213 protein-coding genes, 3 tRNA genes and 1 riboswitch (2 of these 217 only partly in view) are annotated in these 228,165 nt (G+C 59.1%); of the genes, 84 read left to right on the plus strand and 132 right to left on the minus strand.

Going from position 1 to position 228,165, the window contains the following annotated elements; genetic code table 11:
- The 4 genes from CFter6_RS23490 to CFter6_RS23505 all read right to left on the minus strand — a co-directional run.
- Positions 1-360, minus strand: the 5' portion of a protein-coding gene (locus CFter6_RS23490; RefSeq protein WP_061541949.1) for a CcdC protein domain-containing protein. Its footprint begins 189 nt before the window's first position; the window shows 360 of its 549 coding nt (coding positions 1-360); the start codon lies at positions 358-360; its stop codon lies off the left edge, out of view.
- Positions 361-428: 68 nt separating this feature from the next.
- Positions 429-4,049, minus strand: a complete 3,621-nt coding sequence (locus CFter6_RS23495; RefSeq protein ID WP_061541950.1) for an ATP-binding protein — start codon at positions 4,047-4,049, stop codon at positions 429-431.
- On the minus strand, positions 4,046-4,759 hold the full coding sequence (locus tag CFter6_RS23500; RefSeq protein WP_082814955.1) for a DUF4194 domain-containing protein: 714 nt from the start codon (positions 4,757-4,759) through the stop codon (positions 4,046-4,048). Before CFter6_RS23500 ends, CFter6_RS23495 begins: the two co-directional genes overlap by 4 nt.
- A complete protein-coding gene (locus tag CFter6_RS23505; RefSeq protein WP_061541951.1) occupies positions 4,746-6,191 on the minus strand; it encodes a Wadjet anti-phage system protein JetA family protein in 1,446 nt (481 codons plus the stop codon). The genes CFter6_RS23500 and CFter6_RS23505 overlap by 14 nt, the downstream gene beginning before the upstream one ends.
- Before the next feature lie 350 nt (positions 6,192-6,541).
- Between CFter6_RS23505 and CFter6_RS23510 the strand changes: the two genes are divergently transcribed.
- Complete coding sequence (locus tag CFter6_RS23510; protein ID WP_236904462.1) at positions 6,542-7,558, plus strand: DUF2804 domain-containing protein; 1,017 nt, start codon at positions 6,542-6,544, stop codon at positions 7,556-7,558.
- Positions 7,559-7,677: 119 nt separating this feature from the next.
- On the plus strand, positions 7,678-8,928 hold the full coding sequence (locus CFter6_RS23515) for an Hsp70 family protein (RefSeq protein ID WP_061541952.1): 1,251 nt from the start codon (positions 7,678-7,680) through the stop codon (positions 8,926-8,928).
- 13 nt (positions 8,929-8,941) lie between these two features.
- Here the strand turns inward: CFter6_RS23515 and CFter6_RS23520 are convergent, their stop codons facing one another.
- Positions 8,942-10,201: a voltage-gated chloride channel family protein gene (locus CFter6_RS23520; protein ID WP_061541953.1), complete on the minus strand. Its 1,260-nt coding sequence runs from the start codon at positions 10,199-10,201 to the stop codon at positions 8,942-8,944.
- Between the two features lie 75 nt (positions 10,202-10,276).
- Positions 10,277-10,375: riboswitch (Fluoride riboswitch) on the minus strand.
- A 35-nt stretch (positions 10,376-10,410) separates the two neighbouring features.
- The gene (locus CFter6_RS23525) at positions 10,411-11,322 is read right to left on the minus strand and encodes a LysR family transcriptional regulator (protein ID WP_061541954.1); all 912 of its coding nucleotides are present in this window, start codon (positions 11,320-11,322) and stop codon (positions 10,411-10,413) included.
- Between the two features lie 182 nt (positions 11,323-11,504).
- On the opposite strand from CFter6_RS23525, the gene CFter6_RS23530 reads away from it, so the two are divergent.
- The 3 genes from CFter6_RS23530 (at position 11,505) to CFter6_RS23540 (ending at position 13,512) form a co-directional block, all read left to right on the plus strand.
- On the plus strand, positions 11,505-11,888 hold the full coding sequence (locus tag CFter6_RS23530; protein ID WP_061541955.1) for a DoxX family protein: 384 nt from the start codon (positions 11,505-11,507) through the stop codon (positions 11,886-11,888).
- Positions 11,889-11,911: 23 nt separating this feature from the next.
- A complete protein-coding gene (locus tag CFter6_RS23535) occupies positions 11,912-12,766 on the plus strand; it encodes a pirin family protein (RefSeq protein WP_061541956.1) in 855 nt (284 codons plus the stop codon).
- Between the two features lie 86 nt (positions 12,767-12,852).
- A complete protein-coding gene (locus CFter6_RS23540; protein WP_061541957.1) occupies positions 12,853-13,512 on the plus strand; it encodes an alanyl-tRNA editing protein in 660 nt (219 codons plus the stop codon).
- Here CFter6_RS23540 and CFter6_RS23545 read toward each other — a convergent pair.
- Entirely contained in the window at positions 13,505-13,996 is a 492-nt protein-coding gene (locus tag CFter6_RS23545) for an Lrp/AsnC ligand binding domain-containing protein (RefSeq protein WP_014008198.1), read from the minus strand. The genes CFter6_RS23540 and CFter6_RS23545 overlap by 8 nt on opposite strands.
- 149 nt (positions 13,997-14,145) lie before the next feature.
- Here CFter6_RS23545 and CFter6_RS23550 point away from each other — a divergent pair, with 149 nt between their 5' ends.
- From CFter6_RS23550 to ettA, 7 genes are all read left to right on the plus strand, one after another.
- Positions 14,146-15,432 carry a D-amino acid dehydrogenase gene (locus CFter6_RS23550; protein WP_061541958.1) on the plus strand — a complete coding sequence of 429 codons (1,287 nt, stop codon included), beginning with the start codon at positions 14,146-14,148 and terminating at the stop codon, positions 15,430-15,432.
- A gap of 41 nt (positions 15,433-15,473) precedes the next feature.
- Entirely contained in the window at positions 15,474-16,583 is a 1,110-nt protein-coding gene (gene alr / locus CFter6_RS23555; RefSeq protein WP_061541959.1) for an alanine racemase, read from the plus strand.
- A gap of 146 nt (positions 16,584-16,729) precedes the next feature.
- Positions 16,730-17,968, plus strand: coding sequence for an ArgE/DapE family deacylase (locus tag CFter6_RS23560; protein ID WP_061541960.1), 1,239 nt, complete (start codon positions 16,730-16,732; stop codon positions 17,966-17,968).
- Positions 17,969-18,153: 185 nt separating this feature from the next.
- Positions 18,154-19,392 (plus strand): Bcr/CflA family multidrug efflux MFS transporter, encoded by a 1,239-nt coding sequence (locus tag CFter6_RS23565; RefSeq protein WP_061541961.1) that lies wholly within the window; start codon positions 18,154-18,156, stop codon positions 19,390-19,392.
- Complete coding sequence (locus CFter6_RS23570; RefSeq protein WP_061541962.1) at positions 19,389-20,072, plus strand: Dph6-related ATP pyrophosphatase; 684 nt, start codon at positions 19,389-19,391, stop codon at positions 20,070-20,072. Before CFter6_RS23565 ends, CFter6_RS23570 begins: the two co-directional genes overlap by 4 nt.
- Positions 20,073-20,227: 155 nt before the next feature.
- Entirely contained in the window at positions 20,228-21,118 is an 891-nt protein-coding gene (rarD, locus tag CFter6_RS23575; protein WP_061541963.1) for an EamA family transporter RarD, read from the plus strand.
- A gap of 90 nt (positions 21,119-21,208) precedes the next feature.
- The gene (gene ettA / locus CFter6_RS23580; RefSeq protein ID WP_061541964.1) at positions 21,209-22,876 is read left to right on the plus strand and encodes an energy-dependent translational throttle protein EttA; all 1,668 of its coding nucleotides are present in this window, start codon (positions 21,209-21,211) and stop codon (positions 22,874-22,876) included.
- Between the two features lie 62 nt (positions 22,877-22,938).
- On the opposite strand, the gene CFter6_RS23585 is transcribed toward ettA, so the two are convergent.
- The 3 genes from CFter6_RS23585 to CFter6_RS23595 all read right to left on the minus strand — a co-directional run bounded on the left by CFter6_RS23585 (position 22,939) and on the right by CFter6_RS23595 (position 25,884).
- Positions 22,939-23,517 (minus strand): DUF4337 domain-containing protein, encoded by a 579-nt coding sequence (locus CFter6_RS23585; protein ID WP_061541965.1) that lies wholly within the window; start codon positions 23,515-23,517, stop codon positions 22,939-22,941.
- 165 nt (positions 23,518-23,682) lie between these two features.
- Entirely contained in the window at positions 23,683-24,735 is a 1,053-nt protein-coding gene (locus tag CFter6_RS23590; protein ID WP_150118927.1) for a type II asparaginase, read from the minus strand.
- A gap of 297 nt (positions 24,736-25,032) precedes the next feature.
- Positions 25,033-25,884 carry a mechanosensitive ion channel family protein gene (locus CFter6_RS23595; protein WP_061541967.1) on the minus strand — a complete coding sequence of 284 codons (852 nt, stop codon included), beginning with the start codon at positions 25,882-25,884 and terminating at the stop codon, positions 25,033-25,035.
- Between the two features lie 200 nt (positions 25,885-26,084).
- Between CFter6_RS23595 and hisC the strand changes: the two genes are divergently transcribed.
- The 4 genes from hisC (at position 26,085) to CFter6_RS23615 (ending at position 29,948) form a co-directional block, all read left to right on the plus strand.
- Complete coding sequence (gene hisC, locus CFter6_RS23600; protein WP_061541968.1) at positions 26,085-27,173, plus strand: histidinol-phosphate transaminase; 1,089 nt, start codon at positions 26,085-26,087, stop codon at positions 27,171-27,173.
- Between the two features lie 72 nt (positions 27,174-27,245).
- A complete protein-coding gene (locus CFter6_RS23605; RefSeq protein WP_061541969.1) occupies positions 27,246-28,394 on the plus strand; it encodes an MFS transporter in 1,149 nt (382 codons plus the stop codon).
- Between the two features lie 70 nt (positions 28,395-28,464).
- Positions 28,465-29,205: an META and DUF4377 domain-containing protein gene (locus CFter6_RS23610; RefSeq protein WP_061541970.1), complete on the plus strand. Its 741-nt coding sequence runs from the start codon at positions 28,465-28,467 to the stop codon at positions 29,203-29,205.
- Positions 29,205-29,948, plus strand: a complete 744-nt coding sequence (locus tag CFter6_RS23615) for an alpha/beta fold hydrolase (RefSeq protein WP_061541971.1) — start codon at positions 29,205-29,207, stop codon at positions 29,946-29,948. The genes CFter6_RS23610 and CFter6_RS23615 overlap by 1 nt, the downstream gene beginning before the upstream one ends.
- A 5-nt stretch (positions 29,949-29,953) precedes the next feature.
- Here the strand turns inward: CFter6_RS23615 and CFter6_RS23620 are convergent, their stop codons facing one another.
- The 3 genes from CFter6_RS23620 to CFter6_RS23630 form a co-directional block, all read right to left on the minus strand.
- On the minus strand, positions 29,954-30,913 hold the full coding sequence (locus tag CFter6_RS23620; protein WP_061541972.1) for an NAD(P)H-dependent flavin oxidoreductase: 960 nt from the start codon (positions 30,911-30,913) through the stop codon (positions 29,954-29,956).
- Between the two features lie 132 nt (positions 30,914-31,045).
- Complete coding sequence (locus tag CFter6_RS23625; protein ID WP_061541973.1) at positions 31,046-31,963, minus strand: MBL fold metallo-hydrolase; 918 nt, start codon at positions 31,961-31,963, stop codon at positions 31,046-31,048.
- Positions 31,960-32,181, minus strand: a complete 222-nt coding sequence (locus CFter6_RS23630) for a DUF1289 domain-containing protein (RefSeq protein ID WP_417924783.1) — start codon at positions 32,179-32,181, stop codon at positions 31,960-31,962. Before CFter6_RS23630 ends, CFter6_RS23625 begins: the two co-directional genes overlap by 4 nt.
- A 79-nt stretch (positions 32,182-32,260) precedes the next feature.
- Between CFter6_RS23630 and creB the strand changes: the two genes are divergently transcribed.
- The 4 genes from creB (at position 32,261) to CFter6_RS25820 (ending at position 36,240) form a co-directional block, all read left to right on the plus strand.
- Positions 32,261-32,977 carry a two-component system response regulator CreB gene (gene creB / locus CFter6_RS23635; RefSeq protein ID WP_061541974.1) on the plus strand — a complete coding sequence of 239 codons (717 nt, stop codon included), beginning with the start codon at positions 32,261-32,263 and terminating at the stop codon, positions 32,975-32,977.
- Positions 32,974-34,413: a two-component system sensor histidine kinase CreC gene (gene creC / locus CFter6_RS23640; RefSeq protein ID WP_061541975.1), complete on the plus strand. Its 1,440-nt coding sequence runs from the start codon at positions 32,974-32,976 to the stop codon at positions 34,411-34,413. The genes creB and creC overlap by 4 nt, the downstream gene beginning before the upstream one ends.
- 129 nt (positions 34,414-34,542) lie before the next feature.
- Positions 34,543-35,865 carry a cell envelope integrity protein CreD gene (gene creD / locus CFter6_RS23645; protein ID WP_061541976.1) on the plus strand — a complete coding sequence of 441 codons (1,323 nt, stop codon included), beginning with the start codon at positions 34,543-34,545 and terminating at the stop codon, positions 35,863-35,865.
- Positions 35,866-35,910: 45 nt separating this feature from the next.
- Positions 35,911-36,240 (plus strand): hypothetical protein, encoded by a 330-nt coding sequence (locus CFter6_RS25820; RefSeq protein WP_150118847.1) that lies wholly within the window; start codon positions 35,911-35,913, stop codon positions 36,238-36,240.
- Here the strand turns inward: CFter6_RS25820 and CFter6_RS23650 are convergent.
- From CFter6_RS23650 to CFter6_RS23760, 23 genes are all read right to left on the minus strand, one after another.
- A complete protein-coding gene (locus CFter6_RS23650) occupies positions 36,237-36,719 on the minus strand; it encodes a YbaK/EbsC family protein (protein WP_061541977.1) in 483 nt (160 codons plus the stop codon). The genes CFter6_RS25820 and CFter6_RS23650 overlap by 4 nt on opposite strands.
- A 55-nt stretch (positions 36,720-36,774) precedes the next feature.
- Positions 36,775-37,566, minus strand: coding sequence for a basic amino acid ABC transporter substrate-binding protein (locus CFter6_RS23655; RefSeq protein WP_061541978.1), 792 nt, complete (start codon positions 37,564-37,566; stop codon positions 36,775-36,777).
- 38 nt (positions 37,567-37,604) lie between these two features.
- Positions 37,605-38,513: a hydroxymethylglutaryl-CoA lyase gene (locus tag CFter6_RS23660; RefSeq protein WP_061542550.1), complete on the minus strand. Its 909-nt coding sequence runs from the start codon at positions 38,511-38,513 to the stop codon at positions 37,605-37,607.
- An 11-nt stretch (positions 38,514-38,524) separates the two neighbouring features.
- Positions 38,525-39,466 carry a 2-hydroxyacid dehydrogenase gene (locus CFter6_RS23665; protein WP_061541979.1) on the minus strand — a complete coding sequence of 314 codons (942 nt, stop codon included), beginning with the start codon at positions 39,464-39,466 and terminating at the stop codon, positions 38,525-38,527.
- 135 nt (positions 39,467-39,601) lie between these two features.
- Positions 39,602-41,620, minus strand: a complete 2,019-nt coding sequence (locus tag CFter6_RS27010) for an acetyl/propionyl/methylcrotonyl-CoA carboxylase subunit alpha (RefSeq protein ID WP_061541980.1) — start codon at positions 41,618-41,620, stop codon at positions 39,602-39,604.
- A gap of 22 nt (positions 41,621-41,642) precedes the next feature.
- Complete coding sequence (gene bioB, locus CFter6_RS23675; protein ID WP_061541981.1) at positions 41,643-42,689, minus strand: biotin synthase BioB; 1,047 nt, start codon at positions 42,687-42,689, stop codon at positions 41,643-41,645.
- Positions 42,690-42,721: 32 nt separating this feature from the next.
- Complete coding sequence (gene bioD, locus CFter6_RS23680; protein WP_061541982.1) at positions 42,722-43,468, minus strand: dethiobiotin synthase; 747 nt, start codon at positions 43,466-43,468, stop codon at positions 42,722-42,724.
- Positions 43,461-44,846, minus strand: coding sequence for an adenosylmethionine--8-amino-7-oxononanoate transaminase (gene bioA, locus CFter6_RS23685; protein WP_061541983.1), 1,386 nt, complete (start codon positions 44,844-44,846; stop codon positions 43,461-43,463). Before bioA ends, bioD begins: the two co-directional genes overlap by 8 nt.
- Complete coding sequence (gene bioF / locus CFter6_RS23690) at positions 44,839-46,047, minus strand: 8-amino-7-oxononanoate synthase (RefSeq protein WP_061541984.1); 1,209 nt, start codon at positions 46,045-46,047, stop codon at positions 44,839-44,841. Before bioF ends, bioA begins: the two co-directional genes overlap by 8 nt.
- On the minus strand, positions 46,040-47,311 hold the full coding sequence (locus tag CFter6_RS23695) for a cytochrome P450 (protein WP_061541985.1): 1,272 nt from the start codon (positions 47,309-47,311) through the stop codon (positions 46,040-46,042). The genes bioF and CFter6_RS23695 overlap by 8 nt, the downstream gene beginning before the upstream one ends.
- 74 nt (positions 47,312-47,385) lie before the next feature.
- The gene (locus CFter6_RS23700) at positions 47,386-48,171 is read right to left on the minus strand and encodes an enoyl-CoA hydratase/isomerase family protein (protein ID WP_061541986.1); all 786 of its coding nucleotides are present in this window, start codon (positions 48,169-48,171) and stop codon (positions 47,386-47,388) included.
- A complete protein-coding gene (locus tag CFter6_RS23705; RefSeq protein ID WP_150118848.1) occupies positions 48,168-48,683 on the minus strand; it encodes a DinB family protein in 516 nt (171 codons plus the stop codon). Before CFter6_RS23705 ends, CFter6_RS23700 begins: the two co-directional genes overlap by 4 nt.
- Positions 48,680-49,579: an alpha/beta hydrolase family protein gene (locus CFter6_RS23710; protein ID WP_236904463.1), complete on the minus strand. Its 900-nt coding sequence runs from the start codon at positions 49,577-49,579 to the stop codon at positions 48,680-48,682. Before CFter6_RS23710 ends, CFter6_RS23705 begins: the two co-directional genes overlap by 4 nt.
- A gap of 66 nt (positions 49,580-49,645) precedes the next feature.
- Positions 49,646-50,176, minus strand: coding sequence for a hypothetical protein (locus CFter6_RS23715; protein ID WP_061541987.1), 531 nt, complete (start codon positions 50,174-50,176; stop codon positions 49,646-49,648).
- Between the two features lie 31 nt (positions 50,177-50,207).
- Complete coding sequence (locus tag CFter6_RS23720; protein ID WP_061541988.1) at positions 50,208-51,830, minus strand: carboxyl transferase domain-containing protein; 1,623 nt, start codon at positions 51,828-51,830, stop codon at positions 50,208-50,210.
- Positions 51,831-51,880: 50 nt separating this feature from the next.
- A complete protein-coding gene (locus tag CFter6_RS23725) occupies positions 51,881-53,575 on the minus strand; it encodes an AMP-binding protein (protein WP_061541989.1) in 1,695 nt (564 codons plus the stop codon).
- 45 nt (positions 53,576-53,620) lie between these two features.
- Positions 53,621-54,028: a YchJ family protein gene (locus CFter6_RS23730; RefSeq protein ID WP_061541990.1), complete on the minus strand. Its 408-nt coding sequence runs from the start codon at positions 54,026-54,028 to the stop codon at positions 53,621-53,623.
- Positions 54,025-54,630 (minus strand): 2-hydroxychromene-2-carboxylate isomerase, encoded by a 606-nt coding sequence (locus CFter6_RS23735; protein ID WP_061541991.1) that lies wholly within the window; start codon positions 54,628-54,630, stop codon positions 54,025-54,027. The genes CFter6_RS23730 and CFter6_RS23735 overlap by 4 nt, the downstream gene beginning before the upstream one ends.
- Positions 54,631-54,770: 140 nt before the next feature.
- On the minus strand, positions 54,771-55,967 hold the full coding sequence (locus CFter6_RS23740; protein WP_061541992.1) for an acetyl-CoA C-acetyltransferase: 1,197 nt from the start codon (positions 55,965-55,967) through the stop codon (positions 54,771-54,773).
- Positions 55,968-56,115: 148 nt separating this feature from the next.
- The gene (gene aceK, locus CFter6_RS23745; RefSeq protein WP_082815061.1) at positions 56,116-57,894 is read right to left on the minus strand and encodes a bifunctional isocitrate dehydrogenase kinase/phosphatase; all 1,779 of its coding nucleotides are present in this window, start codon (positions 57,892-57,894) and stop codon (positions 56,116-56,118) included.
- Entirely contained in the window at positions 57,894-58,835 is a 942-nt protein-coding gene (locus CFter6_RS23750; RefSeq protein WP_061541993.1) for a pyridoxal-phosphate dependent enzyme, read from the minus strand. The genes aceK and CFter6_RS23750 overlap by 1 nt, the downstream gene beginning before the upstream one ends.
- Positions 58,836-58,925: 90 nt before the next feature.
- Positions 58,926-60,110, minus strand: a complete 1,185-nt coding sequence (locus CFter6_RS23755; protein WP_014008242.1) for an isovaleryl-CoA dehydrogenase — start codon at positions 60,108-60,110, stop codon at positions 58,926-58,928.
- 51 nt (positions 60,111-60,161) lie between these two features.
- Positions 60,162-60,566: a MerR family transcriptional regulator gene (locus tag CFter6_RS23760; protein ID WP_014008243.1), complete on the minus strand. Its 405-nt coding sequence runs from the start codon at positions 60,564-60,566 to the stop codon at positions 60,162-60,164.
- Between the two features lie 245 nt (positions 60,567-60,811).
- Here CFter6_RS23760 and CFter6_RS23765 point away from each other — a divergent pair, with 245 nt between their 5' ends.
- Entirely contained in the window at positions 60,812-61,879 is a 1,068-nt protein-coding gene (locus CFter6_RS23765; protein WP_061541994.1) for an MBL fold metallo-hydrolase, read from the plus strand.
- A 23-nt stretch (positions 61,880-61,902) separates the two neighbouring features.
- Here CFter6_RS23765 and CFter6_RS23770 read toward each other — a convergent pair whose 3' ends face one another.
- The 5 genes from CFter6_RS23770 to argS form a co-directional block, all read right to left on the minus strand.
- Positions 61,903-62,526, minus strand: a complete 624-nt coding sequence (locus tag CFter6_RS23770) for a LysE family translocator (protein ID WP_061541995.1) — start codon at positions 62,524-62,526, stop codon at positions 61,903-61,905.
- 9 nt (positions 62,527-62,535) lie between these two features.
- A complete protein-coding gene (locus tag CFter6_RS23775) occupies positions 62,536-63,321 on the minus strand; it encodes an SDR family oxidoreductase (protein WP_061541996.1) in 786 nt (261 codons plus the stop codon).
- A gap of 103 nt (positions 63,322-63,424) precedes the next feature.
- Positions 63,425-64,138: a thiol:disulfide interchange protein DsbA/DsbL gene (locus CFter6_RS23780; RefSeq protein ID WP_061541997.1), complete on the minus strand. Its 714-nt coding sequence runs from the start codon at positions 64,136-64,138 to the stop codon at positions 63,425-63,427.
- Between the two features lie 95 nt (positions 64,139-64,233).
- Complete coding sequence (locus CFter6_RS23785) at positions 64,234-64,935, minus strand: SPOR domain-containing protein (protein ID WP_061541998.1); 702 nt, start codon at positions 64,933-64,935, stop codon at positions 64,234-64,236.
- 69 nt (positions 64,936-65,004) lie between these two features.
- Positions 65,005-66,762, minus strand: a complete 1,758-nt coding sequence (gene argS / locus CFter6_RS23790) for an arginine--tRNA ligase (protein ID WP_061541999.1) — start codon at positions 66,760-66,762, stop codon at positions 65,005-65,007.
- 267 nt (positions 66,763-67,029) lie between these two features.
- Here argS and CFter6_RS23795 point away from each other — a divergent pair, with 267 nt between their 5' ends.
- Positions 67,030-67,626 carry a nitroreductase family protein gene (locus tag CFter6_RS23795; RefSeq protein ID WP_061542000.1) on the plus strand — a complete coding sequence of 199 codons (597 nt, stop codon included), beginning with the start codon at positions 67,030-67,032 and terminating at the stop codon, positions 67,624-67,626.
- 142 nt (positions 67,627-67,768) lie between these two features.
- Here the strand turns inward: CFter6_RS23795 and CFter6_RS23800 are convergent, their stop codons facing one another.
- The 8 genes from CFter6_RS23800 to CFter6_RS23825 all read right to left on the minus strand — a co-directional run bounded on the left by CFter6_RS23800 (position 67,769) and on the right by CFter6_RS23825 (position 76,468).
- The gene (locus tag CFter6_RS23800) at positions 67,769-68,317 is read right to left on the minus strand and encodes a hypothetical protein (protein WP_061542001.1); all 549 of its coding nucleotides are present in this window, start codon (positions 68,315-68,317) and stop codon (positions 67,769-67,771) included.
- A 79-nt stretch (positions 68,318-68,396) separates the two neighbouring features.
- Entirely contained in the window at positions 68,397-68,963 is a 567-nt protein-coding gene (locus tag CFter6_RS23805; protein WP_150118849.1) for a hypothetical protein, read from the minus strand.
- 92 nt (positions 68,964-69,055) lie between these two features.
- A complete protein-coding gene (locus CFter6_RS23810) occupies positions 69,056-69,694 on the minus strand; it encodes a hypothetical protein (protein WP_061542003.1) in 639 nt (212 codons plus the stop codon).
- Between the two features lie 24 nt (positions 69,695-69,718).
- Positions 69,719-70,174, minus strand: a complete 456-nt coding sequence (locus CFter6_RS25825; RefSeq protein WP_150118850.1) for a hypothetical protein — start codon at positions 70,172-70,174, stop codon at positions 69,719-69,721.
- 352 nt (positions 70,175-70,526) lie between these two features.
- Positions 70,527-71,069: a hypothetical protein gene (locus CFter6_RS25830; protein ID WP_150118851.1), complete on the minus strand. Its 543-nt coding sequence runs from the start codon at positions 71,067-71,069 to the stop codon at positions 70,527-70,529.
- Positions 71,066-72,712 carry a LysM peptidoglycan-binding domain-containing protein gene (locus tag CFter6_RS23815; protein ID WP_061542004.1) on the minus strand — a complete coding sequence of 549 codons (1,647 nt, stop codon included), beginning with the start codon at positions 72,710-72,712 and terminating at the stop codon, positions 71,066-71,068. The genes CFter6_RS25830 and CFter6_RS23815 overlap by 4 nt, the downstream gene beginning before the upstream one ends.
- Entirely contained in the window at positions 72,712-75,423 is a 2,712-nt protein-coding gene (locus CFter6_RS23820) for a type VI secretion system Vgr family protein (protein ID WP_236904464.1), read from the minus strand. Before CFter6_RS23820 ends, CFter6_RS23815 begins: the two co-directional genes overlap by 1 nt.
- A 142-nt stretch (positions 75,424-75,565) precedes the next feature.
- Positions 75,566-76,468, minus strand: a complete 903-nt coding sequence (locus tag CFter6_RS23825; RefSeq protein WP_061542005.1) for a DMT family transporter — start codon at positions 76,466-76,468, stop codon at positions 75,566-75,568.
- Between the two features lie 268 nt (positions 76,469-76,736).
- Between CFter6_RS23825 and CFter6_RS23830 the strand changes: the two genes are divergently transcribed.
- From CFter6_RS23830 to CFter6_RS23845, 4 genes are all read left to right on the plus strand, one after another.
- Positions 76,737-77,852, plus strand: a complete 1,116-nt coding sequence (locus tag CFter6_RS23830; protein ID WP_061542554.1) for an MGDG synthase family glycosyltransferase — start codon at positions 76,737-76,739, stop codon at positions 77,850-77,852.
- Positions 77,849-78,367: a hypothetical protein gene (locus CFter6_RS23835; RefSeq protein ID WP_061542006.1), complete on the plus strand. Its 519-nt coding sequence runs from the start codon at positions 77,849-77,851 to the stop codon at positions 78,365-78,367. The genes CFter6_RS23830 and CFter6_RS23835 overlap by 4 nt, the downstream gene beginning before the upstream one ends.
- A 258-nt stretch (positions 78,368-78,625) precedes the next feature.
- On the plus strand, positions 78,626-79,327 hold the full coding sequence (locus CFter6_RS23840; RefSeq protein WP_236904465.1) for a GntR family transcriptional regulator: 702 nt from the start codon (positions 78,626-78,628) through the stop codon (positions 79,325-79,327).
- Between the two features lie 112 nt (positions 79,328-79,439).
- Entirely contained in the window at positions 79,440-79,970 is a 531-nt protein-coding gene (locus CFter6_RS23845; protein WP_061542008.1) for a DUF6622 family protein, read from the plus strand.
- A 74-nt stretch (positions 79,971-80,044) separates the two neighbouring features.
- On the opposite strand, the gene CFter6_RS23850 is transcribed toward CFter6_RS23845, so the two are convergent.
- Positions 80,045-80,245: a YbdD/YjiX family protein gene (locus CFter6_RS23850; protein ID WP_041742732.1), complete on the minus strand. Its 201-nt coding sequence runs from the start codon at positions 80,243-80,245 to the stop codon at positions 80,045-80,047.
- 10 nt (positions 80,246-80,255) lie between these two features.
- Entirely contained in the window at positions 80,256-82,328 is a 2,073-nt protein-coding gene (locus tag CFter6_RS23855; RefSeq protein ID WP_061542009.1) for a carbon starvation CstA family protein, read from the minus strand.
- A gap of 232 nt (positions 82,329-82,560) precedes the next feature.
- Here CFter6_RS23855 and CFter6_RS23860 point away from each other — a divergent pair, with 232 nt between their 5' ends.
- Positions 82,561-83,931: a cache domain-containing protein gene (locus CFter6_RS23860; RefSeq protein ID WP_061542010.1), complete on the plus strand. Its 1,371-nt coding sequence runs from the start codon at positions 82,561-82,563 to the stop codon at positions 83,929-83,931.
- A complete protein-coding gene (locus tag CFter6_RS23865; RefSeq protein ID WP_061542011.1) occupies positions 83,924-84,562 on the plus strand; it encodes a response regulator in 639 nt (212 codons plus the stop codon). Before CFter6_RS23860 ends, CFter6_RS23865 begins: the two co-directional genes overlap by 8 nt.
- 25 nt (positions 84,563-84,587) lie before the next feature.
- Here the strand turns inward: CFter6_RS23865 and CFter6_RS23870 are convergent, their stop codons facing one another.
- The gene (locus CFter6_RS23870; protein ID WP_061542012.1) at positions 84,588-85,067 is read right to left on the minus strand and encodes an SRPBCC family protein; all 480 of its coding nucleotides are present in this window, start codon (positions 85,065-85,067) and stop codon (positions 84,588-84,590) included.
- Positions 85,068-85,185: 118 nt separating this feature from the next.
- Between CFter6_RS23870 and CFter6_RS23875 the strand changes: the two genes are divergently transcribed.
- The 3 genes from CFter6_RS23875 to CFter6_RS23885 all read left to right on the plus strand — a co-directional run bounded on the left by CFter6_RS23875 (position 85,186) and on the right by CFter6_RS23885 (position 88,668).
- Positions 85,186-87,249, plus strand: a complete 2,064-nt coding sequence (locus tag CFter6_RS23875; RefSeq protein ID WP_061542013.1) for a UvrD-helicase domain-containing protein — start codon at positions 85,186-85,188, stop codon at positions 87,247-87,249.
- Between the two features lie 42 nt (positions 87,250-87,291).
- Positions 87,292-87,579 carry a DUF4404 family protein gene (locus tag CFter6_RS23880; RefSeq protein WP_061542014.1) on the plus strand — a complete coding sequence of 96 codons (288 nt, stop codon included), beginning with the start codon at positions 87,292-87,294 and terminating at the stop codon, positions 87,577-87,579.
- Positions 87,580-87,768: 189 nt separating this feature from the next.
- A complete protein-coding gene (locus tag CFter6_RS23885; RefSeq protein WP_061542015.1) occupies positions 87,769-88,668 on the plus strand; it encodes a recombination-associated protein RdgC in 900 nt (299 codons plus the stop codon).
- Between the two features lie 16 nt (positions 88,669-88,684).
- On the opposite strand, the gene CFter6_RS23890 is transcribed toward CFter6_RS23885, so the two are convergent.
- Positions 88,685-89,791, minus strand: coding sequence for a GGDEF domain-containing protein (locus tag CFter6_RS23890; RefSeq protein ID WP_061542016.1), 1,107 nt, complete (start codon positions 89,789-89,791; stop codon positions 88,685-88,687).
- A gap of 425 nt (positions 89,792-90,216) precedes the next feature.
- Between CFter6_RS23890 and CFter6_RS23895 the strand changes: the two genes are divergently transcribed.
- The gene (locus CFter6_RS23895) at positions 90,217-90,651 is read left to right on the plus strand and encodes a hypothetical protein (protein ID WP_061542017.1); all 435 of its coding nucleotides are present in this window, start codon (positions 90,217-90,219) and stop codon (positions 90,649-90,651) included.
- Positions 90,652-90,945: 294 nt separating this feature from the next.
- Here the strand turns inward: CFter6_RS23895 and CFter6_RS23900 are convergent.
- A tRNA-Asp gene (locus CFter6_RS23900) sits at positions 90,946-91,022 on the minus strand.
- A 34-nt stretch (positions 91,023-91,056) separates the two neighbouring features.
- Positions 91,057-91,132: transfer RNA gene (locus CFter6_RS23905), tRNA-Val, on the minus strand.
- A gap of 364 nt (positions 91,133-91,496) precedes the next feature.
- Between CFter6_RS23905 and CFter6_RS23910 the strand changes: the two genes are divergently transcribed.
- From CFter6_RS23910 to CFter6_RS23940, 7 genes are all read left to right on the plus strand, one after another.
- Positions 91,497-91,967 carry a hypothetical protein gene (locus CFter6_RS23910; protein WP_061542018.1) on the plus strand — a complete coding sequence of 157 codons (471 nt, stop codon included), beginning with the start codon at positions 91,497-91,499 and terminating at the stop codon, positions 91,965-91,967.
- A gap of 132 nt (positions 91,968-92,099) precedes the next feature.
- On the plus strand, positions 92,100-92,510 hold the full coding sequence (gene rnk, locus CFter6_RS23915) for a nucleoside diphosphate kinase regulator (RefSeq protein WP_205631420.1): 411 nt from the start codon (positions 92,100-92,102) through the stop codon (positions 92,508-92,510).
- A gap of 77 nt (positions 92,511-92,587) precedes the next feature.
- On the plus strand, positions 92,588-93,097 hold the full coding sequence (locus CFter6_RS23920; protein ID WP_061542019.1) for a hypothetical protein: 510 nt from the start codon (positions 92,588-92,590) through the stop codon (positions 93,095-93,097).
- A 173-nt stretch (positions 93,098-93,270) separates the two neighbouring features.
- Positions 93,271-93,570, plus strand: a complete 300-nt coding sequence (locus tag CFter6_RS23925; protein WP_014008271.1) for an ElaB/YgaM/YqjD family protein — start codon at positions 93,271-93,273, stop codon at positions 93,568-93,570.
- Between the two features lie 24 nt (positions 93,571-93,594).
- Positions 93,595-93,981: a phage holin family protein gene (locus CFter6_RS23930; protein ID WP_061542020.1), complete on the plus strand. Its 387-nt coding sequence runs from the start codon at positions 93,595-93,597 to the stop codon at positions 93,979-93,981.
- Between the two features lie 14 nt (positions 93,982-93,995).
- Positions 93,996-94,373, plus strand: coding sequence for a hypothetical protein (locus tag CFter6_RS23935; protein WP_061542021.1), 378 nt, complete (start codon positions 93,996-93,998; stop codon positions 94,371-94,373).
- A 66-nt stretch (positions 94,374-94,439) separates the two neighbouring features.
- Positions 94,440-95,132 (plus strand): YiaD family glycine zipper/OmpA-like lipoprotein, encoded by a 693-nt coding sequence (locus CFter6_RS23940; RefSeq protein ID WP_061542022.1) that lies wholly within the window; start codon positions 94,440-94,442, stop codon positions 95,130-95,132.
- A 78-nt stretch (positions 95,133-95,210) separates the two neighbouring features.
- Here CFter6_RS23940 and CFter6_RS23945 read toward each other — a convergent pair whose 3' ends face one another.
- Complete coding sequence (locus CFter6_RS23945; RefSeq protein ID WP_061542023.1) at positions 95,211-95,822, minus strand: c-type cytochrome; 612 nt, start codon at positions 95,820-95,822, stop codon at positions 95,211-95,213.
- A gap of 201 nt (positions 95,823-96,023) precedes the next feature.
- Between CFter6_RS23945 and CFter6_RS23950 the strand changes: the two genes are divergently transcribed.
- Positions 96,024-96,099, plus strand: a tRNA-Arg gene (locus CFter6_RS23950).
- Positions 96,100-96,352: 253 nt separating this feature from the next.
- Here CFter6_RS23950 and CFter6_RS23955 read toward each other — a convergent pair.
- Complete coding sequence (locus tag CFter6_RS23955; protein ID WP_061542024.1) at positions 96,353-97,234, minus strand: AraC family transcriptional regulator; 882 nt, start codon at positions 97,232-97,234, stop codon at positions 96,353-96,355.
- A gap of 636 nt (positions 97,235-97,870) precedes the next feature.
- Here CFter6_RS23955 and CFter6_RS23960 point away from each other — a divergent pair.
- From CFter6_RS23960 to CFter6_RS23970, 3 genes are all read left to right on the plus strand, one after another.
- Positions 97,871-98,341, plus strand: a complete 471-nt coding sequence (locus CFter6_RS23960) for a hypothetical protein (RefSeq protein ID WP_150118852.1) — start codon at positions 97,871-97,873, stop codon at positions 98,339-98,341.
- Positions 98,338-98,796 carry a hypothetical protein gene (locus tag CFter6_RS23965; protein ID WP_061542026.1) on the plus strand — a complete coding sequence of 153 codons (459 nt, stop codon included), beginning with the start codon at positions 98,338-98,340 and terminating at the stop codon, positions 98,794-98,796. The genes CFter6_RS23960 and CFter6_RS23965 overlap by 4 nt, the downstream gene beginning before the upstream one ends.
- A 311-nt stretch (positions 98,797-99,107) precedes the next feature.
- Positions 99,108-100,649 (plus strand): hypothetical protein, encoded by a 1,542-nt coding sequence (locus CFter6_RS23970; RefSeq protein ID WP_205631421.1) that lies wholly within the window; start codon positions 99,108-99,110, stop codon positions 100,647-100,649.
- A gap of 199 nt (positions 100,650-100,848) precedes the next feature.
- Here the strand turns inward: CFter6_RS23970 and CFter6_RS23975 are convergent, their stop codons facing one another.
- The 3 genes from CFter6_RS23975 to CFter6_RS23990 all read right to left on the minus strand — a co-directional run bounded on the left by CFter6_RS23975 (position 100,849) and on the right by CFter6_RS23990 (position 107,826).
- Entirely contained in the window at positions 100,849-104,331 is a 3,483-nt protein-coding gene (locus tag CFter6_RS23975; protein ID WP_236904466.1) for an autotransporter family protein, read from the minus strand.
- Between the two features lie 403 nt (positions 104,332-104,734).
- On the minus strand, positions 104,735-105,349 hold the full coding sequence (locus tag CFter6_RS25835; protein ID WP_150118853.1) for a DUF4388 domain-containing protein: 615 nt from the start codon (positions 105,347-105,349) through the stop codon (positions 104,735-104,737).
- 575 nt (positions 105,350-105,924) lie between these two features.
- Positions 105,925-107,826 (minus strand): hypothetical protein, encoded by a 1,902-nt coding sequence (locus CFter6_RS23990; protein WP_150118854.1) that lies wholly within the window; start codon positions 107,824-107,826, stop codon positions 105,925-105,927.
- 441 nt (positions 107,827-108,267) lie between these two features.
- Between CFter6_RS23990 and CFter6_RS26105 the strand changes: the two genes are divergently transcribed.
- Positions 108,268-108,408, plus strand: coding sequence for a hypothetical protein (locus CFter6_RS26105; protein ID WP_167351434.1), 141 nt, complete (start codon positions 108,268-108,270; stop codon positions 108,406-108,408).
- A 49-nt stretch (positions 108,409-108,457) separates the two neighbouring features.
- On the opposite strand, the gene CFter6_RS23995 is transcribed toward CFter6_RS26105, so the two are convergent.
- The 3 genes from CFter6_RS23995 to CFter6_RS24005 all read right to left on the minus strand — a co-directional run bounded on the left by CFter6_RS23995 (position 108,458) and on the right by CFter6_RS24005 (position 115,328).
- Complete coding sequence (locus tag CFter6_RS23995; RefSeq protein ID WP_236904467.1) at positions 108,458-111,466, minus strand: sensor histidine kinase; 3,009 nt, start codon at positions 111,464-111,466, stop codon at positions 108,458-108,460.
- A 781-nt stretch (positions 111,467-112,247) separates the two neighbouring features.
- Positions 112,248-112,658 (minus strand): CesT family type III secretion system chaperone, encoded by a 411-nt coding sequence (locus CFter6_RS24000; protein ID WP_061542032.1) that lies wholly within the window; start codon positions 112,656-112,658, stop codon positions 112,248-112,250.
- A 114-nt stretch (positions 112,659-112,772) separates the two neighbouring features.
- Positions 112,773-115,328: a hypothetical protein gene (locus tag CFter6_RS24005; protein ID WP_061542033.1), complete on the minus strand. Its 2,556-nt coding sequence runs from the start codon at positions 115,326-115,328 to the stop codon at positions 112,773-112,775.
- Between CFter6_RS24005 and CFter6_RS25840 the strand changes: the two genes are divergently transcribed.
- The 3 genes from CFter6_RS25840 (at position 115,327) to CFter6_RS26865 (ending at position 117,078) form a co-directional block, all read left to right on the plus strand.
- Entirely contained in the window at positions 115,327-115,665 is a 339-nt protein-coding gene (locus CFter6_RS25840) for a hypothetical protein (RefSeq protein WP_150118855.1), read from the plus strand. The two genes, CFter6_RS24005 and CFter6_RS25840, sit on opposite strands and share 2 nt — an antisense overlap.
- Positions 115,666-116,085: 420 nt before the next feature.
- A complete protein-coding gene (locus CFter6_RS24010) occupies positions 116,086-116,859 on the plus strand; it encodes a response regulator transcription factor (protein WP_061542034.1) in 774 nt (257 codons plus the stop codon).
- Positions 116,860-116,931: 72 nt separating this feature from the next.
- Positions 116,932-117,078: a hypothetical protein gene (locus CFter6_RS26865; RefSeq protein ID WP_167351435.1), complete on the plus strand. Its 147-nt coding sequence runs from the start codon at positions 116,932-116,934 to the stop codon at positions 117,076-117,078.
- A gap of 110 nt (positions 117,079-117,188) precedes the next feature.
- Here the strand turns inward: CFter6_RS26865 and CFter6_RS24015 are convergent, their stop codons facing one another.
- The 5 genes from CFter6_RS24015 to CFter6_RS24040 form a co-directional block, all read right to left on the minus strand.
- On the minus strand, positions 117,189-118,268 hold the full coding sequence (locus tag CFter6_RS24015; RefSeq protein ID WP_150118856.1) for an SET domain-containing protein: 1,080 nt from the start codon (positions 118,266-118,268) through the stop codon (positions 117,189-117,191).
- A 42-nt stretch (positions 118,269-118,310) separates the two neighbouring features.
- Complete coding sequence (locus tag CFter6_RS24020; RefSeq protein WP_061542557.1) at positions 118,311-118,748, minus strand: lytic transglycosylase domain-containing protein; 438 nt, start codon at positions 118,746-118,748, stop codon at positions 118,311-118,313.
- A 159-nt stretch (positions 118,749-118,907) separates the two neighbouring features.
- The gene (locus CFter6_RS24025; protein ID WP_061542036.1) at positions 118,908-119,102 is read right to left on the minus strand and encodes a hypothetical protein; all 195 of its coding nucleotides are present in this window, start codon (positions 119,100-119,102) and stop codon (positions 118,908-118,910) included.
- A 414-nt stretch (positions 119,103-119,516) separates the two neighbouring features.
- Positions 119,517-120,164, minus strand: coding sequence for a hypothetical protein (locus CFter6_RS24035; protein ID WP_061542038.1), 648 nt, complete (start codon positions 120,162-120,164; stop codon positions 119,517-119,519).
- 454 nt (positions 120,165-120,618) lie between these two features.
- Entirely contained in the window at positions 120,619-122,451 is a 1,833-nt protein-coding gene (locus tag CFter6_RS24040) for a hypothetical protein (RefSeq protein WP_150118857.1), read from the minus strand.
- 431 nt (positions 122,452-122,882) lie between these two features.
- On the opposite strand from CFter6_RS24040, the gene CFter6_RS24045 reads away from it, so the two are divergent.
- Complete coding sequence (locus tag CFter6_RS24045; protein ID WP_061542040.1) at positions 122,883-123,134, plus strand: hypothetical protein; 252 nt, start codon at positions 122,883-122,885, stop codon at positions 123,132-123,134.
- 54 nt (positions 123,135-123,188) lie between these two features.
- On the opposite strand, the gene CFter6_RS27015 is transcribed toward CFter6_RS24045, so the two are convergent.
- Positions 123,189-123,305 carry a sigma factor-like helix-turn-helix DNA-binding protein gene (locus tag CFter6_RS27015; protein ID WP_150118858.1) on the minus strand — a complete coding sequence of 39 codons (117 nt, stop codon included), beginning with the start codon at positions 123,303-123,305 and terminating at the stop codon, positions 123,189-123,191.
- 398 nt (positions 123,306-123,703) lie between these two features.
- Entirely contained in the window at positions 123,704-124,540 is an 837-nt protein-coding gene (locus CFter6_RS24050; protein ID WP_061542041.1) for a hypothetical protein, read from the minus strand.
- Positions 124,541-125,106: 566 nt separating this feature from the next.
- Here CFter6_RS24050 and CFter6_RS24055 point away from each other — a divergent pair.
- Positions 125,107-125,949, plus strand: coding sequence for a hypothetical protein (locus CFter6_RS24055; RefSeq protein WP_014008303.1), 843 nt, complete (start codon positions 125,107-125,109; stop codon positions 125,947-125,949).
- 176 nt (positions 125,950-126,125) lie between these two features.
- Here the strand turns inward: CFter6_RS24055 and sctC are convergent, their stop codons facing one another.
- The 10 genes from sctC to CFter6_RS24105 form a co-directional block, all read right to left on the minus strand.
- Entirely contained in the window at positions 126,126-128,012 is a 1,887-nt protein-coding gene (gene sctC / locus CFter6_RS24060; RefSeq protein WP_236904468.1) for a type III secretion system outer membrane ring subunit SctC, read from the minus strand.
- Positions 128,013-128,058: 46 nt separating this feature from the next.
- Entirely contained in the window at positions 128,059-129,519 is a 1,461-nt protein-coding gene (locus tag CFter6_RS26600; protein ID WP_061542042.1) for a helix-turn-helix transcriptional regulator, read from the minus strand.
- Positions 129,520-129,662: 143 nt separating this feature from the next.
- Positions 129,663-130,532, minus strand: a complete 870-nt coding sequence (gene sctT / locus CFter6_RS24070) for a type III secretion system export apparatus subunit SctT (protein ID WP_061542043.1) — start codon at positions 130,530-130,532, stop codon at positions 129,663-129,665.
- Between the two features lie 63 nt (positions 130,533-130,595).
- The gene (locus tag CFter6_RS24075; RefSeq protein WP_061542044.1) at positions 130,596-131,081 is read right to left on the minus strand and encodes a hypothetical protein; all 486 of its coding nucleotides are present in this window, start codon (positions 131,079-131,081) and stop codon (positions 130,596-130,598) included.
- Between the two features lie 9 nt (positions 131,082-131,090).
- Positions 131,091-132,413, minus strand: a complete 1,323-nt coding sequence (gene sctN, locus CFter6_RS24080) for a type III secretion system ATPase SctN (RefSeq protein ID WP_150118859.1) — start codon at positions 132,411-132,413, stop codon at positions 131,091-131,093.
- Positions 132,410-133,168: a type III secretion system stator protein SctL gene (gene sctL, locus CFter6_RS24085; protein WP_082814966.1), complete on the minus strand. Its 759-nt coding sequence runs from the start codon at positions 133,166-133,168 to the stop codon at positions 132,410-132,412. Before sctL ends, sctN begins: the two co-directional genes overlap by 4 nt.
- Positions 133,153-133,860 carry a type III secretion protein HrpB4 gene (locus tag CFter6_RS24090; protein ID WP_061542046.1) on the minus strand — a complete coding sequence of 236 codons (708 nt, stop codon included), beginning with the start codon at positions 133,858-133,860 and terminating at the stop codon, positions 133,153-133,155. Before CFter6_RS24090 ends, sctL begins: the two co-directional genes overlap by 16 nt.
- The gene (gene sctJ / locus CFter6_RS24095) at positions 133,857-134,627 is read right to left on the minus strand and encodes a type III secretion system inner membrane ring lipoprotein SctJ (protein ID WP_014008312.1); all 771 of its coding nucleotides are present in this window, start codon (positions 134,625-134,627) and stop codon (positions 133,857-133,859) included. The genes CFter6_RS24090 and sctJ overlap by 4 nt, the downstream gene beginning before the upstream one ends.
- A 9-nt stretch (positions 134,628-134,636) precedes the next feature.
- Positions 134,637-135,062, minus strand: coding sequence for a hypothetical protein (locus tag CFter6_RS24100; RefSeq protein WP_082814967.1), 426 nt, complete (start codon positions 135,060-135,062; stop codon positions 134,637-134,639).
- A gap of 10 nt (positions 135,063-135,072) precedes the next feature.
- On the minus strand, positions 135,073-135,537 hold the full coding sequence (locus CFter6_RS24105) for an HrpB1 family type III secretion system apparatus protein (RefSeq protein ID WP_167351436.1): 465 nt from the start codon (positions 135,535-135,537) through the stop codon (positions 135,073-135,075).
- Positions 135,538-135,816: 279 nt separating this feature from the next.
- On the opposite strand from CFter6_RS24105, the gene sctU reads away from it, so the two are divergent.
- From sctU to CFter6_RS24180, 22 genes are all read left to right on the plus strand, one after another.
- A complete protein-coding gene (gene sctU / locus CFter6_RS24110; protein ID WP_061542049.1) occupies positions 135,817-136,884 on the plus strand; it encodes a type III secretion system export apparatus subunit SctU in 1,068 nt (355 codons plus the stop codon).
- 11 nt (positions 136,885-136,895) lie between these two features.
- On the plus strand, positions 136,896-138,818 hold the full coding sequence (locus CFter6_RS24115) for an FHIPEP family type III secretion protein (protein WP_061542050.1): 1,923 nt from the start codon (positions 136,896-136,898) through the stop codon (positions 138,816-138,818).
- Between the two features lie 2 nt (positions 138,819-138,820).
- Complete coding sequence (sctP, locus tag CFter6_RS24120; protein ID WP_061542051.1) at positions 138,821-139,444, plus strand: type III secretion system protein SctP; 624 nt, start codon at positions 138,821-138,823, stop codon at positions 139,442-139,444.
- Between the two features lie 25 nt (positions 139,445-139,469).
- Complete coding sequence (gene sctQ / locus CFter6_RS24125; protein ID WP_061542052.1) at positions 139,470-140,567, plus strand: type III secretion system cytoplasmic ring protein SctQ; 1,098 nt, start codon at positions 139,470-139,472, stop codon at positions 140,565-140,567.
- Entirely contained in the window at positions 140,551-141,198 is a 648-nt protein-coding gene (gene sctR, locus CFter6_RS24130; RefSeq protein WP_014008319.1) for a type III secretion system export apparatus subunit SctR, read from the plus strand. The genes sctQ and sctR overlap by 17 nt, the downstream gene beginning before the upstream one ends.
- A gap of 4 nt (positions 141,199-141,202) precedes the next feature.
- Positions 141,203-141,463 (plus strand): type III secretion system export apparatus subunit SctS, encoded by a 261-nt coding sequence (gene sctS, locus CFter6_RS24135; RefSeq protein WP_014008320.1) that lies wholly within the window; start codon positions 141,203-141,205, stop codon positions 141,461-141,463.
- Entirely contained in the window at positions 141,460-142,338 is an 879-nt protein-coding gene (locus CFter6_RS24140; protein ID WP_061542053.1) for a hypothetical protein, read from the plus strand. The genes sctS and CFter6_RS24140 overlap by 4 nt, the downstream gene beginning before the upstream one ends.
- Positions 142,339-142,482: 144 nt before the next feature.
- Positions 142,483-143,496, plus strand: coding sequence for an HrpD5 family protein (gene hrpD5 / locus CFter6_RS24145; protein ID WP_150118860.1), 1,014 nt, complete (start codon positions 142,483-142,485; stop codon positions 143,494-143,496).
- 10 nt (positions 143,497-143,506) lie between these two features.
- Positions 143,507-143,752: a hypothetical protein gene (locus CFter6_RS24150; RefSeq protein WP_041742774.1), complete on the plus strand. Its 246-nt coding sequence runs from the start codon at positions 143,507-143,509 to the stop codon at positions 143,750-143,752.
- 158 nt (positions 143,753-143,910) lie between these two features.
- A complete protein-coding gene (locus CFter6_RS26115) occupies positions 143,911-144,060 on the plus strand; it encodes a hypothetical protein (RefSeq protein WP_014008324.1) in 150 nt (49 codons plus the stop codon).
- 82 nt (positions 144,061-144,142) lie between these two features.
- Positions 144,143-144,292 (plus strand): hypothetical protein, encoded by a 150-nt coding sequence (locus CFter6_RS26120; protein ID WP_167351437.1) that lies wholly within the window; start codon positions 144,143-144,145, stop codon positions 144,290-144,292.
- A gap of 84 nt (positions 144,293-144,376) precedes the next feature.
- Positions 144,377-144,526 (plus strand): hypothetical protein, encoded by a 150-nt coding sequence (locus tag CFter6_RS26125; RefSeq protein WP_167351437.1) that lies wholly within the window; start codon positions 144,377-144,379, stop codon positions 144,524-144,526.
- An 82-nt stretch (positions 144,527-144,608) separates the two neighbouring features.
- Entirely contained in the window at positions 144,609-144,758 is a 150-nt protein-coding gene (locus tag CFter6_RS26130; RefSeq protein WP_167351437.1) for a hypothetical protein, read from the plus strand.
- Between the two features lie 88 nt (positions 144,759-144,846).
- Positions 144,847-144,999 carry a hypothetical protein gene (locus tag CFter6_RS26135; protein WP_167351438.1) on the plus strand — a complete coding sequence of 51 codons (153 nt, stop codon included), beginning with the start codon at positions 144,847-144,849 and terminating at the stop codon, positions 144,997-144,999.
- Positions 145,000-145,075: 76 nt separating this feature from the next.
- The gene (locus CFter6_RS26140) at positions 145,076-145,222 is read left to right on the plus strand and encodes a hypothetical protein (protein WP_167351439.1); all 147 of its coding nucleotides are present in this window, start codon (positions 145,076-145,078) and stop codon (positions 145,220-145,222) included.
- A gap of 111 nt (positions 145,223-145,333) precedes the next feature.
- Entirely contained in the window at positions 145,334-145,789 is a 456-nt protein-coding gene (locus CFter6_RS24155; protein ID WP_061542055.1) for a CesT family type III secretion system chaperone, read from the plus strand.
- A 165-nt stretch (positions 145,790-145,954) separates the two neighbouring features.
- The gene (locus CFter6_RS24160) at positions 145,955-147,346 is read left to right on the plus strand and encodes a hypothetical protein (RefSeq protein ID WP_061542056.1); all 1,392 of its coding nucleotides are present in this window, start codon (positions 145,955-145,957) and stop codon (positions 147,344-147,346) included.
- A 254-nt stretch (positions 147,347-147,600) separates the two neighbouring features.
- Positions 147,601-148,515 (plus strand): LysR family transcriptional regulator, encoded by a 915-nt coding sequence (locus tag CFter6_RS24165; RefSeq protein ID WP_061542057.1) that lies wholly within the window; start codon positions 147,601-147,603, stop codon positions 148,513-148,515.
- A 231-nt stretch (positions 148,516-148,746) separates the two neighbouring features.
- Positions 148,747-150,060 carry an MFS transporter gene (locus CFter6_RS24170; RefSeq protein ID WP_061542058.1) on the plus strand — a complete coding sequence of 438 codons (1,314 nt, stop codon included), beginning with the start codon at positions 148,747-148,749 and terminating at the stop codon, positions 150,058-150,060.
- Between the two features lie 100 nt (positions 150,061-150,160).
- Positions 150,161-151,147, plus strand: coding sequence for a M14 family metallopeptidase (locus tag CFter6_RS24175; RefSeq protein WP_061542059.1), 987 nt, complete (start codon positions 150,161-150,163; stop codon positions 151,145-151,147).
- Between the two features lie 16 nt (positions 151,148-151,163).
- On the plus strand, positions 151,164-151,631 hold the full coding sequence (locus CFter6_RS26645) for an ABC transporter substrate-binding protein (RefSeq protein WP_082814969.1): 468 nt from the start codon (positions 151,164-151,166) through the stop codon (positions 151,629-151,631).
- Positions 151,549-152,388 (plus strand): ABC transporter substrate-binding protein, encoded by an 840-nt coding sequence (locus CFter6_RS24180; protein ID WP_061542060.1) that lies wholly within the window; start codon positions 151,549-151,551, stop codon positions 152,386-152,388. The genes CFter6_RS26645 and CFter6_RS24180 overlap by 83 nt, the downstream gene beginning before the upstream one ends.
- A gap of 104 nt (positions 152,389-152,492) precedes the next feature.
- On the opposite strand, the gene CFter6_RS27020 is transcribed toward CFter6_RS24180, so the two are convergent.
- From CFter6_RS27020 to CFter6_RS24195, 4 genes are all read right to left on the minus strand, one after another.
- Positions 152,493-152,939 carry a VirK family protein gene (locus tag CFter6_RS27020; RefSeq protein ID WP_082814970.1) on the minus strand — a complete coding sequence of 149 codons (447 nt, stop codon included), beginning with the start codon at positions 152,937-152,939 and terminating at the stop codon, positions 152,493-152,495.
- Positions 152,936-153,838, minus strand: coding sequence for a substrate-binding domain-containing protein (locus CFter6_RS24185; RefSeq protein ID WP_167351440.1), 903 nt, complete (start codon positions 153,836-153,838; stop codon positions 152,936-152,938). Before CFter6_RS24185 ends, CFter6_RS27020 begins: the two co-directional genes overlap by 4 nt.
- Before the next feature lie 355 nt (positions 153,839-154,193).
- The gene (locus CFter6_RS24190; protein ID WP_061542062.1) at positions 154,194-155,600 is read right to left on the minus strand and encodes a hypothetical protein; all 1,407 of its coding nucleotides are present in this window, start codon (positions 155,598-155,600) and stop codon (positions 154,194-154,196) included.
- 974 nt (positions 155,601-156,574) lie between these two features.
- Positions 156,575-157,048, minus strand: coding sequence for a hypothetical protein (locus tag CFter6_RS24195; protein ID WP_061542063.1), 474 nt, complete (start codon positions 157,046-157,048; stop codon positions 156,575-156,577).
- Positions 157,049-157,330: 282 nt separating this feature from the next.
- Here CFter6_RS24195 and CFter6_RS25850 point away from each other — a divergent pair, with 282 nt between their 5' ends.
- Positions 157,331-157,528 (plus strand): hypothetical protein, encoded by a 198-nt coding sequence (locus CFter6_RS25850; protein ID WP_150118861.1) that lies wholly within the window; start codon positions 157,331-157,333, stop codon positions 157,526-157,528.
- Positions 157,529-157,578: 50 nt separating this feature from the next.
- Here CFter6_RS25850 and CFter6_RS24200 read toward each other — a convergent pair whose 3' ends face one another.
- The 4 genes from CFter6_RS24200 to CFter6_RS24215 all read right to left on the minus strand — a co-directional run bounded on the left by CFter6_RS24200 (position 157,579) and on the right by CFter6_RS24215 (position 161,234).
- Entirely contained in the window at positions 157,579-159,048 is a 1,470-nt protein-coding gene (locus CFter6_RS24200) for a DNA-3-methyladenine glycosylase 2 family protein (RefSeq protein ID WP_061542064.1), read from the minus strand.
- 130 nt (positions 159,049-159,178) lie between these two features.
- A complete protein-coding gene (locus tag CFter6_RS24205; RefSeq protein ID WP_014008336.1) occupies positions 159,179-159,538 on the minus strand; it encodes a hypothetical protein in 360 nt (119 codons plus the stop codon).
- An 84-nt stretch (positions 159,539-159,622) separates the two neighbouring features.
- On the minus strand, positions 159,623-160,492 hold the full coding sequence (locus CFter6_RS24210; RefSeq protein WP_061542065.1) for a class I SAM-dependent methyltransferase: 870 nt from the start codon (positions 160,490-160,492) through the stop codon (positions 159,623-159,625).
- A 112-nt stretch (positions 160,493-160,604) separates the two neighbouring features.
- On the minus strand, positions 160,605-161,234 hold the full coding sequence (locus CFter6_RS24215; protein ID WP_061542066.1) for a response regulator: 630 nt from the start codon (positions 161,232-161,234) through the stop codon (positions 160,605-160,607).
- A 248-nt stretch (positions 161,235-161,482) separates the two neighbouring features.
- On the opposite strand from CFter6_RS24215, the gene CFter6_RS24220 reads away from it, so the two are divergent.
- Positions 161,483-162,181 carry a response regulator gene (locus tag CFter6_RS24220; RefSeq protein WP_061542067.1) on the plus strand — a complete coding sequence of 233 codons (699 nt, stop codon included), beginning with the start codon at positions 161,483-161,485 and terminating at the stop codon, positions 162,179-162,181.
- Positions 162,182-162,187: 6 nt separating this feature from the next.
- On the opposite strand, the gene CFter6_RS24225 is transcribed toward CFter6_RS24220, so the two are convergent.
- On the minus strand, positions 162,188-162,529 hold the full coding sequence (locus tag CFter6_RS24225; RefSeq protein WP_061542068.1) for an L-rhamnose mutarotase: 342 nt from the start codon (positions 162,527-162,529) through the stop codon (positions 162,188-162,190).
- A gap of 14 nt (positions 162,530-162,543) precedes the next feature.
- Positions 162,544-163,308, minus strand: coding sequence for an SDR family oxidoreductase (locus CFter6_RS24230; RefSeq protein WP_061542069.1), 765 nt, complete (start codon positions 163,306-163,308; stop codon positions 162,544-162,546).
- A 227-nt stretch (positions 163,309-163,535) separates the two neighbouring features.
- Here CFter6_RS24230 and CFter6_RS24235 point away from each other — a divergent pair, with 227 nt between their 5' ends.
- Positions 163,536-164,330, plus strand: a complete 795-nt coding sequence (locus CFter6_RS24235; RefSeq protein WP_061542070.1) for a FadR/GntR family transcriptional regulator — start codon at positions 163,536-163,538, stop codon at positions 164,328-164,330.
- A 3-nt stretch (positions 164,331-164,333) separates the two neighbouring features.
- On the opposite strand, the gene CFter6_RS24240 is transcribed toward CFter6_RS24235, so the two are convergent.
- The 3 genes from CFter6_RS24240 to CFter6_RS24255 form a co-directional block, all read right to left on the minus strand.
- Positions 164,334-166,376 (minus strand): primosomal protein N', encoded by a 2,043-nt coding sequence (locus CFter6_RS24240; RefSeq protein WP_061542071.1) that lies wholly within the window; start codon positions 166,374-166,376, stop codon positions 164,334-164,336.
- 839 nt (positions 166,377-167,215) lie between these two features.
- A complete protein-coding gene (gene hemE / locus CFter6_RS24250) occupies positions 167,216-168,295 on the minus strand; it encodes a uroporphyrinogen decarboxylase (protein ID WP_061542073.1) in 1,080 nt (359 codons plus the stop codon).
- Positions 168,296-168,391: 96 nt separating this feature from the next.
- A complete protein-coding gene (locus tag CFter6_RS24255) occupies positions 168,392-169,306 on the minus strand; it encodes a LysR family transcriptional regulator (RefSeq protein ID WP_061542074.1) in 915 nt (304 codons plus the stop codon).
- Between the two features lie 154 nt (positions 169,307-169,460).
- Between CFter6_RS24255 and speB the strand changes: the two genes are divergently transcribed.
- Positions 169,461-170,414, plus strand: a complete 954-nt coding sequence (gene speB, locus CFter6_RS24260) for an agmatinase (protein WP_061542075.1) — start codon at positions 169,461-169,463, stop codon at positions 170,412-170,414.
- A 2-nt stretch (positions 170,415-170,416) separates the two neighbouring features.
- Here speB and CFter6_RS24265 read toward each other — a convergent pair whose 3' ends face one another.
- Positions 170,417-172,003, minus strand: coding sequence for a zinc-binding metallopeptidase family protein (locus CFter6_RS24265; RefSeq protein ID WP_061542076.1), 1,587 nt, complete (start codon positions 172,001-172,003; stop codon positions 170,417-170,419).
- Positions 172,004-172,120: 117 nt separating this feature from the next.
- On the opposite strand from CFter6_RS24265, the gene CFter6_RS24270 reads away from it, so the two are divergent.
- Positions 172,121-173,008 (plus strand): LysR family transcriptional regulator, encoded by an 888-nt coding sequence (locus CFter6_RS24270; protein WP_061542077.1) that lies wholly within the window; start codon positions 172,121-172,123, stop codon positions 173,006-173,008.
- Between the two features lie 49 nt (positions 173,009-173,057).
- Here the strand turns inward: CFter6_RS24270 and CFter6_RS24275 are convergent, their stop codons facing one another.
- The gene (locus CFter6_RS24275) at positions 173,058-173,912 is read right to left on the minus strand and encodes a helix-turn-helix domain-containing protein (protein WP_061542078.1); all 855 of its coding nucleotides are present in this window, start codon (positions 173,910-173,912) and stop codon (positions 173,058-173,060) included.
- 149 nt (positions 173,913-174,061) lie between these two features.
- Here CFter6_RS24275 and CFter6_RS24280 point away from each other — a divergent pair, with 149 nt between their 5' ends.
- Positions 174,062-175,018, plus strand: coding sequence for a phytanoyl-CoA dioxygenase family protein (locus CFter6_RS24280; protein ID WP_061542079.1), 957 nt, complete (start codon positions 174,062-174,064; stop codon positions 175,016-175,018).
- 9 nt (positions 175,019-175,027) lie between these two features.
- Here CFter6_RS24280 and CFter6_RS24285 read toward each other — a convergent pair whose 3' ends face one another.
- From CFter6_RS24285 to gabT, 9 genes are all read right to left on the minus strand, one after another.
- Positions 175,028-176,197 carry an MFS transporter gene (locus CFter6_RS24285; RefSeq protein WP_061542560.1) on the minus strand — a complete coding sequence of 390 codons (1,170 nt, stop codon included), beginning with the start codon at positions 176,195-176,197 and terminating at the stop codon, positions 175,028-175,030.
- 222 nt (positions 176,198-176,419) lie between these two features.
- Positions 176,420-177,184, minus strand: coding sequence for an OmpA family protein (locus CFter6_RS24290; protein WP_061542080.1), 765 nt, complete (start codon positions 177,182-177,184; stop codon positions 176,420-176,422).
- Positions 177,185-177,425: 241 nt separating this feature from the next.
- Entirely contained in the window at positions 177,426-179,312 is a 1,887-nt protein-coding gene (locus CFter6_RS24295) for a S53 family peptidase (protein WP_082814972.1), read from the minus strand.
- Positions 179,313-180,244: 932 nt separating this feature from the next.
- On the minus strand, positions 180,245-181,699 hold the full coding sequence (gabD, locus tag CFter6_RS24300) for an NADP-dependent succinate-semialdehyde dehydrogenase (protein ID WP_061542081.1): 1,455 nt from the start codon (positions 181,697-181,699) through the stop codon (positions 180,245-180,247).
- A 78-nt stretch (positions 181,700-181,777) separates the two neighbouring features.
- Positions 181,778-182,611 (minus strand): ABC transporter permease, encoded by an 834-nt coding sequence (locus CFter6_RS24305; RefSeq protein WP_061542082.1) that lies wholly within the window; start codon positions 182,609-182,611, stop codon positions 181,778-181,780.
- Positions 182,612-182,615: 4 nt separating this feature from the next.
- Positions 182,616-183,905: an ABC transporter permease gene (locus CFter6_RS24310; RefSeq protein ID WP_061542083.1), complete on the minus strand. Its 1,290-nt coding sequence runs from the start codon at positions 183,903-183,905 to the stop codon at positions 182,616-182,618.
- A gap of 83 nt (positions 183,906-183,988) precedes the next feature.
- Positions 183,989-185,029 (minus strand): ABC transporter substrate-binding protein, encoded by a 1,041-nt coding sequence (locus CFter6_RS24315; protein WP_061542084.1) that lies wholly within the window; start codon positions 185,027-185,029, stop codon positions 183,989-183,991.
- Between the two features lie 49 nt (positions 185,030-185,078).
- Positions 185,079-186,200 carry an ABC transporter ATP-binding protein gene (locus tag CFter6_RS24320; protein WP_061542562.1) on the minus strand — a complete coding sequence of 374 codons (1,122 nt, stop codon included), beginning with the start codon at positions 186,198-186,200 and terminating at the stop codon, positions 185,079-185,081.
- Between the two features lie 46 nt (positions 186,201-186,246).
- Entirely contained in the window at positions 186,247-187,569 is a 1,323-nt protein-coding gene (gene gabT / locus CFter6_RS24325; RefSeq protein WP_061542085.1) for a 4-aminobutyrate--2-oxoglutarate transaminase, read from the minus strand.
- Positions 187,570-187,687: 118 nt separating this feature from the next.
- On the opposite strand from gabT, the gene pdxR reads away from it, so the two are divergent.
- Positions 187,688-189,178 carry a MocR-like pyridoxine biosynthesis transcription factor PdxR gene (pdxR, locus tag CFter6_RS24330; RefSeq protein ID WP_082814973.1) on the plus strand — a complete coding sequence of 497 codons (1,491 nt, stop codon included), beginning with the start codon at positions 187,688-187,690 and terminating at the stop codon, positions 189,176-189,178.
- 20 nt (positions 189,179-189,198) lie between these two features.
- A complete protein-coding gene (locus CFter6_RS24335) occupies positions 189,199-189,966 on the plus strand; it encodes a transporter substrate-binding domain-containing protein (protein ID WP_061542086.1) in 768 nt (255 codons plus the stop codon).
- A gap of 21 nt (positions 189,967-189,987) precedes the next feature.
- On the opposite strand, the gene CFter6_RS24340 is transcribed toward CFter6_RS24335, so the two are convergent.
- From CFter6_RS24340 to CFter6_RS24460, 26 genes are all read right to left on the minus strand, one after another.
- Positions 189,988-190,803 carry an SGNH/GDSL hydrolase family protein gene (locus tag CFter6_RS24340; protein ID WP_061542087.1) on the minus strand — a complete coding sequence of 272 codons (816 nt, stop codon included), beginning with the start codon at positions 190,801-190,803 and terminating at the stop codon, positions 189,988-189,990.
- Positions 190,804-190,909: 106 nt separating this feature from the next.
- On the minus strand, positions 190,910-191,719 hold the full coding sequence (locus CFter6_RS24345) for a polyphosphate kinase 2 family protein (RefSeq protein WP_061542088.1): 810 nt from the start codon (positions 191,717-191,719) through the stop codon (positions 190,910-190,912).
- A 45-nt stretch (positions 191,720-191,764) separates the two neighbouring features.
- On the minus strand, positions 191,765-192,205 hold the full coding sequence (locus CFter6_RS24350) for a CoA-binding protein (RefSeq protein WP_061542089.1): 441 nt from the start codon (positions 192,203-192,205) through the stop codon (positions 191,765-191,767).
- Between the two features lie 150 nt (positions 192,206-192,355).
- Positions 192,356-193,126, minus strand: a complete 771-nt coding sequence (locus CFter6_RS24355) for a basic amino acid ABC transporter substrate-binding protein (RefSeq protein WP_061542564.1) — start codon at positions 193,124-193,126, stop codon at positions 192,356-192,358.
- Between the two features lie 190 nt (positions 193,127-193,316).
- Positions 193,317-193,742: a F0F1 ATP synthase subunit epsilon gene (locus CFter6_RS24360; protein WP_041743818.1), complete on the minus strand. Its 426-nt coding sequence runs from the start codon at positions 193,740-193,742 to the stop codon at positions 193,317-193,319.
- Positions 193,743-193,822: 80 nt separating this feature from the next.
- Positions 193,823-195,223: a F0F1 ATP synthase subunit beta gene (gene atpD, locus CFter6_RS24365; protein WP_014008363.1), complete on the minus strand. Its 1,401-nt coding sequence runs from the start codon at positions 195,221-195,223 to the stop codon at positions 193,823-193,825.
- Between the two features lie 50 nt (positions 195,224-195,273).
- Positions 195,274-196,146, minus strand: a complete 873-nt coding sequence (atpG, locus tag CFter6_RS24370) for a F0F1 ATP synthase subunit gamma (RefSeq protein ID WP_014008364.1) — start codon at positions 196,144-196,146, stop codon at positions 195,274-195,276.
- A gap of 17 nt (positions 196,147-196,163) precedes the next feature.
- Complete coding sequence (gene atpA / locus CFter6_RS24375; RefSeq protein ID WP_061542090.1) at positions 196,164-197,705, minus strand: F0F1 ATP synthase subunit alpha; 1,542 nt, start codon at positions 197,703-197,705, stop codon at positions 196,164-196,166.
- A 63-nt stretch (positions 197,706-197,768) separates the two neighbouring features.
- Complete coding sequence (locus CFter6_RS24380) at positions 197,769-198,308, minus strand: F0F1 ATP synthase subunit delta (RefSeq protein WP_061542091.1); 540 nt, start codon at positions 198,306-198,308, stop codon at positions 197,769-197,771.
- A gap of 2 nt (positions 198,309-198,310) precedes the next feature.
- On the minus strand, positions 198,311-198,781 hold the full coding sequence (locus tag CFter6_RS24385) for a F0F1 ATP synthase subunit B (protein WP_014008367.1): 471 nt from the start codon (positions 198,779-198,781) through the stop codon (positions 198,311-198,313).
- A gap of 66 nt (positions 198,782-198,847) precedes the next feature.
- A complete protein-coding gene (atpE, locus tag CFter6_RS24390; RefSeq protein WP_011872763.1) occupies positions 198,848-199,093 on the minus strand; it encodes a F0F1 ATP synthase subunit C in 246 nt (81 codons plus the stop codon).
- Between the two features lie 103 nt (positions 199,094-199,196).
- On the minus strand, positions 199,197-200,021 hold the full coding sequence (gene atpB, locus CFter6_RS24395; protein ID WP_061542092.1) for a F0F1 ATP synthase subunit A: 825 nt from the start codon (positions 200,019-200,021) through the stop codon (positions 199,197-199,199).
- Complete coding sequence (locus CFter6_RS25315; protein WP_014008369.1) at positions 200,018-200,362, minus strand: ATP synthase subunit I; 345 nt, start codon at positions 200,360-200,362, stop codon at positions 200,018-200,020. Before CFter6_RS25315 ends, atpB begins: the two co-directional genes overlap by 4 nt.
- A gap of 307 nt (positions 200,363-200,669) precedes the next feature.
- The gene (locus CFter6_RS24400; RefSeq protein WP_061542093.1) at positions 200,670-201,566 is read right to left on the minus strand and encodes a ParB/RepB/Spo0J family partition protein; all 897 of its coding nucleotides are present in this window, start codon (positions 201,564-201,566) and stop codon (positions 200,670-200,672) included.
- 115 nt (positions 201,567-201,681) lie between these two features.
- Positions 201,682-202,452 (minus strand): ParA family protein, encoded by a 771-nt coding sequence (locus CFter6_RS24405; RefSeq protein ID WP_014008372.1) that lies wholly within the window; start codon positions 202,450-202,452, stop codon positions 201,682-201,684.
- Positions 202,453-202,473: 21 nt separating this feature from the next.
- Positions 202,474-203,109 carry a leucine efflux protein LeuE gene (gene leuE, locus CFter6_RS24410; protein WP_061542094.1) on the minus strand — a complete coding sequence of 212 codons (636 nt, stop codon included), beginning with the start codon at positions 203,107-203,109 and terminating at the stop codon, positions 202,474-202,476.
- Between the two features lie 149 nt (positions 203,110-203,258).
- Positions 203,259-203,933: a 16S rRNA (guanine(527)-N(7))-methyltransferase RsmG gene (rsmG, locus tag CFter6_RS24415; RefSeq protein WP_061542095.1), complete on the minus strand. Its 675-nt coding sequence runs from the start codon at positions 203,931-203,933 to the stop codon at positions 203,259-203,261.
- Positions 203,934-204,002: 69 nt separating this feature from the next.
- On the minus strand, positions 204,003-205,928 hold the full coding sequence (gene mnmG / locus CFter6_RS24420) for a tRNA uridine-5-carboxymethylaminomethyl(34) synthesis enzyme MnmG (protein ID WP_061542096.1): 1,926 nt from the start codon (positions 205,926-205,928) through the stop codon (positions 204,003-204,005).
- 204 nt (positions 205,929-206,132) lie between these two features.
- Positions 206,133-206,906: a sulfite exporter TauE/SafE family protein gene (locus tag CFter6_RS24425; RefSeq protein ID WP_061542565.1), complete on the minus strand. Its 774-nt coding sequence runs from the start codon at positions 206,904-206,906 to the stop codon at positions 206,133-206,135.
- A gap of 223 nt (positions 206,907-207,129) precedes the next feature.
- Entirely contained in the window at positions 207,130-208,104 is a 975-nt protein-coding gene (locus tag CFter6_RS24430; protein ID WP_061542566.1) for a branched-chain amino acid ABC transporter permease, read from the minus strand.
- Between the two features lie 17 nt (positions 208,105-208,121).
- Complete coding sequence (locus CFter6_RS24435) at positions 208,122-209,006, minus strand: branched-chain amino acid ABC transporter permease (protein ID WP_061542097.1); 885 nt, start codon at positions 209,004-209,006, stop codon at positions 208,122-208,124.
- A gap of 156 nt (positions 209,007-209,162) precedes the next feature.
- The gene (locus tag CFter6_RS24440; RefSeq protein ID WP_061542567.1) at positions 209,163-210,371 is read right to left on the minus strand and encodes an ABC transporter substrate-binding protein; all 1,209 of its coding nucleotides are present in this window, start codon (positions 210,369-210,371) and stop codon (positions 209,163-209,165) included.
- 89 nt (positions 210,372-210,460) lie between these two features.
- Positions 210,461-211,159, minus strand: coding sequence for an ABC transporter ATP-binding protein (locus tag CFter6_RS24445; protein ID WP_061542568.1), 699 nt, complete (start codon positions 211,157-211,159; stop codon positions 210,461-210,463).
- Positions 211,160-211,218: 59 nt separating this feature from the next.
- The gene (locus tag CFter6_RS24450) at positions 211,219-211,989 is read right to left on the minus strand and encodes an ABC transporter ATP-binding protein (protein ID WP_061542098.1); all 771 of its coding nucleotides are present in this window, start codon (positions 211,987-211,989) and stop codon (positions 211,219-211,221) included.
- 164 nt (positions 211,990-212,153) lie between these two features.
- A complete protein-coding gene (locus CFter6_RS24455; RefSeq protein WP_061542099.1) occupies positions 212,154-213,803 on the minus strand; it encodes a GMC family oxidoreductase in 1,650 nt (549 codons plus the stop codon).
- Between the two features lie 165 nt (positions 213,804-213,968).
- Positions 213,969-215,489 (minus strand): CoA-acylating methylmalonate-semialdehyde dehydrogenase, encoded by a 1,521-nt coding sequence (locus CFter6_RS24460; protein ID WP_061542100.1) that lies wholly within the window; start codon positions 215,487-215,489, stop codon positions 213,969-213,971.
- 153 nt (positions 215,490-215,642) lie between these two features.
- Here CFter6_RS24460 and CFter6_RS24465 point away from each other — a divergent pair, with 153 nt between their 5' ends.
- A complete protein-coding gene (locus CFter6_RS24465) occupies positions 215,643-216,530 on the plus strand; it encodes a LysR family transcriptional regulator (protein ID WP_061542101.1) in 888 nt (295 codons plus the stop codon).
- An 843-nt stretch (positions 216,531-217,373) separates the two neighbouring features.
- Positions 217,374-218,675, plus strand: a complete 1,302-nt coding sequence (locus CFter6_RS24470) for an aspartate carbamoyltransferase (RefSeq protein ID WP_061542102.1) — start codon at positions 217,374-217,376, stop codon at positions 218,673-218,675.
- Positions 218,676-218,817: 142 nt separating this feature from the next.
- Here the strand turns inward: CFter6_RS24470 and CFter6_RS24475 are convergent, their stop codons facing one another.
- Positions 218,818-220,857, minus strand: coding sequence for an AsmA family protein (locus tag CFter6_RS24475; RefSeq protein WP_061542103.1), 2,040 nt, complete (start codon positions 220,855-220,857; stop codon positions 218,818-218,820).
- 249 nt (positions 220,858-221,106) lie between these two features.
- On the opposite strand from CFter6_RS24475, the gene CFter6_RS26195 reads away from it, so the two are divergent.
- A complete protein-coding gene (locus CFter6_RS26195; protein ID WP_061542104.1) occupies positions 221,107-223,071 on the plus strand; it encodes a DUF3300 domain-containing protein in 1,965 nt (654 codons plus the stop codon).
- Positions 223,072-223,295: 224 nt separating this feature from the next.
- Here the strand turns inward: CFter6_RS26195 and putA are convergent, their stop codons facing one another.
- Positions 223,296-227,090 (minus strand): trifunctional transcriptional regulator/proline dehydrogenase/L-glutamate gamma-semialdehyde dehydrogenase, encoded by a 3,795-nt coding sequence (gene putA / locus CFter6_RS24485; protein WP_082815064.1) that lies wholly within the window; start codon positions 227,088-227,090, stop codon positions 223,296-223,298.
- A 149-nt stretch (positions 227,091-227,239) separates the two neighbouring features.
- Here putA and CFter6_RS24490 point away from each other — a divergent pair, with 149 nt between their 5' ends.
- The gene (locus tag CFter6_RS24490) at positions 227,240-227,698 is read left to right on the plus strand and encodes an Lrp/AsnC ligand binding domain-containing protein (RefSeq protein ID WP_014008389.1); all 459 of its coding nucleotides are present in this window, start codon (positions 227,240-227,242) and stop codon (positions 227,696-227,698) included.
- Positions 227,699-227,784: 86 nt separating this feature from the next.
- On the plus strand, positions 227,785-228,165 hold the 5' end (the start) of the coding sequence (locus CFter6_RS24495; RefSeq protein WP_061542106.1) for an amidohydrolase. 999 nt of this gene lie beyond the right edge of the window; 381 of the gene's 1,380 nt are visible here — the first part of the coding sequence; the start codon lies at positions 227,785-227,787; the stop codon falls past the right edge of the window.

A 228,165-nucleotide genomic window follows, 5' to 3' on the forward strand; every position in this document is an offset into this window, starting at 1 on the left:
CAGGCGATAGACGATGCGGCCGACGAACAGCAACGACAGCGCGATGCCCAGGTGGGCGCTGGGCGTGTAGAACAGGCCCTCAGGCGTTTGTTCGAATCTGGTGAGGCGATGGCCGTAAATACCCAGCCCGATACCCAAGGCGATGCCGCCGGCGATCGCCGCCAGATGATCCGCATGCGCCAGGGAAGCAAAGGACAGCATGCCCATCAGCCAGGTAAACAGGCAGATGGTGATCCACGGCCTCACATTCGACAGCTTCTGCCGGCCGACCATGCGCCGGATCCGGGAATACAGGCGCCAGACTACCAGCGCGGCGATGCCGAGCGACACAAACAGGGAGGGATGAGCGGGAATTGCCATGAGCTTTTCTCCAAGGTAGCCGATCGCGCCAGTCTAACCCAGTTTAATGTCAGGGTAATTACCCTCGTTCAGGCAGCCTGCTCGGCCGCCTCGAAATTGATCTGCGCCTGCTCGCGCACCTGGGCTCGCCGCAATTCCCACAGTTCGCGCAGCTTGTCCGAGCGCAGTTCGCGTTCGTCCGATTCCGAAACAAACCCGACTTCACCGTTGCCATCCGCCACCGTCCGGCTGAAGCTCCATTCGCGCGAAAATTCCGGCTTGATGGCGCCGGCATGTTTGGTCGGCATGGCGCAGATCAGTTGCATGCCGAGATTGTCACGCAGGAATTTCAAGACATCGCGAGCGCGCCCTTCATCCATCTTGGCAAATGATTCGTCGTTGACCAGCAGGTGCAGGCTGTTGCCCTTCTCGAAGCGTTTGAGGCGGTTGGTGACAACCGCGGCGTGAATGATGTAAGCCGGCGTCTCCAGCTGGCCGCCGGAACCGGTGCCCCATTCAGACAAGCGGACATGAGACCCGGTATCCGACTCCTTGTAGATTTCGTAGCGACGGTAGTTGCGGTAGTCGGCAACCCGCTGCAATTCCTTGACCGCCTTGTCTTCGTCGTCGGACAGCAGCAATTGCACCAGCCGGTCACGCACCTGGCAGTTGTCCACGCTCAAGACCGGATCGGCAAACAGATTGCCGGCTTCCTGCGTATCCGCCATCTCGGAAGTGGCGCAGAAGAAATCGTAATAAGCCTTGAATTCCGGCACCCATTCCGACCAGTCGATGCGGAATTTGTCGGTGCCGAACTTGAGTTTGTCGAGTTCGGTATTAAGCGTCTTCAAGGTACGCACGCCGGTATCGACGGCGTTGCGGATTTCGTAGCAGAACTGCTTGGTGAATACATCGTTGAACGAAGCTTCGGCGGTGCGCAGCTGCTCCAGGTTCTTGATCAGGCCGATATCTTTCTGCCGCGTCAGCTGGGCGCGGGTACGTTCCTGCAAAGTCACCATCAGCGCATACAAAGGCGTGAAATCGCCGTCGCGCAGATCGTCGCCCTGGGTCACTTCAAAGCGTTCGTCGATACGCGCATGGGCGTGATATTCGCCCAGGGCGTTGCGCGCATCGCCGTATAGCTGCCAGCTCAACGCCGTCTGTTTGGCGACATTATTCGATGCCTGCGACTGCGAATAAGTGCCCTCATCGACCCAGGCCGCGACTGCGTCCGTCAGCGCGGTGAAAGACAGGCTGCCGTTGACAATGCACAGGTCGCGCAGTTTTTCGGTATCGCTGTCGACCCGCGCCTGTTTGGCTCCCATGCCGAAATGCAGGCGCGTCAGCGCAGCCTGATGGCCTTGTATGGCTTTTTCATGGCCGCCGATATTCTTGCTGCAAGCCGTCTTGCGCGCTTCCAGGGCGGCGATTTCGATGCCCAAGGCTTCGGCTTCATCTTCCAGTTTGCTGACCTGGGTCAGGTCGAGCCGGCTCAGGTCCTGGCGGGCAGCGTCGAGCTCGCGCACCAGGTTCTCCAGTTCGTCGATTGCGGCAAACGACGGGCATTGCAATTGCCCCATCAAGGCCAGCGCGCCCTGCAGCTCGCGCAACTGGGTGCGCACCTGGGTCAGTTCGCGTTCGGCCTGTGCATGCTCCTGTTCGGCGCGCTGCTTGGCGAGACGCTTGGCTTCCTGGCCGAACACCAGCAGGTCGGTGTCGGCGGTGAACATGGTGCGCGAGCCGCTGCCCTTGCCATCCCTGGTCAGACCGCGCGAGGCATGGCGCAGGGCCTCGGTATCGGCGACCTTGACCACCTGGCCGAACTGGTCGTGCAGGTAGGCATGGGCAATCGGGTGCTCGGTGCTGAGTTCGTGCACGATCGAGTCGCTGGGGGTTCTTTCCACTTTCAGGTTTTTCAGGCAAAAACTGCCCTGGATCACATTGGCGCGCAGTTTTTTCTGCCGCACGAAATCGATGGCCTTGCCTTCCCATGCCTGGTCGACCACCAGGTTGAAACGGGCGCCGCCCAGGTAACCTTCGATTGCCGGCTGCCATTCCGCCGAGACGGGTTCTACCAGGTCGCACAGCACCTGGGCGCGCGCGGCTGCCAGCTCGGCACGGAATTCTTTCAGGGCATGGCGGATATGCTGCGGATAATCGGCGCCGCCTTCGGCCAGGTTGGCTTTGCGCGAAGCGGCGTCTTTTTCGTGGCGCAAGGCGTCATGCTCGGCGGCGCGCAGCTGCGCAATCTGCGTATGCAAGGCCGAGACGAAACTATGCTCGGTGCCGGCCAGCGCGCCATGCAGTTTGCCGAGGGCGGCATCAACACCTTCAAAGTCGTTGACCAGCATCAGCGATTTCAGCACGTCCACTTCTTCGGACCTGGCCAGTTCGCCTATGCTGCGCAAATGGCTAGCAAGGTCCAGCGTGCCGGCCGCCGACAGCGCCAACACTACCTGGCGGGCGGCGTCGGCAATTTCCTTCTGCTCCGGCGGAATCTGCATGCCGGCCACATTGCGCGCCGCGCTTTCCAGCTGCTGGGCGGCCAGCGCATTGTGCTGCAGCGAACCGAACACCGTCTTGATCTTGCCGTCGTTCTGTTCGATCTGGTTCTGGATCCTCGATTTTTGTTCAGCAGCCGGGATGCCCATCATCTGCGCGTGGATCTGCGTCAGGCTGCGGTTCTTGGCGCCGCGGTCCTGCTCCAGCTTATCGGCGCTTTCGGTTTCATCGCTGATCAGCGCCTGCAATCCCTCGATGGCCGAGGTTGCGGCTTCCAGCTGGCGCTGGTCTTCGCGCAAGGCCAGCGACGACACCAGCAGTTGCGACTGGCTGGCGGACTGGTGTGCGCGCGCGGTATCGCCGACGGCTGTGCCGAGCAGCTCCAGGCGCTTGACGTTGTCGCTCAGGCGCTCGCCTTCTTTGCGCAATTCGTTGACCTGGCGCATCAGCTTGCTGATCTGGCCGATACGCTGCGACAGCTGGCTGGTGTCGAGTTCCAGGATCTGGTGCTTGACCAGGTCGTCGACGCTGCCGATAGGTTTGTGGGCGATCGACTGGCTCCAGGCCCGGGCGGCGCTCTCGGCTTCGGCGAAGGAGACGGTTTTCTGGCCGCGGAAACGGCCGTACAACTGGCACAGGTATTCGCGCTTGCTATCGCGGAAATTGGTGATGCCGCGGTATTTCCCGGCCAGGTGGTGCTCGATCTTTTCCACCGCCACCACCGCCATGGCGCCGTCGATCTCGGTCGACGTCAGGTCGCCCAGCTGTAATGCGGCGCCATCGATGATCAGCAAGGCCAGCCGCTCCGACACCGCCTGGCGCCGTTCGCCGGCGCCGTCGACGCGGGCCGAAGCCGCCACCAGCGCGGTGAATTCGCGCCCCTCTTCGCCCTCGCTCGGCTTGAATACCGCGGCGATATAGCCGTGCGCGCCATTGGGACGGGCGAACAGGTTATCCTCGGCGCCGACGATGTAAGACCACAAAGTGCGCTTGGTCTTGCCGTTGCGCGCGCCCTGGGTGGTCTCATCCTGGCCCGGGTTGTAGCTGAAAATATTCTGGTACACCGCCGTCATGACGGTTTGCAAGGCGTCCAGCATGGTCGATTTGCCGGAACCGGTGGGGCCGGTCAGCAAAGTCATGTTGCCCATCGGGTATTCCTGCGAGCGCAAGGCGCCCCAGTTCACCAGGATCAGTTTGTCCAGCTTCATTCGATATTTCCTTCAATGCTTTCTTCTGCCACGGCTTGCAGGTCGGCCGCCTCTGTCTCGGCGCCGGCCGGCAGCGGCTCCGACTCCAATGCGGCTTCCAGCATGTCGTCGCTGATGATGCCCAGGATGGTCGGCCGGATCGCCAACAGGGCGTCTTCATCGTCCATGGAAAAATTCGCCGCCAGCCGGATCAGGCGATGGCGCTTGAGATCGTTGAGCAAGCGTTGCCGTTCGATATTGGTTGGCGGCAGCGCGCGCTTCAGCTGCGTCTGCAGCGTGGCCGACAATTCCTCGAAGCGCGTCAGCACCTCGCCGGCATCGGTCAGGCGGCTACCGCCTTCGGACAAACCTTGCTGGTACTGGAAACGCAGCGCCAGCGCCGCCGCGACAAAATCCGGCGACAGCCGGGCGCGCAAACCCGGCACCGGTTCCAGCCCGTCTTCCGGCAAACCCGGCACTTCGGCGCCAGGTGCATACAGACGGAAGAATTCACCCTTGAGGTTGTGCTCAAGGCGGAAGCCGCCGAGCTGGAAATAATCGCCCAGGCAGGTTTCGATGCGGCGCGCATCGTCGTACAGGCGCTGCTCGACGCCGTCTTCTTCGCGCAGCACGATGCCGGCCGCGAACAGGCGTCCGACGATTTCGCGGAAACGTTCCAGCGACAAGCTCTGCAGCGCCAGCTGCTGGTTCAGTGTTTCATTCAGGGTCATGTTTCATCTCGATCTGGTAATCGTCGCCGGCATAAAACTCGTTCCAGAGCTTGCTCGGCAGTTTCTGCACGGTGAGCCGGTCGTCGCGCGCGCCGCGCACGGCTTCCACCACTTGCATGTTGTTGAGGACGTCGGTGGTGGTCGCCGCCGGCAGGGTCGACAGCCGGATCGGCCGGTCGCGCAGACGCAGTTCGGCGCGGATACGGTGCACGATGTCGTCGTTGGACAAGGCGAAGGCATCGGCTTCGGCGCGGTACATGGCCGCCGCCAGCCGGGCGTCGCGCGTCACTTTCGGCTGCGCTGTCACCGTCAGGGCCTTGCGCCGTTGCGAGGCGCTGCGCAGCTTGAAGCCGGCCGGATCGAGCAGGCGGATTTCCGCCGGCGCGATGGCGGCGCCGATGCGCTCCAGCAAGGCGTCCTGGGCCGCGCCGCCGAGCCTGGCGGTCTGGCTGATGGCCAGGCTGTAGGCTTGCCGGGTCTGGCCGCCGCGCAGCATCAGCGCCTGCTGCACGATGCTGGCGGCGCGCTGCATGTAGACGCTCATGGCCTTGATCAGCTCCGGATGTTTGGTGGTGCAAGCCGCTTCCACCATTTCTTCGATGCGGTCCAGCATCCATTCCAGCGTCGACGCTCCTTGCCGTTCCTGGCTGGCCCAGCGCGCGATGTCGTTGAGCTGGTCTTCCAGCGCCTGCGACTTGTCATGCTCCAGGCTGTGCAAGCGAGCGATCACGTCGCGGATCGCCTGCCGGTGCCGTTCGATGCTGTCGGCGGTGAGCTGTTTCTTGAATTCTTTCTCGAAACGGTCGAGGAATTCCATGAAACCGTCCCACGGCGTTTGCGAGGCTTCCAGCATCAGGCGCCGCACCAGTTCCTGGAAATAATCGACGCCTTCCGACAAATCGCTGATGACTTTTTCGGCATAGTCGTAGGCATCGATCAGATCATAGGCGTCGACATTGCGCAGCGCGGCGTTGAGTGCATTGCGGCAGCTGCGCACGTTGCGCTGGCGGGTGCGGGCGCTGCGCCGGTCTATGGCCCAGAACGCCTCGGCAAACAGCTTGCCGGCGCGCGTGAAACGATAGGCGGTGACCAGGCCGGCGCGGTCGCCGAAGGTTTCCAGCCAACCGTCCCTGAGCAAGGTGCGCAGCAGCGCGCTGCTGCTTTGCTGGTCGTCGGCGCCGGCGGGAATCAAATCGTCCTCGGCCAGCTCCATGTTCGCTGCCGCCTCTTCCTGCGCCAGCAAAACCTGGCGCGATTCCTGCACCACCGGCAGCAGCAGGTCGCGCAAGCCGTCGCGCGTCAGGTTCTGACCGTAGTCGGCGCTGGGACCATGCAGCCGCTCATACAGCGCGCGCACGCAAGCCACCACCACGCCGCGGTGCTTGCCGGCCAGCGGCCGGAAAAAATTAAGTCGGTCTGGTTCAAAAAACAATCGGGTTGCCTGCCTTGGTTACCAAAGTGCGTTACGTAAATGCGTTGTAAAAATGAAAATATATCGTGTATTGGCGCCTGGCGATATTGCCGGCGGCGTAATTGTATAAATTAAAGCCTAACCCGCCATTGTAATGGGTCACGCGAGCTATAACGAGCCGGTATCTTATACAGTGGACAGAAAGCCGGGCCGTCCGTAACATGCATTGCTAGAATGCAGCAGACATTCCCCGCCTATCCGCCAGGAGACACCGTGCCATCGAGCCGCCCCACCAGCCATCCCAGCATGACGATCCAGCGCAAACCAGGCGCCGGCGGCCCGGCAGCCTTGGCGATGCGGTGCCGCTTTCCATGATCCCCGTGTCCCTGCCCGCGGCTCCGGCCAATGTCATCGCTGCCGACGGCCAGCCTTGCATGGGACGTTATGCCGGCCAGACCGGGACCATCGACTGGTCGACCTTGGCCCCGCCCTATGCGCGTGGCAAGCTGTGGCGGCGCTTCCATCACAAACGCTGGCAGTACGTGGCGCTGTCGACGCCGCAGCTGCTGTGCGGCATCGCGATTGTCGACGTCGGCTGGACCAATACCGCTTTCGCCTATGTCTTCGACCGCCAGCAAGGCAAGCAGATCGCCGGTTTTTCGCAAGACGGCATACCGGGCCTGAGCGCCAGGGTCAGTGACCGGCCGGACGGCGCCAGCCGCTTCCATTGTTTCGGCAACCGCATCGACTACCAGCCGCCAGCCGCGGGCGATCAAAGCGGCGGCATGTACCAGCTCAGCGTGCAGTGCGAACAGTTCGAACTTGAGGCCGAATTCGACGCCGGCCAGGCTGCTCCTTTGTTCCTGGCCGTCGGGCCGATTGTGCACGGCTCGGTGCACGCTACCCAGAAATCGCCCGGCATGCCGCTCACCGGCGAAGTACGCGTGGGTGACGAACGCTTTGCGCTGGATGGCGGCGTCGCCAGCTTCGACTATTCCAACGGCCTGCTGGCGCGCAATACCGAATGGCGCTGGGCTTCGGCCCACGGCCTGGATATCGGCTTCAACCTGCAAGCCGGTTATTTCGGCAAGCAGGAAAACGTGCTGTGGCTGGACGGCCAGCTGCATGCTCTCGGCCACGTGCGCTTCGAGTACGACCTGGCGGCGCCACTGGCGCCCTGGCACATCTACACCGACGACGGCCTGCTCGACCTGCAATTCATGCCGGAAGGGGCGCGCCGCGAAAACAAGAACCTGCTGGTCGCCGCCACCCGCTATATCCAGCCGATAGGCAGTTTCAGCGGCTGGGTCAAACCGGAGCCCGGCGCCGCGCCGCGCCCGGTGGAACACCTGGTGGGCGTAACCGAGGAACATTTCTCGCGCTGGTGACATTGCCGCACACCAACACATCGATTCGCAATTTTCCAACACCCTGTCGTATTTCCCCTGCATCGCCAATATGTTTGGTATACCATTGCCGACCAATTTTTCATTTGTGAGGCATGGCAATGTCAAATGCTTGCGGCGTGGATTTCGGCACGTCTAATTCCACAGTTGGCTGGAGCAGGCCCGGACAAAACGCCTTGCTGCCGCTGGAAGACGGCAAAGTCACTTTGCCGTCGGTGGTGTTCTTCAACGCGGAAGACGACGCCTTCAGTTTCGGCCGCGCCGCCCTGAGCGCTTACCTGGCCGGTTACGAGGGACGCCTGATGCGTTCCCTGAAGAGCTTGCTCGGCTCCAGCCTGATCGATGCCCAGACCGAGGTCGGCGGCCGTGCGCTGCCGTTCCGCGCCCTGCTGACCCATTTCATCGCCGAACTGAAAACCCGCGCCGAACTCGCCGCCGGCAAAAATTTCCAGAGCGTGGTGCTGGGCCGCCCGGTATTTTTTGTCGACGACAACCCGGCCGCCGACCAGCGCGCCGAAGATACGCTGGCGGACATCGCCCGCTCGGTCGGCTTCCAGCACATCGCTTTCCAGTACGAACCTATCGCCGCCGCGTTCGACTATGAATCCAGCATCGAACGCGAAGAGCTGGTGCTGATCGCCGACATCGGCGGCGGCACTTCCGACTTTTCGCTGGTGCGCCTGTCGCCGCAGCGCGCCGCCAGCAGCGAACGGCGCGACGATATCCTGGCGACCGGCGGCGTGCACATCGGCGGCACCGATTTCGATAAATACCTGAGCCTGTCGAGCGTGATGCCGATGCTGGGACTGGGCAGCCGCCTGGTGAACAACAGCGAAGTGCCGTCCAGCTATTATTTCAACCTGGCGACCTGGCACACCATCAACCAGATCTACACGCGCAAGGCCTGGCTGCAGCTGAAAGACGTCCAGCGTGAAACTGTCGAACGCGAAAAATTCAGCCGTCTGCTAGACCTGGTTGAACAGCGCGCCGGCCACTGGCTGGCCTTGCAGGTGGAACAGGGCAAGATCGGTTTGTCCGACGCCGAAACAGTGCAGCTCAGCCTCGACCGTATCGCTCCCGGCCAGGCCTTGAGCCTGACGCGCCAGCAGTTCAACGACAGCATCGGACATTTGGTAAGTACGGTGGAAGATACCGTCGGCAACCTGCTGCGCGATGCCGGCGTGACGCCGGCGCAAGTCGATACGGTATTCTTTACCGGCGGCTCCAGCGGCGTGCAGCTGCTGCGCCACAAGATTGCGGCACTGGTGCCGTCGGCAAAAGCGGTGGAAGGCGACCTGTTCGGCAGCATCGGCGCCGGCCTGGCGCTGGATGCGGTACGCAAGTTCGGCTGATTCTACGCAGTCTCTATTCCATCCCGCTATCGGTTTTATCCGTCTTGCCGCCGCGTTTGCCATGGCCTATCCGCTGCGCATGATAAATCCCGGTATGGCCGGAAAACAGATAGCTGACGACACAGGCAATACCCGCCAGCACGCCGATCTCCGGCCCGAATAATTCGATCGCCATGATGGTCGACGCAATCGGCGTATTGGCGGCGCCGGCAAAAACCGCCACGAACCCCAGGCCGGCCAGCACCGGAACCGGCATCGCCAATAGCTGCGCCAGGGCGTTGCCGAGCGTAGCACCGATATAGAACAGCGGCGTCACTTCGCCACCCTTGAAACCGGAAGCCAGGGTCACCACCGTGAAAACGATCTTGCCGGCAAAGTCATACAGCGGCAGCGGTTTCTCGAAAGCCTCGACGATGGTCGGAATGCCCAAGCCAAGGTATTTATCCGTGCCGGGCAGCAAAGCCAGCAACAGCACGACCACGCCGCCGACGAACGGCCGCAGCGGCGGGAATTTGACGAGGCGCTTGACCAGGCGCGACAAACCGTGGGTCGCTTGCGCGAACACCATGCCGACCAGGCCGAACACGATGCCGGCCGCCAGCGTCGCGGCGAAGATCCCGATGCTGAAATGGGGCACGAGGGGAATCGCATAATGGGTATGGTGCACCCCCAGCAAAGCCGGCACCTGGTCGCTGATGATGGCGGCGATGAAACAAGGCAGGATGGCGTCGTAGCGCAGGCGGCCGATGGCCAGCACTTCCAGCCCGAACACGGCGCCGGCCAGCGGCGTGCCGAACACCGAAGCAAAACCGGCGCTGATGCCCGCCATCAGAAGGATGCGGCGTTCGTCCGGCCCCAGCCGGCCGATGCGGGTAACCATGTCGGCCAGGGCGCCGCCCATCTGCACCGCCGTGCCTTCGCGGCCGGCGGAACCGCCAAACAGGTGGGTAATCACGGTGCCCAGCAAGATCAGCGGCGCCATGCGCTTGGGCACGATGCGTTGGGGATCGTGGATTTCATCGATCAGCAAATTGTTGCCGCCTTCCACCGATTTTCCCAGCAGGTGATAAACCAGCCCCACCGCAAACCCCGCCAGCGGCAACAGCCACAACAGCCAGCGATGGGCGTTGCGGGTATCCGTAGCCCATTCCAGCGACAGCAGCAGCAGTGCCGACGCCAGGCCGGCCAGGGCGCCGACTGCCGATGCCAGTATCAGCCAGCGCGCGAGATACACCAGCATCAGCAGCTGTTCAGGGTAATTTGTTTTTTTCATGGATAAAGGCACTAGATTTGAAGGACTCAAACCTGGATGGCAAGGAAAGCGCGCGCGCCTACAAATCCCGTCCAGGAACTTGTAGGCATCATCAGCCGCGTCTGACCGGCGAACCCGCGAGGATTCAAGGCCAAAAGCGGCGGTTCAGGGAGGAATGCCATCTCCGAAGCAGTTGCCATTGTGCCGGACAGTCAGGCCTGGCGCAAGCCTCAGGCCGGATCGAAGCTGGTCAACTGCGCCAATGCATCTAGCCACCAGGCGAGAGCGGGTCCAACTTCACGATCCGGCCGGTACACGCATTGCATCGGCAGCGCCGCCCCTTCCGGCGGATGGCCGGCAGTCAGGATACGCACCAGCCGCCCGCTCGCCAGGTCATCGGCCACCACGTGCCGCGGCATGTAACCCCAGCCCATGCCGGCGCGCAGCAAAGCATGCTTGGTGCCAAGATCGCTCATACGCCAGGACAAGGAAGAATGCACCGAGAAATCCTGGTTGGCGGTGAGCGCGCTGCGGTCGCTCAGCACCAGTTGCACCTGCTGTTCCAGCACATGGCCGGGAATCCGGCCGCTGATCTGCGCCAGCGCATGGGCCGGCGCCGCCACGCCCACCAGCAGCACCGTCGGCAAGCTGATGCGCAGCAGATTGGGGGGAACGATGGGCAAGGTGCCCAGCACGCCAAGCATCGCCACGCCGTCCAGCACGCGCTCGGCGACCGAACCCAGCGCTTCGATCTCCAGGCGCACCGTAACGCCGGGAAAGACCAGCCGGAAATCCGCCAGCAAGGCCACCAGGGCCGAGGTCGGGAAAAACACATCCAGCGCCAGCGTGATCTCCAGCTCCTGGCCGTGCGCATAGGCGGAGGCGCGCGCCTGCAAGGCGTCGACCTGGTCCAGCACCTGGCGCGCATCGCGCAGCAGCTCGATGCCGGCCGCGGTCAGCTGCGGCCGGTAGCTGCCACGGTCAAACAGCGGCAGCCCAAGCTGGCTTTCCAATGTGCTGATCGCATAGCTGACCGCCGACTGGGCGCGCTTCAGCACCTTCGCCGCGGCCAGGAAGCTGCCGCTGTCGGCTACTTGGGCGAATACCCGCAATTGATCCAGCGACAGCCGTTCTATATTCATGGTGATTCACACTATATCCAATTATTGGATATAGATTATCTCAAGATTATCAATATCCAGCCAGGGACAACAGGCATAAGATGGTCTCGTTCGCTGCACCAGATACGCAATCATTAGCTGATACAGCGACTTGAAAGCAAATACTCACTTACATCAAACTCCTTTTAAAGACTGGAACCATCATGCAAATTTCGCCAACACTGTATCGCATCGGCCGGGTCCTGCTGGCTTCCCTGTTTGTCATTTCCGGCCTCCTGAAAATTACCGCGTTTTCCGGCGTGGTGGGCTACATGAGCAGCCTCGGCATCCCGTTCGCCACTTTCGCCGTACTGATCACCATCCTGGTCGAAGTCGGCGGCGGACTGGCCATCATGACCGGCTGGAATGCGCGCCCGGCGGCAATTATCGTGGCGCTGTTTACGGTCGGCGCTACCCTGTCGGCGCACCGTTTCTGGCAAGCCGATCCAGCCAGCATGCAAAACCAGCTGAATCATTTCCTGAAAAACATCTCGATCATCGGCGCCTTGCTGATGCTGGCGGCGGTCGATACGGATTCGAAAAAATAAACGCAACCTGCCCGGAGAATTTCATGAACAAACCAGTTTTCAACCGCCAGCTCGAGCGCCTGGTCACCGGCATCGACACCCAGGACGGTGCGGGCGTCAGCCTGGTGCGGGTCCTCACCAATGACCTGCAGCGCCGGCTCGATCCGTTCCTGATGCTCGACAACTTCCATTCGGACAAGCCGGAAGACTACCTCGCCGGTTTTCCCGATCATCCGCACCGTGGCTTCGAAACCGTGACCTACATGCTGGCCGGGCGCATGCGCCATCGCGACAATGCCGGCAACGAAGGTTTGCTGCAGGCCGGCGGCGTACAGTGGATGACGGCAGGCAGCGGACTGGTGCATTCCGAGCTGCCGGAACAGGAAGACGGCCTGATGAGCGGTTTCCAGCTGTGGCTCAACCTGGCTTCGGGCGACAAGATGGTCGCTCCCAGCTACCGCGACCTGCAAGCCGATGAAATTCCGCAGGTTTCGCCGCAGCCCGGAGTCAAGGTGAAAGTAATTGCCGGTTCCGCTTTCGGCACCGCCGGCGCGGTGCAACGGCCGCACACCGAGCCGCTGTACCTGGACGTGCAGCTGGAAAGCGGCCAGCAGCTGGATTTGCCGATCCCGGCCGGCCATAACGCCTTCCTGTATGTGTTCGAAGGCGGCTTGAACATTGGCGCGGACAGCCGCAGCGCACCGGCAGGCCGCATGGCGATCCTGAGCAATGTCGCCGATGCCGCCGGCGTCAGCCTGCAGGCGCAAGGCAACAGCCGTTTCCTGCTGATTGCCGGCAAGCCGCTCAACGAACCGATTGCCCAGTGGGGGCCGTTCGTGATGAATACGCGCGAGCAGGTGGAACAGGCGATCCAGGATTTCCGCGACGGCAAGATCTGAAGTCAAGAAAAGGGGCAAGCACTGAACTTGCTCCCTTTTCGCCCCTTTTGTTATGCTTGCCGGATCTTTCATTATTCCGGCTGGCCATGACCCGCAAGCTTTTCTGGCAAGATCCCTACCGCACCACGCTCACCACCCAGGTCAGCGCTGTCGACAATGACCGCGTCCGTCTCGCGGAAACCATTTTCTTCGCCTTTTCCGGCGGCCAGGAAAGCGACCATGGCACCCTCGCCGGCCACCCCGTGTTGTCGGCGGAAAAAGACGGCCTGGACATTCTCTACACGCTGGCGCCGGGACATGGCCTGCAGGCAGGCAGCGACGTCGAGATCGTGATCGACTGGGACCGCCGCTACCGCCTGATGCGGCTGCATTTCGCCGCCGAGATGGTGCTGCAGCTGGTGTACAAGCTGCGGCCAGGCATAGAGCGCATCGGCGCCCATATCTCGGCCGACAAGGGGCGCATCGATTTTGCCCACGAAGGCAGCATCGCCGTGCTGCTGCCGCAGGTGGAAACCGAAGTGGCTGCCCTGCTCGAAGCCAACCTTCCTATCGTCACTGCGTTTACCGATGAGGCCACGCAGCGGCGCTACTGGGAAGTCGCAGGATTCGCCAGGATGGCTTGCGGCGGCACCCATCCGCGCTCGACCGCGGAAGTCGGCGCACTCAGGCTGAAACGCAAGAATATCGGCAAGGGCAAGGAGCGTATAGAAATCAGCTTGGGCGGCAATCCGTTGGCAGCTATTTAGTTTCCATGGACAGCGCCAGCGTCTCCTTGATTTCTTCCATCACGACATAACTCTTGGACTGCGCCGCCCCAGGCAACTGCAGCAGCATGTCGCCCAGCAGCTTGCGGTATTCCGCCATCTCGCGGATGCGGGCCTTGATCAGGTAATCGAAATCGCCCGACACCAGGTGGCACTCCAGCACCTCCGGAATGCGCAACACTTCGCGCCGGAACTGTTCAAACGCATGCGCCGATTTCTGATTAAGCGTAATCTCGACAAAAACCAGCAGCTTGGCGCCGACCGCGGCCGGGTTGACGCGTGCGTAATAACCGTCGATGACGCCGTCGCGCTCCATGCGCTTGACGCGTTCGATGCACGGCGTGATCGACAAGCCGACCTGCTCGCCCAGGTCCTTCATCGACATGCGGCCGTCCTGCTGCAGCAGACGCAAGATGTGGCGGTCCAGCTTGTCCAGGGTGCGGCTCGATTCCTTGTAGATTCTCATGTCCCGAATTTTCTGATATTTTTAGTATTAAATCCTGATTACATTGATTTATACAGTAACAAATGCTGGAAATTAGCTATTAGCATAGCGCTTATTGCTGCAAATCAAAAACAATTCAGGCGAATTCAGGTCTACTAAGGGGAATCAAGATGCGGGTGCTCATTCTTGGCAGCGGCGTGGTCGGCGTCACCAGCGCCTATTACCTGGCCCGTGCCGGCCACGAAGTAACGGTCATCGACCGCCTGCCGGGACCTGCGCAAGACACCAGTTTTGCCAACGCCGGCCAGATCTCGCCCGGCTACGCCTCGCCCTGGGCCGCGCCCGGGATTCCGCTGAAAGCGCTGAAGTGGATGCTGCAAGAGCACGCACCGCTCTCGATCACTCCCGACGGCACCCTGTTCCAGCTGCGCTGGATGTGGCAGATGCTGCGCAACTGCAGCGCCGCCCGTTATACCGTCAACAAGGAACGCATGGTGCGCCTGGCCGAATACAGCCGCGACTGCTTCAAGGTGCTGCGCGCCGACACCGGCATCGCCTACGAAGGCCGCCAGCTCGGCACCATGCAGGTATTCCGCAGCCAGCAGCAGCTGGACGACGCCGCCAAGGATATCCAGGTGCTGCAAGACACCGGCGTCCCGTTCGAATTGCTGACGCCGGACCAGCTGGCGCTGGCGGAACCGGCGCTGGAAGCGGTCAAGCACAAGCTGAGCGGCGCATTGCGCCTGCCTAACGATGAAACCGGCGACTGCCAGATGTTCACTACCCGGCTGGCGAAGATGGCCGAAGAACTGGGCGTGCGCTTCCGCTACAACCTGCAGATCGATGCGCTGACCCTGGCCAACGGCGAGATCGCCGGCGTCCAGTGCGGCCCGGAACACCTGCAGGCCGATCGCTACGTGGTAGCGCTGGGCGCCTACTCCACCGGTTTCCTCGGTTCGCTGGTGGATATCCCGGTGTACCCGCTGAAGGGTTATTCGGTCACGGTGCCGATCGTCGACGCCGAAGCGGCCCCGGTCTCGACCGTGCTCGACGAAACCTACAAGATCGCCATCACCCGTTTCGACGACCGCATCCGGGTCGGCGGCATGGCGGAGATTGTCGGCTTCAACAAGACGCTCAAGCCAAAACGCCGCGCCACCCTTGAGATGGTGGTCAACGACCTGTTCCCGGGCGCCGGCAATACCGCCGCCGCCAATTTCTGGACCGGCTTGCGGCCGATGACGCCGGACGGCACGCCGATCGTCGGCGCCACCCACATCCGCAACCTGTTCCTCAACACCGGCCACGGCACGCTCGGCTGGACCATGTCTTGCGGTTCGGCGCAGCTGCTGGCGGACCTGATTTCCGGCAAGCGGCCGGCGATTGCCTCGGATGACCTGGCGGTCGGCCGCTACAGCAAGCACGGCGCGCAAAACGAGCATCCGGCATACGCCTGAATACAGCAAACTACAGCAAACGTTTTTTAGCGAAACACACCATGCATCCACAAGCGGCACACGCAGGGGCGATCCTGACGGTCGACCTCGACGCCCTGCGCAGCAACTACCGTTTGCTGCGCAAGCAAGCCGGATCGGCCCTATGCGGCGCTGCCGTCAAGGCCGATGCCTACGGCCTGGGCGCGGCACGGGTCGGGCCGGCGCTGGCGGCGGAAGGCTGCCGCCACTTCTTTGTCGCCCATCTCGACGAGGGCATCGCGCTGCGGCCGCATTTGCCGGCTACTGCACAAGTGTTTGTATTGCACGGGCCGCCGCCCGGCGCAGAGCAGGAATTCATCAGCCACGGCCTGCTCCCGGTGCTCAACAGCCTGCAGCAGATCCAGGGCTGGCACGCGCTGGCGCAAACGCTGCAGCGGCCATTGCCAGCCATCGTCCAGGTCGACAGCGGCATGTCGCGGATGGGGTTGCCGGCGGCCGAAGCGGAAGCCTGGCTGGCCGATCCGCGCTACCTGCAAACCATTCCGCCGCTGTTCCTGATGAGCCACCTGGCTTGCGCCGAACACCAGGACCATCCGATGAACGCCAGCCAGCTGGCGCGCTTCAATACCTTGCGCCAGCGCTTGCCGCAAGTGCCGGCCAGCCTGGCCAATTCTTCCGGGATTTTCCTCGGCCGCGACTACCAGTTCGACCTGGTGCGCCCCGGCGCCGCCTTGTACGGTATCGCACCAGTGGCCGGAGCCGCCAATCCGCTGCAGCCGGTGGCCGCCCTGCACGGCCGCATCCTGCAAACCCGCACCATCGAACACGGCGACCATGTCGGCTACGGCATCAGCTACAGCGCCACCGAACAGCGGCAGATCGCTACCGTCGGCGTCGGTTACGCCGACGGCTGGCTGCGCGGCATGAGCAACCGCGGCATGGTGTTCATCGACGGCCGGGCGGCGCCCATGGTCGGCACCGTCTCCATGGATTCGATCACCATCGACGTCACCGGCATCGCCGCCGAGCGGCTGCAGGCCAGCGCCCTGGTCGAACTGATCGGCCCGCACCGTCCGGTCGACGACGTGGCGCGGCTGGCCGGCACCATCGGCTACGAAATCCTGACCGGCCTCGGCCACCGCTATCACCGCGAATACATCGGCGGATTGTAGGATGGGCACCCGTGCCCACGCGGGCTACCTTGGCAAATAATCGAGGGCCATTCCGCGCGGGCAGAAATCTGCCCACCCTACGTTTTCCCTCTCATGGCGGCAACGTCGTAGAATCAAGTACTCCTGCAACTCTCCTCTCCACCGCCATGACTAAAACAGCGTTATCCGCACAGCTCGCCAGCTGGATCGATGGCCACTTTGACGAAGAAGTCGGATTCCTGCAAACCATCGTCCGCATCCCTACCGACACCCCGCCCGGCAACAACGCGCCGCACGCCGATGCGGTAGCCGAACTGGTCACTGCCTGGGGCTGGCAAGCCGAGAAGCATCCGGTGCCGGCAGCTATCGTCAAAGACTACGGCATGGAAAGCATCACCAACCTGATCATCCGCCGCCAGTATGCCGGCGCCGGCCCGGTGCTGGCGCTGAACGCCCATGGCGACGTGGTGCCGCCAGGCGAGGGCTGGACCAAGCAGCCGTATGGCGGAGAAATCGAAAACGGCCGTATCTACGGCCGCGCCACCACGGTGTCCAAAGGCGATTTCGCTACCTACATTTTTGCCGTGCGCGCGCTGGAATCGCTCGGCGTGCCGCTCAAGGGCGCGCTCGAACTGCACTTCACCTACGACGAAGAATTCGGCGGCTTGCTGGGGCCGGCCTGGCTGCTGGAAAAGCGGCTGACCAAACCCGACCTGGTGATCGGCCCCGGCTTCAGCTACAACGTCGTCACCGCACATAACGCCTGCCTGCAATTCGAAGTGACGGTGCACGGCAAAGCCACCCACGGTTCGATGCCGGAAACCGGCCACGATGCATTGCAGGCAGCAACCAAAGTTTTGCAGGCGATCTACGCCAAGCTGCCCGACCTCAAAAAAATCAGTTCGGCCATTCCAGGCATCACCCATCCGACCATGATCGTCGGCCGCATCGACGGCGGCACCAACACCAATGTAGTGCCGGGCAAAGTGGTGCTGAAGATGGATCGCCGCATGATTCCGGAAGAAGATCCGGCGGCGGTCGAAGCCGAGGTGCGCGCCATGATCGCCGCGGCGGTCACCGGCCTGCCCGGCATCCGCGTCGACATCAAGCGCCTGTTGCTGGCGCGCGCCCTGCGCCCCTTGCCCGGCCACGAAAAACTGCTGGCCAGCGTGCAAAAGAATGCGCAGGCCGTGTTGGGCGAAGCGATTCCAGCCAACGGCTCGGCGCTCTACACCGATGCCCGCCTGTACGGTGAGCATGGCATTCCGGTGGTGCTGTATGGCGCCGGTCCGCGCACCTTGATGGAATCCAACGCCAAGCAGGCCGATGAAAATCTTGCGCTGGACGATCTGCGCAAGGCGACCAAAGTCGTGGCCCTGACCTTGCTGGATTTCCTGGCGGCGTAAGCCGGCCCCGGTCTGCCGGAACCGGCCCGGCAGACATTCCGATGTTGGTGTAACATTAGCCAACGTTTGAGCGCACCGATCATGTCTGTGCCGCTTGTACTACCTTTGGCAATTCCTGCCTGCGCTTTCCACCCGCTGCACATATTTAACCCAGCGCCAGCAATTGGCGCCACTCCAAGCATTCCATGACAAACACACCTGCAACTTCAGCCCCGGAGAAACTGCTCCCGGGCTGGCTTCTTTTACTTGGCGCGCTGACCGCCATCGGCTCGCTGTCGATCGACATGTACCTGCCGAGCTTTCCGACCATCGCGCAACAGTTCGGGGTCGGCAGCAACCTGGTGCAGCTGACCCTGGCCAGCTTCCTGGTCGGGCTGGCGGTCGGCCAGATGTTTTACGGGCCGCTGAGCGACCGTTTCGGCCGCAAGCCGCCGCTGTATGTCGGCATGACGCTGTACCTGCTGGGTTCGCTGGCCTGCATGGTTTCGCAAGACGTGGTTGCGCTGATACTGTTCCGTTTCCTGCAGGGCCTGGGCGGCTGCGCCGGCATGGTCATTGCACGCGCCGTGATCCGCGACCGGCTCGGCACCACCGGCGCCGCCAGGGCGTTTTCGCTGATGATGCTGGTGATGGGCCTGGCGCCTATCCTGGCGCCGCTGATCGGCGGCAGCGTACTCAAGTTCTGGGGCTGGCGCGTGATTTTCGGCGGCCTGGCCGCCTTCGGCCTGTTTTGCCTGCTGGCGATCCACTACACCATGCAGGAAACGCTGGACCGCCACAAGGCCGAGCCGCTGCACCTGGGCCGCACCCTGAAACAATACGGCCGGCTGCTGCTGGACCGCCAGTTCGTCGCCTACAGCCTGGTCGGCGGCCTGATCCAGGGCGGCATGTTCGCCTACATCACCGGTTCCTCTTTCGTGCTGATCGAACTGCACGGCATCAAGCCCGAGCATTTCGGCTTCGTGTTCGGCACCAATGCCTTCGGCCTGATCGCCGCCTCGCAGATCAACGCCCGCCTCGTCGGCCATTATTCGCTCGACACCATCCTCGGCCGCGCCCTCTGGCTGCCGGCGCTGCTAAGCCTGTTCATCGCATTGCTGGTGGCTTGCGGCGTGAACAACCTGCCTATCCTGCTGGTCGGCTTCTTCGGCTATCTTGCCTGCTATGGTTTCATCAGTCCGAATGCATCGGCGATCGCCTTGTCGCAGCAAGGCAAGCAGGCCGGCACCGCGTCGGCGCTGATGGGCACGCTGCAGTTCACGCTCGGCATCACCTCTGGCGTCGGCATGAGCTTGTGGCATGACGGCACTGCCTTGCCGCTGATGGTTGTGATGGCGACCTGCGGCGTCGGCGGCTTGCTGCTGCATCGTTTCGTGGCGCGGCCTGAACATCGGCGCCTGCGGCAAGCAGCGGTTCATTCATGATCCCGCAAACGGCAGGCGCACTGGTGTCCTGGAGCGGCGGCAAGGATTCCTGCCTGGCGCTGTGGCGCGCGCGCCAGAGCGGCGTGCGGATCGAGCGCCTGGTTACCGCGCTGGATGAAAGCGGGCAGCGCGCCCGTTCGCATGGCGTGCCGCCGGCCTTGCTGCAGGCGCAGGCGGATGCGCTCGACGTGCCGCTGGTCTTTTACAGCGCCAGCTGGCAGCAGTACGAAGAGAAATTCGTCGCCGCCTTGTCCGACGCCCATGGCGCCGGCATACGCCACGCGGTATTCGGCGATATCGATTTGCAAGCGCATCGCGACTGGGAAGAAAAAGTCTGCGCCCGGGCCGGGTTGCAGGCCAGCCTGCCCTTGTGGAACCAGCCACGGCGCCGGCTGGTGGACGAATTCCTGGCGCTCGGTTTCAAGGCGCTGGTGGTATGCGTGAATGGCAAGCATCTGCCGCAAGATTTTTGCGGGCGGGAATTCGACGCGGCCTTTCTCGCCGACCTGCCACCGGAGGTGGATGCCTGCGGCGAAAACGGCGAATTCCATACTTTCGTCTATGACGGCCCGGCATTCGCCCATGCAGTCCGCTTCCGCCGTGACCGCATCAGCCCCTATCATTCGCCGCCGGAACTGGGGTCGACCACTTACTATTTCCAGGAACTGCTGGCTGCCTGACGGGGCGGCCATATGCAGATCTTGAGAGTCGGGCCCGCCGCTTATGCGTAAAATGCTGGATGTTGTTTAAATGCGCCCGAAACAAGTAGCAGAAACATAACTGAAGACCGGCGCCGCTTATTCACCTTTTACCCACCTTTTTACAGACCCACACCATGCAAGCAGGAATGTTCTATGCGATCGCCTCCTACATCCTGTGGGGCCTGTTTCCGATTTACTTCAAGGCGCTGGAAGCCGAGATCCCGCCGGTCGACATCGTCATGCACCGGATGCTGTGGTCGTTCCTGTTCCTGGTGATCGTGCTGACCGTGCGCAAGCAGTGGGCCTGGGTCGGGCCGGTGCTGCGCCAGCCGCGCGTCATCGGCGGTTTCATCGCCAGCGCGCTGCTGCTGACCGCCAACTGGACTACCTATATCTGGGCCGTCAACAACAACCATATCGTCGAAGCCAGCCTCGGTTATTTCATCAACCCGATGGTCAGCGTGGCGCTCGGTTTCATCTTCCTGCGCGAACGGCCGCGCCTGCTGCAATGGCTGGCGATCGCGCTGGCCGCCGCCGCCGTGCTGTGGCTGACCTGGCAAGCCGGCCACCCGCCCTGGATTGCGCTGACCCTGGCCGTGACTTTCGGCAGCTACGGCCTGCTGCGCAAGACCGCCAGCCTCGGCGCCCTGCCCGGCCTGGCGCTGGAAACGGCGCTGGTGCTGCCGCTGGCGCTGGCTTACCTGGCGTATACTACGCTGCAGGACCACAATACCTTCGTCAGCGCCTCGACGTCCACCAGGTGGCTGCTGGTGGCCGCCGGCCCGATCACCTCGATTCCGCTGCTGATGTTCGCCGCCGGCGCCCGCCGCATCCCGCTGTCGCTGGTCGGCGTACTGCAATACATCACGCCGTCGCTGCAGCTGCTGCTGGGCGTCTGGCTGTATGGCGAGGAACTGGACGGCGCCAGGCTGGCGGGTTTTGTCGTGATCTGGGTGGCTTTGGCCCTGTATTCAGTGGAAGGCCTGTGGCGCACATTTGCAGCGCGCCCCGGTGCTTCGACTTAAAGATCGACATCGGTTATTCTTGGCAGTCTGGCTAGTTTTTACTGCTTCTCTATTTACGCTTCTCTCATCAATTACTCATCATTGCTCCCCATGGCCCAATACGTCTACACAATGAACAAGGTCGGCAAGATCGTGCCGCCCAAACGCCAAATCCTGAAAGATATCTCGCTGTCGTTTTTCCCCGGCGCCAAAATCGGCGTGCTGGGCCTGAACGGTTCCGGCAAATCGACCCTGCTGAAAATCATGGCCGGCATCGACAAGGATATCCAGGGCGAAGCGGTGCCCATGCCGGGCCTGAACATCGGCTACCTGCCGCAGGAACCGCAGCTCGATCCTGAGCAAACGGTGCGCCAGGCGGTCGAAGGCGGCCTGGGCGAAGCGTTTGAAGCGCAAGCCAAGCTGGATGCGGTGTACGCCGCCTATGCGGAAGAAGGCGCCGATTTCGACGCGCTGGCAGCGGAACAGGCGCGGCTGGAAGACATCCTCGCCACCGCCGGCGACGGCAATCTCGACCTGCAGCTGGAAATGGCGGCCGACGCCTTGCGCCTGCCGCCCTGGGATGCCAAGATCGGCGTGCTGTCCGGCGGCGAAAAGCGCCGCGTTGCGCTGTGCCGCCTGCTGCTGTCGAAGCCCGACATGCTGCTGCTGGACGAACCGACCAACCATCTGGACGCCGAATCGGTCGACTGGCTGGAGCAGTTCCTGCAACGCTTCCCCGGCACCGTGGTCGGCATCACCCATGATCGCTACTTCCTCGACAACGCCGCCGAATGGATCCTGGAGCTGGACCGCGGCCACGGCATCCCGTGGAAGGGCAACTACAGCTCATGGCTGGAACAGAAGGGCAACCGCCTGAAGCAGGAAGAAGCGACCGAATCGTCACGCCAGAAAACCATCGCCAAGGAACTGGAATGGGTCAGGCAGAATCCGAAGGGTCGCCAGGCCAAGAGCAAGGCACGCCTGGCGCGCTTCAACGAACTGAGCGAGCACGAATACCAGAAGCGCAACGAGACCCAGGAAATCTTCATCCCGGTGGCCGAGCGCCTGGGCAATGAAGTGATCGAATTCAAGAATGTCTCGAAATCGTTCGGCGACCGCATGCTGATCGACAACCTCAGCTTCCGCATCCCGGCTGGCGCCATCGTCGGCATCATCGGCCCCAACGGCGCCGGTAAATCGACCCTGTTCAAGATGATCACCGGCAAGGAACAGCCGGACAGCGGCGAAGTGGTGATCGGCGCCACCGCCCGCGTTTCGATCGTCGACCAGTCGCGCGACTCGCTGTCGGACCAGAAAACCGTGTTCGAAGACGTCTCGGGCGGCGCCGACATCCTCACCGTTGGCCGCTTTGAAATGCCGTCGCGTGCCTACCTGGGCCGTTTCAACTTCAAGGGCGGCGACCAGCAGAAGATCGTCGGCAACCTGTCCGGCGGCGAACGCGGCCGTTTGCACCTGGCCAAGACCCTGCTACAGGGCGGCAACGTGCTGCTGCTGGATGAACCGTCCAACGACCTCGACGTCGAAACCTTGCGCGCGCTAGAAGACGCCTTGCTGGAATTCGCCGGCAGCGTGATGGTGATCAGCCATGACCGCTGGTTCCTGGACCGCATCGCCACCCACATCCTGGCTTTCGAAGGCGAATCGCAGGTGTCGTTCTTCGACGGCAACTACCAGGAATATGAAGCCGACAAACGCAAGCGCCTGGGTGAAGAAGGCGCCAAGCCTAAGCGGATCCGCTACAAGCCGGTGACGCGCTGATTGCAGTAGATTGAAATATCCAAGGCGGACAGCCCTTGCTGCTCCGCCCTGGATATCAGTATTTAGATATGCAGCCAGGCCAGCGTGCCCAGCACCACGCTGACTGCACCGGCGCCATACGCCATCTTTTTCAGCCACTCCTTGCGTGTCAGCAAAGTAATCGCCGCCAGCGAAATCGCAATCTGGATCGCCGTCATCGCCTGCGCCCAGCGGTGATGCTGGTGCAGCGCCAGCTCTGATTTCTCATCCCATTCCCTGGCCTCGGTTTCGAGCGCTTCAGCCTTTTTCTGCACTGCCTCTTTTTCACTCTTGTAGCGCGCTGCTTCGGCGCTGTAGTGGACGGCGTCGACACCGGGAATATGCGTCGCCAGCTCGGCCAGGTTCTGGCGGCTCGACTTGGCCTGGTAATAATTCCACTGGTTGGCCGCCTCGGTCTTCTTGATGGCGGCGTCATTCTTGTTCATCGCCGCGGCGCTCTCGGTAGAGCCGGCCTGGTAGCTGAACAAGGCGCCGACGGTCGCCATGATTGCTGTCATCACCGCGATCTTGCCGGCGAAATTGTCGCCGCTGCCATGGGCATGCTCGGTGACATGCTCGATATGGTGCTCATGCGGGCTGGGAACTTCGAATTCTTCGGACATGGCGTTTGATCCCTGAAAAAATTGTTTAGCGATTGTATCCGGCGCCGGCCCGGTTGCCGATGCCGTAAACGTAAAAAAGCCGGCTGAATCATCTTGTCCGATTCAGCCGGCTTTTTTTGCCCGCATGCCAAGGCGACAAGCATCGCCTCGGCTCGCAGCCTACGATCAGTAGGTGTAGAACATGCGCTGGATTTCTTTGGTGTTGCTGGTCTTGGTCAGCGCCAGCATCAGCAGGATGCGTGCTTTTTGCGCATTCAGCGTATCGGCCACCACAAAGTCCAGTTCGTCATCGTTGGCTTCGCCGTTGCGCGCCACTATCCCTTGGCCGACGCGGCTGGCGCGGACAATGATCACACCCTTCTTGCGGGCTTCGACCAGCGGCGTTTTCATCTGCGCGGCAATGCTGCCGTCGCCGACGCCAGCCTGGATGATGCCCTTGGCGCCGGAAGCGACTTGAGCGTCGAGAGCGGCGCGGGTCATGTTGGCGTAGCCGTAGATGATGTCAACCTGCGGCAGCACGTCCAGCTTGCTGACGTCGAACTCCGTGTCGACCGTGTTCTTGCGGGTCGACTGGCGGTAGAAATAGGCCTTGTTGCCCTGGATGTAGCCCAGCATGCCGAGTTCGGTCGACTTGAAGGTGTCGGTGGTCGAAGTATTGGTCTTGCTCACTTCGCGCGCAGAATTGATCTGGTCGTTGAGCGACACCAGCACGCCCTTGCCGATCGCATCCTTGCTGCCGGCCAGCAGCACTGCGTTGTACAGGTTGATCGGGCCGTCGGCCGAGATCGCGGTCGAAGGACGCATGGCGCCGACCACCACTACCGGCTTGCGGCTCTTGACGGTCAGGTCAAGGAAATAAGCGGTTTCTTCGATAGTGTCCGTGCCGTGGGTGATGACGATGCCGTCCACGTCCGGTTGCGCCAGCAGCGCGTTGACGCGCCTGGCCAGCTTCAGCCAGTGGTCGTTGGTCATGCTTTCGCTGGCGATCTGGAATACCTGCTCGCCTTTGACATTGGCGACTTTCTTCAGCTCAGGAACCGCTGCGATCAGCTTTTCCACACCCACGGTAGCCGAGGTATAACCCACGGTAGTGGTGCTGTCGGCGCCGGTGCCGGCAATCGTGCCGCCGGTGGCGAGGATCATGACGTTAGGCAGCTTGGCCTGGCTGTCCTGCGCATGCGCCGCGGAAGTCGACAGCAACAAGGCGCCGAGCATCATCAGCGCATAGGAATTGAAACTGCGGTTGAGGGCACGCAGTGAAAGTTTGCGGGTAGACATAAATCTCCTGATCTGTTGATAGTTGTGGACCGCTGGCTGAGCTGGAAAGCGGTCACGCGGCAATTCAACGTTCTGCAACGCGTTGCCGCGCCGCGGAACTGTAGCTAAAGTCGGCAATGCGATCTAATGCAATTTATGCATAGGTTTATGCATAATTATTATATGCCTTCGATCCAGCCAACAGTGCTCGTCCAATCGTTTGTCTTGCCAAAAACGTATCAGCAAGAATCAGGCCCGTCAGGCGGCGAGCTTGGCTTCCGCTTCGCGCGTGATATGCAGCTCGCGCATCGGGAACGGGATCGAGCAGTCCACCGCCGCCAGCGCGGCTTGCACTTTTTGCGCAATCGACCAGCGCACGTCCCAGTATTCGGAGGTGGTGGTCCAGGCCCGCAGGTTGAGCATGACCGCGCTGTCGGCATGGTCGGTGACCACCACGAACGGCGCCGGCGTCGCCAGGATGCGCTCGTCCGCCAGCAGCAGTTCCTTCAGGGCCTGGATCGCGACCGCCGGATTATCCTTGTAGCTGATGCCGATCGGCATGTCGATGCGGCGCGTGTTGTTGCGGCTGAAATTGGTCAGCGCGCTGTTCCACAGCTGGTTGTTGGGCGCAAACAGGCAGATGCCGTCGGCCTTGGTCAGCTTGGTGGCAAACAGGCCGATTTCATCGACGGTGCCTTCGATGCTGCCGTTGGAGATGTATTCGCCGACCTGGAACGGCCGCAACAGCAGCAGCATCATGCCGGCCGCGATGTTTTGCAAAGTCCCTTGCAAAGCCAGGCCGATCGCCAAACTGGCGGCGCCCAGGACGGCGATGATGCTGGCGGTCTGCACGCCGAACTGGCCGAGCACGGCCACCAGCGTGATCAGGCGCACCAGCCACAGCAGCACGCTGCGCAGCACCGGACGCAAGGTGGCGTCCAGGCTGGCGCGCGCCATGACCCGGTCGAGCGCATTGGCGAAACGCGACGACAGCCACCAGCCGACTGCCAGCGTAAAGATCGCCAGCACGGCATTGAGGCCATAGTGCAAGGACGATTCGAGCAGGAAATTCCAGATCGAAGAGAGTTGGTTGACGGCTAATATGTTCAAGGGCAGCTCCTGTTGCTTGTATGAAATAACACGGACTAGTGGACGGTAACAGCCGATTCGATCCGCGTATCGAGCCCTCTATGTTACCAGTTGCTCCCGGCACAACCCGCGAATCCCTGCCAGACCGCCCCGGGTTTGCTACCATATGGCTGATTCGCCAACCCGCGCAGCCGCAGCACTTACTTTCTTTTAGCGACACAATGAGCAAATTCTGGAGTCCCATCGTCAGCCGCCTGACGCCCTACACCCCCGGCGAACAACCGAAGCTAAGCAAGCTAGTCAAGCTCAACACCAATGAAAACCCGTACGGCCCGTCGCCGCTGGCGCTGGAAGCCATGCGCGCCGAACTGGGCGACAACCTGCGGCTGTATCCGAACCCGGACGCCGAGCCGCTCAAGCTGGCGCTGGCCGAACAGAACGCCGCGCACGGCATCACGCCGGCCCACGTATTCGTCGGCAACGGTTCCGACGAGGTGCTGGCGCATGCCTTCCAGGCCTTGCTGCAGCATGAGCAGGCGATCCTGTTCCCGGACATCAGCTACAGTTTTTACCCGACTTACTGCGGCCTGTACCAGGTGGCCTACCGGACCGTGCCGCTGGCCGCCGACTTTACGCTGCGGGTCGACGACTACCTGGACAGCGCCGCCGGCGGCATCATCTTCCCCAACCCGAATGCGCCTACCGGCTGCCTGCTGCCGCTGGCCGAAGTCGAACGGCTGGTGGCCGGCCAGCCTGACTGCGTGGTGATCGTGGATGAAGCCTATGTCGACTTCGGCGGCGACAGCGCCATCCCGCTGGTGGCGCGCTACCCCAACCTGCTGGTGGTGCAGACCTTGTCCAAGTCGCGTTCGCTGGCCGGCTTGCGGGTCGGTTTTGCGATCGGCCATCCGGACCTGATCACCGCGCTGGAGCGGGTCAAGAACAGTTTCAACTCCTATCCGCTGGACCGCATGGCGATCGTCGGCGCCACCGCGGCGATCAAGGACCAGGCCCATTTCGACCGGACCCGGCAGGCCGTCATGGCCAGCCGCGAGCACCTGGTCGGCGGCCTGGCCGCGCTCGGTTTCGAGGTCCTGCCGTCAGCCGCCAACTTCGTGTTCGCCCGCCATCCGCGCCACGACGGCGCCAAGCTGGCGGCCCGCCTGCGCGCCGACGGCATCATCGTGCGCCATTTCGGCAGCGCCCGCATCGCCCAGTTCCTGCGCATCACCGTCGGCACCGACGACGCTTGCCAGGCTTTGCTGGACGCCTTGCAGACGCACCTGAAAGACATGCCTGCCGACTTCTGACCGTCGCCGTGGGTGGCGCTGCGCCACCCATCGCCATTTCGCCGTTTCCAGCGGCTTTCAACTCCTTCTGCAATGTCCAACCCAATCGCGCCGTCCGCCGTCAACACCCGCATGCGCCGGGCAGCCTTGCCGCTGCTGTTTCTGATGGTGGGGGTAATCTACGCCAGCTGGGTATCGCGCATCCCGGCGCTGCGCGACCACCTGCAGCTGGACCCGGCCAGCCTCAGCCTGTTCCTGCTGGGCGGCGGCATCGGTTCGGTCGCTTCTTTTCCGCTGGCGGCATGGCTGATAGGCCACTATGGCGCGCGCCGCGCCTGCTGGTATGCCGGCCTGGCGCTGCTGCTCGCCATCCCCTGCCTGGCGCTGGCGCCGTCTCTGCCATGGCTGATGCTGGCGATGCTGTGCCTGGGCGTCTGTTCCAGCTGCTTCAATGTGGCGATCAATGCGCTCGGCGCCGAAGCGGAAAAGATCGCGGGGCGCTCGATCATGTCGCAGCTGCATGCCTGGTTTTGCGTCGGCACGCTGTCCGGCGCCTTGCTCGGCAGCGTCATCGCCGGCATGGAAATCAAGCCGCTGCTGCATTTCGGCCTGGTCGCCCTGTGTGCGCTGATTCCACTGCGCCTGTGCTACCGCGCACTGCCGAATGACCGGCCGCAATACATCGCCGGCAAGAAACACTTCGCGCTGCCGCACGGCCCGCTGATTGCGCTCGGCGTAGTCGCCTTCGGCGGCGCCATCGTCGAAGGTTCGGTGGCCGACTGGAGCGGCGTCTACATGAAAGACCGCCTGTTCGCCAGCGACGGCGTGGCGCCGCTGGCGTTTGCCTTGTTTGCCGGCATGATGCTGCTGACGCGCATGGTCGGCGACAAACTGAAGGAAGCCTTGGGCGCGCGCCGCGTAGTTGCGGGCGGCGCCTTGATCGCGGGCCTCGGCATGCTGATCGCCTTGGTCGCCAGCCAGATTCCTTTGGCTATTGCCGGCTTTGCGCTGACCGGGGTCGGCGTCGCCACCATCTTCCCCTTCATCTTCAGCGCCGCCGGCCGCCACGGCCCGACCGCGCTGGCCGGCGTCACTACCATGGGTTACACCGGCGGCCTGATCGGTCCGCCCATCATCGGTTTCCTGGCGCACGGCTTCGGCCTGCCCGCGGCCTTGTCGCTGGTCGGCCTGCTGTGCATCGCGGTGGCGCTGGCTGCCGGCCGCGCCAGGTGGCTCGAATGATGTCGCTAAGCTAAAATAGTTGCTCGCGCAGATGTGCCGACCAGCGCCAACCCACATACATGGAGTCCACATGACGCTTGCCTTGTTCCCCCATTCCCTGATCCGCCGCCTGGCGCTTTGCGCCGCCGCCGGCTTTGCCCTGGCTGCCTGCGCCAGCACGCAGTCAGCGGCCAGCAGCGATGCCGCACTGGCGGCATCGCGCTGGGAACTGACCGGCTGGACCGGACATACCGTGCCGCATGGCGACAACGGCGAGCCGGTGATCCTCAACTTCAGCCAGGAGAACGGCAAGGGCCGGGTCAGCGGTCGCGCCGGCTGCAACCAGTTTTCGGCGCCCTACTCGGTGCGCGGGCCGGGCCAGCTGACGATCGTGGAGGCGGTGACCACGCGCATGGCTTGTCCCGAACCGGCAATGCAGTTCGAAGCCGATTTCCTCGATAAGCTGCAAGCCGTCGATCAATACAAGATCGCCGGCCAGCAGATGGAGATGAAGACCCTGGACGGCCAGACCTTGAGTTTCCATGCGCGCGAAAAACCGGGCGCCGCGGCAAAAATCAAGTTCGTCTATGTGGCTTCGCAAAAAGTGCCGTGCAGCGCTGGTGTGATGCGCACCACTTGCCTGCAGATCCGTGAACGCAAGGAAGACCCATGGCAGCTCTGGTACGGCAACATCCAGGGTTTCAATTTTGAACCCGGCATCGCCTATCGCCTGCGCATCCTGGAAGAACAGGTGGCCAATCCGCCGGCCGACGCCAGCTCCATCAAATGGACGCTCGACATGGTGGTGGAACAGGAAGTGGTCAAGAAATAATGACGCAATCGACGCCGCACGGCCACAGTTTGCCGCAGCCGCAGTTATCGTTATTACTGCTGCCCGGCTTCATGCTGGACCAGACCCTGTGGGACGACATGCGCGACGGCCTGGCGCAGCTGGGCCAGCTGCATTTCGGCGATCTCGGCCAGGACGATTCGATCAGTGCGATGGCGGCACGTGTCCTGCAAAACGCGCCGCCGCGTTTTGTCCTGGTCGGTTTCTCGATGGGTGGTTATGTAGCGCAAGCCATCATGCAGCAAGCGCCGGAACGGGTAATTGCCCTGGCCTTGCTGAATACCTCGGCGCGCCAGCAAGATCCGCGCGAAATCGCCGGCAACAAGGTGCAACTGGAACTCGCCCGGCAAGTGCCGTTCAAGGGACTGACCAGCCGCGCGCTGGCGTCGTCGCTGCATCCGGACCATGCGCATGACAAGGTGCTGCTGGACCGCCTGCAGGCGATGGCCCTGCGCAACGGCAAGGAAGTTTTCATCCGCCAGCTGTCGGCGCTGCGCAGCGACGGTTACAGCGAACTGCAGAACATCCGCTGCCCGACATTGGTCGTGGCCGCTAGCCACGACCAGCTCAGCAGCCTGGCAGAAGCGCAACAGATGGCGGCGCAGATTCCCGGCGCCGCCATGGTGCTGATCGAAGACTGCGGCCACATGACGCCGCTGGAGAAACCGGCGCAGCTGCTGCAGATCCTGTCCGGCTGGCTGACGCCGATAGCAGCGTCAATGTAAGGCGATTACAACGCCAGGCGCTTGCGGGCTGCCTGATATTCGGTCTGCAGACGATCGACCATCTGCGCTACGCTGGGCACGTCGTCCATCAGGCCGACGCCCTGGCCGGCGCCCCAGATATCGCGCCAGGCCTTGGCGCCGGTGCCGCCCGAACCGAAATTCATCTTCGATTTATCGGCTTCCGGCAGGTTGTCCGGATCGAGGCCGGCATTGACGATGGATTTCTTCAGGTAGTTGCCGTGCACGCCTGTGAACAGGTTGGTGTACACCACATCGGCCGCGGTCGATTCCACGATTGCCTGGCGATAAGCGTCGTCGACATGGGCTTCCTTGGTCGCCAGCCAGCGCGAGCCGATGTAGGCAAAGTCGGCTCCCATGGCCTGCGCCGCCAGGATCGCATCGCCGGTGGCGATGGCGCCCGACAAGGCGATCGTTCCCTTGAAAAATTTACGCACTTCCCCCACCAGCGCAAACGGCGACAACGGTCCGGCATGGCCGCCGGCGCCGGCGGCCACCAGGATCAGGCCGTCGACGCCAGCTTCCAGCGCCTTTTGCGCATGGCGGATCGAGATCACGTCATGCAGCACGATGCCGCCATAACCGTGGATCGCATCCATCATTTCCGGCGGCGGTGCGCGCAGGCTGGAGATGATGATTGGCACCTTGTGCTTGACGCAGACCGCGACATCGTGCGCCAGGCGGTCATTCGACTGGTGGACAATCTGGTTGACCGCAATAGGTCCCACTTTTGCATTCGGGTGTTCAACCTGATAGGCAGCCAGCTCGGCTTGCAGGTCAGTCAGCCAGACATCCAGCAGCTCCGCCGGCCGCGCGTTCAACGCCGGAAACGAGCCGACGATGCCAGCCTTGCATTGCGCGGCCACCAGGGCCGGGCCGCTGGCGATGAACATCGGCGAACCGATGACGGGAAGGCTCAGGTTTTGCAGCGCAACTGGCAGTGCCATAACGACCTCTGGTAGTGGATATCAAGAGTTTTGATTATAGGGAGAAAACACCAATAAAAAGTACGATCGTGCTAGATTTTGTCCTCTAAAACCGGCATTGGCCTGGCTGTTTGCCGCCGGTCCAAAGCCAGTTTAATGTCGATTGCACAAGAAACCGTCGCATATTTCTGCTGCCCCGGCGCGCACCAGCTGCGCCACGGTCCATGCGCTCAGATCGGCCTCGCTGAGCTGCAGGTGACGCTGGTTGGCAACCGCCACCAGGGGCAGGCCGGCCAATATCTGCGGGACCTCGGTCAACTTGATCCGTTGCCGTTCCAGCAGCAGGAATTTCAGCAGCACCTTGATGGCGTTCTGCGCGTTGCGGCGCGGATCGGCGGCCAGGTAATCAAGACGCGAGAACGCCGTATCGAGCGCTGCGGCGACGCCGCTGAACGGACCGCCATGGCCGGGAATCACCAACCGCACATCCAGGGTAGCGATCAGTTCCAGCGTCGCCCGCTCTTCGGCAAAACCCGATGCGCCCTCCAGTTCCGGAAAAATCACGCCAAAGCCGTTTTCCCACAAGGCGTCGGCGGAAATCAGGATGCCCTGCTCCTGGCAGAAAAAAATCAGGGAATGCGGATCGTGGCCGGCTGCCGCCAGCACCTGCCATTCCATGTCGCCCAGCGTCAGCCGGTCGCCGGCTTGCAGGGTGGCGTCGAAACCGAAACGCGCACATTGCTGGCCGGTGCCGCTGTAGCTCAGCGCATCCCTGTCCCATGCGCGCACCTGTTCGGCTTGCGCAGCCGGAATCGCGGTGTGGCAACCGTATGCCTGCTGCAAAGCGGCGTTGCCGCCGCAATGGTCGGAATGCAGGTGGGTATTCAGCAAACGGTCCAGCGGCCGTCCCTGCAAGCCGTGCGCTACCAGCGCCACGGTTTGCGCCGCATGGCTCAGGTAGCCGCTGTCGATCAGCGCGGTCTGCTCGCGGCCCAGGAACAGGATATTGTTGGAGGACAGCCAGCCGCGCTCCAGCACGCGCATGGTCGGCGGCAATTGCAGGGCCGTCATGCCAGCTCCCGGCGTAACGCGATCTGTTGCCAGATGCTGCGCTTCTGTTCATCGCTGGCGCAGCTCCATGCGGCAATTTCGTCCAGCGTGCGCAGGCAGCCGTCGCACAGGCCGCTGGCCGCGTTCATCACGCACACATTGATGCAGGGCGATGCGCTGTAATCCTGGCCGGGCTCATCCTTGGCGCTATCGGCCGGCTTGATTTGCTTGTTTTCCACGTTGTCTCGAAATATTCTGTTGTTTGTGCCCTTAATCCTATAATACGCGACACCACTGCTCTCCATGGCGACCACCCGCATGCTCAATATTCTACTGGCTGAAGACGAAAGCGCGATTGCCGACACGGTGATCTATGCGCTCGGCAGCGAAGGCTTCCAGGTCCAGCACTGCCTGCTCGGCAGCGCCGCCCTGCAACAAGCACGCAGCGGGCAATTCGACCTGGCGGTGCTGGACGTCGGCCTGCCGGACATGAGCGGTTTCGACGTCTGCCGCGAGCTGCGCAAGTTTTCTTCGCTGCCGGTAATTTTCCTGACCGCGCGCGGCAGCGAGATCGACCGCCTGATCGGCCTCGAAATCGGCGCCGACGATTACATGGTAAAACCCTTCTCGCCGCGCGAACTGGCGGCGCGCATCCGGGTCGTGCTGCGGCGCTTGAACCAAACACCGGCCGCCGACGCAAGCGCATCGCCGCCAATCGTACTGGGCGAATTCGAGCTGGACCAGGCCGGCATGCGCATCCGCTATGCCGGCCAGGCTTTGCAGCTGACGCGCTACGAGTACCTGCTGCTGAACATGCTGCTGAGCCGGCCGGGCGGCATCTTCACCCGCCGCCAGCTGATGGATTCGATCTGGCATGACGCTCCGGACAGCACCGACCGCACCGTCGACACCCATGTCAAGACCCTGCGCATCAAGCTGAAAGCCGTCGCTCCGGCTGCCGATCCTATCCAGACTCATCGCGGCCTCGGTTATTCGATAGAACTGGCGCCGAACGGCAAGCAGGCGCCGACGTGAAACTCGGCATCCGCATCCTGCTCGGTTATTTCCTGATCGTCGGCCTGGCCGGCGTATTCATCCAGCGCGTATTCCTCGCGGAAGTGAAACCGGCGGTGCGGCAGGCGATGGAAGATACGCTGGTCGACACCGCCAATATCCTGGCCGAGCTGGCGGCCGACGACATGAAACAGAATCGTATCGGCGACGGCAACTTCGCCGGCCGGGTGCGCGAATATGCCCATCGCGACATCAATGCAAAAATCTGGGGCTTTCGCAAGACCACGCTGGATTACCGCATCTACGTCACCGACCTGAAAGGCATCGTGCAGTTCGACTCGACCGGGCGCGCTGTCGGCCAGGACTATTCGCGCCGCAATGACGTCTACCTGACCCTGCAAGGCAATTACGGCGTGCGCTCGACGCGCGATGTCGACAGCGACGAACGCAGCACCGTCATGCATGTGGCGGCGCCCATCATCGACAATGGCAAGATGATAGGAGTACTCACCGTCGCCAAACCCAACAACACCTTGCAGCCCGCGATTTCCCAAAGCGAAAGAACCATCGTGCGCTGGGGCGTTTTATTGCTGGTGCTGTCGCTGGCGGTTGGACTGGCAGTCACTTTGTGGATCAGCCGCTCGCTGGGCGCATTGCAGCGCTACGCCCGCGCCGTCACCGCCGGCGAACGGGCGCAACCGCCAACCAAAGGCGCCAGCGAAATCGTCGAACTGGGGCGGGCGCTGGAGTCGATGCGGCAAAGGCTGGAAGGCAAGCAATACGTCGAGCACTACATCCACAGCCTGACGCATGAAATGAAAAGTCCGCTGGCGGCGATCCGCGGTGCGGCCGAGCTGCTGGATGAAGACCTGCCGGCGGCTGAGCAGCGCCGCTTTGCCCATAATATCCGCGGCCAGTCGCAGCGGTTGTCGGAGCTGATCGAAAAGATGCTGGCGCTGGCAGCGATCGAACACCGGCAGGCGCTGGAAAACATCGTCGCCGTCGATCTCGGGCAATTGCTGGCGGAAGTCATTGCACTGCTGGAGCCTCGCCTGCAGCAGGCTAAAGTGACGGTGCAGGTCGCCAATGCGCCTGAGCTTCCGCAAATCCGCGGCGAGGTATTCCTGCTGCGCCAGGCCCTGCTCAACCTGCTTGAGAACGCCATCGATTTTTCACCGCCCGGCGGCGCGATCACGATACAAGCCGATACCAGCACCGCCGGCGCCGTCACGCTCGCCGTCGCGGATAACGGTCCCGGCATCCCGGACTATGCGCTGGAGCGCGTATTCGAACGCTTTTATTCGCTGCCGCGTCCCGCCAGCAATGAGAAAAGCACCGGCCTCGGGCTCTGCTTCGTGCAACAGGTGGCGCAACTCCATCACGGCCAGATTACCTTGCACAACCGCAGCATCGGCGGCGCCGAAGCGCGGCTGACGCTGCCGCTTGAGCCGGCCTAGGGCAACTTCACATCCGCTTCACAGTCACCTCCAATTGACGCCGCACAGCCGCCGTCATCGATTCACACACTCTCCCTACACTGGCAATCAGCGTGACGCCTTGTCACTTTGAACCGAACGAGAGAGACCATGAACCGACCCTTGCTGCTCAAACTGCTGGCGATTATTGTTCTGACCCTGTTGATCCTGATACCGCTAGGCCTGATCCGCGACACCGTACAAGACCGGCAGCAGCACCGGCAAGAAGCCATTGCCTCGATTGCCGCCAGCTATGCAGGCGGACAGACCATCACCGGTCCGGTGCTGGTGGTGCCGTATAAAATCAAGATCGACGAAGTCGCGCAGGACGCCGAAGGCAAGAAAACCTATCGCAGCCGCAATGAAAACCGGCAATACCTGTTTTTCCCGAAAGACCTGCAAATGCAGGGCAAGCTGCTGCCGGGCGAACGCTACCGCGGCTTGCACAAAGTGCATGTGTATGAATTGCAGAGCAGCTTCAACGGCCGCATCGACTACCAGCTGCCGCCGGCCGCGCAGCTGGCCGCCGACCAGATCACCTTGTCGCATCCTTACCTGGCGATCGGCATCAGCGATGTGCGCGGCTTGCTCGGCTCGCCTTCGCTGAAACTGGGCAACCAGGCGGTGGCGCTGGAGCAAGGCGCAGGCAGCCTGGGCAAAGGCATGCATGCGGCCTTGCCGCAGCCGGGCCTGGCCGAAAACGGCAGCCTGGACGTGTCGCTGGCCATGACCGTGGCCGGAACCGAGAGCCTGGCGATCACGCCGGTCGGCGACAACAACCGGTTTGAATTGTCTTCCAGCTGGCCGCATCCGCAGTTCGGCGGCAGTTTCCTGCCGCGTACCCGAGATGTCACCGAACAGGGCTTCCGTGCGCTGTGGGAGGTATCGTCGCTGGCTTCGAATGCACAACGCCAACTGCGCAGCGGCGACGACAAGGGCGGCGTTGAAAGCCTGAACATACAGCTGGCCGAACCGGTCAACATCTACTCGCAGGCAGACCGCGCCACCAAATACGGCTTGCTGTTCGTGCTGCTGACGTTCGTTGGTTTCTTCATTTTTGAAATGATCAAGCAGCTGCCGATCCACCCCATCCAGTACCTGCTGGTCGGATTAGGACTGGCAATCTTTTTCCTGATGCTGGTCAGCCTTTCTGAACACATCGCTTTCTGGATGGCCTACCTCGCCGCCAGCGTCGCCTGTATCGGCTTATTGAGCTTTTACCTGAGCCAGGTGCTGCGCAGCGCCGCTCGCGGCCTGGGTTTCGGCGCCATGCTGACGCTGCTCTACGGAACCCTGTACGGCTTGCTGATTTCGGAAGACAACGCCCTGATGCTGGGCAGCCTGATGCTGTTCGTGATCCTGGCGGTGATCATGATCGTCACCCGCAAGATCGACTGGTACCAGACCAATGCCCAGATCGCCAAGCCTGGCTGATTTGCCCGCACATCACCTATCTTCTAACGACACGAGACTACCGACATGGACGATCCAAACGCCTGGACTGCCAGCGAGCTGGCAACCATTATTTCCTTTTCCAGCCTGCTGCTATATTGCCTGCTTTGCTCTAGCTGGCTTGCCTTCAGGAGCCGCAGCTACCCTTGGTTCTGGCGCGCCTGCGCAACATCGATCTGGTGCGGCATCGGCTTGCTGATCCTGGCAGTCAGGGTTGACAGCGGCGTGGTAATGCCGCTGGCGTTTGCGGCAGGCACCTGGCTATTGCTGGCAGGGATGGCCGCCGCCAGCACCAGAAGCGCGGCGGCATTGTGCATGTATTTGCTGAAGCGCGGCGGCGCGCAATATTCCGGCTAGGTCCGCAACGCCACATCCGCCACCGGCGCCGCAGTCATCGTCACCAGTTGCTGCGGCGTCAGGTTGAACACTGCGTGCGGATGCCCCGCCGCCGCCCAGACGCTATTGAGCTCCAACAGATCCCGGTCGATCAGCATCACCGTCTTGCCGACATGGCCGATAGGACAAACGCCGCCGATGGCGTAGCCGATGCGCTCCTTGACGAAGCGCGCATCTGCCTTGCCAAGCGGGCCGACCAGCGCCGCCACTTTGGCCTCATCGACGCGATTGCTGCCGCTGGCAACTACCATCACGGCGGCATCATCGAGCAAACGCCGGAACACAATCGACTTGGCGATCTCGGCGACGCTGCAGCCCAGTCCCGCGGCTGCTTCGGCTGAAGTCTTGCCGGTTTCAGTCAGCATAACGACCTGCTTGTCATGTCCCATTGCCGCCAGCAGGTCGGCCACGCGCTGGGCGCTGTCAGGAAGTGCATTCATTCGAATTTCATTTCATTGGCAATTTTCGGGTTCAAATACGACACCTGAAAGCAGCTTATTTGGCAGCGTCAAAATATTGAGCATGGAGTTTATCGTAGGTCCCGTCAGCCTTGATAGCTGCCAAACCATGGTTGATTTTTCCCAGCAACGCCGTGTCGCCCTTCTTCACCGCAATGCCGAAAAACTCTTTCGGGAAATTATCGTCCGTCACCATCCGGATGCCCTTGACCTGGTTGTTGGCCAGATAATGCACCACCGCACCCTTGTCGGCGATGACAGCGCTGACGCCGCCGGTTTCCAGTTCTTTCAAGGCCAGCGGGCTGGATTCGAAGCGCTTGATGCTGGCATTGTTGTCGCCTGCCAGTTTCTGCATTATTTCATCGCCGGTCGAACCTTGCAGGACGCCGACCGTCAGCGGCTTGAGATCGGGAATCTTCTGGATTTTCGAATCGAGCGGCACGACGATGACCTGCCCCGCTTCAAAATACGGATCCGAAAAATCGACAGTCAGCTTGCGCTTCTCGGTAATCGTCAGGCCGGACATGATGATGTCGCGGTCGCCATTCGCCAGCGCGCTGAAAATGCCGTCGAACGGGGTATTGACGAATTTGACCTGCATGCCTTCTTTGGCCGCCAGCGCCTTCATGATGTCGATGTCGAAACCCACCAGTTCCTTGTTCTCGTTTTCGGATTCAAAAGGCGCGTAAGTGGCGCCGGTGCCGACCACATATTCCTTCACCGTCGCGCCGGCCGCCGGCTTGTCTTCATGCTTGCCGCATGCGCTTAATCCGCTCAGCGCCAATACGGTGAGCATGAGCGAGGCTGTCTTGATTACGGTGCGTTTCATATGACTTCCATTTCCTGTCGATGAGCTAACGATATTTCTTAAGCGATGCGTTTTGCCGCGATGGCATTGCCGGCCCGGCTGACTGCCTTGCGGCCCAGGTGCGCCGAAATGAACTGGCCGGCGTCGACTACCGCATCGAGATCGATGCCGGTTTCGATGCCGAGTCCCTGCATCAGGTACAACACGTCTTCGGACGACACATTGCCGGTCGCGCCCTTGGCATACGGGCAGCCGCCCAGGCCGGCGACCGACGAGTGGTAGATCGAAATGCCGACTTCCAGGCTGGCGTAGATATTCGCCAGCGCCTGGCCGTAAGTGTCGTGGAAATGACCGGACAGGCGTTCGATCGGGAATTCCTGCACCAGCCTTTGCATCACGGCGTGGACCTTGTTCGGGGTGGCGACGCCGATGGTGTCGGCGATATCGATTTCGTCGCAGCCGAGGTCGCGCAGGCGGTGCAGCACGTCGACCACCGAATCGATGCCGACTTCGCCCTGGTACGGACAGCCGAAGGCGCAACTGATGCTGCCGCGCAGGCGCTTGCCTTCCTGCTTGGCGACTTGCGCGACTTCGCGGAAACGTTCTATCGATTCGGCGATCGAGCAGTTGATGTTCTTTTGCGAGAACGCTTCCGACGCCGCGCCGAAGATCACCATCTCGTCGGCGCCGGCTGCGAGCGCGGCTTCCAGGCCCTTCATGTTCGGCACCAGGGCCGAATAGATGACGCCCGGCTTGCGCTGGATGGCGGCCATCACTTCGCTCGAAGTCGCCATCTGCGGCACCCATTTCGGCGAGACGAAGGAAGCGGCCTCGATATTGACGAAGCCGGCTTTGGTGAGCTGGTCGACCAGCGCAATCTTGACGCCGGCCGGGATGGTTTCCTTTTCGTTTTGCAGGCCGTCGCGCGGGCCGACTTCAACGATTTTTACCTTGCTGGGGAATGTCATGTCATCACCTTTCAATAACCTTTGCTGCGGTCGACTACGCCGTTCACGCTTTTGCCCTGTTCCAGCGCATGGATCTTGTCGCGGATCTGCAGGATGGTGTCCTGGTGCAGCGACAATGCCGAGATATGCGGCGTGACGCTGATGCGCGGTTCTTGCCAGAACGGATGGTCGGGCGCCAGCGGTTCATGTTCGAACACGTCCAGCGTCGCCCCCGCGATCTGCCCTTCCCGCACCAGCGCCAGCAAGTCGTCTTCGACCACGTGGCCGCCGCGGGCGACATTGACCAGGTATGCACCGTCCTCGCCCTTTTGCAGTTTCTGCAGATTCTGGCGATTGACTATGCCTCGCGTCGATTCAGTCAGGGGCAAGATGCATACCAGCATCCGCGATGCACGCAGGAACGCGTCCAGGCCTTCGTCGCCGGCGTAGCAGGATATGCCTGGCAAATCTTTCGGGCTGCGGCTCCAGCCGTTCAGCGGGAAATCGAAATGCGCCAGCGATTCGGCGATGCACGAACCGAGCACACCGAGGCCGAGGATGCCGATACTGAAATCGCGCTTGTCGGGAGCCGGCAGCTGCTTCCATTCGCCGCGTGCGGCTTGCTCGCGGTATTTGTCGAAGCGGCGGAAATAGCCCAGGACTGCGTGCGTCACGTATTCCGCCATCTGGATCGCCATGCCGCCGTCGTCGATGCGGATCAGCGGGACATTGGCAGGGATGGCGTCGCCCAGCTGCAGGATGGCATCCACGCCTGCACCGAGGTTGAAGATGGCTTTCAGGTCGTTGCGGCCGCGCAGCATGGCTGCGGGCGGGCGCCATACCAGGGCGTAGTCGGCGGGGGCATTGTCGCCTTCTTGCCAGAAGCGGATGTCGGCTTTGGGCAGGGCTGTGCTGAAGTCAGCCATCCAGCTTTCCAGGCCGCTGCCGGGGGGGACGTAGAACAGGAGTTTCACTATTTATTCCTCAAACTATCTTGATGCTTGCGTAAAACGAGTGCGACGGTTTGTACTCCGTGGCCCGTCAATTAGGGTCAGAGTAATTTACGACGATGAAACTGTCGTAAAAAAACTCTGACCCTAATTAACTAGTCAAGCTGGCTTGAATACCAGCAGCTGGGCGGATTCGCTCACTTGGTCGCCTACTGCGTACAGCAATTCTTCTACCAGGCCATCGGCCGGAGCGGCGATTGTGTGCTCCATTTTCATCGCTTCCATGATCAGTAATGGTGCGCCTTTTTTTACTTGTTCGCCCTGCGTTACCAGCAGCGCGACAATCTTGCCCGGCATCGGCGCTGTCAGGCGGCCGCCCTCGGCTTCAGTGTCGCCGGCATGCAGCAGCGGGTCGACGTAAGCCAGCGTGTAGTGGCTGCCGGCGTAGAACACGTGGAACTGTTCGCCTTCGCGCACCACGGTGCCGGCTACGGTCCTGTCGCCGAGACTGATTTCGATGGCGTTACCGTCTTGCTGCAACACGGTCATCTGCCTGAAAATCTGTGCCTCGAACTGTTCATGGCGCAGCAGCCAGCGCCCCGCTTCGTAGGTGACGTCGAGCGGACTGGCTTTGCCGTCGTCGACAAACGCCAGCCGGCGTTGCAGGCTGCCGTTGAGACGCCAGCCGTCGGTGCTGGTCCATGGGTCGCTGCCGGCGTTGTTGGCTGCGTTGCGCTCCGACAGCAGCAGCGATGCTGCCGCCAGCGCCAGAACTTCGATCTCCACCGGCATTGCGGTGGGAAACAAGGTGCCGTGATGACGTTCGATCAGGCCGGTATCCAGGTCTGCTTCGGAGAAGGCTTTACCGGCGATCAGGCGCTGCAGGAATTTGACGTTGCTGGCGAGGCCGACGATCTGGTATTGCGCCAGTGCGCTCGACATCGCGGCCAATGCCTGCTGCCGGTCCTGGCCCCAGACGATCAGCTTGGCGATCATCGGATCGTAGAACGGCGAAATGGCGTCGCCTTGGCGCACGCCGGAATCGATGCGCACTATACTGGCACTGGATTGGCTGACTTCAAACTCGCTGGCCGCAGGCGTGCGCAGATGGCGCAAAGTGCCTATCGACGGCAGGAAGCCCTTGTCCGGGTTTTCGGCGTAGATCCGCGCTTCCAGCGCATGGCCGCTGAGTTGCAGTTGCTCCTGCTTGAGCGGCAATGGTTCGCCTGACGCTACCCGCAACTGCCATTCGACCAAGTCGAGGCCGGTAATCATTTCCGTCACCGGGTGCTCCACCTGCAGGCGGGTGTTCATTTCCATGAAATAGAAAGAACCGTCCTGGTTGGCAATGAACTCCACCGTGCCGGCGCCGACATAGCCTACCGCCTTGGCGGCCGCTACCGCAGCTTCACCCATGGCGCGCCGGCGTTCTGGCGTCATGCCTGGCGCCGGCGCTTCTTCCAGCACTTTCTGATGGCGGCGCTGCACCGAGCAATCGCGTTCGAACAGGTAGACGCAATCGCCCTGGGTATCGGCAAACACCTGGATCTCGATGTGGCGCGGACGGGTCAGGTAACGCTCCACCAGCACCTTGTCGTCGCCGAAGCTGTTGATGGCTTCGCGTTTGCAGGAAGCCAGCGCAGCCTTGAAATCGGCGCTTTGCTCAACGATGCGCATGCCCTTGCCGCCGCCGCCGGCGCTGGCCTTGAGCAGCACCGGATAAGTGATCTTGTCGGCCTGCTGCTGCAGGAAATCGGCATCCTGGGTTGCGCCGTGATAACCGGGCACCAGCGGCACCTGGGCTTTTTCCATCAGCTCCTTGGCGGCAGACTTCGAACCCATCGCCGAAATCGCACTGGCCGGCGGACCGATGAACACCAGTCCAGCCTTGGCGCAGGCCTGGGCAAACTGCGCATTTTCGGACAGGAAACCGTAGCCGGGATGAACTGCCTGGGCGCCGGTAGCCAAGGCTACCTCGATGATCTTGTCGGCGCGCAGATAACTTTCCTTGGCTGCGGCCGGTCCGATCAGCACCGCCTCGTCGCATACAGCGACGTGCTTGGCGCCGGCATCGGCATCCGAATACACGGCCACGGTCTTGATGCCCATGCGGCGCGCGGTGGCTGCCACGCGGCAGGCGATCTCGCCGCGATTGGCAATCAGTATCTTGGTAAACATGCGGTCTCCCCCTTTGTTGGTTTTATTGTGGCTGGGTGTTGCTGTCGGCGGTGACTTCGCAACGCGCATCGAATGCCGATGAACGCGAGTGCATGCCGAGTTTTTCCAGCAAGGCGCGGTCTTCTTCCACTTCCGGATTGCCGGTGGTAAGCAGCTTGTCGCCATAGAAAATCGAATTGGCGCCGGCCAGGAAACACAGCGACTGGATCGCCTCGCCCATCTGCCGGCGGCCGGCGGACAAACGCACCCGCGCTTTCGGCATGGTGATGCGGGCCACCGCCACGGTACGCACGAATTCGAACAGGTCGATCGGGTCGATGCCGTGCAGCGGCGTGCCTTCGACCTGCACCAGGTTATTCACCGGCACCGATTCAGGATACGGCTCCAGGTTCGCCAGCTGCGCCACCAGGCCGGCGCGCTGCAGGCGCGATTCGCCCATGCCGACGATGCCGCCGCAGCAGACCTTGATGCCGGCGCCGCGCACGCTGTCGAGCGTATCGAGGCGGTTCTGGTAATCGCGGGTAGTGATGATGTCGCCGTAGATTTCCGGCGCAGTATCGAGGTTGTGGTTGTAGTAGTCGAGGCCGGCGCCTTTCAGGCGTTCAGCCTGGCCTTCGCCCAGCATGCCCAGCGTTGCGCAGGTTTCCAGGCCGAGCGCCTTGACTTCGCGCACCATTTCTTCGACCTTTTCCAGGTCGCGGTCCTTCGGTTCGCGCCATGCGGCGCCCATGCAGAAACGGGTGGCGCCGTGCGCCTTGGCTTGGCGCGCCGCTTCCAGCACGGTGTCCAGCGGCAGGATCTTTTGTGCGGCGACGCCGGTGTCGTAACGCGCTGCCTGCGGGCAGTAGCCGCAATCTTCCGGGCAGCCGCCGGTCTTGATCGACAGCAGGGTCGCCAGTTCGACTTCGTTAGGATCGAAGTTTTCGCGGTGGACTTGCTGCGCCTTGAACATCAGTTCGTTGAACGGCAGGTTGAACAGGTCGAGCACGGTTTGCACCGGCCATTTGGCGTCGGCTGGCAGCACCATAGGTTTGGCGGCTGGCTGGAATGTAATTGGTTGCGATGACATGATCTGACTTCCTTTGTGTTGAGGGAATACGGTTAAATAAGGTTGGCTGCGGATGGCCTCGGCCAATCCGGCAAACGTGAAAAATCCAGATGGCTGGCCGCAGCTTCGACCAGCGCCCTGGCGGGCAGCTCGTCCATGCGCGGCACATGACCTAGAAATGGGGCATCGATGCGGCTTTTGAGTGCCGCGATATTGGCGTCGGCGTTAAGCATGGCGGCGTCGACCGTATTGGCGACCCAGCCGGCCAGGCGCAAGCCGCGTGCGGCAATCGCTTCTGCCGTCAACAACGCGTGGCTGATGCAGCCCAGCCGCAAACCCACCACCAGCACCACCGGCAAGCCGAGCTGCTGCGCCAGGTCGGCGGTATCGTGGGTATCGTTGAGCGGCACGCGGAAGCCGCCGACGCCTTCGACTACCACGGCATCGGCCAGCGCTGCGATCTGCTGATAACAGGAAAGGATATGCGCCAGTTCTATCGTCCGCTGTTCCTGCTCTGCGGCGATATGCGGCGCGGTAGCCTGGCGCAACAGGAACGGCGTGGTCAGTTCCTGCGGCAACGGCACGCTGGCTTCCGCTGCCAAGACATCGGCATCGTCGTTGTGCCAGGCGCCGTCGCGCAGTTCTGCGCCGGCGGCAACCGGTTTCATGCCGGCGCTGCGCACGCCCGTTTTTGTCAGCCCGTGCAGCAGAGCGCCAGCGATCAGCGTCTTGCCGATTTCGGTGTCGGTGCCGGCGATGAACCAGGCAGCCTTTGGTGTATTGGCGATTACCTTACTCATGGCCGATCACGCTTTCGAAAACGGCGGCGGTGCGGGCTGCCAGCAAATCGATTTCCTGGTCGTCCAGGATATACGGCGGCATCAGATACACCGTCTTGCCTATCGGCCGCAGCAGCAGTTCATGCTCTATCGCGCTGGTGAAAAAACGGCGCGAGAAAGTCGCGGCCAGGGCCTTGTTGTCGATCACCGCATCAAAAGCCCAGATCATGCCGCGCTGGCGGAAATGGCGCACTTGCGGATGCTGCGCCAAGGGCGCCAGCGCTGCCGTGATGCGTTGGGCGCGCTCGCGGTTGGCGTTGATGACGTCGTCTTCCTCGAAAATCGCCAGCGTCGCCAGCGCAGCGCGACAGGCCAGCGGATTGCCGGTGTAGGAATGCGAATGAAGGAAACCGCGCGCCAGGTCGTTGTCGTAGAAGGCGCGGTAGATTTCGTCGCGCGTCATCACCAGCGACAACGGCAGGTAACCGCCGCTGATGCCTTTCGACAGGCATAGGAAATCCGGCCAGACTGCCTGCTCTCCGGGGGCGGCAGCCTGTTCGGACGCAAAAAAGGTGCCGGTACGACCGCAGCCGACGGCAATTTCGTCAAAGATCAGATGGACTTTGTAACGGTCGCACAATGCGCGCAGCTCACGCAGGTAAACCGGATCGTGCATCGCCATGCCGGTGGCGCATTGCACCAGCGGCTCGATGATGATGGCGGCGATATGGCTGGAGCGCTGCTGCAGCAGTTTTTCCAGCGTGGCGGCGGCGCGCAAGGCGACGTCGGCGGCGCTCTCGCCGTCACGCGCACCGCGTGCATCGGGTGAAGCCACCACATGCGCCTGCCGCAGCAAGGGGCCATAGGCGTCGCGGAACAAGGGCACGTCGGTAACCGCCAGCGCGCCTATGGTTTCGCCGTGATAACTGCCTTTCAGGCAAACGAATTCCTGCTTGTCGGTATAACCGGCGTTGCGCCAGGCATGGAAACTCATCTTCAGGGCGATCTCTACCGCCGAAGCGCCATCCGACGCGTAGAAACAATGGCCCAGCACATTGCCGGTGCGTGCCGCCAGCTGCTCCGACAGCTGCACTACCGGTTCATGCGTGAAACCGGCCAGCATCGCATGTTCCAATTGGTCGAGCTGGTCCTTCAGTGCGGCATTGATGCGCGGGTTGGCGTGGCCGAACAGGTTGACCCACCAGGAACTGATGCCGTCCAGGTAGCGTTTGCCGTCGGTATCATACAGCCAGGCGCCGCGGCCGCGGCTGACCGCGATCAGCGGCACCGATTCGTGGTGCTGCATCTGGGTGCATGGATGCCAGACGCTGTCCAGGCTGCGCTGGACCAGGCCCGGCCGTGCTGCGGATATGGCCGCCTTATTTGTTACATTACTCAACTGTACTCCTCGCTATGCGTCGCGAATCCGCGTCTGCATGATTTTCGGCCAACGCATGCAATGCGTTGATCAACTGATCCACTTGTTCGATGCTGTGCGCCGCCGACAGCGATATGCGCAGGCGGGCCGTGCCCTTCGGCACGGTCGGCGGCCGGATCGCCGGCACCCAGATGCCCTGCTCGCGCAAGCCCGCCATCAGGTCCAGCGCCAACTGGTTATCTTCGACGATCAACGCCTGCACCGGCGTCTCGGATGGCAGCAAAGGCCATGGCAAGCTGGCCAGTCCGCTGCGCAAACGGGCAATCAATACGCGCAAATGCTGCTGGCGCCAGTCTTCCTCCTGCATCAGCCTGACCGCCGCCAGCAAGGCGCTGGCCAGCATGGGCGGGCTGGCGGTAGTAAACACATAGGTGCGCGCCCGCTGCAGCAGCCATTCGATCAGCAGCGCATCGCCGGCGATAAAAGCGCCGGCCACGCCCGCAGCCTTGCCCAGGGTTCCCATGTACAGGATGCGCTGCGACTGCAAACCGAAATGCGCCAGGCTGCCGCGTCCTTGCGGACCCAGCACGCCAAAACCGTGGGCGTCGTCGACCAGCAGCCAGGCATCGTATTTTTCACACAGCGCCAGCAATTCCGGCAAGGGCGCGATATCGCCGTCCATGCTGAACACCGCATCGGTGACGACCAGCTTGCGCGGGTGCTCGCTCTTGGCCAGAAGCTGCTCCAGCCTTGCCACATCGGCATGCGGATAGACGCGGAACTGCGCGCCCGACAAACGTGCGCCGTCTATCAGGCAAGCATGGTTGAGCCGGTCCGAGAAGACGACATCTCCAGGGCCGACCAGCGCCGGGATGGCGCCCATGTTGGCCATGTAGCCGGTCGAAAAATGCAGGGCGCGCGGCATGCCGGTGAATGCCGCCAGCGCCAGTTCCAGTTCTTCGACCACGCTGGTATGGCCGCTGATCAGGGCCGACGCGCTGGCGCCGACGCCGTATTGGTCGAGCCCGGCCTGCGCCGCGGCACGCAGGGCCGGGTGGTTCGCCAAGCCGAGATAATCGTTGCTGCAAAAAGCCAGGTATTGCCGGCCCTCGGCGTCCAGCAGCGGCCCTTGCGGCCCGTCGACGATACGCCGCTTGCGCAGCAACTTCTGCTCTTGCAGCGCTGCCAGCTGATCGCGGATTTCCGTTAGCAGATCAGGCATACAGCACTTCCGCTGGTTTTACGTGCGCAGTCGCCGCCGGCCGAGCGAATTGCAGCGGCAGCTGGTTCAGGCTGCGGTACACCGCATTGCCGCCCCAGGATTGGGTCGCGCCAGCCAGCCGCAGCTGCGGCAAACGCTGCATCACGCTGCGCATGGCGATTTCCGCTTCCAGGTAGGTCAGCGTGGCGCCAATGCAGACATGCGGGCCGTAACCGAAGGACAGGTGGGCGCCCTGGTTGCGCTGGATATCGAGCCGGTCCGGATCGGTGAATTTGGCTGGATCGCGGTTGGCTGCGCCGATCAGCGGGATCACCAGGTCGCCCTTTTTCATCCGCTGGCCATGCATCTCGACATCGACCTTGAGGCGACGCCCGGTGTACTGCACCGGGCTGTCGAAGCGCAGCAGTTCCTTCAGGGCTGACGGCAGCAGCGCCGGCGTGTCCTGCAAGGCTTGCCATTGTTGCGGATGCTGCAGCAGCGCCAGCATGCCGTTGCCCAGCAGGTTGCGTGTGGTTTCATGGCCGGCGAACAGCAGCGTGCAGCACTGCGCCAGCAGTTCCTTGGTGGTGATGATGCCGCCGCTGGCTTCGGCGCGTATCAGCTGGCTCATCAGGTCGTCGCCGAGTGCGGCCCGGCGCTGCGGCAGCAGCTGGCGGAAATATTCGTTCATGGCGACCAGGCTGGCCTGGGCCGCGCGGGCGATTTCCAGGGTCGGCGTCGGGCTGCCGATGAAAGCTGCGATATCGTCGGACCAGGCGACGAATTCGCTGCGGTCTTCGGCGGCGATGCCGAGCATGCCGGCAATCACCAGCGCCGGCAGGGGGCGGGCGAAGTCGCGCATAAAGTCGAATTCGGCAAACTGCCCCGGCGCGGCGCCAGCAGCCTTGGCCAGCACCTGGTCCAGCAGGCGGTCGACGATATCCTGGATCTGCGGTCCCAGTTCCTGCAATGCCGACGGTTTGAAGCCAGCATTCATGACCTGGCGCAAGCGTGTGTGCTGCGGCGCGTCCACGAACAGCAGCGAGCGCGAAAAAATGCGCTTGAACTCACGCAGTTCGGTCAATGCTTCCGGGCCGCTGCTGTTGGCCCAGCCGCCAGCACGGCGCACCGAGAAACGCGGATCACGCAGCACGCTGGCGACATCGGCATGGCCGGTCAGCAGCCAGGCGCCGCCACAGAACTCGGGGCTCCAGTGCAGCGCACCCGCGGCACGCAGGGCGTGGTAGGCGGGGTACGGGTTGTTCAAAAAATCTTCGTTAATCATTTAATATCTTTTTCCTGCGCTTACTTTGGCAAAATCGTTCAGCAAGGACGTGATTGTATGTGATCGCGCCGCAATCACTGCAGCCAGGACGGTTTGCGCTTCTCCAGGAAGGCGCGCACGCCCTCCCGGCCTTCGGCGGAAGCGCGGATTTTGGCGATTTCTTCCACGGTGTCGGCGATCAGTACTGCCGTCAGCGGCTGGCCCGCAACCGCCCGCACCAGGCGCTTGGCCTCGGTGACGGCGTTAGGGCTGGCCGCCAGCAAGGCCTTGAGCAGCACAGCCACGCTTTCATCCAGTTTCTCCGCTGCCGCTACTTCATGCACCAGGCCCAGCTTTTCGCCGGTTGCGGCGGAAAACCGTTCGGCGGTAATGAAATAGCGGCGTGCAGCCGACTCGCCGATTGCCTTGATGACGTAGGGCGAGATGGTCGCCGGGATCAGGCCTATCTTTACTTCCGACAGGCAGAACTGCGCCGTATCCACCGCCGCCACGATATCGCAGGCTGCCACCAGGCCCAGGCCGCCGGCGTAACAGTCGCCCTGCACCTTGGCGATCACCGGCTTGGGACATTGGTAAATGGTGCGCAGCATGGTCGCCAGCAGTGCGGCGTCGGCGCGGTTCTGCTCCGGCGTGTAGTCTGCCATCGCCTTCATCCAATTCAAATCGCCGCCGGCGCAGAACGCCGCGCCATTGGCGGCCAGCACAATCGCCCTCACCTCGGCGGCGCTGCCCAGTTCGGCAAAGGCGTGGGTGATTTCGGCGATCATGGTTTCATTAAAGGCATTGCGCACATCGGGCCGGTTGAGGACGATGGTCGCTATCTGGGGTGCATGCTGTATTGCCAAAGTTTGATAAGTCACTTGTTCGTCTCCGCTTGTCGCATAGCGACGGTCCAGTAAATGAGATCGAGTTCCGGGCACGCATGGCCCATCCCGGTCAAAGCCGCAGTAAGTTGACCGCGGTGGTGAGTCCCATGATTGAATACATGCCCTAGAACTGGCGCAAATGGCGCCACGGCCGCTACGCCGGAGGCTCTGTTGTAATGCAGATCGCGATCAAAAGTTTGCACCGGATGGTCTGTCAGCCATTTTTCCCAGCGACCGGCCGCCTCCCGCAAAGCCGCAGCTAGTGCATCGCGCTCGCTTTCCAGTTCGACGTCCAGCGCCATCTTCAACGAGACGCCGTCGGCAATACGCGCGTACCAGTGACGCTCGCCTACCAGCATATGGTTGAGCGTGCCGTGCACTGAGCCAAAATACAATCCACGATCCTGACGATATTCAGCCTCGTTGACGGCCTTGATATGGGCCAGCAATTGGTCGGTAGCCCAGACGTGATAGCGGGCCAGCGTTGCAAAATATTGTTGCATCATTTGGTCAATGGCTCCGCAGGAAATCCGTTCCGTCCCAGGAACTCGGCCACCAGCGGTTCCCAGATGTTCAGGCCGGATACAAACAGCATGTGGCCGTTCTTGGCGAACGGCGGCAGCAGCTTGAATTCGGCCTGGCCGCCGGCCTTGTTGAACGCTGCATACCAGGCCTGGCTGTATTGCGGGCCGAAATACAGATCGTTTTCGGTATATATCCACAGCATCGGCACCTTGGCGGTCTTGCCGAATTGCGCGTACATGCTTTCCAGCTTGGCGCCCTGGCACGGCACGCCGGGATGCGTCTCGGGATCGCCGCCGGAGCCGCCGGCAAAATTGATCGCCGCCACCAGGCCCTGGGGCATCTTGGCGGCGGTGGCGGTAGTTGTATAACCGCCCACTGACTGGCCGACCAGCAGCACCCGCTCAGGATTGACGTACGGCTGCTGCTTGGCATACGCCAGCACCGCCAGCACTTCATTGCTGGCAGCCTCCGCCATCGGTGCGTAATCTTTGTCACGGCAGCCGCCGCTGTCTTCCGGATCAGGCTCGACGCCGGTATCGCCGTAACCTAGCCGGGTCGGCACAAACACGGCAAACCCGCGTTCGGTGAAGAAACGCGCTTGCTGGGTGTAGCGGAAACGTCCGGGCGTGGAACGATCGCTGCCGCGGCCATGATTGATGATGACGATTGGAAACGGTCCAGCGCCGGCAGGCTTGAATTGCGTCACGATGAGATTGCCGTTGACGCTGCGGCCGTACAGGTTCTTGACAGTCACAGGCAGGCGGCTCACCGCTTCATTGAGATCCTGCGCCAACGGCTGAACCTGCTCCGCGGCATGGCCGGACCAGGCCGCTGCGCACAGGCAGCAGGCCAGCACATAATGCGTCCGCAATTTCATGAGTGCTCCATAAATCTGTCCGTCATTTCCCATCGCTCCAGTTGAGCCATTCCGGCCTGCGGCCAATCAATCCTGCTTTGGCGCCGCGGCTGTATTGTTCAAACCCTCTATCCTGGCCAGCTTCGCCTTCAGATCCACCACTGCCCGCGTCGCTCCGGCATGGCATTCAAACTCGGTGGGGCTGTCCATGACATTGACATGGTTGTAGTAGCTGACAATGCCGACCGCCGCGTTGCTTCCTCTGCTGCGCGCCTGCAGCACCAGATTGGCCATCGCCCGTTTGAAAGCCCGGCGGCAGACTACTTCGTCCTCGTAACCGTGCTTGAAACTGGGCTGGATTTCACCTCTGGCCAGGATTTCCTCTCCCACGAATTTCATGCCTTCAGGCACAGCTGCCGCACCGAAGATGATCACCATGTCGCCCTCGTCGCTCGCTTCAGCCGGATCCTGGCTCGCCTGCGCAGCTGTGTTTTTCGGCATTACCTCGCTGACCGGCAATATCAGCCTGGTGTTGCGGCCTTGCGCCGCGCCTTGCCAGCACATAAACATGCAGGCAAGCGCCAGGGTCAGGCAATGCGCTTTGGAGAATTTGTTCATTATTGTTTTCTTATCCCTGTTGGTAATGCATTTACATCCGGAACACACCGAACCTGGTTTCCGCGATCGGTGCGTTCAGGGCTGCACTCAAACCCAGTCCCAGCACTTTGCGGGTATCGGCCGGATCGATCACGCCGTCGTCCCACAAGCGCGCGGAAGCGTAATACGGATGGCCCTGGTGTTCGTACTGATCACGGATCGGTTTCTTGAAAGCTTCCTCTTCCTCCGCGCTCCAGCTGCCGCCCTTGCCTTCGATGCCGTCGCGCTTGACAGTGGCCAGCACGCCGGCGGCCTGCTCGCCGCCCATCACCGAGATGCGCGCATTCGGCCACATCCACAGGAAGCGCGGCGAATAGGCGCGGCCGCACATGCCGTAGTTGCCGGCGCCGAAGCTGCCGCCGATGATGACGGTCAGCTTGGGCACCGCGGTGGTCGCCACCGCGGTCACCATCTTGGCGCCGTTGCGGGCGATGCCCTCGTTTTCGTAGCGGCGGCCGACCATGAAGCCGGTGATGTTCTGCAGGAATACCAGCGGGATCTTGCGCTGCGAGCAGAGTTCGATGAAATGCGTGCCTTTCAGCGCCGCTTCCGAAAACAGGATGCCGTTGTTGGCGACGATGCCGACCGGCATGCCGTAGATATGGGCGAAACCGCAGATCAGCGTAGTGCCGTAACGCGCCTTGAATTCGTCGAATTCGCTGCCGTCGACGATGCGCGCGATCACTTCGCGTACATCGAAGGGCTTGCGCGTATCGAGCGGGATCACGCCGTACAGTTCCTGGGCCGAGTATTTGGGTTCGGCCACCGGGCGCAGCAGCGGCCCTGGCGGTTTCTGGCGGTTCAGGTTGGAGACGATGGTGCGCGCCAGCGACAGCGCGTGCATGTCGTTCTGCGCCAAGTGGTCGGCCACGCCGGACAAGCGAGTGTGGACATCGCCGCCGCCCAGGTCTTCGGCGCTCACTACTTCTCCCGTCGCGGCTTTCACCAGCGGCGGCCCCGCCAGGAAAATCGTGCCCTGGTTCTTGACGATGATCGACTCGTCGCTCATCGCCGGCACATAAGCGCCGCCGGCGGTGCACGAGCCCATCACCACGGCGATCTGCGGAATGCCCTTGGCCGACAGGTTGGCCTGATTGTAGAAGATGCGGCCGAAATGGTCGCGGTCCGGAAAAACTTCGTCCTGGTTGGGCAGGTTGGCGCCGCCGCTGTCGACCAGGTAGATGCAAGGCAGGTTGTTCTGTTCGGCGATTTCCTGCGCCCGCAAATGCTTCTTGACGCTGAGCGGATAGTAGGTTCCGCCCTTGACGGTGGCGTCATTGCAGACCACCACGCATTCCTGGCCGGCGATGCGGCCGATGCCGGTAATCACGCCGGCGGCGGGCGCGGCGTCGCTGCCATCCTTGTCCTTGTAGACGTGATACGCCGCCAGCTGGGAAAATTCCATGAACGGCGTGCCGGGATCGAGCAGCATCTGCACCCGTTCGCGCGGCAGCAGCTTGCCGCGCGCCACGTGCTTGTTGCGCGCGGCCTCGCCGCCGCCTTCGGCGATCTGCGCTACTTTCTGGCGCAGGTCGTCGACCAGCAGGTTAAGCGCGTTGGCGTTTTGCTGGAATTCTTCGCTGCGTGGATTCAGCTTGCTTTCTAACTGGGGCATTGCGATGTCCTTTGTCTCTTGTTTTTGGAACCATTCTTTTGGAACGATTTTTACGCAGTGTGGATGTCGTTGAGCTTTAGCTCATCTTTCATCGCTTCACGGATCTTGAATTTCTGGATCTTGCCGGTCACCGTCATCGGGAAAACCTCGACAAACCGGATGTAGCGCGGCACCTTGTAGTGGGCGATCTGGCCCTGGCAAAAATCGCGCACGGCTTGTTCGTCCGCGACCTGGCCGGGGCGCAGGATAATCCAGGCGCACAGTTCTTCGCCGTATTTCCGGTCCGGCACACCGACCACCTGCACATCCTGGATCGCCGGATGGCGGTACAGGAATTCTTCGATCTCGCGCGGATAGATGTTTTCGCCGCCGCGGATCACCATGTCTTTCATGCGGCCGACGATATTCACGTAGCCTTCGCTATCCATGGTCGCCAGGTCGCCGGTATGCATCCAGCCTTCATCGTCGATCGCTTCACGCGTCTTTTCTTCATCGCCCCAATAACCGTGCATCACCGAATAACCCTGGGTGCACAGTTCGCCGGAACTGCCGATCGGCATGATCGCGCCCGATTCAGGATCGACGATTTTCACCTGCAGGTGCGGCTGTACCTGGCCCACGGTGGAGACGCGTTTCTCCAGCGGCGTATCGGTCATGCTCTGGCAGCTGACCGGGCTGGTTTCGGTCATGCCGTAGGCAATCGTGATCTGTTCCAGGTGCATGTCGCGCACTACCCGTTTCATCACCTCGATCGGACACGGCGAACCGGCCATGATGCCGGTGCGCAGGGTCGACAGGTCGAATTCGGCAAAACGCGGATGGTCCAGCTCGGAAATGAACATGGTGGGCACGCCATGCAAGCCGGTGCAGCGCTCTTCCTGCACCGCCTGCAGCACCGACAGCGGCTCGAAGCCGTCGTTGGGATAGACAATCGTCGCGCCGTGCGTCAGGCAGGCCAGGTTGCCGAGCACCATGCCGAAGCAGTGATATAGCGGCACCGGGATGCACAGCCGGTCCTGCGCCGTCAACTTCATCGCCTCACCGATGAAAAAACCGTTGTTCAGGATGTTGCGATGGGTCAGCGTCGCGCCCTTCGGAAAACCGGTGGTGCCGCTGGTGAACTGGATGTTGATCGGGTCGCTGGCTTGCAGGCGCGCGCCGATCTCGGCCAGGCGCGGATCGGCGGCATCGCCGCTGGCGATCAGGTCGGCGAAACGCAACATGCCCGGCGCCTCGTCATGGCCAAGCTGGATCACGGTTTTCAGGGCCGGCAGACGCGCCGCCTGCAATGCTCCCGGTGCTGCGTGCTGCAACTCCGGCGCCAGCGCACGTATCATTTCCAGGTAATCGCTGGTCTTGAAGCTGGTCATCGAAATCAGGGCCTTGCAGCCGACATTGTTGAGCGCGTACTCCAGTTCGCTGACCCGGTAGGCCGGATTGATGTTGACCAGGACGATGCCGGCATAGGCCGTGGCCAGTTGCGTCAGCAGCCACTCGGCATTGTTGTGCGACCAGATGCCGATGCGGTCGCCCGGCTCCAAGTCAAGCTTGAGCATGGCGCTGGCCAGCTGCCGCGCCTGGCTTTGCAGTTGCCGGTAGCTGAGGCGGACCTGCTGGTGGCGCGACACCAGTGCGTCGTTGGCGGCCACCCGCTCCACCATTTCATCGAAAAAAATGCCGATAGTCTGTTCGATCAGCGGCATATCCTGGCTGCCGCGATCGATGCTGGAATTCAGTTGTCTCATAATCTTGTCTCCTGTTATGGCTGCCGGTGTTTTCCGTAGCGGTTTTTATTTTTCCGGAAAACTGCCATCGACATAAAACCAGCATGGCCGGTTTTCTGTTCCAGTTTCGCTTTCGCGCACAAAGCGGCTGATCTCGTGCAAGCGCTGCGCACGGCCGTCGATCTTGTAGCGCGCCACGAATTCCACCGTCGCGCTGTCGCCCTCGGCCTGATGCTTGCGCACCTCCAGGCCCAGCCACTTCAACCCGGCCTCGGCGGCGACCGGCTCGGGCGGGCGGGTGCTGCGGTGCCATGTCGCCTGCAGGTACGCTCCCTTGTCCATGACATAAGCGCTGTAGCGGGAACGCATCAACGCCAGCGCGGTCGGCGCCGTTTCTGCGCCGCTGTGATAGCGGCCGCAGCACTGCGCATAATCGCCGCCGCCGCAGGGACACTCAATTGCCTTCTCTTTCAAATCTTGCCATCCCTCAGGAATGCTTCGAGCTGGTCGAAGCGGTCGAAACCCCAGAACGATTCGCCGTCGACAATCACGAACGGCGAACCGAACACGCCGCGCGCCATCGCCAGGTCGACCTCCGCCTTCAGCTGGTTCTTGATAGGCTGGCTATTGATGCCGTCGCTCAGGCCAGTAGTGTCGATGCCGCTGTGATGGCCGATTTCCAGCAAATGCATCGGTTCGCCGATATTGACGCCGTCGACAAAATAAGCTTTGTAAATCTGCTTGGCGAACTTGATGGCTTTGTCTTCGCCTAGCTTGCCGCGCACCCACAGCACGGCGCGCGCTGCCGCCTGGGTGGAAATCGGGAACGCGCCGGGACGCTTGTAGGGAATGCCGTGGAAACGTGCGCTGCGTTCGAAATCGTGGAATGAGTAGTCGCCTTTGATCGGCACCTGCGCCAGCGGCGCCGAGCCGGTAGTCTTGAATACCGGGCCCAGCAGGATAGGATGCCATTCGACATCGCGCTCGTATTTTGCCGCCAGCTCATCAATATGGGTAGCAGCGAAATAACCATACGGAGAGGAAAAATCGAAGTAGAAATCAATTGCGGCAGCCATCTTTTTGCACCTTAATTGTTTAAATCGCAATTCAACAGGATCAATAACAAAGATCAGCGTGAATCCGCGGAAATTCCACGGAAAAACGCTGATCCATTTACTGCATGCTACGGTGCTGCGCTAGCGGTGACCTACGTCCCTCAGACCAGTTCGACAGCAATCGCGGTGCCTTCGCCGCCGCCGATGCACAGCGACGCCACGCCGCGCTTGCCGCCCTTGGCTTTCAAGGCGCCCAGCAACGTGACGATGATGCGCGCGCCGGATGCGCCGATAGGATGGCCGAGAGAACAGGCGCCGCCGTGAACGTTGATCTTGCTGTGGGGGATGTCGTGTTCTTTCATGACAGCCATCGGCACCACGGCGAACGCTTCGTTGACTTCGAACAGGTCGACATCGCTGTTCTTCCAGCCGACTTTCTTGTACAGCTTTTCAATCGCGCCTACCGGTGCGGTAGTGAACCATTCCGGCTCTTGCGAATGGCTGGCGTGGCCGACGATACGCGCGATCGGCGTGCAGCCGAGTTTCTTGGCGGTCGATTCGCGCATCAGCACCAGTGCAGCAGCGCCGTCGTTGATCGAGGACGACGAAGCGGCCGTGATGGTGCCGTCTTTCTTGAACGCAGGACGCAGCGAAGGGATCTTTTCCACCTTGGATTTTTGCGGGCCTTCATCCTTGTCGATCACGGCTTCGCCGGCGCGGCTGGTGACGGTCACCGGCGCGATTTCCCATTTGAAGGAGCCGTCGGCGGTTGCCGCCTGCGCGCGCTGCGCCGAGGCGATGGCAAACGCATCCTGGTCAGCGCGGCTGAAATGGTACTTGGCGGCGCACTCTTCGCCGAATGTGCCCATCGAACGGCCGCCGCCGTTTTCCAGCTTGGAATAAGCGTCTTCCAGGCCGTCCAGCATCATGTGGTCGAGGATCGTGCCGTGGCCGACGCGGTAGCCGCTGCGGCCCTTGGGCAGCAGATAAGGCGCATTGGTCATCGATTCCATGCCGCCGGCGACCACTACTTCATTGGTCCCTGCCAGCAAGGCGTCGAACGCGAACATGGTGGCTTGCATCGCCGATCCGCATACCTTGGAAATGGTGGCGGCTGTGGCCGATACCGGCAAACCGGCCTTGATGGCTGCCTGCCGCGCCGGCGCCTGGCCCTGGCCGGCTTGCAGCACATTGCCGAACAACACGGCATCGACCTGCTCCGGTTTCAGGCCGGCGCGCTCCACGGCGGCCTTGATCGCCACTGCGCCCAGGTCGCTGGCGGTCAATGACGAAAAATCACCCTGAAACGCACCCATTGGAGTACGTGCTGCACCGACGATAACGATTGGGTCATTCATGTTGTTTCTCCAGATTACGACAACTTGTAAGCAACTTCGGTATCGCCTCCTGTTGCGATTCCCGCGAGCGGCTTTGCTGCCTGGTTGGTTAAAAATAAAGCGGTTCGGCGTTGTTACTGCCTAAATTACTGTTTACATTGCTGTTGAATCAATTTTGCGTATGGGTAAACCGGCATTCCTGCGGGTACGGAAAAACGTCGTCGAAATGTCCTTCAAGTATGTGTTGCTTGTGTTGTTGCCAATATTGCTGGGTCAACAAGTCCGCATGGTGCTTGATAAAGTATTTTTTCACGTTCTGGTTCCCGAGAAGAAATACACCGAATTGTTCCGGAAAGACATCGTTCTTGGCGATGGAATACCAGGGCTCGGCAGACATCTCGTCTTCCTCGTTACGCGGCTGCGGGATAGTCCTGAAATTGCAGTCGGTAATGTATTCAATCTCATCATAGTCGTAAAACACGACACGGTTATGGCGCGTCACGCCAAAATTTTTGTACAGCATGTCGCCCGGAAAGATATTCGCGGCGACCAGTTCCTTGATGGCGTTGCCGTATTCGGTTATGCCATGTTCCAGCGCCGCCTGGTCATCGTTTTGCTCAGCGTTGTTGAGATAGATATTCAGCGGCATCATGCGCCGTTCGATATACAGGTGCTTGATGATGATTTCGTCGCCGTCTTCTTCGACCACCGACGGCGCCACTTGTTTCAGCTCGGCCAGCAGTTCGTCGGCGAAACGCGCGCGCGGAAAGGCCACGCTGGAATATTCCAGGGTATCGGCCATGCGGCCGACGCGGTCGTGATGCTTGACCAGCAGGTATTTTTCCTTGACCAGCGCATTGGTGGTTTCCTTGGGCGCCGGGAAATAATCCTTGATGACCTTGAACACGTACGGAAACGAGGGCAAGGCGAACACCACCATCACCAGCCCGCGGATACCGGGGGCGATCTCAAAATGGTCCGACGAATGCCGCAGATGGCGCAGGAAATCGCGGTAAAACAGCGCTTTTCCCAGCTTTTGCAAACCCAGGATGGTGTAGATCTCGCTGCGCGGCTTGTTCGGCAGCAGGCTGCGCAAGAACTGCACATAAGCTGACGGCACCTCCATGTCGACCATGAAGTAGGCGCGGGTGAAAGAGAACAGGATGGCCAGTATCTTGCTGTCGAACAGCACCGCATCGAGCACCAGCTTGCCGTTGCGGTCATGCAGGATGGGCACCACGAACGGATATTCGCGCGGACCGTTGATCATCTTGCCGACCACGTAAGCGCCCTTGTTGCGGTAGAACAGATTGGACAGCACCTGGATCTGGTGATTCGGCTCCAGCGATGTGGCGCTGGCGCCGAACGCCTGCGCAATGCGCTCTTCGGCCAGCGCGACGTCGCGGTCGAGGTCGGCGAACGGGCGCTGCAGCTGGAAATTGGTGATCAGGCGCTTAAGCGTGTAATGTAAACCGTCCTTGGCCGGGTAATACACACGGTAAGTGGGCAGGGCCTCGTCGGTGTCGATGTATTCGGTCGACACCGCCGGCCGCACGAAAATGAAATCGTTATGGAAATAGGTGCGGTGCAGGATGTTGCAGCAGACCGAGTTGAAGAAGGTCTCGGCCAGCTCCGGCTGCTTGTGGTCGGTCAGCATGCCGATGTAATGCAGCTTCACTTCACGCCAGACCTGGTCGGTCAGGTCGCTCTGGTCGTATTCGTCTTCCAGCGCCTGCACGCACTCATGCACGCGCGCGTCATAAAAGCCGATCCGCTCGCGCGCGGCGAGCTGCGCGGTTTTCCAGTCGGCGCTTTCGAAATGCTGCTTGGCCAGCACGCTGGCTTCGCGGAACAGGCGGTAATGCTTGTCGAAACCGTCCAATATCATGCGCGCAGTATCGAAAGCGATCTGCGACGACAATAATTTCGGAAAGTTGGCCGACGTGATCACAGCGCGAACCGCTCCTTCCAGCCAGCCAGCATCGACAGGCTGACGCCGATGCCGCCGCACACCACGATCAATGGCCGCTGGTATGGCGCCAGCGCCGGCAGTTTTTCGTAAGCGACGGCCAGGGCTGCGCCGCAGGCCGGCTCCACCAGTGTGCGCATCTGGTCGGCAAACGCCAGCGTGGCGCTTACCGCCTGTTTGTCCGTAACCACGACGCTGTGCACTTCATGGCGCTGGGTCCAGGCGAAACATTCCGCCGCCACGCGCTTGGCGGCCAAGGTAGTGGCGATCGAGGTGATCGCCGGCAGCGTCACCAGTTCGCCGGCCGCCATGGCGGCATTCAGCGACGCGGCGCCTTCGGTTTCGGCGACGATCAGGGGAATATGCGGCAAGCCGTTGCGATGCAAGCCGCTCAGCACGCCGCTCATCAGGCCGCCGCCGCCAACCGAGCAGATGACGACATCGAAATCGACGCCCAGCTCGCGCGCCTGCAGCACCGCTTCGTCGATCATGGTGGCGTTGCCATCCCAGATATCGGGGTGATCGAAAGGCGGGATGTAGATGCTGCCCGGCTGCTCGCACAACTGCAGCGCCAGCTGGTTGGCTTCATCCCAGCCGCTGCCGTGGACGATCACCTCGGCGCCGATATCGCGGATACGCTGGCAGACTTCCGCGGCGGTGGTCTGCGGCACCACGATGGTGGTCTTGACGTCCAGCGCCGCGCCGGCAAACGCCGCCGCGAAGCCGGCATTGCCGCCCGACGGGCACACCAGGTGGCTGGCGCCGCCGGCGACGGCGCGCTGGCACAGCAAACCTATGCCGCGCAGCTTGAACGAGCCGGCCGGCTGGGTGTTTTCCATCTTCAGCAAAACTTGCTTGTCGAGCGCGACGGAAAGTTGCGGATGTCGCAGTAATGCGGTGTGGATATGCAGTGAAGTCATGTTCCTGACGCTGTGGTTTCGTTGTTCCGGCGCTGTTGCGTTTCTGTCAATTGTGCCATCAAATCAAAAGACTACAAACCGTTTATTTGATCAGCGGGTTTCCGCAAACAATTCGCGGCCGATCAGCATGCGGCGGATTTCGCTGGTGCCGGCGCCGATTTCATACAGTTTGGCGTCGCGCCACAGGCGTCCCACCGGGTATTCGTTGATGTAGCCGTTGCCGCCCAGCGCCTGGATCGCTTCGCCAGCCATCCAGGTGGCTTTTTCCGCCGAATACAGGATCGCTCCGGCGGCATCCTTGCGCAAGGCACGGGCCGCGGCCGGGGTCTTGGCGCGGTCGCAAGCCTGGCCTACTGCATATACATAAGCCTTGCAGGCCATCATGGTCGAATACATGTCAGCCAGCTTGCCCTGCATCAGCTGGAATTCGCCGATGGACTGGCCGAACTGCTTGCGGTCATGCACGTAGGGCACGACGACATCCATGCACGCCTGCATGATACCAAGCGGGCCGCCGGACAAGACGCTGCGTTCGTAATCGAGGCCGGACATCAGTACATTGACGCCCTGTCCCAGGCCGCCCAGCACGTTTTCCGCCGGCACTTCGCAATCCTGGAACACCAGTTCGCCAGTGTGCGAACCGCGCATGCCGAGCTTGTCCAGCTTTTGCGCCACGCTGAAACCCTTGAAGCTCTTTTCGATCAGGAACGCGGTCATGCCACGCGCGCCGGCTTCCAGGTCCGTCTTGGCGTACACCACCAGCACGTCGGCATCGGGGCCGTTGGTAATCCACATCTTGGTGCCGTTGAGGACCCAGCGGTCGCCCTTCAGTTCGGCGCGCAGCTTCATGCTCACCACGTCGGACCCGGCGTTCGGCTCCGACATCGCCAGGGCGCCGATATGGTCGCCCGAGATCAGCTTCGGCAGGTACTTGGCTTTTTGCTCGGCGTTGCCGTTGCGCTTGATCTGGTTGACGCACAGGTTCGAGTGGGCGCCGTACGACAGACCGACCGAAGCCGAGGCACGCGAGATTTCTTCCATGGCGATGATGTGCGCCAAATAACCCATGCCGCTGCCGCCGTATTCTTCTTCAGCCGTGATGCCGAGCAGGCCGAGGTCGCCCATTTTTTTCCACAGGTCCATCGGGAACTGGTCGCTGCGGTCGATTTCGGCGGCGCGCGGGGTGATCTCCGCGGCAGCGAATTCCTGGATCGCACTGCGCAGTGCGGCGATGTCTTCGCCGTGGTCGAACGTCAAGCCGGGTAAATGGATCATGTTGTCTCCTTCGTTATTCTTGCAAGTTGTTTAATGTATGGGGGGAGGAATTCAGGGCGCGACGTGGTCGCTCAGCTCGCCGCTGCTGAGCAGGCGCCGGCATTCGTCTTCGTGGGCGGTGATTTCCGCCAAAGTCACTTCTATGTCTTCGCGTTGCTGCTCCAGGTGTTCGCGGTGGCGCGCCAGCACCTGCAGGAACAGTTCTAGCTGGGGCGCCGAATCCTTGGGCGAGTCGTACATGTCGACCAGGCTCTTGATTTCCGACAAGGTCAGGCCCAGCCGCTTGCCGCGCAGGGTCAGCTTGAGGCGGGTGCGCTCGCGCCCGGCATATACTCGATTGCGGCCGCCGGCGCCGTCCCGCTTCGGGCTCAGCAAACCCTGGTCCTCATAGAAACGGATCGCCCTGGGGGTAATGTCGAATTCGCGGGCAAGTTCAGTGATGGTGTAAGTCGGCATGGTCGGGTTGGCAGAACAAGAAATGCTGGTTTAGGTACAATGGCAGTTAACGTTAACGTAAAGCAGATTGTAGACGCGCTGGCGGAAAATGAAAACACCGAAAAACTACTGGCATTAGCAAAAAGACAGGATTTACGCAAAACTGCCCCAGCAAGGCACGACGACGAAGACAGTACGGCGTACGGCTAGGAGGAATAACGCCGCTGGGGCAGTTTTGCGTAAGTCCGGAAAGAAAGAATATCGCGATGAACCCTCTTGAAGCCCAGCTCAGCTATGCCTTCGGCGACACCTTGCCTGCCGGCGGCGCCACCCTCGAAGTCGCGCCCGGCGTGCGCTGGCTGCGCATGGGCTTGCCGTTCGCGCTGGACCATATCAATTTATGGCTGCTGGAAGACAGCGTCGAGACTGACAATGGCGTCCAGCACGGCTGGACCATTGTCGACTGCGGCATCGCCAACGACGCCACGCGCGCCGCCTGGGATGCCGTTTTTGCAAGTGAACTGCGCGGCCTGCCGGTGCTGCGGGTGCTGGTTACCCATTGCCATCCTGACCATGTCGGCCTGGCCGACTGGCTGTGCACCCGCTGGCAGGCGCCGTTGTGGATGAGCGGCGGCGAGTATTTCTCGGCGCGCATCATGTCGGCGGCGCTGCCCGGCGCCGACGGCAGCGCCGCGTTGCCGCACTTCCAGCAGCACGGCATGCAGGATCCCGAGGTGATCGCCAAGGTGTCCCAGCGCAAATCCTACTATCCGTCCATGGTGCCGGCGGTGCCGCAGGCTTATCATCGCCTGGCCGACCGCCAGCAGCTGCGCATAGGTAAACATCAATGGCAGGTGATCACCGGCTTCGGCCATGCGCCTGAGCATGTGGCGCTGCATTGCGCCGGGCTGGACCTGCTGATTTCGGGGGATATGGTGCTGCCGCGGATTTCCACCAATGTCTCGGTATTCGCGATCGAGCCGGAATCGAACCCGGTGCAGCAATACATGGATTCGCTGGAAAAGTACCGCGGGTTGCCGGCCACGACGCTGGTGCTGCCGTCGCATGGCAAGCCGTTCCGCGGCCTGCAGATCCGCATCGACCAGCTGCAGCAGCATCATCGTGAGCGGCTGGCCGAGGTGGTGGAAGCCTGCACGGCGGCGCCGCAGTCAGCCAGCGATATCGTGCCGGTCATGTTCCGCCGGCCGCTGGATGCGCACCAGATGACTTTCGCCCTGGGCGAAGCGCTGGCGCACTTGCACAAGCTGTGGTTTGACGGCGTGCTGAAACGGCGGCTGGATGCCGACCAGGTCTACCGCTTCAGCCTGGCCTGATTTTGCCGAATTTTCTGCTGAGTTTATTGCTGGATTGCCGCCACAATCATCGCCACCGCCAGCATCAGGCTGCCGGCAACGCGGTCGGTAATCCGCACAAAACCCGGGCGGGTGGCAACGGTCTGCATTTTTCCGGCCAGGGCGGCATAACCGACCAGAATAAAGAATTCCGGAATGATAGAACCCGCCGCCAGCCAGATCATCTGCAGCGGCACATTGGCGGCCGGATTGAGAAACTGCGGCAAGATCGCGATGAAAAAAATCAGCGCCTTGGGATTGGCCAGCTGCAGGGTCATGCCGCCGAACCAGATTTTCCAGCCGGAGGCGTTGCGGCTATCCAGCTTGGACGCGGTGATCGGCGAAGGCCGGCCGAATATCGCCGATAAACCGAGATACGCCAGGTAAGCCACGCCCAGCCATTTGACCACGCTGAACAAGGTATGCGAAGCAACGATCAGGGCGCCCAGCCCGGTCGCCGAGATGGTGAAATAGATAGCGTTGGCGGTGAGTATGCCCAGGATGGCGAAAATCGCCCTCTTCCAGCCGACCGTGATGCCGTAGGCCACTACCAGCATGACCGCCGGCCCCGGCGACGCCGACAGCGCAAATTCCGTCAGCACGAACAAGAAAAAATTGTGAAAGTCCATGATGTCGGGTCAGTCTGCGGTTTTGCGGGCCTTGTGCGGCGCCTTGGAAAATGCCAGGTCGTACAGCCAGTTCGGCAACAGCCGCAACAGCTTGGCGACTACCCCCATCTGCCACGGGATCACCTGGTAGCTGCTGCCGCGTGCCACCGCGGCGCCGGTCCTGGCAGCGAATTGCTCTACCGGCATCAGGAACGGCATCTTGTAACGGTTGACCTGGGTCATCGGCGTATCGATATAACCCGGAACGATGGTGACTACCTTGATGCCGCTGGCCCGCAATTCCACCCGCAGCGATTCGCAGTAGCTGATCACCGCTGCCTTTGAGCCGCTGTAAGCGCCCGCTCCGGGCAAGCCGCGGATGCCGGCCACGCTGCCGACGCCGACCAGCCGCAAACCGGTTTGCCCGGCCTGCGCCTGGCGCTTCATGGTGGCGATAAACGGCGTAAAGGTAGCCACCGTAGCCAGCACGTTGGTGGCAAATACATGTTCAAACACCTGCTGGTCTTCGGCATGTTCGGTCAAGGTGCCTTGCGAAATCCCGGCGCTGGCGATCACCACGTCGACGCCGTCGTCGGCGGCGATGAAATCTGCGGCTGCCGCAGTCAGTGCGGCATGATCGTTGACATCGAGCGCATACAGGCGATGCCGTTCAGGATGCGGCAAGCTTGCCAGCAACTGCTCCAGCACCGCCTGGCGCCGGGCTACCAGCCCCAGCGTTGCGCCCTGCCCTGCATAAAACCGCGCCAGCGCGGCGCCGATGCCGCTGGAAGCGCCGGTGATGAACACACGTTGCATGGAAAGTCCTTTCGATAAAAAAGCCCGCCCTCTTGCGAGCGGCGGACTTTTTAATGCTGCCGGCCGTGACGGCCTGCATGCTTGTTTCTTACTTGTTGCTTGCTTACTTCTTGCCTGCAGCGGCCTTGGCCACCAGGCTGTCCATCACCTGCAAGGTGGACTTGAACAAGGCCGGCTCGCTGTCGCCGGCGCCAGGGTTGGCGCTGACGATCGATGGCGAGGTGACATAACGCCCATCGACTATCAGCGTCGGCACGCCGTCTATCTTGTAGGCGGTTTGCAGCTGGGTCGCGCGCGTCACCTTGGTTTGCACCGCGAAGGAATTGTACACATCGAGGAACTTGGCTTTGTCGAGGCCTTGCTTGGCCGCGAAATCGGCTACGGCGGTGTCTGTATCGAGGCGCTGGCGCTGGGCGTGGATCGCATCAAAGACTTTCTTGTGCATCTCAGGCAGCTTGCCCATGGCTTCCAGCGTGTAGTACAGCTTTTTCTGCACTACATACGGCGATTTCTTCGGATCACCATTCGGATCGCCAAAGTCGACCGGCACCCGCTTGAGGGAAATCTTGTCGCCCTGCTTGGCGATCCATTCTTCCAGCGTCGGCTCGAGCGCGTTGCAATGCGGGCAGAAGTAGCCGAAGAATTCCGTCACTTCCACTTTCTTGCCAAGGCCGCTGTCGGTCGGCTGCGGGTTGTCGAGAACTTTGTATTCTTTGCCTGCGACCGGATTGGCCGGCGATGCGCCTGCGCTGGCAGCCAGCAGGCCGAAACTCAGACTAAGGCCGGCGATAGCCAGGGCTTTTTGAAAAAAACGCATGAATTATCCTTTTTTTAAAATTGTGAAAGCCAACAATGTATAAAACAGGGTCCGGCAGCCGTGGCCCTGTTCCTCATCAATCAAAAAACACACCCTTATTTTGCCGCACGCACCACTGCGGCATTGACGCCGTTATCTGACAACTTGCCGCGTATCCGGTTCATTGTTTCGAGCTGATTGAACGGGCCCACCCGCACCCGGTACAGGGAACCGGTATCAGCCTGGCGTTCGCTGATCTTGGCTTCGAAACCCATCAAGGCCAGGCGCGCTTTTGCGCTTTCGGCCTCAGTCTGCTCGCGGAAGGCGCCGACCTGCAGGAAATAGATCCAGTTGTCGTCAGCGGCTGTCGCCTTGCTCTTGGCTTCGGCGATATCGCCAGCCGCTTTCTTGGTCTTGTCGGCGGTGGATTTGTCGACCACCGGCGCCGACTTGTCCTGCGCCTTGGCGACCAGCGCGTCCAGCTTCTTCTCGGCAGCCACGTTAGGCGGCACACCGTCGGCGCTCGGCGGCGGCGGAGTAAATGCCTTGGCGGCTTCCTTGGCCGCATCCTTGTTGCCGTAGAGCGACTTGTTCGGATCCGGCAGCTGGTCCGGGTTCGCCGGCGCCGGTGCGGGCGTAGCCGCGGGCGCCGTGATGGCGTCCGGCGCTTTGTCGGTCTTTGTCGTCTTGTTGGTGAACGGCGTCGGTGTCTTGGTGATCATGATCGCCACCACGACCGCAATCGCCAGCCCGATGATCAGGCCGAAAATCAGGCCCAGTAAGGTACCGCCAGCTTGTTTCTTGTTAAGTTTGCTCATACTTCCCCAATGACATCCTGGTTACTGACCGTCTCCGGCAACGGCTGCCGGAGATCGCCTATTGTAGATTTACATGCGGGCCGGTGCCGATACGCCGATCAGCGCCAGGCCGTTGCGCAACACCTGGCGGGTTGCATACATCAAGGCCAGGCGCGCCATCTTCAGCGCCTCGTCGTCCACCAGGACCCGCTCAGCATTGTAGTAGCTATGCAGCTCGCCCGCCAAATCGCGCAGGTAAAACGCCACCTGGTGCGGCCCCAGCTCCTCCAGCGCGTGCTGCAGCATTTCCGGGTATTCCGCCAGCTTGGCCAGCAGGCTGGCTTCGCGCGGCGCGGTCAGCGGGCTCAGGTCGACCGCGGCCAGGCTGGCTTCGTCGCCGGTCCATTGCGCCAGCACCGAACAGATGCGGGCGTGGGCGTACTGCACGTAATAGACCGGGTTTTCGTCGGACTTGGCCAGGGCGAGGTCGACATCGAACACGAATTCGGTATCGGCCTTGCGTGAAATCAGGAAAAAGCGCACTGCGTCGCGGCCTCGGGTCAGGTCGCGCGGGCTATCTTGTGCGTCACCTTGCGCACCGTCCGCTGCGCTGTCTTCGCCGGCCGACCATTCGATCAGGTCGCGCAAGGTCACGTAAGAACCGGCGCGCTTGGAAATCTTCACTTCCTCGCCGTTCTTCATCACCGTCACCATCTTGTGCAGCACGTAGTCCGGATAACCTTGCGGGATGCCGAGGTTGACCGCCTGCAGGCCGGCGCGCACGCGGGCGATGGTGCCGTGGTGGTCGCTGCCCTGAATATTGATGACCTTGCCGAAACCGCGCTGCCACTTGACCACGTGATAGGCGACGTCGGGCACGAAGTAGGTATAGGTGCCGTCGGTCTTCTTCATGACGCGGTCTTTGTCGTCGCCGTAGTCGGTGGTGCGCAGCCACAGGGCGCCATCCAGCTCGTAGGTGACGCCGGCGGCGTTCAGCGCGTCGACTGCGGCGTTGACCTTGCCATCCTTGTACAGCGAGGTTTCCAGGTAATAGTTATCGAACTTGACGCCGAAGGCCTGCAAATCCAGGTCTTGCTCACGACGCAGGTAGGTGACGGCGAATTTGCGCACCGATTCGATATCGCTGATGTCGCCGCTGGCGGTGACCGGCTCGCCATCGCTGGCGGCCACTGTCTTCTGGGTCAGGAAATCCTTTGCGATATCGGCAATATAGTCACCGTTGTAGGCCGTTTCTGGCCACTCGGCGTCGCCCGGCTTGAACCCGTTGGCGCGCGCCTGCACCGACGTCGCCAGCGTGGCGATCTGGACGCCGGCGTCGTTATAGTAAAACTCGCGGGTGACGTCGAAACCTTGTACTTCAAATAGCGCCGACAAGGCATCACCCAGCGCGCCCTGGCGGCCGTGGCCGACATGCAAAGGGCCGGTCGGATTGGCCGAGACAAACTCGACCAGTACTTTTTTACCGGCGCCGAGCTGGCTTTTGCCGTATTCGGCCGCCTCTTGCAGTACGGTCTTGACCACTTGCTGCTTGGCCGCCGCCGTCAGGCGCAGGTTGATGAAACCCGGGCCGGCGATCTCGGCGCTTTCAATCAGCTTGCCTTCTGCGGCGTCGGCCATCACGGCCGCCACCAGGGCTTGCGCCAGTTCACGCGGGTTCTTTTTCAGCGGCTTGGCCAGCTGCATGGCGATATTGCAAGCGACATCGCCGTGCGAAGGATCGCGCGGACGCTCCAGCGTCACCGTCGGCTGCAGCTCGCTGCCGGCGATAATGGGCTGCAAGGCAGCGTTGAAAAGGTCGATGATCTGTTGTTTCTGTGGTGCAAGCATAGGATAAGTAGTCAGTAATACTGGATTAATGCGAAAAATCTATGGAACTGCCCAATTTCGTGGACAGTTCCAGGCAATCTTGATTATTCCCGATTATACCGGCTTGGCATAGCAATCTTCACCCGCCTTGCCCGGGCAAGCTACGGAATCGCCTAAATCCCGCCGCGCGCTGCAAGCTTCAAAAACTGCTGCTAAGATGCTCCGTCCTGGCCGTACGAGAGTCCGGCCACATCGAATTGCCTTGCTTATTTAATTACAGGAACCTTCATGACCCAGTCCACACCACGCGTAGCCGACCATCCAGCCCACCCGCAATTCCTCAGCCGCTGGTCGCCGCGCGCCTACGCCAGCGACGAAATTTCCGAACAGGAACTGCTGACCATCCTGGAAGCAGCGCGCTGGGCGCCATCGTCCTATAACTCGCAGCCTTGGCGCTTCGTCTTCGCCCGCCGCGGCACGCCGCACTGGACCAAGCTGCTGGGCCTGCTCAACGAATTCAACCGCAGCTGGGCGGAAAATGCATCGGCACTGGTGATCGTGTTGTCGAAAACCACATTTGCGCCACCGGGCAGCACTGAAGAAGTGGCTATGCCGACCCATTCGTTTGATGCAGGTTCGGCCTGGGGCTACCTGGCGCTGCAAGCGAGCCTGTCCGGCTGGCATGCGCATGGCATGGCTGGATTCGACAAGGAAAAGACACGCACCGAGCTGGGCGTACCGGCCAATTTTGCGATTGAAGCGGCGGTAGCCATCGGCAAGATCGGCGACAAGGCCATGCTGCCGGAAGGTTTGCGTTCCAAGGAAGAGCCTAGCCCGCGGTTGCCGTTGCAGGCTTTGGTTTCTGAAGGGACTTTCAAAGCTTAAAAAACCCCTGAACAATTATCCCGCTTTCTGTGGGGTGCAAATTTATGCGGGTTAACGGCGGGAGCTGTTAACCCGCATTTTTTATGACGGTTGCAGATTTCGAAAATTGATCGGATTTCATAAAGTATTCATGAAAATCCATTCATTTATCAATCGTATCAAACCCTTTTATAACCTCGACGGATTTCATCATTTCGACAGCTTGTTGCTTAGTAAGAGATTTATAAGGGACTGCTACATTGATACTTACCCAAATTCCCTTATTGAAAATTTTGCCGTCAATTCTTGTGATCGATTCGATTTTCTCTTCTTCCTCTTCGGCAGAGGTTTTTGCCAAAAATTTCGACTTGAATTTCCCTGAGTCTATACGGATATATTTTTCTGCAGAGTCACTCACGAAAATTTGCTCGGTATGCAATAACTGATTCCAGGTGCCGTCTTTATCATTTTTTGTGCTTTGATAAGGATACGGTTTTTTATTGCCCGCGGTATCAATGTGGATGCTCCCGCCAAAATAATAGCCAGAATAGTCTGGATTGTTTTTGTCCTGCCAGAATGTGCAGGTTTCCAAACCCTCCCTGACCAAATTGGCAATGTCTGGTGGAAAATCAATTCTAATTTCTGCGCCATTACAAGTCAGATTTCTGGCTTCTGCCTGTGCGACGGAAACCGCCGCCAGTAAGACCAACAATCCCCATCCCAAACTAGGCGTATTGATTGATCTCCGTTCCGTGGATTTCTTCCAGAAAAAAATTTTTCAGCTCCAATAGCTAAGGTATTTCACGAAAATTTAATATATAGTTTTTGTAGTCCTGCAAATTTTGCTTTCCTGTTTTCGATTTCGGCACGCAATACATTGTAATGAAAGAATTCTTCTGCCCTCCGGCTGCAATATTCAAACAATCTAGAGTTAACGAGAAAAAATCTGATTTATTTTTCACGTTCTGCTTCTTAGGCATACTTTGAACAAATATTTCGGAGTATCCCAACAGACCATTCATGTCGCCAATTGATATTTCAGTAGCCGGTTGTTGATGTTTCGGCTGAATTGTGTAATTGGCGTCATCCACCTCTTCCTGTGCAAAATAAATCTTACCGTCATCAGAAATAAAATATGTAGAGTCACCTTTCAAGGTCGCAAATGGCCGATCTTTTTTTACCTGAAATGTATCGAGACTCATATAATTTTTTTTACCTTTGACAGAAATCGAACAATTGGTTTTGTCGAAAACATAGGTGGGACTATCGGGGGTACTGAACCCACATAAATTCGCAGATTGCGCTTGATGTGAACACGAAAGAAAGATTACATGTGCCAAAGCTAATAGTTGCTTCATTTTTCTCTTAATGACGTAATCGTCAGTACTCATTCCAAGATTTAATTTCGCACCTCGTCGCTTAAAAAGCCTCTGAATTTTTTATCATTTCATCAATGAGTTGGGAACGGATTTTCCAAATCTTTTCTGTTCACCCATACAGTGGTTATCTTGCCCGTAGCCGGATGACTGAATCTGACGTAGGAATAAATATCGCTTTGTTCGATTACCGCAACAACGTCACCCGAAGTGAAGTAGCCCCTCCTGCGGGAAAAGACATTACCCTTCTTATCGAATAAAAAGGTCTTTCTGATTACGGTTCGAATCGCAATCGCGGGAACTTCCTCCACTTCCGTATAGCTAGTTGGATGGGAATCTTCCGGGCCTTTGAGAAATGAGCCTACAGCTCCACCACAGCCAGGTGGAGAATCCGTGGTTTGGATGATCCAGTCGCTATTTTTAATAAATATCTTTCCTGAGATATCGTAATCTTTGTTCCGGTTCTCATATCCATATTTTCCCGCATCCAAGCTAAAGCTATCTATGCCAATTTCCGAGGCAGACTCAGCACCGTTCTGCATAAAGAAAAACTGACAAGAAAAAGGGAGTATCTGGTGTATAAATCCATAATAGCCAAATACTTTTCCTTCCGATTTGAGGACAATCAGATTTGGCGAATCAAACACAAATAGCGTCCCTGCGTTTACCACTTGGAAAAACGCGGCAATAAGGATGGCAGCAAACGGCTTCACAAATTTGTTTGTATATCAGCTAGATCAACCCTGCCCCTTTGGAACACATTGTTTCTTTAAATTTTCAAGCGATTTGTGTAAAAATAATTTCGCTTCAATTTGAAATTTACTCGTATTTTCATCGTTAGACATGAAGTTATCTGAGTCCTCTATTATTTTATGTATATGAGTTGATAAACTTGATGACATGTCTTTGCATGCGGAATTTTTCCCTAATTCTGTTAACATTTCTTGATTTTTTGAATCTAGAAAATCAGCCTGCTGATCGTGGCACATTTTTATTATTGCACCACAATTTTGCTGACATTGTTTTCTGTCTTGTGCCGTTTCAGTCAGGCATTGTGAATAGATACGATCCAATTTCGTTGAAATGGCAAGCTCACCGTCTTGCGTTTTTGCCTGTATATTTTCAGACAAAAAAATAAAAAATCCGACACAAACTAAAATCTTGGCGGTAGCCCGGCTACTGAGGTATTTCATAATTAATTGTTATAGAAATGTGGTTTCTTGGCGCAATGAAGTCTTCAGACTGTTGAAAGTACTGAACCCACATAAGTTCGAGGACAGCGCTTGAGGTGAATACGAAAGAAGATTACATGTGCCAAAGCTATAATTGCTTCATTTCTTCTTAATGACGTATTCAACAGCACGCCGTTCGTACTGCCTATAAGGTTGCAACCGCACTCGATTAAACAATATTGCACGGCGACTGGGATGCGGCCCACAGTAAAGGTCGGGGAAACGGTGACCATTTTATGGTGCCATAAGGCTTGCCGCTGGGGTTATGCTGCAGGCATGACGGCATCCCGAAAATGGAATTATTCACAGTGAGCTAGTAGGCAAACGGCCCTTGCACATCTTTGTATGTAGTGTATAGGTATGTAATTTCCCCTGTTAAATTAATATAAGATTTATTTTTCCCCCATTCGGTGTTTTTGTAGCCATTAGCCCAATGATCATTTTTGCCAAATCTTTCAGATATAAATGGTTCTTTGCCAGTCAAATCCACAACTCTGTAAAAAACTGGATTTTGAGATCTACCGACCAAAACAAGCCGATAGACCTGCCTACCAAAATATTTTCTGCCGCCGTGTGATTGCGTCTCCACCGCCGGAGAGTTTTTATTCACTTGAAAATCCATAACAGAATAATCAATCGTCGTACCAAAATCATCTTTTTCAGAATTTCCTTGAAGTAAAATTTTCCCATTCAAAGTAACGCTACCATCGTCGGTACGTTGAATCATCCCAAATTTCGATGGGTATACATCCCTAAACGAATTGTCCTTCGCAGTTGAATTCTTAGCATCTTCTGCAAAACCAATATGCGCCAGAGAAGAAGCGAGTATAAAAATAAATATTCTTATCAATTTCATGCTTTCTCTCTTATAGCAACCGTGATGTCCAACAATTCCCTAACAGTGGGAGCTTTGGTTGCGTCACACATATATTTAATAATGGTTATTCGGTCGTTGATAAAACCATTAAGCCAAGTTCTATGGGCTGTCAAATAATTGTTTTTATTTTCTTCCGCTCTTTCTGCTGCATTAACCTTGCCTACCTGCGCCTTTAATAAATATTCAGCGTGTTCTGCCGTCATAGTGTCGTTGATAAATTCTTTGACATCCCCCGGCCCTAGATGGTGCGCCAGATATGCAACTTTGGCCTTCTCGCCATCGTTGAGAGTATCGATCTTGAATTTTGCCTTTGTCAACATCGCCAGATTTTGCATGGCATAGTCTACTGCAGTATGAATTGCGTACTCAGCTTGGAGTCGTAAATCAAGCAATTTTTGTAAGTTGCCATCACTCGATGTGGCTCGCCCCGTCAAATGCGGCTTGGAAGATAATTGTCGTGCGATGGAGATTTTTCCTGGAGTGACAAAGGTGCCATTTTCAAGTTTGAATGCCGGAACCTCCTTAGTTTCCTCGCTTTTTTTATGCTTGATCGTGACAGTGGTCCTCGTCAACCACCCTTCTTTTTTAGCGCGGGCATTCAAAAATGTACCGTCAGTCAGGGCCATTTCGATCCAGGTTGCGTCCAGGAATTGAGTCATACCGCGAGCAGAGGAATTTGGTGATGCCGAGTTGGGATCCCAGACAAAGGTGTTTATTTTCTTTTTCTTGACAACGGGCTTCCCTTTTTTATCAAGTACGGGCTCTTTTGTTTTTTTATTGATTACTGGAATTTCTTCTATCGTAAAAATAGTCGCGGCCTCGGCATTCATGATTGCCGCAATTGCCTGAGGAATCATTGCAGCTCGAGTGGCTGCAGCGACAATGTAGTCGTGATAGGCGAAATTTTGCATCAACTTCAGATTCAGCTTGTTCGGACATTCCATCGTGACTTCCTGCACTGGATGGCCTGCCGGCGAGCGAGTGTCTGTAACAGCACCCGGAGGCACGGTAGTTTTTGGCTTTGATGTTGAGCTGTCGGCAGCGGTGACTGGAGACGCTGATGCGGTAGCTCCCGGAAGTACTGGTGTCGGAGCCGCAGGTGGCGTTGGTGCGGCGGCAGATGGCGTTCCTTCATGCGTACGCAGTTGCGATTGCACAGCCAGCTTTGGACTATGCAATCGCACATAGGTGTTGGCACCTCTGGGACTGACCGTGGCGATGTGCTTGGATTTGCCACTGACTGTCTCAACCTCGACCTTCACAGTGCTGGACTTACTTTTTACGTCAACGGGTGGTACTTCACCTTTGCTGTCGGTGACATGTTCCGCGATTTCTCCATCTAAATGCAGCTTTACTTTCAGGTCTTTGATCGGCTTATTGAGCACGTCCACAAACTGCATGAATAAAGTGCGCTCCTGGAGCGCTTGTTCCTGATTGTGGTGCGCGGGTCTGGGTTCGGGAACTGGCGCGGAGGCGCCCGGAACCTGCAGGCGTTGCCCGATGTGAATCAAATTAATGTCGGATAGCTGATTCAACTCCGCAATGGCCTGCGGTGTAGAGTCATGTAGCTTGGCGATTTTTGTAAGCGTATCGCCTCGTTGAACGGTATAGCTACTGGTCATTATGCTTCCTCATTCGGGTCCACGGCTTCTTGGTTGTGCCAATCTGCCCGTTCTAGTTGCTGCGGGTCGTCTTCAAGGCTGGTATGTACGACCCACTCACCACTGCCCAACAGGGCTGTGTACACTGTCGGCGTTTCTTCGTCTTTATGTCGGTCATTTCTACCGTCATCGCCAGTCTTGGTTTCAACTATAGCGCCGGTTTCTCCGTGCTCTCGTGCGACGACATCGACACTGTGACCAGGTTCACCGTCCACTGCGCTGAGAACCTTCCAACGCAAGCTGTAGGGCGGTCCGCCCTTCGAGAAATCAGGCATCACGGCGGGTAAGCTCTTAGGCCCAGGCAGACTGTGCGTCGCGGCATGCGCGACATAATTGCCGTTGGTGCCGTGCTCAATTCCAGCTGCGTTGTATTTGACGTAACTGCCTCCGCCATTGATCAGCACTTCTTCCTTGGCGGTGATGGTGATGCGATTGGCGGTGTGGGTGATATTGAGTTTGGACAGCAGGTTGATGCTGTCAGACAGCGCCTGCATATCGATGTCGCCAGTCCCGGCAGTCAACTTTATATTGGCTTTCTGGACGAACAGCCGGAAGGTGTTTTTGATGCTGGCAAACAGGCTGTCGCCACTGGCAATGGACAGGCTCTTGCCGGTAGTGATGGCGGTGTGCTCATCACTGGCAATATGCGTCGATTGCGCCGTCGTGGTTTCAATCCCCGCAGGACTGGCCAATACCAGGTGTGGTGCTGATAATTCCGGGAAGCTACCTTCTTTCGCCGTACCGCCCTTGATCGCCTCGTTCTGCGTCTTCAGGATCTGCGCAACATCGGCCTGCTGACCCTGTTTCTCCTGCGCCCCCGCCTGCTGCGCCATCTCCGCCAGCGTCTCGTGCTGGTCTCGCGCCGAAGTGAGCCTTTGCACCGTCTCGCCCATATCCTTCATGTGCGAAGCAGCATTGCTGCGCCCTTCGGTGGTGATCAGCATGCCTTTCGCCGAACGGGCCACGCCATGGCCGTCAGTGCGCAGTTCCCAGCCCTCGCCGCGTGCGTCCTTGCGGCCCGCATTGTCTTCAATGCGGGTGATGTTGCCCAGGCTGAGCTGGCTGTGCTGGTGATCGCTTTTGAGTTGGGCCTGGATCTTGGCGTTGGTGTCGTCCAGGATCAGGTGGTTGCTGCGCCCGCCGGCCTGGTTGCCGCCATTCGGGGTCAGCTCACGGCTGCGTAATCCCATCAACGATTGCTGGGTCGCCAGCTTCCATGGCGGCATATTGCGCTGGTTGTAGACACTGCCGGTAACCAGGGGCCGGTCCGGGTTGCCATCGAGCCATTGCACGATCACTTCGCTGCCGACACGGGGAATCGCCGCAGCACCCAGTTCGCTGCCTGCCCAGGAGCTGGCGACACGGATCCAGGCCGAGCTCTTTTCATCATTGTTGCCGATCCGGTCCCAGTGGAATTGCACGCGGATACGGCCGTATTCATCGGTATAGATGCTGTCCTGGCCGGAAGGTCCGACCACGGTGGCGGTCTGTGGCGCCTGGATCTTGGTGGCAGTGCTGTTAAAACCACGGCCTGGGCGCCAGGGGATGGTTTTACGGATGCAGGTTAATTCGTTGCTGTAATCGGCCTTGTCGCTGGCCTGCTGCAGGTAATTGTTGGTCGCCTTATGGTGGACGGTGAGAATCAGGAATTCGCTTTTACCGGCTTCTGCATGGCTGCCGAAGGGATTGAAGGCAAAATGGTTGGTTAAACGGAAATACCGGCCCGGCAGTACCGAGCGGTTATTGCCTTTGGCTTCAAAGTGCTTGCCGGCTGCCTCGATCTCTTCCATGCGCAGCTGCGCCTGTTTGTCGCCATCCTGGTTTCCCTTGAAGCCATAAGCGCCCGTGTATTCGTAGGATTCGATATTGAGCACATCGCCCTGCTTGTTCAGGGTGGGTACGCCGACGTTGCCGGGTACCGGACTTTTAAAATTGAACCCTGCCAGGCTGACGCTGCCAGGCACGATCTGGCGTACCGGCGACCAATCACCGATACCGTCTTCCTCAATCGCACCGCCATGGCGCTGGAAACGGATCTCGGGGCCGTTGTCGACCGCGGCTGCCTGGGTGGTGTCGTCAGTGAGGATCAGCTTATGACCCTTGTCGCTATGTTCATACCAGTACGACCAGCCGGCCGCTTCCCAGCGCCGGTGCAGGTAATTGAAATCGCTCTCGTTGAACTGGCAGGCGTCGGTCATCGCCACATCTTCACCACGCACTCGCACATCCCAGTCGGGATGGGTGCCGTAGTCGCTGAAGATACTTTCGGTCTGCTCGCGCAGGGTCTTGCCGTGGAAGATGTAGTTGTCCTTGCGCAGGCGCAGGTATTGCAGCCACGGACCCAGCCTGGCTTGATAAAAGCTGATGCTGCCGTCGGTCTTCAGCAGGCGGAATTCAAAGCAGTAGCCGCTGAAGTAGCGCAGGCTGCCGTCGGCGCGCACCAGTTCGACGTTAAACAGCTTGCCTTGCAAATCCTTGAGCGCCAGGCTGGCATCATCGGACAACAGCTCTACGGTGAAGGCAAAGTCACGCGACAGGCTTTCGGCGGCATCGAGCTTGTTGACCAGCAGCTGTGCAGACGGACCATCATCGTGCGGAAAAGAGAGGCGCAGGATACGGCTGGTCTGGCGCCCACTAATGAGGCTTTGCAGGCTCTGGAGTACGTTGCTCATGCCGTGTCCCTGTGGTTACCCGGAATATTGTCTTACGGGAATAAATTGAGATCTAGATAATACCAAATATATAAATAACAATCGGCCAGATCCGCCGCCTGGTTGTAAAAACCAGACATTTGCCTATGAATTTTCCTGTGAGCTAGCCGCGCTGCCAGTTGACCAGCACAATCCCGCTCAAGACCAGCATGGCGCCAAATACAAACGGCAAGCCGATCGGATCATCCAGCAGCAAGACCCCGAAACTGACGCCGAACAGGGGCGTCAGGAAGGAAAACACGGTCAGCCGCGAAGCCAGGTAACGGCGCAGCATCCAGAACCACGCAAGGAAACTGCCGAAAGCCACGATCAGCGACTGGAACACCAGGCTGGTCCACATGATCCCGGTCAATGGCGTGACCACCTCCGCCTGCCCGGTGACCAGGGCCAGCAGCGGCAGCGTCACCGCGGCCACCGCCAGCTGGTACCACAAGGTCATGCTGGGAGCGGTATTGGTGAGGACGCTGCGCTTGATCATGATGGTGGTGGCGGCCCAGAACACGGCGGCCAGCACGCCCAGCGCATCGCCGACCAGGGTGCGGCTGAAGCCGGCGCCGGCTTCAAAGCCGCCGGCGAACGCCACCGTGATCCCGGCGAATGCGGCGACCACGCCCAGCCACTGGGTCAGGCCGAAGCGCTCGCCCGGCACCAGCCAATGCAAACCCAGCACGGTAAAAATCGGCGCGGTGTAAACGAATACCGACATATGCGAAGCAGTGGTGTAGTTCAAGCCGATCGAGACGCACAGGAATTCGCCAGCAAACAGCAGGCCAGTCGCCAGGCCCGGCCAGAAGCTGCCGTCGGTCAGCGAGAATTTGCTGCCGCGCCACCACATCAGGCCGCTCACCAGCACCGCAGCCACCGCCGAACGCAAGCCGTTCTGCAAGATCGGCGAAATATTCGGCGCCGCCACCTTGATTGCAACCTGCTGCAACCCCCAGCACAGGCACAAAATCAGCATCAGGCTCATGGCCAAACCGTCTAACGGTTTGCGGGTGGTAGGCATTTTTTTCAGTCTTTCAGAAGCGGGGACGATTTGTCATAAATGTCATTTTACTCAGCGCCGATTTATCCCTATCATCGGTGTCATGAAGCGGTAACCAAGCAGTAAAAATCCGAACGCAGATTGCAAGGAGTATGCTTGAAAGTAGTCACTTTTGCATCACCGGCGGCAAACCTGGCCGGAGCCTATCATTCATAAGCCAGTCCATGCGCCCAGCGCGCCCCGCCCTCGCAAACTATTGCTGTTAAGCGTCTCCGCCGGCGCCGGCCACATGCGCGCCGCCGAAGCACTCAAGGCCTATGCCGCCGCCGAATTCCCGGGTACCGAAGCAATCCACCTGGATGCGATGGATTTTGTGCCGGCCGGATTCCGTGCGGTGTATACCGATTTTTACCTGCACCTGGTGAACCGCCATCCCGCGCTGTGGGGTTATGTTTACCAGAAGAGCGACAAGGCGCTGACCAATTCGCCGACGCAGAAACTGCGGCGCGCCATCGAGCGCATCAGCACCCGCCCCCTGCGCACCGCGATCCGCGCGGCGGCGCCGGACGCCATCATCTGCACCCATTTCCTGCCGGCCGAATTGCTGGCGCGGGAAATCGGCAAGCAGAGCGTGGTTTGCCCGGTCTGGGTGCAGGTCACCGATTTCGACCTGCACAGCATGTGGCTGCAGCCGTTGATGCAGGGCTATTTTGCCGCCACCGAGGAAATCGCCTACCGCATGCGGGCGCGCGGGCTGGCGGCCGATGCGGTGCACGTGACCGGGATCCCTATCATGCCGGGTTTCGGCCAGACCCTGGAACGGCGCCAGTGCGCAGAACAATTCGGCCTCGACCCCGGGCGCAAGATCATCCTGATGATGTCCGGCGGCGCCGGCATCGGCGAGCTGGACAAGACTGTGCAAAAGCTGCTGGCGCTCTCCGACGATTTCCAGCTGGTGGCGCTGGCCGGCAAGAACGCCGCGCTGCTGGGCAACCTGCAGCAACTGGCTGCGGCGCATCCGGGCCGCCTGTTTCCTTTCGGCTTCACCAACCATGTGGAGCAGCTGATGGCGTGCGCCGACCTGGCGATCACCAAACCGGGCGGCCTGACCACTTCCGAATGCCTGGCGATGGGCGTGCCGATGATCATCCATTCGCCCATTCCGGGCCAGGAAGAACGCAACGCCGACTACCTGCTGGAACAGGGCGCGGCGCTCAAGGCGATCGACCTGACCGCCCTGGCGTTCCGTGTCCAGCAACTGCTGCAGCAGCCGGAACAACTGCAGCGCCTGCGGCAGCGCAGCTTGCTGCTGGGCCGCCCGCATGCCGGCCGCGCCGTGCTGCAAACGGTGCTGAGCAAACTTGATTCTCCGCTTCATTCTCAATTTATTTCGCCAACCACATGACCGCAACTACACCAGCAGCTTCACCATACCGCCGCCTGTTCGGCATGTTGTTCTGGGCCGTGCTGACCGCCTTCTTTTTCGCCAACGTCGAAATCCAGATCGAGGGTTCCGCCGGCTGGGCCGCCAACCTGCCGACCTGGCGCATCGAGCATCACTGGCTGCTCGACATCTTCTGGGGCGGCCGCGCCATGACCGGCTACCACGCCTGGATTTTTCCTTTCATTGCGCTGATGTTCCATTATCCGATCTGGTTCAACGGCAGCTGGGACTGGCGCGGCGAATGCCGCATCATGGCTTCCATCATGGTGTTCTGGATCAGCGAAGACTGGCTCTGGTTCGTGCTCAACCCGGCTTACGGGCTGGCGCGCTTCAATCCGGCCGACGTGCCATGGCACAAGCACTGGCTGGGCGCGGTGCCGGCCGACTACTGGATTTATTCGGTAGTGGCGATCCTGCTGCTGTGGCTGGCCGAACGCAAACCCCGCCCGGCTGCTGTCGCGCTGAGCCAAAGCTGAATCGATATGTGAATCTCTGGTTCTGTATAGAACCAGAGATTCACATAGGTATTGTAAAAACAACTGGAACTTGGTAAATTGCGGACCCTTTCCAAGTTTGAAATGTTGTTGATGCTGATCAAAAAAAGTGCAAAAAACGCGCCTCTCTCTCAAAAAAATGCGTCTCTCCTGAAAAAAAACGCATCTCTCTCCAAAAAAAACACGTCTCTCTCGCAAAAAAATACGCCTCTCCCGCCAGAAAATGCGTCTGATCCGCGCTTGCCGCGTTATTTGCAAGTCCGTGACGATTTGCTGCAAAGGATCGCTTTGCGTAGCTGGGCCGCCGATGAAGCGCTGCCGTCCGAGGACAAGCTGGCCGCCGAATATGAAATCGCGGTGGGCACCATGCGCAAGGTGCTGGACGCGCTGGTCACCGACGGCGTGGTCGATCGCGTCCGCGGACGCGGGACATTTGTCGCGCGCGCTGCCGAACGCTCCTCGATGCTGCGTTTCGTGCGGCCGCGCACCAAGGCTAAAAATCCGCTGCCGACCGCCCAGATCCGTTCGATAACGACCGTCATACCTCCCGCCGACGTCGCCGACAAACTCAAGCTCAAGCCGCGCGACAAGGCGCTGTACCTGCACCGCACTCGTTCCTTCGACGATGAAATCGTGCTGTCGGAACATATCTGGCTGCCGCTGGCGCGCTTCCGGAAGCTGCAAAAATATCTTAAAAGCAATTCGCCGCCGTTTTTGTACCCCATCTATGAGACCGAATGCGATGTGCTGGTCTCGCGCGCCATTGATGACCTGACGGCGAAACCGCTGAACCGGGCCAACGCCGCCGTTTTCAAGCTGAAAACCAAGACCGTGGCCATCTGTGTCGAGCGCCTGATGCTGGACCACGCCGGCGAACCGGTCGAATGGCGCACTTCATTTGTGCCGGCGGAACGCTTCCAGTATTCCGCTGAAATACGCTGACGGCGCCATTAGCTGTCGATTCACGCCGTATTCCGGCGTTTCGTCGCATTCCGCTTCTCCCGCACCTGCGGCGGCCAGATAATCGCCGCAGATCAATCAACGGGAGCACAACATGTTTGCACAAATCATTTCACACACGCCAACCTGGGTCTGGGCCTTGCTGGCTTTCCTGGTTTATCGCGGCATCCTGGCCAGCGCCGACCGCGAAGTCACGCTGAAAAAAATCTCCATCATTCCGCTGGTGATGCTGGCGCTGTCCTGGCAAGGAATTACCGCCACCTTCGGGCTTACGCCGCTGACCGTCGGCTGCTGGCTGGCCAGCGCGGGTATAGCGGCGGCGCTCAACTGGCAGCTGTTTCGCAAGGACCGGATCGTGGCCTATCCCGAGCGCGGCGTGCTGTTCCAGCGCGGCAGCTGGCTGCCGCTGGCATTGATGATGGGGATTTTCGTGACAAAATATGCGGTTGCCGTACTGCTGGCGATACAGCCGCCGCTGGCCCACAACGCCATGTTTGCAGCGGCGATATGCGCCCTCTACGGCGTTTTCAACGGCATGTTCATCGGCCGCCTGCTGCGCATCGTCGCCTTGTACCGCAATGCGCAGCCTGCCGGCTCGGCATATCACGGACAATTGAACGGCTGACAGGCAAAAAAAAACCGACCGGCTGCCCGGTCGGCAAAACATCCCCATAGGACGTTTATTCCATCAAGCCGCAGCTAACAGCAGCGCCCGACGCGGCCGTTGCCGCCGTAACGCGCTTCCTGCCGCTCCTTGAAAAACTCTTCATAACTCATCATCGGCTCCCCGGGATGGGTGTTTTCCATGTGCGTGACGTAAGTGCCGTACTCAGGCAAACCCACCATCAGCCGCATGGTTTGCCCGAGGTAACGCCCGGCTTTAGATAGTTCTTCCAGCATGGCCAACCTTTCAGGCGGACGGCAAGGCGCTCGCCGGCAACGATTCGAACGGGGTTTCCTTGGCGCTGGGCCGGTTGGCGGCGCGCGCCGCCAATACGGTCTTGATGCCGAAACCGAGGATGCTCACCAGCACCAGGATGAAGAACGCGGCCAGGCCGGCATCCAGGTAATCGTTGAAGATCACCTGCTGCATCTGCGCGATCGACTTGGCTGGCGCCAGCAGTTTTCCTTCCGCCAGCGCGGCCTGGTACTTGCCGGCGTGGGTCAGGAAACCGACGCGCGGATTGGCGTCGAATATCTTTTGCCAGCCGGCGGTCAGGGTGCAGATCAGGATCCAGACGGTAGGCACGATGGTGACCCAGGCAAAACGGTCGCGCTTCATCTTGAACAGCACGCAGGTCGCCAGGATCAGCGCGATGCCCGCCAGCATCTGGTTGGAAATGCCAAACAAAGGCCACAAGGTATTGATGCCGCCGAGCGGATCGACCACGCCCTGGTACAGGAAATAACCCCAGCCGGCGACGCACAGGGCGGTAGCAATCAGGCTGGCCGGCAGCGAATCGATCTTGCGCATCGACGGTACAAAAGTACCGAGCAAATCCTGCAGCATGAAACGGCCGGCACGGGTTCCGGCATCAACCGCAGTCAGGATGAACAGCGCTTCGAACAGGATCGCAAAGTGATACCAGAACGCCATCATCACTTTGCCGCCGCCAATGCTCGACAAGATGTGCGCCATGCCGACCGCCAGCGTCGGTGCGCCGCCGGCGCGCGAGATGATGCTGTGCTCGCCGACGTCTTTGGCTACCTGCGCCAGCATTTCCGGCGTCACGTAAAAACCCCACTGCGAAACGGCCTGCGCGGCGCTGTCCACGGTAGTGCCTATCAATGCCGCCGGGCTGTTCATCGCAAAGTACACGCCCGGCTCGATACAGGAGGCTGCGATCAGCGCCATGATGGCGACGAACGATTCCATCAGCATCGCACCGTAGCCGATGAAACGCGCATGGCGTTCATTCTCCAGCAGCTTCGGCGTGGTGCCCGAAGCGATCAAGGCGTGGAAACCGGAGACCGCGCCGCAAGCGATGGTGATGAACAGGAAGGGGAACAAGCTGCCCGACCAGACCGGGCCGGAACCGTCCATGAACTGCGTGAACGCCGGCATTTTCAGTTCAGGCGCGACAAACACGATGCCCAGCGCCAGGCCGACGATGGTGCCGATCTTGAGGAAAGTCGAGAGGTAATCGCGCGGCGCCAGCAGCAGCCAGACCGGCAGCACCGAGGCGATGAAGCCGTAGCCGATCAGCATCCAGGTCAGTTCCTTGCCGGTGAAGGTGAACATGGCGCTCAGCACCGGATGTTCCTGCACATACTGGCCGCCGACAATCGCCAGCATCAGCAATACAAAACCGATCAGCGAAATCTCGCCGATGCGTCCCGGCCGCAGGTAGCGGGTATATACGCCCATGAACAGCGCGATCGGAATCGTCACCGCGACGGTGAAGGTGCCCCAAGGCGATTCCGCCAGGGCCTTGACCACGATCAGCGCCAGCACCGCCAGGATGATGACCATGATCATGAAGGTGCCGAACAAGGCGATCACGCCTGGCACCGTGCCCAGCTCGGACTTGATCAGGTCGCCGAGCGAGCGGCCGTCGCGCCGGGTCGAGATGAACAGCACCATCAGGTCCTGCACCGCGCCGGCAAACACCACGCCGGCCAGGATCCACAACATGCCCGGCAGATAACCCATCTGCGCCGCCAGCACCGGCCCCACCAGCGGCCCGGCGCCGGCAATCGCCGCAAAATGGTGGCCGAACAAGACATTCTTGTTGGTCGGCACGTAGTCCAGCCCGTCGTTGTACTTGTAGGCGGGCGTCATGCGGGTGGCGTCCAGGCCCAGCACCTTGTCGGAAATGTAGAGGCTGTAGAAACGGTAGGCGATCAGGTAGACGCAGACTGCGGCAATCACGATCCAGATGGCGCTGATGGATTCGCCGCGCTGCAGGCCGATGTAGCCAAACGCGAATGCACCGAGCAGGGCCAGCCCAAGCCAGCCCATCTTTGAATATAGACGATTCATTGTTCTCCTCCCAGGCGGGAATGAATATTGTGGAATATTGTTTTTATTGGATAGCGGCCGGCACTCACCGAGCAACCAGACCGCGGCCAAAGTATTTGGCATAAGAAGCGGGAGAACAAGCGAGGAACTACGCACTGCGCTTGCGTAGTACTACGTAGGCAGGAATGGCGGCAGCACGGCCGCAGCAGAGGTTTTTGATGGAACCGGCGGCGATTCCGGGTAAAGTAGCGCCATGAAATTACGGCAGAAAATCATCTTCCTGGCCATCGTCCCGCTGATCCTGGCGTTGTGCGCGATCGCCCTGGCGGTGCGGCACCAGGCGATAGCGCTCGGCCAGCAGCAGCGGACCACCATCCAGGCGGCCTACCTGGCGAGCAAGGAAGCCGAGCTCAAGCACTACGTGGAGCTGGCCACCTGGTCAATCGCCCATTTGTACGATTCCGGCCGCAAGGACCAGGCCACGCTGGACGAGGCCATGGCCATCCTGTCCAAGCTGTCCTATGGCGACGACGGTTATTTTTTCATCTACGACATGCAGGGCAAGAGCCTGATGCATCCGCGCCAGCCGGAACTGGTCGGACGCGACCTGTGGGACATGAAAGACACCGACGGCAACCTCACTATCCAGCATCTGATCGAACGCGCCCGCAACGGCGGCGGCTTTGAGCGCTACCAGTGGGAAAAGCCGTCCAGCCACCATGTCGCCAGCAAGCTCGGCTACGTGGTGGCGTTGCCCAACTGGGGCTGGATGCTGGGCACCGGCATCTATATGGATGACGTCGACGCCGCCCTCAGCAAGATCGATACCCAGGTCTCCGGCAATATCCGCAACACCATGTGGTGGATTGCCGGCATCGCGATCCTGAGTGCGCTGGTGGTGGGAGCGTCGGGGCTGGTGCTGAATATCAGCGAACACCGGGTGGCCGACGCCAAGCTGAAAGTGCTGGCGCAGCGCGTGGTGCGTTCGCAGGAAGAAGAACGCGCCAGGCTGTCGCGCGACCTGCACGACGGCATCAGCCAGTGGCTGGTGTCGATCAAGCTGCAGATCGAAGCCGGCATCGCCAAGCTCGACAACGGCCCGCAGCAGACCGCTGCCGCACGCGCGACTTTCGAGCGCACCGCCGGCCAGCTCAACGATGTGCTGGGTGAAGTGCGCCGCATTTCGCACGACCTGCGGCCGGCGATCCTGGACGACCTGGGCCTGGCGGCGGCGCTCAGCCACCTGGCCCGCGAGTGGCTGGAGCACGCCGGCATCCCCATCGATTTCCAGCACGGCGGCAATACCGACGGCATGCCTGCGGTCGCCAATACGGTGCTGTTCCGCATCGCCCAGGAAGCCTTGACCAATATCGCCCGCCACTCGCAGGCGACGCAGATCGAGGTGCGCTTGCAAGGCGATGCGCAAGCGATTACGCTGGCCGTGCACGACAACGGCGTCGGCTTCGATGTCGACCAGATCGACGGCAATCCGAAACATGGCATTGGCTTGCGCAATATGGTCGAACGGCTGGAAGCGGTCGGCGGCCAGTTGAAGATCAGTTCGTCGGCAGCCGGCACCACGGTGCTGGCGACTATTCCGCACCCACACTATTCCTATGTCTGAAACCATTACAAAAATCATGCTGGTCGACGACCACCCGCTGGTGCGCGACGGCTTGCGCGCGCGGCTTGAAGCCGTGCCGGGGTTCGCCATCGTGGCCGAAGCCGGCAGCGCCGACGAAGCCCTGCAGCGCGCTGCGGAACAGGAGATCGACCTGGTCCTGATGGATATCAACCTGCGCAGTAATTGCAACAACAGCAGCAACGGCATCGACCTCACCGCGCAGTTCCATGTCAGCTTCCCGGAGATCGCGGTGCTGATCCTGAGCATGCACGACAAGACCGAATACCTGATGCAGTCGGTGCAGGCCGGCGCCCGCGGTTATGTGTTGAAAGACGCGCCCGGCAAGGACATCGTGCATGCGATAGAGACGGTGATTTCCGGCGGCATGTATTACAGCGCGGCGCTGGCGCAGAAACTGGCGCGGCCGATGACGCCCGGGCAACTGTTGACCGCGCGCGAACGCCAGGTGCTGCAGCACATCGCCAACGGCGAATCGAACAAGCAGATTGCGCGTGAGCTGGATTTGAGCGTGCGCACGGTGGAAACCCACAGGCTGAACATCAAGCGCAAGCTGGATATCGAGGGCCAGGCGGAACTGATCAAGTTTGCGGTGGAAAACAACTTCCGCTGAAGCGGCTGTTGCCGCCAGCCGATTGTTACCCTAGCTTGCCTTCCGCGGCCAGCTCGCGGATCATGCGGATGGTGTCGATGTCGGCCTCTTCATAGGCGGAGCGCCGGAATTCATCGTAAAACTCTTGCTCGGCCTGCGCCGCCGGCTGCCGCTCGACCGCATCATCTTCATATTCGAAGCGGACGAACAGCATTTCCTGTTCCGGTTCTTCAATCGTCATGATCAGGCTGGAACCGGCGATATCTTGCTGTTTCGGCACCTGGTAGCGCACCTGCAGCAGCGGCAGGTAGCTGACCACATCCTTGACGATCACTTTGCCGTAACGCAATTCACGCGTCACCGACTGCACCGATTTATCCGACAGCAGGCAGTCGTCCAGGTGTTCAACGAACAACATCGGCTGTTCCGCCCGCATCACCAGCCCGCGCCACAGCTGCTCGCGCGTCAGGGTATCGATCAGCGGGTTGAGAGGATCGTTGATTTCGATCAGGTGACTGAATTTCATGGCATGTCCAGCAAGATGGTTAATGACGGATTGTCCCATATTCGACGCCGGAGCTGGAGCCGGGGCCTGTTAAAATACAGCGCTTTGCTCCTTCCGGTTAGCCGCTGCGCTGTAATCTATGTCGTCTACTCCCAATTTCGGTCTCAATGCTCCCCAACGGGAAGCCGTCAAGTATCTGGACGGCCCCTGCCTGGTGCTGGCCGGCGCGGGTTCCGGCAAGACGCGCGTGATCACGCAGAAGATCCAGCATCTGATCGAGGATTGCGGCTATGACCCCAAGCACATCGCGGCGCTGACCTTCACCAACAAGGCGGCGACCGAAATGCAGGAGCGCATCGCCAAGCTGCTGAAGGATCCGAAACAGGCCAAGCACATCACGGTCAGCACCTTTCACTCGCTGGGGGTCAAGATTTTGCGCCAGGAAGCGCGCGGCGTCGGCTTGAAAGACCGCTTTTCGATCATGGACAGCGACGATTGCTTTTCCATCGTGCAGGATCTCGCGATCACCACCGACAAGCAGCTGGTGCGGCGCATCCAGACCGCCATATCTCTGTGGAAGAACGGCCTGGTCGATCCCGAGGAAGCCATCAAGCAGGCAGTCACCGAAGATGAAGCGCAGCACGCGCGCATTTACCGCAGCTATGTGGCCACCCTGGCAGCCTACCAGGCGGTCGATTTCGACGACCTGATCCGCCTGCCGGTGGAACTGTTCCGCAGCAACGAGACGGTACGCGACAAATGGCAGCGCCGCTTGCGCTACCTGCTGGTCGACGAATACCAGGATACCAATACCTGCCAGTACGAACTGGTCAAGCTGCTGGTGACCGGGCTCGGCAAGAAGCCGATGTTCACCGCCGTGGGCGACGACGACCAGGCGATCTACGCCTGGCGCGGCGCCACCATCGAAAACCTGAAAACCCTGCAGGTCGATTTCCCCGACCTGAAGGTGATCAAGCTGGAACAGAATTACCGCTCTTCCACGCGCATCCTGCAAGCCGCCAACGCGGTGATCGGCAACAACCCGAAACTGTTCGACAAGAAACTGTGGTCGGAACACGGCCTCGGCGATCCGATCAAGGTGATGGGAATGGAGGACGACGAGAAAGAGGCGGAGCAGGTGGCGATCATGCTGTCGGCCCACCGTTTCGAGCGGCGCGCCAAATTTTCCGACTACGCCATCCTGTACCGCGGCAACCACCAGGCGCGGATTTTCGAGAAAGCCCTGCGCCGCGAGCGCATCCCGTATTCGATGTCGGGCGGCCAGAGTTTCTTCGACCGCGCCGAAATCAAGGACATCATCAGCTACCTGCGCCTGATCGCCAACGAAGACGACGATCCGGCCTTCATCCGCGCCATCACCACGCCCAAGCGCGGCGTCGGCCAGGCCACGCTGGAAGTTCTGGGCACGGTAGCCGGCCAGTGGCAGTGTTCGCTGTTCGAAGCGGTGTTCAAAGGCGGCATCGAAGCCAAGCTGACCGACCGCCAGCTGTACCCGTTGCGTGAGTTCTGCCATTTCATCAACCAGCTGGAAGCCCGCGCCAGCCGCGTCGGCCCGGCCGGCAGCGGTGAAAATGCGGCAGCGGTGCTGGACGACATGATGAAAGAAATCAATTACGAGCATTACCTGTACGACAGCTTCGACGACCGCGCGGCACAGGGCAAGTGGCAAAACGTGCTGGATTTCACCAACTGGCTGAAAGAAAAGGGCAATGGCGGCAAGGAAGGCGACGGCGACGAGCGCAACCTGCTGGAACTGACGCAGATGGTGGCGCTGATGTCGATGCTGGAAGGGCGCGACGAAGAGCCGGATGCCGTGCGCATGTCAACCTTGCATGCCTCCAAGGGGCTGGAGTATCCGCATGTGTTCCTGATCGGCGTCGAGGAAGGCATCCTGCCGCACAAGGGCGATCCCGACGCCCCGGCCGAGACCATCGCCGCCCGCATCGAGGAAGAACGGCGCCTGATGTATGTCGGCATCACGCGCGCTCAGCGCAGCCTGCATGTCAGCTGGTGCAAGAAGCGCAAGCGCGCCGGCGAATCCATCGTTTGCGAAATATCGCGCTTCGTCAAGGAAATGAAGCTGGACGAAGGCGACGCCATGCCGACCGAGGCGGAACAGATCACTCCGCAAAACCGCCTGGCCAGTTTGAAGGCTTTGTTGCAGAAGCCACGCGCCGCGTGAGAAGATAGATGGTAGAGTAAGAGCCAATTCAGGAGTAAAACCATGAGCATAGACAACATCAAGACATCGCTGGATAAGCTCCGCAGCAATCTGGAAAGCAACGGTACGGTCGACAGCGAACTGAAGACCTTGCTGCAAAGCCTGGATACCGATATCCAGCAATTGCTGAAATCCTCCGATACGGCAGCGGCCACGGCGCCGGCCGGCGACCTGCGTTCCGAACTGGTGGAGCGGGCCCAAGGCATCTCTGCCCGGCTGGCGGTGAAACACCCGCACCTGGAACCGGTGTTGCGCGAAATCGCCGATACGCTGACCAACATGGGTATCTGATTACCCAGCCAACATGACTTTGCCGGCCGGCTAGCTGCGGCCCGCGATTGTTAGACCAGCTGCTGCGCCAGCTGCTTCAAATTTCCCACGTTTTTATCAACCTACGACCGTCCGGACACAGCGTAAATCGCCACACGGCATGTGGCCATGAAGCTGTGCCCTGCAATTGTCTTATTTTATTGGAACGCCATGTGGTTTAAAAATCTTCAGATCTACCGTATTCCCGCACCATGGGCCATCTCGGCCGAGCAACTCGAAGCTTTCCTGGCGCCGCAGGCGTTTGCCAAGTGCAGCAGCCTGGAATTGCAAAGCCAGGGCTGGCTGTCGCCGCGCGACAACGGCATGCTGGTGCATAGCGTCAATCGCCAGATGATGATCTTGCTGGGCACGGAAAAGAAGCTGCTGCCGGCTACGGTGGTCAACCAGGTAACCAAGGCGCGCGCCGCCGAAATCGAAGAACAGCAGGGTTATGCGCCCGGCCGCAAGCAGCTCAAGGATCTCAAGGAACAGGTTACCGACGAACTGCTGCCGCGCGCATTCAGCATCCAGCGCAATACCTGGGTCTGGATCGATCCGGTCAATGGCTGGCTGGTGATTGATGCGGCCAGCCCGGCCAAGGCTGAAGAAATCCTCAAGCTGCTGCTGGCCTCGGTCGACAAATTGCAGATTTCCAGCCTGCGCACGGCACATTCGCCGCTGACTTCGATGACCAACTGGCTGGCTTCCGACGAAGCGCCGCACGGCTTTACCGTCGACCAGGATACGGAATTGCGCGCCGCCGGCGAAGGCAAGGCCACCGTACGCTACGTGCGCCACACCATCGAAGCCGACGACGTCCGCCGCCACATCGCCTCCGGCAAGCAATGCACGCGGCTGGCGATGACCTGGGCCGACCATGTTTCGTTTGTCCTGACCGAATCGCTGGCGATCAAGCGCATCGCGCCGCTCGACGTGCTCAAGGAAAGCAATGACACCAGCAGCAAGAACGACGACGAACGTTTCGATTCCGACATGATGCTGATGACCGGCGAGCTCAGCAAGATGCTGGGCGACCTGGTGTTCGCGCTGGGCGGCGAACCGGCCGTCTAAATCCCGGCAACAACGCTCAGAAAGCCCTGATGGTGGTACCGCCGTCGGACGACTCGAAGGTGTCGGGGCTGATCATGACGCGGTTGCGGCCGGCCGCCTTGGCGCCATAGAGCGCCATGTCGGCGCGCTGGAAGGCTTCGTCTATGCTTTCGCCGGGGCGGAAGTCGGTAATCCCGATCGACGCCGTGAGGATGATGTCCTTGCCGAACTTGCTCCAGTCGTACATTTCTGTCTCGGCGCAGATGCGGTCCAGCGCCGTCACGCCTTCCTGCACCGTGGTGCCGGTCAGCACCAGCACGAACTCGTCGCCGCCGTAGCGGGCGAAGTGGTCGCTCAGGCGCATTTCGTTGCGCACGATCTCGACAAAGGTCTTCAGCACCAGGTCGCCGGCAGCGTGGCCGAAATTGTCATTGACTGACTTGAAGCCGTCCAGGTCGAGGATGGCGATGCAGAACGGCGTACCGCCGCGCTGGAAGCGTTTCTGCTCGACCGCCAGGATTTCCATCAGCGAACGGCGGTTTTCGATATTGGTCAGCTCGTCGCGGGTGGCCAGCTCCTGCACCCGCTTCATGGCCAGCACCAGCTGCTGGTTCTTTTCCATGATCTTGCGCTGCATGCGGCTCAGCATGTTGGTCAGGTAGATGCAGCGGCCCAGCGTCAGGATGAAAGACAGGCACACCAGCAACTGGCTGAAATTGCTCGCCACCGGAAAACTCAGGTGCGCGCCGGCCACGCTGAAAGCCAGCACCAGCGCCAGCGAACCGATCAGCCAGCTGACCACGTACCAGAAGGTGCTCAGGCCGAGCACGCCGAAGCCGTAGATGACAAAAAAATTGATCAGGAACAGGTAGCCGACCTGGGGCGCCAGGATCAGGAAGCAGGTCTGCAGCAGCAAGGCCGTCACCACCTGGGCGAAAGTCAGGCCAGGATCCTTGTAGCGGCGGTTTACGCCGCTGCGGATCAGCAGGTAGTAGGCGCCGTTGACCACCACCACGACCATGGCGTACAGCAGCGCGATTTCCGGCCGGATCACCCCGGCCCGGACAAAACCCCACAGCAGCATGGCGTCCAGCAGGCCGCTCAGGGCGACACGCCCGAGCATGCCCAATGCCATCGCATTCATTTCTTTTCGTCGTTGCTGTTTCATGTCGGCCGGTTTCCGTTGGTTGCCATTGTATTCTTTACCCCTGGCAACAAACAGCCACGCATGACAGACCGCAATTCACTTTTTCAGGGAAATGGATGCAGGACATGGTACTAAAGGGAAACATTAAGGCCATGTTCTGGCGAGCGCACGGATGCGGGATTAAGTTATCTATCAAAATTATTGCACTACAGATATTCTATAGCTTACTGGGAATTTAAGCCGCATCTTCTATAACTGACAAGATCGAAGTGCAAAACGGCAAAAGCGGCGCAGCAAATTTTAGGGTGTCTTTAGCGTTTTAAGGGGATCAGGACAGCATGAGAGTCATTATTTTATTATTAGTTGCCGTCGGGATAGGCACTTGGTACTGGAATCGTCAAAATTCCATTGATGAAGAGAGCGTGACCCGCTTTTACGACACCGCCACCGAACATGTCCTGAATGGCCGCGGCAAGGAGCTGTGCGCCATGCTGAGCAAGGATTTCACGCGCACCGGCATCAATTCCACCAGCCAGGGCCGGGTCCAGGAAAACGCCGACAAGGAAGAAACCTGCGACAGGTACAACAAGATGTTCGAAGCGGTGGCGCAAGCCGGACGGCAGGGCGGCGTCTCGACCAATTACCAGGTCAACGTCGAGCATATCGAGATCAGCAAGGACCGCAAGAGCGCGGAGGTGAAGGTGTCCTCCAGCGTCAGCATGGCGCTGGGGCCGATCGGCAGGATCGCCGAGACCCGGGACAAGAGCAGCGAAACGCTGGTGATCCGCAACGGCAAGCTGCTGCTGCAGAAATCCGAGGGCACTGCGATTACCCGCACCATAGGCGATCGTTTTTGATGATGCCCTGAGCCACGGGTAATAAAAAGACGACCTCGGGGGTCGTCTTTTTATTTGAATTCGATACTTGAAATAAAAACGCCCGCTTGCGCGGGCATTTGTATTCTTGGCGGAGTGGACGGGACTCGCCTACATCCTGCAGGCCGCTGCTGCGCTTGCAAGCGCAGCCCTTCGATTCCCGCCGGAAGCCGCGCAGGCGGCTTCCTCCACTCCGCAGAGCGATATTCCCGCAAGCGGGAATATGAAACCGGACTTACAAATAAAAACGCCCGCTTGCGCGGGCATTTGTATTCTTGGCGGAGTGGACGGGACTCGAACCCGCGACCCCCGGCGTGACAGGCCGGTATTCTAACCAACTGAACTACCACTCCTAAACTGCTGCTTCATTAAGATCATCTGGCTACTTGGTGGGTGCTGAGAGGCTCGAACTCCCGACCTACGCCTTGTAAGGGCGCCGCTCTACCAACTGAGCTAAGCACCCAAAATGCACACTTAGTCAGCCAAATTTTCTTAGCGTATGTCACTACGCCTGAAGGGGGCAGATTGTACAACGGTTTTTTTAAATTTACTAGCGCTTCGTCGCATTTTGTTTTGAAAAGTTTTTTGCAATATGCCATTTCGGCCCGCCAGCCGCCTGTTTGCCTGGTTCGGCACGATTGCCGCAGGTATTAAATGTTGATTGTTATTTTTTGTTTGAATCGGTTTGCCGAAACGGAACACCGGATATCAGTCGGCTGTCATAACAGGACGCTGCTATATTCATGGGCAGCGACAGGTGATCTTATTGTCTCGCCTCAACGCCGGCAATTATTGGTATTTAATTAACTTAAATCATAAAAAGAACCATGATGAATGCCAAGATCCGCGCCAGCCTGTACTGCACAAGTGTGATCATGCTGGCGGCCTGCACCAACAAGCTGGCGGAAACGCCGGCGCCGCCCGCCACCACCCCCAACGCAACCTCGACCGCCGCCACCCTGGACGACTACAAGCGCGCGCTGGCGCAACGCATTGTCGCGGTCAACTCGACCCAGGTGTATGTCGGGCGGCCGCAGGCGTTGCTGCGCGCCGTGATCGTGCTGAAATATTTCGTCAACGCCGACGGCCAGCTGCTGCGCGCCGACGTCCTGCGCACCAACCGCGACCGCAAGGCCGAAGCCACGGCGCTGGCGGCATTGCGCCGCGCCGCGCCCTTCCCCAAGCCCGACAGCCGCTTCCTGCGGCGTGGCGAAGTCGAACTGGCGGAAAGCTGGCTGTTCAACGACGACGGCCGTTTCCAGCTGCGCTCGGTGGCCGAACAGCAGATGGACGAGTAGCGGCCGGCTTGCTTCCTGCGCGCTTCTCGCCTACCATCGAGCCATCAGCCTGAACGCAATGCAGGACTCCGTGAGATATCCCACCACGCCGCGTTCGCACTTATCCCCCTTTTTCTACGAGACAGTACAGTCATGGATATCCAGCCGCCACTCATCATCTCCAGTTTCGACCTGGAGCGTATTGAACAATTGCTGGCGTCCAGCGCTTACCGCAACCTGCCCGGCGTCGACGCCCTGCAAAACGAGCTGGGGCGCGCCACCGTGGTCGCTCCCGAAGATATTCCGCCGGGCGTAATCACCATGAATTCGGCGGTGCGTTTCGTCGACGAGGTCAGCAATACCGAATACGGCATGACGCTGGCCTATCCGAGCCCGTCCAACGCGCCTGACGCGGTATCGATACTGGCGCCGGTCGGCAGCGCCCTGCTCGGCCTGTCGGTGGGACAGTCGATTTCCTGGCAAGGTCCGGGCGGCCGTCCCTTGCAATTGCGTATACTGGACGTGACGTACCAGCCGGAAGCCAACGGCGAATTCCATCTTTAAGCTCCGGCACGGCGGCAGCAGATTTTAAGGACGCGCGATTTTCGCGTCCGTTACACCAAGAATAAAGACAAGTCACCATGTTAAGCGCAGATTACCAACGTCCCGCCAAGCTCTACCGCTATTCGGAGCGGCAATGGCTGGAACGTTCCTTGACGCTCGGAGAATTCCGTTTGCGTCCACCTGCAGAAAGCCTGCAGATCAGCAATCTCCACCACTCGCACGGCGCGGCAAAACGCGCCACGCCGCAACTGCTGACCCTGAGCATGAGCAGCAGCGACGACGCCGGCCTGTTCAGCGCATTCGCGCCGTCGGACTGCTGCCTGGTGATCCATGATACCGAGCATTTCGGCGAACTGATCCACCGCGCCGCGCAGCGGCTGCTGCCGAACTGGGCCGGGATCGACGCTGCCGTCAGCTACGGCCAGCCCAGTCCCCTGGGCAGCGCTTTCAGCAAAGGCAAGCGCGATGCATCCCAGCATGAATGGCTGTTTGCCTGGCGGCCGGCGCAGGCGACCATCACCTTGCGCCCGATCGTCATCCAGATCGGCAGCATCGAAGCGATCGCCGAACTGCGCGACAGGAAATAAGGCATGATTGCCGCAGCACAAGGCGGCAATCAGGTGCACATTCAATGTCAAACAGACACTTTGTTGGCAGATAAGCACAGTAGCCTGTATCATCGAACGCTAAGCTAGCCTGACCGCAGCATTTGCAGAAGCGGTTGGCTATACTTGAAAATCATGAATGAAGGAGCCACACGATGCACCGATCCACTCTGAGAACCCGCAGCGATTTCCGCAGCATGGTCGAAGACGCGCAAGAACTGTTTCGCGAAGCTGCCGCCACCACCGGCGAGAAAGCTGAAGACCTGCGCGACAAAGGTTTGGAACTACTTGACACGGCCGTGTCTAAAGCACAAGACGTGCAAGCAGCGGCAATCGAGGCGGGCAAGGAAATTGCCGCCACCACCGACGACTATGTCCAGGAAAACCCGTGGCGCGCAATCGCCATTTCCGCCGGCATCGGCTTGCTGGTCGGCCTGGCCATTTCCCGTAAATAACCGCAGCATAACTGTCAGGCTCGCATGAACCCACAACAACCCAAGCAAAGCAGTCCGGGTCTGGTGTCCGGGCTGGTCGGCACCGCCAAGAACATGTTTGCGCTGGTAATCAGCCGCATCGAACTGGCCGCGCTGGAATTCTCGGAGATCGGCTCGCACCTGTTCAAGCTGTTCCTGGTCTGCGCGCTCGGCATCGTCGCCTTGTGGTTTGCGCTGGCCTTCTGGAGCGGCTTGCTGCTGGTGCTGGCATGGGACGCCCTGGGCTGGAAGATACTGCTGATCCTGGCGGCATTTTTCACCATCGTGACGATCGGCACCGGCTTTTATGTGCGCAGCGTGCTGCGCCAGGGCCGGCTCGGCTTGCCGGTCACCATGGCTGAGCTGCGCAAAGATCGCGACGCCTTACTTTGAACACGGAAGCCGACATGGGCAGATACGCAGGACCGGACAGCAACCTTTCCACCGCGGAGCGCAAGCAGAAGCTGCTGCAGGAAGGCGCCGCCTTCCGCGCCGACATGCTGGTCTCGCGCGATATCGTGCGCACCAACCTGAACAGCAAATCGCTGGCGACCATTTTACTGGGCCGGATGACCGGCATCGCTTCATCGGTGTTCAGCAACCGCGGCAATCTGAAAGGCAGCAACCTGCCTGCCATGCTGCCTTTGCTGCTGACCGGCGCGTCGTGGTTATCGAAACGCCGTACCCGCAAACCCCTTCTTATCGGCGCCGCCCTGCTTGCTGCAATCGGCGGCGCCGCTTATGTCAACAGCAGGAAAAGCAAGACAACAACAGATGATGAATAACCGCGGCCTCCAGCCGGAGGCTGCGGTTTTTTGCTGGCGCTGTCTCAACCTTAGAAAGGAAAGACCATGAATAAATTCAAGTTGGGTGCCCTGGTTCTCGCAATTACAATGGCAACCGCGGGCTGTGCCGACATGTCGGAGACCCAAAGAGGAACTGCGATGGGCGCTGGCGCAGGCGCTGTGCTGGGCGGCCTGGTGGGCGGCATTGCCGGCCCCGGCGGCGCCGGACGGACAGCTGCAGGCGCGGCGATCGGCGCTGCGATTGGCGCAGTTGGCGGCAATATCTGGGGTAAACGCCAGCAGGACCAGAAACTGGCGATGGAAAGAGCTACTGCCGGTACTAACGTACAAGTCACCCAGACTGCCGATAACCGCCTGAAGGTGAATGTTCCAGCCGATACCGGCTTTGCTACCGGCCGCGCCGACCTGAATCCGGCCCTGCGTCCGATCCTGGACCAGCTGGCAACATCGCTGGCTCAGAGCCCTACGTCCCTGGTGGAAGTCTATGGCCATACCGACAATACCGGCACGGACGCCATCAACGGCCCACTGTCACGCCAGCGTGCGCAAAATGTCGCCAGCTACCTGAGCAGCCGCGGTATCGCGTCCAACCGTATCACCATGGATGGCCTCGGCTCCACGCAACCTCTGGTCGCCAACGATACGGCTGCCAACCGTGCGGTCAACCGCCGTGCGGAAATCTACGTCCGCGAACCGGCTCCTGCCCAGCAGGGCCAGCCGCAAGCACAAGCCTATTGATCTTCAACCCGAATCTTCGGGCAAAAAAAAGCCAGTCAATGTTTTTGACTGGCTTTTTTTACGACTGGCTATGCTGAATTATTTTGCTGCAGGCTCCGAAGCGGCGCTGGCTGCGGCAGAAGCGGAAGCCGCGGCGCTTGCCGAAGCATCGGCCGCAGCGGCCGGTGCAGCGGCAGGAGCCGGCACTTCCGGTTCCTTGAACTTGCCGCCCGACTGGTTGGCCATGTAGACCACGGCGCGCGCAACTTCGATATCGTCGAGGTCGGCATTGCCGCCCTTGGCAGGCATCGCCCGCAAGCCGTGCAGCGCATATCCGACTACCTTGTCGTAGCCTTCGGCCAGGCGCGGACCCCAGGCGCCGGCATCGCCGACCTTAGGTGCACCGGCAACGCCGGCTGCGTGGCATGCGGCGCAGGTGGACTTGAAGACCTCTTCGCCCGACAGCAACTGCTTAGGCGCGTTGACATCCTTGAAGGTGAAACCGGCATCGGCCACGGGGCTGATGCGGGCAGCAATCGCTTCCGCAGTCTGCCCCTCGGAACCGGCGCCGACCTTCTTGCCGGCAGTGACGTATTGCACCAGCAATACGATGCAGATGATGGGGACCAGAAAGCCCGCTGCAATGGCAACGATCAGCTGCTTAGGTGTCCTGATCGCGGATTGATGTTCTTCGTTATGTGCGTCGCTCATGAATTCCCTCAGTACAATTTTCAAAGCCGTAGCCGGATAGGCGCCAAAAAACCGTCCGAATCGCCCAAACCGCGCACGATCCCCCGCCAAACCCTTGATTATAGTCCCAATAATTACTATTTGGAACGGCGAAACGTTGCTTTGCATGGACGCGCGCGCAGAAAAACGGTATCCTTCATGCCTCTTCACCGTTCCTCTCATGCGGCTGTAGCTCAGTGGATAGAGTATTGGCCTCCGAAGCCAAGGGTCGCTGGTTCGATTCCAGCCAGCCGCACCAGTTTTCTCCTTTTAAATCAAAATGTTGCGCATTGCGATGTTTAGCAATGATGTGCAATGTTTTGCATTTTTTGGCATCGCGCAAAATTTGTGCCGCAGCCTGGTGGCATATTCGAATCAAAAATCCTTTTATCGTATTACAGTGCTGCGATATGCCACATGTCGCTGCTTTTTGAAATACAGCGACTGATTGGGTGGCGGCCGGCCCCTTCCAATTCCTGCGATTGGAAGGAGCAGGCCGCCGTCCGAGCGCGCTATTTCAGCGGCAAGTACAGTTCCGCGACCGCCTCATGCTCCGGGACCTCCGGGAAGAAGCTCAGCCGCTGGCAATAGATCGGGAAGTCGCGTGCCTCCTCGCCGCTGACCGGAAGCCAGTCGCGATAAAGGTAGAGCGCGGCGGGCTCCAGATTGTCGGTATTGCCGACCACACGCAGCACCGCGCAGCGTCCGCCAGGGATCTCGCCGGCTTTGATCCGCTCGCCGTTCGCTTCGATCGGTTGGTCGGTCCCGACACAAAGGTCCACACTATAATCGGCAGGCGACGCAGGACGCCGTTCGGAACGCCAGACGTTGAAAGTCGGACTTGTTTTCGGGTGCAGGCCAGCGGCCTTGCGCCAGGCGATGAACCGCTGGATGGTGGCGCCGAGCGTGACCGGGTCGCCCCGATGCTCCATGATCGCCACCGGTGTGGATGAAACATTGCGAATCGCCACGTCATTAGTGGTAAAAGTCTTCTGCATGAGCTTGCTCCTAGCGTTGTCGAGAGGCCGGATGGCCGCAAGCCACGGCTCCCAGTCGGGAGATTTCCGGAATGAGGAAGGCGATTGCCCAAACCGTTGCCGAAAGGCGCGGGAGAAAGCGTCCGGTGCATCGTAGCCGGCTTCCATCGCTATGTCCGTGACGCTTTGGGCGTCCCTGTAGGCAAGCAAGTATGAAGCGCGCTTCATGCGGGCTAGCTGGATATAGCGGTGCACGGACAACCCGAAGGTTGCCGCGAACTGCCGGTGAAAATGATATTTCGAGTAGCATGCGACGCTACTCAGCGCATCCAGGTCCAGATCATCGTCCAGATGCCGGTCGATGTAATCCAGCACCAGCTGCATCCGGGTATGGTAGTTTTGAAGCGCCGCCTTCATCGTTCTGTCCTCCGTGGTAACGTCATTTAAACGCACGCAGACATGACTCGCTCGACCGATCTTGCGGTTTTATCACTAACCATGTGTGCGATTCTGGACATGACATTGACCTTCGCTCTTTTTGCGAATTGTTGGCATTGATGGAAGAAAATCGCTATGCCGCGCATTTTTTCCTCGTGATATTTTAGGCCTTCGAAGCTAGGCGTCGCTGGTTCGATTCCAGCCAGCCGCACCAGTTTCCCCCATCAAATCAATTACTTGTGATCGGCAGTCTGTGTTGCATTTCGATGCAATATTTTGCGTGCTTTGGCTTTGCGGCCCACCGATTCTCGTTCCGGTACGCCCTGTCATTAACCATTCGGCATATTCCTGATTCATCTCGACCATTGTTAAGTATATGTCAATGGTGGGCTGAGCTCGTCGTAAAAAATGCGCTTTGCCCTCTCGCCGCGGCAATGTGCGTGTGTGCCTCTAGACAATTCGGTTTGCGACGCAGCTTGCCATGTCAGCCCACAGCTCCCAAAAGAGCACGGCCCACGAAATTCGTATATCGAAGCAATCTTTCGCAGGTGCGCCATGCGGCAGCCTCGTTTGGGAGTGAAATAGGATCATCTGATTGCCATTAAGGAAAATCTCATGCTCCAGAATTCACCAACCGTAGATACCCCATCTTTTGGCTCTCGCCTGAAGCGGACGGCATTGCTGCAAGCGACCGCGGACGTCATGGGACTGAATGCCGAAAGCAAGCAAACATTCGCTCAGTCCGGCCTGCTTTACAGCGATGGCATCGAGTTCGCGATTCATGTCAAGGACCTGCCTGATGCTGCGCTGCGCATCGTGGCCTCAGCCGCCATGGCCAAGCCAGACGGTGTCGATCCGAGCGTTTGGCATAACGCCATGTTGCGCGCCAATGCCGGCGCAATGATCGTCGCGGATTGGGGCTTCGCCCTGGACGAAGGCGACACCGCCTGTCTGCTGATGAATCTGCCGTCGGCCATGCAAGAACCGGAACTGTTGCGCGCAGCATTGGAAAGCATGCATGACCTGTGCGTGGCAGTGCGTGCCGGCACCACGAATAATACTGACAGCAAAGAGAGGCTCCAATGAAATTCGGCAATACGCTGCATCTGACGAAGAGCGGGCAACCCGTGACGCCGCCGGCTGCATTGCAGGAATTCGAGGCGACCAGGGAAGTATTGGTTCTGGTTGCCGAAGTGATGCTGCTGCTCGGTACAACGAAGGAAGTCGCACGGGAGGTCGCGCGCACCGGTCGCCTCTTGATCGGCGAGCAGCGTTTATTGCTCGCCTGCGCGCCGGACGATTCGGCACTGATTGCTAGCGCGCTGCTCGACCCGGCCTGGGCTAATCCGGCAGCACGCAGAGCGCTGCTGCAGGCCAACGCCCAGTTGCTGCTGTCGTCGGGCGTGGTTGCGACGGACGGTTATGGCGGCCCGAGCTTGATGCGTCGCTGGCCGCTGGCTCAGCCGCAGCCCGTTGCGCTTGCCCGCTGGTTGCGGGAACTGGCCACGTTTGCGACCGAAATTCAGATGAAACGCCATTAATCCGACACAACTATTGCAACATCTACGACAACAATCGGTCACGACGATTTTTGACATCTAAAGGGAGATGCATCATGGCAGGAGAAACAGGAGGAATATCGCGGACGCACTCGATGCCGCACACGATCTCTCCCTCTGATGAAGCTTCAGAGAACAAATCACCATCGACTCGGGCGCGGTCCAGTCTGACCACGAACACAGCGCTTGAAGGACTGAAACCGAAGCCGGACTCATTGAGTCCCGGTCACACTTCGACTGGGAGTTCGCCTCGCATTCTGAATGCGAACCTGCCGGGACCCTCAAACCCGGGCGTGAAAAGCCAGAATACCTCCCGTCGCCACAATGAAATCAGAACCGCGACACCGTCCGAGTCTGGCAGTGAAAATGGCAGAACATTTACCCCCCCTTCCGGCTCCACCTCTTTGCGTCGCAGCATGGGAGCACCGGTATTCACCCCAAATTCGCCGTTTAACGATATTGCGATCGAAATAGAATTCGCTCAACCGCCACCGCCTGCATCGAGTTGGAGAGCAATGGCTGCTACACCGTTGAATGCTCTTTCCTCCTTTGGCGGCAACGCATTGTCGTCCCTGAAAAGCGGTACCGAAAAGATAAAAGGCGGCGCGATCATCGCGTCCAAATTCGCTGGAAAACAAGTGGGTGCGGGCTTGGAGAAAGGCAAGGAATTGAGCGCTGCCGGCGCCGCAAAAGGAAAGCAGGCCGCCATTTTCGTGGGCAGTCAAGCCGGCCAGGTGGGCACAAGCGTCGCCTCGGGGTTGGGAGTCATGGGCATCGAAAAGAAATTTGCCGGCGCCACCGCCGGCCACCTGATCCATCAAACGGTTGCGGTCGGCGTTCCGACTTTTCTTCGGGAATGCATGAATGAAGTATTGTTTGCCGGACTGCGCCAGATTCCCCACGAGCATGCGGTGGCCTTGCAGATCGTCTCGGGCACGGTGTCGCTTTGCCTGCACCGTGTGCGCCAGTACCGCGAACAACGCAGCCCGGAAACCGCGGCGCGCGGATTTCACAACCTCAGCGCCGAGCAATGGGCCGCGCTGCCAGCTGAAGACCAGCAGACGAAAATGGCGCAGCAGCGCCGCTATTCCGATGCCGTCACCACACTGGCCACCGGCGGCATACTTGCCAACATTGCTTTAGGCGTCGCCGGCCCTCACATCGGGCAGCCTGAACTTGCCGCGAAGCTGGTAGCGTCCGATATCAAGGTGTTGGCTTACGCAGGAGCGCGCGATACCATACAGGCCACATTCCGCATGGTAGGCACGGAAGCCGACACCAATGGCGGCGTCAGCGGAACGCATATGGACGTTTCGGGCGAGTTCTACGCAAAAGTAAATATTGCAGCCAACTATGCCTTCAGTGCTTTTGTGCCGGCAGCCTTGAGCGACGCCAGGCTGACCCTCGCCGGACAACACTCCCCGCTCGGCAAACACGAAGCAATGAACGTCGTTTATCACTCGTCGGCAGTCAAGGCGGCCATCAATACGGTGCTGGAAACCGCGGACTGGACCAACGTAACCGAGCAGGAAGCCAAGGAAGCCGGCACCAGTCAAAAATTCGATCCTGCATGGAAAGGAAAGCGCCAGGATTACATGAGCGTACTCGATAAATCCATCGCTCGCACGGCGGCCATCAACAGCAATATAGCCGCCAGCAATGTGCTGTCCGTCATCGGTGAACGGGTGGGGTTGTCGCCGGCGGCGACATCGCTGCTCTCCAACGGCGGCTCAGGCGCCATGGCCGGCCTGAGTTACAAGGTGATTGGCGGAACATGGCAGGCCGAAGGCGCCGTGCGCACGGAAAAGGATAGCCGCCCTGAGACAGCCGGTTGACGCCTCGGACGGCTGTAGCTGAAAACGGAACAGTTGGAGGAGCGTCAAATTCTGTTTAATGCGTTATCAAATGAAAAAAAAATGGTGAAAGTGAATGATTCACTTTCACCATCATGCATCCTCATTACGGCACATTAAACCACCTGAAAATCACCCGTTCCGCGCCGGCATGAAGAGACGCAAGGCATTGTCGCCATGCTTACCAGCTCCAGCGCATGCCGGCATCCGCCATCACCGTGCGCTGTTGCGCTCCACCGAGGTTGGTGGTGTAGGTTGCAGTCACAAACGCACTGGTCGACTTGTTGATCGTGGCGACCAGGCCGGCGTTGAGCTGGCCCGCCGTCTGATTCGACCCGTTCGAAATCACTGTAGTGCCGTCAAAGGTGGTGCTGTCATGAGAACCGAAACTGCGCAGCAGGTTCAGGCGCAGATATGGCTGCCAAATTGCTGCCGATGTTTCAAAACGGCTTTTCAAGCGCACGCCGAGGCGGGCCAGGAAGGCATTGCCATTGTTGAAACCCACTGCCGACACACCGTCATTCAAGTCATTCAGCGACAGGTTTTGCCAGATCACTTGCGCCTGAGGCTCGATGGTCACGTCCGCCCCCAGTGGCATTGGCAGGCCGCCCTCGATGGATCCGACGAGTGCGCTGCCGTGCGTGTGTGCGCCCACGCCGTCGTGCGAGCGCGGATCCGCCGACAGTGAACTTCCCATCAGCACGGCATCCGTGTACCAGCCGATCGGGCCGATGTGGGTCCAGTAGCCGCCCAGGCTGTATGCATCGATAGCCAGATTGCCGACATCCAGATTCTGCACCGCCATCGCAAAACCGTTGACCTTGCCAGTGGCATGCGCAAAGCCTGCAAACAGACCGTAATGATTGCGTTGGCCGCTGGCGCCGGTATCGGCATAGATGTCGTGGCCGACCTGTATTCCCGTCATCGAACCGTCGAATTGCGGCGAGACAGTACCATCCTGGCGTTGCTTGGTGCGGCTGCCCCAGATACGGCCCCAGGCCGCCGGCAGATCGCCGTTCTCGGTCAACAGCGATTGCTCCCCTTGCCTGTCATGGAAATTATCGAGTTGCTGGATATTGACTTGCCGGGCGACGCTGGCAACTTCCGTATAGATGGGGACTTCGGGACGATACAGCGGAATTGCTCCGGAGCCGGCCGTTGGCGCCGGGTCTGCCGGAGTAACCGGTGGCGTGGTCGGCGGCACAGTCGGAGGCGTACCTGTAGGCATGCTTGGAGGCAAAACTACGGGCGGGGTAGGCGTTTGCACTACGGTGTTGCGCAGATACCAGTTTTCCGAGGTGCCGCTGGTCACGCCGCCTTTGGCAAGATAGTAAGAATAGGCGCCAGCCTTGACCGGCGCCGCAAGTGCAAATGCGTCTGCCGTGGTCGTCGCGCCGTTCACGGTCTGCACCACTTCAATGCCATCGGCGACGATGGCCGCGCCAGGACCACCGACATTCGTGATGCGCAAGCTGGACGAACCGCTGGCGGCGCCGCCGTTGATCACTAACCGGTCCGATGCCGCACCGTCACCTGCGAGGAAGGTGTTGAGGGCGATGCTGCCCTTTTGGCCGACATAGTTGCCGACAACGTTGAGCCGGTTGCCAATCCCTTGGCCGCCGATTTGCAGCAGGCCGGCGTTGGTCAATGGCCCGTTGATCGTAAAGCTGCCGTTGCCCGAGCCGGCAAATTGAGGCAAAGCATTGGCCACCGCAATGGTGCCGTTGTTGGTTACCGATCCTGTGACGCTGCCGTAGCCGCCGAGCGTGGCGCCTGAAGCGACGGTCGTATTGCCGCCGCCGGACAATGCCGCCGCTGCGTGCGTCGCGTCGCCCACTGCCAGCGTTCCGGCTGCGACCATCGTTCCTCCGCTGTAGGGATTGTCCGTATTCAGCACGGTCATGCCGGCGCCGGCCTGCATGACAGAGCCGGTACCGGAAATCGTACCGGGGAAAGTCACGTCGTCGGAACGATTGAAGACCAGCGTACCGTTGTTGGCAACATCGCCCACGATGCTGCCGGTCGTGCCGCCGTTGCCTAGTTGCAGCGTACCGGCCGAAATCGTCGTGCCGCCGGTATAGGTGCTGTTCCCGGTTAACACCGTGGCGCCGCTGCCGGCCTGGTTGACCGAGCCCGTGCCTGAGATCGTCCCGGGAAACAGCAGCGTGTCGGCGCGGTTAAAGACAAGAGAGGCATTATTGACGACATCGCCGACAATGCTGCCGGTCGTGCCGCCGTTACCCAGCTGTAGCGTACCGGCCGCAATCGTCGTGCCGCCGGTATAGGTATTGCTTCCCGCAAGGGTCAGACTGCCGGCGCCCACCTTGTTGAAGCTACCGGAACCAGTCATGCCTTGCGTCAGCGTGGAGGCAAATCCTTGCGTGTCGATGGTGCCGCCCGGCGCATTGATGGTTACCGCACGCGTACTGGCGAGATCGAAATTCTGCAGAAGCTGAAGCGTGCCGCCGTTGAATGTCAGACTGCCGGTGTTTGCACCGAGTGCGTTGTCGGCGCCAGCGGCAACGGTGCCGCCGGTAAGCGTAGTGCCGCCGGAATATGTATTGCCGCCGGAAGCTGTCGGCGCCAGCACCAGCGTGCCGCCCTGGGTCTTTTCGACTGCGCCGGTGCCTGAAATGAGGCCGGCATAAGTGCCGTTGTCGGGCTGCACAAAGCGCACCAAGCCATTGTCAATGACGCTGGACGGCAGACTCTGCGCCCGCGCTTCAAGCGTGCCGGCCGCATCGACGGTCATCTTGCCGGTATACGCACTGTTGTTGCCGGTGAGCGCCAGCGTCCCTTGTTGAACCTCCGCGACAGTTGCCCCCGTGATGGTGCCGGTCAGCGTCCAGGTTCCCGTATCGTTTTTGATAAGCGACGAAAAATTGCTCATGTTGCCGGACAGGGACGAACTTCCGGCGCCGCTCAGGAAGATAGTGTTATTGCCGCCGCCGCCATTGAAGTTGCCAGTAATGACCGATCCCGTATAGAGCCGCAAGGTATCATCGCCACCCGCAAAAACGAGGTTGCCGATGACCTGTCCTTTATTGGTAAAGTCGACCGCACCGTTCCCCGATGCGCCGATCACATTGCCTGGCGCCTGGATGATCCCGGTGGCATTATTGACGATCGTGTTCAGGCCATTCGTATTCTGGAACCAGATGGCGGCGGCGTTATCTGCCTTGATCGTGCCATTGTTGGTGATGACATTGCCGCTGCCTTGCAGATTGACGGCTTCCGCACTGCCTTGGGGGCCGGTCGCGAGGACTTGGCCTCCTTGATCGACTGTCAATGTGCCGTTGTTGCGGAATTCGACCGTGTTGGCGCCGGTGTTGTACAAGCCACTGTTGCCAACCCCCTTGGCGCTCACCGTAGCGCCGTTCTGGACCGTGACGTTCGCATTGTCGCGCAGGCTGATGGCATTGGCATCGCCGACCGCGAGCTGGCTCCCTGTACCGATCGTGACGGTTCGGCCATTCTCGGCTGCCACATTGCCGGCCCCCACTGTCGTCACCCAGGGATTGGGCGCGCTGGCATCGCAGGTCGTGATTTGTCCAGCGGTGTTGCAGGCTGCGTAGGCTGTTCCGGGCACCACACTCAGCGCGGGTATTAGCACAAGTGAGGAGGCTGCAGAAAGAACCAGGCGGTAGCGAACAGGATGAGTCATTTTTATTGCCGTTTGAATTTTTAACATTTTTATTTATAGCTCCCAATTGAAAAATTAACAATACAATATGATATTTAACATTTGAATTCTCAAAATCCGTAAAAAATACCTTTGAGTTGGATTTTTATTTAACAATCTATTGTCCAAGATTACATTGCCCAAAGGCAATGTGTAACAATATTTGACATTTGCGTACGACAAAAAACAACATATGCCGTCATCGGCATAGGCTGCGCAAATAGCGCGGCGGAGCCTCAAGACCCCTGTTATTTTTTTGCTCCATGGGAGGCTCTGATCAGAGAAGCAATCGCAGCGCAGATGTTCCTATAGGAAGGCGCCTGGTAATTGCGGATACGCGCGGTCAAGCTGAAGGCGCTGGGGGAATCCGGCCAGGTGCGGCTGGCTATTCGCTGCGGGCTTTTGTTTCCGCACAGTTCACTTGAATAATCACAGCCATCTCTATGAGTCGATAAAAATAGAAACGTATCTTTTCCACGTCGTCGTTCAGTAACTCAGCCAACGCCGAGGCGCTCACGCCAACTATCAGCTGCTGAACGGTGCGGTCCAGGAATCGCTGCAGCACGTAATTGTCCATCGCATAGTCATTCCGATTTAAGCGAAAGCAAATGTCTGCATGCGGCAGCAGTCTTTTCATACCGCGATGATGAAAAACGGAAAGCAGCGGTTTTTGAGATGGCACTTCCTGGCGAGAAGATATATTGCCCAATTCATTCAGACCCAAATGAAAATCCCTGCGCAGCGGCGTGGCATCCATCGGCAGATAGCGAAACGTCCCGCCAGCGGAGAGGCACAACCTGGCTACCACAGCCTTGGCCAGCTCCGGATCACCGATGCCGTCTGCATTTATTAGCAGCGCGGTTAATACTCCCTCTGAAACGTGCAAATGATATTGACTGCCGTCGCCTAAATCGACATGAATCACGCCGGAACGATATTTTCCAACGCTGCTAAGTACGGCATACAACGAAAAATCCGACAGTCGACCCCAGATTGCCATCCACACTCCGAAAATGGAAATACTTGCCGGCGCAATAGGTCCAAAGATAAATTTTGCTTAGAATTTTTTTACAAGCAACGATTGAATCTGTACGGAAAACATGAGTCCTCCCTTGGATTGGCATTGATGGTCGCAGGCGCAGTATGTTTTTGGCAATAATCAGCAGGCTCCCCAGCCCGCCAAATACATCAAGCGATATTATTATTGTCAAATAGAAATGGTAATCAAACTTAGAAAGTGGGCATATCAGGAAATCGCCATCTTCATGTAAGGACAACAGTAGCCATAGTCAGGAATTCCTTACTCATCAATCTTGATGGCATTGATGCGTAAATAATCGCCTGCTGCAATACCCGGTCCCTGAAGAGATTTATGGCACGAGCACGAACCTCGGCATAACCATGCGGGCGAAGCGCTAGTGAACTGTAACGATCCACTGGCACTGCCGATGGGATAGAGAAATTTGGTTGGGGACGATAAGAATGCCCCTGCGTTGCAAGCCGCCTTCCATCCACGGCAAAGCCGGATTCTGAAAATCAGAACACGCAGCAGTGCAATGCAGGTCCGGCCGGCGCCTAAGCGTGAAGCCAAGCCCGCAGCTCGTCAAGCAACGCCGAAGTGACAGTACCGCGATGGATCTTTTCGTCGTACTTATGCAATGCACGTGACATTGCTTCATGCTTTGGCCCCAGGTTCTTTTGTTCATTCGTCTTCAAATGCGTTGCCGTGAATCCACGAAGCGGCAGCTTCAATACTTCCTCGCTAGGGACGTATTTGTCGCTATGCAAGTGCAGGAATACCGGCGGCGCGCGCTCGCCGCTGGACAATGGCTTGGGCTGGATGCGTATTTCGTAGAGCGTGTCCTTATCCGACGGCAATTGAACCGGAGGGCGCACGCTTTCAATCTGGCCCAATTGCAGCAAGCGGCTCACGTGTTTTCCCTTGGGGAATTTGTGGACCTTGAGCGCATCCCCTTCCCGAACGTCCATGCCCTGGTGAATTATTTCCAGCGCCTGCAAGCGGCTCCCGAGCAATTCGACGGTGGCCTTATCGATCACCGGAGACTTGCGTGCCTCGTCGCTCGTCGCGCGCAGACGGCCGATATCGCCGAACCAGTTTTGCGCCGACGAACGGACGAAGTCAGCTGCAATCATTGGATCGTCCTTCGGACCGTTCAGCACCTCGATGCCTCTCGTGTTTTTCTCTATCGACCGTGCAATGGCGATGACATCTCCGCCCAGGCTCTTCGCAACATCGAGGTCGATCGGATACTTTCTCAAGGTCCGCTCGATCTTGCCCTTGAGACCATCATGCAGCGCCAAAGGCGGAGACTGAGCAAGAATTCCAGCAGGCGGCGCCGAGACCACAGTATTGACTTTTGCATGAGACACCAATGCCACGGCGGGCAACGGCCGCGGAACGGCTTGCGTCTGCAGCTGCTTGCCGCGCCCGTGCGACTTCCTCACCTTGCCTGATACCGCCTTGTCCGCGCGCTCCGGAGCGCTCGTAGAAGTCGACGATGCCGGCATATGCGCCAACGAACTCGCCGAATTCTCGGGCATTGCTTCCGGTAATGTTGAGGAAGGAGTACCGCTGTCATCCGGCTCGCATATCTCGCGCAAGCATGCTTGATATGCTGAAATGGCATGCGCCATCTCCAGAGAATGTTGCCAGATCCCTGAGTTGTCGCTCATTTCCAGCGTACTGGCGGCGTCCAGACAAAAAAGCTCTCCCGCAGCGTTAAGCTGGTCGGCATATGCGGCGGCGAGTGCCTGATATTCCGTGCGCTTCGCAGGACTGAGTTCGTCACCCCGTTCAAGGATTCTTATCGCCTGCTCGGTATCGCTGCTTCGCTTGGATATGGCGTCCAGAAGTTCCATCACGCGCGGCATGAGATGCATGGAGGCCATGCCGCCGGAACGCAGGCAAAGCATGACGAGACGATCGACGTTGACCGTAATTGCCTTGCCGGCGATTGCCAACAGCGTTTTCCTGCCAGCGGCCGCGCCGGATTTGATAGCAGACAGCTGCATCAGCATATTTCCAGGCGCCCCAGGCTGTTCGCACTGACGGACGAATTCGCGCAGGACGCCGCCATGCTTCACAACCGCCTCGCGAAATCCTTGCAGTTCGGCAAGCGCCCGGTCCATGGCGGTCAACTCTTCCTGCGTGCCGATCTGCTCCCCGACATCGTCAGACGCAGACCCTTGGGCGCCGTTCCAGGACCATTGGGCAACCTGATCCGAGCTTGTGCTGATGCCGTACTCGGCCGATTGGGCGCGGCGCACGTGCAAGGCGCCTTTTGCTCCTTGGTACTGGTCATCCGCGATTTTTCCTTTCAGCCCCTCCAGCCCTGCCAGGCCGGAGTCGGCGGATTTGACGCCAGATTCGGCAAGCCGCAATCGCTGCGACACCTGCGTCATCGAACCATTCACCAGTCCCTGCCAGGTTACGCCATATTTCAGTGCCTTATCCACCGCTATCTCGTGTTCCCCGGCGCTCACGGCGCCGCGTGACGCTACCGCCGGAGCCGGCGGCAGCGTTCCGCTGCGCCTTGACCGTCCGGACGACGCCGGCCGCGTCTGCACCTGGTGCGCCGACGGACGGGGCAATCCTTCCGCTACCGTCGGCAGCCCTGTGCGCTGCCGGCCGCGCGCGCCAGAACGCTGGCCGGCATTGGCGCCTCTTTCTTTCTGCTCAGCGACAACCGGTTCCGAGGGGACAGGAACGTGAGGGTCACCGATTTTTCCACTCTGCATTGCGTTTCTCCCGACAAGGTATTTGGGCGTTTATGGAAACAAGCGCCAGGCAACCGGCATGGCCGATAGCGCCAAAGACCCGGCCCATCGATAGCTGGCGCCGCGCGTGAGCGTAGCCATGTTCCGGATTTCGGAAACGTCGGCCGAACGATAGACATCATGGATGAAAAAATCTGCACCCTCGCGCGAATGGCGTTTTGGAGGATTATTGCTAAGCAAGTGTCCAATGTAATTCGCCGCTGCGAAATGGAAACGCCTGTTCCGAAGATGGTCGGCGATTACTCAAAACGGATTACCTGATGGACGCCGGACGCCATCGGAAGAACTATTTTCAATTGGCGAACTCGGCTCATTTGGCCTTGCCGGCATCTTCGACCGGAATCTGAACCTGGATGGTGGTGCCGGCGCCCGGTACGCTAACGATGTCGACACTGCCGCCGAGCATGAAAGCCCGCTCCCTGATGCCGATCAGGCCGAATGAATTTTTCTTGCGCAGGAGAGGGTCAAAACCCTTTCCGTTGTCGCGCACTTCCAGCAGATATTGCGCATCTTTCCTATTCAGCCGGATTTCCACCTGGCTGGCTTGTGCATGGCGACCGATATTGGTCAGGGATTCCTGCACAATGCGGAAAAAAGTTGTCGCTCGTCTCTCGTCCAGGACGATTGTTTTTTCATCGATTTGCAAAACGCATCGAATACCGGTGTTTTCGGAAAATTCATTCGCCAGCCATTCCAGCGCCGGCACCATTCCCATATCCAGCGCACTCGGACGCAATGCAGAAACAATGTTACGCGCGATCTTGATGGTGCTGTCGACCAGCGACACTTGCCGCTGAACCTTTCCTTGCAATTCCGGATTCTTGTCCCCGAATTCGATACCGATCACCGATACTCCCATGCGCATCGCTGAAAGGTATTGACCGAGCTCATCGTGAATTTCGCGCGTCAGATGTTTGCGCTCTTCTTCTCGCGATTGTTCGAGTTCATAGGCGCGCTCACGCGCCAATTGTTCTTTCAAACGCTGCCGGGCGAGCAATCGGCGGATCCGATGGCGCTGCCACAAGAATGGCACCAGCAGCAAAAGCAAGCCGCAGACATAATAAAAAAACGTGGTCCGCCACCAAGGCGCAAGGATCACTATTTCAGTTTCGACTACCGGGGAAGTCGTCTCCATGGCAACGTTCTCTGCCGTAACCTGAAGGCGATAACTTCCGGGCGGTAAAGCCGAGTAGCGTACTTCTGGGGCGGCGGTCTGCGACCACTCCCGCTCCAGGCCTTTCATTCGATAATGAAATTCGATTGCCTCATGATTCTGAAACGAAAGCGCTGCGAACCTGAAATTCAGCGCGCCGGATGTCCACGGCAAACGAACCGGCTGGTCCGGGGGAAGTTGTCGGCCGTCGCCGGTGATGCTTTCCAGCAGCACATTCAGGGAAAGCGGTAAAAACAGGGATTCCGGCCGCAGGATATGTGATGCGCCATTACTGGTTCCTATCCAGATCGAACCATCGTCATCTTCATACAGCGCGTCGGTATTGCTGTCGTTCCAGACCATGCCGCTTTGCTGGTTGAAAAACCGCCATTGATTGCGATTCCATACAGCGACTCCCGCGTCGCTGGAAACCCACAGCCAGCCGCGGGTATCTTCAAGCAGCGCCAGGACGCTTTGTTTTTGCAGCAGAGGGGGAGTAATGTCCTGGATAGCCAACGTGCCCCCCTGTTCCGTGGCGCGCCAGAGTCCTGCATCCAGGCTGGCCAGCCACATGTTACCTTTCCTCGAGCAGGCAATGGTGTTCAACTCTCCCCGAGGAGTGCCGTATCCGGCAAAGCGGGGATTACTCCATTCCTTGCCGTCGTAACGCAGCAGGCCCTTGTCGGAAACGAACCAAAGCACGCCAGAAGTACTTTGGCAGCCGTGGAAAACATTGACGTCCTTGGCGCCGGTCACCGCCGATATTTCCGCCACCGGCAGCGGCACGCTAGCTACATCAGGATGCCTGATGACATACAGTCCGCGCTGGGTATTCAGCCATAGCTGCCCGGATCTGTCGAAGAACATGCCATTGCTCACGGGCAGTTTGGCAATCAGCGTGTCTTGGGCAGCGCCCGGCTCTCGGCGCACCAGCGTTCCTGAAAGTGTAGTGGCCCAGGCGCGCCCTTTGCCATCTTCGATCATGCTGATCCACTCGTGCGAACTGCCGCCGTAACGGCCTGGCAAAATGGCGAAGCCGCCGTTTTTCCGTAGTACAGCCGATCCAGAGCGAGTGCCGACATGAAGCTGGCCAGCCTGATCGCGCAAAAAAGACCATACAATATTGTGAGGCAATCCTTGCCGCGAGGTCCAGTTTTCCCAGTCGGGATAGCCAAGCCAATGAATCAGGCCACGCCCGGCCGATCCCAGCCAGAGGCCATTGTTTCCTCCCTCCAGGATGGCGCTGATGCCGTCGCTCACGTTCAGTCCGTTGCCTTCGGCGAACGATTGCCAGGTCCGGCCATCCCAGCGGATGAGGCCGCTATCTTGCTGGCTCAGAATCATGCCGTTATGGTCTTCGGCGAGCAGGGGAACGCGTTCTTGTTTCTTTTGTTCGTCCCGCGGTGGCGAGCGATTCAGGAACACTCCGCTGCCGGCCGGCAATGCAAATACCTGTTTTTCGCCGCGCAGCCACAATGTCCCTTGCCGGTCGTGCAGCAAGGCGCCCCATTGCTTGGCAGGCAGGCCATCCTTCTTGCCGAGAACGGCCAGCTTGCCTTGGTCGTAATGGCATAGCGAATGGTCGCATCCCATCCACAAATCCCCCTTCGGCCCGACATGCAGACTGTGCAGAGCTTGCATCTCCGGACGTTGCAGCAACTGCTCCGCGCTGAAAAACTGTCGCGCCTGCCAGGTCGCTCCGCCGTCCGCAGACGTGACCTGCCATATGCGCTCATTGCTTAACGCCAGTAAACGGTCCGGGCCGAGCTGAGCAAAAACCTGGCCCCAATGGAAAGCAAATTCCGCATTTTTAAACCGCATGGGCGCGAACTGCTGCCCCCGCAACTGATACAAGCCTTTCAATGTCCCGACCCACAAGCGGTCGCTTGCATCGACATGCAGCGCGGCGATATACAGGGCGCCGGGCTCGTCGCTTATATCAAACCGCTGAAAACGTGCGCCGTCATAGCGAAACAAGCCGTTTTCCGTGCCGACCCAGATATAGCCGTTGGCTTGCCGGGCGAGAGCGGTAATGCCGAGATTGCGCAGTCCGTCCTCTTGGCCGTAATAGCGCAATGGCAGTTGCTGACAATTTGCTGGCATCGAGAGAAAGATTTGGCACAGAAGTACGACAACTCCCAGCCAGCGGCGCGGAGTTTTTGTCATTTCAGATTGTTCTGGCATTCTCGAGACGCTATTGCGAAATTAAATCAATGGTTTAAGGAAATTCCAACAAATCATCGAGCATGCCAAGAAGGAATGCTTCGTGCGGAGCAGCGAATTTTTATAATGAATTTTGAGGCTGCGAAACGAAAGCGATCAGGAAATCGCACTTTCAACTGCCAGCGGGTTTTCTTCAAGCCGCTGCCGTGACCTATACGCAATAACGGCGCGAGGAAGAAAGATGCGGGCTGCGATCGGCACGGCTCACATCATAGGGAAATTCCTACGGTGAACTGCCTGAATCCCTACAAAATCAAGACTTCCCGATACCTCGCTTCCTTCCCGCCAACTAATCTTGGAGCATACCGACTTCATAAAATAAAACAACCATGTCTCATCCCGTCCGCTATAGTTTTGCGCTTTCAGCCGCATCTTCTCTTGATACCCGTCCTCTGCATGAAACCCGCAACTGCGGTTTGCAATACTTCAGGCAGTTCAACAAACCTGTGACGCCATTGCGACGAATCCATGGCCGACGACAATTGGCCAAGACAATCTGGCGGCCGAAGACGGCGGAACGATCATAGTCGGAACAGGGAGCCGGATCGCGGTCGGCGATGCCAGCGCCATCAGCTCAACTGCGCAACGGTGCAAACATAAGGGTGCGGAACGGCGGCAGGGTAAGCGCCAACGGGATCAGCAGTCACGGACTCTATAAGAGCGACGCCAAGAAGAGAAATCGAATTGCTGATTTAAGTCAGGCATAGTCAATTGACTGCATTGACTATCTGGCTTCATGCAGATAAAAAGTCTTGCGCCACGCCTTCGAATGCGCTGAATACTCCGACAAGGTATTCATCAGATCAAGCGCCGATATCTGCCCGACAGGAATGCGCTGCGCCAACAGAACATGACGGGTTTCGAAGTTGATCGTGAATACCGGCGTATTTACGCCATGCATCGTCAAATTTATTTCCAGTAGCCGTTCCAGGACGTCGGCGCGATTTTTTACCGGCAGCGCACCAAAATCGCAGTACATGGCCAAGCCTTCTTCCTGTTCGGTGCTGCCGTCGATCAATGTGAAATTAACGCCATCGACGGTCAGATCGGCAGTCGTATAAAACAGCTTGGGATTTGCGATTCTTGCGATCGCACATACTTCATCTATCAGTTTCCGATAATTTTCGGATGCCATATGTTTCTCCAGTTCTTTTGTAGGAAATTATCGACCGTCCGTGGAAGCAATCCGGCTTCAAGCCGGCGCTGGAATCAGCGGCAGCGGCGACTCACGGATGTCATGCGCAATAGATCAGTCTCTCGCGTCGTCGGCGATATTTAAGGCCTGATCGGGTCGTGCCAGACCATTTTTCATGTGTTCCAGCTCTTTCTGCTTTCCCTCGGCTTTCTCGAACGCCGCCCTCGCCTTTAAGGCAGCAATTCCGTCCCGCGGCATAAAAGCCATGCCCTTGAAACCCAGCTTGAGCGCACCAAGGCAATAAGTGGAGAGCGATTTAACGCTGACGCCGACATAGGGGTACGCTCCCTTTGCTGTCGCTTCGCGAATTTTGCGCCGCTCGTCCAGTTTATTATTTTGATAAACGGTTTCCGATATGGACGATGTCGGTCCGGAAGCGACCTGCCCCCATAATTTTCCCAGCGGCTTGGTTTTGGCATTCGCAACCTGATATGCGGCAGCAACATTGACCAGCACCGCGCTCATGGTGATACCTAGGGAGAGGTATCGTTCCCAAAGAGGTTCCTGGTAGGTCGGATCGTGGGTCTTCTTTTGCGCACTGACCAGGCCCAGCAGCGAATTGATCATCAATGACCCATTGATGCCCGCGACCCCTAATTGAAATGCCCGCCACGACGCCGCACCGTATGTCGCGGAGACCTCATCCGGCAATCCGCTGCGCGTGTTGCCGGCCTTGATGAATCCCACTTTGAATTCCGGCGAGAGTTCGAACAAATTCGTGCGTTCCGTGACTTGCATGCCGTCATGGACAGTGCGTTTGTTATCGTTGTAGTCAGAAACCTCCGTGAACCGCCCCTCGCGTACGTGCAGAGGATCATGGCGGGTTGACTCCCAGGCGGAGACAAGCATATTGAATTTGCTTTTCTGACTATCCGGCAAGTTGCCCGACGCCGTCTCGATCTTGTTGCCCAGTTGCGCCAACTGCCCTTGCTCTTCATCGCTCAACGGCGGCAACTTGTTCGCCTGTGCCTGAAGGCTGGTATGCGTCTTGAGTGCGCCGGCGTCGATCTTTAATGTACCGGCAATGACCGCATGCAATTCGTCCACGCGCTCATAATCTCGGATGCCTATGGCGGACGCCAATTCGATCTCGAGCGCTTGAACCACGCCCTTTGCGGCGGCTCCCAAAGAATCAAAAGCCGCGCTTCTGATAGCGCTCACTGCTGCCAGCCGCGTTGGATATTCTGCTCGATCCTTCAGTCCTACGTGAGTTCGCCAATCGTTCGGTCCGTTCGCCCCCATATGCAATGTATCTGCAATCTGCTGCTCCAGTTCTCGGACCTGCCCCGTGAATATCTGATCCAATGTCTTTACCCGTATCTGCAACGGGCTTCGCATGAGCTCCTTGAACTTGCCCGGATCATCCGCCGTCAGCATTTTCAGATCAATCATCAGATTCTGCTTATCTACCTCGTCGGATGGCGCGACCAGTCGCTGCAACGCCAGCTGCGAGACGGACGTTGCTATCTGGATGCCGGCCGCGACACGGGGATCCTTCGCGATATAGCCGCCCCACCCGGCCAAAAGATTGCCGTAGAATTTGAGTGTCTGCAAACATGATTGCCGGTGCAGTCCCTCGAAGTAGACGCGATTGAGCTGGCAGCGCGTGGTGTAATGATTGATGGCGTGATCGAGCGTCTTTGCAATTTCATCTACAGCATGATTTGCCGCCTCCCTGAGCTCATGATTTTCAGGATCCGCGACGGAACGTGTTAACAACTCCTGTAGTCTGGGAGATTCGTCCTGCACGTGCTGCAGCACCTGCTTCAATTCCGTTTCGATCTTGTCGAATGTCGGGGTATTCAATTCCGGAGCAATATCGGCCGCGTTTCGAAAAGCCAAATCCTGGTAGGGCGTTACATGCAGCAAGGTATAGGTATTTACCAAGCTGCTGACCGTGGAAGCCGCCATCACACTGCCAAAATAACCCGCCGCCCAGTTCCGCGCAGGAACTGGCGCCTTGCCATGTGCCTTGAAGGTGCAAATGGTAGGCAGCAAGGACATTATCGAGGCCGGGGCATTGCGCCAGGAATACGCTTTTCCACCCTCCCTGAACCCTGCGTCCATGCCATGCTGGTCCAGATTCAGCATCGTGTTAAAGCATAGTTTTGCCTGGGTCCAGTCACCTGTTTTAAGCGCCTGCGCCCGAGTTTCGATGAATGCCTGGACGTGCTCCGGATTCAATACAATCCTGTCTTCCTCGACAAAGGCCTTGCTATGCGCCAGCAAGTCTCGATGCAGCTCGTGCTCGCTCGGCATATCGATCACCGTGGCATTCCCGGCTTCGCCAAGCGGGGCTATACGAGATGGAGCATTTTCCACAGTAATTTCTTCATTGCGAATAATGACATGCGGCCCGATCGAACCGGAACTGGACGCAATATCATGCATTTGTTGCGGCAGTACTTTAGGCGCGTCATTGTTCTTACCGCAACTCTCAAGCGCGCCGAGGACGCCTGCCGATCTCGGACGAGTGCCGGCGGCACGCCCCTGGTCGAACGTAGCGTGAATAGCGACAGGAGGTTTTAGGTTATTCGCCGGCAGCCTCGATCGTTGCGATATCGTGCCGGCATCAGCTTCCTCTCCGGCTGGACGGCCAGTAGCGTCCATGCTCGAATTGCGCAACGGCCCCAGAACTCTCAAGGCAGCGCTTGGCTCGCTCAATGAGCGTCGCACAGAACGGGGATCTGCTTTATCGATTGCATCAGATCGCTCATGTGGCGCGGCATCGTCAACAGCTGCCGATTTGTTTGTGGATGAAGGAATATGCATGATGGTTTTCTTTTTTTTTGACGATTACAGATTACATGCTGGACGCAATCATTTTTATGGCGGCACGAACTACGGTTCACTCTTACGAAATTTTTCGAAAACCCCTGAAAAATTCTCATATCGTTATGTTTATTTGCGGCGACGGCTCTATAAAATCTGGCGCAAACAGGGGTAACGAAGGCCCACCGGCTCTTCATTTTGTGCAAATCGCCCGATTTTCGTAGCTATTTAGGCAACAATGAAGGAAATGCCTACCTGTAATTCAGGAATATCTGATTGAAATTATGTTGAAATATGGCAACTATAACAATCCAGCAAGCACATTCAATATGGATTTCCATGCATGGAAGTTGTCGCCTAGATAATTAGCCCGGAAAAACTCGCACTGCATGCATCATCTTTCGCATGAAATGGTACTCACTGAGAGAAAACAACTTTGTTCTTGAATATTGCCTTCGCCATAAACGATCGTGGCGGGGCAAAAAAAGACAGACGTTCGATAAATCACCCAGCGTCTGCAGCCGGTTCTCCAGCAGCAGAAAATTTCAAAAATGCTCAATCACCCTTTCAGGGTGATTCCGATTGAGGATTAGGCATGCGATTTGCAATTTTGACTGACGATTCGGTTTTAGCGCAAAAACTGGCGCAATACTTTGAGCAGTATTCAATCACCATAGACGCTTACTGTACTGAGCTGCTGATACTGCGCGCAATGCGTACCATCATCTATGACCTGGTGCTGCTTGACGCCAGGAACACTGTCGAACTGGCCAGCAGCCTGCTTTCATGGCGCACCTGCAACGCTGATTTTTACACACCGGCGATCATATTGACCTCGCTCCTGACGTGGAACGTGATGCAGGATTGGATCGAAGCAGGCGCACACGATGTTGTCAACCGAGCAGACATCGATCAGATCGGGCTGAGGGTATGTGTCGCCCTGCGGCGTCTGGCCCATTGCACCCGTGTCGACAGAATACAGATCGGCGGTTATGTACTGAATCGCGGAAGCGACATGGTTATCTGCAACGGCACCGAAGTCGGCCTCACTCCGCGTGAATTCTCCATCGTATGGCTACTGTTCTCCAATCCAGGAAAATTCCTGAGCCGGTCTCAGATCATTACCAGCGTCTGGGGAAATTCAGAAGAAGTTGCGGCTCGCTCGCTGGAACAGCATATTTACAAGCTGCGCAAGAAACTAGGCCTGTCGTCTACGGCAGCCGGGGCCAGCCTGAGGACGGTGTATGCACTAGGCTACAAGCTTGAGATTTCTCCGGACCTGCAACAGGCTGAGAGATCCGCTCCAGAACAACTTTCGGTCGGTGTTCAAGCAGAGAGTGAGGGTCAAAGCATTCCAGTAATCCTCTGACCCTCAAACACCGTTAGGCTGAAGTCACGATCTCGGAAACAAAGTCGCGATAAGAACGAAGGGGCGTCATCCTTGATCATCGTGATGTCGTTGCCCATAAAGCAGGCTGGGCGCAAGATGGCGGCGTTAAGCCCCATTTTCTCGATCAATACGCTCAACGCCGAACTTGCCCGCGAAGTGCGGCACATCCACATAGCGGCCGCTGTGAATCACCGATAGGTTTCGAGCGGTATTGAGTAATGCCACGAAGTTAAGAATGACTGGGGCATTCGTGTCCACCACTCGATCTGGCTTTCCGGCAAGCCGCACTGAACGCAGACCAACCTGGACTACAGCAGCTTTCCGAAAACCTGACGAACCATGTCATCGGAATATCTGTAGTTCCACCTAAGTTCTGCTCCTGCTGGAATATCGCGAGTGGAAAAAAAAGCACGAATCGAAAATTTTCCGCCGATATCCGACTCGACGTCAAAAACCACCGGCTCGACGTTGTAAGCGTCGGGCGATTGCCTGATGCAATGGCCGGATTCGTCATATTCAAGGGAAGTGTTCATCATCGCCAGGATATTTTCGCCATCCAGGAACGACACTGCATTACCGCTGATCGACGAAATTGCAAACGAGTCGGAACGCAACATGAAATACATCGCCGGCGTCATCAGGCGGCCGCCGTAAACCCCGACGCACTCCCCTTTCTGCAACGGACGGATCGCGAAAACGCCTCTTTCGCCGACCAGACTCGACTCCCTTGGGTCCTGCAGGTCACTGGATTCGACAAGCCGGCATTGAATCATCGAATGATAACGTGCCATTCTCGCCTGCGCAGTGGTCAACGGGTCGATCGATGGCCAAACTGCATCGGGCGAATATATTTGTCCCGACGCTGTGGCTTTCGATTGCCATATTTTTCGGATCATTATGGGCCGGGATTCGGCATCGCGAAAAGGATATCTGCCGTCCAGCTCGGGCGAATACGGCAAACGCTCGATTGCGCAGTGTACTTGCAATGTCTGGAACTCCTTGCGCAGACGGTACGCTCCGTATCGGACCAGCAACCACATTTCGCATGCTCGCTCGAGTTCAGCGTTACCGCTGAAACTGTCCATGATTTCGCAGCGGATGCTATTCCCGTCGTCCGTCAATTCTCCTTCTACCTCGGCTCCGGTCTCCCAATCGACGTCTAAACCGGCGGCCTGCAACCTCGCGCCCATTGCCGGCGTGAGCATCCCTTGAATTTCGCCGCGCAGCGCCGGAACCATTTCAAAGAGAAATTCTTGTTGTTCCGCCAGGCTGGAAAATTCGTCGGCATCATTTAGACGCTGATGAATATATTCGCGCAGTTTTCTGCATTCTGTCGCGATTCGAGACGCGCGTACGCTGTTTTCACTAATTGAAATTACAGCACTCATACCAATTCTCCTCTGTCTTTTTTAGAACTATGGTTTCACGTTTTATTTTTGATCGGCTGCGCCGTGCCGGTTCGAGGCGGCTGGCGGAATATCGCTCCAGGCGGCGACGATGCGCTGGATGCGTTGCGCATAGCCGTCGCGTTCCAGCATCTGCTCCGAATGATAGGCCCCGACCGCCTTCCAGTTGTTGCCGTATTTGCTTACCATCCGCCGCAGATGCCAGGCCGCGATGTAAACGTTCTGGCAAGGTTGCAGCAGGGTCTGCCGGCGAACGCCATACTTGGCAAGTTCGGCAAGATGAACCGAGTTGATCTGCATGACGCCATAGTCGATAGAGCCGTTCGAATTGACATGAATCGCATCAGCCTTGTTATTCGATTCTTGCCAGGCAATCGCCCGCAATATGGTCGGATTCACGCCATGGTAGATTGCCGCGTCGTCGAAGCAATCGGCGCGCGCAACGTCCGTCGGCAGCAGCATCGCCGCCAGGCCGGACAATACGATCCAGCCGATGCGGCGGGCAGCATAATTTTTTTTTGTCTTCACGATTGACCTGCGCTGTCATGTACTTCGATGAAACTGGAATGAAAAAAACAGGTGACGCGACCGCTATCGCGCCAGGTCACCTGCCGGTCCAGTTCAGATGGCGATCTTGCCATCGGCACTCTTGCTTCTCAGCCGATTTTTCAGCCGATCGCCATGCTCAATGAACAGCACGCGATCGTCGCCGGCGCGACACTTCCGTTGCTCGGTTTCGAACCGCGTCATCTCGTCGAAGATCGAAGTGAATTCAACCTGGCGATACGGTCTCGAATGGACGCCGTCAAAACGCATCGGAGTCCTCCGACTTGAGATCCGCATTTATCTCTTTCGATTGCTGTATCGATTTTTGCATGATAGAGATGGCGAATTGAACTATCAGTGAATTCAGCTGGTCCTGATCCGCGTTACTGGAATCATCCTTTTTTTTATCTTTTTTGGAATTGTCCGTTTTGTCAGGTTTATGCGCATTATCAGGTTTGTGCGTATCAGGTGTGTGTGTGGGAGGCGGTGAATGTGTTACGGAATGGGATCCCATATAAATCTCCAAGAGTTAGATGAAACTCAAAGATCGCAGATTGAGATCGCAACCGGCATGCAAGCACGAATGCAGGGATTGCGAAACGAAACCGGGAATGCGGCTTAGCATCAACTGGATATTCGGCATTTCTCCTGGAGAGAAAAAATCTGGAAGCGCATGCCGCCGCATCAGGTTTTTTGCTTTCCTGATGCTGCCATGTCGTCCGCCGGCGCAACCGGATTGCCGCCGAGCTCTGTGAATTTATCCGCTAAAGCTTGTTCCCGCACCATGTAGGAAGAGGTTTGCGCAAAACCCTTGAGTTTGGTCAGCAACTGGTCAACCGTATTTTTTTCCGCCTTGCCGGCCGACAGGCGGCTGCTGCCGTCCGCTGCGGTCGCTACCTTGTACTGCCTGTCGCCGGCATAGGCGGCGCGGTGAAACACATGCAATAGATTGCCGGCGCTGTGGCCCTCTCCGCTGCCATCCATTTTAATCGCCGTGTGCTTGCCATCCTGGCTGCGAATCGCATAAAACCCGTCGTCGCCGACGCCTATCATGACGGCCGGCTCTGCAAACAGCGACACCTTGTCGTAAGTCTTGTTGATGTCGATCCGGCTAGCCTCGATCGGATCGAAATGCTTTTCCCCGCCCATGCGATGGCTGCTTGACGGACCATCGGTATTGCCCGGCTTGTTCATGATGTTGTAGACAAAATCGATGCCTGGCACCACTGGCTGATGCTTGGCCTGCCCGGTGGTTTCCCAGCGCAGCGGATAATGAAAAGATTGCGATTCGATGGTGTAATCGGGTACCGCCTGGGTAATGTTTTTCTGCAACTCGGGCGACAACTCCGGCTTTTATGTCCGCATGGAATCCAGGCTCGGGCCTTTCAACATCGCTGCATGAGTAGGCAGCGTAGGCTTGCGCATTCCAGCTCCAGGTGGTCAGCGTCTTAGGAATCTTTGCCGAATCACTCAGGCCGAACGGCGCTGCGCCGGCGCCCGCAGATGGTTGCGCGGCGCAAAGGAAAAAGATGGCCGTGACGCCTCGCTGGATATAGCTGGCCGGCGGGCCCGCTACGCTTGCCGCGGACTCGGATGAACGCTCGCGGACCCTGGTCGCGCTCCCGGATTGCACATCGGTATGGCTGGAGGTGGCTTCGACATGCAAAGGCGATGGAGACCTGATTCGATCGATAGTCATGAGGAAATTGAAGACGTGACTTTTGGTCGCGCCCCCAAACATAGTTAATCGGATTGATGGACTCCAAAGATGAATCGAAAATCAGGACTATGCTGTCGGTCCGTGATTGTCTTCCGGCATCTCTATCGCGTGGTACTCCGCTCCTGCGGTCCCAGGCGGATCGGATTGATGAATCATGTTGCCAAGCTTATTCGCTGCTTCGCCGGCTTTACCAATTGCGGTATCCGCGAGAACATCGGTCATCGTCCATGCTGCAAATACCGGTGCGCTGGCGAGCGTCCCGACAGTTTCCTTGATGGCGGAGATGCCGGTGGGACTCATTCCCGCCTTTTTCGCGGCGATTCCGGCTGCGGTTTTCGCTGCAGAGACGCCGGCAAAGCCACCTGTCAGCACACCGTTCGTCAACAAACGCTTGGCGGTGAACAGTTCGCGTGCGCCGCTGAGCGTGCCCAGGGCAATATCGACGGGCAATCTGGCGGCACGCTTCAATCCATTGGCGCCGGCATCGGTCCATGTGGCATTTTTCAGACTATCGAAATGCTCTTCCCAATCAGGACGGCCGAGCAGATATTCAGGGCCCACACGATGCTTCTTTTCATTGAACGCATTCATGGCGGCATAGGCAGCAGCACCGGCGACAGGGCCTCCGGCAGCGGCTATCCAGGAGTCAACCTCGGCAGCCGCAGCCACACCGGCTTTCTTGACAACTGTCGGAACCACGGTATTTCGCAAGATGTTGCGTCCGGTATAGGTCTGAAACGAAACCGAAATTTCGAGAGCCTGCTTCAGCAGATTGCCAGTTGCCCCTTTTGCTTCGGCCATCACCGGCTCCAGCTGTTCCGCATCCACTTTCATCCATTGGGTGTTGCTGGTGGATTTTTCCAGAATTGTTGCGCCCACGGTATCCGCGGCGCCAGAAAACGCGCCGACAACTGCACCGACTTGCGCCGGGGTCTTCGCGGCTGCGGTCAATACCTGCTTGACGTCCATCAATCTTGATGCGATCCCGAACGGGACTGATCTGACGAAACCAACAGAAGCTTGCGCAACGCGATCCATGTTAGTTCCTTTTGACAGGATCTGATGGATAGTCGCCGGCGTTTCGCCTTTTTCATCGAGCCGGTTTGCTCGTTCGTCGATCAACAATGCGAAAGCTTCAAGGTTGCGTTCATTAATGTGCGGCGCAAATATGTCGAGCAGTTGCGCCGAGATGGCTTCCTTGTTCGGAATCGGAATTACTACCTCTCCTGACTGGACGTTAGCCACATCCAGCGGCGCGCTCGGTTCAGCCTCGCCTGCACGCATGTCTCCCATTTCGATTGCAATATGGCCCGCCCCAGCCATTGCCGAACTTTCTGCGGTAGAGGAAAGATGTGCCTTCGGAGTTGAGGACGAACCGAAAAGTCTCCCGGATAAAATGGTGGCTAGCGTCTTCTTGCTGCCGCCATTTTTCGGAATCAGCGGCAGCGGAGAACCTTCCGCAATTGGAGAACCGCCGATTCGGGACAGCGCCAACTGTTCCGCGGAAATGATTTTTTCCCCTTTGGTGGAGAGAAGGTCGAGATGCAGTTCTCCGCTGTAATGCCGTGTCGACGAACCAACCGTGGCCCGCCCGCTGCCGCTCCTGCTTGACGATGCCGAGGTGCGCCTGCCGCTTTCCGTGCGTCCCTCAAATCCTATGCTGGAAGACACCGTTATCCCGGCGCTTTCCTCTCTTCCTTCATGGCCTGTGCTGGAGGACACCGAATGTCGGTTGCCGCCGGTATTCGACCCTGCACGCGGCGTCAATTCGCCCGAATGCGGAATCGGGCTACGCGATCCCGACCTTCGGCTGGAACCGCTGGTACTCGTTCCAGCATTCTGGGTATTTTCAGTATTCTCGGGTGCGATCGTGGGTTGTGACTGGTTTTGTACACGCATTTCTGATCCTCCATAAAAGACCGTCAAGATTCTGGGTCGGGATTTCCTGTCAAATAGTCTCGCCTCTCGGGCGATATTTCCTTTTGGAAATTTTTATTTCGTTCGCATGGTGCAACATACGGCCATGCCGATCTCTGCAAGGCACGAAGTAAGGTGGCCATGGGCGAACAGACACCGAGACGGTATTTTGAAATTAAGTTAATGATTTAAGAAAATTTCAATTTGCATTGGAAACGAGAACCAGGCGCAAAGCCGCCATTTGCAAGGCTTCGTATCTCGCAATAAAGATTCGGCAGAAGCAGGGCCGCGGGAAGAAAATGAAGTGACTATTTGCCGTGCGAGGTTGTTGGAAAGCCGGAAAGCTCCATGCAATTCTGGAGCGACAGCCAGGCTGGCTTGGCAACCGCGACATAACCTAACCAGAGGAAATCATGCACGCAAATCACACTACCGCTCTTTTCGCGACGCTGTCGGGCAACATTTTGAAGGTATCCAAACCCGGCGCCGGCGCAATTGAAATCCCGATCAACGACTGCGCGATTCACACCAAATTGAGCGGCGTCCATCTGCACGGCGGACCGTATTTCCAAATCGGGCCGCTGTCCCGCGAAGAACTGACGATGCTGCGTCATTTAGGCGTCAGGGAACCCAACCTGGAGCTGATCGACTTTGTTCGTCACTGAGGAAATGCCCTGTGCATCGCGTTGTTTTGCACGGGGCTTATTTATGAAATGGGTTTACGCCGCGCGGGCATTGCCTCGTGAACCTCGGGATAGCGGCGAGTACAGCCTGGATTTTATTGTGCTGACGGGACATTCCATGATCTCGGCGATCTCTTCCTGCGAGTACCCCATCTAATACGTCATCTCCAGCGTCACCCGCTGATCGAACGGCAGTCGCGACACCGTCCGCAAGGCGGTGCGCTATATGGAGGAGCGCGGCATAATTTACAGCGGACACGGGCGCGGCACTTTTGTGGCGCCGGCCATCGTGCGCTGAACCACGCGTTTCATTGACAGTTTTTCGCAAGATGCAAATAACCGCGGCAGCGTCGCCGGCCAACGCGTTCTGAATGTCGAGCCGGTTGCTGCTTCGATGGCGATTGCCGGCCTGTTGAACGTGAGGCCGGGCGACCCGGCTACGCGCCCCGGCTCTTCGGTCACGTCATCCCCGAGAGCGCAGGGATGACTGAAAAAAGTCCATTAGCAAATGGCAGGCTGAACAGCCACCATTGCTATCCGGCGGATAGTCACTAGCTTACCAGTCCGGTATAACGCGACAGCGCAAAAAAATGCTCTTTCGCGCTATCCAGCGGCGTACCTGGCCCTTCTTCATGGAAGCCGTTGCACCACGCGAAATAAGCCATTTTCAAGTGCGGCAACAGTTCGGAGCCGGGATTGCGCGCCAACGCCATCGCAGCGAGTATCGCTTTGGCGGGAATGGTTGCCCGGCATGCGCCGGCTGGTAATGGCTCGGCCATTTCGGTGCGTTCATGCGCAGGCAGCATGCGCTGCGCGAGTTCGGCGGTTTCATCGATATTGCGCGGCAGCGGCATATCGAGCGGAGCGACCGCGATCAGATAGTTGGCAGCCCGCAGCGCCTGCTTTTCGGCCTCGCGTCGAATACTGGATGAATCCGGCCTGACGCCCCGCACTGGCGCTTCAAGCAACATACTCAAGGCAGCTTCACCGGTGACGCTGCCTGCCAGCATACGCGCCAGGTGAAAGGCATCCCCCGCAGCCGCAAGCGGCTTGCGCGCCAGGATCAGACCATGCAGGGCCGCCAGCGCCGCGCCACAGTTGCTGCCGAAAAGCAGATTCAGCTTACGCACAACACATTCCAGACGCCGTCCCGCCGCGAGACCCTTGGCGCCAGCCGCATCGCATGAGGTATCGAGCCGCGCATGCAACAGGTCAGCCATCTCGCGAACACTGCCGAACCGCGCAATAGCGCCGCCCGGATTAAACAGGGCTGATATCGTTGCCTCGACATCCGCCTCGGGAAGGATGGCCGCGATCGGGACAGCCGTTGCCGTGCCGCCGGCGGAGCGCTGGCGCGATGAGAGATGTAAGGACATAGCGATCGCCATAAGAAGTCGAGAAAGTATTCCTGAGCAAGTAGAAATATCGTTGCAAGTACGGTTTTCAGCTTGACAGTTGCACCCGATATTCTTTCTGCCACAGCGAACCTGAGGATCGGTTCCCGAAACGATGCAGCGCATAGCCCCGGCGCTTCGTCCTGGAGAACGATTTCGCGCCTGCAAACAAAAGCCGTGCCCGGAATCATAGCTCTCGCCGTACCCAGCCGTAGCGAATGCTGCTTCGGATGCATGCCTCAAACTTCGCGGTTACGGATGACTCCGCAACGGCAAATCACCTAACCTGTGCAACGGAACATGCGGACGTGCGACGAAATTTTCAGCTTCCGCTGCATGCGCCGCTTACTTCCGACACGCATCGTCGCCACAGCGACGAGATGAAGCACGCGAAACCCCGGTTGTTCAACACCATGGCGGCCCATATTGCCGCAATAAATTCAATTTTTATCCAAGGAGGTGAGCGCCGCTTTGAAAAAGACACAGGAAATGATTTAACCGCATCGCTAAACGCGAGGCCATGCCTCGCATTCTGGTAATCAATCTAATGGGGAAACATTATGAGCATTTTTTCAAAAATCAAGCACGCCTTTGAGAAGGTCGGCCATGACATCGAGCACGTAGCCAAGGCCGCTATCCACGACGTCGAAGGCGTCGTCAAAACGATGGAAAAGGATGTCGAACACGTCCTGCAAGATACGATGAAGATGACTGAAGCACTAATGCAGGGCAATTTCAAGGAAGGCTTGCAAGACTTCCTGAAAGTGACGGATGACGTAGTCAAGTCCGGCACCGATCTGGCCACATCGCAAGCAAAAATAGCAATGAGCATGATGGGCGATTTGCATATATCCAAAGGATTCGACAAATTCGTCAGCGGCGCTGAAAAAGAACTGAAGACGGTTACTGACGATGTCGAGAAAGGCGTCGATTCGACGGTCAAGACTCTCGCTGATTCCACGGTCGGCATCGCCACCGGCTCGGTTCAGATGCTGAAAGATCTGGCCCATGGCGACCTGAAGGCAGCAATGGGCGATGCGATGAAAGTGGGTGAAGATCTGGTAACCGTGGCGGCCGACCTGACGCCGGAAGGATTGGCGGTAGACATGGCAAGCCAGGTGATGGTCGCCGCGCATATCGGCAATGCCAAGATCGACGACCTGGTGGCCGGCGCAATGCACGGCAATGTAGGTGAAATGGTCAAGGGCGCCGAAAAATTCGCCAAAAGCGAAGTGGTTTCCAAGGTTGAAGATTACGCTGAAACAAAACTGGCGTCGAATCCAAAAATCGCGGAACTGGCTTCGAATGTCCTGCCGTTTCTGTTATTGGCGCCCGATGTCAGCCGCAATCAGAAAAACGCCGACAACGAGCGCTCTTCGCATCAGAAGCACGCATTCGCGTAATCTGCAATTGATCTTGGCTACTTGACCTGACATCCGCAGCGCGAGGTCGTGACTGCCTCGAATAAAACAATGCATCCTTCCTGCGAAAGCACGAAGGATGCATCTTTTTTGGGCTTGCCGGTTATTTCAAGGCTGTCATTTTGGGGAAGACGTGAAAGCCCCCAAAAAAAAACAGGCTAGTGGACTGAACTTGTCGAAACGCTAGACGCGGACGGACCTGACACCGCAATGATGCGCGGCGTCAGCAGGAACAGCCGCTGGAAACGCTGGCCCTGGTGGTGCTTGAAACGGAACAGGCCGCCAATCAAGGGGATTTTCGACAAACCCGGCACGGCAGTTTCTGCATGGTCATCCTGGTCGACGGAGTAACCTGCAATCAGCAAACTCTCGCCATTGTTGATCAGCGCCTGCGTGTCGATGGTGCTGTTGCTGACAATCGGCAAGGCTCCAACCTGCTGCGTGCTCAGCTGGCCGTCCTCGATATGCACGTTGAGATGAATCTGCTCAGTGCTTGAAGTGGGCACGATCATCGGCAACACCCTCAGAGATACGCCGGCCGATACGCTATATAGGTCCGCAGACTGGTAGCCGGACACCGGGACATAGAAGGTTTGCTTGTTGTCCATGATGGCCTCGACGTTGTCCAGCGTCTCGACTTTGGGGCTGGCAGTGACGCGCGCCTGGTCGCTTTGCTGGAGTGCCGAGACCCGACCCAGCAAGTAACGCCCGGCGCCGCCGATCACTGCTGTCAGGACGCCGCCCGCCGGCGTCGAAAGTATCGGCCCGCTATTGGTCTGATTCGCCGGGTTGCCGAAACCCTGCGGATTGAGGGAGTCCGGATTTCCGGCCTGGGCCAGGGCGCCGTTGCCGGTCTGCACGTCCATGTGGCCGGAATGCAGCCGCCAGTCGACGCCTAGCTCTTTCAGCGCATTGTCGGTGATCTCGATGATGGTCGCATCTATTTCAAGAACGCCGGGACGCTGATCCAGCGATTCGATCAGCGCTTGAAAAGCCGGCATGTTTTCGGCGCGGTCGCGGACGAAAATCGCATTGCTGCGCGGATCGGCTTCAATCACCGGTCCGGCGGATGCCGCGCCTCGTTCAACAGTGCCAGCGTCGGCACGGCCACCGACGGCGCCGCCGGGGAGCGGCGGCAAGTCTGCGGCAGCCTGGCGCGGATTATCGGCGGAAAGCCCGGGCAAGGTCGGTACCGGCGGCCGCCCATTGGCGCCCGGGGCAAACGCATTGCCACCGCTGTTGCCCGCATTGCTGCCGGTATTGCGCAGGCTCTTCATGCGGTAAGTATCGCGCGGCGCCGGGGCAGCGTCGCCTGCTGCTGCCTGACTGCCGCCGTTTGCTGCATACAGACCGCGCAGCAGCGACGCGACGCCGCGTACCGTCACGCCTTGGCCATCAATTGTAACGGTACGGTCGGTGGCCCAGGCATAGCTCAGGGGAAACCGCTGCACCACAACCTTATCGCTAGGCGCCGAAGTTTGATCAATCAGGCGCGCGACATCGGATACCAGTTCTACATAGCGCGGCGGCCCGGAAGCAATCACCAATCCTGTTTCGCCGTCGTAACGGATAGGAAAGCGCCGATCCGCGATGCCAAGGCTCGCCAGCACGCGCCGCAGTTCCGCCACATTGCTGTGCCTGAGGCTGATCGTAGCGTTACGCGCCTCATTGGCGCCGGCAATACTGAGCACCGCGCCATCGTAATACCAGATGAAACCGAATGTATTGGCCATCTTGTCCAGGAACTGCTCCGGAGAACTTTCGAAGCGGCCTGACACAGAGCCTTCGACATGGGAGGAAATCGAGGTCATGATATTTTCGCTGGCGCCGAAGTCGCGCAAGACATCCTTAAGGTCTTTATGGTCAGCCACGTACTGGAATCTCTGGCTTTTCCAGACCAGCGGCTGAGCCCCGGCGCTGGCTCCGGCCACACATAGAATCAGCGGCAATACCCAGGAGATTTTTCGACACAGCGCGTTGCGCCGTTTGCGCAGGCGGGAAACCGCGCTGTACGCTTGCCCGCACATCATAGGAGTGTTTGTCATGGAATAGGTATGGGTGAAGGGCGGCCCGGAAGAACCGCCTCGGGATTTAGCCGTAGATGGTCTCGGATGGCGACTCGTTGAATTGCCTGCGATAACCCTTGGCCAGCGCGGAGCGGCTGCTGACGCCCCAGCGGCTGGCCGTATCGAAGATCGATGCCCCGGCCCAGTCGCCGTCAAGCAGATCGTTGCGAACCCCGTCCAGCCGCAAGCTGCGAATCACGCTGCTGGGCGACACGCCGATGGATCTCTTGAACGCCAGCTGCAAGGCGCGCTCGGTGACATCGACATGTGCGGCAACTTCGCGCGTGCTCAGATTTGCCCGGTTCAGATTATCGACAATGTAGCGATATGCGCGCCGGTATTTTGCCGGCAGGCGCGCCGAAACAGCATCGCTTGCCGCCGTTCCGCTGTGCGTCCCGCCGTGTACCTTGTCGAGCGGCCTCACCTCAACCGCCTCCAGGCGCAGGCAGCGCAACGCCTCGCTGGCATATTTCGAATAGAACTGCAACGCCTGGGCCGGATTGCCACGCCGCACCGCGACTTTCGACGAGGCATACAGATACTCGACATTCCAGCGCCGCGTACCTGCCTCTCCTTCAGACCGGTTGATCTTGACCAGGACGCGATCCGCAATGTCGTCGAGCCCGCCAGCCAGCGCCGCCAGTATGACGTCGAGCTTGGCGAGGAAGCCCTGGCCGGCGCCGCCGAAGCGTTGCGGTTCGTCAATTGCGAAAAAAATCCGGTCCGCCGCGCTGGCGTCGCCTTGCACCAGACGATCCAGTAAATTAAGATATTCCCGGCGCTGCAGCAGCAACAACGGCATAGGCGACATGACCGCAGTCTCCTCATGCACATGACGCATACGTGCTGCGCGCTCGCCGGCCGACTGCATGCTGGCGCTGCGCGCAGAAGTCCAGAATGCGTGATCACCCAAGGTCGCAGCGCCGCGGATCTGCAACTGCACGTCGAATTCCCTTGCCAGCAGCGCGACCAGCAAGCGCCAGCCGGGCTGGCGATGTTCATCGGCCAGCTCCGTGGCACGCAACAGCGCGTCATCCGCCGCAGTCTGGTGGCCGATCTGATGTTGCACCAGCGCGATTCCTAGCAAACCTTCCAGCATATCGCTGGCGCTGGCCGCGTCGTCGTTGCACATGCGCGTAAAACATTTCGCGCTGGCGCTGTAGCGATCGCGCAACATCAGCTGCCAGCCGGTATTTCGGCAAGACATGATGCGCAGCCGGTCGCCATTGGCTCCGAGCAGTTTTTGGGCGCGACGATATGCCTCTTCGGCATCTTCATCATGGCCAAGCAGCAGCGACGAATCACCCAATGCTATCAGACGTGCAATATCGTCAGATGTCAGCTCGCGGCGGCTGCATTCAAGCACGTCGTCGACCTGGCAATAGGCCCGATCGAATGCGCTGTCAAGCAATGCGGTGGAATAGGCGGGAAGTTTATCTTGCAAGGAAAGCGCCGAAGAGAGCGCGAAATAGACGGTGGAAAACATGAACGTTACTCCAGTGTAGGTTGTCAAGAAAAATCAGACGATCCGTTGCCAGCTGCCGAATGCGTGACACCAGCGACCAGTACATCATAGGCGAAAGCCACCTCGCAAATTTCAACAAACAACATCTGATTCCACAACAATCTTCACTTTTTCAATGTAATTTCCGGCGTCGATTTATCTAGCGACTTGTCTTGTGAATTACCGACCATCCCGGTGCTTAACGCCCGGCCGAAACCCAGAAATTTGATATCGTTTACAACCTGTCCTGCGAACACCGCCGTCAGCGCGATGACCATCACCAGGCCGACCGCGCCGCGCAGCGGCTGACTCAGCGAGTTCGGCTCAAGTTTATCTGCCGCGCGGGAAATCAAGCCTATGCCAATTTCAATCAACACCAGCACCAGCATGATTGGCGTGCCGAGTTTGGCGATGCCGGTCCAGAGTGAGTCCGTGCGTTGAATCAGGAAAGCCTCGGCGGTGCTCGATAGCGATGGCATAAGCTGTTCTACCGGCCACCATTTGAATGACTGGAACAAAGCACCGAGTATGAAGATCATGCCGCCGCCAACGTAGAACAAGGTAACCACAAGTTGCATCAGCACAGTCGACACCGGCGTGCTTTGATCGCCGCGCAACGGATTGCTCATCTGAATATTATTGAACCCGGCCAGATCGTCGATCAGCGTGCCGACGCTCTGCGCGATCCAGAATGCCGTGGCAGCCGAATATCCGAACGCCAGTCCAAGAAAAGCTTCCTTTGCCGTCAGGACCAGCAGCGTCGCGCTATTCAAGCTTTCAAAAGCTTCAGGACTTTGTCCTGCCGTCACGAAATAGGTAAGTAAATAGATGACGCCGTTGCGGGCTATGCCCGGTATCGCCTGATCGCTGGTAGGAGGAAATACGAGAAATACAATCATGATGCGCATGCCGGCGAGCAGCATCATGACAATCAGATTGTGATAGGCCGTGTACAAGGACAGCAGCGTATTGCTCAGAACCGTTAATTCATTCATGGTTATCTGCCTTAAAGGGTTCCAGGAGTTTCGTCGTTGCGGCGAATTCGGAAATGATGCTGTTCACCTTAAGGCACGCCGCGCCAGCAGAGATTCAATGGCTTCCTCATCGGCGTTTTCCTCGCGCCGGCGCCGGGTGTCGTCTTCAATCTGTTTCAATTTTAGCCGGCACTTGTCGAGTGCAGCATCTATGCGGACCAGCTTGGTACGCACTATTGCAACTTTGCGTTCCTGTTTTTCGAGGGTGTCGTGCGCCTGCCGTTCGCGGGCTTGCATGACCTGGACTTCTCCACGCAAATGACCGCGCCAGGCGTCATGGCTTAAATACAGTGCCGCCGACAAGCTTGCGGCGAGCAGTTCTTTCAAACCGTCTTCATGGATGCGGCTGCGTTCGCAGGCTTGCGCTGTTTCAGCAGCTGCGGCGGCGTGCACCGCCTCGGCCGCCAGCATGTCTTGCCTGGCAGCTTCGAGTTCATCCTTTGCGCGCTGCTGCCGGCGCATCTGCGCGGCGACGATTGCCCGCCATATTTTTGCGGCATCAACGCTCATCGCACGCCATCAGCTGGAAAATTGCGAAACGATCGCATGGGTGTGCGCTCCCGGCGCCTCTTCGTCCGTGCTCTGGATCAGGAATTGCTCGATTGCGTCATGGTGCGAAACAGCCTCGTCGGCCAGCGGATCGGTTCCCTGCTGATACTCGCCGATCTGCAAAAGTAGCTCGATCTCGTTGAACTTCGACATCAGCTTGCGTATCCGCCCGGCACCGTTGCAATGCGCGCTGCTCGCCACCAGGGTCATTACCCGGCTCAAACTGTTGAGAACGTCGATCGCAGGATAGTGGTTACGGGCGGCGATAGCGCGCGACAGAACGATGTGACCATCAAGAATGCCGCGCACTTCTTCGCTGACCGGATCGTTCCCCTCCTCATCCTCGGCCAGCACCGTATAAAATGCCGTGATCGAACCGGTGCTGCCCATGCCGGCGCGTTCAAGCAAGCGCGGCAACTCGGCAAAAATGGAGGGGGGGAAGCCGCGCCGGGTCGGCGGTTCGCCAGCCGACAAGCCGATTTCACGTTGGGCCCGCGCAAAACGCGTCAGCGAATCCATCATCAGCAACACACGCATGCCCTGGTCGCGAAAATACTCGGCAATCGCAGTGCCTACGTAAGCGGCCTTGGCGCGCTCGATCGATGAGCGATCCGAAGTCGCGCATACCACCACGCTCTTGGCCATGCCCTCCTTGCCGAGAATCAGTTCGATGAATTCCCGCACTTCGCGGCCGCGTTCGCCGATCAGCACCACCACATTCACATCGCAGGCCGCGCCGCGGGCCAGCATGCCGAGCAGCGTACTCTTGCCGACCCCGGCAGGAGCGAAGATGCCGACCCGCTGACCTTCGCCAATCGTCATCAAGCCATCGATGACTCGCACGCCGGTGTCAAGCGGTTCTTCTATCATGCGGCGGGTAAGCGGATCCGGCGCAGGCGCAATGACTGAGCGGAATTCCTTGGTCTCGATTGCGCCGAGCCGGTCCAGCGGCTCGCCCAGGCCGTCCAGCACGCGGCCCATCAGCGCCGGACCGACCGGCACCGACAATGGCCTGCCCTGCCCGACTACCCGGGTTGAACGCGATAAGCCGACTACGCTGCCGAACGGCGCCAGCAGCGCGAACTGACGGGTGAAGCCGACCACCTCGGCGCGCTGCACCAAGCGCCCGTCGGCTTCGCGCAGCTCGCATAATTCGCCGAGCGTGGCGTCCAGGCCTCCCACTTTCAGTAAAGTACCTATGATTTCGACCACCTTGCCGTGCTGCTTGAGCATTGGCGTCGCATCGAGGGTGGCGTCCAGCGTGTCGAGAAAGCTGTCGAATCCGTCCATCATTCCATGCTTTCATGTTCGTCCAGCGCTTCGTCCTGCTCCAGCACAGGTTCTTCGCGGAACTGCCGGAATTGCGAAGACGGCTCGGCAACCAAGCCGGCAACAGCACGCCGCAGCGCATCGACATGCAAGGAGAGGCTGCCGTCGATCACGCCGTAGTCCCACTCGCAGAGGCAGCTGCCCGGCGTCAGATCGACGCGTCCCGCAACTTGCGGATTGACGCCCCATTGGTTGGCGCTGCAGGCTTCGCCGAAGGCTGCTCGTGCGGCATCCAGGTCCTGAGGAGCAACCTGTACAGTCAAAAAGGATGAATCGGCCAGGAGCCGGTCGACGGTTCCGGCAACCTGCGCAAACAGCGCCTTGGGATCCGCGGCGCCCAGCACGCGTTCGACGGCGCCCGTAACAATCTGCACGATTCGCTCGCGGGCGGCGCTGAGCAGCTGGTGCTGCGATGCCGCCTGGCGCAGCATGAGGGAATGCACCTCTTCCAGTCCGCGCCGGCGGCCTGCCGCGTAACCCAGACGCGCGCTATTGTCGAAGCGGCGCTGCGCCGCAGTTTCCAACGTATCCGCCCGTTGCTGCGCTGCTGCCACGATGGCTTGGGCGGTCGCTTCGGCTTCCACCAGCAGTCCGGCATAACGCCGTTCGAGCGCGCCATACGCTTGATCGAGGGCTATTACGTTGGCGAGTTCCGCGCTGCGTATCACGTCTACGTCGGGACCGACGGACGCTTGTTCCGAGCTTAGCCAAATAGCCATTGCATCTCCGGGAAGAACGATCCTAGTTTCGAAAAAAAGCGCGCCGACTCGCCATTGCCGGAAAGCTGGCCTGACAAACAACGTTTATCCAGGCTTCCGCCCGCGACCTCTGCCATGGCAATGTCGGCAATCTCCTCGGAGGCGAGGGCAAATGCTATCAGCGCGGCAGCCGCCGGGGCCAGCCCGGCATCCTCGGACTGGATCAGTTGCCAGCCATCGGCCGCCAGCGACGCTGCGGTGAACGACGCCGGCAGCGGCGGCGCAGAAGCAGCGACAACCGCATCCTCCCGCTGCAGACACTCCAGAGCGCGTTCTCCAACCGCAGCGAGCAGCTGCTCGCGCTGGCTGCGGGCCACCACCCGGCGCAGACCGGCGCGTGACCGGTACAGCACACGAGCTGACAACACCTTGCGCAAACCGGCAGCGTCCAGCAGTGCAAGCCGGTTGACGCCCAGGCTCAGCTGGTCGGCAGAAACAACACCTGGCAGCCAGACATCGCGCGCGGCGAGCCATATCTTGACAGCGGCAGGAGTGCAAGCCTGGCGCCAACGCTGGCAATGACGTTGCGCCTGGCGCGCCGCCTCCTCGCCCACCCTTGTTTCGTATTTGCCGATCCAGGCATGCAGCTGGGCAAGCGTTGCCGGCGCACTTTCGCTTGGACCGTTAACCTTGATGTCGTCACTGGCATTCAAGACGGCTTGCTCCGCGAAAGCAAAGCCCGCAAGCCACCCGGCGCCAGCTTGCGGAGCAGTCCGTAGCGTCTGGCGGCAAACGCCAGCGCCGCAGCCAGAATTGCCGCCAAAAGCAGTCCTGCTCCAATCAGCCAGGCATCGCCGGCGTTGCGGCGTAGGGATCTCGCGGCTGGCAAGTCGGCGCCGGCCACCATCGTCACGCTGACGTTGTCATAGGTCAGCCCTTCCACCGCATGCACAACCAGGTTCTTGATGCTGGGCACCAGCGAAGCGACATCGGTGCCAGGCAAATACTTGACAAACACCGCTGCCGACGACGGCTTGACTTCGTTGGCCAGCGGATCGTTATTCGGCAGGACGATCTGGACACTGGCGTAACTGACGCCGTCAATCCGGGAAAGCACCTCCGACAGCTGCTGCGATACCCCGTAGATAAAACGCACCCGCTCTTCGGTAGGCGTAGAGATCAAGCCATCCTTCTTGAACATCTCGCCGAGATTTTCGTGCTTCTGATGCGGCATGCCCTGCGATCGCAGCACATTGATGGCCCGCGCAAAGTCCCGTTCTTCTGCTCTCACCGCCCAGCTTTTTCCGCTTTCGTCTTTCTGCTTGGATGCGGGAATGCCGGCGTCGAGCAGCGCCGCCAGCATGTCGTTGGCGTCGGCTTCGGATAGTTGCGCATACAGCTGCTCGCTGCAGCCGCTGATGAGTACGACGCTCAGCAAAGCGATGCAGAGCTTGCGGAGCAACGACGGATAGTGTGGCATCTGGCGCTCCTATTGATTCTTGACCAAGGTCTGGATGGCGCCCTTGCTGCCTTGCGCAAGCGTTTGTCCGAGATACAGCTTGGCTGTCAAAGTAGCAACGTCAAGCTGCACCTTTACCGATTGCGCCACCACTTCTTGCATGCTCATCTTGTCGGCGCCTGCGGCGAAGGCGTCGACCTTGCCGGTCAAGGTCCCCATGGCTTGATCTTGCTGCGTAATCATTTCCGATACCGCGGAAGGTCCCTGGAAGTGCGTCACGCTTTGCGGTGAAAGGCGTGCTTGCTCGAACTTGGCGCGGAATTGTTCGACCAGATCGCTGCGTGGCGCCGGCGTCACCCCGGCCGCGGCCGCCGAGCTTTCCTTGACGACGCCGGCGCCGCCCTGCATTGCGGGTGTGCTTGAGATCGGTGGCAGTGGTGGAATTGTCATGCTCATATCGATCTCCTTAAGCGCGCAGATGCCGGCGCTGTAACAAAAACTGCAATTGACTCTTATCGATCTGCGCCACGGCCGGCCGCTTCGCCGTCTTGTCGCCTGCCTGCCCCATCAGGGTAGTCATGAGCTCGATCGAGTCGGCATCCTCCTTGCCCGACATGACTTCATTTGCATAGTGACGCCAGGACTCGTCATCTTGATTGGCCAGGCAGATCGCCAGCAGTGAGCTGACGTAAGGGCCGAACGATCCTCGCAAAGGCTGCTGTTCAAGCTCCCGCAACAGACGCACGGCGTCGGAGAAACGTTTCTGGCGGATCAATATCCAGGCGTCGTACGCGCGCAGTTCGATAAAACCCGGCCGCATCAGGTGCACCGCAGCCAGCAGGCGCTCGGTTGGCTCGATATGGTTATGCTTGGCGCCGAACATCAATAGTTCGATCAGCCCTGTTAACAGCTCGTTACTGCAATTTCCCATCTTCATATCCGGCTCCTCGAAGAAAAACCCCCGCACGCCACCTTGAGAACAGCACGCACTGCGCGGCAGGTAGTAACGGAAGATAAGGCAGCTTCGCCGTCGTTGTCGTCGTAGATACGAACCTGCATCGCAACTAGCGAAACATCGCGCCGCGCCACAGCTTCTCGAATTCGGCAAGTTCCTCCCGCTTCGCCACAGCGCGCACCGGTTCGCATTCACGCTCTTGCCTGCCTCGCGCCGGCGCAATAATCGCCCCACACCTTATTTCGGTATACATCCATGTCCGACGAAAAAACCGAAGAGCCCAGTGAGAAGAAGCTGACCGACGCCCGGCGCGACGGCGAAACGTCGAAAAGCCAGGATTTGCCATTTGCGGCAATTCTATTCAGTGCGGCGATCGGTTTCTCGCTGGGCGGCCCTGTCATGACGGAACAATTGCGTTTGCTGCTGCGCATGGGGCTGGACGTTGCGAATGCACAATCGGAAAATTTCAGCTATACCGATGCGCTAGTGACTGCCGGCACCCGTGGCTTGGCCCTTTGCCTACCGATAGCGCTGCTGGCCGCATTGATTTCGGCCGCCGTGATTGCAGCGCAAGTCGGATTGCAGCTCGCTTTCAAGCCGCTGGAGCTGAAATTCAATTCAATCAACCCGGCGTCGGGACTGAAACGGATCTTTTCGATGCGCTCGATGATAGAGCTGGCAAAAACCGTGATCAAAGCTTGCATTCTGGGCGCGGTATTGTGGAAAACCGTGCTGATACTGATGCCATTGCTAATTGGGGTCGTGTACCAGCCGATTCTGGGGTTGGACAACATCGCCTGGGGCGCTCTGTGCAAGATGCTCGCCATCTCTGCCGTCGTTTTCCTGGTGATAGGCACCGCCGATTTTGGCATCCAGCGCTGGTTGTTCATCCGGGACCACCGCATGAGCAAGGATGAAGTCAAACGGGAGAACAAGGAAAGCAACGGCAATCCGCAAATCAAGCAAGAGCTGCGCAAACTGTCAAAAGAACTTGCCAACGCGCCGCAGAAATCGCATGTGGGACAGGCGAATGTGGTGGTGGTCAATCCGACCCACTACGCGGTCGCCCTGCGCTACGCGCCAGAAGAATGCGGCTTGCCGCGCGTCATTGCCAAAGGCACCGATGACGAAGCGCGCGTCATCCGCGAACTGGCGGCTTTGCATGGCGTCCCGATCGTCGGCAACCCGCCATTGGCGCGCGCGCTTTATCTGGTTGCTCTGGAAGAAACTATCCCCGAACCCCTTTTCGACGCGGTAGCGGCAGTGCTCGCCTGGGTTGACGATATGGGCAAAGGCCACACCACAGCTGTCAATCCAGCTTGAAGGAGATTTACATGAAATCGTCGCGCCTGTTCAATATCAGCGGCGAAGTCGGCATCGTAGCGCTGGTGATCGCGGTTATCGCCTTGATGATCCTGCCTTTGCCCACGTTCCTGATCGATATGCTGCTGGGCCTGAATATCACCATCAGCATCGTGCTGTTGATGGTGACAATGTATATTCCCAGCGCCACATCGCTGTCGGCTTTTCCATCCCTGCTGCTGTTTACTACCTTGTTCCGCCTGTCGCTTAACATCGCCTCGACAAAATCGATCTTGCTTAACGCCGAAGCCGGTCACATCATCGAGAGCTTCGGCGAGCTGGTGGTCGGCGGCAACCTGGTGGTCGGGCTGGTGGTGTTCCTGATCATCGCAACCGTGCAATTCATCGTTATCGCAAAAGGCTCGGAACGGGTAGCGGAGGTGGGCGCGCGTTTCACCCTGGACGCAATGCCGGGCAAGCAGATGAGCATTGACGCCGACGTCAAGGCCGGCAATATTTCCGTCGACGACGCCAGGCAACGGCGTGCTTTGTTGGCCATCGAGAGCCAGCTGCATGGCGGCATGGACGGCGCGATGAAATTCGTCAAGGGAGATGCGATCGCCGGCCTGGTCATCACCATGGTTAACATCCTCGCCGGCATGGTGATCGGCGTCAGCTACCATGGCATGAGCGCAGGCGAAGCTGCCAACCGCTTTTCCGTGCTTTCCATCGGCGATGCGATGGTTTCGCAAATTCCTTCCTTGCTGATCTCGGTCGCAGCCGGCATCTTGATCACGCGCGTGGCTGACGAGCATAGCCGGCCGCGCTCGCTAGGCATGGATATCGCATCGCAGCTGTCAACCAATGCGAATGCCTTGTTCAGCGCTTCGGCCATGTTATGCGGGTTCGCATTGGTGCCTGGCTTTCCGACCACTTTGTTCCTGGTGTTGGCGGCTGCCATCTTCGCCGGCGGCTATAGCTTGCGACGCAAGCAGCAGCAATCCAAGCCCGATTCCGGCACCGAACTCTCCGCTCTGCTCACCGATGGCGTAAAAGGGGGCGCGCCCAGCATTGCGCAGCACGCTCCGGCGTTCGCCGTTCCATTATCCATACGCCTATCGAAAAAGCTCAGCGGCCGGCTCGCCGAGGCGGCCTTGAACCAGGCCCTGAACGACATACGGCTGCGGCTGGTGGAAGAACTCGGCCTGCCTTTTCCGCGCACCGCCGTGTGGACCGCCCCCGACCTGCCCGGCCTGTCATACCAAATCCTGCTGCAAGAGGTGCCGCTGGCGCCGGTAGAAATGCCGGAGTCGGTCAGCCAGCGCGAAAAGGCGTTGGCAGACGATGTGTTCGATTCACTGCGGCGTGAAGCCCATCTCTTCGTCGGGCTGCAAGAAACGCAATGGATACTGGATCGCGTCGGCGCCGAGTATCCAGGCCTGGTCGCCGAGGTGCAGAAAGTCTCGACCGTGCCGAAGATAGCGGAAGTGTTCAGGCGCCTTCTCGAAGAGCAGGTACCGATCCGGAATATCCGGGCGATCCTGGAAAGCCTGGTTGCATGGGGCGCCAAGGAAAAGGATGTTCTGATGCTGACCGAATACGTGCGCGGCGATCTGGGCCGCTTCATCGCCCACCGGGCGACGGCAGGCACCGGAAAAATGCAGGCGATCATGCTCGAAGCCGATGTCGAACAGACTATTCGCCAGGCCATCAAGCCCACTCCGGCCGGCAATTTCCTGACACTTGAACCGCAGCAAATCGATGCCCTGCTGGAGTCTGTCCAAAGCGCCATCGGCAACGCACCAGCGGCTGGCCTCGCGGTCGTTACGGCAATGGATATCCGACGCTACTTCCGGCGCATGATCGAACAAGGCTTTCCGGCGTTGCAGGTGTATTCATTCCAGGAACTGGGAGCGGACGTCGAGCTGCAGCCGGTCGGCGTGGTCAATCTCTAGCCATGGATAACCGCTTCCGGCAGGCGCGCGAATTGCGGGTCCTGCGACTTTCTTCTGAACATTCGGATAACACGCCAAGCCGGCCAGCACGCCAGCGGACAACGCGTTTCGCTACGCTTCTCGGCGCCGCCCGGCAGGAGCTGACAGACGGCGCCCGCGCCGGCTCCGAAGATAGATCGATGGATGACGACGCCGACCAGCGCGACGAAACTCCGCCAGGCATGCCGCACCAGGACAGCCGGGCGGCGCCGGCCGCAGAGGCGACGGTCGGCAACGACGCAGAGCGGGATGGACTCGCCGCTCTGCGCGCGCACATGATCCGGCAATGCTCGCAGGCAGCGGAAGCTGACCTGATCGTTGAGCATCTGGCCGAACGCGTCGCAAATTTCTGCTCGTCGCCTGCGGTCAAGAGAGGCGGAACCTGGGAAGTAGCCATCGTGCTCAATCCGGCCATCCTGCCTGAGACCAATCTGCATTTAAAACTTTCGCCATTCCGGCTGTCGCTTCGCTTCGAGTCCAATGATGCACGGGCCAATGACCTAATCTGCCTGAACACGGATGCATTGCTGCGGCGTCTGCGTTCCCGGCTCGACGCCAGCTTAGATATCGATGTCGAGACGGCCTGAGCCTTCAAAAAAGAGACGGATTCTCATGCATAAGCAAGTCACGGAAAAAGTCAGGGCAACACCGATCGCCAATCGCTTGCGCTCATATCCGCCAGCACTGGCCAGTCTGTCCCGAGGTGTATTCGATGCGCGCAGCACGATGCGCATTGCAGCCAGCGCTGCCGGCATCGAATTGCATGCAATGCCGGCGGCATCGACTAGCTTCAAACGCGCTGCAACGCTGCGCCTGGATTCCTCTCACGGCGTACTGACCGTACTCATTGACCTGTCCGGCCATCCGGCGCTTGAAGCGATCGCGCTCGACAGCGACCGTCAAAGGAGCACCGCGTTGGCCAACCTGTGGCTGGCGCCACTGCTCGAAACACTGGCGGCCAACGGCTATCCGCAGCCAAGCGTTGCGGAACTGACGCTGACCGACATATCGACGGCGACGCAAGGGCTGACATTTGGATTCCGGCTCGCGGCGACAAAGACTTGCCCTGGAGTTGCTGAGGTTGCCGTGATCGTCGATCTGCCGCTGCCGCTGGCGACCCTGCTCGAGCGGCAATGGCTGGCTGCACCCGGCGCCGCGCAAGCATTACCCGCTGCACTATCCCTGCCCACCCATCTGCGGCTGCGCAGCCGCCATTGCAGCCAGACATTGCTCACTTCTTTACGCTGCGGCGACATCTTGCTCGGCTGGCAACCGCGCGGAAACCACATACGCGGCGCAGCTATCGACAACGTCACGCTGCGCTGGGGCGTCGGCAACGGCTGGTGCGCTACCGCACAGGCAAGCGTCGCGGCACACACCATAACCCTGGAGAACAAACCTATGACGACCTACAATCTAGACAACGACCAGCTTGCGGAACGGGAAGTGACGGAAGCTGCAGAGCACATCGACGTCGGACAGCTTGAGATTCCGGTCCATCTTGAGATTGTCACGCTTAATTTGCCGATAGCGCAAATCGCCGCGCTGGAATCCGGCTGCATCCTGGAGCTTCCAGTGCCAGTGGACGACGCCCAGATCCGGCTGGTTTCGCATGGCCAGGTTCTGGCGTTTGGCGAACTGGTGGCAGTCGGCGGCCAGCTAGGCCTGCAAATCCACCGCATGGCAGAACGCAATGACCGGCTCTCCTGACATTGCGTCGCTGCTGATCGCAGCGCTTGCCCTCGCCATCTTGCCGTTCGCCGCGATGGTGGTGACGTCTTATACGAAGATCGTCGTGGTGCTCGGTCTGCTGCGCAACGCTCTCGGCTTGCAACAAGTGCCGCCGACTTCGGTGCTGAACGGCGTTGCCATCATCATTTCATGCTTCGTGATGGCGCCGGTCGGCATGGAAGCTGTCAAGCACGCGCAGCTATCGAGCGAACAAACCGCCGGATCGCAGATCATGCCGTTGTTCGATGCTGCGCGCGAGCCGTTTCGCACCTTTTTGCGCAAGCATACATCGGAACGCGAGAAGGCGTTTTTCATGCGCTCGGCGCGCCAGATATGGCCGCCGGAGCGAGCCGCGGAGCTGAAGCCGGACGACTTGATCGTACTGGCGCCGGCGTTCGTATTGAGCGAACTGACCGCGGCTTTCAAGATCGGCTTCCTGCTATACCTGTGTTTCATCGTGATCGATCTGGTGATCGCCAATGTGCTGATGGCATTGGGATTATCCCAGGTCAATCCGAGCAACGTCGCGATTCCATTCAAGCTGCTGCTGTTCATATCGCTGGACGGCTGGTCCACTTTGGTCCACGGACTCATATCCACTTATCGGTGAAGCCATGGAATACGACGCAATCACCCACATGACGACGCAGGCGTTGACGCTGGCCTTGCTGGTATCCCTGCCGGTGGTCGGCATTGCCGCAATCACCGGCCTGGTAGTGGCTTTTCTGCAGGCGATTACCTCACTGCAGGATTCCAGCATTTCGCAGGGCATTAAAATGATAGTCGTCACGGTGGTGGTGGTTATCAGCGCGCCATGGGCCGCCGCCGCGATCCAGAACTATGCGCGTTCGGTGTTCCAGGTGATCTTCCCATGAGCATCACACGTATCGGCAGCTGGGGCAACCTGAGCCAGGTGGAAGATGAGGAGCAGCCGATCCAGCTTCCAATTCCCGGCCATCATCGCCACCGGGCTTCTGCCCTGCGCGCCAGGCGGCAGTCGGCGCGGCGCGGCGCCAGCAGCGATCCGGAGCAGCTGGAATCAGGCGCCATGAGCGACGATTTGCTGATGATGCTGGAAGAGCATGCCTCTTCGCAACGGAAAAAACTCAGCACCGTAAATCTCCGCCAATCCGGCGACGATGGCAGGCCGTCCGACCGCGACCAGCGCGAAGGCCGCCGCGACAGTGCCAGCCATGCCGGGCGCATGCAATTTCACGCCGCGGACGCGGCGCGAGTTATCGACACCATGCGGGTCGCCAAGCATCCCATCCGGGAAGAGGCCTCGTTGCTCGACACCTGGCCGTTGGCGCTCGGCGCCAAGTTGCCGTTGCAGGCCCAGGCGGCTGCCGAAACAGCATTGCTCGGAACGCGCGACAACCTGGTTTCCGGCAAGGCACAATCAGGCACAACCTACAGGATTCTGGCAATCATGCGCGAATTTTTGCAAATGCCGGTTGCAGCGCGCGCGCAGCCAACTACCTTGCACATGGTGCGCGACCGCCTGGTGGCGCTGATCGAAGCGGGAAAGCAGCCTGCATCGGCAGCAATTAAAGCCGGCGATCCGTCTTCCGCTATCCAGATGGTTCGATCCGGCCCGGCGGCCCGCCGAGCACGCACTCCTGCCGAGGAAACCATGAATCTGCTGTTGCCGCTGCTGTTGCTGAACCTGTCCCGCAAGCGCACAGACATGGAACGCGCGATCGGCATTGCGAAGCTTTCCGCACTTATCCAGCGTGGCCGAGGATGGTAGTCAAGTTCGTTCGCAAGCCAATGAATTCGCGCCTCGGCCTGTGGCCGGCAAACCGGACAGATAGACTTGCATCAAAGCAGTAAGGTGGAAAGCGGCAGCAGCCAGATCGATCCCGATTCAACAGCCGAACAAGAGAGTTAGTCCATGAATAAACAGATTCGCGTATTGACTGGTCATCACTCCGGAGCAGTGATCAATCTGGCCATTGGCGATACCACGGTCGGCTGCGACGCCGAGTCTGAAATTCAAATCTCCGACTGGGACGCGCCGGCCATGTTGCTTACGCTGGATGAACAAGGCAAGGTGGCGACAGGCATATTGAATGGCAACGAGCAGCAGGTTCGACTTGAAGATTTCGAACCTCGCAGCTTCAGCGATATTGTTCTATGTGCAGGACCTGCAGACGAACCATGGCCGTCCGACATCAGCTTGCTGCGCTTGGTGTGTACTCGGCAAACCGATCAGAAAGCCGTTTCGGAAAATTCTCCTGACCAGGCGCCGGCAGCTCGGCATCCAGTCAAGGCCGTCCCCGTCTGGGCGCGCCACGCCACCATCAGCTGGCTGGTTTTGGCTTCGTCGCTGCTGGCGGCCGTGACAGCCACCGCAATGATCGTGCCCGGCGCGAATCCGCTGCGGAGCGGCGTTCTGCCGCCACCGCAAGCATCGCTGGAAAGACTGAAACTGGCTGTCGCGCACCTGAACCAGGACGGCCTGACCATTAGCGAGCAAGACGGCGTGCTTAACGTCAGCGGCATCGTCCAGCAGGAAGCTGCCGCAGCCAAGGTCTATCAGGCGGCGCATGCCGTCGCATCAGGGCATTTGAAGTGGAACGTCAGGGCGGCGGACGAAGTGGTGCGCGATCTCAAGGAATCACTGCGCACCCCCGACGTGAATGTGCAATACAAGGGCGGCGGCGTCTTTGCAGTGACAGGAACCGTATTGCACCCTGAGGCCGTCCACAAAGTTGTAGAACAATTTCGCGCCGATCTGGGGCCGCTGGTCAAACAGGTCGATGTCAATGTCATGCGTGCCGACGAAATCGCGACTGCCAAGGATATCGGTTCCGCGCTGGCAGTCGACGGCCTGCAATATTTCGCGTCAAGCGACGGCACGAAAAGCTTCGTTTCGCCGCAACGCGCTTCGCTCCGCTTCCAATGAGGTAATTGCAATGTACGAATATATGACAGAACCGCTGATCAAAACTTTAAACGCGCTACCTAAGTTAGCCGGCGATCCAGCCCATTCCTCCGAATTGAATGCGGTCGCTCAGGCGCTGGAACAGATGGCGCTCAGCGCCGCCGAGGCCAACCGGGCCAGCGCAGATCCGAGCGAGCGTCAGACCGGCGGCGTAATCGTGGATGGATTGAGAGCGGCGGCCGAATTATGCCGCAATGCAGTAGAACAGCTTGCGTAATGCTGATCAGTCTTCAGTGCCATGCGGCTGCATTACATGGCATCGACCCAGTTTTGTGTAACGCCCATACGGGAATTGCACATTTTAACCGGGCTCCTTACGGAGTCCATCTAGCCCGCTTCGAGATCGAAGCATGTTTTTCATCAAGGAGAATCAAAATGGCAGGAGCAATCGCAGGTCTGGACACAGGTGCACAAATCGCTGAAATCGAAGCAGCAGCGGCAGCAGAAAACGCCATCAACCTGGCTAACACCTTGGCCAAGGTCCATACCATGGGCCTGAAGGCTGCAAAAGACATCGTCGGCTAATCAACGTAGCAAGCGGCCGACGCCTTCAAGGCATCGACCAAGTTCTTTTTAATCTACACCACTTTCATCAAGGAGAATCAAAATGGCAGGAGCAATCACAGGTCTGGACACAGGTGCACAAATCGCTGAAATCGAAGCAGCAGCGGCAGCAGAAAACGCCATCAACCTGGCCAACACCTTGGCCAAGGTCCATACCATGGGCCTGAAGGCTGCAAAAGACATCGTCGGCTAATCAGCGTAGCAAGCGGCCGACGCCTTCAAGGCGTCGACCAAGCTCTTTTTTTAATCTACACCACTTTCATCAAGGAGAATCAAAATGGCAGGAGCAATCACAGGTCTGGACACAGGCGCACAAATCGCTGAAATCGAAGCAGCAGCGGCAGCAGAAAACGCCATCAACCTGGCCAACACCTTGGCCAAGGTCCATACCATGGGCCTGAAGGCTGCAAAAGACATCGTCGGCTAATCAGCGTAGCAAGCGGCCGACGCCTTCAAGGCGTCGACCAAGTTCTTTTTAATCTACACCACTTTCATCAAGGAGAATCAAAATGGCAGGAGCAATCACAGGTCTGGACACAGGTGCACAAATCGCTGAAATCGAAGCAGCAGCGGCAGCAGAAAACGCCATCAACCTGGCCAACACCTTGGCCAAGGTCCATACCATGGGCCTGAAGGCTGCAAAAGACATCGTCGGCTAATCAGCGTAGCAAGCGGTCGGCCGGCACTCGTCGGAGTGTCGACCAGCCTCTTTTTCAATCTGCACCGCCTCTCTCAAGGAGCATCAAAGTGAAAAAATCAGTCCTTCCAGGTATACATGCAAGTGCGCAAATCGCTGAAATTGAAGCGGCAGCCTGCGCAGAAAACGCCATCAACCTGGCTAACACTCTAGCTAAAGTTCACACGATGGGTCTGAAGGCCGCCAAAGATGTCGTCGGCTAATTTTCAGGCACGGCCGATTTTCTTCGACATGTCGGCCATTTTTTTAAATGCAAAGCTCTAATCCGAGGGCGCCCCAATGTCTGCCATCGCCGGTCTGAATACAGATAAACAAATGGATATCATCGAAGCTGCGGCTGCGGCGGAGAACGCCATTGATCTGGCCAATACTTTGGCCAAAGTCCATACGATGGGCTTTAAAGCCGCCAAAGATATCGTTGGCTGACGGCCAGCTGCCTGCTTGCTGCTGTTCCGGATACCTGCCAATTTTCCTTGACGACATGCCATTTCGTATTTTGTCGAGCCCTCAATCTCCAATTTCTCTTGGTGTAAATTCATGAGCATCAAACGCCGCGACGAATTGATTCGAGATCTGTGTGCGATTCGGCAAATTGCCGACGTCGATGGGGCAGTAAATTCAGGCTTGCTCGAAATTGACGGCTTCGAAGTGGCAATCGATTATTTCGATGACGACCCCAAAGCCATCTACGCCAATTTTCAATTGGGCATCGTCACGGCCGGCCGTACGCTGCGTATCTTCAGATTGCTGCTGGAAGCCAACCTTGCGGTCTATGCGCAAGACCAGGCGCAGCTTGGACTCGAGGTAGATACCGGCGGCATCGTGCTGATCAGTCGCATTGCCTTGGACGATGAAATTGATGGGAAATGGCTGGTCGACCTCATCGATCACTATCTTGAGCATGGCCGTTACTGGCGCGACAACATGTTCCAGGCGCGGGACGACATGTTCGAAAATATCGCCTCTGGCGAATATGTCTGGATTCGTGCCTGACGGCCCCATTTCGCATCGCGCTTGCTAGCCGTTGTCGTTTCCTGATAGCCCGTTGTCATCCTGTTGTCATCTGCTTCGCTATTTTCCGACTAAATTCGCCGCCGGCCTCTCAACAGCCGGCTTCCGGCCGCGAGAATGTAATGTCATCACATCATGGAGTAAAAAATGGAAGTCACCAGAAGCGCCCCCCCAACATCCCAGCATATCGATACCGAAGCAGCTGCAGAACAGCAAACCGCCAACGCTGCACGCCGCAGCGGCAGCAGATCGCCAACCCGGGAATCGCTGCCTGGACTGGACTCGCTTTCCGGCAGCGGAAAGAAGGTAGCGAGCAGCAACCTTTTCGGCAGCAAAGGAAGCAGCTCACTACCGGCCCCGGCAACTGAACAAGCGCCCCGAAAGAACGGCAACTATAAAGGCGGCGTCAGCACTGCCGCGCTTGCAGCACATCTGCAGAACGCATTTACCAACGTATCTCAGCTCGATGCCAAGATGGATGAAATGGTAGTCAAGGGCAAATTTACGGTCAAAGAAGCAGATACGGTCAAAGTGAAAGATACGCTCGACCTGGTGAAATACGTTAAGGGCCAGGTGCAGACATGGTTGAAAAAGCCGGGGACCGAAGCTGCGCTCCATACGCAGGCAACCCAAAGTTTCACTCATAAAATCGGCAAAGAAGATTTATTCCCCGGATGCATTCTGGTGCGTAAGGAAAGCATTCCGGAATCGAAGGCGCACGCGTTTTCCCTGGGACTGCAAATGGTGCCCAACCTGAATGGCATCGAGGACAACCAAGGCGACGATAACTGTTTTCACATCATGATGTGGGCGCACGATCAGCATAATCCGGTCAAGACGGAGCTGGATGGGAAAGGCGAGGCGGAACAACTGGAAGCGCGTGGCGGACTCGGTACGTCGAACACCATGCGTGTGCAGGCGTCCTCGATACAGGAAGGCCAATACTGGGTCTACAAACCCACCGACAGGAATGTGGGCGACTGGGCGGCCCAGGCGGGTCAAATGTGGCAGGACGTCCCTTATAGCAAAACCATCCTGGGCACTTCGATGAAACCGGGCGACAAATTTACAAAATTTACCGATGCGGCCCAGAAGGATATCCTGCGGGTGGCGTCGGATCCCTTCACCCATGCGCCGCCGCAGGCGCAGCCCTCGGATGGCGTTCATTTCCTGTCCATGACCCCGAAAGAACGTACCCCGGGAGAAATTTGCTCTAGCGTTGCCGTACGCTTGTATCAGGCGGCGCATGCCCAGATTGCGCTGGCCAACCAAGTGGAAAAAAACCAGGAATTGCCGACCGACGACGAAGCAGAGGCAATGCTGGAAAAAATCGTTTCCGAATTCACCGGATTGATGGCCAATAACGCGGAAGGCGTTTCTCCCAAGAGCGTCGAGCATTTCTGCAAAGTCGGCAAGACGGCGGAAGGCGAACCACAATTTAATTTCCTTGGCGTATTGACGGTAGACGCCAAGGACGTCTTGTACCCGGAGGCCAGGTACGACTCTGAGAACAACAGGATTCCCGCAGCGCCGCGCTAATTGCGTCATCGCGATCTGGTCTGGCAGCCAGCCGCTTTTACGGCTAAGTTGTCCTGCCGGATCGCTGGTGCAATGCCTTGTTTTTAGCCTGCCATGCATTTTGTCCCCGCTCAAAACCTGCGCGCTGGTAGCCCCACGCCGATATCGGCTCCTGTATCATCTGGATGCAGGACCGGAGCCAACTTACCGCATGCCGAAGCGGATCGTTAGCCGAGCCAGGCCAGTCGGACTACTCGATTAACCAGAGGATAAAAATGCAACTAGCATGGCTGGAGGATTTCGTCGAATTGGCTCGGACACGCAATTTTTCCCGAGCGGCAGAAAATCGTTTTGTCACGTCTCCAGCCTTCGGCCGCCGCATTCGCGCACTGGAAGAATGGGTCGGCGCACCGCTGGCGGAACGCAAACAGCCGGTTTCCCTGACTCCAGCCGGCATGTTGTTTCTGGACGCGGCAACCCATTCGCTGGATGTCTTGCATGCAGCGCGCGCCCAGTTGCAAAACCCTGCGCCGCATGCGGAAGAGACGCTGAGAATTGCAACAGGCCGGACGCTGGCGAAAACATTTTTTCCTGACTGGTGTGAATCCATCAACCGCCGTTTCGGTCCATTCCTGGTGTCTCTCAGCACCGGCGGCGCTCAGGAGGGGATCATGCGCTTGTCGTCCGGCGATGTCGATTTGCTGTTGAGTTACGGCAGCCCATCCACCCGGCTGCTGATCGACCCCAATCTCTATGAATCCATCTTGCTAGATCACGAAACGTTATTGCCCGTCAGTGCGCCAAATGCAAAAGGACGCCCTCAATTCCGCATCTCTCCCACCGGCGATACGCCAATTCCCTGGTTGGCTTATTCTCCAACGCTGACCCTGCGCAGCGTGCTGTCCCAGCACCTGGCGGGCCTGACGCACAAATTGCCGCTGCACATGGTCTGCCAGGCCGATTCTTACGAAGCGATCCTGGAAATGGCCAAGCGTGGCGCCGGCTTGACCTGGTTGCCGCAGAGGCTGGTGCAGGATGAATTGAAGCTGGGCCACCTGGCGGTCGCTGGCGACGCCGGCATGCGCGTCAGCTTCGATATTTCGCTGTACCGCTCGCGCCGCAACAGCAATGCGCGGGTGGATGCGATCTGGCAGGGTCTATCGTCGGCCACAAAACAAGTACGAAAATGACATCGCTTTCATGATGCTCGGGGCCGAATATCGGGCCGCACTTCGCACCGTGCATTGCACTCCTTACGTGCATCACGGCACCAAATAAGTCCTTTTTGAGCTGTACCCAGCACCGGTTGCGTGCACGCCAAACCGGCTACGCCGAATGAGCAGCGATCGCTGCCGAAATAGCAATGAGCGCAAAAAACATCGCCCTACACTTCTTGCTCATTACTATTCCGGAGATATCTCATGTCAGCTCAGTTTCATTCCCCCGACCTAGGCGCAATGCCGGTCGCAAGGCGTAATCCCTGGAAGGAAATCTGTGCCGCCAGCATCGGCAACGCGCTGGAATTTTACGATTTGCTGATCTACGGATATTTCGCAATTGTAATCGGCAAACTGTTTTTCCCCAGCGCGGACGAAACCACATCTTTGCTGCTCAGCGTCGGTACATTCGGCATTTCCTTCGTCATGCGCCCGCTCGGCGCGGTTATCCTGGGTTCGTATGCCGACCGCGCCGGACGCAAGGCATCGCTGACACTTTCGATTCTTTTCATGATGGCAGGCACGGCGATGATTGCTTTCGCACCGACCTATTCCCAGATCGGCATCATGTCACCGCTGATCGTCATCGCTGCCCGCATGCTGCAAGGTTTTTCAACCGGCGGCGAGTTCGGTGCGGCTACCGCTTTCATGGTTGAACATGCGGACGCCAGGCGGCGCGGTTTCTTCGCCAGCTGGCAATTGTCGACACAAGGGCTGGCCACGGTGCTTGCCGCCGGCGTCAGCGCACTTCTTAGCTATGTATTGACGGAAAGCCAGTTGAATGATTGGGGCTGGCGGGTAGCTTTTTGCGTTGGCTTGCTGATAGGACCAGTCGGCCTGTATATTCGCAGCCAGATCGACGAAACGCCGGAATTCAAGAAACTTGCCGCCGCCAAGCAGGAGAAATCTCCGCTGAAAACGGTACTGGTCAATGATCGCTTGAATCTGTTGCTGGGTATCGGCGTGGTTGCCGGAGCGACTGCTTTCAACTACGTCCACAAAGTGTACATGCCGACTTACGCATTGAAGCAATTGCATATTACAGCGACGTCTTCATTTCTCGGCGCCATGGTGACAGGTTTCGTTCTGATGGTGACGGCGCCGATGTTCGGCACACTGTCGGACCGTCACGGACGATTCAAGGTACTGTCAATTGCGATGATGATGATCGGCGCCACCTCATATCCGCTATTCCTGATGTTGACCACCTGGCCAACCGTGACGACCCTGATCATCGTGCAGGCGATAGTCGGGCTGTTGCTCGCGGCATGCCTTGGACCGATACCGGCAATGCTGTCGGACATTTTTCCGACTAGCACCCGCGGCACCGGATTAGCCCTTAGCTACAATTTTTCAGTGACCATATTCGGCGGCTTTTCGCCTCTGATCGTTACCTGGATGATTGCTTTCACCAATAACAAGATGGCGCCCAGTTTTTATGTAATGACAACCGGCTTGATCAGCATTGTCGCGGTACTTGCACTGGGCCGCCGGATGGCGCTTCGCAAGCCATTTTAAACCCTGGTTGTTGTCACGGCTCATCTGTCACCACGCATTCACATTATTTCTGCCGGATCGTCATGCGCGTCCGGCATTTTTTTCAAGCAGGAGCGGAATCATGAATACCTTGGAACAAATACGCGCCATGTTGCAAGCCTATCCAATGGAGGTGGCGTTTCCCGACATCCGCAGATGGCGGCGCGGAACAGCCGGCGTGGACTATGTACATGCATTTGACAGCGGCGTCCCCGGTCCGCATGTGATGATCATGGCGCTGACGCATGGCAATGAAGTCAGCGGCGCGATCGCGGTCGACCAGTTGCTACGGGCCGAACTGCGCCCGCTTAAAGGTCGCATCACACTTGGTTTTGCGAATGTAGAGGCCTATCATCGCTTCGATCGCAACAACCCGGACGCGACGCGTTTCATCGATGAAGACTTGAATCGCGTCTGGTCGGCATCCCGCCTCGACAGCGGCGACGATACAGTGGAATTGCGCCGCGCGCGGGAATTGCGTCCAATTGTCGAAAGTGTCGATTTTTTACTGGATCTGCATTCGATGCACGAGGAAGCACCGCCATTATTGCTAAGCGGACCGTTGCAAAAAGGCATCCGCTTTGCCGCGGAAATCGGTGCGCCGGAACATGTGATCGTCGATGCCGGCCACGCGAACGGAAGACGGATGCGCGACTACGGCGGCTTTGGCGACGCAGCCAGTCCGAAGAATGCATTGCTGATCGAGAGCGGACAGCATTTTTCGCTGCGGAGCCGGGACGTCGCGCTAGACGCTGCGTCACGCTTCCTGCTCAAGACAGGGGTTGTCGCGGCAACTCAGTTGAATAGTTTTTTGACGCAAGACAAAACCTTAAGCCAGCAGTTTTTCGAGGTAACCCAGCCGATAGTCGCGGACACGACCGGTTTTGAATTTACTCAAGATTTCCGCGGACTGGAGTTGATCGAGCGCGCCGGCACTGTCATCGCACGTGACGGCGACCGGGAGATTTTCACGCCTTACGACAACTGCGTCATCATCATGCCGTCGCTGCGCCATCTGGCGCCTGGCGTAACGGTAATGCGCCTGGCCAAGGTGCTTGACGATAAATAGCCGGCGGTGGGGAAAAATGCAAGATTACCCCCCCTTGCTCGGCAAGATCGAAAATCCATCCATATATTCAATCCAAGAACTTAAAATGCCATTTAGACATATGCTTATCAGGTTAGTTGTATTCGTGGCAGTGTCGCATTTATTCTTTTCGGCGCATGCCGGCGAACAGACCGATATCGTCCTTGGTCAATCTGCTCCTTTAAGCGGGAGCTTCAGTGAAATGGGAGAAACCTATCGAGACGGCGCGCAAATCTACTTCGAAAAAATCAACAGGGAAGGCGGCGTAAACGGCCGGCGCATCCGTTTAATCACGCTGGATGACGGCTACGATGCCAAACGCGCTCAAGTCAACACCAAAGAATTGATCGAGCAGCATCAGGCTGCTGGCACTATTCGGCCACATGTTCACCAATACAGTCTTCGCTTCGCTGCCGCTGGCCACTGCTGCCGGCGTACCGTATGTCGGGCCGTACGCCGGCAATGAGACGCTGTACGCAGGTCCGGTCAATCACATCCTGTTCATGACGCGCGCCAGCTATTCTACTGAACTGGACGCTTTGCTGCGCCATGTACAGGCGATGGGATTAACGCGAGTGGCGCTGGCACGCTACGATAGCCCCGGCGGCGCCATTTTGCAAAAAGACCTGGAAGAAAAATTGAAGGCAATCAAGCTAGCGCCGGTCGGTGTCGCGACGATGCAGCTCAATTCGATGCAACCGGCCGATGTCGTGCTCAAGATAATCAAGATGCACCCGCAAGCGATCCTGCTGGGCGTCTCCGGTGACGATGCCGTTGCCTTCGTACGGCAATTCAATCAGTCTGCCGATAAGTTTCCGGTCCAGTTTCTCGCGCGCAGTCTTATCGGCGGACATCAGCTGGTTGTAAAACTTGGCAGCGAAAGCAGGGGCATCGTGATATCGCAAGTAGCGCCGTCGCCGTTCAATGGCGAGACCCACATCGCCCGTGAATATCAGGCTGCATTGAAAGCTGCGAATGCGGCCGGGCGTAAATTGGTGGCGAGCTATATCGGCTTTGACGGCTATATCGCAGCGAAAGTGATGGTGGAGGGTTTAAGGCGCGCCGGGCCGAATCCCGGCAGGCCGGCATTGGCCAAGGCGCTGGAAACGATGCATCACTGGGATGCCGGCGATTTCATCGTGGATTACGATGAAAACAACCATACAGGTTCGAAATTCGTCACGGTTACGGTAATCGGCGCGGGCGGTCATTACATCGAATGACTCGGAAGGGGTTGTATGATCGCCCCGGCCTAGGCGCCCCCGTCTAGGCCCGACGAGATAATGCTTGCCTCCTGACTGAACGGCATTACCGCAGGAGACGCGGTTCAGGGAGTTTCTTTGGTGAAAACTTCATTCATGAAGAACCTGATGCCCTGGTTTATCGTACATCCGTAGCTGATTTGCTCAGCCTTGCGGGTACATGACGGCAACGAAAACACATCCATCGTAAACATCGCGGTTTTATCCGGTTTGACCTGATAGCGCAGGAACTGCCCGATAGACTGGCCGCTACCGTCACCCGTCGCATGGTCGGCGGAGAAACTGAGGGTGCTGTCCGCAACAATCCGGCATACCTCAATCTTGAGGCTGCCGAGGACTTTGCCAGGCGATATGGCGCCTGCGGCAGGAATGCATTTGGCAAGCCCGGAATTGCGATAAGCGGATTGCGAAACATGCGAGTCTCCTCTAGTGATAAAAACGGATGAATCCTGATGCAGCTCGAAACCACGACTTACGGCAATCCAGCGGCTGTTGGCTAGACCTGCCGCTATTGCCCGGCCTTTATGCGCCGCAGGTTATTGATATAACTGGCGGCCGTCAGCGGCACGAATCCCGAAAAACGCGCGTAGCGGTCGCCGTTCTCGAACAGATAGCTGGCGAATGCCGTAACTTCAGGCTTGGCTAATGCCGGTTGGGCGATGTACACGTACAGCAGCCGGGTCAATGACCCATAGGCTTCCGACAATACCGAGCTTGCATCTGGTATTACCGCCCCTTTTCCGAAATTGATCGGCACCGGACGGACATTGCCCTTGCGCTCGACCAACGCGCCAAGAGAGACGAAGCCAATGGCGTTGACATCTTCCGATACCGCATCGATGATCTTGCCATGGTCGCTGAATATCGTGGTGTCGCCCCGCAAGAAGCCTCGCATGGCATTCACGCGCTCAGTGAAGAACATGGTGGTCCCCGACTTGGTATCGGGCGATACTATTTTCAGCGGCGCATCGCTATAGGCCATTCTCACCTGGTTCCAGTGAGTCACTTTGCCGTAAGACTCGGGGTGGAAAATCGATTTCAACTCTGCCATCGTCAAGTCATTGGTCCAATTGTTCGCCTTGTTGACGATCACCGCGACGGCGTCGTAAGCGACTGGCAACTCAAGATACGAAATTTTTTTATCCGCGCACGCTTTGGCTTGATCGGCCTGTATCTTGTTCGATGCCGGCACGATATCCGCTGCGCCTTTGCAAAGGTCCTTGAAACCGACACTGGTTCCCTTGAATTCGGCCTTGATATCGCTTTTACTGCCGCGCTGATATTGGGTAACGGCAGTGGTGATCAGATTTTCTTCCGTATCGGAGCCGGAAATGCGCACGTCGGCTTGCGCCAGTGTCGACATCAGTCCAAAAACGGAAAACAGCATAGCGCTGGCAGAGCGGAGATACATGCTGCGAATTTTCATCTTGCTTACTTTCGTATTATTGATATTTTCACGAAGCCATTATTTTTTCCGCATGCGTCAGTCCCGCCCAGGCCTCGTCTAGGAAAAGAGAAAACGCGGATGCAACGGCGCCTCGGTGAGCTCTGCCTGTATGGCTTCTGCCGGCAGGCAACGCAGCGGCGCCATGCCGTTGCATGAACATGTCAGTATGCAGCGACAGGTGCAGAAAGCTATCGGGAAAGGTAGGTTTTTCGGTAGGGTTTTTCCTACGATCTCTGCGGCTTATTTGAGCTGCACTAATCACCTCGAGATCGATGCTCAATCGCCATCGTCAAATGAGATAACCGGATACTCGCCGCCGTCACTCCTGGGTCTGCGTCCGGGTCGCAAGTTGCAGCGTTTGTTGTTTTTGGTCTCGCGCCTGGTCCAATTCGGCGCCGAGGTCGTAAGAATGGGCCTTGGTATAGTCTTTCGCCGCATTCCAGACGTAATCGTTGATCGTGCTTTGCCCGAACTGCTGCAACAGGTTGGCGCTGGATTTATACGATTCCCCGGGCAGCGGACCCGGTGCGCCGCTGCGCAGAAATTGCGCCAGAAGCGGGCCGGTCCCGGCTTGCACAACACTCGAAGTCGTACTGGCAAGCATGACCCGGCATACATCTATGGTCTGGCCGACACGGCTGGCCCAGGTCTGTTTTGGGCCCAAAGTCTGTTTGACTAGTGCACCGGCTTCAACCAGGGTTCCGCCCACGAAATGCGGCAAGCGTGCAATATCGCTCCAGCCTGCTGCAGGAATGTCGGGGTTCTTGACTTTGACGGAATAAAGATTAACGCGTTGCTTTCCACCTAACAGGTTATCGACCTCGGTTTGTGCAAGGTGCGGAGTCGCCTTGGCCATGGCTATCAAAAATTTACTCAAGGCGCCGGCACTTGAGGAAGTTAGAAGAGTTCCGCCAAAAACCGGCAGTGGCTTTGTCAATGCGCTCGCGCTCGATACCACTCGGCGCAGCACATTCGCGGTACCCATCATTCCTGGCTGAAACCACGTTACCAGCCCCTTCCCATCCAGAGCGCCTTGCTTCATCGACAATAAATTGCGGGTAGCCGTGGCTTCGTGCTTCAACGCCAGATGCGAGATGTTTTGCCCGGCCCCCAGGCTATTCTCCGCACCCTCGGAAGGAGCGCTTAAACCGCCGCCGGCCGCTGCCGGACGCCAGTATTCCTTTACGCCATCTTTCACACTTAGGCGCACCGTTCCTGGAACAGGTATCAGCGCCTTCAGATCTACCGCCGCCAGCGCTGGGAAATTGGAGATTTTGGCGCGACGATCCATGGCCTGTATCAACCAGCTGTCCACGGCGTAAGCCGTCAGGCCGCTCGCCGCACCGCCCAGCAGGGCGGGCCCGATATCATTACCAAGCTCGCCGACCAGTTTTCCATTCTGAAGGCGCTGCCTGGTAGCCGTAACAATGGTGTTGCGCAGGGGAGAGCGTGACGTTCCCACGATGAATTGACGCGCGCCTTCATATAATGCCGCCAAGAGAGCGGAATGCAATGGCGTCGACATGTCTTGCCGCATTGAATAGCCATGTCCGCCAAAGGCTTTCTGGCGCGCGGTCAGGACTTTCCCTGCCCAGGTGACGTACTCTTTTTCAAGCCCCACTTGCTGGGTAAGGGATTCTGGCGAAAGGTGAGCCGGCCAGCGTAGTTCCTTAAGTTCATCGTTGACCTGCTGTTCCGGCAACAATTCCGGTATATCGATTACCACGTCCCCTCGGACCGGACGAGCCGGCCGGCCGGCATTGCCATGATCGGTGCGGCTATGTCCAGGCCGGCTCCGAAGATGAGATGCCGAAGCAGATCTGTCGTCAATCTGAATTTCCGATGAGGCAGGTAAACGACGCCTGCCGACGTTAATCGGAAGCGACTCGGTTCGTTCGCCGCTGCGAATCGCCGCACTGTACTGAAATGGCGGAAATACGCCGGAACCGGACGCCGTCGCCGATTTACGGCCGGCCGCAGACGATTCCGGCATGTCTCCGCCGACCGCCGCCCGAGGCGGCAACCGTAGGGATGCAGATCCGCCCACTGAAGAATCTCTTGAGTGCGAACCACCAAAAATCATCCTCGAGTCAATGCTCCACTGCTTGGAGTCAGAACGCTCTCCAGCCCTTAGCAGGGATTCATGGTCGCCATGGCCTGGCGGCCCCGACTCATGCCGTTCCTCATGTCGGGGCGTGACATTTTCCGGAGTCGCCTGCGCCGATTGTTCTTCCCGCCGAAACGATACACCTGGATGCCGGGGCAATCCGATCGTTGACGCGGAACGTCTTACTTCGCCGCTATCGACTGATGGTGTATTGGTGAATCGCGAGGAATGGAAACGCCTCTCTTGCGGCGGCATTGCCGTACGTGGCAATGTGTTAGTTAAAGTTGTTGCCGGAGTTTGCGCCGCGTCGGCTACGCTGGCGCCGGCCTCAGGATCTACTGGCGAATGATGTACGGCCTGTAGCGACGCAAGATCCAATTCACGCGAAGACGCATCCATCGATCGCATCCGCCTCCTGCCGGAAGACTCGGCCAGAGCCTGAAGCGGCCCGCCGCCCGGTTCCATCCGCTGCGAAGCGGAACGGGGATTTGACACGGCAGGCCGGTCGTCCTCCGGCGTCGATATTGAAAGATCGTGCGGCAACCCCGTTACGGGGCGTACTGGAACCGGAGAAGTCACGTTGGTCCTTTCGACTATGGGTTTGGTTTGGCGCTGTCCAATAATTGCTGTACTGCCATTGCTCCAACCGCATTCATCAGATCGAGCGTTTTTACGATTTCATCGACTTCGTCGATCCAGGCAATCGAGCTGAGTTGCAGCAGGCCCTCGGCGGAAACTCCCAGATACCAGCCGAACTCGGTGAGAAGCTTTCGTTGAATTTCCAGCAGTTGTCCAACTTCCGGCCCCATCAGCTCATTGGCGGAGAGCGGTAATGCGACTTCCGGAAAGACGGAGCATTGAGCGTCAAGCAAATGCAGCCGGCAGTCGAAACCCGATGGTCCGGAGAATGCCTTCGGCGCAATCAATTCTGTATATCTCGACGCCGGGATGCCGAGCAGCACGGCAATCTGGATCAGGAAATTTTTTTGTTCTTCCGTGACCGTTTGCTTCTTGATTGAAGAATCCAGCGATGTACCGGCGGAAGAGGAATGCGATAATTTATTCATGGCAGACGGTCTCGATAGGAAGTGAGTCGCTGCATGTTAGGAACCGGGCAGACCGTCGGGCTGAAAAAAAGCGAAACCAGCCGTCCAACTGCGAAGTAGCTACGGAATTTTATGCTTTAACGGATTCGTATTTTCTCCATTAAATCCTGGAGTGCAATATTCGCAATGATCGAGGTGTTTCATCCACGGCGCCGCCAACTTCAGCGATAGCGCGATGCTTTACAGCAACGTTGTAGAATGCTCTCAAAGATTTGCTACAGCGTTAACTCAATAGGAGAAAAAATGAAAACAATCGGTGCATTGGTAATTCTTTTTAGCGTATTCGCCTGTTCAAAAGAAGAAACGCCAAAACCTGTTGTCGTTGCGCCCGATGCTGGAGCTTCAGCATCTGCAACTACGATTGAAAGCAAGGATATTCAAGCGGCGAGAAAAGAAGCCTTAGAGGCACTCGGCGCTGCCGGCAAGGCCAGTAAGCCGTAAAGGCGGATACCTCACGAACTTGAATGGCAACGCATCAAGCGGACGCAAACTCAGACAAGCGACGACCAAAGATGCTGTGCCGCATAAGCGCGCCATGGCCGCCAGGCTTCCGCCCGGAGCGTCAGTTCCTTTGCGTTCGGCCTGACGCCTTCATGAACCGCAATCGCATGCATCAGGGCCACATCGGCCGCCGGAAACGCATCGGGCTCGCGTAAATGGCGAAGCGCCATGTACTGCGCGGTCCAGTCGCCGATGCCCGGCAATGCGAGCAATTTCAATACCGCTTGTTCCAGGCTGGCGCAGGTATCCAGCAATTGCGGGTCGGCCACCAGCGCCGCCGCTATCGCCGACAAGGTGGCGGCGCGTGCTCTCGGCATGCCCAGCGGCGCCAGGTCAGCAGCTGCCACGACGGCGGCTTGCGGGAAGACATGGGTCAGCCCCGGCCGGTCTGCGCAAGGATCGCTGAGCGCTTCGCCATGCTGCGCCACCAGCTTGCCGGCCAGCCTGATGGCGCCGACCACGGTGATCTGCTGGCCCAGCACCGCGCGCATCGCCTGTTCGAAACCGTCCCAGCAGCCCGGTATCCGCAGACCGGGCCGGGCAGCAGTGAGCCTGGCCATCAAGGGGTCAGCCGACAACTGGCGGCTGATGATTTCAGGATCGGCTGCCAGGTCGAACATCCGGCGCAGACGGGCGATGATGGCTGACAACGACGACAGCCGCGGGAAGCGGATGGTGGCTTGCAGGGCATGGCCCTCGCCCTGCTGTACGACAATGGTTCCATGCGTGCCGTCGAGGCAGATGCTCCGGTAATAACAGCCGTCGGCCACCCGTTCCACGCCGGCAATCGCGCGCGGGCTCAGGAACGCCAGCATGGCCGGCCAGTCGTAGGGCGGGCGGTAACGCAGCAACAGCGTTACCCCCGCTTGCGCCGATTGTTCCGGCTGGCTGCCATGGCGTAATGCGCTGGGCGGGCGCTGGAACAGGTTTTGGAACACTTCGTTGAAACGGCGGATGCTGCCAAACCCGGCGGCGAAAGCGATTTCGGTAATCGGCATGCGGGTTTCATGGATCAGTTGCTGGGCCAGCAGCACCCGGCGCGTCTGCGCCACGGCAACCGGCGACGCTCCCAGATGCTGAGCGAACAGGCGGCGCAATTGCCGTTCGCCCACGCCCAGCCGCACGACCAGAGCGTCCATGCCATTGTCGTCCAGCGCTCCCATTTCTATCAGCGCCAGTGCGCGCGTCACGGTATTGGATATGCCGGTGTTGGCAACTCCGCGCCAGGCGCTGGAATCGGGCGCAGCTTCCGGGCGGCAGCGCAGGCATGGACGAAAACCCGCTTCCTGTGCAGCGGCGGCGGTGGGAAAAAACAAGACGTTTTCGGATTTGGCGGTACGCGCGGGGCAAATCGGACGGCAATAGATGCCGGTGGTTTTGACGCCGATGAAAAAACGCCCGTCAAAGCGTACGTCGCGGCTGGCCAGCGCCCGGTAGCAGGTGTCGTGATCGAGTTCCATTGAACCATGATCGCGCCGATATTTACCAATGTCTAGCGGTTTTCGGACATCAACATGATAGCGATCAAAACCGGAATGAATGAGGCCTGGGCGCCGTTTCCCGCGCCCCGAGGCCTGGCAGGATGGGAACCTACTTGCCGTTCAGCGCGGACCACGAGCGCGGACCGCCGTCGCCGTAGCGTTCGTCAAAGCGTTGCAATACGGCTTCGCGCACCGGCTCCGACAAGCTTGGATATTTGTCGCCCTGCTCGATCGCGGCGTATTCTTCACCGGCCTTCGCAGGATCTGCGGGAATATGGAATTTAACGATGAAATCCTGCTGCCACTGCTCGGTAACCTTGAGGACGAGTGCTGCGCGCGCAGCAGGATTCAGGACACCGAACTCGCCGACGCCGGCCGTGATGTGCTGCACGGTCTCGGTCAGCCCCTCTTCGGTCGGCGGCGCCTTGGTGAACTCTTTAACGGCATGTGAACTACTCGTCTTACTCATGTCACTCTCCTCGGGTTAAGTGGTGCGATGGTGGACGGCCCGCTTGCGGCAGGCGGATGCTGCAAAATGATTGGGATGAATCTCCTAGGCTGCGGTAAAAAAACGTTCTTGCATTTCTTCCAGCCCCAGGGTGTGCAGGACTTCTTGCAGGCGTTCGGTCGGCCGCTTGCGCGGCAGGTCTTTGTAGCTGGCGATGATCAGTTCATTCTTCATCGAGTGCTCCCAGCCCACCAGTTCGGTGACGCTGACCTGGTAGCCATGCGCTTCCAGCTGCAGGCAGCGCAGCACGTTGGTGACCTGGCTGCCGAATTCGCGCGTGTGCAGCGGGTGGCGCCAGATTTCGGTCAGCGCCTCTTTCGCCAGCGATTTACCCTTGTTCTTTTTCAGCACGGAGGCCACTTCCGCCTGGCAGCAAGGCACAAGCACCATGAAACGCGCTTGTTTCTTCAAGCCGAATTCAATTGCATCGTCAGTCGCGGTATTACACGCATGCAAGGCTGTAACGACATCGATACGGCCTGGCAGCAAAGCCGATCCTATCGATTCCGCCACCGACAAATTGAGGAAGGACATGCCTGAAAACTCCAGGCGCTGCGCCAGTTCCTGCGATTTCCTGACCAGCTCTTCGCGGGTTTCAATGCCGAAGATATGCGAGTCGTCGGTCAATCCCTTGAAAAACAGGTCGTACAGGATGAATCCAAGATAGGATTTGCCGGCGCCATGGTCGACCAGCTGCACCCCACCCTGTTCCTGCTGGATTTCCTGCAGCAGCGGCTCGATGAATTGATATAAATGATATACCTGCTTGAGCTTGCGGCGGCTGTCCTGGTTCAATTTCCCGTCGCGCGTCAGGATATGTAACTCTTTGAGCAACTCTATCGACTGGCCGGGGCGGATTTCGTGCTTGGACGCTTGCGGGTTGGAGGAATTGGATTCTTGCTTGATACCGTTCATGGAACTTGCTTTCTGTCGGCCAGACTTACCGGCTATGCCATCAAGTATAACGGCTTCGGCAGCATGGGGGTTTCCAATGCGCTCCAATGCGCCCCGATCCACCCAAAAAAAGTCAGAACGGCTGGCCGATACGGCCCATCGTGCAGGAATACCTGCCCAGCTCGATGTCGTTGCGCAATCCCATTTTTCTCATCGCCGAGGCTTTTTGCAAACCCACGGTCTTGACGCTCTTGTTGAGCCGGTCGGCAATTTCCCGCAGGCTGTTGCCGACCACGTACATCTTCAGCACTTCCGCTTCGCGCCTGGTCGGCAGCCTGCCGCTCGGACCTTTTTTCAGCAATCGCGACGCCGCCTTGCCAATATACGGCGCCGCATGCGTGCCCTCCAGCATGGCGCGGCCGAGCTCGCTTATCTCGTCGCTCTTGTGCACCAGCCCTTTCACGCCGCAATTGGTGATCTGGTACAGCACAGCGGGGATATCGATCATGGTCAGCACGATCAGTCCCAGCGACGGGTAATTGCTCTTCAGCTGCCGGAACAAGGCGCAGCCGCGGCCGATGCGATTGATCGGCAGGGAAAACTCCGTGATCAGCAGGTCGCATGGCATATCCAGCAAGCGCTCCGACAGTTCCGCTGTCGAAGACGCCGTCGCCACCACGGCAAAACCCGGCATCTGCTCGATGTACTGGCGCGTTCCTGAAATGATGGCTGGCTGGTCGTCAGCCAGAATAATCTTGGTCATGAAATTGCCTCCCCGCAATTGATGAATGAACGACGTCTCCCTAGGTTTCTACTTATCGTTATTGAATAGGAAGTATCGGGTTTGCACATTATTAAATATATAAGTAAATCTCTTAATTTCATAGTCCAATGAACAACTTAACAATAAAATAACTAGAATCGACCACGCTGCAATACGCTGCCGGAGAATTCCGAAATGTCCCGGGCCGGCTCCGATCCTGTCTGATATTTTTCGATGGAGTAATCAATGTGAAGATTGTTCTGGCGGACGATCACCCCGTGTTTACCGCAGGGGTGTGCAACTACCTCAACCACGTGCCGGATTGCCGCGTCGTGGCCTGCGTCACCAGCTCGGATGCGCTGGTCAGGTGCCTGGAATCGACACCCTGCGACCTGGTCATCACCGAGTTCTCGATGCCGATGGTGCGCGTCAGCGACGGCTTGCACCTGCTGTCATACATCCGGCGCCATCATCCGCAAACCTGGCTAGTGGTGCTTACCATGAATGCGCTGCCGCTGGTGCTGTACCAGATCGTCAACAGCGGCGTGAACGGCTTGCTGCACAAAAGCGATGAAATTCCCGAAATCGGCAAGACCATCCGCCACCTGGGCAACGATTCGCCGTACATGGGGCCGTCTTTCCAGGCCCTGCTGCAGAATGGCATAAACGGCCAGGCTAAAAACCGCATTCCGAGCCCGCGCGAAACCGAGGTGTTGCGCTTGTATGCGGCGGGCAACAGCCTGCGCGATATTGCCCAGCGCCTGAGCAAGAGCGTGAAAACGGTGAGCTTGCAAAAAGCTTCCGCGATGAAGAAGCTGGGCCTGGGCAACGATATCGAACTGGGCCGCTACTGCGCTGCGGTGAGCGGCGACATTGTCCAGCCGCCGGGATGCGGCGACTGGTTCCTTTCAAATAACGATACCGGTGACGACAGCGAGGAAACCTGAAGCGGTTCAGGGCTGCTGTTTCAGGTCAAAGATCTGCGCCATCGCCACCCATTTTTCTCCGGCCGGAGTCCATGGCGTAGCAGCCTGGAACTCCCACATCAGGGTTTCCCATTCCTGCACCTTGGGGTCGGTGCGCGCGGCGTTCGCCATGCGCTCCGGGCTGTAAACCGCATCGTCGGTTTCCATCAGCATCACCAGGCGCGTGCCGAGCCGATAGATTTGCATGCCGAGCACGCCATGCCTGCGCAGGTGGTCGGCGATCTCGGGCCAGATGCGGCGGTGCAGGGTTTCATAACGGCCGATCAGGCCGGGATCGTCCTTCAGGTCTAGCGCCAGGCAGTAACGCATATTGTCGAGACTCGCTAGTTAGACCAGCCGCCGTCGATCAAATGGATCGCGCCGGTGGTAAACGCCGATTCGTCCGAAGCGAGGTACAGCGCCAGCGCCGCGATTTCCTCGGTCTTGCCGATCCGCCCCAGCGGCTGGCGGGCGACAAACGCCGCCTCGATCTGGGCGATATCCACGTCTTGCTGGCGCGCCTGTTCGGCAATCCGCTGCCGCAGCGACGGCGATTCGACCGTGCCGGGACAGATTGCATTGCAGCGTATGCCTTTGGCGACAAAGTCCGCCGCAACTGCCTTGGTCAGGCCGATCACGGCTGCCTTGGTAGTGCCGTAGACAAAACGGTTGGGCACGCCTTTGACGCTGGAAGCAGCCGACGCCATGTTGATGATGGAGCCGCCGCCCTTGGCCAGCATGCCCGGCAACAGCGCGCGGATCAGGCGATACATGGAAGAGACGTTGATATCCCATGAGAAATCCCAATCCTGTTCGCTGCAATCGAGGATACTGCCGTGATGGACAAAACCGGCGCAATTGAACAGCACGTCGAAACTCTGTTCCGCCTGCGCCAGCGCCGATACCGCGGCGGCGTCGGTGACATCGAGCTGCACGGTCCGGATCGGATGGCCGGCAGCGTTTGCCGCGGCTGCCGTTTCCGCCAACGAAGCGGGGTTGATGTCGGCCGCCAGCACCTGCGCTCCTTCGCGCGCAAACACCAGGGCGCTGGTACGGCCGATGCCCTGGCCCGCGGCAGTCACCAGAATGCGCTTTCCTTGTAATCTCATGCGGCTGTCTCCGATTTTCTGGATTTACTTGGGTTAATATTTTATACTGAAAAGGTTTATTGGCTGGACCAATACTAGCACAGTAGAAATTCCGCGAACAATCGGCCCGGCGGCGCGGCAGCCCGTTCCCGTCATTTATTGACGGCTAGATAGGCGCCGGCGCCACCTGCTTTGGTTCGCAGCTAGCGCGCCGTGGCACAATATGAAAAATATCTTTCCTTACTGCCATGCCCATACAAGTTATACATAATCGCCGCCTGTATCAACAAATCGCCGACCAGCTGCGCGACATGATCGACCGCGGCGAATACGGACCCGGCGACAACCTGCCGCCCGAACGCGAACTGGCCAAACAATTCGGCGTCAGCCGCACGTCGGTGCGCGAGGCCCTGATCGCGTTGGAGGTGATCGGCGTCGTCAGCGTCCGCGTCGGCAACGGCGTGATGGTGTTGCCGCGTACCGAAGAGGAAACCGCACGCGACAACGGCAGCCAGGCACCGGCCTTGCAGCAGGCGGCGCATCGCAGCGGCTGGGAAATCGATCCGGAACTGGACCTGGAAATCAACCTTGGGCTGGATGACGAAATCCCGCCGTTCAAGCTGCTGCAGGCAAGACGCCTGGTGGAGCCGGAGACGGCGGCGCTGGCGGCGGTAAATGCCAGCGATGAGCAGTTGCGCAATATCGCCGAAGCGTATGCGCGCAATGTCGAAGATAACCGCAGCGGCTCGCACACCCATCCGGGCGACCGCCTGTTCCATATCCGCATCGCCGAGGCCAGCGGCAACCCGGCTTACCTGTTGCTGGTCAGCCACCTGCTGGGACGCAAGTACGGCATGATGTTCCAGCGCCTGCAGACGCTGTACAGCTCGAAAGACATGCCGAACCGTTCGGAGCATGAGCACCAGCTGATCATGGAAGCGCTGCAGGCGCGCGATGCGGTGGCGGCGCGGCGCGCGATGCGTGCGCACATGGATTCCGTGGTGCGGATCTTTTCCCGTTCGGTGCCGGAATCCAGGCACTGAAACTCAGATATCGACCGGATCCACTTCCAGCGACCATTTGGCGCGAGTCTTTATCTGCCGCAGCTGAGCCATCCAGTCAGTCAGGAAAGCCTGCAGCCCGGGGCGCGAGGGACATTCAATCAATAACTGCGCGCGGTCGACATTGGCGACCCGGGTCATGGTCATCGGGATCGGGTCGTGCATGGTGATGCCGTCGTGCTCGATACAGTTGGCGGCCTGCTGTAAAAATTCAATCGCGGTTTCCAGCTCCTTCGCCTCCGCCCTCAGCAAGGCCTGATAGATGTAGGGCGGCAGGCAGGCTTGCGCACGCTCCTCCAGCAGCGAAGTGGCAAAGCGGTCGTAGTCGTGGGCGATGACTGCCGCATACAGGGGATGCTGCGGATAACGCGTCTGGATCAGCACTTCGCTGGCGCTGCCGCCCTCTTTCTGCGCCGCGCGGCCGGCGCGCCCCGCCACCTGCATCAGTTGCGCAAACAGCCGCTCGCTGGCGCGGTAGTCGTGGGAAAACAGCGCCGTATCGGGATTCAGGATGCCGACCAGGGTCAGGTTCTTGAAATCATGGCCCTTGGCGACCATCTGGGTGCCGATCAGAATATCCACTTCGCCCCGGTGCACGCTGTCGAAAGCCGCTTGCGCACTGCCCTTGCGGCGGGTCGAGTCGGCATCGATGCGCAGCACCCGCGCCTCCGGGAACATCGCTTGCAATCCCTCTTCCAGCCGCTGCGTGCCGCGCCCCAGCGGCTGCAGGTCGACGTTGCCGCAGGTCGGGCAGGATTTCGGGATCCTCAGCTCCAGGCTGCAGTGGTGGCAGCGCAGCCGATGTTCGGGTTTGTGCAACACCATGAAGGAAGTACAGCGGGTGCAGTTGCTGACCCAGCCGCAGGCGTCGCAGGCAATCACCGGTGCGTAACCGCGCCGGTTCAGGAACAGCAAAGACTGTTCGCCCCGCTCCAGTCTTTGCTTGAGCGCGCTGACCAGGGTCGAGGTAAGTCCCTCGCTGGGCTTGTCGCGCTCCATGTCGATCCGGCGCACCAGCGGCAACACGGCGTCCTTGACCGCGCGCTCGCGCAGTTCGAGTTTCCTGTAGCGGCCGGACTGGGTGTGATGCCAGGTTTCCAGCGACGGCGTGGCGGAGCCCAGCACGATTGGAATCCCCAGCTGGTGGGCGCGCCACACGGCCAGGTCACGCGCCGAGTAACGCAAGCCTTCCTGCTGCTTGTAGGATGGGTCGTGCTCTTCGTCGATGACAATCAGCTTCAGGTGCGGCAGCGAAGCCAGCACCGCCAGCCGGGTGCCGAGAATGATGCGCGCCTGCCCCAGGTGCGCCGCCAGCCAGTGGCGCATGCGCTCGCCTTCCGCCAGGCCGCTGTGCAAGGTCGCCACCATCACGCCGGGGAAGCGGGCGCGGATGTTTCCTTCCAGCTGCGGCGTCAGGTTGATTTCCGGCACCAGGATCAGGATCTGCGACGGGTTTTCATCGCCGTTTTCGCTATGCGCCAGTATCTGCGCCGCGGCTTGCAGATAAACCTCGGTCTTGCCGCTGCCGGTGACGCCGTACAACAGCGTCGGCGCAAACCCCGTGGCGCCGGCAATGGCGTCGGCCGCCTGCTGCTGCGCCGGGTTCAGCTGCGCGACGTCGATCGGGGTCGCATCGTGTGCGGCGCCGTCTTGCCGCAATTTCTTCAAACCGCGGTCCAGCGCCACGGTGGTCAGCGCGCGCAGGTTTTTCGGCAGGCCGGGCAACGCCACTTCGCCCAGCGGCCGCTGGTAATAATCGGCGGCAAAACGACACAAGGCCAGCCATTGCGCCGATAGCGGCGGCAACTGGTGGCGCACCGCTTGCACATTTTTCAATTTTTCGGCGGGAACGTCGCTCTCGGTGCTGGTGCCGACAATCATGCCGACCACTTCGCGGCGGCCGAAAGAAAGCTGGACCAGCTGGCCGATTTGCGGCACGGCCTCGCTTTCGTCGCTGGCCTGCCAGCGATAATCGAAGCTGCTATCCAGGGGAGTATCGAGGACGATTTGGAGAATGCTTTGTTTCACGAACTTAATGTAATTCCCGAGGAAATAAGCTAACTATCGGTTTCATAAGTGCTTTTGAAAATATCCACAAGATCTGTGGATAACTTTGTGGACAAGGTTGCGTAAACAACGTGGAAGCGCCTGTTTACGGCATATCCAGGCTCTTGCCCAAACTAGTATCAATAAAAATACTATTTACAATCAAAGACTTAAGTTGAACATTCTGGACAGGCAAAAAAATTTCCGCTTTTAAAAAATCGCCTTGCGGAAACAAAATTATGTGCATAACTAAATTCGCAATGCCCCAAAACAAAGCAGAAAAAGGTAACAACAAGGAAGCTTCAAGGTAACAATCAGGTCCACATTCAAATGCATGGCCGTGCACCACCATGTCACTTTTTTCAGCCGTTCCGTCAGTTTCGCACCGGAAAAATTAGCCCGATGTCAATTCATCGAAATCGAGGGTAAACCCTAATTTCTAAGATTCCACTTAATGTAAAACATGAGGAAATGCCCTAAGCATCGGTTTCATAAGCGCTTTTCAAATTATCCACAATGTCTGTGGATAACTTTGTGGACAACCTGCTCTTGACAGGCTGCAGCCTCATATTTGATGCGGGTTTCAATAAATTGCCTAAACTAAAAGCAGAAAATAAACCCTTTTAAATCAATCGCTTACAAAACAGACTCAAGCAGAAAATAAAAAATATAGATATAAATAATTTCCGTGGTGCAGCAGATTTATTTTGTGCATAACTAGCGCGTACCAATCTCCGGATTGCAGACGAATGTGTTATGCGTGACAGCGTGTAACAGCATCCATCAGCAAGTAGCAGCCACGGGTTCCTACCGGCAAGCTTCTATCCGCGCAATTTACGGCTGATTTCGTGCACCGCTTCAACCATGACGGCGACCGATTCCGGCGGCGTGAATTGCGAAATGCCGTGGCCCAGGTTGAATACGTGGCCGCTGCCGGCTTGCGGCGCGCCATAGGCGTTCAGCAGGCGCGCGACTTCGCTGCGGATCTGTTCCGGATTGGCAAACAGCACCGCCGGATCAAGATTGCCCTGCAAGGCGACACGCTGGCCGATGCGGGCCCGCGCCTCAGCCAGGTTGACGGTCCAGTCGAGGCCAACGGCATCGGCGCCGATGTCGGCAATCTGTTCCAGCCACAGGCCGCCGCCCTTGGTGAATACGATAGCCGGAATCGGCACCCCATCTTTTTCACGCTGCAGCTGGGACATCACCTGGCGCATGTAATCCAGCGAAAATTCCTGGTAGGCGCCGTCCGCCAATGCTCCGCCCCAGGAATCGAAAATCATCACGGCCTGGGCGCCGGCGTCGATCTGCGCATTCAGGTAAGCAGCCACCGCCGCCGCATTGGTGCTGAGCACGTGGTGCATCAGGTCCGGGCGGTTGTACAACATGGTCTTGACGGTATGGAACTCGCGCGAACCTTCGCCCTCGACCATGTAACAAGCCAGGGTCCACGGGCTGCCGGCGAAACCGATCAGCGGCACCCGGCCGTTGAGTTCGGTGCGGATCTGGGTGACCGCCTTGAAAACGTAATCGAGCTTGCCCAGGTCCGGGGTTTGCAGCGCCATCACGTCTTTTTCATCGCGCAGCGGATGCCGGAACTTGGGGCCTTCGCCGTCGGCGAAATACAGGCCCAGGCCCATCGCGTCCGGCACCGTGAGGATGTCGGAAAACAGGATCGCGGCGTCCAGCGGAAAACGCTCCAGCGGCTGCAGCGTGACTTCGGTAGCGTAATCGGGATTGGTCGCCAGCCCCATGAAGGAGCCGGCGCGGCTGCGGGTTTTACGGTACTCCGGCAGGTAGCGGCCGGCCTGGCGCATCAGCCACAGCGGCGTGTACTCGGTTGGCTGGCGCAGCAGCGCGCGCAGGAAGGTATCGTTCTTGAGCGGAGCGAATTGTGACATAAGAGGCAATCTGAATACGTGTAATAACGCCCCATTATCTCATTCAAACCGGCGGCCGCGACATCGGTTCCTTGTATGCCAGGTATATGGCCGCGATTACCCTGCCTCGCGGTGCTCCGCCACCAGGTCATCCAGAAACGCCTGCAGCACTTCGCCGCGGCTGGACTGGCGGCGCGCCACCATATGCAGGGTGACCTCGTAGGACAGCAGCGCCGGGTTGAGCGCCGCCAGCAATCCCTGCTGCACCAGAGGTGCGGCAAAGTGCTGCGGCAGGAAGCCGAGATGCTGCCCCGACAAAATCAGGACTGCGACCGCCTCCATGTTGTCGGCCAGCGCCGTCACCCGCGTCGGCGAAAATACGCCGCCCGGGCCATCGGCCTCCGGCAGCGGATAACTGCGCCAGACCCAGTCGTGCTGCGCCAATGCAGCTGTCGTCAGTTTTCCGGCCTGCCGGAACAATGGATGCGTGGCGGCGCAATAAGCCACCTGGTGTTCCGTGTACAGAGGCAGGTATTCCAGGTTCGGCAAACAGTGCCAGAAATAGCCGATGCCAAGGTCGAGGCGGCCGTTGATCACCTCTTCCTCCAGCTGGCCCGGCGCCAGCACCGCCAGCGACAGCGTCACCGCCTCGTCGCGCGCACGGAACCGGGCGATGGCCTGGCCCAGGCGCGCGTTGGCGCTCATGGCGGCATGGCCGATCAGGCCCAGGTGCAATTGTCCGGACAGCTTGCGGCCGATCTGCCGCGCGTCCAGGCAAAAATGGTCGATGTTTTCCAGCAGCTGGCGGCTGGATTGGGCAAATTGCTCGCCGCGCGGCGTCAGGCGAAATCCGGCGCGGCCCCGCTCGCACAGGCGAAAGCCAAGCCGCGTCTCCAGTGTCGCCAGCTGGGTGCTGATGGTGGACTGGCTGACGTTGAGCGCCGTTTGCGCAGCGGAAATGCCGCCAGCGTCCAGCACCGACAGGAATATACGGATCAGGCGCAGGTCAAGGTCTGATAACTGGTTGAGCATGCCAGGTCGGGAATTAGGGAATCAGGTCGATCATACATCTATCTGAATCAATGTAAATATTCGATTACACAGATTTTTACTAATGTTATTTACCGCTAGAGTAGCTGCTACTCATTAACTACCCCACCCCATTCATCCCTTCCCGGAGACGATCATGTCGGAAACCCCACTTTACCAACCGCTGGGCGGCAACGACATGCCGCGTTTCGGCGGCATCGCCACCATGATGCGTTTGCCGCATGTCGCCAGCAGCGCGGAACTGGACGCCTGTTTTGTCGGCGTACCGTTCGATCTCGGCACCTCGAACCGCTCCGGCACCCGTTTCGGCCCGCGCCAGATCCGTACCGAATCGGTGCTGCTGCGGCCTTACAACATGGCGACCCGTGCCGCGCCCTTCGATGCGCTGCGCATTGCCGACCTCGGCGATGTCGCCATCAATCCCTACAACCTGCTGGATTCGATCAAGCTGATCGAGACTGCCTACGACGGCATCGTCGCTTCCGGCTGCCGCCCGATTTCGCTGGGCGGCGACCATACCATCGCGCTGCCCATCCTGCGCGCGCTGCATCGCAAATACGGCAAGATCGGCCTGATCCATGTCGACGCCCATGCCGACGTCAACGACACCATGTTCGGCGAAAAGATCGCGCACGGCACGCCGTTCCGCCGCGCGGTGGAAGAAGGCTTGCTGGATTGCCAGCGCGTGGTGCAGATCGGCTTGCGCGGGACCGGTTATACCGCGGAAGATTTCGACTGGTGCCGCGACCAGGGTTTCAAGGTGGTGCAAGTAGAAGAGTGCTGGAACAAATCGCTGGCGCCGCTGATGGAAGAAGTGCGGGCGCGCCTGGCCGGCGGCCCGGTCTACCTGAGCTTCGACATCGACGGCATCGATCCGGCCTATGCGCCCGGCACCGGCACCCCGGAAATCGCCGGCCTGACCGTGCCGCAGGCGCTGGAAATCATCCGCGGCGCCTGGGGCCTGGACATCGTCGGCGCCGACCTGGTCGAAGTGTCGCCGCCTTACGACCCGGTCGGCACCACTGCCCTGCTGGGCGCCAACCTGGCGTATGAAATGCTGTGCGTGCTGCCGGGCGTGCCGCGCCGCTAGACTTATTCATCGTCGCGCCACGGGATGGTCCATTCCTCACCGCGCACCGTCGTGATGTATTCCGGCCAGCGGTACTGGTGCGGCACCTTGAAATCTTTCGGCAGCAGCGGCGCCTGCCAGTCGCTGCCGCCGATGCCGCCGCCGGTGCGTTGCCTGAATTCATCGCCGGCGGCCTGCAACAGCGCCGGCTCGGCAAACAGGTCGATCAAGGTGGCGGCGATGGTCTTGGCAGCGGACTGGATCATCGGATCGATGGTGGCCGGAATCCCGCCCAGCGCATTCGCCACCCAGTCCGGATATACAAAACCCCGCGGCGCGCTCAGCATCGGCCGCGCCACGTACAGGCGCACGGTCGGGCAATGCCAGGTGTAGTCGGTGTAATCGTCCGAGGTCAGGTATTTCTGCCAGGCCGGCATTTGCTTGCGCAGCTCGCGCTCGCAATCTTCCGGGTCGATCAGTTCCTCGGTGACCGCCAGGAACGGTTTTTCCATCGGCTCGTGGCCGAGATTGCGCTGGATTTCCTGGGCGATGCGGATCGCCTCCCCGTTCCATCTGGGCGGTCCGGCCAGCACCATGTTGTCGTAGGTGGCGCGCGCCATCACGTGATTCGGCAAACCGCCGCGCGATTTGCTGACCCAGGTTTTCTTCCACTCGCAAAACGTCGCCTTGGCCGCGGCTTCGGCATTGTTGTCCATCACCTGGCTGATGATCTCGGCCTGTTCGACGGAGTCGGTGCGCAGCATGAAATTGATCTGCGATACATGCGGCGTCAGGTTGTCGGCAGTGGCCTGGCCGGCGCACAGGATCGCTTCGTTGAAACTCCACAGGCCGGCGGCCGGCAGCATCGAGCGGCGCAAACTCTCATTGAGGTTATAGAACAGCACCAGCGCATCGCTGGCGCCGGGAGCGCGCGCGGCCAGGTGGTTTTGCGGGATCGGGCTGAACTTGTCGGCGGCGATCCAGTTTTCCGGCGCATCGCAGGTGAAAGTGTAGATGTAGTTGTAGCCGACGCCGCAATGGGCGTCCCAGACCGTGGTGTTGCACAGTGGCAGCATATAGGTCGGATGGAAACTCACCGCCGCGTCGAGCGTATCGTAATAGCCCTTGGCGGCGTGGATCGGTTTCGAGGCGCGCAGTTTTTCGGCCGGCTCGCCGAACACCTTGAGCGTGCCGCGGATGCCGAATTTCAGCATGGCGTTTTGCGCCGCCAGCGCGCCGCCGAGCGCGCTGATGCCCAGCGCCGAATGCGGATCGGTATGGCCTGGCGCATATTTGGACAAGCCGGCGCGCGGTTCTTTCCTGGTCGAGGCCGCCTGGCAGTTGCCGGGCACCGCATCGTATTCGGCATAAGTGGCGATGGTGGGGCCGTCGCCGTTCGTGAACGTGGCAACAAAAGCGGTCGGCATGCCGCCGCTGCCGGTTTCGACCTCGAACCCGTATTCGCGCAGTTTGGCGACATACCAGGCACAGGACTTGTATTCGCGGAAAGCCGGTTCGGCATAGTGCCAGATGGTCTGGTGCCAGTCGGACAGCTGGCGGGCGTGGTCGCCTACCCAATCCAGCGCACTTTGTTTTGCTTCGGTAGTCATGGTCGTCTCCGGGATAGTAGCTACGGTAGCTGCCGATGCATACTAATCACGATGCGCGCCATGCCATAATTAACGGTCATCTGTTTTGTCGATAACGCCCTGCTTCATGGCTGCTCTATGACCCTGGAAAACCTGCTGGTATTCGCCACCATCGCCGACTGCGGCAGCTTGTCGGCGGCGGCGCGCCGCCTGGGCAAGGCGCAATCGACGGTCAGCACCGCGCTGTCCAACCTGGAAGTGGACATGGGCACGCGCTTGTTCGAGCGCGACCTGCACCACCTGGCCCTGACCGCCGACGGCGCCGTGCTGCTGGGTTTTGCCCGCTCGACGCTGACCGCGGCCGGCAACCTGGAACGCAAGGCGCACAGCCTGAGCGCCGGCCACGGCCATCGCTTGCGGCTGGGCATCGACCAGGCCTTGCCGCTGGCCCGCAGCCATGCCTTGTGCGCCGAACTGGAGCGGCGCTTCCCGCAACTGCAGCTGGAACTGTTCCGCCCCACCAGTATCGACGCCACCGACCTGATGCGGCGCGGTCTGCTCGATATCGCGATTGCGGTCACGGTCGATCCCATGCCCAGCGACTTCAACGCCTGTTCGCTGGGCCAGCTGCAATTCGTGCCGGTCGCCGCCGCAGATCACGCATTGAGCCGCCTGCCGCTGGTGCATAACAGCGACCTGGCGCAGCACCGGCAATTGCTGGCGTCCAGCCGCGACGGCGGCGATGCTTCCATCTTCGGCCGCTACAGCGAAATCATGTGGCGCATCGAAAGCCCGGAATTGCTGCTGGATCTGCTCAGGCGCGGCATGGGCTGGGCTTTCCTGCCGCAGCATGCGATGCAGGAAAGCAGCCTGCGCGACGGCCTGAAAATCCTGGCCCATGAATACCAGGAACCGGCTTTCCTGAAAAGCGTCGACCTGATCTGGAGCAAACAGGAACAGCAGAGCGAGGCAGCGCGCTGGCTCAGCGGCGATCTCGGATGGGCTCGTTCCGTAGTGCCATCCTGATCAATTTAACTGATTGAAGTAAGTGCACGCACTCTGATACAGCTAGCTGCTACCTGTATCTCTGCTTGAATTCGCGTGGGCTGACGCCCTTGGCGGCACGGAACTGGCGGTTGAAATGGGCCAGGTTGCGGTAACCCGCTTCCTCGGCAATCACGCCTATCGCCTTGTCGGTCTGGATCAGTTGCTGGCAGGCGCTGCCGATGCGCAACTGGGCCAGGTAAGCGGTCACGGTCAACTGCGTGTGGCGCTTGAAAAAGCGATGGAAAGCCCCTACCGACAGCGCCGCGCGCTCGGCCAGCAGCTCGACCGGCAGCGCCGTCTGGAAATGCGCATGCATATAATCCAGCACCCGCCCCATGCGCTGGCGCTGGGTATCCACCGCAATCGAAGCGGAAGCCACCGAGGCCAGCGGCTGCGCTTGTTCATCTTGCGCCAGCAGCAACAGCAGCTCCAGCAATAGCGGCAGGCGCTGCGCCGGCCCCAGTTTCTCCATGCGCAGCATCAGCGGCCTGACGCGAGCCGCAGCCTCGGCCGAGAATTGCAATCCCCTGTCGGCTCGTTTGCCCAGTTGCAGCAGGCCGCCCAGTTCCGGCAAACTGGTTTGCAGCTGCACCAGCCAGTCGCGCGAAAACCAGGCCACTATCGCCAGCATCTGCTGCCCGGGCGCTATCCGTTCGCTGGCCGACCAGGTATGCGGCAAGTTCGGCCCCAGCAGTACCAGGTCGCCATCGGTGAAATCGGCCAGGTGGTCGCCCACATAGCGCTGGCCGCGTGCATTCAGGGTCAGGGTCAGCTCGAACTCCGGATGGTAATGCCAGAGAAACGGCAGCTCCGGCAATTGGCGCCACAGCAGCTGCCAGGAATGACCGGGAGACAGGGTGAGGTGCTCGTATTGCGGTCGCATTCTGACCTTCCGGTGGATGAGTACATCAGAATAGTATCAACAAGCGGCAGTTGCGGCGAAATCGGCCAGCGCCCGGCAGCAGAGAATCGAGCTGCAAGCAAACCAGGCCCAGCCGACAACCAGCCAACAACGCCAATCCGGAGACCTTCATGAACCAGCTTTACGCCGCCGCCAAACAAGCCCTCGGCAATCCATCCGTGCTATACCCCGTCCAGGAGCAGCTGCGCGACATACGCAAAACCCTGCCGCTGCGGGTATTGTCGGCCGCCGATTTCCAGCACTGGCAAACCTACGGCTACGTCATCGTCAGGCAGGCGGTCAGCGCCGAGCAGGTGCGGCGCACGGTCGACTTCCTGTGGGAATTCCAGGAGCTGGACCGCAATGCGCCGGAAACCTGGAACCGGGCCCAGCTGCGCGACCATGAAATGAAGGAGCTGAACGGTTCCGGCATGGTCGAGGCCTATCATCACCAGACCTTCTGGGACAACCGCCAGACGCCGCGCATCGTCGACGCCTTCGTCGACATCTGGGACCGCGAAGACCTGTGGGTAACCATAGACCGCGCCAACCTGAATACGCCGAATCAGGGCGCGCGGCGTTTCGGCGGTTTCATCCACTGGGACGCCGATACCTCGCTGGAACCGCTGCCGGTGAATGTGCAAGGCGTGCTGGCCTTATCGGACACGACACCGGAAGGCGGCGGTTTCCAATGTATTCCCGAACTGTTCGAACATTTTGCCGAGTGGCGCAAGAGCGCGCCCAAGGACCGCAACCCGTGGCGCCCGGATGTGGAATCTCTGCCGTGGCAAGTGCAGTTCGTGCCCATGCAGGCGGGCGACCTGCTGATTTTCAACAGCCTGCTGGCGCACGGCATCCGCCCCAACACCTCGGCCGACCAGGTACGGCTGGCGCAGTACATCGCATTCACGCCGGCGCGCGAAGATGAAGCGGAATTGCGGGATTGGCGCTTGACAAGCTGGGAGCAGCGGACGCCGCCGGAGAGTTACGCCTTTCCCGGCGATCCGCGTGAATGGGAAAAGACCCGCTATCCCTTGGCGCAGCTGAGCGAGCTGGGCGAAAAAATCCTGGGCAAGAAAGCCTGGTAAACCCGGCGCTTATTCGCTAGGGGTCAGCGCCAGGCTGTTGTTGCGTTCGATCGACGCCGACCACAAGGTCAGACCCAGCGCCGCCACCACTACCACCACGCCGACGTAAGGCAAGGTGGTGAGCTGGAAGCCGGCGCTGATCGCCATGCCGCCGAACCAGGCGCCGCTCGCATTGCCGAGGTTGAAAGCGCCCTGGTTCAGGGTCGAGGCCAGGTTAGGCGCAGCGCTGGCGCGTTCCACCACCAATACCTGCAGCGGCGGCACAATCGCAAACGCCAGCACGCCCCAGATGAAGATCGTGATCACGGCCGGCAACGGTGTACGCATGGTCAGGGTGAATACCGTCAGGACGATCGCCAGCGCCACCAGGAAACCGATCAACGACGGCATCAGACGCCAGTCGGCCAGCTTGCCGCCGAGCGCGCTGCCTACCGTCAGGCCGAGGCCGAACACCAGCAGCACCAGTGTCACGGCATGCGGCGTCAATCCGGTGACGTCTTCCAGGATCGGCGTGATGTAGGTGAATACCGAAAACAGGCTGGCCGAAGCCAGCGCGCTGATCGCCAGCACCATCAATACCTGCTTGTCCTTGAGCACGGCGAATTCCTGCAGCAGGCTGGTCTTTTGCATCTCGATTTTCTTCGGCAGCCAGAGCGCCAATGCAATCGCCGCCAGCACCCCGATCACGGTCACCGCCCAGAACGTCGAGCGCCAGCCTAGCTGCTGGCCAAGGGCGGTGCCGAATGGCACGCCCAGCACATTGGCCAGGGTCAGGCCGGCAAACATCAGGGCGATCGCTTGCGCGCGCCGGTTGGGCGCCACCAGCCCGGCCGCCACCACCGAGCCGATGCCGAAAAACGCGCCGTGGCAGAACGCCGTCACCACCCGCGCCAGCATCAGCACCGCATAATTCGGCGACAAGGCGCACAGCACATTGCCAATGATGAACAAGCCGATCAGGCTCAGCAGCGCCGCCCGGCGCGGCATGTTGGCGGTGGCGATGGCGACGATCGGCGCCCCTATCGTCACGCCCAGCGCATAACCGGTCACCAGCATGCCCGCCGCCGGGATGGTTACCCCCAGGTCGCGCGCGACGTCGGGCAGCAGGCCCATGATGACGAACTCCGTCGTACCGATGCCGAAAGCGGCAACAGCAAGGGCAAATAGGGGCAAAGACAGCATGATGATCGTCCGGAAATGGAACCGCCGAACAGCAGGAAAGCGCGGCGGTCTGAGGCGCGCACCGGGGCCATGGTGCGAAGCAACATTATATCAACGGCGGTTTGTTTGTGTTAGCGCTACCAGATTTCTGCGTTGAAATCTGGCAGCAAGAACGGAAAGTGTTGGATTTTTGCGATAAGAAGCAGCGCTGCAATCACCCTCCAACGGTCCGCCGGAGCCTTATGGCATCGCAAAAGTCGCAATCTCGACGCGGCGGTTAGGCAGCAGACAGCGGATCAGTTCCTCTTGCTGCAGGCCGTCGCGGCATTGCGTCACCGGATCCTGCGCGCCCAGGCCGACGGCTTTGACACGCGCGGCCGGAATGCCGTAGCTCACCAGCACATCCTTTACCGTATTGGCGCGCCGGATCGACAGGTTCAGGTTGTAGCTGTCGCTGCCGAGACGGTCGGTATAGCCGCGCACTTCCACCCGCGCATAGCGGCTGGCTGCCAGGCGCTTGGCAAGGGCAGCGAGCCGCGCCCGTCCTGCCGGCAGCATCTGGCCCAGGCTGGACTGGTCGAAGCGGAACAAGGCATCGGCCGAAATCCTTTCTATTTTTGGCCGCTGCTGCACCGGTGCTGGCGGTGGCGGAGGTGGCGGAGGCGCAACCACCGCTACCGGCTGCACTGCCACCCAGTAGCCCTTGACCCACCTCGGCTCGTCACGATGGCGGCGTTCCCAATAACCGCGCTGCCAGGCATAGCCGGAACGCGCTGGCGGCGGCACGGCTTCGTAGCGCGGCGGCGGTGCCTCGAAGCGCTGCCAGCCATCGCGCTCGACAGCGACTTGCGGTGCGTCGCGGCGCCAGCCTGGGTCGGCCTGGACTTGCAGCTGATAGGGAGCCGGCTGATATGGGGCCGGCTGCGCCAGCACGTTGCTGGCCGCGCCAAGAATGCCTGTGGCGGCAGCCGGCAGAAACAGGATTTTCCGGATATAAGTTTGCATAATGTTGTCCTCGTAATAAGCAGCAATTGGGTGCTAGCTATTAAACGGGCAACGGCCGCCGCCGGACATGCGAGCGATGTAATTTCAGTAACTGGATGTTATTTTTTTAATAATTTCTGGCATCGCATCGTGCAAACCCTGCTGCCAGGATTCCTTGTCCCACAAAAAAAATAATGCCGCATATGCGGCGACATATGAACGCGGCCCTGTTGCTCCCACAGGGCCGCGCCTGCGGTTTCCCTTATTTGGCCGGGAAAACCGTTGGGTTGGCTGCGATGTAGGCGTTCAGGTTGTCGACGTTCAAACTGCCGAAGCCTGTTGCCGCGCTCCATCCCGATGCAGCAGCTTTCATTCCTGGATAGGTCGTGCTCCAGCCGTTGTAGTTGACCGCATCGCCATCCACGGTTGCACTGGTCACAGGGAAGACCAGATTCGCATTCGAGGGAATGGCCGCATACAGCGCCGAGCTAGGGAAACCCAGGTTATTGCCATGCGCCGATTCCAGGCGCGACCAGAAGCCGGCGAACATCGGCGCCGCCATGCTGGTGCCGCCAACCACGCCGGCTGCGGTGCCGCCGTTGTTCGAAGCAGTGATGTAGATATAGGTGCCGCTGGCCGACGCCGCATCAAACACGATGTCAGGCAGGCCACGCGTAGTATGGCCAGTGCCGACAATGCTCGAAGTCTGCCAGCTTGGCGCGGTTTCATATTTGCTGAAGCCGCCGCCAGTGGACCAGATACGCACGGCGCTACCGTCGCCGGTCGAGGCGGTGCCTTCATTCCACACAGCCTGGCCGTTGTAGGCGCCGGCCGAAGTAGTGAACAGCGCCGTGCCGCCTACCGCAACCACATAAGGCGAACTGGCAGGCTCGCTGACGTCATAGGTTTTTTTCTTGGTGGTGGTGTTGGCCACGCCAGGATTGCCTTGGGAATCGGTATCGCAGTTGTAAGGACCGGCGTCGCCGGAGGCAACCGAGAAGGTGATCCCTTGCGCCACGCCTTGTTCAAACACGGCATCGTCGGCCGCTTGCGAACCGGATGACTTGGCCGAAGCTTCACATTCGCCCAGCGAGACGTTGACCACGCTGGCGACATTGGCAGTCACGGCAGCGTTATAGGCAGCAGTCAGCGGTGCATCTTCCATCGAGCTGGCAGTGTAGAAAATCAGTTGCTTGACGCCGCCCGCAGCGCCGTAGATCACCTGGCTGTCCAGCGCCCATTCGACTTCGCCGGATTCGTCAGAGCTTTCGGTACCGACATAGACCACGGTAGGCGTCAGTTTCGGCAGGCTCGGATTATTGCTGAGGAAGGTCTGGAAATCGTTCAGGGTATACGTCATGTTGCCTTCGGAGATCGTGCCGACCACCGCGTTGGAAGCGGCAGGCGTGGTGACGGCGTTATAGATCCCCGGATACTGCACCGGCGTATGCGATGTTTCCGTACCGGCGGCAGCTTGCACGATGCTCTTCTGCGCGCCATGCACGCCGCTGTGCGTGACATGGTGGATCGCTGCATTCTGCAGGCCCAGCACCGAGCCGACGATAGTCGCCAGTTCCGGTGGAACCTGGGCTGCCGCTTCGTTGGCGTACACATTGCGGCCTTCATGCGTAAAGCGTTTCAAGGAAGTGTTGAAGGCTTGCTTGATGGTGGCGGCGGTACCGTCGGCGCTCACCAGCAGGCGGTTCGAGCTGACGCTGATATTCCTGAAGCCGGCTTTGCTCAAGTGCGCGCTGACGGCATCCACTTGCGCTTGCGTCGGCGAATACTGCTCGGCGAACTGGGCCGGCGTCAGGAACTTGTGATACACCGCGCTGCCTGGCGTATAGAGTTCTTTGACGAAGTTGTCCAGCTGCGCCTTGTTGCGCAACTGCAGGCTGACGGTGACGCTCTTCTCTTCGCCCTGCGCCATGTCGGTAGCAACCTGGTCCGCGGTAACCGCAACGCCGGCGCTGTCATGAGTCTGAACCCGCGGCAGGAACGCCTCGGTCTTGGTCGATACCCAGGTTGAAGTATCGGTGGCCGCTTGCGCCGCCATGCCGATACACGCCAGGGAGAGTGCCAGAGCCAGTGCTGAGACGCGCGGGACTGCGGAGTCCCCTGCTTTTGCTGCTGATGCCTTCGATTTCATCTTCTTATTCCTCTTAAAGTAAGCAACATGGAAACAACGTGGAAACAGCTTGCAAAACAACTTGTGAAACGCTTGGGCGCACCTTGCCAGCCAGCGCGCAGCAATGCATCGCGCTGGAGCCTCCCTGCAACTCGCAACCATGGATCGGCACAAACGACAGACGTGCGAAACCATCGGCTTGTAAAAAGCAGCCTTGCTCAGTTATGCCTAGCGTCAGATGTGCGTCGTTTTTGCGACGCGGAGTTAACGAACTGCGAGTTCGTTACTGGGACGGCCGCTGCGTGATCATTGGCGATCGCGCAAGCTGTACCGGAATTCGGGAGAAGAGTGGGTGGAAAGAATCCAAAACATGTTCGGATTGCGACTGTAGAAACACTGTCAGTTCTAAAGACTTAACGCCGGTCATCGCTATTCCCTTTTAAGGACCATCGGTACGACAGCATTACGCTTGTGGAGTAAGTGTCGCTACAAAAATCTGTCTCTGCCACCTGTCTGTTGATGCACGTTACAGCCCCAGCATAAGTCTTAAATTTCCACGCTGCAATATTTACTTACCCGTTTTTACAATTTGTTTCATCTTAAAAAATATGGAAAATTCGGATCCTGTACAGGATACAAAAAGACATATTTAAATACAGGAATATACATGGGATGGTTGGCTGGAAAACCGCAAAAATACTGGCTCGCGGCAGTTTCCGGATTGCTGCATCATGGCGCATTTCCAAGTTGGGAAATACCATGCTGACTTGATGGTGCAGAACGACATTTACATCTTCCGATGTATCGGACACCTGGCATTCAAACTATATAAACGATTTATACGGACAGATTATTTTCGCCGGAAAGACGCTGCCTGAGCAGGCGCGCAATCGATCTGCGGCGACCACGCCGGAGCGTAATCGCCGTCGACTAATGCACACATTCAGTCCTTGTCAGATCCCGCCCATGCACAGATATTTGATCACCTGGTAATCCTCGATGCCGTACTTCGATCCCTCGCGCCCCAGGCCGGATTGCTTGACGCCTCCGAATGGTGCGACTTCATTGGAAATCAGGCCGGTGTTGATGCCGACCATGCCGCTTTCCAGGCCTTCGGCAATGCGCCAGATGCGGCCGATATCGCGTGAGTAGAAATAGCTGGCGAGGCCAAATTCGGTATCGTTGGCCAGCGCCAGCACTTCGTCGTCGGTCTTGAAGCGGAACAGGGGCGCCATCGGGCCGAAGGTTTCTTCGCGCGCCACCATCATGTCGGAGGTGACGTCGGCCAGCACGGTCGGCTCGAAGAAGCTCTGGCCGAGCGCATGGCGCTTGCCGCCGGCCAGGACGCGCGCGCCTTTCGATACCGCATCGGCGATATGCTGCTCGACCTTGGCGACTGCCTTCTGATCGATCAGCGGACCTTGCGTGACACCTTCCTGCTGGCCATCGCCGACCTTCAGCTTGGCTACCGCGGCCACCAGTTTTTCGGCGAAGGCATCGTAGATGCCGTCTTGCACATACAGGCGGTTGGCGCAGACGCAGGTCTGGCCGGCGTTGCGGTATTTGGAAGCCATGGCGCCTTCCACCGCTGCATCCAGGTCGGCGTCGTCGAACACGATGAACGGCGCGTTGCCGCCCAGTTCCAGCGACAGTTTCTTGATGGTGGCGGCGCACTGTTCCATCAGCAAACGGCCGACGCCGGTCGAGCCGGTAAACGTCAGCTTGCGCACCACGGGGTTGCTGGTCATTTCCGCGCCGATTTCACGCGCGGAGCCGGTCACCACGCTGAACACGCCGGCGGGAATGCCGGCGCGCTCGGCCAGCACCGCCAGCGCCAGCGCCGAGAACGGCGTCGATTCGGCCGGCTTGAGCACCATGGTGCAGCCAGCCGCCAGCGCCGGGCCGGCCTTGCGGGTGATCATCGCAGCCGGGAAATTCCACGGCGTGATCGCGGCGCAAACGCCGATCGGTTCTTTCACCACCACGATCCGCGAGCCCGGCGACGGCGAAGGAATGGTATCGCCGCCGGCGCGCTTGCCCTCTTCCCCAAACCATTCGATGAACGACGCGGCGTAGGCGATTTCTCCCTTGGCCTCGGCCAGCGGCTTGCCTTGTTCGACGGTCATGATCAGCGCCAGGTCGTCCAGGTTGGCCAGCATCAGGTCGTTCCATTTGCGCAGGACGATGCTGCGTTCCTTGGCGGTCTTGCGCCGCCACTGGCGCCAGGCTTCATCGGCGGCGGCGATCGCGCGTCTGGTTTCGGCGGCGCCCATCAGCGGCACGCTGCCTATGGTTTCGCCGGTAGCCGGATTGGTCACGGGATGGGTAGCGCCGCTGTCGGCGCTGCACCACTCGCCGTTGACATAGGCTTGCTGACGGAATAATGAAGGATCTTTTAATTGCATCATGGGGTGACTCCTATGAACATTGAAGACACGCATGCCAGGCTGCGATATGCGTGCTGAAAAGCAGTGCCCTGCAAGAAGCTAGAATTTGGCGAGCGCCTTGTTGCGTCCGCGTATCCATTCCAGCACCAGCAGCAGGCAGGTGGAAAACACGATCAGGATGGTGGCCAGCGCGGCGATGGTCGGGCTGATGTTTTCCTTGATGCCGGTGAACATCTGGCGCGGCAAGGTGGCTTGGCCGGGGCCGGCTACAAACAAGGTTACCACTACATCGTCGAACGAGGTGGCGAAGGCGAATAGGGCGCCGGAAATCAGGCCCGGTGCAATCACCGGTAGGGTAATCCGGAAAAAAGTAGAGAGCGGATTGGCGCCCAGGCTGAGGCTGGCGCGCACCAGGTTCTGGTTGAAGCCTTGCAGCGTCGCCAGCACCGTGGTCACCACGAACGGCGCGCCGAGCGCGGCATGCGCCAGGATCAGGCCAGTGTAGCTGTCGGACAGGCCGATCTGTGCGAAGAACAGATAAACGCCGACGCCGACCACCACCACCGGCACCACCATCGGCGAAATCAGCACCGCCATCAGCAAACCCTTGCCGCGGAAGTCCGCCTTGTTCAAGCCGACCGCCGCCAGCGTGCCGAGTATGGTCGCCAGCACGGTAGCTAATGGCGCGACGATGAAACTGTTCTTGGCGGCGCTGACCCACTCGTCCGACTGCACCAGGTTCTGATACCAGCGCATGGAAAAGCCGTGGATCGGATACACCAGGAAAGTGCTGTCGCTGAACGACAGCGGAATGATCACCAGGATCGGCAACAGCAGGAACAGCAGCACCAGCAGGTTGAAGCCACGCGAAAAAAAGAACCAGACGCGTTCGGTCAGTGAAACATAAGGGGGAAATTGCGGAAGCAGTTTCATTTTCTTATCCCATCGCCACGTCGTTTTTGGTGAAGCGGCGGTACACGCCGTACAGCACCAGCGTCGCGGCAAACAGCAGGGCGCCCAGCGCGCAAGCCATGCCCCAGTTGATCGTGACATTGGTGAAATAGGCGATGTAATAACTCACCATCTGCTCATTCGGGCCGCCCAGCAGCGCCGGCGTAATGTAGTAGCCGACCGACAGGATGAACACCAGCAAGGCGCCGGCGCCGATGCCCGGATAGGTCTGCGGCACATACACGCGCCAGAACGCGGCGAACGGATGGCTGCCGAGCGATACCGCGGCCCGCATGTAGGTCGGCGGAATCGCCTTCATCACGCTGTACAGCGGCAGGATCATGAACGGCAGCAGGATGTGCGTCATCGCAATATAGACACCGATGCGGTTGAACAGCAGCTCCAGCGGCGCCTGCGTCAGGCCGCCGGCCATCAGCGCCTTGTTGACCAGCCCTTCCGACTGCAGCAGCACGATCCAGGCCGCCACCCGCACCAGGATCGAAGTCCAGAACGGGATCAGCACCAGGATCATGAACAGGTTGGCGCGCCGCTCCGACATGGTCGACAGCCAGTACGCCAGCGGATAACCGAGCGCCAGGCAAGCCAGGGTGGCGACCAGCCCCATCCAGAATGTGCGGCCGAAAATCTTCTGGTACACCGATGCGCTGGGATCGGCTTTTTCGATATGGCCGAACGCGTCCTGCTTCAGGTCCAGCGCCGCCAGCAGGTAGTACGGCGAATACGCCGCACCGTTCTTGGCAATCGCCTGCCAGTAAGGCAGCTGGGCCCATTGTTCATCGATATCGATCAGCGCCTGCTTGATTTGCGCAGGCGGCAGCGGCTTGCCGTCGGCATCCAGCAGTGGCAAGGCGCGCGCGGTTTTCATGATGATCGAACGGGCGCCGGAAATTTCCGAATTGAGGCGGCGCGCCAGCGAGCCGGCGGCGCTGTTTTCCTTGGCTTGCAGCAGGTCGCCGGCCAGTCCGGCATAAGCGGCATCCGGCGGCGCGCTCTTGCGGTCCCAGTTGCTCAATGCAGCTACGGTGTGCGGCAATGTCGTAGCGATTTCCGGGTTCTCCACTGCGCGCTTGAGCAGCATGGCGATAGGCACCAGGAAAGTCAGCAGCAGGAAAATCGCCAGCGGCGCAATCAGCGCCAGTGCGGCGGCGCGCTTGCGAAACTGGGCCTGGCGCAGTTCGCGCTTGAGCTGCGAATTCTGCGGTGATGCGGACGGCGCCGTGGCAGGACCGATGCCGGCAGATGCAATAGAAGTCATGGTGTTCCGCGTAAACCAGATAGTGAATTGCAAAGAACCGCCGCAAGCCAGATTCTAAAAGGCTTGCGGCCATGCCCGTCTTGTTACTTGGCGGCCCAGGCAGTGAAACGCTGCTCCAGCTCTTCGCCATGGTCGGTCCAGAACGACAGGCTCAGTTGCAACGCGTCTTTGGCGTTGCTCGGCGAAGTCGGCAAATTGGCCAGCACTTTCGGATCGAGCAGCTTGAGCGCCTGGTTGTTCACCGGACCGTAGGAGATATTGCTGGCGTAAGCCTTTTGCGAATCCGGCTTGCTGGCGAAGGCGATGAATTTCTCGGCGTCGGCCTTGTTCGGCGTGCCCTTTGGAATCACCCAGAAATCAAGCGTATAGATGCTGCCGATCCAGCTCACCTTCAGGTTCTTGCCTTCCCGTTGCGCGGCGTCGATGCGGCCGTTGAACGCGGTCGACATCACGACATCGCCAGCCACCAGGAATTGCGGCGGCTGCGCGCCGGCTTCCCACCACTGGATATTCGGCTTGAGTTCGTCCAGCTTCTTGAAGGCGCGGTCGACCCCGGCCTTGGTGCCGAGCAGTTTGTACACGTCTTTCGGCGCCACGCCGTCGGCCATCAGCGCAAATTCCAGCGTATATTCAGCGCCCTTCTTCATGGCGCGCTTGCCAGGGAATTTCTTGGTGTCCCAGAAATCGGCCCAGGTCTTCGGCGCGGTCTTGAGCTTGTCGGCATCGTAGGCCAGCACGGTCGACCAGACGAAAGCGCCGACGCCGCATTCATGGATGGCGGCAGGGCTGAAATCGGCCTTGTTGCCGATCTTGCTGAAGTCGATCTTTTCCAGCAGTCCTTCTTCGCAGGCGCGGCCGATATCGCCGGCATCGACTTCGACTACATCCCAGCTGACTTTCTTGGCTTCGACCATGGCTTTGACCTTGGCCAGCTCGCCGTTGAATTCGACCACCGTGATCTTGTCGCCGCTAGCCTTGGCATAAGGATCGATATAAGCCACCTTCTGCGCCGCGCCGTTGGCGCCGCCGAAATTGACCACCGTCAGGGCTGCCGCCTGCGCCATGCCTACTGCGGCCAGCGCCAATACAATGCTGGTAAAAACAGGTTTGAATATCGACTTCATCACGTCTCCTCGGGATTTAATAACAAGTGCGAACAAGTGCGGAAAATTTTCAGATGAAAATGCGCAGGTGCTTGGGATCTATGTCCAATGCAACCTCTGTGCCTTCGTATAACCCGGCCAATGCCGGGTCGTTCAGTGAAAGCTTGACGAAACAGTCGTCCTGCTGCGGGATTGCGCAACGCACCCGTACGTGATCGCCGAAATAGATCAGGCTGCTGACGCTGACGCGCAAAGCCTGTTCCGGCGCGTCGGCCAGCGGCAGCAGGCGGATCCGTTCAGGCCTGATGCAGGCGACTACCTGCCTGCCGACCTCGGCCTGGTTGGCGTTGAGGCCGCTCAGCAGGCCGCCATGCGGCAAACGGACGGTGCCGTTGCCGCCATCGCTGGCTGCCAGTACGCCGTTAAAGCGGTTGTTGTCGCCGATGAAACCGGCGACAAACTGGTTCTCCGGATATTCGTAGAGACGGTCGACCACCGCCAGCTGCTGGATGATGCCCTGGTCGAAGACCGCGACACGATCCGACATGGTCAGCGCTTCGCTCTGGTCATGGGTAACGTAGACAAACGTCACGCCGAGCCGCTTGTGCAGGGCCTTCAGTTCGAGCTGCATGTGTTCGCGCAGCTGCTTGTCGAGCGCGCCCAGCGGCTCGTCCATCAGCACCAGCTTGGGATCGAATACCAGCGCCCGCGCCAGCGCGATGCGCTGCTGCTGGCCGCCGGACAGCTGGGCCGGATAACGGTCGCCGAACTTGCCCATCTGCACCATGTCCAGTGCCTTCGTGACCTTGTCGGTCCGTTCGCTGCCGCTGATGTTGCGCACCCGCAGCGGATAGGCGACGTTCTGCGCCACCGTCATGTGCGGGAACAGCGCGTAGTTCTGGAACACCATGCCGATGTTGCGTTTATGCGGCGGCACCTTGTTGAGCAGCTGGCCGTCCAGACGGATTTCGCCGCCGGTGGGGAACTCGAAGCCGGCCAGCATCATCAGGCAGGTGGTCTTGCCGGAACCGGAAGGCCCGAGCAAGGTCAGGAACTCGCCGCGCTGGATATCCAGGTTGAGGTTCTTGACCACCAGGTTCTCGCCGTCATAGGTTTTCTTGACGCCGGAAAACTGCACCAGGATATCCGGCGCGCCTGTCTTGTCGGCAACTTCCTTGGATACCAAAGGCAGGTGGGTGGCGATATTTTCTTGCTTCAACTCATTCTCCCGACAAGTTTCAAGCAGCGGCAACGGTGCGCATCGCGGCGCTCAGGATGGCTAGCGCCTCATCCATCAAGTTATCCTCTATCGTCAGCGGAAACAAGAAGCGGATCGCATTACTGTAGACCCCGCAGCTCAACAACAGCAAGCCGTTTTTGAGGGCCTCGGCCTGGACCTTCTTGGTGAACTCGGCATCCGGCTGGCGCGTGCCGGGCTGCAGGAACTCCACCGCCACCATCGCTCCCAGGCCACGGATGTCGGCGATCTGCGGGATCTCGGCGCGCAGGCCTTCCAGTACCTGTTTCAGCTTGGCGCCGAGCCGGTTGGCGCGCTCCACCAGTTGTTCTTCTTCGATCACATCCAGCACAGCCAGCGCAGAAGCGACTGCCAGCGGATTGCCGGCGTAGGTGCCGCCCAGGCCGCCGGGCGCCGCCGCATCCATGATCTCGGCGCGGCCGCACACAGCCGACAGCGGCATGCCGCCGGCCAGGCTCTTGGCCATCGTCATCAGGTCAGGGATCACGCCGGAATGTTCCACTGCGAACAACTTGCCGGTACGGGCGAAGCCGGTCTGCACCTCATCCACCACCAGCAGGATGCCGTGCTCGTCGCACAAGGCGCGCAGCGCCTGCATCAGGGCCGGCGGCGCGGCGTAGAAACCGCCCTCGCCTTGCACCGGTTCCAGGATGATGGCGGCCACGCGTTTCGGGTCGACGTCGGACTTGAACAGCATTTGCAAGGCAGCCAGCGAGTGTTCCACGCTGACGCCGTGCAGCTCGATCGGGAACGGCACGTGGTAGACCTCCGCCGGGAACGGCCCGAAACCGACCTTGTACGGCACCACTTTGCCGGTCAGCGCCATGCCCATCATGGTGCGGCCGTGGAAGGCGCCGCTGAATGCGATCACGGCGCTGCGGCCGGTGGCGGCGCGGGCGATCTTGACGGCGTTCTCTACCGCTTCGGCGCCGGTCGAGAAGAAGGTGGTTTTTTTGGCATGGTCGCCAGGCGTGATGGCGTTGATGCGTTCGGCCAGTTCGACATAACTGGCGTAGGGCACGATCTGGTAGGCGGTATGGGTGAATTTGCCGAGCTGTTCCTGGATCGCCGCCACCAGTTTCGGATGGCGATGGCCGGTGTTGAGGACGGCAATGCCGGCGGCAAAGTCGATGAAGCGGCGGTTTTCGACATCCCAGATTTCAGCGTTGAGCGCGTGCGAGGCGTAAAAATCGCACATGACGCCGACGCCGCGCGGGGTGGCGGCATTTTTCCGTTGATGCAGTGCGGCGTTGGTGTTTGCTGCAGAGGCAGCCGCAGCTGCATGGTATCCGTCGTTTTTCATCTTGGCTCCTGGCGCCTGTTGTCATTCAATATGCGTTTTTTGTACAAGCTTTGATGCATACTAAGGCCGAGCTGGATCTATAATATAGTGCCACTTTCAGTTTTCTAATGGAGCCACTTTGCGCATCGCCTCGCTCACCGATTTTTTGCTGATGCGCATAGAGCGCGGCGCCAAGGGCGCCGGGGTGCCGCTCAACCGGCAGATTTACCAGGCCATCCGCGAAGCCATCCTGTCGCAGCTGCTGCCGTCCGGCTGGCAACTGCCTTCCTCGCGCGACCTCGCGCGCGAACTGGCCATATCGCGCAATACCGTGACCTATGCCTATGAACAGCTGATCGCCGAGGGTTACCTGGAAACCCGCGCCGGCTCCGGCACCTTCATCGCCGACACCACGCCCGACCAGATTCCCGAAGTGCGCCTGAACACGCCGCCGCTGACCGACCCCAGCGGCCAGTCGGAACTGTCGGCCCACGGCGCGTTGCTGATCCGGCAAGCCGGCGTCAGCGATTTGCAATGGGGACCTTTCATGCCGGGCGTGCCGGACGTCACCCTGTTTCCCAACAAGATCTGGAGCCGCCTGCAAAACAAACACTGGCGCCGTTCGCGCGCCGAGCTGCTGACCTACGGCGACGCCGGCGGCTACCTGCCGCTGCGCGAAGCGGTAGCCGAATACCTGCGCATCGCGCGCTCGGTCAACTGCACTGCCAATCAGGTAATCATCACGACCGGCATCCACCAGTCGCTCGATATCGTGGTCAAACTGCTGGGCGAGCACGGCGACAGCGCCTGGGTCGAAGACCCCTGCTACTGGGGCACCCGCAGCGTGCTCAACTCGCTCGGCATCAAGCCGGTGGCGATCCCGGTCGACGCCGAAGGCATGCGCATGCGCCTGGCCAACCTGCGCCAGCCGCCGCGTTTCATCTGCGCCACGCCGTCGCACCAGTATCCGCTTGGCATGGTGATGAGCTTGTCGCGGCGGCGCATGCTGCTCGAGTATGCGGCGACGCGCAAGGTCTGGATCATCGAAGACGACTACGACAGCGAATTCCGCTACGGCAGCCGGCCGCTGGCGTCCCTGCAGGGCATGGATACCGACGACCGCGTGCTGTACATGGGGACCTTCAGCAAGACCATGTTCCCCAGCCTGCGCATCGGTTTCATGGTGGTGCCGGAAGCGCTGGCGACGGCGTTTGCGATCGGCGTCTCCGAGCTGTACCGCGGCAGCCAGGTGTTCATGCAGGCAGTCATGGCCGACTTCATGACCGAAGGCCATTTCGCCTCGCATATCCGGCGCATGCGAGTCCTGTATGCCGAACGCCTGCACTTGCTGCAAGCCGCGATCGAGCGCCATTTCGGCGACCGCATCACGCTCACCGGCGGCGAAGCCGGCCTGCACCTGGCGCTGGGCCTGCCGGAGCAATGCGATGACCTGGCCATCAGCCGCGCCGCGCGCGCAGAGGGCATCGTGGCGCGGCCGCTGTCGCGCTATTTCATGAACGCCGGCGCCAGGCACCAGGGCTTGCTGCTGGGTTATGCCTGCGTACCGAATGAACAAATAGCGCCGGCTTTCGACAAGCTGGCGGCGATCATAAAAACTCACTGGAAATGATTTTTAATCAAGGAGATTGCATGAAAAAGTTTATCGTCACGCTGGCGCTGACCGCGGCAGCCGCCTCGGCCTCGGCCCAGAGCGCGCCGTCGCGGCTGGACGAAGTCGTCAAATCCGGCAGCCTGCGGGTGTGCATGACCGGCGACTACAAGCCGTTTACGTTTTTCAAGAACGACAACAGCTTCGAAGGCATCGATGTCGACCTGGCGCGCTCGCTGGCCAAGGCGCTCGGAGTCGAAGCGCGCTTCGTCAAGACCAGCTGGACCAGCCTGACCGGCGACTTCCTGGAGAAATGCGATATCGCCATGGGCGGCGTATCGGTGACGCTGGAACGCCAAAAGAAGGTGTCGTTTTCGGCGCCGCACATGGTGGATGGCAAAGCCGCGATTGCGCGTTGCGCCGATGCCGGAAAATTCCAGTCGCTGGCGGCGATCGACCAGCCGTCCACGCGCGCCATCGTCAACCCGGGCGGCACCAACGAGCGTTTCGCCCGCGCCAACTACAAGCAGGCGCAACTGATCCTGCATCCGGACAACGTCACCATCTTCGACCAGATCGTGCAGGGCAAGGCCGATGTGATGGTGACCGACGCCAGCGAAACCCTGTGGCAGGCCAAACTGCATCCGCAGCTGTGCTCGATCCGTCCCGATCAGCCGCTGCAATTCTCGGAAAAGGCGTTCATGCTGCCGCGCGGCGATGTGCCGTTCAAGGAATTCGTCGATACCTGGATGCACCAGCTGAAGGCGACCGGCGACTATGACCGGGTGGTCAATCAATGGCTCAAGTAAACTGCTAAATAAGCTGTGAACTCAGCCTTGCTTGCTTGCCGCCTGCTGCGCGGCCAGCTTGCTCTTCTTGATCGATTTCAGGTGGGCGGCGACAGCGGTCGCCAGCTGGCGTGCCCACAGGGAGACGCCGCTGGCCGACGGATGGTAGCCGTCGGACGCCATCAGGGCGCGGTCGTTGATGTCGATCAGGATAGGCACCCGCGTCACCCGCAAGTGGCCGAGGTCGGCCGGCAGTTCGGCAATCAGCTGCTCTACCGTTTCATCCAGCGCCTTGGCTTTCAGGCCCAGCACGTAACGCAAGGGTTCCGGCAGCGCCGGGAAGGCATGGATGGGCGGAATCCCGGATATCACGATCAGGCGCGGGTCCAGGTGCGCCTGCAAGTCGCGCATCAGCTGCAGCAGCTCGGCCCGGTAGCGGCGGCAGGAGCGGAACGCGGTGGTGTCGTTGACGCCGAAGGCGATCAGCACGATATCCACTTTTTGCGAGGCTACCTGCGGCAGCATGGTCTTGACGGCATCGCTCAGCGTGGCGCCGTTTTCGCCGACCGCCTGCCAGGTCACGGTGCGCTGCAGGCGCATCGCCAGCGCCGCGGCAAACTGCCCGGTAATCGCTTCGTAATGGGTGGCGACGCCGACTCCGGCTACCGGCGACTCGCCGATAGTCAGCAGCGCCAGCGGCCGCTGCGGCGGCTCCGTGCTGCCGGCGATCTGGGCCTGGCCGATGGTCGGTCCCATCGCTTCCGGCAGGCGTGGCGTGATGCGGCGCGTGCGACGGCCTTGTATCAGCAGCCATGGCAAGAGCGGTAATGCGATCAGTTCCGGCAACCAGCGGCGCACGTCATGTCTCCTTGATTTTTGCTATCGTCACAGATCAAACTGTTTATATGATTTTGCTCAACGGCAAACAATTATAGTGGTTACTGTCCTTAAATTCACTCTATCTTCAAGCCTCTATTTTCAAGCCCTTTAGCTCCGGCTTGGCCGGCGGCGGCTTAAGTTTCAGGTCCGCCAGGGTTTCCAGCAGGATGCTGGCGATCGCCAGGTTGCGGTGGGTCTTGGAATTGGCCGGGATCACATACCAGGGCGCGTGGTCGGCATCGGTCGCCTGGATCGCCTTGCCGAACAGTGCCTGGTATTTATCCCAGCTTTTACGCTCTTCCAGGTCTTGCATGTCGAATTTCCAGTGTTTGGCCGGATCGTCGATGCGTTCCTGCAGGCGGTTGCGCTGCTCGTCTTTGGAGATATGCAACAGGCACTTGATGATAGTGGTACCGGTTTCCGCCAGCATTCTTTCGAAATCGCGGATCTGAGCGTAGCGCCGCTCGCATTCGGCGTCGTCGATCCAGTCGTGCACCCGGGTGATCAGCACGTCTTCATAATGGCTGCGGTTGAAAACCACGATCTCGCCCTGCTGCGGCACCTGCTGGTGCACCCGCCACAGGTAATCGTGGGCGCGCTCGATGGTGCTGGGCGCCTTGAAGTTGGCAATCTGGATACCCTGCGGATTGATCAGGTTGAACACCCCTTTTACGGTGCCGTCCTTGCCGCTGGTGTCGGTTCCCTGCAACACCACCAGCACCTTGTGCTGCTGGCCGGCATACAGCATTTCCTGCAGTACGGCGATTTCTGCCGCCAGCGCGGCTACCTGCTCCCGGTCCTTGATCTTGTCGCCGCTGGATAGCGGCTTCTGCTCGGCGTCGGCATCCTTGATCCTGGTCTGTTTGCCGGCGCGGAACTGCTTGCATGCTTTCATTGTTCTCTCCGATATCCCTTGCCGGGACGGTATGGCGGTTGCCGCTTACAGGATGCCGTGCAGGTTGCCCAGCGCATGCTCGATCTTGATGCAGCTGTCCATTTCCACCTGGATGCCGTTGGCGCGCGCCTTGGCGGCAGCGGCTTCGTTGACGATGCCGAGCTGCATCCAGACGCAGCGGGCGCCGATCATGATTGCCTCGCCGACGATGGGCGGGATGTCTTCGGCCTTGCGGAAACAGTCGACGATATCGATCTTCTGCTGATCCGCCGCCAACGCTTTCGCCGCATCGTACAGGTTGGCGTAGCAAAGCTCGCCAAGGATCTGGGCGCCGGCATGCATCGGATTGACCGGGATGACGCGATAACCGCGTTCCTGCATGTAGCGGGCCACGCCGTAGCTTGGGCGGTCCGGTTTGGTGGACAGACCGACAATGGCGATGATCGGATTGGCAGGGTTATGCACCGGAGCAGATGTGGTTGTCATGGGTTCGGATATCGATTTGTGAGCGTCAGGGAAATCCTCGTGCGCTTGAGAATCTTTTTATGATATTACCGCGAGAACCGGATGTTCTGCCAGCGAGCGCAAGGCGAGCTGCGAGCCCGCCCTGCCCTGGTGGCGTGACACGACACTAGGCTACTTGGCGAAGTAGCTGGCGTAGATCTTGTCGTAGCTGCCGTTGCTGTGCAATGCTTTCAGCGCATTGTTGATCTTGGCCATCAGGTCGGTATCGGCCGGCCGCACCGCGATACCGTAATATTCTTTTTCAAACTTGTCGCTTTCGATCAGCTTGAAGCCTTTGTCCTTGTTGAATTTCAGGTGGTTGGCCACCGCACCGTTGTCGCCCACGGCGGCATCCACGCCGCCGTTATCCACTTCCTTCAGCAGCAGCGGCAAGCTTTCGAAACGGACCAGCGCATTGCTGGTTTTACCAAGCATTTTCTGCATGATGGTATCGGCGCTGGTGCCTGCCGTGACGCCAACCCGGTGCGCCTGTTTCAAATCGTCCGGGCTGCCGATTTTTTTGCCAGGCGATACCAGGATGACCTGCTTGGCCTCGAAATACGGATCGGAGAAGAGCATGCTTTGCTTGCGTTCGTCGGTAATCGTCACGCCGGAGGCGATGATGTCGATGTCAGCATTGGCCAGGGTGGAGAAAATACCTTCCCACGGCGTATTCACCCAGACGATCTTGATGCCCGCCTGGTCCGCCACTGCTTGCATGATGTCGACATCGAAACCGACGATCTTGCCATTGGTGTCTACCGAGCCGAACGGGGCGAATGCGGCATTCATGCCGACCCGGTAGACTTTAGGAGTGGGAGCCGTATTGGCCGGTTTTTCGCAGGCACACAGGCCGATTGCCAGCAAAGCGACGGCAAGGAAATGCAGTAGCCGGATTTTCATTTTTGTCTCCTTCTTGATGTAGCCGTACATGCAGCGATACGCCGCTTATGCATGAGACTTGATACATCTTAGTGGAAGAACAGCAGCGGCGTCATTAAAAACCGCCATGGCAAATGATGGGGGGTAAACGGCAGGGACAACAAAAAAGCAGCCGAAGCTGCTTTTTCTGGTTGTCATCCAAATTAACGGATCAACGTCCTTTTTGACGCAATTTCGCAATCGCCGCCAATTGCGCAATCGCCGCCGACAACTCGGACTGTGCTTTTGCGTAATCAATCAGGGATTCCTTGTTGGTCAGCGCTTCTTCAGCACGGCGCTTGGCTTCGCTGGCCTTCGCTTCGTCCAGGTCGGCGCCGCGGATCGCGGTGTCAGCCAGAACGGTAACGTGGTTCGGCTGCACTTCCAGCAAACCGCCGGCGACGAACACGAACTCGTCCTGCGCCTGGCCTGCCACCTTGATCCGTACCGCGCCCGGCTTGATGCGCGTGATCAGCGGCGTGTGGCGAGGATAAATCCCCAGCTCGCCCGACTCGCCCGGCAACGCGACGAATTCGGCTTCGCCGGAGAAGATCATCTCTTCCGCGGAAACAACGTCTACGTGAATAGTGTTTGCCATCTTAAACCCTTTGTTGTCCATGAAGTCACTAACCGGGAGCATCGGAGCCGCTCAGCTGCGGCAGCTCCGGCGCTCGCCGCCTAGCCGATCTTCTTGGCCTTTTCGATTGCTTCTTCGATCGTGCCGACCATGTAGAACGCTTGTTCCGGCAGGTGATCGAGTTCGCCGCTGGCGATCATCTTGAAGCCCTTGATCGTGTCCTTCAGCGAAACGTATTTACCTGGCGAACCGGTAAACACTTCAGCAACGTGGAAAGGCTGCGACAGGAAACGCTGCATCTTACGTGCACGCGCCACCAGCAGCTTGTCTTCCGGAGCCAGTTCGTCCATACCCAGAATCGCGATAATGTCGCGCAATTCCTTGTAGCGCTGCAAGATACCTTGCACGGCACGGGCAGTTTCGTAGTGCTCCTGGCCGACCACTTGCGGATCCAGCTGGCGCGAAGTCGAATCGAGTGGATCAACCGCAGGGTAGATACCCAGCGAGGCGATATCACGCGACAGCACGACGGTGGAATCCAAGTGAGCAAACGTGGTTGCAGGCGACGGGTCGGTCAAGTCATCCGCAGGAACGTAGACGGCCTGGATCGATGTGATCGAACCAGTCTTGGTCGAAGTAATACGCTCTTGCAGCTGGCCCATTTCCGAAGCCAGCGTAGGCTGGTAACCCACGGCGGAAGGCATACGGCCCAGCAGCGCCGAAACTTCGGTACCGGCCAGTGTGTAACGGTAGATGTTATCGACGAAGAACAGCACGTCTTTACCTTCGTCACGGAAGCCTTCAGCGATCGTCAGGCCGGTCAGCGCAACGCGCAGACGGTTACCTGGCGGTTCATTCATCTGGCCGTAAACCATCGCCACTTTGGATTTTTCCGGATTTTCCAGATCGACCACTTTAGCGTCAGCCATTTCGTGATAGAAGTCGTTACCTTCACGAGTACGCTCACCGACACCGGCAAACACCGACAAGCCGCTGTGCGCCTTGGCGATGTTGTTGATCAGTTCCATCATGTTCACGGTCTTGCCCACACCCGCGCCGCCGAACAGGCCGACTTTACCGCCCTTGGCGAACGGGCAAACCAGGTCGATAACCTTGATGCCGGTTTCCAGCAGTTCCTGCGATGGCGACAGTTCGTCGTACGCAGGAGCCTTGCGGTGGATAGAGGCAGTGGTTTCGTGGCTTACCGGACCGCATTCGTCGATCGGGTTGCCCAGCACGTCCATGATGCGGCCCAGTGTTGCTTTACCGGTCGGCACCATGATTGGCTGGCCTGTGTTCTTGATTGTCATGCCGCGGCGCAAACCGTCGGATGTACCCAGCGCAATGGTACGGACTACGCCGTCGCCCAGCTGTTGTTGTACTTCCAGCGTCAGTTCCGAGCCATCCATCTTCAAGGCGTCGTAAATCTTAGGCATCGCGTCACGTGGGAATTCAACGTCCACCACAGCGCCGATACACTGAACGATTTTGCCATCAGCCATTTTCGTTCCTTCAATATATAAAAATAAGTTTCTGTTAAGCGCGTAGCGCGCTAGACGGCAGCCGCACCGGCAACGATTTCCGAGAGTTCCTTGGTAATCGCAGCCTGGCGAGTCTTGTTGTATACCAGTTTCAATTCGCCGATCACGTTACCCGCGTTGTCGCTGGCCGACTTCATCGCCACCATGCGCGCCGATTGCTCGGACGCCATGTTTTCTGCGACAGCCTGGTAAATCAGCGCTTCCACGTAACGCACCAGCAATTCATCGATGACGCTTTGCACATCCGGCTCGTAAATGTAGTCCCAGGAATGCGAACCTTCTTTATCGGCCTCAAGACGATCGCTCGACAGCGGCAGCAACTGCTGCAGCATCGGCTCTTGCTTCATCGTGTTGATGAACTTGGTGTACACCAGATAAACCGCGTCCAGGCGACCTTCCTGGTAAGCGTCGAGCAGTACCTTGACTGGCCCGATCAGCTTGTCCAGATGCGGCGTATCGCCCAGTTGCACGGCATGCGCAACGACCTTGGCGCCGATCCGGTTGAGGAAACCCAGACCCTTGTTGCCGATCGCTACTGCCTGAACCTTGTTGCCTTGTCCTTCCAGCTCACGCAGTTTCGCGGTCAGCAAACGCAAGGAGTTGGTGTTCATGCCGCCGCACAGACCTTTGTCGGTCGTGACAACGATGAAACCAACGTTCTTGGAGTTGTCCTGCTTCACCATGAACGGGTGCGTGTACTCTGGATTGGCTTGCGACAAGTTAGAAGCGATATTACGAATCTTGTCACTGTAGGGACGTGCCGCACGCATCCGGTCCTGCGCCTTGCGCATTTTGGATGCGGCGACCATTTCCATCGCCTTGGTGATCTTCTTCGTATTTTCTACGCTCTTGATCTTGCTGCGTATCTCTTTACCTGTAGCCATTCCGTGCTCCAGTTAAATTAAGCCACGAACGATTTTTTGAAATCAGCAACGGCAGCGGACATTGCAGCTTCGCCATCTTTATCGAGTTGCTTGGTTTCTTCGATCTTTTGCAGCAAAGACGCATGGCTGGTCTTCATGAAGTTGTGCAGGCCGCTTTCGAACGGCAGTACCTGCTTGACTTCGATGCTGTCCAGGAAGCCCTTGTTGACCGCGAACAAAGTCACAGCCATCAGCGAGATCGACAACGGCGAGTATTGCGCTTGCTTCAACAGCTCGGTGACGCGGGCGCCGCGGTCCAGCTGCTTGCGGGTCGCTTCGTCGAGGTCGGAAGCAAACTGCGCAAACGCAGCCAGTTCACGATACTGCGCCAAGTCGGTACGGATACCGCCGGACAGGTTCTTGATGACTTTGGTCTGAGCCGCGCCACCAACGCGCGACACCGAAATACCGGCGTTGATCGCAGGACGGATACCGGCGTTGAACAAGGAGGTTTCCAGGAAGATCTGGCCGTCGGTAATCGAAATCACGTTGGTCGGAACGAAGGCGGAAACGTCGCCAGCCTGGGTTTCGATGATCGGCAAAGCAGTCAGCGAACCAGTCTTGCCCTTGACTGCGCCCTTGGTGAAATCTTCGACGTACTTTTCGTTCACGCGTGCTGCGCGTTCCAGCAAACGGCTGTGCAGGTAGAACACGTCGCCAGGATAAGCTTCACGGCCTGGTGGACGGCGCAGCAGCAGCGATACCTGACGGTATGCAACAGCTTGCTTGGACAGATCGTCATATACGATCAGCGCGTCTTCACCGCGGTCACGGAAGTATTCGCCCATGGCGCAGCCGGAGTAAGCCGACAGGTATTGCATCGCAGCTGACTCGGAAGCCGAGGCGGCAACCACGATGGTGTATTCCATGGCGCCGTGTGCTTCCAGCGAACGTACGATGTTCTTGATCGACGATGCTTTTTGACCGATGGCGACATAGATACATGTCACGTCCTGGCCCTTTTGATTGATGATCGCATCGATCGCAACAGCGGTCTTGCCGGTCTGGCGGTCGCCGATGATCAGTTCGCGCTGGCCGCGGCCGATCGGCACCATCGAGTCGATCGACTTGATGCCGGTCTGCATTGGCTGCGAAACGGATTGACGGGCAATAACGCCTGGCGCGATTTTTTCAATCGGCGCTGTCAGCTTGGTGTTGACCGGACCCTTGCCGTCGATAGGCTGGCCCAGTGCATTCACCACACGGCCGCGCAGTTCCGGACCGATAGGCACTTCCAGGATACGGCCGGTACATTTGACTGTATCGCCTTCGGAAATGTGTTCGAAGTCGCCCAGGATAACGGCGCCGACAGAATCGCGCTCGAGGTTCAGCGCGAGGCCGAACGTGTTGCCTGGGAATTCCAGCATCTCACCTTGCATCACGTCAGACAGACCATGGATACGGCAGATACCGTCGGACACGGAAATAACCGTGCCTTGATTGCGAATTTCAGCGGTATCGCCAAGGCCTTGAATCCGGCTCTTGATCAGTTCGCTGATTTCAGACGCGTTGAGTTGCATATTAACTCCTAAAATTTTTCTCGTTGCTCAGTAGTTACGCAAAAACGCAAATACGCAGGGGCCTCAAGCCGCCAAAGCAGCGTGCAGTTCTTGCAGCTTGGCGCGTACCGAGGTGTCGAACACTTCGTCGCCGACTACTACGCGTACGCCGCCGATCAGCGAGTTATCCACAGTTACCGATGGGTTCAGCTTGCGGCCGAACTTCTTTTCCAGCGTCGCGATCAGATCCTTCACTTGCGCTTCGGTCATTTCAAAAGCACTGGTGATTTCGGCATCGGCAGCGCCTTCTTGTGCATTCTTCAGCACTTGAAATTGCTCGGCGATTTCCGGCAAAGCGACCAGGCGGCCATTGTCAACCAGCGTCGCGACGAAGTTCTTGGCTTCGGCGTTGGCTGCCTGCGGCGATTTCAACAGCGCCAGGAACGTATCCGCGATCTGCTGTTGCGAGACGGCCGGATTGTGAGCCAGCGCCTTGACATCGGAATGGATCGCTACCTGGCCCATTTCGGCAACCAGGTTCGCCCACGCAGCCAGGTCTTGCGACTTGGCTACACGGAACAGTGCTTCTGCATAAGGACGAGCAATCGTTGCAAGTTCAGCCATGATTACAGCTCTGTTTTCAGTTGGTTCAGCAAATCGGCATGCGCCGCGCTGTTGACTTCGCGCTTGAGGATCTGTTCGGCGCCTTTGACCGCAAGGGTCGCAACTTCACCGCGCAGAGCTTCGCGTGCTTTGGTCATTTGCTGTTCCGCTTCGGCTTTAGCGTTAGCGATGATCCGGGCAGCTTCTTCGGAAGCCGTTTTTTTGGCTTCGTCGACGATCAGCTGGCCGCGCTTTTCAGCTTCGCCAATACGCTTTTGACCTTCGTCGCGCGCGGTCGCCAGTTCTGCCGTAGCACGCTTTTCAGCGGCTGCCAGGTCTGCCTTGCCGCGATCAGCGGCTGCCAGGCCGTCCGCAATCTTCTTGGCGCGCTCATCGAGCGCCTTGGTCAGTGGCGGCCACACGAATTTCATCGTGAACAGCGCCAGGACAAAGAAGACCACGAACTGAGCAAACAATGTTGCGTTTAAGTTCACGGTAATTTCCTTCTCAGAATAACGTGTGCTGAAGTGACTCAGCAGATTCGGCTACGCCTGATTAAATTACTTAGCGATGAACGGATTTGCGAATGCGAACAACATGGCGATACCAACACCGATCAGGAACGCAGCGTCGATCAGACCAGCCAGCAGGAACATCTTGGTTTGCAGAGTGTTCATCAGTTCTGGTTGACGTGCCGATGCTTCGAGGTACTTACCGCCCATGATTGCGATACCGATACAAGCACCGATAGCGCCCAAACCGATGATCAAACCACAAGCCAAAGCAACAAAAGACAGATCAGTCATGACAATTCCTTCAAAGTTAAAGTGAATACAAAAATTAATACAAAAATTAATACAAAAAACAAAACCAAAACAAGAACAACTACTGATTCAAATCCGGCGCCGGTTAGTGCGCCTCATGCGCCTGGCCGATGTACACCAGCGTCAGCATCATGAAAATGAACGCTTGCAGCAACACGATCAGGATGTGGAAGATCGCCCAGATCGAGCCGGCCACGATATGTCCGACAATACCGAATGCGCTAGCGGTGGAACCGAGCAGCGCGATCAGCAGGAACAACAGTTCGCCGGCATACATGTTGCCGAACAGCCGCATCGCCAGCGACACAGTCTTTGCAGCAAATTCGATCAGGTTCAGCAGCAGGTTGGCAGGAGCCAGCCAGATACCGAAAGGAGCTGCTACCAGTTCATGCAGGAAACCGCCGAAACCCTTGATCTTGAAGCTGTAGTACAGCATCAGCACCAGCACGCCGAGGGCGATGCCCATGGTGCCGTTCAAGTCAGCGGTAGGCACTACGCGATGATGGGAAATGAGGCCGTCAAGACCAACCATTTTGAAGAAAGTGGAGAACAGATCAACCGGCAGGAAGTCGAGCGAGTTCATCAGGGCGACCCAGATGAACACCGTCAGCGCCAGCGGCGCGATGAAGCTGCGGTCGCCGTGGACGATGCCCTTGGCCTGGTCGTCAACCATCTCGACCACCATTTCGACGAACGCCTGGAAGCGGCCCGGTACGCCAGCGGTCGCTTTGCGCGCGGCGAGATACATCAGCAGGCAGCCGACCACGCCGGCGAACACCGACCAGAAGATCGTGTCGATATTGATAATCGAAAAATCGACTATCTTGGTTTGATGGCCAGTGGAAAAATGTCCAAGGTGATGGACAATATACTCTGAGGGGGTTAGTGCGTCGCTTGAAGCTACAGTCATGATCGATGTCTAAAAAGTAAGATTATGTAACTTTTGAGTACCACGATGAAGCTGACGATGAATGCCGGCCAATTCAAATCGTGGTACAACCATACGACCGCGCCTACCAGCGCAATCGTTGTAGCAATTTTGACAAACTCACCGATGAAAAAAGACATCGGGTTGGCGCCGCCTGGCTTGCGCGCGCTGATGTAAAGACGGAGAGCAAACAGTCCGTTGGGAACCGCGCAGCACACACCACCTAAAAGCGCAGAACAGAATCCGGATACGCCGGCTAGTAAACCTGCCACACTTGCCAGCACTGCCGTAGTAACAAATTGCATAAGCACGATGCGCAGCATACTGACCCAATATTGTGCGAAGCCGCTGCTCTTCGCTGTTCTTGTAGCGCAGTTGACGAAAGCGGCTGATATATCGCAGTTAATGCACGCAGTTAAACACGTAACTAAGGCAAGTCCACGGCTGATTTAGAAGCCCGAGGATTATAAAGGCTGGGCGCGGCTTTCGTCAAACTTTTGCTGCCGAATCATAAGCTTATGCAACAGATCCACTTGCCTGCGGAAGCCCGTTTTGCGGGCCGTCCAACGATGTCAACAATCATCCTGATTGTGATTTCTGCACCAATAATGTGAAGTGTCCCGGTTTTTTCTACTCCGCACCTTTGAGGCGGGTAATCAGGCCATCCAGCGTATCCAGGTCGGAAAAATCGATGATCAGCTGGCCGCGGTTTTTGGCGGTGGTCTTGATCGCTACCTGGGTCGCCAGCAAATCCGACAATTCTTCTTCCAGCCGGGCAATGTCGCGCGACTTTTCCTTGTTCTTGGCCGGCCGGCCGGCGCCGCTGGCTTCGGTAGTGGCGCGCACCACCAGTTTTTCGGTGTCGCGCACCGACATCCGCTTGGCCACCACCTGGCTGGCCAGCGTGATCTGGGTCGCGGCGTCCACCGCCAGCAGCGCCCGCGCGTGGCCCATGTCGATATCACCCGCCATCAGCATGGTCTGCACCGGCTTGGCCAGGTTCAGCAGGCGCAGCAGGTTCGACACCGCGCTGCGCGAGCGCCCTACCGATACCGCCGCCTGCTCGTGGGTAAAGCTGAAATCGGTGATCAGGCGATGGATGCCCTGCGCTTCTTCCAGCGGATTCAGGTCCTCGCGCTGCATGTTTTCGATCAGGGCCATCGCTGCCGTGGTCTGGTCGTCGACATCCTTGACCAGCACCGGCACTTCGATCAGGCCGGCCAGCTGTGCCGCCCGGAAGCGCCGCTCGCCGGCGATGATTTCATAATGCTGGGCGCCGTTGTGCAAGGCGATCGGCCGCACCAGGATAGGCTGCAGCAAGCCCTGCTCCTTGATCGACGCCGCCAGCTCCGCCAGCGCGCCCTCGTCCATGCGGGTGCGCGGCTGGTATTTGCCGGCCTGCATGACGCTGACCGCCAGCACCGACGGTGCGCCGGCAATGGTCGGCACCGCCTCGGTGATATCGGTCGATCCGCCTAACAGCGCTTCCAGGCCGCGGCCCAGTCCTTTTGATTTCTTCGTGACCATCTTTTTCCTACCGTAGATTACTGATAACGTTATGACAATCTGTGGATAACCCTGTGGGTAAACCTATGAACAAGCCTGTGAATAGATCTGTATAAGGCTGTGCACAAGCTGTGCATTACATGGTCTTGATGCGTTCCACCATCTCGGCCCCAAAGGCGATGTAAGCCTGCGCGCCTTTGGATGCAGCGTCAAAGGTGACGCCCGGCATACCGTAGGAAGGTGCTTCCGCCAGCCGCACATTGCGCGGGATCACGGTCTTGAACACCTTGTCGCCGAAATGTTTTTCCAGCTCCACCGAAACCTGCTGCGACAAAGTCATGCGCGGATCGAACATCACCCGCAGCAGGCCGATGATCTTCAGGTCAGGGTTGAGGTTGGCGTGCACCTTCTTGATGGTGTTGACCAGGTCCGACAGACCTTCCAGCGCATAATATTCGCACTGCATCGGGATGATCACCCCGTGCGCCGCGCACAAGCCGTTCAGGGTCAGCATCGACAGCGCCGGCGGACAGTCGATCAGGATGAAATCGTATTCGTCGGCCACCGCGATGAAAGCGTCTTTCAGGCGTTTTTCACGATTCTCCAACTCCACCATTTCCACTTCGGCGCCCGCCAGTTCGCGGTTCGCCGGCAACACATCGAAACCGCCGGTCTCGGAAGTCTTGCGCACCGACTTGATATCCGACATGCCCAGCAGCACTTCATAAATCGTGGCAGACAGCGTGCCCTTGTTGATCCCCGCGCCCATGGTGGCATTGCCTTGCGGGTCAAGATCGGCCAGCAATACGCGCTGGTTCAGTTGCGCCAGGCCGGCGGCCAGGTTGACGGCGGTAGTGGTTTTACCGACCCCGCCCTTTTGATTGGCGACACAGAATATTTTTGCCATGTATTGGTGTAAAGGTCGTGATTAGTTAGTCGTTAATTTGATGCCAAAGCCGATCAGGAAAATGCCCGCGGCCCTGGAAGCGAATGCGGCGATACGGCGGTTGTGCCCCAGCCGCTTGGCGGCGGTATTCCCGAGCAGTACCAGCAGACTACCGTAAAACAGCGCGCAACTGGAGATGATTGCGGCCATGGTAAGGAAGGTCAGGCTGCCGCGCTGCGTGGCCGGATCGATGAACAGCGGGAAGAACGCCATGTAGAACACGATGGCCTTGGGATTGACCAGGGTCACCAGGAAACCGCGGGTGAAATTGCTGACGCCGGCGAAACCCACGGCAGCGCTTGCGCCCTCGCTCTTCCTGGCAAACAGCAGTTTGCAGCCAAGGTAAGCCAGGTAGGCCGCGCCCAGATACTGCACGGCCTTGAACACCATCGGATTCGCGGTCAGCAAAGCGGCCACGCCGATCGCCGCCAGGAACATCAGCACCGCGTCGCCCAGCATGATGCCGAACAGCGAGGCATAACCGCCGCGCACACCTTCCCTGCCGGCGCTGGTCAGGATGCAAAACGTACCCGCGCCGGGCAGCGCCAGGAACACCATGGTTGCAACGATCAGTTGCCAGACGTCGGTAATGCCGAGGGTGTGGAAAAAAGCAGTCATTTTTATATTTTGCGGGACAGAGCTGCCCGGGTAGGGTTTAAGAGCCACCGCAGCGTGGCGAATTACCCTACCCGGGCGGCTCTGTCCTCAACCAATCAATTAAAACGGTTAAGTTACAAAAAAAGCATGCACAACTTACTGCGTGATATTTAACTACTGCGTTTGATAAAAACCAGGTGACGTTCCGCATCCAGCCCCGGCACCGCCAGCGGCCTTGTTTCCGTGACTTGCCAACCGGCCGGCAGGCGCGCGATTTCCTCGTCCGGACGCACGCCCTTGAGGGCGATGAACTGGCCATCATCGGTCAGCAAATGTTCCGACCAGTTGATAAAATCGGCCAACTCCGCAAATGCCCGCGAAGTGATCACATCGAATTTCTGCGCTACCTGCAATTGCTCTACCCGGGCGGTGTGAACGCTTACGTTACCCAGGCCCAGCTCGGCTTTGACCTGGGTCAGGAATGCTGTTTTCTTGTGCACCGTGTCGATCATCGACACCCGCATCTGCGGCTCGGCCTTGCCGGCCCAGATCGCCAGGACCATCCCTGGCAGGCCGCCGCCGGCGCCGACATCCAGCACATTCCCTGCCGCCGCAAACGCCGGCACTACCGCCAGCGAGTCCAGCAAATGGTGAGTCATCATCTGCGCCGGTTCGCGGATCGAGGTCAGGTTATACACCTTGTTCCACTTTGCCAGCAGGTCCAGGTAGGCCAGCAGTTGCTGCTGCTGTTCCAGGTCCAGGGTGATTCCCAGTGCCGACGCACCTTGCTGCAGGCTCGCTTCCAGCGCTTGTTTTGCCGCCGGCGCGGTCTGCGTTGAACTCATGTTGCCACTCCTCGATTATCCGGGCAATTACCTTGATGGTAGTTGATCAGGTAGTTGATAACTAAGCAATCAGGCAGCCTGATCGTCTGCATTCAGGCGCTTCATCCCGCCCTTTTTCAAGTGCACCAGCAGCAGCGACAAGGCAGCCGGCGTGACGCCGGAAATGCGCGAAGCCTGGCCGAAGGTCTCCGGCTTGTGCAGGTTCAGCTTCTGGCGCACCTCGATCGACAGCGCCTGTACGTCCATATAATCGAGGTCGGGCGGCAGCTTCAGGTTTTCATTGTGCTCGTGGCGCTCTACTTCTTTCGCCTGGCGGTCGATATAACCGGCGTACTTGACCTGGATTTCGACCTGTTCCCTGACCGAATCGTCCTGCACGCCCGGACCGCCCAGGTCCTGGCCATCCAGGCCTTTTAGCGTCATCAGTTGATCGTAAGAAACGTTTGGACGGCGCAACAGGTCGACCAGCGAATATTCGCGTTCGATAGTCTTGCCCAGCAGGCGCTCTGCTTCGGCTTCGGCCACGATGCGCGGATTGACCCAGGTCGAACGCAAGCGCTCCATCTCAAGCGCCACCGCCTCGCGCTTTTTCTCGAACTGCGCCCATTGGGCATCGCCGACGCAACCCAGCTGGCGGCCGATCTCGGTCAGGCGCAAGTCGGCATTGTCTTCACGCAGGCTGAGGCGATACTCGGCGCGGCTGGTGAACATGCGGTATGGCTCCTGCACGCCTTGGGTAATCAGGTCGTCGACCAGCACGCCAAGGTAGGCTTCGTCGCGGCGCGGAGTCCAGGCATCGCGTTCCTGTGTTTGCAGCGCCGCGTTTAGTCCCGCCAGCATGCCTTGCGCCGCCGCCTCTTCATAACCGGTGGTGCCGTTGATCTGGCCGGCGAAGTACAAGCCCTGGATCGACTTGGTTTCCAGCGAAGCTTTCAAGGCGCGCGGATCGAAGTAATCGTATTCGATCGCGTAGCCTGGGCGCAGGATGTGGGCATTTTCCAAGCCGCGCATGGAATGCACCAGGGCCAGCTGCACATCAAACGGCAGGCTTGTCGAAATGCCATTAGGATAAAACTCGTTGGTGGTCAGCCCTTCCGGTTCCAGGAATATCTGGTGCGAATCCTTGCCGGCAAAACGGTGGATCTTGTCTTCTATCGACGGGCAGTAACGTGGCCCTACTCCTTCGATCACGCCTGTGTACATCGGGCTGCGGTCAAGGCCGGCACGGATGATGTCATGCGTTTGCTGGTTGGTATGGGTTATCCAGCATGGCAGTTGCGCCGGATGCATGGAGGTATTGCCCATGACCGAGAACACCGGCACCGGATCGAGATCGCCTGGCTGTTCCTGCATCACGGAAAAATCGATAGTGCGGCCGTCGATGCGCGGCGGCGTGCCGGTTTTCAGGCGGCCCTGCGGCAGCTTCAGTTCTTTCAGGCGCGCCGACAGGGAAATCGCCGGCGGATCGCCGGCACGGCCGGCCGAATAGTTGTTGAGCCCAACGTGGATTTTCCCGTCGAGGAAAGTCCCGGCGGTCAGCACCACCGCCCTGCTGCGGAACTGGATGCCAACTTGCGTAACGGCGCCGACCACACGATCGCCCTCTACCAGCAGGTCATCCACCGCTTGCTGGAACAGCCAGAGATTTTCCTGGTTTTCCAGGCGCGAACGGATGGCTTGCTTGTACAGGATACGATCGGCTTGTGCGCGGGTTGCGCGCACGGCCGGACCTTTGGAAGAATTCAGGATACGGAACTGGATGCCCGCTTCATCAGTGGCAATCGCCATCGCGCCGCCCATTGCATCGACTTCTTTTACCAGGTGGCCCTTGCCTATCCCGCCGATTGAAGGGTTGCACGACATCTGGCCCAAAGTCTCGATATTGTGTGTCAACAATAGAGTCTTTTGACCCATGCGGGCGGACGCCAGCGCGGCTTCGGTGCCGGCGTGACCGCCGCCGACGACGATTACATCAAAATGTGTAGGAAAAAGCATAGTGCGCCTCTTGGAGACGATGAAAAACGGTGGGCTGAGGCGTGATTATAAAGCATGCAGCCATCGCTTACACTCCCACGGTCATGACATCGCCTATGTTTCACGTGAAACATAGGCTGAGCCAAGTTTATCGAGCCCTAAAATAATAACGGCGATTGTTTCACGTGAAACAATCGCCGCTGCTGAGTGAAGCTACTACGGAAGTTACTTAAGAAAAGCGTCGTAGCCCGTTTTCAAGATCAGTACCGACACTACCAGCAAAAACAGCTTACGCACAAAACCGCTGCCATGTTTGAGTGCAAGCCGTGTACCTACCAAAGAACCGCCGACGTTACAGATAGCCATTATCAATCCAAGCTGCCAGATGATATGGCCGCTATATCCAAACCATAGCAAGGCGGCCAGGTTGGTCGCAACATTGATTACCTTGGATACAGCCGACGCCGCCAGGAAATCAAAACCGAAAAACCGCACAAACAGGAAAATCAGGAAGCTGCCTGTACCAGGGCCAAAAACACCATCATAAAACCCGATGCCGCCGCCAATCAGCACTGCGAACAGTTTCTCTTTCGAGCCGGTATGCAAGGGTGCATGGATACTGCCGAAATCTTTCTTCTTTATCGTATAGATGGCAACCGCCAGCAAGATGAAAGGCAGCGATTTGCGGATTGCCTCGGTCGGTATGTGGGTCACGGTGTATGCACCCAGGAAGGCGAACAGGAATGCGGCCCCGGCAGCGGGAAGCGCAGCACTCCAGGCCAGCTTGACCCGTTTCGCAAAATTGACGGCGGCGGCGCCGGTACCGAATATGCCAGCCAGTTTGTTGGTGCCGAAGACAGTCGCCGGTGCACTGTTCGGCAGCATGGAAAACAAGGCTGGAATCTGGATCAGGCCCCCTCCTCCAACCACGGCATCAATCAGGCCGGCAATAAAACTGGCAAGGGCAAGGATAAGGAAATCGGGGAATAATTCAGGCATGATGAATGAAGCAATATTGAAGACACGCAATTCTACGTGCCTGAGCCCAGGCCGGCATGCCGGGCGGCTATGTTATTTACTCATAGCTATCCAAGTAATTCGATTAGCTGAATAGGAACAAGCAGCTGCCTATTATTTAAGCAGGCAGGGTATGCCTGGCCGAAAAACAAAAAACCCGTGCCAGCCAGGCTGCGCACGGGTTTTGGCATCAGGCCGGATCACTTCATCTGGCGCCGGAAGAACGCTTGAGCAGCGCTGAAATTTCGCCGACGATCCCGCGCCGGAACGCCAGCACGCAGACGATGAAGATGAAACCGGTAACGATGGTGACCGATTCGCCCAGCCCGTTAAACCAGTCGATATGAGTCACCGAGGCCAGCCAGTTGCCAATATCGCCAAGCTTGTTTTCCAGAATAATGATGATCAGCGCGCCGACAATCGGCCCGATGATGGTGCCCAAGCCACCTACCAACGTCATCAGCACCACCAGGCCAGACATGGTCCAGTGGACGTCGGTCAGCGTTTCAAAACCCAGCACCAGGGTCTTGGTAGAACCCGCCAGGCCCGACAGCGCAGCCGACAAAACAAAAGCCAGCAGCTTGTAGCGATTGACGTCGTAACCCAATGAAATGGCGCGCGGCTCATTTTCCTTGATCGCTTTCAGCACCTGGCCGAATGGAGAATTGACGGTGCGCATGATCAACGCGAAGCCGGCCACGGCAATCGCCAGCACCACGTAGTACAAGGTCAGGTCGTTGCCAAGGTCGATAAACCCCAGCAAATGCCCGCGCGGCACGCCTTGCAAACCGTCCTCGCCGCCTGTGAACGGCATCTGCAGGCAAACGAAATACAGCATCTGCGCCAGGGCCAGCGTGATCATGGTGAAATAAATTCCCTGCCGCCGGATCGCCAGGCTGCCCATCACCAGGCCGATCAGCGCACCTGTGGCGGTGCCGGCGAGCAACCCCACTTCGGTCGGCAAGCCCAGTGTCTGCAGCGCATATCCGGCAATGTAGCCGGCGCCGCCAAAGAAAGCAGCATGTCCAAACGACAACAAACCGGTAAAACCGATCAGCAGGTTGAACGCGCAGGCAAACAGCGCGAAGCAGATGATCTTCATCAGGAACACGGGATAGATGCCGAACGGCGCCGCCAACGCGGCGGCCAGCAGCAAGCCGTAGCCGATTTTCTTATTCATGTTCATAACCGCTCCGCTCATTTCTCTTTGCCAAACAGGCCTGCCGGCCGGATCATCAGCACAATCGCCATCACGATGAACACCACCGTGGCCGACGCTTCCGGATAAAACACGCGGGTCAGTCCCTCGATCACGCCCAGCCCCAGGCCGGTGATGATGGAGCCCATGATGGAGCCCATGCCGCCGATCACCACAACCGCGAATACGACGATAATCAGGTTCGAACCCATCAGTGGCGAGACCTGGATCACCGGCGCCGCCAGCACCCCGGCAAAGGCCGCCAAAGCGACGCCGAAGCCGTAGGTCAAGGTCACCATCAGCGGCACGTTGATGCCGAACGCTTCCACCAGCTTCGGATTCTCGGTGCCGGCGCGCAGATAAGCGCCCAGCTTGGTCTTTTCAATCACGAACCAGGTCGCAAAACACACCGTCAGCGACGCCAGCACCACCCAGGCGCGGTAGTTAGGCAACACCATGAAGCCGAGGTCGGTGGCGCCGCTCAGCAGCTCCGGCACCGAAAACGGCTGGCCGGAAACGCCGTAGAAGGAGCGGAAGATGCCCTCCACCATCAAGGTGATGCCGAAGGTCAGCAGCAGGCCGTACAGGTGGTCCAGCTTGTACAGCCAGCGCAGCATGGTCTTTTCGATGATGATGCCGAACAGCCCCACCAGCAGCGGCGCCAGGGCCAGCATCACCCAGTAGTTCAGGTTGAAATAAGTCAGCCCGATCCAGGCCAGGAAAGCGCCCATCATGTACAGCGCACCGTGGGCAAAGTTGATCACGTTGAGCAGGCCGAAGATCACTGCCAGGCCGAGCGACAGCATGGCGTAGAACGAACCGTTGACGAGCCCCAGCAGCAGCTGGCTCATCAAGGCTTGAAAGGGAATGCCGAATATTTCCATGGCAATGTCATCAAAAGATCACTCGTGCGAGTGAATAACTATCGAACAGCGCGCCACGCAGCGCAGGGAAACCGGTCCCCTTGCACTGCGCGGCGCGCCAGGCATATCGTCAGCGTCGAGCGGCGCCCGGAATCGTAGCGCGGCGCGGCAGCCTCGTTACTTCCACAAAGCGCACTTGGTCTCAGCCTTGCTGGCGAAAGCCTGTTCGCCCGGGATAGTCTGGATCTTGTTCAGGTAATCCCAAGGGTATTTCGAATCGGCCGGCGCCTTGACCTGGTACAGCGTCATGTCATGCACTACCCGGCCATCCGCGCGCAGGTAAGCGTTCTTGGCGTACATGTCGTTGAACTTGACCTTGCGCAGCTGTTCCATCACCTTGTCGCCATCGTCGGTGCCGATCGCTTTGACAGCGGTCAGGTACTGCATCGCTGCGGAATAATCGCCTGCCTGCAGGCTGGACGGTTCTTTTTTCATTTTCTCGAAATAACGCTTTGCCCATTTGCGCGACTCGTCGTTCTGGTCCCAGTACCAGCTGTCGGTCAGGTACATGCCCTGGGTCTGCTTCAGGGTCAGCGAATGGATGTCGTTGATGAACACCAGCAAGCCGGCCAGCTTGGCGTTCTTGGTGACGCCGAATTCATTGGCGGCCTTGACCGAGTTGATCAGGTCGCCGCCGGCATTCGCCAGGCCGATGATCTGCGCCTTGGACGATTGCGCCTGCAGCATGAAGGACGAAAAATCGGAAGCGTTGAGTGGATGCTTGACCGCGCCCAGCACCGTGCCGCCGGAGGATTTCACCACTGCCGTCGTATCTTTTTCCAGCGACGCGCCGAAGGCATAATCGGCAGTCAGGAAATACCAGCTCTTGCCGCCCTGCTTGACTACCGCCGAACCGGTGCCATGCGCCAGAGCGTAGGTATCGTAAGCATAGTGGACTGTGTAAGGCGTACATTCCTCATTGGTCAGGCGAGTGCTGCCGGCGCCGATTTCGAAGAACGGTTTTTTCTTTTCCGCTGCAATCTTCGCCATCGCCAGCGCGGTGCCGGAGTTGGTGCCGCCGATCAGGACGTCCAGGCCTTGCTGGTCAAACCATTCGCGCGCCTTGCTCGATGCGATGTCAGCCTTGTTCTGATGATCGGCAACCACCAGCTCGATTTTCTTGCCGTTGATGGCGCCGCCCATGTCGGCAATCGCCATCTTGATCGCTTCCGCGCCGCCAGGACCGTCGATGTCGGAGTAGACGCTGGACATGTCGGTGATGAAACCGATCTTGATGGTGTCCCCGGAAATCTGCGCCGAAGCCGGCGTTGCAAGACCGAGGGCAAGAGTGCTGCCGACCGCGACTGCTAAAGTCTTTAATTTGATATTCATTGTCTTCTCCATTTTTTTACATGACCCGTGTATCAAGAAACTACAGTCGCAACTGCAACAGCAATCAGCGAGACTCCCCAGACTTACACACCCAACAAAGCATTCAACACCGGCATCTTCTGTTCCAGCTGCGACGACGCAAACGACTCGACGATCTGGCCATGTTCCATCACATAAAAACGGTCCGCCAGCGGCGCCGCAAAACGGAAATTCTGCTCCACCATCACGATCGTGTAACCCTTGGCTTTGAGTGTGGTGATCATGCGCGCCAGCGTCTGCACGATCACCGGCGCCAGGCCTTCGGATATCTCGTCCAGCAGCAGCAGGCGTGCGCCGGTGCGCAAGATGCGCGCTACCGCCAGCATCTGTTGCTCGCCCCCCGACAAACGTGTGCCCTGGCTGTTCCGGCGTTCTTTCAGGTTAGGAAACATGTCGTAGATTTCTTCGACGGACATGCCTTTTTCAGTGGTCGACAGCGACGGCGGCAGCAGCAGGTTTTCTTCGGTCGACAAGGAAGAAAAAATGCCGCGCTCTTCCGGACAATAACCGACGCCGTGATGCGCAATCTTGTAGGTCGGCAGTGCAATCGTCTCGACCCCGCCGATCTTGATCGAGCCTTTGCGCGCGCCGGTCAGGCCCATGATCGCGCGCATGGTGGTAGTGCGGCCGGCGCCGTTGCGGCCCAGCAGCGTCACCACCTCGCCCTTGTTCACGCTCAGGTTGACGTTGTGCAGGATATGCGATTCGCCATACCAGGCTTGCAGGTTTTCGATGCTGAGCATAACAGGGCCTTGCGTGCCCTGGGCCGCGGCGCTGATGTTTGGAGATTGGACAGCGGACATCAGTGCGCTCCTGCCAGTGCTTCGGTGCTGGTGCCCATGTAGGCTTCCATCACCAGCGGGTTCTTCGATACTTCTTCATAGCGGCCTTCCGCCAGCATGGCGCCGCGCTGCAGTACGCTGATCTTGTCGCAGATGCCCGCCACCACGTTCATGTTGTGTTCCACCATCAGGATAGTGCGGCCGGCGGACACCTTCTTGATCAGCGCCGTGACGCGATCGACGTCTTCGTGGCCCATGCCCTGGGTCGGTTCATCCAGCAGCATCAGCTCCGGCTCCATGCCCAGGGTAGTGGCGATTTCCAGCGCGCGCTTGCGGCCGTAAGGCAAATCGACAGTCAGGGTATCGGCAAATTCGGTGAGGTCGACTTCCGCCAGCAATTCCATGGCGCGCTCATTCAGCTGCGCCAGCGACTTGCCGCTTTTCCAGAAATGGTAAGAGGTCCCCAGTGTACGCTGCAAGCCGATGCGCACGTTTTCCATCACGCTCAAGTGCGGAAACACGGCGGAAATCTGGAACGAACGGATGATGCCCTGGCGCGCGATCTGGGCCGGCGCATCGGGGGTGATGTCGCGGCCGTTGAACAGGATCTGGCCGGAAGTCGGCACCAGGAATTTGGTCAGCAGATTGAAGCAAGTCGTCTTCCCTGCCCCGTTGGGACCGATCAGTGCGTGGATATGGCCACGCTCGACCTGCAGGTTAACGCCATTGACGGCCGTAAACCCCCTGAACTCCTTGGTCAGGTTTTTTGTCTCCAAGATGATGTCAGTCATCCGGTCTCCTATTGATGTTGCTTTATCGGAACATCCCGGGTCGATAGATGATATTGCAATCACCTTATCAGCCTTATATTTTTTTACGGATACTAACCGTTGCCGCTCTGCGGCGGCAATACGTAGAAATACTATACAAAAACTTTGGATAAATTAGCCATGTCTTACAAAATATCCTGAACCGCGCCCTCCTTGATGAATTTTGCCGCCATTTCCGCAATCATCAGGGTCGGCGAATTGGTATTTCCGGATGTAATGGTCGGCATTACCGAGGCGTCAACCACGCGCAGGCCGGCCACGCCCTTCACCCTGAGCTGGCTGTCCACCACCGCCATAGGATCGTCGCCACGGCCCATCTTGCAGCTTCCTACCGGATGAAAAATCGTGGTGCCGACCTCGCCGGCGGCCTTGATCAATTGTTCCTCAGTCTGGTATTGCGGGCCTGGCTTGAATTCTTCCGGCGCATATTTCCGCAATGCCGGCGCCGCGGCGATCTTGCGCGTCAACAGCAGCGAAGCCGCCGCAACCCTGCGGTCTTCTTCTGTATCCAGATAGTTCAGGGTAATTTTGGGCGCGCCCTCGGCCAGGCCCGAAGCTATCCGCACGTGGCCGCGCGAACTTGGCCGCAGGTTGCAGACGCTGGCGGTAAAAGCCGGGAACGCATGCAACGGATCGCCGAATTTCTCCAGCGACAGCGGCTGCACGTGATATTCCAGGTTGGCCGTAGCCTGCCCCGGATCGGACTTGGCGAACGCCCCCAGCTGCGACGGCGCCATCGACATCGGCCCGCTTTGCATCAGCAGGTATTCCAGGCCGATGCGGGCCTTGCCCAGCCAGCTGCTGCTCATGGCGTTGAGGGTTTTGACGCCGCTTACCTTGAACGCCATCCTGATCTGCAAATGATCTTGCAAGTTCTCGCCGACGCCCGGCAAATCCTGCATCACAGGAATCTGGTGCTGCTGCAACAGCGCCGCCGGACCGATGCCGGACAACTGCAAGATATGCGGCGAACCGACGGCGCCGGCGCTCAACAAGGTTTCACGGCTGGCCTCGGCGCTCCATTCCTTGCCGCCGCCGGAAAATTCGACGCCCTTGCAAACCAGCCCCTGCCGCTGGTCCTCCTCACTGCGTTCCAACACCAGCCGCTTGACCTGGCAACCGGTCATGATAGTCAGGTTGCCTCGGCCGCTGGCCGAACGCAAAAACGCCTTGGCCGCATTCCAGCGAATGCCGCGTTTCTGGTTGACGTCAAAATAGCTGCATCCTTCATTGTCGCCGCGGTTAAAGTCATCGACTTTGGGTATGCCGACTTCCGCCGCCGCATCGCGGAAAGCATCCAGGATCTTCCAGGACAAGCGCTGTTTTTCAACCCGCCATTCGCCGCCTGCGCCGTGAAATTCGTCGGCGCCGTTGTAATGGTCCTCGCTCTTCTTAAACAGCGGCAGCACCTGCTCCCAGCGCCATGCCGGATCGCCGGTCAGCTGCGCCCACTGGTCGTAATCGCGGGCCTGGCCGCGCATGTAAATCATGCCGTTGATCGATGAGCTTCCGCCCAGCACTTTCCCGCGCGGATAAATCAGGCTGCGCCCATTCAGGCCGACATCCGGCTCGGTGCGGTACATCCAGTCGGTACGCGGATTGTTGATGCAGTACAGGTAGCCGACAGGGATGTGGATCCAGATGTAATCATCTTTGGCGCCCGCTTCAATCAGCAATACCTTGACCGAACTGTCCTGCGTCAGACGGTTCGCCAGCACGCAGCCGGCGGTACCCGCACCGATGATGATGTAGTCGTATTTCCCTGCTGATTCCATGCGTCTCTTTCTATTTTCTTGTCTTGTCTTGTGCAAATCTGCTTTATCAACTGTTTTTCAGAATCTCGTCCTGCGCTTTTCCGGAAAAATGAAACATCACAGAACGAGATCTCTATAGAACATGAATATCATTTATACCGTTTTAAAATAAATTATTTATATAATTTATTTTGCCACCGGCATGGTGAATTCGGCGCCTTTTGAAATCGTTTGCGGCCAACGCTGCATGATCGATTTGTAACGCGTATAAAACCGCACACCCTCTTCTCCATACGCATGCGTGTCGCCGAACAGCGAGCGCTTCCAGCCGCCGAAAGAATGCCAGGCCATCGGCACCGGAATCGGCACATTGATGCCCACCATGCCGACTTCGATCCGCCGCGAAAACTCGCGCGCCGTATTGCCGTCCGAAGTGAACAGCGCTACGCCGTTGCCGAATTCGTGGGCATTGATCAGGTTGACGGCGGCGGCAAAATCAGGCACCCGGACGATGCAAAGGACTGGTCCGAAAATTTCTTCCTGGTAGATTTTCATCTCCGGCGTTACCTGGTCAAACAACGACCCACCAAGGAAAAATCCCTGTTCCAGCCCGGCGACTTTCAGGCCGCGGCCGTCGACCAGCAACTTGGCGCCGGCAGCAACGCCGCCTTCAATATAAGCCTCGATTTTTTCCTTGTGCACGGCGCTGACCACCGGTCCCATTTCCGCATCGGCTTCCATGCCGTTCTTGATCTTCAGCGCCTTCACGCGCGGAATCAGGGCTTCTATCAATTTATCCGCGACATTGCCGACCGCGACTGCCACCGATATCGCCATGCAGCGTTCGCCGGCCGACCCATAAGCAGCACCCATCAGGGCATCCACCGCCTGGTCCAGGTCGGCGTCCGGCATCACCACCAGGTGGTTCTTGGCGCCGCCCAGCGCCTGCACCCTGAGCGGATAAACGCCCTTGCGCCTGGCGCCTTCCTGGTAGATATATTCCGCGATCGGCGTCGATCCTACAAACGACACCGCTTTCACATCGGGATGCTGCAGCAAGGTATCCACCGCCAGCTTGTCGCCCTGCACGACATTGAATACCCCATCCGGCAAACCGGCCTGGTGGAACAGATCTGCCATCATCAACGACGGCGACGGATCGCGCTCGGATGGCTTGAGGATAAACGTATTGCCGGTCGCGATCGCCATCGGCGCCATCCACAACGGCACCATCACCGGAAAATTGAACGGCGTGATGCCGGCCGTGACGCCCAGCGGCTGGCGCAGGTTCCAGTTATCGATGCCGCCGCCGATATTGTCGGTAAATTGCGTCTTCAGCAGATGCGGAACGCCGCAAGCGAATTCGACGATCTCCAGGCCGCGCGTCACTTCGCCTTTGGCGTCGGAAAATACCTTGCCGTGCTCGCGCGTGATCGCCGCCGCCAGCGCATCGTGATGCTGCTCCATCAATTCCTTGAACCTGAACATCACCCGCGCCCGCTTCAGCGGCGCCGTGTCAGCCCATGCCGGCGCTGCAGCCGATGCAGCCGCGACCGCACTGTTGACTTCTTCAACGCTGCCCAGCACGACCCTGGCCGAAACCGCACCGGTAGCCGGATTGAACACATCCTGCAAGCGGCCGCTGGCGGATTCGGTCACTTTGCCGTTGATGTAATGTTGAATAAGCGGAGTCGGGCTGGTAGTCATAAGGATTCCTTTTGGTAAAACCGGGTTCGGTTAGCGTTTTGCCAGAATATCGCTAGATTTCCCAACAATCCAATGAGTTATGATCAAGATCAATATAAGCAATGCTAATAAACAAACCCAATAGATAAACCACTCTGATTAAAAATTGAGCATATGGACATTACCCAACTTCGCGCCTTCGTCACCGTCGCCAGGGAAGGCAACCTGACACGCGCTGCAGAACTGCTGCACGTCACGCAACCGGCTGTCAGCCTGCAAATCAAGTCGCTGCAGGCAAGCCTGAACCTGCAATTGTTTGCACGCATCCCGAGCGGCATGGCGTTGACCGACGATGGCGTCAAGTTACTGTCATTTGCCGAACGTGCAATCGCCGCCATGGCCGAATTGCGCCAGCAGGCCGAAAGCCTGCACTCGAACAGCTCGGAAATCCTGAGTGGAAAACTTGCGATCGGCACCATCCTAGATCCTGAATTCATCCGGCTGGGTGCTTTCCTGCAGCGCCTGGTGGAAAGTTATCCCCAGCTTTCTACACAGTTGCAACACAGCATGTCAGGCGATGTGCTGCAGCAAATCAAATCCGGCCATCTCGATGTCGGTTACTACCTCGGTACGCCAAACAAGAATTTCCACCGGCTCACACTGACACAATTTACTTACTGTGTGCTTGCACCATCCGGCTGGAAAAGCAGGGTTTCAGGAAAAGACTGGCCGGCTTTGGCGAAACTGCCCTGGATCTGGACTCCTCCCGAGTCCGCTCATCATCGTTTGCTCAGCAAAACTTTTGCTCAATACAAAGTCACACCTAACAAAGTTGCCCTGGTCGACCAGGAACCTTCGATGCTCGACCTGGTGAAATCCGGAGTCGGCTTGTCCCTGGTGCGCGAGTCAGTGGCGTTGCGTGAAGCACATGCTCACGGTCTGGTGATTTCCGATACGGTCAATTTATCCACCGAACTTTCGTTTATCACCTTGGAGAAGCGTAAAGACGAACCGGTAATTTCCGCAATCTTTGCCATATTGCAATCAATTTGGAAAAATTAATGCTTTAAAAGTCCTTTTTAGGAAGCAATCCTCCGCTTTTTTCCAAAACCGGCTTTTTCAGCTTTGTATTTAAAGATTTATATATATAAATAGTAGTAGTAGTTAACCACCTGCTTTTCTGTGGATAACTATAAATTTGACTATTCATTCAATAACTTACAACTTGGATAAATGCTGAGTAAACCTTGTATCTGGAAAGAACATTTCTTGGATAAAAATAGAGGTCTGGTTTGTTGCCTTGTTTATTCACATTAGATTCCTGTAGTTATCCAAAGACTTATCCACAGCCCTCTTTTTGGATCTCTTCTTTTCCTCATTTTCAAATAGCTGCTTTTCTTGAATTGAAGAAAGAAAAGCTCTGAAAAAAAATGATTTTTCTTAAGAAATTGCATTTTTAACTTCTTTTTATTAATTCTTTTTTAAAAGCAACTTCAAGAGAAAAAAGCTTTTCGGTTTTGTATTTAAAGATTTATATATATAAATAGTAGTAGTAGTTAACTAACTGCTTTTCTGTGGATAACTGTGAATTTGACCATTCATTCAAGTACTTATGGATTGGATAAAGCCTGAGTAATCGGTGTATCGCAAAAGAACAGTTCTTGGATAAAAAGATGACTGTGGAAAACTAACTTGGATATCCACAATTTAAAAACACGATATCCACAGCCTTATCCACAAAACCTGAAAATCGGCCTGTTTACCAAGGTTTTTGAACGTCCCAAGCCCGTTTTCAAAAAAATTTTCTCTTGCCTAAATAATGGGCAGTATCAAGGCGAGAGAAAAATCTGGACAGAACAAAGCCGAACCTTTAATGTACGCAAAGCGTATATAAAGGTGATGATAATGAGTGATCAACAGACTTTCCTGCGCGACGCCATGCGTCGTTTGAACCTGACCAGGGACCATTTTTCCGATCGCATCGGCGTCCGCAAGCGCGCATTGGATACTTGGCTGCTTCCTGAAACATCAAGTGAATTCCGGGTCATGCCGGACATTGTCAGCAAATTTGTCGGGGAAATCCTCGAAGGTGAATTGCTTCTTCCTGCCTCGACGCAGAGCGTATATCAAAATAAGATTGGCGCCCCGCTCCGCGAACAGATTGCCTATAACGGCAGACCTCAGCTGTTATCGGTGGACCAGTTTTCACGCGATTCGCTGGAGCAGCTGTTCCGCATCACGGACATCATGCAGCCCATTGCGAGGCGCCAGAAGGTCACGCGCATCCTTGAGGGTGCCGTACTGGCCAATCTGTTCTTTGAAGCCAGCACACGCACGCGTATCAGCTTTGGCGCGGCGTTTTGCCGGCTGGGAGGTTCGGTTTGCGACACTACCGGCTTCACCTTCTCTTCAATGACCAAGGGCGAGTCGATTTATGACACCAGCCGCGTCATCAGCGGTTATGCCGACGTCCTGGTAGTCAGGCATCCCGAACAAGGGGCGGTCGACGAATTTGCCCGCGCCACGAATATCCCGGTGATCAATGGCGGCGACGGCCCGGGTGAGCATCCCAGCCAGGCGATCCTGGACCTGTACACCATACAGCGCGAATTCTCGCGCCTGGGGAAACTGGTCGACGGCGCCCACATCGTCATGGTGGGCGACCTGAAGTACGGCCGCACCGTACATTCGCTGATTAAGCTGCTGGCGCTGTATCGCGGCCTCAGGTTCACGCTGGTGGCGCCGGCAACGTTGGAGATGCCGGCCCATATCCTGGAACGCATTGCGCGCGGCGGCCACGTGGTGGAGCAGTCGACCTCGCTGGCGCAGGGCTTGAAGGGGGCTGACGTCGTGTACGCAACCCGGATCCAGAAAGAACGCTTCGCCGACGAGGCCATAGAAGGCTACACCCCGGATTTCCAGATCAACCAGGCGCTGATCGACTCCGCCTGCAGCGCCGACACCATCGTCATGCATCCCCTGCCACGCGACGGCAGGCCCGGCGCCAATGATCTCAGCACCGATCTCAACCACGATCCGCGCCTGGCGATCTTCCGCCAGACGGACAACGGCATACCGGTGAGGATGGCGATCTTTGCGACCTTGCTGGGTGTGGAAAACCAGGTGCAGCATTCGATGCGCGACGCCAGCTGGCGCTCGCCGCACCACGTCGGACCGGATGATGCGGCATTTGATGGGGTCGCCTAGATGGGGTCGCGTAGGGTGGGCACCTGTGCCCACGCGTTACCGTGATATCCGGAGTACTAGCCTACGCACTATCGAAATAAGCATGTACGCGGTATGAATTCACGCGTGGGCACGATGTGCCCACCCTACCCGGCCGCTTGGCCTAGCGCGCTTTCTTTGGCCGCAGCGTCTTGCCGGGCGGCGGCGCCACCGGTTTTTCCTTGGCCAGCGCCAGCAGGCCGGCGCAATCGCTTTGCTGGTCCGGGCTGATATTAATCAAGGGCAGCACCGCCGCCACCGGAGCCAGCACGCCGAGGGCAATCGCGCCGCCAGCTTTCAACGCCAGCACACCCTTGTCCACCCCTACGTCCGGGTTCTTGAAGCTGCCTGTGACGTGCAGCGGCGACCTGAGCGAGAAAATGCGCAATCCCTTGGTCTTCGGATTGATGGTCAGGGCCAGCGATTCCTGCGCCAGGTTGACCTGGCCCTGGACGTTGATGATGGCATCGTCGGTATCCATTACGAAGGTGCGCGCATCCATCACGCCATTGGTCACGGCAAAATCGCTCGCCAGGCAATTCAGCTTGACCTGTTTGTCGCCGAACAGCTTGGAAATCACCACATTGCCGATATTCAGGCCCGCCGCTTCCAGCAGGAACTTGCTGATGGTGCCCTGGTTGATCAGGGTTTTCAGCTCGCCGTTCGAGCTGCCCAGCAGACTGGCCACCGAATTGCCGACCGCGGACAGCGAAGCGTCGCCATTGATCTCACCCAGGCTGGCCTGGGCTGACGCCAGCGTAGGGAACAGCTGCTTGATTTTCAGATGGCGCGCCGAAATTTTCATTTCCGCCTTGATCAGCTTATTGCCGCCGTCCAGCTTGATGTTGGAAACCAGGTTGCCGCCGGCCACGCCGAAGTTTAGCGGCGTCAGCGACAGCACGCTGTCCTTCAGGTGGAGGTCGGCCACCAGGTCCTGGATCGGCAGGTCTTTATCGCGGATGATCTTGCGCCCAGTGAACTTGACGTCGGCATCGATGCTGCCCCAGCGCGCGGTATCGAATTGCTCCACCGGCAGCACCTTGTTGCCCGGCTGCGCCACGCCATCGCCGCGATTGGCCTTGCTGGCGTTGGAGTCGGCGCCGATCAGCGGCGCCAGATCCTGCAGCTTGAGCTGGTTCGACAACAGCGTGCCTTTCAGCAAAGGCCGCGGCTTCTGCGCGACATATTCCAGCGTGCCGGACAAATCGCTGGAACCGACGCGGCCGCTGAACTTATCGTAGATCCAGTCGCCGCCGGCGCTGTTGAGCTTGCCGATCAGCCGCCCTTCGGTGGCGAACGGCGGCGTCGCCGGCAGCACGATGCCGGTCAGCGGGTACAGGTTGGACATGCTGGCGCCCGACAGTTTCAGGCGCAGGTCCAGCGCCGCCAGGTCGCTCGGCTTGGTCAGCGTGCCCTGGATTGCAATCGCGGTCTTGCCGACATGGACGCTGGCTTGCAGCGGATACGGCTTGCTCGAATTCTGCAGCGACAGCACCGCGCCGGCCTTGCCTTCGCCGCTGACGGCGGCTTTGTTGAAGGTGCCGCCGACTTTCCAGCCGATGCCGTAGCCCTCGGCGCTGACAGCCGGCAAGCTGTCGATGTCCGCCTTGATGTCGAGCTTGCTGACGGGATCAAGCAATCTCACCGTGCCTTTCGCCAGCACCAGCTTTTGCAGCTGCAGCTGCCAGGAAGACGGTCCGCTGGATTTGAAAGTCCAGTTGTTGTCGCCATCCGGCTTGCGCTCCAGCGCGATGCTCGGCGTATCCAGTTCCAGCGACGGCACCACGATCTGGTGCGCCAGCAGCGGCAAGGGACTCAAGGAAAACGTCAGCTGGCCGATCTCTGCCATGTGCGGACCGGTCTTGGCCCAGTCGGGATTGTCCAGCACGATGTCCTTCGCGCTCAGGCGCGGCCAGGGCACCCAGCGGCGCCAGCTGTCGAGGTCGGTCTGCGATTTTTGCCAGGTAAGCGCGAGGTCGCCGCGAATCGCAAAATTGCGCCCGGTAGCCTCGCTGACCCGCTGGTTCAGCCACGGTTTGGCGCGGTTCCAGTCGAACGTGAGCAGCAGCGCCACGCACAGGGCGATCAAACCAATCAGCGCCGCAATCGACCACAACAGCACGCGAACCGGACGCCGTAGCGGGGGAAATGTAGAGGTAGTCATAAGGTTGTGAGGCAACTCTCTATCAAAAGTTCAATTTGACAAGTATCCGGAATATTGTGCTTGCCGCTTTGATAATAATGAAACTGATAAGAAATTGTATGTCATCGGGACCCGGTGATGAGGCGTTATCCAAAGACTGGCCTCTGCATTTGTGTGAGACATGCAAGCGTTTGTAACCCGATGTTGCGTAGCCAAGCTGCCGTGCTAGCGTGTAACTACCATCGATTCCTCGTAGTCTGGAGCAAAAAAATGAGCAACAATAAAAATACCTCGATGTCGCTGATGCTGAGCGTTTGCGTAGCGGTGCTGCCGCTGGCCGCCTGCGACAAAAAACCCGACGTCGCGCCTGCCCCCCAGCCGCAGCAAGCACCGGCGGCACAAGCAGCCCCTGCCTATGTACCGCCAACCGCCGACCAGCTGTATCAGCTGGTCGGCCCCATCGCGCTGTTTCCCGACAAGCTGGTGGCGCAGGTGCTGGCTGCATCCAGCTATCCGGACCAGATCACCGCCGCCGACAACTGGCTAGCGCAAAACAAGAACCTGAAAGGGGCTCAGCTGCAGGATGCGGCCAACCAGCAGCCTTGGGACGTCAGCGTCAAAGGCTTGACGCAGTTTCCCAGCGTGCTGGACCAGATGGCGCGCAACATCCCCTGGACCTCGGCCCTTGGCGACGCTTACGTCAACGATCCCAGCGACGTCATGAATGCGATCCAGGTGATGCGTCAGCGCGCTGCCAGCAGCGGCAACCTGAAAGACAGCAAACAGCAGCGCATCGCCGTCAGGCCGCGCGTGCAGCCGGCGCCGCCCACGGACTATGCGCCGCCGCCTGGCGAACCGCTGGTCTACGCCGGCCCGGAAATGGTTGCGCCGCCGCCAGAAACCATCGTGATCGAGCCGGCCGAACCTGATGTGGTGTATGTGCCGGCCTACAATCCCGGCGTAGTCTATGGCCAGCCGTTGCCGGTCTATCCCGGTTATACCTACGAACCCCCTCCCCGTTATTATCCGCCGGGCGAGATAGTCACCGCCGGCGTGATTACCTTCGGCCTCGGCGTCGCCGTCGGCGCAGTGATCAGCCATCACGACTGGGGCTGGAATTCCTGGGGCGTGCATTGGGGCGGCGATGGCGGCGGCGGCAACTGGCGCGGCGGCGACCGCGACCATGGCTGGCACCGGCCCGCGGTTGTGTACAACAACAATACCTATGTGTCGCGCTCGACGACGATCGTCAATCGCGTGACCAACAACTACAACAACACCTACAACAACAGTACGGTGAACAACAACACCCGCAATAATTTTGGCGGCCCCGCCAATAATCCCGCCGCGGCCAACGGCGGACGCCCCCCCGGCCAGCCGGGCGGCGGCGGTGCTCCTAATTTCTTCAATGGGCAGCGGCCGAATCCGGCGGCGCAAGCGAATCCTGCACAGTCGCAGCCACAGCAGCGTCCGAACCAGAATGCAACACCGTTTGCCGGCAATCCGCGGCCGAACCATGGGCAGCCGGATTTCAGCCACATGAGCCGGCCCGATTTCGGCAAGACCCCGCCGCAGGCGAACGGCGGCGCGCCTAACGCCAATCAACTGGCGCGTCCGGGATTTCTCCATCCGGCTCCCGGCCAGCCGCAAGCTAGTGAACCGGGGCAGAAACCATTGCCGAACCAGCTACAGCAAAACGCGCAGAGCCGACGCCCGGGTCAGCCGAGGAACCTGGATGCAGAAAACCCTGTAAACCTGCATAAGAATCCTTTCAACGGCAATGTTCCAAGGCCGAACGTCAATCGGCCCGCCATGCCCGAGGCGGCAAGACCGCAGCCAACGCCGCAACCTCAGGCGCAGCCGCAAAACCTGCCTAATCGGCAGCCGGAACAGTTCCAGCATCGGCCTGAAGGCGGCCAGCAAATGCATCAGGAACCGAACCGGCCGGCGGGCAATCCCGGACCGCAGTTTTTCAACCATCCGGAATCGCGGCCGCAAGCAGCGCCGCAGCCACAGGCGCAACCCCATCCGCAGCCTCAGATACAGCAGCCGCGGCCGCAACCGGCGCCGCAACCGGCGCCTCAGATGCAACGGCCACAACCGCAGCCGCAAATGCAGCAGCCGCGACCACAGCCACAACCTCAAGTGCAGGCGCAGCATCCGCCTCAGCAAAATCACGAGCAGCCGCATGGGAACAATATCCATCCGCAGAAAAAGGATGACGATCACAAATGAGCGTGTCGAAAAAATGCAATTGAGAAGAGTCGCCGCAGGAACTCCGGCGCAATAAAAAGGCTGGCTGAACACAAGGTTCAGTGTAGGGTGGGCACGCTTTTGTGCCCACCCTACTTCTTGGCAAGCCAGCCGCGACAGGAACTCCGGCTCAACAAAAAAGCTGGCTGAACACAGAGTTCAGCCAGCTTTTTCATTTACAACGCGCGCTATCGGGTTTGCTACGCTTAAGCTTGCAAGGTCATCAGGCTGGCGTTGCCGCCGGCGGCGGTGGTGTTGACGCAAACCGCGCGTTCGGCCAGCAGGCGCCACAAGGGAATCGAAGCGTATTCCGAGGTTTCCAGCAACGGCACCAGCGCCCCGCCTTGTTCTCCGAGCGCGGTCAGCAAAGGACGCAGGCGCGCAGTGCCCGCGCCGTCGACCAGGGCCAGCTGCAAACGGGTGGCGTGGTCGCTGCCGGCAAGCTGGTCGACCACACGGATCGCAGCGCGCACCGCGCGCGGCAAACCTTCCGGGATCATGGCCGACGAGCCGGCCTCGACCACCGGCAGGTTGCCGGTAGCGAACACCGCCGCCAATTGATTCAGCATGGCGCCGACGTTATCCGCGCTGCACAGGATCGCGCCGCGCGGCGCGAACGACAGGCTGTTGCGTTCGCCGGTCGGGCCCGGCAGCACCAGTGAAGTGCCGAGCCAGCTGGCGTGCATGTATTCCTCGCCCAGCGCGGCGATGCGCTGGTGGCCGTGGGTCCTGGCCCAGCTCAGCAAGGCTTGCAGCACCGGTGTGGCGTTTGCTGCTTCGGGATTCGGCGCATGGATCGTGTGCGCCCCCAGCGATACCGCGGGATTGCGCTGCAGGCGTTTCAGGTACAACGGCCCGCCGGCTTTTGGTCCGGTGCCGGATTTCCCTTCGCCGCCAAACGGCTGTACGCCGACCACCGCACCGACGATGTTGCGATTGACGTAGATGTTGCCGACGTGGGCGTGGGCGACGATGAAATCGATGGTTTCATCGATGCGCGAATGGATGCCGAGAGTCAGGCCGTAACCGCTGCCGTTGATGGCGTCGACCAGTTGCGGCAGCTCGTTGCGCGCGTAACGCAGCACATGCAATACCGGGCCGAACACTTCGCGCTTCAGTTCCGACATGGAGCCGATTTCGATCAGCGCAGGGGCAACGAAAGTGCCATGTTGTTGTTCGGGCGGCAGCGGCAGCTGGTAGAAATCCTTGGCCGTGGCGCGCATCGTTTCGATATGCGCCAGCAGCTGGCCCTGGGCGTCGGCATCGATCACCGGACCGATGTCGGTGACGAGGCGGTCCGGATTGCCGATCCGCAGTTCCTGCATGGCGCCCTTCAGCATATGCAGGGTGCGGTCGGCGATATCGTTTTGCAGGCACAGCACGCGCAAGGCGGAGCAGCGCTGGCCGGCGCTGTCGAAAGCGGAATTCAGCACGTCTTGCACCACCTGTTCCGGCAGTGCGCTGGAATCGACGATCAAGGCATTCTGGCCGCCGGTTTCAGCGATCAGCGGCAAGTCCACCGACTCTGCCAGCGAGCGTTTGGCCAAGGTGCGGTTGATGATCTGTGCGACCTCGGTAGAACCAGTGAAAATCACTCCCTTGACGCGCGCATCGGCGGTCAGCGTGGCGCCGACGGTATCGCCCTGGCCCGGCAGGAATTGCAACGCGGCCGGCGGCACGCCGGCTTCATGCAGCAGCTGCACCGCGCGAGCGGCGATCAGCGGCGTCTGTTCGGCCGGCTTCGCCAGCACCACATTGCCGGCTGCCAGCGCAGCGCTGACTTCGCCGATGAAAATCGCCAGCGGGAAATTCCACGGGCTGATGCATACCACCGGTCCCAGCGCCAAGGCATTCTGGGTATGCCGCACCTGCGCCGCGTAGTAGCGTAGGAAATCGACCGCTTCGCGCACTTCGGCAATCGCGTTCGGCAATGACTTCCCTGCTTCGCGGATCGCCAGCGCAATCAGTTCCAGCTGGTGCACTTCAAACAGGGCTGCGGCGCGTTCCAGCTTGTCGGCCCGTTCCGCCGGCGGCAGGGTTTGCCAGTCCATGGCGTAGACGCTGGCGGCATGCAAGGCCTTGTCGACATCGGCGACGCTGGCTTCGACCACGCTGCCCACCACATCGCGCTTGTCGGCCGGATTCAATATCGGACGCGCAGCCTGGCTGTAAGTTTGCAGCTCAGCCAGCATTGGCGTGGCATGCCATTGCTGCTTGCCGAACACGCCAAAAGCACTGTCGATCTGGCGCAGGACTTCTTCACTGCTCAGGTCCAGGCCGGCCGAATTCTTGCGCTCCGCGCCGTACATCGCGGGCGGCAGGGCGATCTGCGGATGCGGCTCGCCGCCCAGCTGTTGCGCGGCTTGCAGCGGATCGGCGATGAGCGAATCGATGCTCACGCTTTCGTCGACGATCTGGTTTACGAACGAAGAATTGGCGCCGTTTTCCAGCAGGCGCCGCACCAGGTAAGCCAGCAGGGTCTGGTGCGAACCGACCGGCGCATAAATCCGGCAAGGCTTGTCCAGCATGTCTTTGCCGACCACCTGGTCGTACAAGGTTTCGCCCATGCCGTGCAGGCACTGGAATTCATAGTCGGTGATGTTTTTTTCCTGCGCCCAGCTGTAGATGGTCGCCAATGTATGCGCGTTGTGGGTAGCGAACTGCGGATAGATGACATCGGTGGAGGCCAGTAGTTTCTGGGCGCAGGTCAGGTAGGAAACGTCGGTGTACACCTTGCGCGTGTATACCGGGAAGCCGGGCAAGCCGTCGACTTGCGCGCGCTTGATCTCGGAATCCCAATACGCGCCCTTGACCAGCCGCACCATGAACTTGCGGCCGCTGCGGTGCGCCAGGTCGACCAAGTAGTCGATCACGAAAGGACAGCGTTTCTGGTAACCCTGCACCACAAAGCCGATGCCCTCGAAACCGGCCAGCTCGGCGTCGAACGCCAGCGCTTCCATCAGGTCCAGCGACAGTTCCAGGCGGTCCGCTTCTTCGGCGTCGATGTTGAGGCCGATGTCATATTGCTTGGCCAGCAGCAGCAGCTGTTTCAGGCGCGGCAGCAATTCTTCCATGGTGCGTTGCCGCTGCGCGCGCGAATAACGCGGATGCAGCGCCGACAGCTTGACCGAGATGCCCGGGCCCTGCTTGATGCCGCGGCCGTTCGATGCCTTGCCGATGGCATGGATCGCATCTTCGTACGAGCGGTAATAAGAGGCCGCATCTTCTTCCGTCAACGCCGCTTCGCCCAGCATGTCGTAGGAATAGCGGTAGCCGCGTTTTTCATTGTCGCGGCTGTTGCCAAGCGCTTCGGCGATGGTCTGGCCGGTGACGAACTGGTTGCCCAGCATGCGCATGGCGACGTCGACGCCCTTGCGGATCAGCGGTTCGCCGCCGCGCCCGATCAGTTTGGTCAGGGCCGAACCCAGGCCGCGTTCGCTATTGGTGGCGACCAGCTTGCCGGTAATCAGCAGACCCCAGGTGGCGGCATTGACGAACAGCGACGGCGATTCGCCCAGGTGGCTGCCCCAGTCGCCCTTGCTGATCTTGTCGGCGATCAGGCGGTCGGCGGTCTGGTGGTCCGGAATGCGCAGCAGCGCTTCGGCCAGGCACATCAGCGCCACGCCCTCTTCCGACGACAGCGAGAATTCGTGCATTAAGGCGTCGACGCCGGACGCGCGCGTACGTTTTTCGCGCACCGCCTGCACCAGCTTGCGCGCCAGCGCCTGGCTGGCGGCATGCGAGCCGGTGCTGGTTTGCACTTGCGCCAGCAGCCATTGCACGGCCAGGGTTTCATCGCGCCGGTAAGCGGCGGTGATGGCGGCGCGCAATGACGTCGGCTCGCTCATGACTTCCCGGTGGAAGACGCTGAATGCGGGGCTGAACATGGCAGGGGAAGTAGGGTCGGGCTTGGATGACGGCTGTAGCGGCGGCATGGCGGTTGTCTCGGTGAGGATATTGGTTTTGTTAATTTGCTTTAGAGCATTATTTAGTGCATCAATCACAGCGACCGGTTTAACAGTCCGGGAAAGTGAAGTTGTTCGATTGTAGGCGGCATCGGCATGGATTAATTCTGGTAATAATGGTCGCTATCAAAATTTTGTTATTGGTGAGAAAATTTAACCGAATAAAATTTTTCGGAAGATAGTGCATGCTTGACAAGATCAGCAAGAAAATCCTGGCCGAATTGCAGAACGATGGCCGCATCAGCAACGTCGACCTGTCTGCCCGCGTCAACTTGTCACCCGCCGCCTGCCTGGAGCGCGTCCGCAAACTGCAGGAAGCCGGCTACATCCTGCACTACACCGCCCAGCTCAATCCGCAGCTGCTGGACGTCGCCTTGCTGGTGTTTATCGAAGTGGTGCTGGACCGCACCACGCCGGAAGTCTTCGAAGCGTTCAGCCAGAGCGTGCAGATCATTCCCGAGGTGCTGGAGTGCCACATGGTGGCCGGCGGTTTCGATTACCTGGTCAAGGCGCGCGTCAAGGACATGAACGCCTACCGCGAGTTTCTCGGCAAGTCGCTGCTGCAGCTCAAGGGCGTGCGCGAGACGCACACCTACGCGGTGATGGAAGAGGTCAAGCACACCACAAAACTGCCGATTCGCTGAGGGCCGGCAGTTACAGTTCGTTGGCAGATCGTGTCACAATAGTTGTCCTTGTATCATCAGAACAACTATCTTGGAGAAGACACATCATGCAATTGCCGGGAATTCCACACAAATTATTGTTTAGCCTGATTTGCGGTTTGAGCGGACATGCCGCCATCGCTGTCGCAGCATCCGCGCCTTTGCCGACCGCCATATCCGCTGCTGCCGACGCTGCCCGCTCTGAAATCGCCCAGCAAGCCAAGGCCCTGGAACCGGCGCTGCTGGAGACGCGGCGCGATATCCATGCGCATCCGGAACTGGGCAATGTCGAGAAGCGTACCGGCGAACTGGTGGCGGCGCAGTTGCGCGCCCTGGGACTGGAGGTACGGACCGGCGTTGCACGCACCGGCGTAGTGGCGATACTGAAAGGCGGCTTGCCCGGCCCGGTCGTCGCCTTGCGCGCCGATATGGATGCGTTGCCGGTGAAG

The sequence above is a fragment of the Collimonas fungivorans genome (assembly GCF_001584145.1).
Lineage (GTDB): Bacteria > Pseudomonadota > Gammaproteobacteria > Burkholderiales > Burkholderiaceae_D > Collimonas > Collimonas fungivorans.

What these genes read in the sequence shown, in the direction of transcription:
- CFter6_RS23625 (WP_061541973.1), bottom strand. Translation starts at nt 31,963, where the DNA reads ATGACGGCCCTGCAATTGCCGCCGACCATGCGCGTGCTGGAGCGCGGC.
- CFter6_RS24155 (WP_061542055.1), top strand. Translation starts at nt 145,334, where the DNA reads ATGAGCATCAAACGCCGCGACGAATTGATTCGAGATCTGTGTGCGATT.
- hrpD5 (WP_150118860.1), top strand. Translation starts at nt 142,483, where the DNA reads ATGAATAAACAGATTCGCGTATTGACTGGTCATCACTCCGGAGCAGTG.
- bioB (WP_061541981.1), bottom strand. Translation starts at nt 42,689, where the DNA reads ATGTCATCGCAACCAATTACATTCCAGCCAGCCGCCAAACCTATGGTG.
- leuE (WP_061542094.1), bottom strand. Translation starts at nt 203,109, where the DNA reads ATGACTGCTTTTTTCCACACCCTCGGCATTACCGACGTCTGGCAACTG.
- CFter6_RS24345 (WP_061542088.1), bottom strand. Translation starts at nt 191,719, where the DNA reads ATGAAAGCATGCAAGCAGTTCCGCGCCGGCAAACAGACCAGGATCAAG.
- CFter6_RS26120 (WP_167351437.1), top strand. Translation starts at nt 144,143, where the DNA reads ATGGCAGGAGCAATCACAGGTCTGGACACAGGTGCACAAATCGCTGAA.
- CFter6_RS23740 (WP_061541992.1), bottom strand. Translation starts at nt 55,967, where the DNA reads ATGAATGACCCAATCGTTATCGTCGGTGCAGCACGTACTCCAATGGGT.
- CFter6_RS23765 (WP_061541994.1), top strand. Translation starts at nt 60,812, where the DNA reads ATGAACCCTCTTGAAGCCCAGCTCAGCTATGCCTTCGGCGACACCTTG.
- CFter6_RS24015 (WP_150118856.1), bottom strand. Translation starts at nt 118,268, where the DNA reads ATGAGTGCTGTAATTTCAATTAGTGAAAACAGCGTACGCGCGTCTCGA.
- CFter6_RS23805 (WP_150118849.1), bottom strand. Translation starts at nt 68,963, where the DNA reads ATGAAGCAACTATTAGCTTTGGCACATGTAATCTTTCTTTCGTGTTCA.
- CFter6_RS24215 (WP_061542066.1), bottom strand. Translation starts at nt 161,234, where the DNA reads ATGACCAAGATTATTCTGGCTGACGACCAGCCAGCCATCATTTCAGGA.
- CFter6_RS24180 (WP_061542060.1), top strand. Translation starts at nt 151,549, where the DNA reads ATGTTCACCAATACAGTCTTCGCTTCGCTGCCGCTGGCCACTGCTGCC.
- CFter6_RS24165 (WP_061542057.1), top strand. Translation starts at nt 147,601, where the DNA reads ATGCAACTAGCATGGCTGGAGGATTTCGTCGAATTGGCTCGGACACGC.
- CFter6_RS23925 (WP_014008271.1), top strand. Translation starts at nt 93,271, where the DNA reads ATGCACCGATCCACTCTGAGAACCCGCAGCGATTTCCGCAGCATGGTC.
- CFter6_RS26130 (WP_167351437.1), top strand. Translation starts at nt 144,609, where the DNA reads ATGGCAGGAGCAATCACAGGTCTGGACACAGGTGCACAAATCGCTGAA.
- CFter6_RS23855 (WP_061542009.1), bottom strand. Translation starts at nt 82,328, where the DNA reads ATGAATCGTCTATATTCAAAGATGGGCTGGCTTGGGCTGGCCCTGCTC.
- CFter6_RS26600 (WP_061542042.1), bottom strand. Translation starts at nt 129,519, where the DNA reads ATGTTTTCCACCGTCTATTTCGCGCTCTCTTCGGCGCTTTCCTTGCAA.
- sctR (WP_014008319.1), top strand. Translation starts at nt 140,551, where the DNA reads ATGACCGGCTCTCCTGACATTGCGTCGCTGCTGATCGCAGCGCTTGCC.
- CFter6_RS26195 (WP_061542104.1), top strand. Translation starts at nt 221,107, where the DNA reads ATGAGCAACAATAAAAATACCTCGATGTCGCTGATGCTGAGCGTTTGC.
- CFter6_RS24040 (WP_150118857.1), bottom strand. Translation starts at nt 122,451, where the DNA reads ATGCGTGTACAAAACCAGTCACAACCCACGATCGCACCCGAGAATACT.
- CFter6_RS23735 (WP_061541991.1), bottom strand. Translation starts at nt 54,630, where the DNA reads ATGGCTGCCGCAATTGATTTCTACTTCGATTTTTCCTCTCCGTATGGT.
- CFter6_RS23705 (WP_150118848.1), bottom strand. Translation starts at nt 48,683, where the DNA reads ATGATGCAACAATATTTTGCAACGCTGGCCCGCTATCACGTCTGGGCT.
- sctQ (WP_061542052.1), top strand. Translation starts at nt 139,470, where the DNA reads ATGCATAAGCAAGTCACGGAAAAAGTCAGGGCAACACCGATCGCCAAT.
- CFter6_RS24200 (WP_061542064.1), bottom strand. Translation starts at nt 159,048, where the DNA reads ATGGAACTCGATCACGACACCTGCTACCGGGCGCTGGCCAGCCGCGAC.
- CFter6_RS26125 (WP_167351437.1), top strand. Translation starts at nt 144,377, where the DNA reads ATGGCAGGAGCAATCACAGGTCTGGACACAGGCGCACAAATCGCTGAA.
- CFter6_RS23725 (WP_061541989.1), bottom strand. Translation starts at nt 53,575, where the DNA reads ATGAGACAACTGAATTCCAGCATCGATCGCGGCAGCCAGGATATGCCG.
- CFter6_RS24105 (WP_167351436.1), bottom strand. Translation starts at nt 135,537, where the DNA reads ATGGGAAATTGCAGTAACGAGCTGTTAACAGGGCTGATCGAACTATTG.
- hemE (WP_061542073.1), bottom strand. Translation starts at nt 168,295, where the DNA reads ATGTCACAATTCGCTCCGCTCAAGAACGATACCTTCCTGCGCGCGCTG.
- CFter6_RS24000 (WP_061542032.1), bottom strand. Translation starts at nt 112,658, where the DNA reads ATGGCATCCGAAAATTATCGGAAACTGATAGATGAAGTATGTGCGATC.
- CFter6_RS24235 (WP_061542070.1), top strand. Translation starts at nt 163,536, where the DNA reads ATGCCCATACAAGTTATACATAATCGCCGCCTGTATCAACAAATCGCC.
- sctT (WP_061542043.1), bottom strand. Translation starts at nt 130,532, where the DNA reads ATGAATGAATTAACGGTTCTGAGCAATACGCTGCTGTCCTTGTACACG.
- CFter6_RS23500 (WP_082814955.1), bottom strand. Translation starts at nt 4,759, where the DNA reads ATGACCCTGAATGAAACACTGAACCAGCAGCTGGCGCTGCAGAGCTTG.
- CFter6_RS24050 (WP_061542041.1), bottom strand. Translation starts at nt 124,540, where the DNA reads ATGGCGATCGCTATGTCCTTACATCTCTCATCGCGCCAGCGCTCCGCC.
- rarD (WP_061541963.1), top strand. Translation starts at nt 20,228, where the DNA reads ATGCAAGCAGGAATGTTCTATGCGATCGCCTCCTACATCCTGTGGGGC.
- CFter6_RS24225 (WP_061542068.1), bottom strand. Translation starts at nt 162,529, where the DNA reads ATGCGTTACTGCCTGGCGCTAGACCTGAAGGACGATCCCGGCCTGATC.
- CFter6_RS23760 (WP_014008243.1), bottom strand. Translation starts at nt 60,566, where the DNA reads ATGCCGACTTACACCATCACTGAACTTGCCCGCGAATTCGACATTACC.
- CFter6_RS23770 (WP_061541995.1), bottom strand. Translation starts at nt 62,526, where the DNA reads ATGGACTTTCACAATTTTTTCTTGTTCGTGCTGACGGAATTTGCGCTG.
- CFter6_RS25830 (WP_150118851.1), bottom strand. Translation starts at nt 71,069, where the DNA reads ATGAAATTGATAAGAATATTTATTTTTATACTCGCTTCTTCTCTGGCG.
- CFter6_RS24380 (WP_061542091.1), bottom strand. Translation starts at nt 198,308, where the DNA reads ATGGCTGAACTTGCAACGATTGCTCGTCCTTATGCAGAAGCACTGTTC.
- CFter6_RS23715 (WP_061541987.1), bottom strand. Translation starts at nt 50,176, where the DNA reads ATGAACAAATTCTCCAAAGCGCATTGCCTGACCCTGGCGCTTGCCTGC.
- CFter6_RS23995 (WP_236904467.1), bottom strand. Translation starts at nt 111,466, where the DNA reads ATGACAAAAACTCCGCGCCGCTGGCTGGGAGTTGTCGTACTTCTGTGC.
- CFter6_RS23545 (WP_014008198.1), bottom strand. Translation starts at nt 13,996, where the DNA reads ATGAGAATCTACAAGGAATCGAGCCGCACCCTGGACAAGCTGGACCGC.
- CFter6_RS24310 (WP_061542083.1), bottom strand. Translation starts at nt 183,905, where the DNA reads ATGACTTCTATTGCATCTGCCGGCATCGGTCCTGCCACGGCGCCGTCC.
- CFter6_RS24425 (WP_061542565.1), bottom strand. Translation starts at nt 206,906, where the DNA reads ATGCCTGAATTATTCCCCGATTTCCTTATCCTTGCCCTTGCCAGTTTT.
- CFter6_RS24445 (WP_061542568.1), bottom strand. Translation starts at nt 211,159, where the DNA reads ATGCTCAGCATCGAAAACCTGCAAGCCTGGTATGGCGAATCGCATATC.
- CFter6_RS23710 (WP_236904463.1), bottom strand. Translation starts at nt 49,579, where the DNA reads ATGAAATTGCGGACGCATTATGTGCTGGCCTGCTGCCTGTGCGCAGCG.
- ettA (WP_061541964.1), top strand. Translation starts at nt 21,209, where the DNA reads ATGGCCCAATACGTCTACACAATGAACAAGGTCGGCAAGATCGTGCCG.
- CFter6_RS24115 (WP_061542050.1), top strand. Translation starts at nt 136,896, where the DNA reads ATGAAATCGTCGCGCCTGTTCAATATCAGCGGCGAAGTCGGCATCGTA.
- bioD (WP_061541982.1), bottom strand. Translation starts at nt 43,468, where the DNA reads ATGAGTAAGGTAATCGCCAATACACCAAAGGCTGCCTGGTTCATCGCC.
- mnmG (WP_061542096.1), bottom strand. Translation starts at nt 205,928, where the DNA reads ATGCTTTTTCCTACACATTTTGATGTAATCGTCGTCGGCGGCGGTCAC.
- CFter6_RS24025 (WP_061542036.1), bottom strand. Translation starts at nt 119,102, where the DNA reads ATGCGTTTTGACGGCGTCCATTCGAGACCGTATCGCCAGGTTGAATTC.
- CFter6_RS23525 (WP_061541954.1), bottom strand. Translation starts at nt 11,322, where the DNA reads ATGAATATAGAACGGCTGTCGCTGGATCAATTGCGGGTATTCGCCCAA.
- CFter6_RS23750 (WP_061541993.1), bottom strand. Translation starts at nt 58,835, where the DNA reads ATGACTTCACTGCATATCCACACCGCATTACTGCGACATCCGCAACTT.
- CFter6_RS24275 (WP_061542078.1), bottom strand. Translation starts at nt 173,912, where the DNA reads ATGCGACCGCAATACGAGCACCTCACCCTGTCTCCCGGTCATTCCTGG.
- CFter6_RS24045 (WP_061542040.1), top strand. Translation starts at nt 122,883, where the DNA reads ATGCACGCAAATCACACTACCGCTCTTTTCGCGACGCTGTCGGGCAAC.
- creB (WP_061541974.1), top strand. Translation starts at nt 32,261, where the DNA reads ATGCTCAATATTCTACTGGCTGAAGACGAAAGCGCGATTGCCGACACG.
- CFter6_RS23845 (WP_061542008.1), top strand. Translation starts at nt 79,440, where the DNA reads ATGTTTGCACAAATCATTTCACACACGCCAACCTGGGTCTGGGCCTTG.
- CFter6_RS23815 (WP_061542004.1), bottom strand. Translation starts at nt 72,712, where the DNA reads ATGACCAGTAGCTATACCGTTCAACGAGGCGATACGCTTACAAAAATC.
- CFter6_RS23655 (WP_061541978.1), bottom strand. Translation starts at nt 37,566, where the DNA reads ATGAAACGCACCGTAATCAAGACAGCCTCGCTCATGCTCACCGTATTG.
- CFter6_RS23890 (WP_061542016.1), bottom strand. Translation starts at nt 89,791, where the DNA reads ATGAATGCGATGGCATTGGGCATGCTCGGGCGTGTCGCCCTGAGCGGC.
- CFter6_RS23875 (WP_061542013.1), top strand. Translation starts at nt 85,186, where the DNA reads ATGTCGTCTACTCCCAATTTCGGTCTCAATGCTCCCCAACGGGAAGCC.
- sctN (WP_150118859.1), bottom strand. Translation starts at nt 132,413, where the DNA reads ATGATGGACGGATTCGACAGCTTTCTCGACACGCTGGACGCCACCCTC.
- CFter6_RS24230 (WP_061542069.1), bottom strand. Translation starts at nt 163,308, where the DNA reads ATGAGATTACAAGGAAAGCGCATTCTGGTGACTGCCGCGGGCCAGGGC.
- CFter6_RS23660 (WP_061542550.1), bottom strand. Translation starts at nt 38,513, where the DNA reads ATGACATTCCCCAGCAAGGTAAAAATCGTTGAAGTCGGCCCGCGCGAC.
- CFter6_RS23930 (WP_061542020.1), top strand. Translation starts at nt 93,595, where the DNA reads ATGAACCCACAACAACCCAAGCAAAGCAGTCCGGGTCTGGTGTCCGGG.
- CFter6_RS24010 (WP_061542034.1), top strand. Translation starts at nt 116,086, where the DNA reads ATGCGATTTGCAATTTTGACTGACGATTCGGTTTTAGCGCAAAAACTG.
- CFter6_RS24315 (WP_061542084.1), bottom strand. Translation starts at nt 185,029, where the DNA reads ATGAAGTCGATATTCAAACCTGTTTTTACCAGCATTGTATTGGCGCTG.
- sctU (WP_061542049.1), top strand. Translation starts at nt 135,817, where the DNA reads ATGTCCGACGAAAAAACCGAAGAGCCCAGTGAGAAGAAGCTGACCGAC.
- CFter6_RS23795 (WP_061542000.1), top strand. Translation starts at nt 67,030, where the DNA reads ATGACCCAGTCCACACCACGCGTAGCCGACCATCCAGCCCACCCGCAA.
- CFter6_RS24295 (WP_082814972.1), bottom strand. Translation starts at nt 179,312, where the DNA reads ATGAAATCGAAGGCATCAGCAGCAAAAGCAGGGGACTCCGCAGTCCCG.
- CFter6_RS24465 (WP_061542101.1), top strand. Translation starts at nt 215,643, where the DNA reads ATGGACATTACCCAACTTCGCGCCTTCGTCACCGTCGCCAGGGAAGGC.
- CFter6_RS24430 (WP_061542566.1), bottom strand. Translation starts at nt 208,104, where the DNA reads ATGAATAAGAAAATCGGCTACGGCTTGCTGCTGGCCGCCGCGTTGGCG.
- CFter6_RS24005 (WP_061542033.1), bottom strand. Translation starts at nt 115,328, where the DNA reads ATGGACGCTACTGGCCGTCCAGCCGGAGAGGAAGCTGATGCCGGCACG.
- CFter6_RS23825 (WP_061542005.1), bottom strand. Translation starts at nt 76,468, where the DNA reads ATGCCTACCACCCGCAAACCGTTAGACGGTTTGGCCATGAGCCTGATG.
- CFter6_RS24255 (WP_061542074.1), bottom strand. Translation starts at nt 169,306, where the DNA reads ATGCTCAACCAGTTATCAGACCTTGACCTGCGCCTGATCCGTATATTC.
- CFter6_RS24360 (WP_041743818.1), bottom strand. Translation starts at nt 193,742, where the DNA reads ATGGCAAACACTATTCACGTAGACGTTGTTTCCGCGGAAGAGATGATC.
- atpD (WP_014008363.1), bottom strand. Translation starts at nt 195,223, where the DNA reads ATGGCTGATGGCAAAATCGTTCAGTGTATCGGCGCTGTGGTGGACGTT.
- CFter6_RS26115 (WP_014008324.1), top strand. Translation starts at nt 143,911, where the DNA reads ATGGCAGGAGCAATCGCAGGTCTGGACACAGGTGCACAAATCGCTGAA.
- CFter6_RS23820 (WP_236904464.1), bottom strand. Translation starts at nt 75,423, where the DNA reads ATGAGCAACGTACTCCAGAGCCTGCAAAGCCTCATTAGTGGGCGCCAG.
- CFter6_RS23755 (WP_014008242.1), bottom strand. Translation starts at nt 60,110, where the DNA reads ATGATCCATTTACCCGGCTTGACGTTCGACCACGGCGAAGACATCGCC.
- atpA (WP_061542090.1), bottom strand. Translation starts at nt 197,705, where the DNA reads ATGCAACTCAACGCGTCTGAAATCAGCGAACTGATCAAGAGCCGGATT.
- CFter6_RS24170 (WP_061542058.1), top strand. Translation starts at nt 148,747, where the DNA reads ATGTCAGCTCAGTTTCATTCCCCCGACCTAGGCGCAATGCCGGTCGCA.
- CFter6_RS23495 (WP_061541950.1), bottom strand. Translation starts at nt 4,049, where the DNA reads ATGAAGCTGGACAAACTGATCCTGGTGAACTGGGGCGCCTTGCGCTCG.
- CFter6_RS24290 (WP_061542080.1), bottom strand. Translation starts at nt 177,184, where the DNA reads ATGCAAACTTATATCCGGAAAATCCTGTTTCTGCCGGCTGCCGCCACA.
- CFter6_RS25820 (WP_150118847.1), top strand. Translation starts at nt 35,911, where the DNA reads ATGGACGATCCAAACGCCTGGACTGCCAGCGAGCTGGCAACCATTATT.
- CFter6_RS23530 (WP_061541955.1), top strand. Translation starts at nt 11,505, where the DNA reads ATGCAAATTTCGCCAACACTGTATCGCATCGGCCGGGTCCTGCTGGCT.
- CFter6_RS23910 (WP_061542018.1), top strand. Translation starts at nt 91,497, where the DNA reads ATGATGAATGCCAAGATCCGCGCCAGCCTGTACTGCACAAGTGTGATC.
- CFter6_RS23835 (WP_061542006.1), top strand. Translation starts at nt 77,849, where the DNA reads ATGACCGCAACTACACCAGCAGCTTCACCATACCGCCGCCTGTTCGGC.
- CFter6_RS24490 (WP_014008389.1), top strand. Translation starts at nt 227,240, where the DNA reads ATGCTTGACAAGATCAGCAAGAAAATCCTGGCCGAATTGCAGAACGAT.
- CFter6_RS23945 (WP_061542023.1), bottom strand. Translation starts at nt 95,822, where the DNA reads ATGAGCGACGCACATAACGAAGAACATCAATCCGCGATCAGGACACCT.
- CFter6_RS23785 (WP_061541998.1), bottom strand. Translation starts at nt 64,935, where the DNA reads ATGAGCAAACTTAACAAGAAACAAGCTGGCGGTACCTTACTGGGCCTG.
- CFter6_RS26140 (WP_167351439.1), top strand. Translation starts at nt 145,076, where the DNA reads ATGTCTGCCATCGCCGGTCTGAATACAGATAAACAAATGGATATCATC.
- CFter6_RS23585 (WP_061541965.1), bottom strand. Translation starts at nt 23,517, where the DNA reads ATGTCCGAAGAATTCGAAGTTCCCAGCCCGCATGAGCACCATATCGAG.
- CFter6_RS24185 (WP_167351440.1), bottom strand. Translation starts at nt 153,838, where the DNA reads ATGTATCTCCGCTCTGCCAGCGCTATGCTGTTTTCCGTTTTTGGACTG.
- CFter6_RS23850 (WP_041742732.1), bottom strand. Translation starts at nt 80,245, where the DNA reads ATGCTGGAAGAACTATCTAAAGCCGGGCGTTACCTCGGGCAAACCATG.
- CFter6_RS23940 (WP_061542022.1), top strand. Translation starts at nt 94,440, where the DNA reads ATGAATAAATTCAAGTTGGGTGCCCTGGTTCTCGCAATTACAATGGCA.
- CFter6_RS24350 (WP_061542089.1), bottom strand. Translation starts at nt 192,205, where the DNA reads ATGACAACCACATCTGCTCCGGTGCATAACCCTGCCAATCCGATCATC.
- CFter6_RS24475 (WP_061542103.1), bottom strand. Translation starts at nt 220,857, where the DNA reads ATGACTACCTCTACATTTCCCCCGCTACGGCGTCCGGTTCGCGTGCTG.
- CFter6_RS23865 (WP_061542011.1), top strand. Translation starts at nt 83,924, where the DNA reads ATGTCTGAAACCATTACAAAAATCATGCTGGTCGACGACCACCCGCTG.
- CFter6_RS23830 (WP_061542554.1), top strand. Translation starts at nt 76,737, where the DNA reads ATGCGCGCCGCCGAAGCACTCAAGGCCTATGCCGCCGCCGAATTCCCG.
- CFter6_RS24305 (WP_061542082.1), bottom strand. Translation starts at nt 182,611, where the DNA reads ATGAAACTGCTTCCGCAATTTCCCCCTTATGTTTCACTGACCGAACGC.
- CFter6_RS24160 (WP_061542056.1), top strand. Translation starts at nt 145,955, where the DNA reads ATGGAAGTCACCAGAAGCGCCCCCCCAACATCCCAGCATATCGATACC.
- CFter6_RS23605 (WP_061541969.1), top strand. Translation starts at nt 27,246, where the DNA reads ATGTCCAACCCAATCGCGCCGTCCGCCGTCAACACCCGCATGCGCCGG.
- CFter6_RS23570 (WP_061541962.1), top strand. Translation starts at nt 19,389, where the DNA reads ATGATCCCGCAAACGGCAGGCGCACTGGTGTCCTGGAGCGGCGGCAAG.
- CFter6_RS24175 (WP_061542059.1), top strand. Translation starts at nt 150,161, where the DNA reads ATGAATACCTTGGAACAAATACGCGCCATGTTGCAAGCCTATCCAATG.
- atpB (WP_061542092.1), bottom strand. Translation starts at nt 200,021, where the DNA reads ATGACTGTAGCTTCAAGCGACGCACTAACCCCCTCAGAGTATATTGTC.
- CFter6_RS23955 (WP_061542024.1), bottom strand. Translation starts at nt 97,234, where the DNA reads ATGAAGGCGGCGCTTCAAAACTACCATACCCGGATGCAGCTGGTGCTG.
- CFter6_RS24150 (WP_041742774.1), top strand. Translation starts at nt 143,507, where the DNA reads ATGTACGAATATATGACAGAACCGCTGATCAAAACTTTAAACGCGCTA.
- CFter6_RS23935 (WP_061542021.1), top strand. Translation starts at nt 93,996, where the DNA reads ATGGGCAGATACGCAGGACCGGACAGCAACCTTTCCACCGCGGAGCGC.
- CFter6_RS24455 (WP_061542099.1), bottom strand. Translation starts at nt 213,803, where the DNA reads ATGGAATCAGCAGGGAAATACGACTACATCATCATCGGTGCGGGTACC.
- CFter6_RS27010 (WP_061541980.1), bottom strand. Translation starts at nt 41,620, where the DNA reads ATGTTTACCAAGATACTGATTGCCAATCGCGGCGAGATCGCCTGCCGC.
- sctS (WP_014008320.1), top strand. Translation starts at nt 141,203, where the DNA reads ATGGAATACGACGCAATCACCCACATGACGACGCAGGCGTTGACGCTG.
- sctC (WP_236904468.1), bottom strand. Translation starts at nt 128,012, where the DNA reads ATGACAAACACTCCTATGATGTGCGGGCAAGCGTACAGCGCGGTTTCC.
- sctL (WP_082814966.1), bottom strand. Translation starts at nt 133,168, where the DNA reads ATGGCTATTTGGCTAAGCTCGGAACAAGCGTCCGTCGGTCCCGACGTA.
- CFter6_RS25835 (WP_150118853.1), bottom strand. Translation starts at nt 105,349, where the DNA reads ATGGCAATCTGGGGTCGACTGTCGGATTTTTCGTTGTATGCCGTACTT.
- CFter6_RS24265 (WP_061542076.1), bottom strand. Translation starts at nt 172,003, where the DNA reads ATGACTACCGAAGCAAAACAAAGTGCGCTGGATTGGGTAGGCGACCAC.
- CFter6_RS24205 (WP_014008336.1), bottom strand. Translation starts at nt 159,538, where the DNA reads ATGAGTAAGACGAGTAGTTCACATGCCGTTAAAGAGTTCACCAAGGCG.
- CFter6_RS24195 (WP_061542063.1), bottom strand. Translation starts at nt 157,048, where the DNA reads ATGAATAAATTATCGCATTCCTCTTCCGCCGGTACATCGCTGGATTCT.
- CFter6_RS24400 (WP_061542093.1), bottom strand. Translation starts at nt 201,566, where the DNA reads ATGGTCACGAAGAAATCAAAAGGACTGGGCCGCGGCCTGGAAGCGCTG.
- speB (WP_061542075.1), top strand. Translation starts at nt 169,461, where the DNA reads ATGTCGGAAACCCCACTTTACCAACCGCTGGGCGGCAACGACATGCCG.
- CFter6_RS23780 (WP_061541997.1), bottom strand. Translation starts at nt 64,138, where the DNA reads ATGCGTTTTTTTCAAAAAGCCCTGGCTATCGCCGGCCTTAGTCTGAGT.
- CFter6_RS23610 (WP_061541970.1), top strand. Translation starts at nt 28,465, where the DNA reads ATGACGCTTGCCTTGTTCCCCCATTCCCTGATCCGCCGCCTGGCGCTT.
- CFter6_RS24210 (WP_061542065.1), bottom strand. Translation starts at nt 160,492, where the DNA reads ATGAACGGTATCAAGCAAGAATCCAATTCCTCCAACCCGCAAGCGTCC.
- CFter6_RS24140 (WP_061542053.1), top strand. Translation starts at nt 141,460, where the DNA reads ATGAGCATCACACGTATCGGCAGCTGGGGCAACCTGAGCCAGGTGGAA.
- rsmG (WP_061542095.1), bottom strand. Translation starts at nt 203,933, where the DNA reads ATGAGTTCAACGCAGACCGCGCCGGCGGCAAAACAAGCGCTGGAAGCG.
- CFter6_RS23860 (WP_061542010.1), top strand. Translation starts at nt 82,561, where the DNA reads ATGAAATTACGGCAGAAAATCATCTTCCTGGCCATCGTCCCGCTGATC.
- CFter6_RS23870 (WP_061542012.1), bottom strand. Translation starts at nt 85,067, where the DNA reads ATGAAATTCAGTCACCTGATCGAAATCAACGATCCTCTCAACCCGCTG.
- CFter6_RS24460 (WP_061542100.1), bottom strand. Translation starts at nt 215,489, where the DNA reads ATGACTACCAGCCCGACTCCGCTTATTCAACATTACATCAACGGCAAA.
- CFter6_RS23540 (WP_061541957.1), top strand. Translation starts at nt 12,853, where the DNA reads ATGACCCGCAAGCTTTTCTGGCAAGATCCCTACCGCACCACGCTCACC.
- CFter6_RS24470 (WP_061542102.1), top strand. Translation starts at nt 217,374, where the DNA reads ATGAGTGATCAACAGACTTTCCTGCGCGACGCCATGCGTCGTTTGAAC.
- gabT (WP_061542085.1), bottom strand. Translation starts at nt 187,569, where the DNA reads ATGAAAAACGACGGATACCATGCAGCTGCGGCTGCCTCTGCAGCAAAC.
- bioF (WP_061541984.1), bottom strand. Translation starts at nt 46,047, where the DNA reads ATGCCTGATCTGCTAACGGAAATCCGCGATCAGCTGGCAGCGCTGCAA.
- atpE (WP_011872763.1), bottom strand. Translation starts at nt 199,093, where the DNA reads ATGACTGATCTGTCTTTTGTTGCTTTGGCTTGTGGTTTGATCATCGGT.
- CFter6_RS23975 (WP_236904466.1), bottom strand. Translation starts at nt 104,331, where the DNA reads ATGACTCATCCTGTTCGCTACCGCCTGGTTCTTTCTGCAGCCTCCTCA.
- CFter6_RS23590 (WP_150118927.1), bottom strand. Translation starts at nt 24,735, where the DNA reads ATGATGCTCGGCGCCTTGTTGCTGTCGACTTCCGCGGCGCATGCGCAG.
- creD (WP_061541976.1), top strand. Translation starts at nt 34,543, where the DNA reads ATGAACCGACCCTTGCTGCTCAAACTGCTGGCGATTATTGTTCTGACC.
- CFter6_RS23650 (WP_061541977.1), bottom strand. Translation starts at nt 36,719, where the DNA reads ATGAATGCACTTCCTGACAGCGCCCAGCGCGTGGCCGACCTGCTGGCG.
- CFter6_RS27015 (WP_150118858.1), bottom strand. Translation starts at nt 123,305, where the DNA reads ATGGGGTACTCGCAGGAAGAGATCGCCGAGATCATGGAATGTCCCGTC.
- CFter6_RS23520 (WP_061541953.1), bottom strand. Translation starts at nt 10,201, where the DNA reads ATGAAAAAAACAAATTACCCTGAACAGCTGCTGATGCTGGTGTATCTC.
- CFter6_RS25825 (WP_150118850.1), bottom strand. Translation starts at nt 70,174, where the DNA reads ATGAAATACCTCAGTAGCCGGGCTACCGCCAAGATTTTAGTTTGTGTC.
- CFter6_RS23615 (WP_061541971.1), top strand. Translation starts at nt 29,205, where the DNA reads ATGACGCAATCGACGCCGCACGGCCACAGTTTGCCGCAGCCGCAGTTA.
- CFter6_RS23515 (WP_061541952.1), top strand. Translation starts at nt 7,678, where the DNA reads ATGTCAAATGCTTGCGGCGTGGATTTCGGCACGTCTAATTCCACAGTT.
- CFter6_RS23695 (WP_061541985.1), bottom strand. Translation starts at nt 47,311, where the DNA reads ATGATTAACGAAGATTTTTTGAACAACCCGTACCCCGCCTACCACGCC.
- CFter6_RS23565 (WP_061541961.1), top strand. Translation starts at nt 18,154, where the DNA reads ATGACAAACACACCTGCAACTTCAGCCCCGGAGAAACTGCTCCCGGGC.
- CFter6_RS23560 (WP_061541960.1), top strand. Translation starts at nt 16,730, where the DNA reads ATGACTAAAACAGCGTTATCCGCACAGCTCGCCAGCTGGATCGATGGC.
- argS (WP_061541999.1), bottom strand. Translation starts at nt 66,762, where the DNA reads ATGCTTGCACCACAGAAACAACAGATCATCGACCTTTTCAACGCTGCC.
- CFter6_RS23965 (WP_061542026.1), top strand. Translation starts at nt 98,338, where the DNA reads ATGAAATTCGGCAATACGCTGCATCTGACGAAGAGCGGGCAACCCGTG.
- CFter6_RS26105 (WP_167351434.1), top strand. Translation starts at nt 108,268, where the DNA reads ATGGATGAAAAAATCTGCACCCTCGCGCGAATGGCGTTTTGGAGGATT.
- CFter6_RS24435 (WP_061542097.1), bottom strand. Translation starts at nt 209,006, where the DNA reads ATGGAAATATTCGGCATTCCCTTTCAAGCCTTGATGAGCCAGCTGCTG.
- CFter6_RS23620 (WP_061541972.1), bottom strand. Translation starts at nt 30,913, where the DNA reads ATGGCACTGCCAGTTGCGCTGCAAAACCTGAGCCTTCCCGTCATCGGT.
- CFter6_RS23885 (WP_061542015.1), top strand. Translation starts at nt 87,769, where the DNA reads ATGTGGTTTAAAAATCTTCAGATCTACCGTATTCCCGCACCATGGGCC.
- CFter6_RS24280 (WP_061542079.1), top strand. Translation starts at nt 174,062, where the DNA reads ATGAACCAGCTTTACGCCGCCGCCAAACAAGCCCTCGGCAATCCATCC.
- CFter6_RS24075 (WP_061542044.1), bottom strand. Translation starts at nt 131,081, where the DNA reads ATGAGCGTTGATGCCGCAAAAATATGGCGGGCAATCGTCGCCGCGCAG.
- CFter6_RS26645 (WP_082814969.1), top strand. Translation starts at nt 151,164, where the DNA reads ATGCAAGATTACCCCCCCTTGCTCGGCAAGATCGAAAATCCATCCATA.
- CFter6_RS24405 (WP_014008372.1), bottom strand. Translation starts at nt 202,452, where the DNA reads ATGGCAAAAATATTCTGTGTCGCCAATCAAAAGGGCGGGGTCGGTAAA.
- gabD (WP_061542081.1), bottom strand. Translation starts at nt 181,699, where the DNA reads ATGATGCAATTAAAAGATCCTTCATTATTCCGTCAGCAAGCCTATGTC.
- CFter6_RS24270 (WP_061542077.1), top strand. Translation starts at nt 172,121, where the DNA reads ATGACCCTGGAAAACCTGCTGGTATTCGCCACCATCGCCGACTGCGGC.
- CFter6_RS23960 (WP_150118852.1), top strand. Translation starts at nt 97,871, where the DNA reads ATGCTCCAGAATTCACCAACCGTAGATACCCCATCTTTTGGCTCTCGC.
- sctP (WP_061542051.1), top strand. Translation starts at nt 138,821, where the DNA reads ATGGATAACCGCTTCCGGCAGGCGCGCGAATTGCGGGTCCTGCGACTT.
- CFter6_RS24335 (WP_061542086.1), top strand. Translation starts at nt 189,199, where the DNA reads ATGAAAAAGTTTATCGTCACGCTGGCGCTGACCGCGGCAGCCGCCTCG.
- CFter6_RS25315 (WP_014008369.1), bottom strand. Translation starts at nt 200,362, where the DNA reads ATGCTGCGCATCGTGCTTATGCAATTTGTTACTACGGCAGTGCTGGCA.
- CFter6_RS23880 (WP_061542014.1), top strand. Translation starts at nt 87,292, where the DNA reads ATGAGCATAGACAACATCAAGACATCGCTGGATAAGCTCCGCAGCAAT.
- CFter6_RS24450 (WP_061542098.1), bottom strand. Translation starts at nt 211,989, where the DNA reads ATGACTGACATCATCTTGGAGACAAAAAACCTGACCAAGGAGTTCAGG.
- CFter6_RS24355 (WP_061542564.1), bottom strand. Translation starts at nt 193,126, where the DNA reads ATGAAAATCCGGCTACTGCATTTCCTTGCCGTCGCTTTGCTGGCAATC.
- CFter6_RS23550 (WP_061541958.1), top strand. Translation starts at nt 14,146, where the DNA reads ATGCGGGTGCTCATTCTTGGCAGCGGCGTGGTCGGCGTCACCAGCGCC.
- CFter6_RS24055 (WP_014008303.1), top strand. Translation starts at nt 125,107, where the DNA reads ATGAGCATTTTTTCAAAAATCAAGCACGCCTTTGAGAAGGTCGGCCAT.
- sctJ (WP_014008312.1), bottom strand. Translation starts at nt 134,627, where the DNA reads ATGCCACACTATCCGTCGTTGCTCCGCAAGCTCTGCATCGCTTTGCTG.
- rnk (WP_205631420.1), top strand. Translation starts at nt 92,100, where the DNA reads ATGGATATCCAGCCGCCACTCATCATCTCCAGTTTCGACCTGGAGCGT.
- CFter6_RS23920 (WP_061542019.1), top strand. Translation starts at nt 92,588, where the DNA reads ATGTTAAGCGCAGATTACCAACGTCCCGCCAAGCTCTACCGCTATTCG.
- CFter6_RS23775 (WP_061541996.1), bottom strand. Translation starts at nt 63,321, where the DNA reads ATGCAACGTGTGTTCATCACCGGCGCTTCCAGCGGCATCGGCGCCGCG.
- alr (WP_061541959.1), top strand. Translation starts at nt 15,474, where the DNA reads ATGCATCCACAAGCGGCACACGCAGGGGCGATCCTGACGGTCGACCTC.
- CFter6_RS25850 (WP_150118861.1), top strand. Translation starts at nt 157,331, where the DNA reads ATGAAAACAATCGGTGCATTGGTAATTCTTTTTAGCGTATTCGCCTGT.
- CFter6_RS24020 (WP_061542557.1), bottom strand. Translation starts at nt 118,748, where the DNA reads ATGCTGCTGCCGACGGACGTTGCGCGCGCCGATTGCTTCGACGACGCG.
- CFter6_RS23535 (WP_061541956.1), top strand. Translation starts at nt 11,912, where the DNA reads ATGAACAAACCAGTTTTCAACCGCCAGCTCGAGCGCCTGGTCACCGGC.
- CFter6_RS23510 (WP_236904462.1), top strand. Translation starts at nt 6,542, where the DNA reads ATGATCCCCGTGTCCCTGCCCGCGGCTCCGGCCAATGTCATCGCTGCC.
- atpG (WP_014008364.1), bottom strand. Translation starts at nt 196,146, where the DNA reads ATGGCTACAGGTAAAGAGATACGCAGCAAGATCAAGAGCGTAGAAAAT.
- hisC (WP_061541968.1), top strand. Translation starts at nt 26,085, where the DNA reads ATGAGCAAATTCTGGAGTCCCATCGTCAGCCGCCTGACGCCCTACACC.
- CFter6_RS23720 (WP_061541988.1), bottom strand. Translation starts at nt 51,830, where the DNA reads ATGCCCCAGTTAGAAAGCAAGCTGAATCCACGCAGCGAAGAATTCCAG.
- CFter6_RS24100 (WP_082814967.1), bottom strand. Translation starts at nt 135,062, where the DNA reads ATGAGCATGACAATTCCACCACTGCCACCGATCTCAAGCACACCCGCA.
- CFter6_RS25840 (WP_150118855.1), top strand. Translation starts at nt 115,327, where the DNA reads ATGCTCGAATTGCGCAACGGCCCCAGAACTCTCAAGGCAGCGCTTGGC.